The organism is Halomonas sp. EF61, assembly GCF_040147045.1.
Taxonomy (GTDB): domain Bacteria; phylum Pseudomonadota; class Gammaproteobacteria; order Pseudomonadales; family Halomonadaceae; genus Halomonas; species Halomonas litopenaei.
The window spans coordinates 283462-514147 of sequence record NZ_JAMSHM010000004.1; the positions used below are offsets into that span (position 1 = coordinate 283462).

Consider the following 230686-nt stretch of genomic DNA (forward strand, 5'->3'; position numbering starts at 1 on the left):
CTGGCGTAACCAAATGATTTAAAAGCAATTCTAACGGGTGTCCAAAATGTAACAAAAAGGTGATGAAAAGGTGATGCATTACCTTTTGGAAAGGTATTTTTCTTGTTTTCAAGAGCCTAAGAAAATCAGATGGTTAGTCGGGCGTTACCTTTTGCGACATTTTTACGGTTACAGAATTTATTAATAAAAACAAATGCATAAGGTCTGTTTTCTGGCCCTGTCACCGATGTTACCTTTCCCCCCCCCCACATTCTTAGTGAGCAGCAAAAGGAGGGGCCCTCGGCAACATGCTTGAAGAAACGTCGGCTACCGACCATTCAGGTGTGACTTCAACCACTGAATGACGTTTCGCTTCCCTTCTGGTGAGTACCTACTTAAGTGTGGTGTTCCAGCCACGTAAATATCACGGCCGTTGAGTTCGGTCGAGAACCCCTTTACTTTCCAATTTCCATGGCCTGAGCAGATAAGATCTTCTTTTCCATTGAGCAACTTTCGAAGATACCCGTATGACGACCTCTCGGAGTTACCAAATGCTAATATCAATCTAGGCTGGACCAACTCAATAATCGCTTCATGGACGGGCCAGCACTGTTTCGCTAAGGAGTAGTCAACTCCGCTTTCATCTCGACTCCTCACAAAAATCAAATTACTAGAACATACTTCTCGTGGTTCAAGGCCAAGCTCATTCAGCAAATAAACGATTCGCCTTTGCAAAGTGGCTTTGCCAGCCCCCCAAGAACCATTGCCATTTGACCAAGACTCGTCCAAATATGCATTTATCTCTGAGCTAAGAATTTCGTCAATACCTTCTTCGATCGATGGTCCGCCACTACCTCCAGGATTGAACCCCAGCAAGTAAACGTCTCCTTTTTTTAAGGTTTCGTGACTACTATACAAAATCCCACCAGACTCACTCATTAAATCACTCAGCGCATTCCGTGCGATCACGGGAATATCTTCCTTTCTCATACTACCTCCAGAGTCGTCTGCCCCAAGAAAATTCGCCACAGGAAAAGACAGCTTCCCCGACTAAAGGTGAGAGTGTCAAACCGCATGATTCCGCATGAAAACTAGCCTCTTTGTCAGCGCAATGGAGCCCAGAGCACAGGCGCCCTCGACGGGAGTGCAAGGGTGCGCAAAAATCGACAGGTTTAGCGCGCAGGCGGGGCGGGGTGTCGACGGCGCGCCGGGTGTCACTGCGCTCTTTCGACACACCGCAAGAGAGGCTTTCAGTGCCAAGACAGCACATAGGCTCATTGCCACACCAATGACTGGCTGATCTACTCACTTTGCATAAGACGAAAGGACAACATGGGTGAACAAGGAGAGAGATGATGTTTGGTCCAGGGGATGGAGTCATTCGTGTAGGGGATAGCTCATCACATGGCGGGACAGTCGTGACAGGGCAAGCAAACTACCTTGTTGATGGCATTCCTGTAGCAGTGGTAGGTGATATGGTTGCTTGCCCTCAAAAGGGACACGGGGTATGCCCCATCGTCGAGGGCCATCCCACATTCTCAGTCAATGGCAAAGCCGTTGCGTTTCATGGGTGCTCGACGGCTTGCGGGGCTACATTATTCTCATCAACAGCTCACTACCATGCTATTGGCTCTCCCGATGCTCCAGCCTATGCTGACACTCCTCTGTCGCATCAGTACCAGCAACGGGCATCTTCGACTGAGCTGGTTAGTGGATCCCCGAAGAGAGCAGCAGCAGACACCCCTCCTATCATCAATCTTGAATCCGATAGGTGGATTAGTATCATCCAGAATACTCCAGCTATCTTTGAGATATCCGACAATCCAAACGCCTCCAGCAATGAGCCATGGTACGAATTTGATAGGTTTGATGAGGTCGATGGGAATGAGCTAGCCTACGAAGCTGTTAGCCGAGAAGTTGGAGTGGAAGCACGGTTATTAAAAGCCATCGCTTACCTTGAAACCACCCATGGTTATTACGACAGAGTACACACAAAAAATAGAAGTTTTCGCCCAATGAACCTTAATTATGAATACTGGAAGCCACTTGCTGACGAGGTAGGATTTACAAGGGACGAAGTAGTAAATCAACCATATCCAAATATTTATGTAGCAGCAGTATTGTTAAAAAGAATACAAGAACGGATATCTTCACCAACTATCGAGAAAGTGGCGAGCATTTACAATGCTCTAGGCGCAGAGCATGTCAGCGACTACGGAAAGCGAACAAAATTAATTTATGATCGTCAACTTTGGATAAATAGAAAGTGAACAAGAGGCATCTCGGGCTTGTATATCTAACCGTATCGATCGCCATTTCTTTAGTGCTTTCTGCACTTATGGCATATGTCGCCCTTGATCACAACCCACAAGGAGAATTCTGTAGTTATCTATCCGGCACAACACAATGTGAGTATCAACTTGGAGCGATCGCCTCAGTGTTTTTCGGCTGGTTTTTCGTGACTTTTTTCGTACTATCACTCCCTGCGTTGGCTTTGCGTTTCCTGGTAGGCATGATTCGATGGTTTAAATCAATAACACGGCATTAGTGTCGACATGAACATATGTCTTTAGATATACCATTTCCTATAGGCGATAGGCTACCCCTATGTGGTAGCCTGCCAGCGTTATTTCACCTATTTACAATAACCAATTCTCCTCTCGGTCTGGTCGTCTCCCTCCCCACCGTGTACCGCAGCTGCGTCGTCTGTAGGTCGAGCCCCTGGAACACCTCGCGCATCTTGGGTACGTCGTTGACGCTGATGACGACCTGCCCTTTCGCTGTCGGGGCAAGCTCGTCCATGCGTTCATATTGCTCGACGCCGAAGCCGGTGCCCTACCCGACAATCTCCCAGTACGGTGGGTCGAGGTAGAACAGCGCTCAAGACGGTCGTAGTGGGCCAGGCACTTCGCTCAGTCCGGCTGCTCGACCACGATGCACGACAGGCAAAGGTGGGCCCTACGCAAGATCGCGACCGATGACCCATACTCCACACGATGAAAACGCACCCTTGGGGCTGGCACACCACGCGCTCTCTCCCGCCCGATCTCTTGATGCCGATGGCTGACCGAGATCCCCTGGCCCGCATCAAGAGGATACCGCTCGAAAGCGTCAAATCAGTCGAGCGCATCGATCTGACCTTCCCCTGACATATCGCCTGTGCCTTGCAGGAGACTATTGAGCCCCCTTATCGAAAGGCGCACAGTTGGATGTGCTCGACTCAATTCTCTTCGTTGGCATCAGCCACCGCACGTTCGATAAGTTCGGGAGCCACACCCCGAGCCTTCAACGCCTCCACCAAACGCCGCACACCATCATCGAGATAGCGAGCCTCATCGCGACGCAGTCCCTCGCTGACGTAGGCTTTCAGCAGCGTCTGGTAGCCTTGAAGCCCCTTCCGCGGCGCTATCGCCTTCAGTGACTCCACCACATCAACCGGCACCCGCAGCGTCACTGTCGTCGTGGGACGGTCCTTCGCCAATCGCCTTTTCAAGGTCTCATTGAGCATAAATCGCCTCCTCTCGCCTGGTGGCCCGTCGCGCCGAGGTAAGGCGCAATCCCTCGTCGGTACCACGATACTCGCGTCGCCGGAAGGCCAGCGCCAGCAGTCCTCCATCTGCAAAGTTTTCCTCGCTGCTCCAATTTGGCGGTAGAACGCAAGGCCAGGGGCAGACTGCGAAGCACCTCTGCTCCGACTCGTACCCGCCGCACAGTCACCACACCAACAATGAAAACGCCCCCTTGGGGCTGGTACACTACGCGCCCTCTCCTGCCCGACCTCTTGATGCCGATGACTGACCGAGATCCCCTGGCCCAGGCCCGCCGCTTTTCCGTGGCCCCCATGATGGACTGGACGACACGCGACTACCGCGTATTCGCGCGCACCCTGACGCGCCGGACGCTCTTGTACACCGAGATGGTGACCACTGGTGCGATCCTTCACGGGCGTCCGCGCGAGCGCTTCCTCGGCTACGACGAGGTGGAGCACCCGCTGGCGCTGCAGCTTGGTGGCAGCGATCCAGGAGAACTCGCCGAGTGCGCGGCGATCGCCGAGGAGTGGGGCTATGACGAGGTCAATCTCAACGTGGGTTGCCCCAGCGACAGGGTCCAGAACAACCTGATCGGGGCCTGCCTGATGGGTCATCCGGACAAGGTGGCACTGGCGGTGGCGACGATGCGCGAGGCGGTGTCGATTCCGGTGACAGTGAAGTGCCGTATCGGGATCGACGATCAGGACGAGGACGCCGATCTCGAGCGCTTTATCACCCAGGTAGCCGACGCCGGCTGCGAGGTGTTTATCGTGCACGCGCGCAAGGCCTGGCTGCAGGGGCTGTCCCCCAAGGAAAACCGCGACGTGCCGCCGCTGAATTATCCGCGGGTGCATCGCTTGAAGGCCAGTCGCCCCGACCTGCATATCGGCATCAACGGCGGCATCAAGAGCCTCGAGGAGTCCCAGACGCAGCTTAATCACGTCGACAGCGTGATGGTGGGTCGCGAGGCCTACCAGAATCCCTGGCTGCTGGCCCAGGTGGACCAGGCGATCTACGGCGAGCCGGGGCCTGCTGACAGTCGCCACGCCGCCGCCATGGCACTACGCCCTTACATCCAGCGCCGCCTGGAAGAAGGCGCCAAGCTCAACCATATCACCCGCCATCTTCTTGGCCTGTTCCAGGGCTGCCCCGGCGGGCGCCGCTTCCGTCGACATCTGTCGGAGAACGCTCATCGCGACGGCGCGGGCCTGGCGGTGTTCGACGATGCCCTGGGCCTGGTGCCGGAACCCGTCAGCGCCTGACAACGGCTGCACGACACTCCGCTGCGCGGGAAAAATTGCCCTGCAAAAAAGACAACGGCCGAGCGATCTGCTCGGCCGTTCTCTATTCCTTATTGGGTCCGGGGTTGGGGACTCGATCTTCATCAAGCCCTCCGGACATCTGTCTCGCTAGCCCTACCGCTACTGCTACCGCTACCTCTGCCGCCACCCCTATCGCCACCCTCATGTCTAAAGGTAAGCGAGTGCTCACCTGCATGTGCAACCTTGGCTCTTGGGTGAACCGCGTCACGCCTTGAGGCCTAGTAGAGTGAATCGGGCGGCGGCTCCAGGCTCGAATGGAAGGTCTCGATGGCGCTTTCGGCTTCTTCGATGGCGTCGAAGCGGGCGATATGGAACAACGCCTCGCCTTCGTTGGCCAGGGGCAGCCGGCTCATGCCGATGACGATGCCGTCGGCCATGGACAGGATCTCGCCTTCGGTCTCGCCGAAGGGATCGGCGACCTTGCCCAGCACCTGTCCCTTGGCGACCCGGGCACCCAGGCGCACCTTGGGCCTCAGGATGCCGTCGATGGGCGCACGCGCCCAGCTCGACCCATTGGCGACCTCTGCCGCCGGCGGCTTGCGCCGGCGTTGCTCGCCGGTGAGCATGTCGAGCCGGCGCATCACCCGCAGCACCCCTCGGACACCAGCGGTGATCGCCCACTCGTCGAAGCGCAGCGCCTCGCCGGCCTCGTAAGTGAGCACTGGCGTACCGCGCGTCTGGGCGTAGTGGCGAAGGCTGCCTTCGCGAAGCTCGGCGTTGAGAATCACCGGGGCGCCGAAGGCGTCGGCCATGCGCCGGGTCTCCTCGCCGGCGTCACCCAGCTGGGCGCGGATCTGCGGCAGGTTGGTGCGGTGGATGGCGCCGGTATGAAGGTCGATGATGTGGGTCGCGTGATCGACGATCTGCTCGCGAAACAGCGCCGCGATACGCCCCCCGAGCGAGCCCGATTCACTGCCGGGAAAGCAGCGATTGAGATCGCGCCGATCCGGCAGATAGCGAGAGTGCTGAACGAAGCCGAAGATATTGACGATCGGCACCGCGATCAGGGTGCCGCGCAGACGGTTGATCTGGCGCGAACGCAACAGACGCCTGACGATCTCGACGCCGTTTATCTCGTCGCCGTGGATGGCGCTGCACACCAGCAAGGTGGGGCCTGGCTGGCGTCCGTGAACGACCTCCACCGGGATATCCAGCGGTGCATGGGTGTAAAGTTTGGCCACCGGCACGTCGATCTGGGCACGCGTGCCCGGCTTGACGGTAATGCCGGCCAGTTCGAAGGGGGCTCTTGCCATGAAAGTTCCTTAGTCGCCATGCCGCGCCGTCGAAAACACGACAGCACCTGTCGTCCTTATACCTTTGTGACGTCGCCAAAACGAGTCCAATTTACCTCAGTGCGCGTATCGATGCCGCTGATCTCGCGGGGCCAGTCCGGTAGAATACGCGGACTGACCCACCGCCGGAGCGCCCCGCCCCCATGGCCCGCCGTACCAAGCAAGAAGCCGCCGCCACCCGAGCCGCATTGCTCGATGCCGCCGAGGAAGTGTTCCTCGAGCGCGGCGTCTCGCGCGCCTCGCTCGAGGTCATCTCGCGACGGGCCGGCGTTACCCGGGGCGCCCTTTACTGGCATTTTCGCAACAAAGGCGATCTGTTCAGGGCCATGCTGGAGCGTGTCCATCTGCCGTTCGAGGACCTGCTCAATGAGCTCGACGACTCCTCGGTCGATCACCACCCGCTGGAGGCCATTCGCTTGAGCTGTCATGCCGGGCTGCGCCAGGCCGATACTCCGCGCCACCGCCGGGTTCACGGTATCCTGCTGCACCACTGCGAGCGTACCGACGATTTCGACCCGCTGGAGGCCAAGGCCGAGATCGCCCGAGAAACCTGCCAGGCCTTGCTGCGCCAGTTCAAGCAGGCTGATCTCAAGCAGCAGCTACGCCCCGGGCTTAGCCCGGAGCGTGCCACCGACCTGTTTCACTATGCCCTGAGCGGGCTGTTCTGGGAGTGGCTGCGGGCACCCCAGGCCTTCACCCTCAGTGAACGAGGCCCTGCCCTGGTCGATGACCTGATCAGCCTGATCGGTCACGACTGACCCGTCGTCGCGAACCGCTACTCGATCGAGGCGAGAAGGGCTCGACACGCTTCAATGCTGATGGCCGTGGGAGTGACGATGGCCGTGGTAGTGGTGCCCGTGCGTCGGCGCTTCATGGGGTGGTACCGGCTCATGGCGCTCGATCAGCTTGAGCCTTACCAGCCGGGTACGCGCATCGAGAAACTCCTGCTCGGCCACCGAGCGGAAGCTGTCGTGCTCTTCCAGGTACTTGACCAGCACCCGTACTTCCCCTTCCCGCGGCATCGCCCCCGGCTTGCCCCTCAGGCAGATTTCCCGGGTTCCGTCCGAGCAGAGCACCGCACGGCAGCACCCCTGACCATCGATGAAGCCGACCACCTGGACACGCTCGCCCAGCAGGCAACGACGGTTGAACGAGGGCCGATCGCGATAGCGCTTCAACAGTACCCGACAGAAGCGGGATGCCAGCGGGGACGACAGCGCAAAGGCTCCCCACAGCACCACGATGCCCAGCGGCACGATCACGATCGCCAGATTGAACCACTGCAGTATCAGCAGTTCCGCCACCAGCGTGAAGACAGCAGCGAACAGGATCAGCGCGGTCAAGGCCACCGTCACCGGCACCCCGGCAAACCCCAGCGATACCATCGTGCTGGCCATATGATCGTCACGCAGGCTGTCACGTTCGAACAGTTGCAGCGGCACCAGCTTCAATGCCACCAGGACCCAGTAGAGCGCGACGAGTGGAAGCAGCACCGTGAACAGAATCAGCGGAAAGCTCAGGGCGATATCCCTGATCAGCGTTATGTCCATACCACCTCCCGTGGCGTTGCCACTTGCGAACTTGCTACCCGCAGCATAGCGCCATAGGCCACAAACCTCGACCCGTACATCCCAACTTTTCCTTTGGTGACAGCATGTTGCAACGCACAACATGCTGCACTGCACACCTCGCCCAGGTTCGCCACAAGCGTGTAATACGCAACAAGAAGCTCCCCTGCCACCAGCGACTCACCGCCTCTGCAGCATAAAAAAAAGCGCCACCTGGAAAGGCGGCGCTTTGACCTGCATCAACCATTCTACCGATGAGGGGCGGTCATGTTGACCCGCCCACTGGTTCAATGATCGGTGGCAGTGCCCTTGGCTTCTGAGGCGTTCTCGTCCTCATCGTCGTCGGAACCACGCTCTCCGAACAAGCGCAGGGAGAGCGACGCGATCATGGCGTAGAACGACGGCACGAAACAGCTACCCAGTATCGCCACCGAGGCCATGCCCATGGCCACCGTGGTACCGATGTGGTGACTGCTGGTGTCACTGGCGCCGGTGGCCATGGCCAGCGGCAGGGTGCCGAAGATGAATGCCATGGAGGTCATCACGATGGGCCGGAAACGCAGCTCCGCCGCGGTGATCGCCGCCTCGCGGATGCTCTTGCCCATCTCCTTGCGCTGGAGCTCGGCGAACTCGACGATCAGGATGGCGTTCTTGGCCGCCAGGCCAATGACCACCAATACCCCGATCTGGACATAGACGCTGGTATCCAGGCCACGCATGGCGATACCGGCGATGCCCCCGAGGAAGGCGAACGGCGTGGCGGTCAGTACCGCCAGCGGCAATGACCAGCTCTCGTACTGCGCCGCCAGGATCAGGAACACCATGACCATGCCGAAGATGATGGCGATGGTGCCGGCGTTACCCGCTTCGCTCTCCTGGTAGGCGGTGCCGGTCCAGCCCATGCCCCAGTCACTGCCCAAGGTCTCCTGGACGATACGCTCCATGGCCTGGAGCGCCTGGGTCGACGAGTAGCCTTCCGCCGGGCCACCCTGGAACTGGGCCGCCGAGTAGACACCGAAACGGGTGACTACCGCAGGTGCGGCCGTGCGTTCGAGGGTCACGAACTCGGACAAGGGGATGCGCTCACCGTTGCCGCCGCGCACATAGACATTGTTGATATCGTCTGGCGTGTCGCGGTACTCCGCCTCGTTCTGCAGGTACACCTGGAAGTTGCGGTTCTGGTAGCTGAAGAAGTTGACGAAGCCGTTGCCGAAGGTGTTCGACAGAGTGGCATTGAGGTCGGTCAGTGACACGCCATAACTCAGCGCCTTCTGCTGGTCGATCTCGGCGCGGAAGGACGGCACATTGACGCTGAAGGTCGAGAACACCTGGTTGAGCGCCGGATCCTGATTGGCCGCCTGCATCACCTTGAGCGAGGCCTGGTAGATCTCCTCGGGGGTGGCACCGGAGAACGACTGCAGGTAGCCGGTGAAGCCGCCGGTGGTGGACAGGCCAATGATCGGCGGCATGTTGAAGGCCATGACGTTGCCGCCGTCGACCTCGGCACCGATCTGGAAGATCCGGCCGATCAGGTCATCCACCGTGGTCTCGCGCTCGTCCCAGTTGTCCATGTTGATGAAGATGATGCCGCGCGCGGTGTTGACCGAGCTGGTCAGCATGTCGTAGCCGGCGATGGCCGAGGAATAGCGCACACCTGGCACTTCCTCGATGCGCTTGCTGACCTCGGCCATGTAGGCCTTGGTGCGGCTGAGCGATGCCGAGTCCGGCAGGCTGACGGCTGCCAGGGCGATGCCCTGGTCGGTTTCCGGCACCAGCGTCGAGGGCGTGTTCTCGTAGAGCCAGAAGGAACCGGCCCCGACCAGCCCCACCAGCAGCAGGGTCAGCACCCAGGCCTTGACCAGCGCCTTGACCGCCACCATGAACACCCTGGTGACGCCATCGAAGAAGCGGTCGAACAGGCGCAGCGGGGTGCGCACCGCCCGCATGAAGGAGGATTCCTTCTTGTGCAGGTCGTGCTTGATGAAGATCGCCGACAGCGCCGGGGTGAAGGTCAGCGCCATCAGCGCCGAGAACGCCACCGAGATGGCGATGGTCAGGGCGAACTGCTGATAGATCTGCCCGGTAAAGCCGCCGAGGAAGGCCACCGGTACGAACACCGCCGCCATGATCAGCGAGGTGGCGATAACCGGCCCACCGACCTCCTTCATGGCCTGGATGGTGGCCTGGCGAACCGTGATCTCCTCGTCTTCCGACAGCACCCTTTCGACGTTCTCCACCACCAGGATGGCGTCATCCACCACGATGCCGATGGACAGCACCAGAGCGAACAGCGTCAAAAGATTGATCGAGAAGCCGAACACGTAGAAGCCTGCGAAGGTGGCCAGTACCGATACCGGCACCACCGACATGGCGATCACGGTAAAGCGCCAGTTCTGCAGGAAGATGAACAGGATGACGCCGACGATCAGGAAGGCTTCGATAAAGGTGTGGAAGACGGTTTCCACCGAGGCGTCGATAAACAGGGTGGTGTCGTAGGGCACCACGTACTCGAGGCCCGGCGGGAAGCGCACCTCCAGCTCGTTCATCTTTTCCTTGACCATGTCTGCCGTCTGCAGGGCATTGGCGCCCGGCTGCTGCTGGATCATGATCGGCGTCATGATGGCGCCGTTGAGGCGTGCCTCGACGCCATAGAAGGAGGCGCCCAGCTCGATCCGTGCGACGTCATCCAGGCGCAGCGCGGAGCCGTCCTCGTTGGTGCGCAGCAGGATGTCGCGGAAGTCGTCGGCGCTGGACAGACGTCCGCCGGCGGTGATGGTGTAGGTGAAGGCTCGCGGGCTGTCGATCGGCGTGGACGCCAGGCTACCCGCCGGTACCTCGGTGTTCTGGGCACGAATCGCCGCCGCCACCTCGGTGGGGGTCAGGTCGTACTCGGCCAGCTTGTTGGGGTCCATCCAGATGCGCATGGCGAACTCGCCACCGCCCAGCACCTCGGCCTCACCGACGCCGGGAATCTGGCGCAGCTCGTCGAGAATGTTCAGGGTGGCGTAGTTCTGCATGTAGATGTTGTCGTAGTCGTCCTGGGGCGAGATCAACGACACCAGCATCAGGATCGAGCTGGAACGCAGCTCGACCTGGACGCCCTGCTCCTGCACCGCCTCGGGCAACTGGGACAGCGCGCCCTGGACCCGGTTGTTGACGTTGATGGTGTTGATATCACCGTCGGTCCCGATGTCGAAGGCCACGCTCAGGCTCATGGAGCCGTTGTCGGAGCTGGTCGAGTTCATGTAGAGCATGTTCTCGACGCCGTTGATCGCCTCCGCCAGCGGCGCGGCCACCGTCTGCGCCACGGTCTCGGCATCGGCCCCCGGGAAGGTGGCGCTGACCGACACCGTGGGCGGCACCACGCTGGGATACTGCTCGATCGGCAGTACCCGCATGCTCATCGCCCCGATGATGGTCAGGATGATCGCCAGGACCGAGGCGAAGATCGGCCGCTTGATGAAGAAGTTGGCGAAATTCATTCGTTACCCTCTCCTCGAGCCTCCTCGGCCTCCTGATCGCCCTGCGGCGCGTTCATCGGCGCCTGCTGGGCGGCCTGGGTGGCACTCGCGGCATCCTCGCCCTGACCACCGCTCTCGGCAGTGCCCTGCCCGCTCTGATCGGCCGCTGGCTCGCCCGGTGACGCCGCTTCGCCCTGCTCAGCTTGCTCGGGCGCGGCCTGGCCGGCGCCCTGCCCCTGTTGCTCGTACTGGGCTTCTTGCATCAGCGCCTCGGCGTCGCCGTCGAACGGCTGGGGATCGATCGGGGTACCCGGCTTCAGGCTGCCCGGATCACCGACCACCACACGCTCGCCGGGTTCGACGCCGTCGAGGATGATCTGCCAGGCGCCCGCCAGCTCACCGAGCTGCACCGGACGCGCCCTGGCGACGTTGTCTTCATCGAGCACGTAGACCTGCGGGCCCATCAAGCCCTGGGTCAAAGCCAGCTCCGGCACCGCCAGCACGCCGAAGCGAGCCAGCCCCTCGATCTTCACGCGCACGTACTGACCCGGCAGCACCGCGCCGTCCGGGTTGGCAAAGGTGGCCTCCGCCTGGACGGTGCTGGTCTCGGGATCGACACGGGAGCCAAGGAAGTCCAGGTGGCCACTGAGCACGGCAGGCTCATCCCCACGCGAAGAGAACGCTTCGAGCGAGGCGGCGATGTCCTCGATGCTCATGTCCTTCAACTGACGACGCAGCTCGAAGGCGTCGTTCTGAGGCATCTGGAAACGGACCTCCAGCGGGTCCAACGGAGTGATGGTGGCAAGTTCGGTATTGGGTGACACCAGGTTGCCGACATTGACCTCACTGAGACCGATCACGCCAGACACCGGCGCCGTGACCTCGGCGTAGTCCAGGTCGAGCTGGGCGCTCTTCAGCGCCGCCTCGGCCTGGGCCACGCTGGCCCGCGCGACGCGCGCGTCGGCCAGGGCCTGGTCGACCTGCTGACGGCTCACCGAGTTCTGAGCTGCCAGTTGCTGGAAACGATTGGCGTCACGCTCGGCCCGCGACAGCTCGGCCTGGGCGCTGGCCAGGTCGGCCTCGCGCTGGGCCACGGTGGCCTCGTACAGGTCCGGCTCGATGGTGTAGAGGCTTTCACCCTGCTCGACCTGATCGCCGGGTTCGAACTTGCGCTCCTCGAGCACACCGGTGACACGTGCGACCAGGGTGACTTCCTGCTCGCTCATCAGCTTGGAGGGGTAGGACTTGTCCAGTGGAATGTCCTGGTAGGCCAGCTCGGCCACCTCGATGGCCTTGGCGGGTGGCTGACCACCGGCCTGACCGGCGGACGGGTCTTCTTCCTGACCACAGCCGACCAGCAGCAATGCCGCCGCCAGTGCGGCCCAGAGGCGGCCGCGATAGATGGTGGTTTTCATCCCTTGATTCCTTCGGGGTAATTGGATCGTCAGATGCCGGGCGCTGACCGCCTCGAGGGAGGAAGCGGTCAGCCTGGACGCCTAGGCGTGCGTCAGCCGTCCTGACTCGGCGGTGCGCCGATATCGAGAACCGCGTCGTATTCGTCGGCCTCGCCCTGCTCCGGCAGGGTGAAGTTCACCTGCCCTTCCTCGACCAGGAAGGCGTTGAGCTCGGCGATATCCTGGGCGTCGAGCACCCCCGCCTGACGGTGCAGACTGAGCAGGTTGATCACGTAGTTGAAACGGGCATCGGCGTAGTCAGCGATGGCGTTGTACAGGTTCTGCTCGGCGTTGAGCACGTCGACGATGTTGCGGGTACCCACCTCGTAGCCCGCGCGGGTGGCATCCAGGGCACTCTGGTTGGAGACGATGGACTGCTTGCGCGCCGCCACCGTGGAGACGTCATTGCTGACCTGGGTGTACAGCGAGCGCACCTGCAGCACCGTCTCGCGGCGCTGGGACTCGAAGTCGTACTGGCTGGACTCCAGGTCGTAGGTGGTCTGGCGCACCGAGGCGCTGGTCCGACCGCCGGTGTAGAGCGGCATGCTCGCGCTCACGCCCACCTGGCTGTTGGAGTTGTAGTCCTCGAAGTTGTCACGCTCGTCGTCGCTGTAGGCGTAGTTGGCGAAGGCCTCCACCACCGGCAGATCGGCGGCCCTGGCCACATCGATCCGCTCACGCGCCACATCGACGCCAGCCTGCTGCGCCAGCAGTTCCGGATTGCGCTCGATGGCAAGCTCGATCCAGGCATCACGACTGGACGGCTCGGGCAGTGCGATGGGCAGGTCGTCCTGGAGCATCTCGATGCTGTCGTAGCGCTTGCCGGTCAAGCGCTCCAGCGCCTCGAAGGCCACCTGGAGGTCGCTCTCGGCGACGATCCTGTCGGCCCGTGACTGGTCGAAGGTCGCCCGCGCTTCCTCGACCTCGGTGATCGCGATCAGGCCGACGTCGAACTGTTCCTGGGCCTGCTCGAGCTGACGCCCGATGGCGCGCTCCTGGGCCCTGCGAGCTTCGAGGATCTCGTAGGCACGCAGAATATCGAAGTAGGCCGACGAGGTGTCGATCAACACCTGCTGTTCAGTGGCTGCCAGGGTGTAGGTCTGCTGCTCCAGCTGGGCCTCAGCCACGTTCACTTCGCGGCTGTTCAGGGCGTCGTAGAGCTTCTGGGTCGCCTGCAGGTTGAGACCGTAGCTGAGGTAGTCGTCATCGCTGCCGGTGCCGCTGAAGCCGGACTGCGACTGGGTCTCGAAGATATGGTTGTAGGCCGCCTCGCCGGAGGCGGTCACCTGAGGATTGAGATCCGCCTGTTCGACGTTGATGCCTTCTTCCGCACTACTGGTGGTGGACCGCTCGGAGGCCAACTCGGAGTTGTTGTCCAGCGCGTCGCGGGTAATGGTCAACAGATCGGCGGCCTGGACCTGGCCCATCATCAGGGCGGCGACAGCGGCACACAGAAGGCGGCGGCGAGAAGGAACCCGCGAGGTCAGAGTGACGGGGGCTGGTCGGGAAGGCGTCATTGATAGCATCCTCGGATCTGTTGCTCGGCGTTGTCCACAAGTCCCTTTGACCAGGCCACAGAGACATCACACCAGGGACGCCGCGCGACGCGAGTACGACCTCCCTGACACACTGTCCTTGCCATTTCCTGGGCGCCTCGACTTCCTGGAAAGCACCGGGTGGCGTTCGAATCTAGGGGTATTCGATATACATACATTGTCGCATGTTTGGCGTCGTATTCTACCGCCCTTCATGCAAGGATGGTGAAAAATTCGCAATTCCGCACTATATTGCTGGCTAAACCACAATGCTGCGCTGCAACATAGCCAAGATCGCCCTCCCCTGCAGGACCATCACCAGGAGCCACCATGGACACACTGAGACTGGTCACCTTCCGAGAGCTCGAGATCGCGGTACGCGTGTTTCATCCCGAGGCCCCCAGAACCGTCATCGCCTGGCACGGACTGGCACGCCACGGCGGTGACTTCACTGCCCTGGCCCGGGAACTTGGCCCCGAATGGCGAGTCCTGGCACCCGACACACCGGGGCGAGGGCTGTCGAGCTGGTCGCTGTATCCTGCCAATGACTACTTGTACTCCCATTACATGACAGTCGCGTTGGCCGTCATGGACCACTTCGAACTCGACCGGGCAGCCTGGGTGGGTACCTCCATGGGAGGGCTGCTCGGCATGTTGCTGGCCGCCGATCCATCCAGTGCAGGCCGCATCGAGCGACTGGTGCTCAACGATGTCGGTCCGGAACTGGTGCCACAAGGCCTGGCCGAACTGGCCACCTACTTCACCGTCCCCCACCGTTTTTCCCGCTTGAGCCAACTGGAGGCGGAGCTTCGCCGCCACTACGCCGGCTTCGGCATCGATGACGAGGACGCCTGGCGCCAGCTCACCCTGGAGAGCGCTCGCCGCCTGCCGGACGGTAGCTGGACCTACCACTACGACCCGCGCATCGGCGAGCAATTCGTCCACGACACGCCCAGGGACACCTGGGCCGACTGGAAGGCCATCCGCTGCCCCTTGATGGTCGTGCGTGGCGAGGACTCACCTTTGCTGTCCGAGGATATCGTCACCCGCATGGGCGAGGCCCAGCCACAGCTCGAGACGCTGGCGGTCCCGGGCTGCGGCCACGCCCCGATGCTCGATCGCCCGAGCCAGGTCGCGCCAATAAAGGCCTTTCTCGAGAAAAGCCTCGCCGAGCAGCCTCACGAGCCGTCCAGGGCGATCACGCGTCCCTGGTGGCGGCGCCTGCTGGGGCTCGGCGCCTCCTGAAGCCCGCTCTGTCTAGTCGTTGGAGTCCTGCTCCAGCCGCGTGATCGTTCGCAACACTGCCGCGTGATAGCCACGGCCGAACAGCAGCAGGTGATTGAGCAACGGATAGAGCTGGAAGGCGGCTTCGCGCCGGGGCCAGTCGGCGGGGGCGCGCTCCCGCCCCTGCGCCTGCCAGTAGGCCTCGAAAAATGCCTCACCCGGCGCGCCGAACAGCGTCAGCATGGCCAGATCCACCTCCGGGTAGTGGCGATAGACCGCCGGGTCGATCAATGCCGGGCCCCGCGAACTGTGGATGACGTTGCCGGACCACAGGTCCCCGTGCACCAGACTCGGCGCCTGGTCAGGCAGCCACGCCTCGAGCTGGTCGGCCACCTGCTTGAGGCGGGCAAGTTCGCTGCGCGACAGCAAGCCGCGGCCGTGGCAGGCCTCGCCCAGGGGCATCAATCGGCGCTCACGCTGGAAGGCGCGTCCGTCGTGAAGCGGCGCATTGGGCTGGGGCGTCGCCCCGCAGGCGTTGTCGTGCGCCCAGCCGTGGGCGGCCTCGCAAGGCGCGTGCAGCTCCGCCAGCCCTCGACCCAGCGCCGTCCAGTCGGCGGGCCCCGGCTCCAGTGCTTCCATCACCAGCCAGGAGCCGACCTGGCCCATCACTGCGGGTATCACCAGCGAGCTACCGGCATCGCCGAGTGCGGCAAGGCCCTCGGCCTCTCCTGCCAGGCGTTCAGGATCGTCGCGCTTGGCCACCACCGCGCCCTGCGCTGTCTCGATCCGCCACACCTCGGCCATATCACCGCCCGACAGGGCACGTGGCGGTGCCGTGGCGGCTAGCCCCAGCGTCTCGAGGGCGTCATTCAGTTTCATGCTGGCTCCTGCTGGCTGCTGGCAGATTCACCGGGCGCAGGTTGCGCGTCGCCACCCTCGGGTGGTACACCCGGCTCGACCATCCCCCAGCTTACGCAAGGAGACCCCATGTACAAGCTTGCCTTCTTCGTGCCCAGAGACGACGCCGAGGCGGTCAAGGAAGCCGTGTTTGCCACGGGTGCCGGACGCATCGGTGAGTACGAGGCCTGCTGCTTCCAGACCGCCGGTCAGGGCCAGTTTCGCCCGCTGGACGGCGCCGACCCGCACATCGGGCAGGTGGGTGAGCTTGAGCGGGTAGAGGAATACAAAGTGGAGCTGGTGTGCGAGGACGAGCTGATCGGCGCCGCCATCTCCGCGCTCAAGTTGGCCCACCCCTACGAGGAAGTGGCCTACGACGTCTGGCGGCTGGCAGATCTATAACGCGAACGAAAGCCGACGAGCCGCCGGTGGCCTTTCGAATCTGCGGCCGGCCACCGGGGGCAGTCCTGGCCCCGCCCCCCTGAAGCCTTGGACGTGTGGCGTCAGGCGCTGCCGAAGAAGCGCTTGCGCTGATCCGGTGTGATATCGCTGATGTGCAGCGGGAAGGTCGCGCTTGCGCGGTCCTCGAAGAAGTGACGCAGGGTACGCTCGATGGTGGGAAAGGCCAGTTCGTCCCAGGGCACCTCGTGCTCCTCGAACAGCGCGACCTCAAGACTCTCGGGACCGGCGGCGTAACCTCCATCGAGCTCGGCGAGAAAGATCATGAACACCTGATTGATATGGGGCAGGTCGATCATGGTGTAGAGCCCCGACAGCGCTACCTCGGCGCAGGCCTCCTCGCGGGTCTCGCGCCGTGCTGCGTCCGGGGTGGTCTCGCCGTTTTCCATGAATCCCGCCGGCAGCGTCCAATAGCCTTCACGCGGCGCGATGGCGCGACGACACAGCAGCACCCGTGACCCGCAAACCGGCAGCGTGCCGGCCACGATGCGCGGGTTCTGGTAGTGGATGGTGCCGCAGTCGTCACACAGGTAACGCGGACGGTCGTCCCCCTCGGGGATGACGAAACGGACGGTCTGCCCGCAATGGCTGCAAAAATTCATGGGCTGCAATCGTTCATGTCGCTCCCGGCTCGGGAATGGAGGACGGGCTTGACGCCACTGCACGGGGCTGGGTACAAGGAGTGAAACCCTGCGGATCCCCCATGTTAGAGAAACTTCGCAAACGCCTGCAAGCGCATTCCCCCCGCCGCCTGACGCTGAAGCTGCCCGAGGCGGCGGTACTCATTCCGTTGGTCGATCGGCCCGAGCCCGGCCTGCTGTTCACCCGCCGCGCAAGCCACCTGTCGACCCACAGCGGCCAGGTCGCCTTTCCGGGCGGCAAGCGGGAGGCTCATGACGCCGACCTGCTGGCCACCGCCCTGCGCGAGTCCGAAGAAGAGATAGGCCTGCCCCCCGGCCAGGTAGAGGTGCTCGGCCAGCTCTCTGATGTGCTGTCGCTGCATGGTCTCAAGGTCACCCCTTTCGTCGGACTGATTCCGCCCGATCTGCCGCTGGTCCCGGACCTGGGCGAGCTGGACGCGATCTTCGAGGTGCCGCTGTCGCACTTTATCGATGACCAGCGTACCCACACCGACGTGATCCCGGTGGACGGCAACGACATCTATGTACCGAGCTACCTGATCCCCGCCGATCAGGGCGACGACTACGTGATCTGGGGGCTGTCCGCCATGATGCTGGTGGAGCTGCTGGCCAAGGGATGCGACTTGGACATGAGCCTTTCTCGCCGCCCGGAGGGTAGACTACGCCATCTGCCTCCGAGAAGAGCGCCAAGATGACCAGGCACGGCCCCGCGATGACAAGACGAGCACCGATTTCATGAGCTACCCCGATCCCTGCCCCCTGCCGCCGCAACGGATGGAGGAGCTGGTGGACGCCCTGGTGGAACGCGGCTTCTATGTCGGTGAAGCGATGATCGACGCCGAGCTGTGCCAGGCGTTGCACGCCGAGGTCGAGGGCCGAGCGCACCAGCATGCCCTGGCCCGGGCCGGCATCGGCCGCGGATCCGACTTCGATACCCGCGAAGACATTCGTGGCGACGCCATCCACTGGCTCGATCGGGAAACCCTGGCCCAGCGCCGCTATCTCGACGCCATGGGCGAACTCCAGCAGAGACTCAACGAGAGCCTGTTTCTCGGCCTGTTCGAGTACGAGGCGCATCTGGCCCGCTATCCTGCCGGGGCCTTTTACCGTCGACATCTCGACAGTTTCCGAGGCCGCGCCAACCGCGTGGTCTCCACGGTAGGTTATCTCAATCCCGACTGGCCGGAAGATGGCGGTGGCGAGATGGTCATTTACGCTGAACAGGACCCGCAGAGGGAGCTCACCAGGGTCGCCCCCCGGGCCGGCACCCTGGTGTGCTTCCTGTCCGAGCAGGTGCCGCATGAAGTACTGCCGACCCGCCTGCCCCGCGCCAGCATCGCCGGCTGGTTCAGACGCAATGCCTCGCTGGGTGGCGTGGTAGACCCGGCTCGCTAGGGCCTGATGACCATGCGCCACGACAGCAACGACGCTAAAGACTCCAGCGCCGAACCGCGAACCGAAGAGGAACGCTTGCGCCAGCAGGTAGAGGCGCTCAGCGAACGGGTACAGCAGCTCGAACAGGAGAAGCGCCACTATCAGTGGCTGGCCGAGAGCACCACGGATCTGATCTCGCGCCACGACCACAACGGCGTCTTCCTCTACGCCTCCCAGGCCGCCAGGACCCTGCTGGGCTATGATCCTGACGACTTGATCGGTGTATCGGCCTACGACCTCTTCCACCCGGACGATCTGGCGGCGCTGCTGTCCAAGTCCCCTCGTATCTACTACCACGAGGGCTTCTACGAGCAGACCTACCGTTTTCGCACCCGCAGCGGCCACTACATCTGGTTCGAGACCACCAGCCGTACCCGTCGCGACCCCGCTACCGGCGCACTCACCGACGTGCTGTGCGTCTCCCGCGACGTCAGTCGGCGGGTCGAGTCCGAGGCACGCCGCGAGCGCCTGGCAAGGGTGGTGGAATCGACCACTGATTTTGTGCTGTTCTGCGACCAGGACGAACACGTGGTCTACTGCAATCAGGCCGCACGTAGCCTGTTCAGGCTCGACGAAGAAGGCGCAAGCACGACCATTGCCGAACTCTTGGTGCCAACGTCGGCACAAAGATGGCGTGAACAGGTGCTGCCTGCCGTCACCCTGGAGGGGCGCTGGAGTGGCGAGCTGGCCCTGGCGTCACCCTCAGGCGAGATCCCGGTACTCAGCGTGGTCCAGCTGCACCGTGAACAGGGAGGGCAGACGCGACTGTCGATCCTCAATCGAGATCTCAGTCTGCGCCTGGAGGCTGAGGCCCAGGCACGCCGCCATCAGGAGCAGATCACCCACGCCAATCGCCTGGCGAGCCTGGGTGAACTGGCCACCAATATCGCCCACGAATGCAATCAGCCGCTGGCGGCCATGGGCAACTACGCCAGCGGCGCGTTGATGCAGCTCGAGCGCGACCCCGACCAACCCGCCCACCAACTGGCGCTGCCCCTCAACCGCATCAACGATCAGATTCAGCGCCTATCCGAACGCTTCAAGCATATCCGTCGCTTCGTTCGCCGCGGCAGTCTTCACCTCGCGCCCCAGGATCTCGCCGAGATCATTGGCCAGGCCTGCGACCTGTGCGAGCCCCAGTGTCGGCACGAAGGCGTGCATCTGGCGTCACGCCTGGCCCCTGGCCTCGACCTCGTCATGGCCGACGCCATCGGCCTGGAACAGGTACTGGTCAACCTGATACGCAACGCTCTCGACGCCTGTCGTGACATCGCCACTCCGCCCCGGCCTCCGTGCATTCGCCTGGAAGCCTACCCTCTTGGCTCCCGTGAATGCTGCGTGGACATCGTCGACGACGGCCCCGGCGTGGCACCAGAGCAACGCCAGGGCCTGTTTACGCCCTTCGTCAGCGGCCGCAAGGACGGTCTCGGCATGGGGCTATCGATCAGCCTGTCGTTGATCGAGGCCATGGGCGGCAACCTGGTGCTGATCGATGACGGCGACCCACCGAGCGCAGACGCTCTTGCCCCCGGTACCGGTACGAGGCGGCCAGAAGATCCTGACGCGCCACAGGGTGCGCGCTTTCGCATTACCCTACCCTCCGCCTGAGGGCTCGCCCCGCTGATACCTCGGCGCGTCCCCTGACTTGAGACGCCAAGCGCCAGCCAGGCGGAGATCAGGCACCAGGCTCTGTATGAAAACCCGGTGACCAGGCATCGCCTGGCACGGTCCCCTTTGGCCGGGGGATCGGCTAGCATAGGGGCCTGCCCGCGAGACTCGCCCAACCAGCGAAGTGACCATCATGCCCGTCGACACTGCTGACCAGCCAACCATCGCCATCATCGACGACGACGATGACCTGCGCGAGTCGCTCGCCTGGCTATTGCAGTCGGTGGGACTTGGCAGTCAGGGCTACGCCAGCGGCGACGCCTTTCTCGCCTCGTCGCGGCACCATGAGGTGCTGCTGCTGGACGTGCGCATGCCCGGCCTCAGCGGTCTGCAGGTCCAGCAGCGGCTGGCCGAGCGAGACCGTTGTCCTCCCCTGATCATGATGACCGGCCACGGTGACGTGCCCATGGCAGTCGCCGCGTTGAAGGCGGGAGCCTTCGACTTCATCGAAAAGCCCTTCAATCAGCAGCAATTGATCGATGTCATCCAGCAGGCGCTGGCTCACCACCAGCACCGGCAGCGGGCCCAGGCCGATCTCGAAGAGCTGCGGCAGCGATATGAAGGGCTGAGGGCCAACGAACAGGCCATTCTGGTCGAGGTGGCCCGCGGGCTTACCAGTCGCGAGATCGCCGAGAAGCTGACGCTGAGCGCCAAGACCGTGGAGGTCTACCGTCAGCGCATCATGAAGACACTCGGCGCCGATAGCCTGGCGCATCTGGTCAGGCTGGCCGTGGCGCTGGGATTGGTGTCAGCACTGCCCGGGCAGGATAGCGACGTCAGCCGAGATGCCGGCGCGCCGTCATGAGTCTGGTGACAAGGGCAGATTGAGAGGCCACCAAGTGGCAGCCGGCTCAGTTCGACATGCAGCAGGAAGTGAAGCAAAGCGGTTCAGGCCGAACGCCGTAGCCAGTCATCCGGCCCCGCTAACCCCGGTCCCCTCAACCGTGCCAGACGACTGGACAGCGGCTCCAGCCCGAGCGCCTGACGACGCCGATCGACATCATCCGGCCGTTCGATGACGCTGGGCACGGGCCAGCCGTCGTCGCCGATCTCGAACTGGGTGCCATAGCGCTGGGGCCGACCGGTCAGGACCCTTATGCGATCTTCGAGAAAGGCCAGCTGCCACCCGGGCGCCTGGCCGGCGGCAACCGCCTGAATCAGTGCAGAACAGCAGCGTTGCATGAAATCCACGTCGAAAACCGCGTGCATCGCGATGTACCAGGCTGCTTCGCTGCCGTCTTCCCCGACGGTGTCCTTGCCCGGCCAGCCGTGACGATCGATGACCGCAGACAGACGCTCGGCGTTGGCCTGATGCAGCGCACGCACTCGTGGATGATAGTCGGCGGAGGGGATCTCCCCCGAGGCCGCGAGTTCATCCAGCAACGCTCTATCCTGCTCGGCCAGCGCCACCATCTGCTGGGCCAACATGGTATTCCTCGTGTTCATGCAACGCACCTCATTTGCAGGCCAGCTTGCCGACAACCTACAGCGTCCTAGGGTTACCCTTCGGCATCAATAGTCGATCCGCCGGGCGCTGCGTAGGAAAATGCCGACGCCAGAAGCATATTTCAGTGAAGAATCACGTATCTGGCTGTCCGTCATCGGACAACTTTGGTCCATGCTAGAGTCAAGCCAGGGCCACAGATATCCCTCCCCGGAGGCATCCTTCCCCAGGCAGGAGGCCGCCCGCGAATCATCTTTATGAGGAATGCTGAATGAATTCGACCGATCGTCAGCACCTGCGCCGCTGCGTTGACCTGGCCAGGGAGGCCCTCGAGGCTGGTGACGAGCCGTTCGGCTCGCTGCTGGTGGATCCGCAAGGGCAGGTTCGCTTCGAGGATCGCAACCGCGTCGCCGGCGGTGACGCGACCCGCCACCCCGAATTCGCCATCGCCCGCTGGGCGGCCGAGTACCTCCGTGTCGAAGAGCGAGCGCACTCGACCGTCTATACCTCCGGCGAACACTGCCCCATGTGCGCCGCGGCGCATGGCTGGGTCGGACTCGGACGCATCGTCTACGCCAGCTCCTCAGAACAGCTCGGCCGCTGGCTCGGCGAGTGGCAGGTGGCACCTGCCCCGATCGCCCCGCTGCCGATCCAGACCATCGTGCCGAGTGCCGAGGTGGAGGGGCCGGTTGAGGAGTTTGCCGACGAGATTCGCGAGCTGCACCGACGGCTCTACCGGAAGTGACGTCGGGATGGAGGACGGGAAGGGCGGGAAGGTCGTGAGGGCATCGAGAAGGCGGACAGCGGCGTCGAGTCGTTGGCCGGCGACGCCGGTGATCAACCGTCAGCTCAGGCTCTCGAGCACGTCACCCACACGCAGGATGGCCCCCACGCCCTGCTCGACGACGGCATTCTGGCCAAAGAAGGCGCCCTTCCAACCGGGCTGGGTATCCATTTCCACCAGGGTCTTCAACGGCTCCTTGGCCGAGGGCGCCGCACCGCTGCGCTGATCCAGGGTGATGATCTTGCAGCGCTTGCATGGCTTGCGCAGGCCGAGGCGATAGCCGGGCCCGGCCAACGAGGCCCAATCCCGTTCGGCGAAGGGATCACCACCCGACACCACCAGGTTGGGGCGGAAGCGCTCCATCGGCACCGGCGCCTCCCCCTTGGCTTCCAGCCGCTGGTTGAGCGCCGCCAGCGAGGCCTCGGAGGCGATCAGCAGGGGGTAGCCATCGGCAAAGGCGGTATGCACCACACCGCGCTCCGCCGGCGGCAGAAACTCGGTCTCTACCCAACGGCGCTGCTCGTGGGGCAGGCGCACCAGCCGCAACCGCCCCGCTTCGCGCTGGGGTTCTGGCAAGGACTTTGGCAAGGGCTTTGGCAAGGACTTTGCCAGCGCTTCTGCCAGCCAATTCGCCGCACCGTCGCCTTCGTCCAACGCCTGGCATTCGCTCTGCCAGACCCGCACCCGGCGCACCGCCGCCTTCGGCTCGTCCAATGATAGTACGAGCGGCGCCATCCTGTCGTGGACCAGGCGCAGCGTGTCGGACGACAGTTCGACACCGATGGTCGCCAGGGCGGGGATCTCACGCTGGGTGACGAAACGACCGTCGTCGTCGACCAGCATCCAGCGCCGATCGAAGGCGAGCCCGCGCTCGGTGAGTTCAGCCCGGGACAGCGCGATGCCGCGCAGCGACTTGACGGGGTAACAGGCGAGAGTGGAAAGCTTCATGGGCATCCTTGCCAGGGGGCATCGTCTCAAGTTGGTGGCACGGGCACTGCACGGAGCCAGTACCAGTGCTAATAACCAGTACCAGTATCAGCCTAGCGCCAGTTCGACGGCCCTGCGGGCGTGAATGGCCGTCGTATCATACAGCGGAATCTCGGTGTCGGCCTGAGCGACCAGCAAGGCGATCTCGGTGCAGCCCAGTATCACCGCTTCCGCACCACCGGCCTTGAGCTCTTCCATGATCGACAGCATCACCTGGCGTGACGCCTGCTCGATTTCACCATGGCAAAGTTCATCGTAGATGATCCGGTGAACCTGATCGCGCTGAGCCTTCTCGGGTACCTGTACCTCGATACCGTAGGCCTCGAGCCGGTCCTTGTAGAAGCCCTGCTCCATGGTAAAACAGGTGCCGAGCAGCCCCACCCGCTTGACCCCGTCGGCGATCAGGGCATCGGCGGTGGCGTCGGCAATGTGCAACAGAGGGATATCTACCGCCTTTTCGATGTCTCGGGCCACCTTGTGCATGGTATTGGTACACAGCACGATAAGGTCCGCGCCCGCCTCCTGAACGCGCCAGGCGGCGTCGGCGAGCAGCCCGGCGGCATCCTCCCAGCGGCCCTGATGCTGAAAGGCCTCGACCTCGGCGAAGTCCAGACTGATCAAGGCAATCTTGGCCGAATGATGTCCACCAAGTGCGCGGTTCACATCCCGATTGATGACCTGGTAGTAGCTCACCGTGGACTCCCAACTCATGCCGCCCAACAGCCCGATGGTCTTCATAGCGCCCTCCCGAGGACTTCCCTGGCCCAGTCAGTGTTGCGGTACCGTCTACTTCAGCATACAAGAGTCATCGGTGGCTCACAGCACCCTCACCCTCAACGGCTTTCCTGTTTCGCGCATCTCGCATACTCTTAGCGGGCTAGCAAAAGCGCTGCCACCACCTCCACCGTCCCACGACAAGGAATCTCGATGACGGCCTCAGACACCCTCAAGCTGGTCCTGCTGTCGAGCCTGTGGGGACTGTCCTTCATCTTCATGCGGGTGGCCTCGCCGGAGTTCGGCGCCGTCCCGGTGGTGATGATCCGCATGGGGGTCGGCGCCCTGCTGCTGCTGCCCCTGCTGGCCTCACTGCACTACCTGCGCCAGGTGCGCGACAATATCGGACGCCTGGCGCTGCTCGGCTTCATCAACCACGTGGTGCCGTTTTCGCTGCTGGCCCTGGCGACCACCCAGCTCGAGGCAGGCTTCACCTCGCTGATCAACGCCACCACTCCGATCTTCACCGCGCTTATCGGCGCCGCCTGGTTTGCCACACCGATTCGCCGGCGTCAGTACCTGGGCCTGGCGCTGGCCTTCGTTGGAGTCTATGTGCTGTCCGCCGATCGGCTGGACTTCCAGCTGGGCGGCGATGGCTGGTACATCCTGGCGATTCTCGGGGCCACCTTCTGCTATGGCATCGCCGGCAACTATTCGAAGACCCACCTCGGCCATCTGCCGGTACGCGTGCTGGCCGCCGGCAGCTGCTCGATGTCCGGGCTGATGCTGCTGGTGCCCGGTCTGCTGATGTGGCCGCAGCAAGCCGTCAGCATCGAGGCCTGGGGCAGCGCCCTGGCCATGGCGGTGCTGTCCACCACTGTCGCCTTTCTGCTGTTCTTCAGCCTGCTGGCCAGCGCCGGGGCTACCGCCGCCTCTACCGTGACCTTTCTGGTACCGGTCAGCGCCCTGCTGTGGGGCTATCTGCTGCTCGACGAGACCCTGGGACTGCGCACCCTGGTGGGCATGGCCATCACCCTGGCAGGCACCGCTGTGGCCACCGGCATGCTGTCGCCGGGCCGGGACAAGGCCACCCGACCATTGCCCCGCTAGGCGCCCCCAGAATCCTCGCGCCTGAACGACAAAGCGGCCATGGCATTCGCCATGGCCGCTTCAGTGCTAGGCGCTGTCCGAAAAGTCGACGAGCGAAGGTTAGACAAGGCAAAAATCGGTGAGAAAGCGCAGTTTACGGGGTGTAAATGAGCATTTTGATCCGATTTTTAACGCCGTATTACCGAGCGCAGGCACTTTTCAGACAAGCCCTAGCTGAAGGCTTGTGAAAGGGACTCAGAAGTTGGGCTTGCGCTTCTCGACGAAGGCGCTCATGCCTTCGCGCTGCTCGTCGGAGGCGAAGCACAGGGCAAACAGGCTGGTCTCCAGCGACAGGGCGCTGTCCAGATCCTGGTCCATGCCGTCGTGGATCACCTGCTTGGCACTGCGCACCGCGCCGGGGCCATTGCCGGACAACTGCTTGGTCAGGGTGGCGGCGTAGTCCTCGAGCTCGGCCTGGGACATCACCTGATTGACCAGGCCAATGCGCAGGGCCTCCTGGGCGTCGATCTTGCGACCGGTGGTGCAAAGGTCAAGCGCCATGGCCGGGCCGACCCTACGCGGCAGACGCTGGGAGCCACCGAAGCCGGGAATGACCCCAAGCAGTACCTCGGGCTGGCCAAACACCGCGTTGTCGCTGGCCACCGCCCAGTCACAGGCCAGCGCCAGCTCGCAGCCGCCGCCGAGGCAGAAGCCGTTGACCAGCGCCACCACCGGCACCGGCAGCGTCTCGAGGCGCTTGATGGTCTTCAGCGCCTGACCGGCGAAGTCGCGCGCCTCGAGCGGGTTCATCTCGCGCATCGCGGTGATGTCGGCACCGGCCACGAAGGACTTCTCACCGGCGCCGGTGATCAGCACCGCGCGCAAGCCCTCGCGACCTTCGAGCCGATCAAGGATCTCGGCCAGCGCCTCGATGACCTCGCGATTCAGGGCGTTCAACGCCTTGGGACGGTTGATGGTGAGGCGTACCACGCCATCGTTGTCGACCATCTCGACCAGTTGTTCGCTCACGAAATGCTCCTTGTCAGAGTTGTCAGTTGTCGGCGAGGCCCGCCTGGCGTCGGCGGAGCCTGGCGCGTTCGTCACCTTTGGCCCAACCCTAGCGAACGCTTGGTAGGCTCACAAGCCATCCTTTCGGCGCATGCCACCGCCTCAACCGCTGTAGTCGTGAAAGCCGCGGCCACTCTTGCGTCCCAGATAGCCGGCGTCGACCATCCGCTTGAGCAGCGGACAGGGCCGATACTTGGGATCGCCGAAGCCATCGGCCAGCACATTCATGATCGCCAGGCAGACGTCCAGGCCGATCAGGTCGGCCAGCGCCAGCGGGCCCATCGGGTGGGCGGCGCCAAGCTTCATGGCGGTGTCGATGTCTTCGGCGCTGGCCACCCCTTCCTGCACCAGGAAGGCCGCCTCGTTGATCATCGGCACCAGCAGGCGGTTGACCGCGAAGCCTGGGGCGTCGCCGATCGCCACGGCGGTCTTGCCCATGGACTCGGCCAGGGCTTCGACACGGGCCACGGTCGCGTCGCTGGTCTGCTCGGCGCGGATGACCTCGACCAGCTTGAGCACCGGCACCGGGTTGAAGAAGTGCATGCCGACGACTCGCTCTGGCCGCTGGCACACCGCCGCCAGACGGGTCAGCGACAGCGAGGAGGTGTTGGAGGCCAGCACCGCCTCGGGGTTGAGCTCATCGAGCTCCCGGAACAGGCGTTCCTTGAGCTCCGGCGCTTCCGGCGCCGCCTCGATGATCACCCCGCAGTCGGCCAGGGCCTGAAGCGAGTTGACCGTGGTCAGGCGCGCGCGGGCCTCGTCCCGCTGTTCGGCACTCAGCCGCTGCTTTTCCACCAGCCTGGCAAGGCCCTTGTCGATCGCCGCGCTGGCCCGCTCCAGGGCGGCCTCGGCAACATCATAAAGGCTCACCTCGAAGCCGCTTTGCACCAGCACCTGGGCGATGCCCTGCCCCATGGTTCCACCACCGACCACACCGATCCGCGTGTCGCTCACTTGCTTTCTCCCTTGATGGATATTTCCCTCGATCATGACACAACCACGCCGCCCCCGGTCACCCCGAAGGCGGCGTCTGATGATCTGCTCCCCGCCCTGTCTCGGGCGGGCTTACCCTGCCATCAGCGGATGGCAGGCGGCGATCAGCTCTCCTTGGCCTGCTGACGCAGCACGAACTTCTGAATCTTGCCGGTCGAGGTCTTCGGCAGTTCGGTGAAGACGACGCGCTTGGGCACCTTGAAGCGCGCAAGCTTGCCCCGACAGTGCTCGATGATGTCCTCTTCGGTCACCTCACCGCTGGTGGCCTTGAGCTTGACGAAGGCGCAGGGGCTTTCGCCCCACTTCTCGTCAGGCTGCGCCACCACCGCGGCCTCTTCCACCGCCGGGTGGGCGTAGAGCGCATCCTCGAGTTCGATGGTGGAGATGTTCTCGCCGCCGGAGATGATGATGTCCTTGGAGCGATCCTTGATCTCGATGTAGCCATCGGCGTGCCACACCGCCAGATCGCCGGTGTGGTACCAGCCACCATCCAGCGCTTCCCGGGTGGCGGCCTCGTTCTTCAGGTAGCCCTTCATCACATTGTTGCCACGCATCATGATCTCGCCGATGCTCTCGCCGTCCTTGGGCAATGGCTCCAGGGTCACCGGGTCGGCGACGCAAAGCGCCTCCAGCATGTGCCCACGCACGCCCTGACGGGCCTTGATGCGGGCACGCTCCTCCAGCGGCAGCTCGTCCCAGGCCTCGCGCCAGGCGCACACCGTCACCGGACCATAGACCTCGGTCAGACCATAGACGTGGGTCACATCGATACCGAGTGACTCCACCCCGGCGATCACCGCAGCAGGCGGCGCTGCTCCTGCGGTGGTGGCCTTGACCGGGTGGTCGATGGCGCGACGCTGGGACTCGTCCAGATTGACCAGTCCGTTGAGCACGATCGGCGCACCGCTGAAGTGGGTCACCTTCTCGTCGGCGATCAGTTCCATGATCTTCTTCGGGTCGACCTTGCGCAGGCAGACGTTGACCCCGGCGTTGGCGGCGATGGTCCAGGGGAAACACCAGCCGTTGCAGTGGAACATCGGCAGCGTCCACAGGTACACCGGGTGATGTGGCATCGCCCACTCGAGGATGTTGCTCACTGCGTTGAGGTAGGCGCCGCGATGGTGATAGACCACGCCCTTGGGCTTGCCGGTGGTACCGGAGGTGTAGTTCAGCGAGATGGCGTCCCACTCGTCTTCGGGCAGGCGGTAGGGGTAGTCGGCGTCACCTTCGGCCAGCAGGTCCTCGTACTCGATCTCGCCCAGGCGCTCGGCCTGGCCCTCGAACTCGGGATCCAGCACGTCGATGACCAGTGGCGGCCTATCGAGGCCCTTGATCGCCTCACGCACCACCTCGACAAACTCAGGGTCCACCAGGATCGCCCGGGTCTCGGCGTGTTCCAGCATGTAGGCAATCGCCGAGGCATCGAGACGGATATTCAGGGTGTTGAGCACGCAACCGGCCAGGGGCACGCCAAAGTGAGCCTCGAACATCGCCGGCACATTGGGCAGCATCACCGACACCGTATCCCCCTTGCCGAGCCCACGACGCTCCAGCGCCGAGGCCAGTCGCCGGCAGCGCTGCCAGGTGGTGGCCCAGTCGCGGCGCGTCTGGCCGTGGACCACCGCCGGCAGGTCCGGATAGACGCTGGCCGCGCGTTCGATGAAGGTCAACGGCGAGATCGCCACGTGGTTGGCCGCGTTGCGCGGCATGCCCTGGTCGTAGATGTTGTTCATTAGACACTCCTGATTGAAGGTCGCATGCGTAGCCACTGGCGGCCTTCGCCTCGCTACGAGGGAAATGACGATGGCCGATCCTGAACAGAAGATAGCCGTCGGTGGACACCGACGGCCAATCGGTTCAGCCAAGCGATACGGAAAGCAGTTCGTCGAAGCCAGCCTCGATGACGCGACGCTGGGCGCGCCCCTCGGGGAGCCACTGGCGCACGGCGAAGTCGGCACAGGCCAGCTTGCGCCGGTAGAAGTCCTCGTCGCTGCCGGCGTCCAGCGCAGCCCGGGCGATGATCGCCGCACGACCCATCTGCCAGGCGCACAGTACGTGGCCGGTCAGCGACAGAAGCGGCGTGGCGTAGGCCTGAATGGCGTCGGCGCCGCGTTCGGCGTCCGCCCCCGCCTCCAGCACCAGGGCCGCACAGGCACGCAGATCCTCGGCACCGGCGGCAAGCTCTGCCCCCAGCGGAGCTAGAGAAGAATGGGCTGACAGCGCTTCGGCGGTGGCCTGCACTTCGTCGATCAGCAGTGACAAGGCCGCGCCGCCATCGCGCTGGAGCTTGCGCCCCGCCAGATCGAGCGCCTGGATGCCGTTGGTGCCCTCGTAGATCGGTGCGATACGCACGTCCCGCAACAGTTGCGCGGCGCCGGTCTCCTCGATGAAGCCCATGCCGCCGTGGACCTGAACACCCAACGAGGCGATGTCCACCGCCTGGTCGGTCGAGAAGCCCTTGACCACCGGGATCAGCACCTCGGCCCGCGCCTGGGCCTCGCGACGGCGCGGCTCGTCCTCATGGTGACGAGCCACGTCGAGTTGCTGAGCGCACAGCAGCGCCAGCGCCCTCAGGGCGTCGGTGCGCGCCCGCATCGACAGCAGCATGCGGCGCACGTCCAGGTGCTCGACGATGGTGCAGGGCTCGCCTCCGCGGGACGCAGGTGTGCGTCCCTGGGAGCGATCGTTGGCGTAGGCCAGGGCGTGCTGGCAGGCACGCTCGGCGACACCGATACCCTGGATACCGACCTTGTGGCGAGCCTCGTTCATCATCGTGAACATGTGGTTGAGGCCGCGCCCGGCCTCCCCCACCAGATAGCCGACGGCGCCGTCCTTCTCGCCGAAGCTGAGGGTGCAGGTGGGACTGCCGTGGATGCCCATCTTGTGTTCGATGGAGGCACATACCACGTCGTTGCGCTCGCCAAGCGAGCCGTCCTCATTGACCAGGAACTTGGGCACCAGAAACAGCGAGATGCCCTTATTGCCCTCGGGGGCGTCGGGGGTGCGCGCCAGCACCAGGTGGATGATGTTCTCGGCGGCCTCGTGTTCGCCCCAGGTGATGAAGATCTTCTGGCCGAACAGCCGGTAGTGATCGCCTTCCGGCACCGCGCGGGTGCGCACGCGAGACAGGTCCGAGCCGGCCTGAGGCTCGGTCAGGTTCATGGTGCCGGTCCAGCTGCCTTCCACCAGACGCGCCAGGTAACGCTGCTGGAGTTCGTCGCTGCCATGGTGAGCCAGCGCCTCGATGGCACCCGCGGTCAGCATCGGACACAGGCCCAGCGCCATGTTGGCGCCGTGCAGCATCTCCTGCACGCTGCTGGCCACCACCTCGGGCAGCCCCTGACCGCCACGCTCCTCGGACACACCGATCCCGTTCCAGCCGCCCTCGGCGTAGGCCTGGTAGGCCTCGGCGAAGCCGTCGGGCAGTGTCACGCTGCCGTCTTCCAGCCGGCTGCAGCCCTGGCGATCACCGCTGGCATTGAGCGGCGCCCAGACATCAGAGGCGAGCTTGGCGGCCTCCTCGAGCACAGCGTCGACCAGCTCGGGGCCAACCTCGGCAAAGGGGGCCAGGTTCAAGGACTCGTGCTCGAGCATTTCCGACAGCACGAAGGACAGGTCTCGCAGGGGGGCGGCGTAGGGATACATGGGGCACCTCGTGAAAACGATACCCGGGATAGTAGTTTCCCTAGTCGGCTCACACTATTGGGCCAAGGTCGCAGTAGACTTCAGGGTTGATCGGGGACAAGCGGCGTGTTCGATAGTGCACGGCAAGGAGGGAACGGGCAGAAAATGGCAGGCCGTGGAAAGGTGCGGAAGGGAGGCCGCCGCCGAACGGGAACGGCGGCGGCCGGTGTGATCAGCGGGTCTGGCGGATCACGTCGGTACCCTCGGGCACCTCGAAGCGGTAGCGCTGGTCATCGATGTTGTCGTTCTGCTCGGCATTATCGAAGGCGATGGCGGTACGCTGACCGGTGCTGTCGGTCATCTCCAGCGCCGCCAGCTGCTCGCTGTAGAAGGTCAGGCGCAGGCTTTCGAACAGGGTGTCCGAGGCCTTGGGCTCCAGGGTGAAGGTCTCGGCGGTGCCTTGCTGCGAGCTCTTGACCTCGTAGCTGTCGGTGAGCTCGTTTGCGCTGCCGGACAGCAACAGAGCCGGGGTGTGGGTGATGCGCTCATCCAGCGGCTGGATGGTGGCCTGCTCGAGATCGGGGTCATAGAGGGTGACCTCATCGCCGTCCGACACCACGATCTGCTCGTAAGGTGCCTTGACCTCCCAGCGGAACTTGCCGGGGCGCGACAGCCACATGTGCCCTTCGGTCTGCTGCAGGCGCTGGCCACTGCCGTCGAGGATCTGCTGCTCGAAGTCGGCGGAATAGGTGTTCAACGGCTCCAGCATGCGGGTCAGGCGCTCAGCGCCGTCGGCCAGCGCGGTGGCGGGAATCGCCAGCGCCAGGGCCAGCGTGGCAAGACCGGAACTCAAGGTAAGGCGTGCGGGCATAGCGTCTCTCCGTCGAAATCGTCGAAATCCTTGTCGCGCCGGAGCGGCTCCGGCGCCGGGAGGATGTCCGTTTGAGTCCAGTATGCCTGGCAAGTTGCCGCTGAACCCGGTCGTGACACCCTCTTGCATGGTGATTACATCCTGACGCGACACCGTCCCCAAATGGAGACAGTGTCGCGCCGATCGGGTTAGCCTGCGGTGGGCGGCGGTGCCAGCACCTCTCGCCCGCCGTTGCTGCCCATGGACGATACCACCCCGGCCATCTCCATGGCCTCGACCAGGCGTGCGGCACGGTTGTAGCCGATCTTGAAGCGCCGCTGGACCGCCGAGATCGAGGCTCGGCGCGTCTCGGTGACGAAGGCCACGGCCTCGTCATAGAGGGCGTCCTGCTCGGCGTCGCTGTCGTCGCCGGAGCCTTCGGCCTCGAGCCCGGTCAGGGCATCGGCGGAGACACCACCGGAGAGGATCTCGTCGATGTACTCGGGCTCGCCGCGCCGCTTCCAGTCTTCCACCACCCGGTGCACCTCATCGTCATCGACGAAGGCGCCGTGCACGCGGGTCGGCTGACCGGAGCCCGCCGGCAGGTAGAGCATGTCACCATGGCCCAGCAGGTTCTCGGCGCCGCCCTGATCGAGGATGGTGCGGGAGTCGACCCGCGACGACACCTGGAAGGCCATGCGGGTGGGGATGTTGGCCTTGATCAGGCCGGTGACCACGTCCACCGAGGGACGCTGGGTCGCCAGCACCAGATGGATACCGGCGGCGCGGGCCTTCTGCGCCAGTCGGGCGATCAGCTCCTCGACCTTCTTGCCGACGATCATGAACATGTCGGCAAATTCGTCGATCACCACCACGATGTAGGGCAGCTTTTCCAGCACCGGCGGGGTCTGGTGCATCTCCCAGGGCTGGGGCTCCCATAACGGATCGGCAACCTGGGCACCGGCCCGCTCGGCCTCATCGAGCTTGCTGTTGAAGCCGGCGATGTTGCGCACTCCCATGGCGGCCATCAGCTTGTAGCGACGCTCCATTTCGGCCACGCACCAGCGCAGGGCGTTGGCGGCCTCCTTCATGTCGGTGACCACCGGCGCCAGCAGGTGCGGGATACCGTCATAGACCGACAGCTCCAGCATCTTGGGGTCGACCATGATCAGCCGAAGCTCGTCGGGGGTGGCCTTGAGCAGCATAGAGATCAGCATGGCGTTGACCCCGACCGACTTGCCCGAGCCGGTGGTACCGGCGACCAGCACGTGGGGCATCTTGCCCAGGTTGGCCACCACCGCGGCACCGCCGATGTCCTGACCCAGCGCCATGGTGAGACCAGAGGCCTCGTGCTGGTAGCGGTCCGAGTCGATCACCTCACGCAGGCGGATCATCGCGCGATTGGGGTTGGGGATCTCGATACCCACGGTGGGACGCCCGGGTATCACCTCCACCACGCGTACGCTCTTGACCATCAGCGAACGCGCCAGGTCCTTGGCCAGGTTGCTGATCTTGGAGACCTTCACCCCAGCCGCCGGCTTGATCTCGAAGCGGGTGATGACCGGGCCCGGCCAGGTATCGACAACCTCGGCCTTGACGCCGTATTCGCGCAGGCGCATCTCGAGCAACTCCGCCATGTCGGCCAGTTGCTGCTCGGTGTAGTTGGGCTGATGCGGCTCCGGCGGGGTCAATAGCCTGAGGCTTGGCAGCTCGCCGTCGGGTTCCGGCAGGTCGTCGAAACCGGGACGCTGGCTTTGCAGGTGCTCTACCGTCCACAGCGTCGGGCCGTCATTGTCGGCGGCCTCACGGGCTTGCTCGGCGGTAGCCACACGTCCTTCGCCCACGCTGTCGTGGCCTCCGGCAACATTCGCGCCCGCGGCGTCGTGACCTGGCTCAGCGCGGGGAGGCTCGGCCGACGTGCCGGCGTCGCTGCGCTCCGCTTCCTGCTGCACGCGCTGACCAGCGTCCTCAGCAGAAGACGGACGGGGAGAAGAACTGGAAGCCTGACTCGAGACACTACGCGGCGCCTCATGGGTGGCCGCCAACAGACCGGCACCCGCCCCTGCAGCGATGGCGCCGCCAGCCAGGGCACCACCATCATCAGGCAGCACCGGCTCGGGGATTTCCTCGGCACGACGCTCCTCTCGACGAGGCTGCGTCTGGTGGCTCGACGTCTCCTCCCCGTGAGCGGGCTCTTCCCGACGCGGCTCCTGTGGAGCGCCAGTCGCCGGCGCAGACGGCGCAGATTCGGGCGCCTGAGCAGAAGGCGCAGATTCGGGCGCCTGAGAAGAGCTAGGCGCGGCTGGCGCGGCCGCGGACGCAGTTTCGGGCGCCTGCGGAGAGCGCGCCTGAGCAGAAGGCGCGGCTGGCGCGGCCCCGGGCGCCTGTGGAGAGAGCTCCTGTGGATCGGCTGGCGCGGCGGGCGCGGTTTCGGGCGTCTGTTGAGAGCTAGGCGCGGCTTCGGGCGCCTGTGAAGAGCGAGTGCTCGGCTCGCTTGCACGTTCAGGCGAAGGCACCGGCGCATCCCTCTCAGCACGCAGCGACATCGGCTCTTCTGCCCTTGCCGCCGAAGGTGCATCTGCCGCAAAACTGCCGCCCAGAGTCGGCTCTCGCCGCTCTCTGGAAGCCGTGGGCTCCGGGGCCAGGGTAGGTTCTCGCCGCCCGTCCTCAAGTTCGGTGGGACGGGTGTCCCGCGGCGTTGTGGTGCCGTCCTGAACGCTACCTTCATGGCGACGGCGAGGCGCGGCCTCGGCAAAGCGTTCGGTATAGGCAGCGCCAGGCTGCTTGGCCGACGGCGTGGATTCCGCCACGTCCCAGGGAATATCGGTGTTGCCGTCGTCGCCCATGGACGACCCCGCGGCCTCATCCAGGTCGGTCGGTGTCCCCTTGCCGCGCAGGCGCTGCCACCAGGAGGGCCGGGGCGTCGTATCGCCTTCCTCGCCATCTTCGCTGTCGATCGGCGATGACGCCTTGGCCCTGGGCTCAGGTTCACTGTGCTGGTCGGCGCTCTGCCCTGCGTCGTCCTCGTCTTTAGACGACGCGAAGCGGGACTTGAGCCAGCGTCCCAGCAACAGACAACGGTGGCCCGCCTCGTCCATGACATTGAGCCAGGACAACCCGGTAAACAGCGGCATTCCGCCCAGGATAGCGACAACGGCGAGCAGACCTGTTCCGCCGACACCCACCAGTGGCCGCAGGGCGCCGACCAGCCCGACTCCGAGGATGCCACCGGTGGAGTATGGCAACACACTGTCGGGCTGATGGAAGTAGAGCGCCCCCAGAGTGGTGCAGCCCAGCAGCAGCAGAATCAGCCCGCCGCAGCGCACGGCCAGGGCGGTCGCATCCCACTCGAACTCCACTCGACGGGAACGGATCAGGTACCAGGCGGCAAACGCCAGCATGCCTGGCCACCACAGGGCGCTGATGCCAAACAACGAATACAGCACGTCGGCGAGCCAGGCACCGATGGGGCCCATCCAGTTGGCCACCGCGGTCTCGGGGCCACTGCTCGACCAGCCGGGGTCTGCCGGCTCGAAGCTGAACAGTGCCAGCAGCAGGAATACGCAGGCAGCCAGCAGTACGATGATCACACCTTCCCTGGCAGAGCCATGCAGACGCAACCCGACCTTGCGGGCGGTCTCCTTGGCGGCTGCCGCCGTCGCGCGCGACGACATGGACTTCTTGTTGGCACTCAAACGGCCTTCCCCTTGCGCCATAACGGCGTCTTCCATCCTTCTGACTGGAGGTCATGATACCGAGCCAGCCGGTGAGCGAATAGGCCCAGCATACCTTGAGCGAAGCGCGGGCTGGGGGCACACTGCCCCATCTTCCACCCGGTATTGCAAAGGGAGCCCCATGCTGCCCTGGCTCAACGAACATCCTGTGACCTTTCCTTCGGTCGATATTGCCCTCGACGACCCGGACGGCCTGCTGGCCGCTGGCGGCGGCCTATCTCCCGAATGGCTGATAGAGGCCTACCGCCGCGGAATCTTCCCCTGGTACAGCGACGACCAGCCGATTCTCTGGTGGAGCCCCGATCCGCGCATGGTGTTGCACCCCGAAGAGCTACGCGTGCGCCGAAGCCTCGCCAAGCGGCTACGCAACGGGGGCTTTCGCGCCACCGCCGACCAGGCGTTCGACGCCGTCATCGACGCTTGTGCTGCACCGCGCAACGATGGTCATGCGTCAGGCACCTGGATCACCGATGAAATGCGTGACGCCTACTGCGACCTGCACCGGGAGGGGGTCGCTCACTCGGTGGAAATCTGGCGTGACGACCGGCTGGTCGGCGGGCTCTATGGTGTCGCCCTGGGACCGGTGTTTTTCGGCGAATCGATGTTCAGCCGCGAGGCCGATGCCTCCAAGATCGCCCTGGTGCATCTGGCCCGCGCCATGGCGGCCGGCGGCGGGCGTCTGATCGACTGCCAGATGCACACGCCCCACCTGGCCAGCCTCGGCGCTCGAGGTATCGCTCGATCAGCCTTCATCGGCTATCTTGAGAGGTGGCTGGATGATCTGGACCGAGACAGCCTGACGACGCCGGCATGGTCATTCACCGGCATCGGTGAATGACCTGGTATCAGTAGGCCATGTATGACGACCACCATTGACACGACCCATACCAACGCCTGATCCATCACTCGATGCCATCCGACAGGGAGACGGCAGCCTTGAGCAGCAATACACCGCGTCAACCCGTACGCGACCTGCGGTTCTTTCTTACTGTGCCGCACGCCTGCAGCTATCTGCCGGGCAAGGAAGCGACCACCCTGTTCCTGGATCCCAAGGAATCCCCGGGACAGGGCGTATATGACGCGCTTACGCTACTTGGCTTCCGTCGCAGCGGTCTGCATCTTTACCGCCCTCACTGCGAAGGCTGCCACGCCTGCATCTCCGTGCGAATCCCGGTAGCGGACTTTAGCCCCAATCGCACCCAGCGACGCCTGATGCGGCGCAATGCTGACCTGACCATCGAGGTGGTGCCGGCGCAGTTCGACTCCCGCCACTACGACCTCTACGCCCGCTATATCTGCACGCGCCACCATGACGGCGACATGTTCCCACCGAGTCACGAGCAGTACCGTACCTTCCTGAGCCTCGATCAGCCCTACGCGAGACTGCTGGAGATGCGCCTGGACGGAAAGCTGGTAGCGGTATCGGCCTTCGACGAGCTGCGCCATGGCTTGTCCGCCATCTACACCTTCTTCGACCCGGACCACAGCCTCGAGCGCCGTTCTCTTGGCACCCAGGCTGTGCTGGCTCTGATCCAGATGGCATCCCTGAAGGGACTCCCCCACGTCTATCTGGGCTACTGGATCGAGGAGTGCCGCAAGATGAGCTACAAGAGCAGCTTCTCGCCCCTCGAGCGCCTGGATGGCCGGCTCTGGCGACGACTGGTACCGATCGACAGCGAGTAATCGCCCAACCTGATAGCTCAAGCACGTTCTCTGCTCCCTAGAGAGCGGCAGAAGATCGTGAACTTTGCTTATCCTTGAGAGCTAACCTGCCATCTGCCTTTGCCATCTGGCTCCGGGGATACTGGAAAGCGGCAGAATATCGCGCACCTTGAGGGGCTAACCTGCTCTCAATGGCCATCTGCTTTTGCCCTCTGACTCCGGGGATACTGGAAAGCAGCAGAATATCGCGCACTTTGAGAGGCTAGCCTGCTATCAATGGCCATCTGCCTTTGCCATCTGCCTCCGGGGATACTGGAAAGCGGCAGAATATCGTGAACTTTGCTTATCCTTGAGAGCTAACCTGCCATCTGCCTTTGCCATCTGACTCCGGGGATACTGGAAAGCGGCAGAATATCGTGAGCTTTGAGGGCCGATCAGCCATCTGCCTTTGCCATCTGCTTCTGCATCCGGCAGAATATCGCGCTATCCTGACCACAGTAACGGCAGTGACGCCTCAAGGTCAGGCATCTTTTCGATTTCACCAGCGAGGATTCGCCTATATGGCACGCGAAGACCATATCGAAATGGAAGGCGTGGTCGTCGACACCCTTCCCAACACCATGTTCCGGGTCGAACTGGAAAACGGCCACGTGGTGACCGCCCACATCTCGGGCAAGATGCGCAAGAACTACATCCGCATCCTGACCGGTGACAAGGTCAAGGTCGAGCTGACTCCCTACGACCTGTCCAAGGGTCGCATCGTCTACCGTTCCCGTTGAGAACGGCCGGCGTCAGCGCTTCAGCGCCGACGCTACTTGCCGGTAACGCGCCTTAGCGGCGCGCCCCACCCCACCGGCAAGCGCAGCCCCCTTTCGCAAGACAGCAAGACTCTGGTGCAGCACCAGCCCTGCTTTGCCTGACGCAGCAGGGCGGCACCGCCTCGTCCAAAAGCCGGGCAACGACCCGCTACCGGGGACTCGCACGGCTGTTGCCGTCCAGACCCTGCTGGATACAAACGACGACGCCCCGTCGTTGACGGGGCGTCGCGTAGTTTCACTTCCTGACCAGTCGAAGCAACCAACTTGCTGATAGTCTCAGCAGGCAGGCCCAACAGGCAGGCTTCAGGCTTGGCCACACCCCACAAAGCCTGCCTCGACGCTCAAGGCGCGTCGGCCATCTCCACGTCGGTGGACAGGTGAAGCTCTCCGTCCTCCAGACTGACGTGCACCAGACCACCGTGCTCGGCCAGATCGCCGAACAGGATCATCTCGGCCAGGGGCTTCTTCAGCTTTTCCTGGATCAGTCGAGCCATGGGGCGGGCGCCCATGTCCGGGTCGTAACCCATGGTCGCCAGCCAGTCGCGCGCCTCGTCGTCCACCTCGAGCTGCACCCGCTTCTCGTCGAGCTGGGCCTGCAGTTCCACCAGGAACTTGTCGACCACATTGCGTACGACAGGCTTGGCCAGTGACGCGAACTGGATGATGCCATCCAGACGGTTGCGGAACTCCGGCGTGAAGGTCTTGCGAATCGCCTCCATGGCATCGGTGGAGTGGTCCTGGGTCTGGAAACCGATCGAGCGACGCGTCGCGATCTCGACCCCGGCGTTGGAGGTCATGATCAGAATGACGTGACGGAAATCCGCCTCGCGCCCGTTGTTGTCGGTCAGACGACCGTGGTCCATGACCTGCAGCAGCAGGTTGAAGACCTCGGGGTGCGCCTTCTCGATCTCGTCGAGCAGCAGCACGCAGTGGGGCTGCTTGGTGACCGCCTCGGTCAGCAGACCACCCTGGTCATAGCCGACATAGCCAGGAGGTGCGCCGATCAGCCGCGATACCGTGTGCCGTTCCATGTACTCGGACATGTCGAAGCGCAGCAGTTCGACCCCCATGATATGGGCCAGCTGACGCGCCACCTCGGTCTTGCCGACGCCGGTGGGGCCGGCGAACAGGAAGCTGCCGACCGGCTTGTCCGGCGACTTGAGCCCGGCGCGGGACAGCTTGATCGCCGCCGCCAGGCTGTCGATGGCCTCATCCTGACCGAACACCAGCATCTTGAGATCGCGATCCAGGTTCTCGAGCAGCTTGCGATCGGAGCTGGACACGCTCTTCGGCGGAATCCGCGCGATGGAAGCGACCACCGCCTCGACCTGATCGACGTCGATGGTGTCCACGCGCATCTCAGGCGGCAGCAGGCGCTGGTGGGCACCGGCCTCATCGATGACATCGATGGCCTTGTCCGGCAGGAAGCGGTCGTTGATGTAGCGATCCGCCAGCCGCGCGGCGCTGTCCAGCGCGGCGTCGGTGTACTTGAGCTGGTGGTGCTCCTCGAAGCGTGAACGCAGCCCCTTGAGGATCTTGATGGAGTCCTCGACCGAGGGGGCCATCACATCGACCTTCTGGAAACGACGTGCCAGGGCACGATCCTTCTCGAAGATACCGCGGAATTCCTGGAAGGTGGTGGAGCCGATACAGCGCAGCTCGCCGGAGGACAGCAGCGGCTTGAGCAGGTTCGATGCGTCCATCACTCCACCGGACGCCGCACCGGCGCCGATCACCGTATGGATCTCATCGATGAACAGGATGGCGTTGGGCAGCTTGCGCAGTTCCGCCAGCAGGCTCTTCAAGCGCTTCTCGAAGTCACCACGATACTTGGTACCCGCCAGCAGCGCGCCCATGTCCAGCGAGTACACCACGGCGTCGCCGATCACATCGGGCACGTCTTCCTCGACGATGCGCTTGGCCAGGCCCTCGGCGATGGCGGTCTTGCCGACGCCGGCCTCACCGACCAGCAAGGGGTTGTTCTTGCGCCGCCGTGCCAGAATCTGCACCACCCGCTCGAGCTCATGATCACGCCCGATCAGGGGGTCGATCTTGCCCATGCGGGCCTGCTCGTTGAGGTTGGTGGCAAAACCGGTCAACGGATTGCCGCCGGCCTCGCTGCCGGCTTCCTCGGCGTCCTCGGCCTCGGGAGCCGCCGAAGACGGGCTCTGGCCGTGGCCGGTGACCTTGGAGATCCCGTGGGCGATGTAGTTGACCGCATCGACCCGTGCCACGTTCTGCTGCTTGAGGAAGTAGACCGCCTGGCTCTCCTGCTCGGAGAAGATCGCAACCAGTACGTTGGCACCGGTCACTTCGCTCTTGCCAGAAGACTGCACGTGGAACACGGCCCGCTGAAGCACTCGCTGGAAGCCCAGCGTCGGCTGGGTCTCGCGCTCGGTCTGGTCTTCCGGAATCAGCGGGGTGGTGGAATTGATGAAATCCTGCAGGTCGGACCGCAGCTTGTCGAGATTGGCCCCACAGGCACGCAGCACATCTGATGCTGAAGCATTATCCAGAAGCGCCAGCAACAAGTGCTCCACGGTCATGAACTCATGGCGCTTGGAACGCGCCACGGTGAAGGCCGTGTTCAGGGTCAGTTCAAGTTCTTTGCTCAGCATGGCAGTCCCCTTCTCGCCGCATAGGGCTTGCATCGGATCTTTTGTGGTCCGGCACCATCAACATCGGGTACAAATGGCGCCGTTGCAAGTTCTTCGTCAACGCAGCAGCCGTCTCTCGTTAACGCGGGGCCGGCTTGTGCGGATCTGTGACCACTCGTCGCCGCCAGCGGCAGCACTGTCAGGGCGATCCGATATCGACCCGTCTCAGTCCGCTGCCTCGATATCGCTCAACAGCGGATGCTGGCACTCTCTCGCATACTCGTTGACCTGATGGCTCTTGGTCTCGGCGATGTCATGGGTAAAGACACCGCAGGTTGCCTTTCCGTGGCTGTGGACCGTCAGCATGATCTGCACGGCGGTCTCGCTGTCCAGATGGAAGAAGGTCTGCAGCACCTCCACCACAAACTCCATGGGGGTGAAGTCGTCGTTATGCAAGACAACCTTATACATGGGTGGCCTGGCCACCTCGGGGTCAGCCTCCTGGGTCGCCAGATCACCGTCATCCTGCTCGCCCGGCTCACTGGGCGGACGGGTCATTCCGGCGAAGGGGGCGCGGATCCAGACAGGATCCTCCTCTCTTGCGTTGAACATAGGCCTCACACTGTCAATCGGGTGCCTGCGCCCACCCGCGTCGAGCATTGGACGTCGGCGGCGCGGCAGGGTTCCGTTCCGTCTCCCATTATCGGAAATCCGACGGACGCTTTCACGCAAAAAACGTACAAAGCAAAAAGCCCCCGCCCGAGCGGGCGAGGGCCTTTTCAGAGCGCCGCGATGAACAGCCGGTACGGGCGATAGCGATCACCGGCACCAGACGCTGTCATCGGACGATCGGTACGTCGCTTACATGTTGTCGGCGACGGCCTGACCGAACTCGGAGCACTTGAACAGCGTGGCGTTTTCCATCAGGCGATGGAAGTCGTAGGTGACCTCGCCCTTGCTGATGGCCTTCTCCACGCCCTTGAGCACCAGATCGGCGGCCTCGACCCAACCCATGTGGCGCAGCATCATCTCGGCGGAGAGGATCAGCGAGCCCGGGTTGACCTTGTCCTGGCCGGCGTACTTCGGCGCGGTGCCGTGGGTCGCCTCGAACATGGCGGTGGTGTCGGAGATGTTGGCGCCCGGCGCGATGCCGATGCCGCCCACTTCCGCCGCCAGGGCGTCGGACAGGTAGTCACCGTTCAGGTTCAGGGTGGCGATGACGTCGTATTCGGCCGGACGCAGCAGGATCTGCTGCAGCATGGCGTCGGCGATGACGTCCTTGACCACGATGTCCTTGCCGGTCTTCGGGTTCTTGAAGGTCATCCAGGGGCCGCCATCGAGGAGTTCGGCGCCGAACTCTTCCTTGGCCAGCTCGTAGCCCCAATCCTTGAAGGAGCCTTCGGTGAACTTCATGATGTTGCCCTTGTGCACCAGGGTCAGCGACTCGCGGTCGTTGTCGATGGTGTACTGCAGGGCCTGACGGACCAGACGCTTGGTGCCTTCGATGGAGACCGGCTTGACGCCGATGCCACAGTTCTCGGGGAAGCGGATGTTGGTGACACCCATCTCTTCACGCAGGAACTTGATGACCTTGTCGGCTTCCGCGGTACCGGCCTTCCATTCGATGCCGGCGTAGATATCTTCGGAGTTCTCGCGGAAGATGACCATGTCGACGTCGGCAGGCTTCTTGACCGGGCTCGGCACGCCTTCGAACCAGCGCACCGGGCGCTGACAGACGTACAGATCCAGCTTCTGGCGCAGCGCCACGTTCAGTGAACGGATGCCGCCACCGACCGGCGTGGTCAGCGGGCCCTTGATGGAAACGATGTAGTCCTTGACCGCTTCCAGGGTCTCTTCCGGCAGCCAGGTGTCCGCGTCATAGACGTGGGTGGCCTTCTCGCCGGCGTAGACTTCCATCCAGTGGATCTTGCGCTCGCCGTTGTAAGCCTTCTGCACAGCGGCGTCGATGGCGATCTTCATCGCCGGGGTCACGTCGACACCGATACCGTCACCCTCGATGAAGGGAATGATCGGATTATTCGGTACGTTCAGGCTGTTGTCGGCGTTGGCGGTGATCTTTTCGCCGCCCTCAGGGACGACAATTTTCTGGAAACCCATTGAGAACTCCCCTGTCAGGTCTATTCAGTGGAGCGCGGAGTATAGCATTACCCCCCGCGCCCGGAGTAGGCTTTGTCGACAATCTTTGGAAAAGGCCTAAACGGCCCGCCGCCACGCCTTCCGAGCCAGATCATCGAGCCCGCCCATGAGTCAACTTTATCTGCTGCACAAGCCCTATCGGGTGCTGTCCCAGTTCACCGATGACCAGGGACGCAATACCCTGGCCTCGCTGATCGACGTGCCGGACATCTATCCGGCCGGCCGCCTCGACTACGATTCCGAAGGCCTGTTGTTGCTCAGTGACGATGGCGAGTTGATTCATCGTATCAGCCACCCGCGCCACAAGCAGCCGAAGACGTATCGAGTGCTCGTCGAGGGACAGCCGGACGATCGGGCCTTGAAGGCGCTCGCCGAAGGGGTCACTCTCAACGATGGACCCACCCGGCCGGCCAAGGTCCGGCGATTGACGACCAGCGGGCTGCCCGAGCGCACGCCACCGCTGGACCCGAAGCGCCATCCCGTTACCTGCTGGCTGGAGCTGACCATCAGCGAGGGGCGCAATCGCCAGGTGCGCAGGATGACCGCCCATGTGGGCCACCCGACGCTGAGGCTGGTACGCGTCGCCATCGGCCCCTGGCGGCTCGACGGCCTGGCCCCGGGACAATGGCAGCGCCAGACGCTGCACGCGCCAAAGCGCCCCCGGGGCTCAGCCCCTACAACAAGGAGACGCCGATAATGCGCTGGACCCCCTACGTGACCGTGGCCACGGTGGTCGAACGAGCCGGTCGTTTCCTGCTGGTGGAAGAAGACCGTGGCGGCCCCCATACCCTGTTCAACCAGCCCGCTGGCCACCTGGAACCCGGTGAGCGCATCCGCGACGGCGCCCTGCGCGAGGTCGCCGAAGAGACCGCCTGGCGGGTCGGCATCACCGACTACCTGGGCATGTACGTGTACGAGGCCCCGGACGGCAAGACCTTCCACAGCCACGCCTTCTTTGGCATGGCGCTGGCCCACCTGGGCACCGAACTGGACCGGGATATCATGGCCATCCATTGGCTGACCCTGGAGGACGTCGAGGCGCTGGAGCGCGAGGGCCGCCTGCGCAGCCCACTGGTGATCAAGCGCATCCGCGACGCCCTGGCCGGCAAGACCTTCCCGATGGAGGTGCTGCACGAACGCTGAGGCTTCGGTTGACGGGTGCAATTCGTGTATAATCACCGCCCATTTGCCCCACCACTCCGAGAGTCGTTATGTCAGCGTCCACCGGCAAAGTCATCGTCGGCATGTCCGGCGGCGTCGATTCCTCCGTTTCCGCCCTCCGCCTGATCCAACAGGGCTATCAGGTGGAAGGGCTGTTCATGAAGAACTGGGATGAGGACGACGGCACCGAATACTGCACCGCCATGGAAGACCTGGCGGACGCCGAAGCGGTGTGCAAGAAGCTCGACATTCCCCTGCACACGGCCAACTTTGCCGCCGAGTACTGGGACAACGTGTTCGAGCACTTCCTCGCCGAGTACAAGGCCGGACGCACACCGAATCCCGATATCCTTTGCAACCGCGAAATCAAGTTCAAGGTGTTCCTCGACTACGCCGAGATGCTCGGCGCCGAGATGATCGCCACCGGTCACTATGTTCGCCGCGGCGAGCGCGACGGCCGCCCGCGACTGCTCAAGGGACTCGACGGCAACAAGGACCAGAGCTACTTCCTGCACGCCGTGCCGGAAGCCGCCATCGCGCGCACCCTGTTCCCGGTGGGCGAGATCGAAAAGCCCGAGGTTCGCGCCATCGCCGAACAGCACGATCTGGTTACCGCAAAGAAGAAGGACTCCACCGGTATCTGCTTCATCGGCGAGCGCCGCTTCAGCGACTTTCTCAAGCAGTACCTGCCGGCCCAGCCGGGGACCATCGAGACACCGGACGGCGACGTCATCGGCGATCACATGGGCCTGATGTACTACACCCTGGGCCAGCGCCAGGGCCTCGGCATCGGCGGTCTCGCCAACTATTCGGAAGACCCCTGGTACGTGGCCGACAAGGACCTCGAGCGCAACGTGCTGATCGCGGTTCAAGGCAAGCATCACCCTCTGTTGTACACCGACAGCCTGGCCACCGAGGCGATGGATTGGGTCGCCGGTGAGCCGCCTTGCGCCGAGGGGCGCTTCAGCGCCAAGACCCGCTATCGTCAGGACGACGTGCCATGCACGCTGACGACCCGGGCCGATGGCGGCGTCGCGGTACACTTCGACGACCCACAGCGAGCCGTGACACCGGGCCAATCGCTGGTCATCTACGACGGTGACGTCTGCCTCGGCGGCGGCGTCATCCGGTCCACCTGGAACGCCGAGGAGCGAGCGGCATGACCGATTCGGTACCTATCCACCGCGCCCCCGAGTCCCCGGCGGCTCGCCAGGCGATCGCCCTGGCCGGCGTATTTCAGGCCGCCCATCTGGTCGACGAGCTGGCGCGCACCGGCCAGGTCGACAGCCGCGCCTGGGACACCCAGATCACCGCCACCCTGGAAACCAACCCGCCAACCTTCGAATCCATCTATGGCGGGCATCCCAACAATCTGCGCCTGGGGCTCGAGACCCTGGAGGCAGTGCTCGGCCGACGCCAGGCCAACCCGGTGGTGATGCGCTACGGCTTCAGCCTGATGCTGCTGATGAACAAGCTGCGCACCCAGCCCGACATGATGGACGCGCTCGGCACCCACCTGACCCGTATCCAGGGCCAGGCCGAACACTTCGGTCCGACCCACGAGAACGTCGTGGCGAGCCTCGGCGAGGCCTACCAGCAGACGCTTTCCACCTTCAAGAACCGAATCGTGGTCCAGGGCGACCCTTCGCTGCTGCAAAGCCGGATGATGCCGGAGCGGGTCCGCGCCTGCCTGCTCTCCGGCATTCGCTTCGGCCTGCTGTGGCACCAGCAGGGCGGACGTCGCTGGAAGCTGATCTTCCAGCGGGGCAGCCTCAAGCGCGCCCTGGACACCCTCTGATCGCTCGATCTTCCTTTCCTACCCGTACCGGAAAACCGCCATGCAACTCTCCGCTCTCACCGCCCTCTCTCCCGTCGACGGTCGCTACGGCAGCAAGGCCGAATCACTGCGCGAACACTTCAGCGAATTTGGCCTGATCCGCGCCCGCGTCATCGTCGAGATCCGCTGGCTGGAGCGCCTGGCCGCGCACCCGCAGATCACCGAGGTGCCGGAGCTGTCGGCCACCGCCACAGCCTTCCTGGATGGCCTGGTCAAGAACTTCAGCGAAGCCGACGCGGCGCGCATCAAGGACATCGAGCGCACCACCAACCACGACGTCAAGGCGGTCGAGTACTGGATCAAGGAAGCCATTGCCGACAATGCAGAGCTGCATGCCGTCACCGAGTTCGTGCACTTCGCCTGCACCAGCGAGGACATCAACAACCTGTCCTACGGCGTGATGCTGCGCGATGGCCTCGACAGCCTGCTGCCGACCATGCGCCAGGTGGCCGACGAGATCGCCCGTCTGGCCGAAGAACACGCTGCCGTGCCAATGCTGTCGCGCACCCATGGTCAGACCGCCAGCCCCACCACCCTGGGCAAGGAAATGGCCAACGTGGCCTACCGTCTGCGCCGCCAGCTCAAGCAGATCGAAAGCGCCGAGGTGCTGGGCAAGATCAACGGCGCCGTGGGCAACTACAACGCCCACCTGGCCACCTACCCGGACATCGACTGGGAGGCCAACGCTCGCACCTTCGTCGAAGGCCTGGGCCTGACCTTCAACCCCTATACCACCCAGATCGAACCCCACGACTATATCGCCGAGCTGTTCGACGCTGTGTGTCGCTTCAACACCATCCTGATCGACTTCGATCGTGACGTCTGGGGCTACATCTCGCTGGGTTACTTCAAGCAGCGCACCGTGGCCGGCGAGATCGGCTCCTCGACCATGCCGCACAAGGTCAACCCGATCGACTTCGAGAACTCCGAGGGTAATCTGGGCCTGGCCAATGCCATCCTCGCCCACCTGGCCCAGAAGCTGCCGATCTCCCGCTGGCAGCGTGACCTGACCGACTCCACCGTGCTGCGCAACCTGGGCGTCGGTCTGGCCTACGGCCTGATCGCCTACCAGGCCTCGCTGAAAGGCATCGGCAAGCTCGAGGCCAACCCCCAGCGTCTGGCCGAGGACCTGGACACCAGCTGGGAAGTGCTGGCCGAGCCGATCCAGACGGTGATGCGTCGCTACGGCATCGAGAAGCCCTACGAAAAGTTGAAGGAGCTGACCCGCGGCAAACGCATCGACCAGGCCGGTTTTGCCGCCTTCATCGATGGTCTGGAACTGCCCGACGAGGTCAAGGCAGAGCTCAAGCAGCTGACCCCCGGCAACTACATCGGCAATGCCGTCGAGCAGGCTCGCGCCCTGCCGCAGCACTGAGCCGGAGCCGCTGACAGAACCCCGCTTCACCCCGCCAATCGGTGGGGTGAGGCGTTTCTGGAGCCCTCTCTTCGGGGCCGGGGCCGATACCTAGCCCGCTACTCCCAATCACCATCAGGATTCCTCATGTCAACTGATACCCCCCTCACCCTGCTGGGCGGCCTGACATCGGCAGAGTTCCTGCGCGATGTCTGGCAACAGCAACCGCTGCTGATCCGTGGCGCCTTCCCAGACTTCGACAACCCGCTGACGCCAGACGAACTGGCCGGGCTCGCCTGCGAGGACAATATCGAGGCACGCCTGGTCGAGGAACAGGGCCCCGACGGACCCTGGCAGGTCAGCCACGGCCCCTTCGACGAGGCCACCTTCGCCCGCCTGCCGGAGCGCGACTGGACCCTGCTGGTACAGGCGGTGGATCACTATGTGCCGGAGGTCGCCGCCCTGCTGGAGGACTTCACCTTCCTGCCGCGCTGGCGCCTGGATGACATCATGGTCAGCTACGCGCCTCCGGGGGGCAGTGTCGGCCCGCACCTGGACCAGTACGATGTCTTCCTGCTCCAGGGCAGCGGTCAGCGCCGCTGGCAGCTTGGCGGCAAGGTGGCCGATGACGCCCCGATCCTGCGCGGCATCGACCTGCGCATCCTCGAGACCTTCGAGGTCAACGCCGATCAGGACTGGGTGCTGGAGCCCGGCGACATGCTCTACCTGCCCCCCGGCTGGGCGCACCACGGGGTCAGTCAGAGCGATGACTGCATGACCTACTCGGTGGGCTTTCGCGCCCCCTCGGCGGACGAGGCGATCACCTCCTTCGCCGACTACCTGGGTGAGCAGCAACCCCCCTCTCGCCGCTACGGCGATGCCGGAATGACCCCGGCCGAGGACCCGGGCGAACTCGATCAGGCGGCTCTGTCACGCATGCGCCAGTTGATCCTCGAGACCCTGGACGATCCGGCCCAGATGGCCCAGTGGTTCGGCCGGGTGATGACCCAGCCCAAGTACGTGGACCAGCTCGAGCCCAGCGAGACACCGACGGCGCCAGACGAGCTTGTCGCTGCACTACAGGAAGGCGAAGTGCTGGTGGCCGCGCCAGGCTCTCGCTTCGCCTGGCACGCTCTGGCGGACGACCGGGCCACCCTGTTTGCCGACGGCGACGGCATCGACTGCGATCTGGCGCTGGCCCGCGAGATCGCCAACCGCGGCGAGTTCGACGCCTCGCTGCTCGACTACCCCGGCGCCGCCGAGGTGCTGACACGGCTGTTCGACTCCGGCAGCCTTGGCTGGCCGGTTGACGACATGGAGGACGACGATGCCTGAGGTGGTGATCGAACAGGGAAGCTGGGAACAACTGGGGGAAGCGGCCGGTGACATTCGCTATCGCGTCTTCGTCATCGAACAGCAGGTGCCGATCGAGGAAGAGTGGGACGGCCTCGACCCCGACTGCCTGCATTTCCTGGCGCGCCAGGACGAGCGTGTACTGGGTACGGCGAGACTGCTGCCCGATGGCCATATCGGTCGCGTGGCGGTGCTTGCCGAAGCCCGGGGACTCGGCGTCGGCGTGGCGCTGATGCGCGCCACCATCGAGGCTGCGCGACAGCGTGGTCACTCGAGCGTCGAGCTCGCCGCCCAGACCCATGCGCTCGGTTTCTACGAAGCCCTGGGCTTCCGCGCCGAGGGAGATATCTTCCTCGACGCCGGCATTCCGCATCGCAATATGACCCTCTCCCTGAACGACTGACCTCTCCGTCAACTCCTCCGTTCAGGAAACTCGACTACAGGAATGTGCCTCTACGGCGCTTTCCTGTAGTCGGACTACAACGCCTTGTCCCCCCAAGTACCAATGGCGAACCCCCGCCGCTGTGGGCCATAGTCACAACCATGGCGCAGCGGACAGACCTCGATGGCGAGTCAGATCGCTCACTTTGTAGTCGACCTCTACCGTTCCGCCAAGATTCGACCAAGGCCGTAAAGACTTCTCGGCCAAGGTGCAGGAACCTGACTACACTTCGCAGGTGCAGCATGGCATGGCGAGCAGTCGATCCTCTTGCAATGACGCCAACCGCAAGAGCCTGCAAGCCACTGGAGCCAAAGGCCGGTCGAAAGCGACCGCCCCGACACCGCCCCTCACCATGGATGCCAGGCAAGTCGTATCAGAACGTCGAACCAAACAGTCGATTCAACATCAGGACGGCCCGATCATGACCTTTCGTGAAGAACTGAAGACCCTGACCCAGCTTCGTGAAGCCCAGCGCGGCAAGTGGGACAACATCGATCCGGAAAGCGCCGCCCGCATGCGCGTGCAGAACCGTTTCCGCACTGGTCTCGACATCGCTCGCTACACCGCCGCCATCATGCGCGAGGACATGGCCGCCTACGACGCCGACACCGCCAACTACACCCAGTCACTGGGCTGCTGGCACGGCTTCATCGGTCAGCAGAAGCTGATTTCCATCAAGAAGCACTTTGGCAACACCAAGCGCCGCTACCTCTACCTGTCCGGCTGGATGGTCGCCGCCCTGCGCAGCGAGTTCGGTCCGCTGCCCGACCAGTCCATGCACGAGAAGACCAGCGTGGCATCGCTGATCGAAGAGCTCTACACCTTCCTGCGCCAGGCCGACACCTGGGAGCTCAACCACCTGTTCCGTGCCCGAGAAGAAGCCAAGGAAGCCGGTGACAGCGCCAAGGTCGACGATCTGACCAACCAGATCGACAACCACGAAACGCACATCGTGCCGATCATCGCCGACATCGACGCCGGTTTCGGCAACGCCGAGGCCACCTACCTGCTGGCCAAGAAGATGATCGAGGCCGGCGCCTGCTGTATCCAGCTCGAGAACCAGGTGTCCGACGAGAAGCAGTGCGGCCACCAGGACGGCAAGGTCACCGTGCCCCACGAGGACTTCATCGCCAAGATCAACGCCGTACGTTACGCCTTCCTTGAACTGGGCGTGGATGATGGGGTGATCGTGGCCCGTACCGACTCCCTGGGTGCCGGCCTGACCCAGAAGATCGCGGTTACCAACGAGCCAGGCGACCTGGGCGATCAGTACAACAGCTTCCTCGACGGTGAAGAGATTTCCTCGGCCTCCGATATCGACAACGGCGACGTGGTGATCAAGCAGAACGGCAAGCTGGTCAAGGTCAAGCGTCTCGCCTCCGGCCTCTATCAGTTCAAGCCTGGCACCGGCGAAGACCGTGTGGTGCTGGACTGCATCACTAGCCTGCAGAACGGTGCCGATCTTTTGTGGATCGAGACCGAAAAGCCCCACGTCGGCCAGATCGCCGGCATGGTCAACCGCATCCGCGAGGCGGTGCCCAGCGCCAAGCTGGTCTACAACAACTCGCCGTCGTTCAACTGGACGCTGAACTTCCGCCAGCAGGTGTTCGACGCCTGGGAAGCCGAAGGCAAGGACGTCTCCGCCTACGAGCGTGCCGACCTGATGAACGCACGCTACGACGACACTGAGCTTGGCCAACTGGCCGACGAGTGGACGCGCAACTTCCAGCGTGACGCCGCCCGCGAGGCAGGCATCTTCCACCACCTGATCACCCTGCCGACCTACCACACGGCCGCCCTGTCTACCGACAACCTGGCCAAGGGCTACTTCGGCGACGAGGGCATGCTGGCCTACGTGGCGGGTGTGCAGCGCCGCGAGATCCGCGAGGGTATCGCCACCGTTCGCCACCAGGACATGGCCGGCTCCAATATCGGTGACGACCACAAGGAGTTCTTCCACGGCGACGCGGCGCTCAAGGCCGGCGGCAAGGACAACACCATGAACCAGTTCGGCTGAGGATCGCGGGCCAGTGGCGCCCAGTCACTGAGCCCAGACGCTGAGCCCTGTGACAGACCCTGTGACAGACCCTGTGACTGAGCTCCGTCACTGTGAGAAAGGGAGGCCGTCGGCCTCCCTTTTTGCTGTCCGTGACCTTGCCCTGCCAAGCCAGCCTTTCCCTCTTCCCTGGCAAGGGCCTACTCTCGAACTAGGCGCTGTCCGAAAAGTCGACGAGCGAAGGTTAGACAAGGCAAAAATCGGTGAGAAAGCGCAGTTTACGGGGTGTAAATGAGCATTTTGACCGGGCTGGCGCACCAGCCGATTTTTAACGCCGTATTACCGAGCGCAGGCACTTTTCAGACAAGCCCTAACACGTCTGGCTCCAGCGAGTCCGACAACTGCAGCAATGCGACTCCCTCCGATGCCCATTGGCCTGGCAGGTCCGGTTCGGCATATGATGAATGTCAGGAAAGCGCTGTCGGCGCGACTCAGTGGCAGTCGCGGGGCGACAAGGGCGACAGGCGGCAGGCGGACGTCCAACATGGGACGGACGAGACCCGATCATCGTTGGATCCGGGGAACCATCGCCCTGTCAAAGCCTCCAAACAGGCGTTACACTATTTTCGAACAGCGTTTGCGAACTTTGGTGCGGTACCACTACAAGCGAATGTGACCCGAACCGATGCGTTCAGAATGCGGCGCAGAAGACATTCAAGGAGAATCGCCATGAAAACTTCCATCCTTCCTGTCCTGGCGCTGAGCGTCGTGGTGCTTGCCGGCTGCACCGCCACCAATCAGTACTCGGGCAACGTCTATTCCGGCAACCAGGCACAGACCGCCCAGAACGTGCAGTTCGGCACCATCACCGCCCTGCGTCGCGTCCAGATCCAGGGTGAAAGCTCCGCCGGCGGCATCCTCGGCACCGGTGGTGGCGCGGTAATCGGTGGCCTGCTCGGCAACCAGGTCGGCGGCGGTTCCGGTCGCACCATCGCCACCGCCGCAGGTGCCATCGGTGGCGCCGTAGCCGGCAACCAGATCGAGAAAGGCGTCAACCGCACCGACGCCTGGGAGATGGAGATTCGCAAGGACAGCGGCCAGACCGTGGTCGTCGTGCAGAAGGCAGACCAGGCCTTCCAGGTGGGCCAGCGTGTTCGCCTGATCGGCAGCGGTTCACGTCAGAGTGTTGCCCCCTACTGAGGGCTTGACGAAGGCGCTCGCGAAAGGGGCTTGTCCTTGTAAGCGACAACAGCACTTCGCTCCCCCGCAAACATCTCTGCGTTACATACTCTCTGCGTTATATACAAAGGGCCCTGAGGCGTATCCGCCTCAGGGCCCTTTCGGTGCTCACCAGGTGAACGCCAGGTGATTCACGTCACCACCGACTAGTGGACCTTGCCCATCACCCAGCAGCCCAGCTTGCAGCCCACCAGGGCGATGATGCCGATCACCAGCAGTGTCATCAGCATATCGATGGGGAAGACGATGAAGGTGGCCCCCAGCACGGCAAGGGCGGGGCACCAGATCCACTGGTCATCGTCACTGCGCAGTACCGCCGGCAGCAGGCTGCCCAGGGCACAGCTCAGGCCCTTGTCCCAGGCCTTGATCATCACCGCCAGCAGTACCGCAAAGGCCAGCACCCAGATCACAAATAGCGTCATGTTCAGCTCCGCAAGAAAAGCGTGAAAGGCAGAATCGAAAAATCTCACAAGAGGGTATCCCCACCACCGATACTGCGCAACAACCCGAAGGTGGCAGAGGGCGCGCGTGAATACCGTTCAGGATATGACCACACAAGGTGAAAAATGTCCCACGCCCCTGACAGCCCCAGCACCCACGCGTTACCATGCGTCCTCACACGCACTCACCAAAGGTTCATCAATGCAAATTGCGCAAAATTCCGTTGTCGCGTTCCACTACACCCTGACCAATGATGCAGGTGAAGTGCTGGACAGCTCGGAAGGCCGCGAGCCGCTGACCTACCTCCACGGCGCCGGCAACATCATTCCGGGTCTGGAAAAGGAACTCGAAGGCAAGGCCGCCGGCGACAAGGTCAACGCCAAGGTTGCCCCCGCCGAAGGTTACGGCGAAGTACAGGAGCAGCTGGTCCAGGAAGTGCCGCGTGACGCCTTCCAGGGTGTCGAGAGCATCGAGCCGGGCATGCAGTTCCAGGCGCAGACCCAGGGCGGTCCGCTGATGGTCACCGTGACCCAGGTCGAAGGCGACACCGTCACCGTCGACGGCAACCACCCGCTGGCCGGCCAGAACCTGAACTTCGACGTCGAGATCGCCGAAGTCCGTGAAGCCAGCCAGGAAGAAATCGAGCACGGCCACGTGCACGGCGAAGGCGGCCACGAGCACTGATCAGCGCTACGCTCGTTGGAAGCACCACGAGCATGCATGATCAAGTGCCGGCATGGTCAAAAGAAAGGGCAGCCCAGGCTGCCCTTTCGCGTGTCTGAGTATCACGTCTGATGAAAGACCCCTCGCCTCGCAAGCCACGACCGGGGATCAGCTTCTGCCCTCGACGCCAGCGCCTCGCTCGATTGCCCTGAGGGTATGATAGCCGCCCCATAGCCGAGTGGCGGTGGTCAGCAGACAGGCCGCGGCGAACAGCCCTGCCAGTACAGGAAAGTGCGCCGGCCACAGACAAAAGGCCACCAGCGCCAGCACGGTCTCGGTACCTTCGGTCAGGCCGTGCAGATAGTAGAAGGCCTTGCGCTGGAAGCGTGGGCGCTCGAGATCATGGCGCGCCGCCATGATGGCGAAGGCCAGAAAGGACGTCCCGGTGCCGATAAAGGCAAACAGCAGCAGTGCTGCCGGCAAGGCATTGCGCTCGCTGTCGGCCAGGGCAAAGCCGAGCACCACCGCGGCGTAGAAGACGAAGTCCAGCCCGATATCGAGAAATCCCCCGGCATCGCTGGGCGTACCCCGACGGCGCGCCAGCGCACCGTCCAGGCCATCGGCGAGTCGATTGAGGAGGATCGCCGCCAGCGCCCATCCATAGGCCTGAACGGCCAGCAGCGGCAGTGCCAGCAAGCCGATAAGAAAACCCACCAGAGTGACCTGATCAGGCGTTACCTTGCAGCGCTCCAGCATCTTGACCAGAGGCCCCAGGGGCGCCTGGGTTCTGGGCATGGTCCAGCGATCCAGCATAAAAGTCTCGTCAGCAGTAAAACGTCGATTCGGTAGAAGGAAAGCACAAGCGGCGGGCCAGGGCCCACCGCTTGTGTCTTCAGGTCCAGGCTACTGCCTGGGCGGTTCGCTCAGTCGTTGGACTGGGCAGAGGACAGCGACGATGCTTCGTGTCGCTCGGGGCTCGCACCGGCTCTGTCTCCCGTCACCGGCTGGCTTGAGGAATCGGCGTCGCCTCCCCCGCCTCGCCGCCAATTGAAGTAACGCTCCAGATACCCCAGGACCCGCTCGGGCTTGTTCGCGTTCTTCCACACCCCGGCGGCGGCCTTTACGGCTTCCGAATGGGTCGGGTACGGGTGGATGGTCCCCAACAGCTTGTTCAGTCCGATACCGCGGGTCATTGACAGGGTGAACTCCGCCAGCATCTCGCCAGCGCCAGCACCGACAATGGTGGCACCGAGAATGCGATCCTTGCCTGGTACGGTCAGCACCTTGACGAATCCGGTGGTATCGCCCTCGGCGATGGCCCGGTCGAGCTCGGACAAGGAATAGCGGGTGACCTCGAAGGGCACCTTTTGCTCCTTGGCTTCGCGCTCGTTGAGCCCCACGCGCGCCACCTCCGGGTCACAGAAGGTGACCGCCGGCAGCGCCCGATAGCTCACATTGAAGCGCTTGAACTCGCCAAACAAGGCATTGACGGTGGCGTGCCAGGCCTGGTGGGCGCTGGCATGGGTCAGCTGGAAGGGCCCGACCACATCGCCACAGGCCCAGACATTGGGCAGCACAGACTGCAGCCCGCCATCCACGTCCAGGGTGCCGTTGTCGCGAGTGCCCACGCCCAGTTCTTCAAGCCCGAGCCCCTCGACGTTGGCCTGTCGACCCACCGCCACCAGCAACTGATCGAACTCCAGTTGCTCGATACGTGTCTCGCCTGCCTCGTTGACCTCGATCTCGAGTCGATGGAGATCACCGTCACCGGCCACCACCTTGAGCGCCCGGGTCGACAGGCACAGCGTCACGCCGCTGGCCTCGAGCCCCTGAGCCGCCTCCCTGGCGACGTCCTCGTCTTCGCGTGGCAAGAGTTGCGGGCCCATCTCCACCAGGGTGACCTGGCTACCCAGCCGGGCGAAGCTCTGGCCCAGTTCACTGCCGATCGGACCACCACCAAGCACCACCAGGCGCTTCGGCAATGCCTTTAGCTCCCACAGGTTGTCGGAGGTCAGCACCTCGATATCCTCGATCCCCGGCAACGGCGGGACTCTGGGGCGGGCACCGCTGGCGATGATCACGTGACGGGTGGTCAGCACCTGTTCGCCAACCTGCACCCGCCAGGGATCGAGCAGCCTGGCATCTCCTTCGACCACATCGACGCCCAAGCCCCGATAACGTTCCGGACTATCATGGGGCTCGACCTCGGCGATGGCGCCATGGACGTGGCCCATCACAGCGGCGAAGTCGACGCTTGGCTCACCGGCGCTGACACCATAGGACGGCGCCCGACGAATGTCCTCGGCGGCGCGAGCGGCGCGAATCAATGCCTTGGACGGCACACAGCCGGTATTGAGGCAGTCGCCGCCCATGCGGTGGCGCTCCACCAGGGTTACCTTAGCCTTCACCGCCGCAGCAATATAGCTTGCCACCAGGCCCGCCGAGCCCGCACCGATCACGACGATATCCCGGTCAAAACGCGACGGGCGCTGGTATTCGGCGGCGAGCCGGCGACGCTTGAGCACCGCCACCACGGCCTTGGCGATCCAGGGAAACAAGCCGATCAACACAAAGGACAGGATCAGCCCTGGCGACAGGATGCCCGCCAGCGACTCGAGTTCACCCAGTTCCCGGCCAGCATTCACGAACACCATGGTACCCGGCAGCATGCCGAGCTGGCTGACCCAATAGAAGGTGGACAGACGCATGCGGGTCAGGCCGACCACCAGGTTGATCACGAAGAAGGGGAAGATCGGAATCAGCCGCAGCGTGAACAGGTAGAAGGCGCCTTCGCGCTCGATGCCGCCGTTGATTCGCGCCAGCTGGCGCGAAAAACGCGTCTCCAGCGTCTCACGCAGCAGGGTCCGGGCGATCACCGCGGCAAGGGTCGCGCCCAGCGAACTGGCAAAGGACACCAGCACCAGACCGATCCAGAAGCCGAACAAGGCCCCCGCCAGCAGCGTCAGCAACCCCGCCCCAGGCAGCGACAGCGCCGCCATCACGATATAGACCGCGAAGAAGCCACCGGCCACGGTCCAGGGGTCCTCGTGGAACCACTGTTGAAATTGCGCCTGCTGGGCCTTGATCGCGTCCAGCGTAAAGGCCTCGTTGGCGCCGGTGACAAAGAACGCCACCACTGCGACGGCAATCAGTGCCAGCAAGATCCATTTGTTACGGGTCACCCGCGTCTCCTTCTAGGTCAACTGGTGTCGATGATCGGGTCGATGATCGATAGGTAGCCGTGGCCAGCAGCAGCGGCACCCGTTGTCCTGCGCCCGTCCTGCGACGAGACGATGACGTTACCAGGAGCTGTGCGGCCGGCTATCGGGATGCAATCGAGATTAGCAGTCTGCCTGAGTCGCGCACAGGCGACCGAGCCTTACGACCGAAAATGCAAAAAATCATCCCCTTATCGACAGCGCATGTAAGGATGCGCCTGCCACAATGACTGAACCAACCGGGAACTGCCCTACTCGAACCTTACAATGACGCCATCCTGACGGAGCCTACGAATGCGATATCCCTTCAATCAGCGTACCTTCCTGCTGGCCGGCCTGCTGACTGGTGCCGTGCTTTCCACGACCCCCGCCCTCGCCGCCGAAGAGAAGGCCATCTTCGCTGGCGGCTGCTACTGGTGTGTCGAGGAAGCCTTCGACAAGATCGATGGTGTCGAGGCCACCATATCCGGCTTTGCAGCAGGTAACACGGAAAACCCGACCTATGAACAGGTGGGCGCCGGTGGAACCGGGCACGCCGAAGCCGTCGAGATTACCTACGACAGCGACAAAGTGAGCTACCAGGATCTGCTCTACGTCTTCTGGCGCAATATCGATCCCTTCGTCGCCAACCGCCAATTCTGCGATGTGGGAGATTCCTATCGCTCTGCCCTGCTGCCCTTGAACGACGAGCAGCGTGAACTGGCCGAGGCCAGCAAGGCGGACATCGCCGAGCGCTTCGACCAGCCGATCGAGACCACCATCGAAGATCCTGGCACCTTCTATGCCACCAAGGATGAACACCAGGACTACTACCAGAAGAACAAGGTGCGCTACACCTTCTACAAGAACTCCTGCGGCCGCCCTGACCGGCTAAAGGAAATCTGGGGAGACGAAGCCATGCCCCACGAGGCGCCAGAGCAGTCCGCAGCGTCCTAGGGCGCGGCGCTGACAGCAACGTCATGCCACACCGATCGACCCTGGTGCGAGCCAAGGTCGATCGGTCTCTGCAACGCATCTGCAACCTATCGGCAACCGCGTCGCAGTAGCGGACTCATACGTGTTCGAGTCGACGCTCGACGACGCACTGGTGTTGTGCACGCTGCAGCCGCTTTCCTAGCCGCCAGGACAGCCAGCCCGTGGTCGCCAGCACCAGCCAGCTGGCCGCCACCACCCCAGGCCAGCCCCGCCACAGCCAGAACGGCTCGAGCCACAGCGGCCCGAGACTCGCCCCCAGGTAGTAGAACACCAGATAGAGCGCCGATGCGCCGCCTCGTCCTTCGCGGGCCTGGCGACCGACCCAGCCCGAGGCGGTGGCGTGGCACAGAAAGAAGCCGAAGGCGCTGAGGGTCAAGGCGGCAATGATGACGGCGAGCATCGGTATCAGGGACAGACCCAGCGCCAGCATCATGATGACAACGCCCAACCCCATGGTGGCGGGCGCTCCCGCTCTGGCGACGACCCTGGCAGATAGCGTCGAGCCCAGAGTGCCGCCCAGGTAGGTCAGAAACAGCAGGCCCAGCCAGCGGGGCCCGAGAGCAAAGGGTGCCTCGGCCAGACGAAAGGTCATGTAGCTGTACTGGTTGATGAACACCAGGAAGTTGAGACCACCGATCAGATAGGCCGACAGCAGCCATGGGTTGGCCAGGTGGCCACGCATCTGGCGGCAGGCGTGCCCCACTCGAAAGGGTTGAGGCGCAAAGGCACGGGCCGCCGGCAGCAGCCACCAGAACACCGCCACGCCCACCAGGGTCAAACCGCCAATCGCCACGAAACTCGCCTGGACGCCATACCATTCACCGATGACGCCTCCCAGCACGCGACCACCGATACCGCCCAGGGTATTGGCCGCGATATAGAGCCCCACGGCTCGACTCATCGCCTCCGGCGAGAACTCGTCGCCCATCCAGGCGATCGCCACCGCCGGCAGCCCTCCCAGGGCGACCCCCTGCAGCACGCGAGCGACCAGCAGCCAGTCGAGCCCAGGCGCAAATGCCGCCAACAGTGTCGCGACAGCTGCCACCGACAGGCTCGCACGCATGATACCGCCCCGCCCGATGGCGTCGGACAAGGGCCCATAGACCAGCAACGAGAGCGCCAGGGTCAGGGTGGCAAGCGACATCACCAGGCCCACCTTCAGGGTCGAAGCCTCATGGGTATCGCGCAGCAGCGGCAGCAATGGCTGGGGGGCGTAGAGGTTGATGAATACCAGCATCGAGCCCAGACACAGAGCGAGGGTCGCCCTGCGCCAGGCAGGGGTATTGGCGTGAATCATGGCGGTCTCCGGTTGGCCTCGCCCATCTTCCATGCTTCACTACCATCACACCAACAGAAGAACATGATGCTATCCATCACATTCCCTTATGTCGCTACCCTTTGACCTGCGCTCGCTGTCGCTGTTTGTCGCGGTGGTGGACCACGGCGGCTTCAGCGCCGCCGCCCGCGCCCGTCACATCGCCCAGTCCGCCGTCAGCCAGACCATCGCAGGCCTGGAGCGACGCCTCGACACTCGTCTGTTCGAACGCCATGATCGGCGTGTTCGACTGACACCAGAAGGTGAGGTGCTACTGGAACATGCCCGACGGCTACTCGCCGACGCCAGTGCCACCGAACTGGCGCTGAAGGAACTCAACGGCCTGGTAAAGGGCGAAGTGCGCATCGGCATCCCCTCGATGCTGGGCTCCTACTATCTGCCGCCGCTGCTGATGGGCTTTGCCGCACGCCACCCTGGCATCCGCATGACGGTGATCGAGGCGGGCGCCCGCCGACTGCAGGCAATGATCAAGGCCCGCGAGCTGGACCTGGGAATCGTGGTCGAGGATGGCAGTACCTGCGAACTGGAAACCGAGGCCCTGCTACGTGCCGAGATGGTGGTCTGCACGCCCCGGGACCATCCCTTCACGGCACGCCACAGCGTGACTCCGGAAGCCTTTCTGAGCGAGCCGCTGGTGCTGTTTCAGGACGGCTATTTTCACCGCGAGTTTGTCGACGCCATGGCCCGACGGCTGGATATCCAGCCCCGCCTGACGTTCCAGTCGAATCTGATCCCGCTGACCAAGGCCATCGTCCGCCAGGGCTTTGGCATCACCACCTTTCTGCGCCGGGTGATCGAGGAAGATGACCTGTCGGCGGTGCCCTTTGACCCCGCCGCCTGGCTGACCCTGTCGCTGGCCTGGCAGCCCCAGGGCTACCTGTCACGCGCCGAGCGCGCCTTTATCGACTACGCCCTGTCGCAACGCGACTCGTTGTAGCCCTGGAGGCGCCGAAGGCTCGCCAAGGACTGGCCGAAGCCTCGCCAACCAAGCCCAAGGCTACCCAACGCAAACGGGGCGAGCCCAGTGAAAGGCTCGCCCCGTTGTGGTGGCGACGTCGATGGCGCCGAGGACGCTTCAGCCGCCCATGCCCGCCGGGCTGTAGGCGAACTGGCGCATGCTCAACCGGGTGGGTTCCAGCGGTCGACGCGCCTGCCAGTAGTAGCGGCGCCAGTAGCTGTTGTCCAGCTTGGAGATCATCACACCGCGCGACGATGAGGCGTGCAGAAAGCGACCCTGGCCGACGTAAATGCCGACGTGGCGGTTGCCCGGAGGACGAAAGAACACCAGGTCGCCGGGAGACAGCTGATCACGCGTGATCGGTTCGCCGGTATGCACCTGGCTGCCGGTGGTGCGCGGCAGCTGCACCTGGAAGGCATCGCTGAAGATGTTCTGCACCAGCGCCGAGCAGTCGATGCCGCTCATGCCGGTGCCGCCGAAACGATAGGGCGTACCCGCCCAGCGATCGTGCTCCGCCATCAGCGCCTCGCGGATGGCAGCGGCGGGATCTTCAAGGAAGCTTCCCCCTGCCGCTGGGTCCTCCAGCGGGGACATGCGCGAGGCGGCGCGTTCGGCCAGGCTCGGCATATCACGGGAAAAGTAGTCGTTATCGGCAGTATTCTGGTAGTTCGATGCCGCACAGCCTGACAGCAGGCCAAGCAACACCATCGCCGCTGTCACGCGGCTTGTCTGGGCGACGCTCATGCGACACACACCTCATTCCCTGAACCGGCTGGCTGACGGCCTGCCGGCGCCCAAGAGCCGCTGTGGAAGTGACGCACTCGTGTCACTACCATAACGCCCCTCAGCTGCAAGTTTGACAATTCGGCCTCCTTCTTGATGGGAGGCCTGACGAAAGATCAACACGATACTAGCCAAAATTATCCGATCTGACGATAGATCAGGACAATTTTTTGGCGTTTTTTTCTGCTGTTTCGCGACGATCAGTGCAGGGTTCGTCCATCTCCCGGCAAGGTATCGATGTGAAGCGGTGCCCAATGGCGGGGGCGCGCACCCGGGAAATCCAGGCTGGCCCAGGTGCCGGCGAGGGGCGGAGCGCCCGACAGCCAGGCCACCAGCGCCTGGCGGAAGCTGGCCAGAAACGCTTCGCGCTCAGGGGTTTCCCCCATGAAGAACGAAAATCCTGCATAGAGACCGCGGGCATACTCCTGCCAACCGGCGTAGTGCTCCGACGCCAACTGGTGCGCACGCTCGAGCAGTGCCAGGAAGTCCTGCTGAGCCAGCCAGCCCAGTTGGCGACCGGCGATCGCCAGGTCGACCGCCTGGGCCAGGTCCCAGGCGCACATGTCGACGTCATTGCACTGGTCGGCGTTGTCACGTACCCGCAGCAGGCGCTCCAGATGATTGCGCTCTTCCTCGTTGCACTCGCCGGACTCCAGGGTCGCAATCTCGGAATTCAGGCGCGCGCTGTTGAGGGTGTAGGGCGCGTAGTTGATCTGATATTCCTGGCGATCACCGGCGTCCAGCAGAAAGCGCACGAAATCGATCAGCTCGGTGGCGGAGTGCAGGCCGTAGTGTCCATCGATCCACTCCAGGATCGAAGCCCCTTCCCGGTCGCTTTCCGGCTGCGGCAGGCTCCAGGCGGCGGTGTTCAAGGGCCCCACCAGCGACAGCGCGGTAAAGTGCATCAGGCTCGGACGCTCGCCAGGCTCGCGCCAATCGCCGCTGCGCCACTCGAGCCAGTGGAACAGGCTACCCGGATCGTCCAGGTGCCAGCGAATCTCGTAGGTCAAGGAAGGCTGATCCGGTTCCGGCAACAGCGCATCCCAGGTCGCCCAGGCCTCGAGCAGGCGCTTGGGGGTGCTGTAGAACCGACACAGCACATCGCGCAGGGACGCCGCCATATCGGTCAGGCTGTCCTCGTCGAACTGCTCACTGTCCATGCTCATCAGCAAGTAGAAGGCATACTTCTCGGCCATATGGATGGTCGCCGAATGGCGGGTCGCCCTGGCCAGGCCATCACGACCTGCCAGATCCGCCTGGGGCGCATCACCAAAGGGGGTTCTGGCCGATGGCAGCGCTCGATGCGCCGCGTCAGCCGCCAGCTGATTGAGATGATGGGCCTGGGCCGGCAGCCAGTAGCGCACCAGTGAGCGGGCGCCCTCGTCGGGGTGCAGATCGAGGGTCTCCGCCAGGTACTTGCGCGCCTCGTCACGACGCGCCTGGGGCAGCGGCGGAGTCGGCCCCTGACGTGCCGCCAGCTCGGGTTCACGCACCGAGGCCAGCGCCAGCACCCAGTGGCGAGGCGAGGCGCGCCACTGCCTGGCCGCCTGGCGTGATGCCTCGACCTGCTCCTGGTCGAGCAACTCCTGCAACAAGCCATGCCAAGGGCTCACCGGCGATCCCATCAGCAACTGCCAGTCGGCTGCCAGGGTCGGCAGTCGGTCCTGACCTTCGAACAGACCACGGCCGCGCTGATAGGAGCGCGCCAGGGCGCTCCAGTCACTGTAGCGACGCTGGACCAGATCGCCTGCGTGATGCGCCAGCAGCGACGCTTCCTGGGGTGTCAGCCAGCCGATGCAGCTACCGGCCCAGGCCAGATCCACCGCCCTCAGCCAGTCCCAGGCGGCCCACTCCAGCGGCTCCCCCTGATCCACGTAGCGGCACAGCAGGCGGCCGTATGGGCGCTCCTGGGGCGCCAGCCCCTCACACCAGGCCTGGCGTTCGCCGGCACTGACCGCCATCAATCGCGCGGCGTCGATATCCCAGCCCTGGCGATCCCCCTGACTGGTCAGCCACAGCAAGGCGCGCTTGAGATCCTCGGCGCCGTGAATCTGCCAGACTTCCCCCAGCCAGGCCTCGACCCCGTCCCAGTCATCGATGCTGGCCGGCGTCATCAGTACCGGCGAGAAGGCCGCCCGCAATCGCCAGACGCGATCTTCCGGGCTGTCGGGCCAGAGGGCGGCGGCAGGCTCGCGACTCAGCGCAGTGCCGAGCAACGGCCAGGTGATGCCGGCACCCTCGCCTTCCAGCTTCGACAGTGCCCGGCAGGTATCGAGCAAGCCCTCATCGCCGCGAAGCCAGCCTTCGCCGCTGCGGGAGGCGCAGAGTGCCTCCAGCCATTCATCCAGGCTTGCGTGACGATGGTGGATGTCGCTGCACAGGCGTGCTGCCCAGCCACGACTCACCTCGGCCGACATCCATCCCGACGCCCCTGCCAGGGCCACCAGCTCAAGCGCTCCCAGCAGGTGGGAGGCAGGCACCATGTTCGACGCATTGAGCTCGAGCAGGCGCCACCCCAGTTCGCCCCGGTCGGGGATCTCGAGGGCGGCCAATCGCTCACGTGCCGCCTCTTCAGGCAGCATCAAGGGGTCAGGCATAAAGGCCCAGTCGCACAGCACCAGTTGCTGAGCCCACCAGGCATTGAGCGGATCAACCAAGTCTCACCTCGCAGAAACACGGAGTCAGGCCAGCCCGGTCCGGCCTGACACAAGGCGCCAAGGACCATCGCTTCGGGCAGCTAGAAGTCGGCGACACAGTGTACCGGAAACTGTTCGCCACGCCGATGGCGATTGTTGCCGATAGATCTTCCAGACCTGGGCCTCGAGGGCCCGGCAAGCCTCATCGATGCATTCTTCGAACGGGCGTAAAAAATTCCGATCACAGCCCTTGGCGAGATGTTTCAAATAATGCACACTCGTCAATCATGGCATAACACCCCTCTTCTCTGACCCTTTCCGGAGCTCCCGCATGTCCCACGTTCAGGACCTGATCATCGACAAGGCGTACATCGGCGGCCAGTGGCGTGACGCCGATCGCCACTTCAGCGTCACCAATCCCGCCACCGGCGAGACCCTGGCCGAGGTGCCGGACTTGAACGCCGAGGAAGTCCGCGAAGCCATCGGTGCCGCCGATGCGGCCTGGGCCGGCTGGAAGCGCAAGACCGCCAAGGAACGCTCGGCCCTGCTGCGCGCCTGGTTCAACAGCATCATGGACCACCAGGAAGCCCTGGCCGAACTGATGACCCGTGAACAGGGCAAGCCGCTGGCCGAGTCCCGTGGCGAGGTCGCCTACGGCGCTGCCTTCGTCGAGTTCTACGCCGAGGAAGCCAAGCGTGTGGCTGGCGAGACCCTGCCGGGCCACGGACCCGACAAGCGTATCCTGGTATTCCGCGAGCCGGTCGGTGTGGTCGCCGCCATCACCCCCTGGAACTTCCCGCTGGCGATGATCACCCGCAAGTGCGCTCCGGCCATGGCCGCCGGCTGCACCGTGGTGGTCAAACCGGCCGAGGCCACCCCGCTGACCGCCCTGGCACTGGCCAAGCTCGCTGAAGACGTGGGCATCCCCGCCGGCGTGCTCAACGTGGTGACCTCGAGCTCCCCGCGCGAAGTCGGCCCGGTACTGACCGGCGATGCCCGAGTGCGCAAGGTGTCCTTCACCGGCTCCACACCGGTGGGCAAGATCCTGCTGGCCCAGTGCGCCGACACCGTGAAGAAGGCCTCCATGGAGCTTGGCGGCAACGCGCCCTTTATCGTCTTCGATGACGCCGACCTGGACGCCGCCGTCGAGGGAGCCATCGCCTCCAAGTACCGCAACTCCGGCCAGACCTGCGTATGCACCAACCGCTTCCTGGTTCAGGACGGCGTCTACGATGCCTTTGTCGAGAAGCTGGCCAAGCGCGTGGGCGAGCTGAAGGTCGGCAACGGCCTCGAGGACGGTGTGGTTCAGGGTCCCCTGATCAACTCGGCAGCGGTGGACAAGGTGCAGTCGCATATCGCTGACGCACTCGACAACGGTGCCCGCCTGGTCGCCGGCGGTGAGGCCCTGGAGGGCACCTTCTTCCAGCCCACGGTGCTGGCCGACGTGACCACCGACATGCGTGTCGCCCGGGAAGAGACCTTCGGGCCGCTGGCCCCGGTGTTCCGCTTCTCCAGCGACGACGAAGCCATCGCCATGGCCAACGACACCGAATTCGGTCTGGCCGCCTACTTCTATGCCACCGACTATCGCCGTATCTGGCGCACCATGGAACAACTCGAGTACGGCATGGTCGCCATCAATGAGGGCATCCTCTCTACCGAGCTCGCCCCCTTCGGCGGCGTCAAGGAATCGGGTCTCGGTCGCGAAGGTTCACGCCATGGCCTCGATGAGTACACAGAGCTGAAGTACGCCTGTGTCGGCGGCCTCTAAGGGCCAGCCCTGTCTCCCCGGGGCACGCCCTGCGTGTCCCGGACCTAGCGTCTACCCTATACATTCAGTGCCCTCAAAGGAGTCACGACATGAATAACGCTCAGCTGAACGAACTCAAGGACAAGTACGTCGCCAAGGGCGCGGCCAGCCCCGCCACCGCCTTCGCCGACCGCGCCAAGAACGCCGAACTGTGGGATGCCGATGGCAACCGCTTCATCGACTTCGCCGGCGGTATCGGCGTGCTCAACATCGGTCACTGCCACCCCAAGGTGGTGCAGGCGGTCAAGGACCAGCTCGACAAGGTGATGCACACCTGCCAGACCGTGATGCCCTACGAGGGCTACGTGAAGGTCGCCGAAAAGCTCGCAGAGATCACCCCGGTGCGCGGTGAGGCCAAGGTGATGCTGGCCAACTCCGGCGCCGAGGCGCTGGAAAACGCGGTCAAGATCGCCCGCGCCGCCACCGGCCGCAACAACGTCATCTGCTTCGACGGCGGCTACCACGGCCGTACCTTCATGACCATGGCGATGAACGGCAAGGTTGCCCCCTACGCCAGCGACTTCGGCACCATGCCGGGCTGCGTGTTCCGCGCCGGCTACCCGGTGGCCGAACACGGCATCAGCGAGGAAGAGGCGGTGCGTCGCCTCAAGATGGTGCTGAAGACCGACGCCAACCCCAAGGACACCGCCGCCATCGTGCTCGAGCCGGTACTGGGTGAAGGCGGCTTCTACCCCGCTCCGCAGAGCTTCCTCGAGAAGATCCGCGAGATCTGTGACGAACACGGCATCCTGATGATCGTCGACGAGGTCCAGAGCGGCTTCGGTCGTACCGGCAAGATGTTCGCCATCGAGCACAGCGGCGTGAAGCCGGACCTGATGACCATGGCCAAGAGCATGGCCGCAGGCATGCCGATCTCCGCCGTGGTCGGCACCGCCGAGCACATGGACGCCTCTGGCGGCAACTCGCTGGGCGGCACCTACTCCGGCAGCCCGGTGTCCTGCGCCGCGACCCTGGCGGTGATGGAGGTGTTCGAGGAAGAGGACATCCTGGCCAAGAGCCAGGCGCTGGGCGACAAGCTGGCCAAGCGTTTTGCCCAGTGGGCGAGCGACTTCGACGCCGTGGTCCACCCGCGCAACCTGGGTTCCATGGCTGCCTTTGAACTCAACGGCAAGGACGGTCAGCCGGCTCCGGATCTCGCCGCAGCCCTGTGCAAGCGCGCCCGGGAGCAGGGCCTGATCCTGCTGTCCTGCGGCATGTTCGGCAACACCATCCGCTTCTTGATGCCGGTCACCATCGAGGACAAGGTACTCGAGGAAGGCCTGGACATCGTCGAGCAGAACCTCAAGGCCCTGGTCGGCAGCGAAGCCACCGCCACCGCCTGATCGTGAAGCCTTGACGGCCTGAGCCGTCAGCCGATGACGCCACCGGCCCCGCCGGTGGCGTCGTCGTTTGTGGGGGTTGGCAACACTATGCCGAATCAAGCTAGGGTAAGGGTCCATCCATGGACGCGAGGGACCCGACCATGCAAGAGGACGAACTGGGCATTCTGGGCGTTGCCGCGCTGACGGAGCACTATCGCAGTGGCGACGCCTCCCCCCTGGAAGCCACCCGGGCGGCGCTTGCGCGCATCGAGCGCTTCAACGAAGCCGTCAATGCCTACACCTACGTCGACGCCGAGGGTGCCGAAAAGGCGGCCAAGGCGTCGGCACGTCGCTGGGGCCAGGGCAAGCCGCTGAGTCCGATCGACGGTGTTCCGGTCTCGCTCAAGGATCTGACCAACGTGGCCGGCATGCCGACGTCCAACGGCTCGCTGCTGGGTTCAAGCGAGCCCTGCGATGCCGACGCGCCACCGGCGAAACGCCTGAGAGAGGCCGGCGCCATCCTGCTGGGCAAGACCAACACCCCGGAAGACGGCTGGAAGGCGGTCACCGACAATCGGGTGTTCGGCGCCACCTGCAACCCCTGGGATACCCGCCTGACCGCGGGAGGCTCGTCCGGCGGTGCTGCCGCCGCAGCGGCCCTCAACATGGGGGTGTTGCACCAGGGCGGCGACTCCGGCGGCTCGATCCGCATTCCTGCCGCCTTCTGCGGGGTGTTCGGCTTCAAGCCGACCTTCGGCTGGACGCCCCAGTGGCCGCCGGCGGAAGAACCGACGCTGTCCCATATCGGGCCCATCGCCCGCAGCGTCGACGACGCCGTGGCGATGCTCAATGTCATTGGCCGCTACGACTATGTCGATCCCTACGCCACCCGGGGCCAGCCGGAGGACTGGGGCCAGGATATCGGCAAGGGGCTCGAGGGACTGCGCATCGCCTTTTCCACCGATCTGGGCTTCGCCGAGGTGGACCCTCAGGTCGCCACACGGGTCAGAGAAGCGGCGGATCGCATGCGGGATCTGGGCGCGGAGATCTGCGAGGTGGATCCAGAGCTGCCCTCGCCGCTATGGATCTTTCAGCGGCTGTGGTTCACCGCCTCGCTGGAGATGGTCTCGCAGCTCAGCGACAGCGAACGCGCCAAGCTGGACCCCGGCCTCTACGAGAACGCCCTGCGTGCAGAAGAGTGGAAGGCCGTGGAGCTGTTTCGCGCCCAGGCGGCCCGAGCCGAGCTGACCATGCGTCTTGAGCAGTTCAACCAGGACTACCACCTGCTGATGACGCCCTCGGTGCCGATCAGCCCCTTCGAGATCAACCACCAGGTGCCGCCGGGTAGCCAGATGCGCGACTGGGAGGAGTGGGCGCCGTTCTCCTACCCCTTCAACCTGAGCCAGCAGCCGGCCGCCTCGGTACCCTGCGGTTTCACCGACCGTGGCCTGCCGGTGGGTTTCCAGCTGGCCGGCGGCAAGTTCGACGACGCCCGGGTACTGCGCGCCTGCCACGCCTTTCTCGAGGCGCATCCGCCGCGCTTCCCGACCCTGCCGGACCCGGCCCAGCGCGCCGGCTGAGCGGTGCATCAGGCCCCTGGCAGGGGCCAGCTACGACAAGGGCCCGGTGCAGTGCACCGGGCCCCTTGCGATGACGGCGAGTCGCCGCCATTCGGTCGCTGATCAGAGCGCGCTAACCTCGTAGCTTGCCCACACCCCACAGCAGCACCACGGCACCCACCACCGCTGTGACCAGTGAACCAATAAAGCCGCCGCTGGACAGCCCCACCAGGCTGAACAGCAGGCCGCCAATCAGGGCACCCACCACGCCGACGCCGATGTTGCCGAGCAGGCCGAAGCCGCCGCCACGCATGATGTTGCCCGCGATCCAGCCCGCCAGACCACCGATGATCAACCACGCGATAAAGCTCATTGCGTTCTCCTTTCGTCACTGAATGGAAACTTGCGAATCATTCACCCTCGCTCCTTCGACCAAATCCCTTGACCAGGGCGCGAGGTGCCGCGTCGATCGCCCGGGGACGATCTTCACCGTTCACAGCTATACCATTACATCAATGCATACGAAAGTAGGGATATGTCACGTAATGTGAGACGCGACAGCACGAATACCGTCCGGTGACGCTGGGTCAGCGCCGATGACAGGCCCTTCGTCGCGTCTAGAATCGGTTGCCGGGCTGGGCAAGAAAGGCCAGTTCCTCGGCGGTGGACGCTCGTCCCAGCGCCTCATTGCGCTGAGGATAGCGACCAAAACGCACCAGCACCTCGCGGTGGCGATGCTCGTGGTGCAGGTTGTGCTCGAGTCCCGGTTGGTCGAACAGGCGCAGCGCCTCGTCGTGCACACGCAACGACTCGCTGTGCATATAGGGCATGTACAGGAAGGCTCGCCAGGGAGGATCGAGCACCCGATCTGCGCGCTGGGACACCGCCTCCTGGGCCAGTACCAGGGCCTGACCGTCACAGGCGAAGGCTCGCGGCTCGCCGCGGTAGATGTTGCGAGAAAACTGATCGAGCACCAGGATTTCCGCCAGCCGCCCGCGGGCCGAGGTACGCCACTGCCAGGTCTCGCCGGCGGCCGCCGCCGCCAGGGTCGCACCGAAGTCATCGCGGATACGGCCATCCAGCGCATCATCCTTGGCAAACCACTGTTTTGGTGTCAGCGTCTGAAACCAGAACTCGATCACTTCGTCGGCTCGCACCACCCTGTCGGTCATGGCAGACTCCCCTTCGCTCGCTTGTGACCCAGGCGGCCGCGCCCTTTCGCTCGCGGATTCCGCCACGTCGCCCCTCTGCCACAGGATGCCCAGGGACAGCCCATGACCTCGTTTGAACTGCTTCGATCGCTCGCCGTGGTGTTTCATCTCACGGGCTTGCTGGTCTGCCTGCTCGGCCTTCACCTGGCACGCCACCCGCAGCGCCGATGGCCCGGTCGTGCACTGGCCCTGTGCGGCTTTATCATCGCGGCAACGCCGACACTGCTGCAACTGTTCGGCATCATCGAGCCTGTGCCGATTTCAGCAGCTCCACCAAACTGACCCGCTGCGACAAAAGACGTATGGCTCGCCACGGAGAGCCGATTAGACTTGCGATCACGTAGTTGGAATACGCAACCGTCGGTTAACTTAATCCTTTAAGTTCGACGTCTTTCTGGAAAAAGACGAAGACTTTCGGAATTTCCACCGACTTGACGTCAATGCGACACTGCGCGAACCCGCGCTGCTTCAGCGCCAAAAGATGCACTGCAGCGGGCAGGATGACGCAAGCGCTGCAAAGATACTTCCTGGGTGTCGGCGCCACTGGCCTGCCAGCTGGCGCTCGGCACGGACATCGACCCAAGTGCGGTAATCGCCATGCCCCCTTTGGGAGGTGGCTCACGACCACGCCGCACCGGACAACGACCGCAAGGATGACACCATGCCCCTACTCACCTTCGCGTCCTTCCTGTTCTTTACAGGACTGGTCGCCTTCATCACCTGGCGCATCACCCGCCGTGACGACCATTCAAGCACCAGCGGCTTCTTCCTGGCGGGCCGCAGCCTGACCTTCCCGCTGATCGCCGGCTCGCTGTTGATGACCAACCTGTCCACCGAGCAGATGGTCGGCCTCAACGGCTCCGCCTTCACCGATGGCCTCAGCGTGATGGCCTGGGAGGTGGTGGCGGTCATGGCGCTGGTGGCGCTGGCGCTGTTCTTCCTGCCGCGCTTTCTGAAAAGCGGCATCGCCACCCTGCCCCAGTTGCTCGAGATTCGCTTCGACAAGGGCACCCAGCTGATCACCAACGTGATCTTCCTGATCGCCTACGCGGTGGTACTGCTGCCGATCATCCTCTACTCCGGCGCCATCGGCCTGCAGGGCATGCTCGACCTGTCCGGGCTCACCGGCATCGAATCCAGCACCACCCTGCTGTGGCTGACGGTGTGGATCGTCGGCATCATCGGCTCCATCTATGCCCTGTTCGGGGGCCTGCGCACCGTTGCCGTGTCGGATACCCTCAATGGCGTCGGCCTGCTGATCGGTGGCTTTGTGATCGTCTACTTCGGCCTTCAGGCGGTCAGCGACAGCGGCGGTGTGCTCGCCGGCTGGGAGATCCTCAAGGAATCCAACCCCGACAAGATGAACTCCATCGGTGGCAGCGAGCAGAGCGTCCCCTTCTTCACCCTGTTCACCGGCGTCTTCCTGATCAACGTCTTCTACTGGACCACCAACCAGCAGATCATCCAGCGGACCTTCGCCGCCAAGAACCTGGCCGAGGGCCAGAAGGGCGTGCTGCTGACCGGCTTCTTCAAGCTGCTGGGGCCCCTGTACCTGGTCCTGCCGGGCATCATCGCCTACCACCTGTACGCCGATCAGGGCGTCAAGGCTGACGCGGCCTACGGCCACCTGGTGTTCAACGTGCTGCCGGCGCCGCTCACCGGCTTCTTCGCCGCGGTGATGGTCGGCGCCATCCTGTCTTCCTTCAACTCGGCGCTGAACTCCACCACCACCCTGTTCAGTCTGGGCCTCTACAAGGCGGTACTGAAGAAGGACGCCACCGAGGCCCAAGTGGTCAAGTCGAGCCAGGTGTTCGGCTGGATCATGGCCATCTCCGCGATGATCATCGCGCCGCTGCTGGCCGGTCAGGAAAGCCTGTTCGGCTACCTGCAGAAGATGAACGCCATCTACTTCATCCCCATCCTGGCGGTGGTGGTGGTCGGCCTGCTGACCCGTCGTGTGCCCCCCATGGCGGCCAAGATCGCCCTGGTGGGTGGCTGTCTGGCCATCTTCTGTGGCTACTTCATCCCGCCCTTCAACAAGCTGCCGGTGATCATGCACGAGTTCCACTTCGTCGCCCTGGTGTTCGTGCTGCTGGTGGCATTGATGCTGGTGATCGGCAAGCTGCGCCCGCGCGCCGAGGCCTGGAAGCAGGAGGACGTGGGCGCCGTCGACCTGACGCCCTGGAAGGGCGCCGTGCCGGCGGGCATCGTGCTGGTCATCCTGGTCATCGCCATCTACCTGGCCTTTGCCGGCTGATGCTCCCGATCTCCGACGGACCAGAACCTGACCGTCACCACGGTCTGCTCTGACCGCGACGCCCCGCCCTGTCAAGGCGGGGCGTCGTCGTTGTGGACACCGCATGTCCATATCGGTGGGGTAATGGTCCTTGCCGACATTCCTGACCTCCCCCAGACTCCAGAGATTCGCTGTCGCGCCGTTGTCAGGTGCGTCCCCCCTTCTCTGGAGCCCCCATCGTGACCACGACTCGAAACGTCGCCCTGCTGGCCTACCCCGACTGTCAGATGCTCGACGTCAGCGGCCCCTGGCAGGTCTTCGCCAGCGCCAACGACGTGCTGGGCAAGACTGCCTACCGGCTACGTCTGATCGGCCGAAGTGCGAGCGAACTGGTCACCAACGGCGGTCTGCGACTGCTGCCGGATCTTGACTGGGAAGGGTGGGAGAGCGAACTCGACGAGGCCCCCGATGCTGGCGGCAACGGCCGCGACCTGACCACCCTGCTCATCGCCGGGGGCCACGGCGTCTTCGTCCAGTGCCAGCAACAGCGCTGGCGCGAACGACTGACGCGGGTGGCGCCGCACCTCGGGCGCCTGGGCGCCGTCTGCACCGGCGCCTTCCTGCTTGCCGATGCGGGCCTGCTTAACGGACGCAGCGCCACCACCCACTGGCGCCACTGTCGACGGCTTGCCGACGACTTTCCGCAGGTAAGAGTCCAGGCCGATGCGCTCTACGTCCATGACGGCGGGCGCTACACCAGCGCCGGGGTCACCGCCGGCATCGACCTGGCGCTGTCGCTGGTCGAGAGTGATCTGGGCGCAGAAGCCGCCGCAGCGGTGGCCCGCGAACTGGTGATGTTCCTCCATCGCCCCGGCGGCCAGTCCCAGTTCAGCGAACTGCTGTCTCGCCAGCATCGTTGCGGCCCCCGTCTGCGCCCGTTGATCGATCGGCTGCACGCCGACCCCGGCGGCTCCTTCGATCTGGAGAACATGGCCGACAGCCTGAAGATCACCCCACGCCACCTGACCCGGCTGTTTCGCCACCACCTGGACACCAGTCCCGGCGAGTACCTCACCGGACTGCGCCTGGAGGCGGCTCGGCGCGAACTGGTGCGTGGCGAAACCTCGCTGGAACGCCTCGCTTCACGTTGGCACCTGGGCACCAGCGAACAACTGAGACGCCAGTTCCATCGCCACTATGGCGTTTCGCCATCGGTCTACCGTGCGCGCTTCGGCGCCGATTCAGCGAACCATCGCTGAGCTACCGCCTCAGTCTTTTTTATCCACGACCTTCATTACCGGAGACTCCGCCATGCCCCCTGTGACTTCATCCCGCCTCCCCGGCGGTGTGCTTCTGCTGTCGCTGTGTCAGGCGCTGCTGGTGAGCGGCAACATTCTGTTGATCGCCGTCTCACCGCTGATCGGCCAGAGCCTGGCGCCCTCGCCCTGGCTGTCCACCCTGCCGGTGGCGACTCAGTGGCTGGGGTTGATGCTCGCCACCCTGCCGGCCTCCTTGATCATGGGCCGATTGGGGCGCAAGCGAGGCTTCGTGATCGGCAACCTGATCGGCTTCGCCGGCACGGTAGCCGCCTACCTGGCGCTGCTGGCCAATCACTTCGCCGCCTTCGCCGTGGCGACCATGGCAATTGGCGTGGGCATCGGCTTCGGTCAGCTCTATCGCTTCGCGGCGATCGAGCTGGCCCCGAGCGGCGCCAGGGACAGGGCCATCGGTCTGGTCATGGGCGGTGGTGTGCTGGCCGCCTTCTTCGGCCCCTGGCTTGCGCGTATCAGTCAGGATGCTGTCACGACGCCCTTTCTCGGAAGCTTCATCGGCCTGGGAGCGCTCTACCTCATCGCCCTGGCCCTGTTGCTGGTGGTACCTTTGCCCCCGCTGGACCCGAGCACCCGTCATGGCAAGAGACGTCCGCTCGGGGAGCTGCTGGCACAGCCCAAGCTTTGGCTTGCGGTACTCGCCGCCATGATCGGCTACGGCGTGATGAACCTGGCCATGACGGCTACCCCCCTGGCCATGGCCTCCGATGGCCACGCCTTTCACCACGTCTCGATGACGATTCAGTGGCATGTGCTGGCGATGTTCGCGCCCTCGTTCTTCACCGGCCAACTGACCCAGCGGTTCGGCACGACACGCATGATCGCGCTGGGTTGTGTGCTGCTTTGCGCCAGTGCCCTCAGCGCCCTGGCACCCTCCAGCCTGGCGGGCTTCAATGTCACTTTGATCCTGCTGGGACTGGGCTGGAACTTTACCTTTCTGCCGGCCACTGGCCTTCTGACCGAGTGTCACCTGCCCGCAGAAAAGGCCCGTGTTCAGGCCGCCAACGAGTTCCTGGTGTTTTCTACTGCGGCGATCACCGCCCTGGCGGCCGGCCCGCTGATCCAGTGGCTGGGCTGGCAGACGCTCAATCTGTGGCTGTTGCCGATGGCTGCCCTGCCGCTGATACTGATCGCGGCGCAGCGTCTTGCCTTTGACGCCGGTCGCCCCCAGATTAAGGAATAACTTTCACCGACGGAGTGGCAATGCCAACGGACCTGACCCGTGATCTGATGGACCTGATCGAGCGCGGCCGAGACCGCCAGCTGCGTCTGGCGGTGACCGGGCTATCTCGGGCCGGCAAGACGGCATTCTTGACCTCCCTGGTGGACCAGTTGCGTCACGCCGGGCTCGAGGCGCGGCTCGACCTGCTCACGGCCAGCCGCGAGGGGCGCCTGCTGGGCGCCCAGCGCGTTTCCCAGCAGGATCTCGCGGTCCCCAGGTTTCCCTTCGACCGAGCCCGCGCCAGCCTCGAGAGCACGCCTCCCGAGTGGCCCCAGCCCACCCGTGGCATCAGCGAGTTGCGCCTGAAGATTCGCTATCGCCCTGGTCGCCAGCAGTGGTTGCGACCCGATACCGCCGAGTTGACCCTGGACCTGTTCGATTATCCTGGCGAGTGGCTGCTCGACCTGCCGCTGCTGGACCACGACTTCCTGAGCTGGAGCCTCGCCCAGTGGGACGCGGCGGGGCCAGCAAGGCGCGCCATGCTGGCCGACTGGGAAAGCGCGGTGCGTGAACTTCGGCTCGACGACGAGGCCGACGAGGCCCGCCTGGCGGAGATCAGCGAGCGCTACGCCGAAGGCCTGCGCGCCGCCAGGGAGGCCGGCTTCTCCGACCTTCAGCCCGGCCGTTTTCTGCTGCCGGGGGAGCTGTCCGGCGCCCCGGTGCTGCAGTTCTTCCCCCTGCCGGGGCTGGAGCAGGCATCGCCTGACGACCTCGAAAGGCTGCCCGAGACCAGCGTCTACCGTACCCTGGCCCGGCGTTTCAGCTACTACCAGCAACATATCGTCAAGCCGTTCTACCGCGAGCACTTCCGGCGCTTCGATCGCCAGATCGTGCTGGTGGACGTGCTGGGGGCACTGAACGCCGGGCCGGAACGCTTCGAGGATCTGTCCAAGGCGCTCCATCGTCTGATGCAGAGCTTCAACTACGGCCAGCGCAGCCTGTTCTCGCGGCTGTTCACGCCACGCATCGACCGCCTCGCCATCGCCGCCACCAAGGCCGACCACGTGACCCCGGAACAGCATGCCCGTCTGGTCGGGCTGCTCGAGGCGCTGCTGGCCGAACCGCTGAAGAACCTCAAGTACGCCAATATTCCGGTCAAGGCCATGTCGCTGGCGGCCATTCGCGCCACCGAGGCCCGCGAGGTCACCCACCAGGGCAGGAAATCCCCCGCGCTCAAGGGCGTCACCCTGGAAGGCGAGCCCTTGCTGGCCTTCCCCGGCGAGGTGCCCAGCCGCCTGCCTGACCCGGCCTTCTGGGATCGCCAGGGGTTCGATTTCACCGCCTTCCGCCCTCAGCCCTCGACCACCGGTGCGCTGCCCCATATTCGCATGGACCTGGCGCTGGACTGGCTGATTGGAGACAAGCTCGCATGACTCGAGATAGCCGTGACGACCCGCGCCCTGCGGTACGCTTTGCCGATGACGACGATGCGCCCTCCGCTGCCGGCGTCGACAACACCACCTTCAGTGACCCGCGTCCGGGCCTGCGCTTCGACGATCACCTGGACAGCCGAGCGCTGACCCCGGCCGAGGCGCCGGAAACCGATACCAAGGTAGATCTGGAGGGCTCTCTGGGACGCCCACGCAAGCGCCGCTGGGGCCTGATGGCAGTACTGGGAGCGGCGGTGGGACTAGGCGGCGCCGAACTGGTGACCGGGGTCCCCGCTACCCTGGCAGGCGGTGACCTGATCGCCACCGGCTGGCAACTGCTGGGACTTGCCACCATCGGCCTTGGCGGGCTCGCCCTGAGTCGGGAGCTGTTTCGCCTCAGGCGCCTCAAGCGCCACGACCAGTTGCGTGAATCCCTGGCCGAATTGCCGTCGCGCTCCCCCAGGGACGCACTGTCGATGGTCAGACGGCTCAAGCATCAGCTGGCCCTCGGCGACGACGATCCCCATTGGCTGGCCTTCGAGGCCGCCCGTGAAGACCACCATGACGGCCGTGACCTGCAGGCGCTGGTGGCCCACCATCTGCTCGCCCCCCGTGACCGAGAGGCGCGCCGGCTGATCTCGCGCATGAGCGGAGAGACCGCCGTGATGGTGGCGGTCAGCCCGCTGACCCTGGTCGACATGGCACTGGTGGCCTGGCGCCACCTGGCGATGATCGATCGCCTGTGCCGACTCTACGGATTGGAGCTGGGCTACGCCGCCCGGGTACGCCTGCTGCGCAGCGTGCTCTATCAGATGGCCTTCGCCGGCGCCACCGAGCTTGCCGCCGACGCCAGCATGCAGATGCTGTCGCTGGACCTGGCCGGGCGGCTGTCCACCCGCGCCGCCCAGGGCCTCGGCGTGGGGCTGCTGGGGGCACGTCTGGGGCTGCGCACCCAGCGTCTGGTGCGCCCGCTGGCCTTCGACCCTGACGAGCGCCCCCGAGTGGCTGACCTGCGCCGCGATCTGTGGCGCCAGCTCAGGCGCATGGAGGCACCGAAGAAGGACGCCTGACGGCCCAGGACGGTGTGGAGCGCCGGCAATGACATGGCATCGGCCGGCGCCGATGACAGATGCCTAGCGATCCAGCCGCTCGAGCACTTCCATGACTTCCTGACAGGCGCCCATGGTGTGGTAGTCGACCTTGCCGGCAGGGCTCTTCAGGTTGTCGTAACGACGATTGTCCGGCGTCAGGATACGCACCCAGGCGCCATGGTGGTGGTCGATCATGTGCTGCCAACTGTAGTCCCACAGCCGCTGGTACCAGCGTCGATAGCTGGCCTTGCCGGTGACCTCCCAGAGCACGGCGGCCGCGGCGAAGCTCTCCGCCTGGACCCAGAAGTACTTGTCGCCGTCACATACCTGCCCGTCGAGATCCAGGCCATAGACCAGGCCGCCATGGGTCCTGTCCCAGCCCGCTTCGCAGGCGCTCGAGAACAACCGCTCGGCGGTGGGGATCAACCAGGCATCATCGCGATAGCGTGCCAGCAGCACCAGCAGCTTGGCCCATTCGGTCTGGTGGCCCACCTGATAGCCCCAGGGACGGAACAGATGCTTGGGATCGTCGCGGTTGTAGTCGAAGTCGCGCTGCCACTGGCGGTTGTAGTGCTCCCAGATCCAGCCATGGGGATGGTCATCGCTGGCCTTGGTGATCGCGCGGGCGATGGCCATGGCCTGGTCCAGATAGGGGGTCTCGCCGGTGGCCTCGAAGGCGGCGATCAGCGCCTCACAACCATGCATGTTGGCGTTCTGGCCGCGATAGTCGCTGAGATTCCAGTGCTCATCTGCCTCATCGGCGAAGCGCTGCCACTGGGGTTCCCAGAAGCGCTTGTCGAGCATGGCGTGTACCCGACCGATACCCTCGTAGGCTTCATCGATGCCGGCGCGATAGGCCTCGGCGTAGGCCAGCAACACGAAGGCCAGGCCGTAACAGTGATGGGTGGGGTCTTCGACCTTTCCATCGCGCAGGGTCCAGGCGTAGCCCTGATGGCGCGTCTGGAAGTGGGCCTTTTCGAGATAGGCCAGACCATGGCGGGCCCAGTGCAGATACTCGGGATTGCCGGTCTGGCGAGCAAAGCGAGCATAGGTCACCACGAAACGCGTACTCGAGACCAGGTGCCGATGTCCGGCGTCGACGATGTGGCCATCGTCACGAAAATACTGGAAGAAACCGCCGTGCGGATCGATCGCCCGCGGATGATAGAACGCCATGGTGTCGCGCACATGGCGATCGAGAAACATCGGGTCAAATCCGTTCATCACTGCCTCCTGTTACGGGGGATGCAAGACCTCGGTATGACGGCGCTAGGCCGCCGCCCCACCACTGCCCCAAGTGTGGCCTCAGTGTAGCGCGCTGCCTTTGCCTCGGCCGCCCCGTCAGCCGTCCAGCCCGAACCGCTGCCGCAGGTGCTGGGCCACCGCTGCCTCGGCGTGGTGACCGATCACGCGGGCCTCGGGCAGATCCTCGGCCAGCCTGGGATGGGCGTTGGCCATCACCTGGGCCTCGCCGGCCAGCGCCAGCATCTCCAGATCATTGAGGTTGTCGCCGAAGGCCAGGCAACGGGTGGCGGGGATGCCGAGGTCGTCAAGCAGTGCCGAGACGGCGGTGCCCTTGTTGACCCCGGCGGCCATGATCTCCAGCGAATGACTCATCGAGTAGGTGATGTGAAGCGCCTCGCCTGCCGCCTCCCGGGCGCCGGCTTCGATGTCGGCGAGCAGACTGGGGTCACCGATGTAGAGCACCTTGCCGACCCCCTGGACGTCCATCTCTCCCGGTCCTTCCACCCGGTAGCCAAAGCCAGTGGCCTCGTGCAGCGACAGCAGGCCCGGGGCGTGATCATCGATCACCCAGGCCTCGTCGCGGTACATGTTGAGGCGTACGTCGGGATGACGCGGCAACTGGATCAGCGCCTCGACCAGCTCCGGGGCGAGGTGTGCCGACCGCACGCAGCGGTCGTTCGGGTCCAGTGTCCAGGCGCCGTTGCTGGAGATGATATGGGCGTCCACCCCCAGGCGATCGCGAAAGCCGATCATGTCGCGATGATGACGGCCCGAGGCCAGGGCGATGCTGTGGCCGTCGGTGGCCAGTCGACGCAGGGTCTCGACGGTCAGCTCGGCCAGGTCATGGTTGGCACCCAGCAGGGTACCGTCGAGGTCGGACACGATCAGGTGAGGCAGCATGGCGACTCCGGGTCTTCAGGGGGAACGGGGAAGTCTACACCAGATGGCCAGGCGTAGAACGCCAGCGGCGGCACACCCTGAAGTGTGCCGCCGCTAGCGGTAAGGCGAGATGACCGCAGGTGGCGGGCGCATCACACTCGCCACCAGCCACCCGCCACCCAGCGGGCTGCCACTCAGTGGGCTGCCACTCAGCGGGCTGCCAGCCCAGCCTGGTGCAGACCACCGGCCAGGGCCTCGGCGTCCTTGCCCACCACCAGGTGCCAGACGCCATCGGCTACTCGCATCACGCCGTGACAACCCAGCTGCGCCAGCGCCTGCTCGTCCAGCGCACCGTCGCTGCCGACCTCCAGGCGCAGACGGGTCGCCGCCCGGGCTTCCAGCGCGCGAACGTTGTCCGAGCCACCCAGCGCTCGGGTCCAGGCGTCTATCTGCTCGTCATTGAGACTCTTGGCGCTCACCACCTTGGGGACGCCGGTGGCGATAGGTGCGGGGTCGGCGCCCACCGGCGGGGTCTGGCCCTCGGCGGCCATGGCGGCGCGAATCTCATCGGACACGCTGTCGGCGATGGGTCCCAGGATGACCTGGATGCCACCTCCGCCGAGGCGCATGATGCCACGCGAGCCCAGCGCCTTGAGTGCCGGCTCGTCGATCTGCTCCGGCTCCTTGAGCACCAGCCGCAGGCGTGTGGTGCAGGCACCGACGGCCTCGAGGTTGGCGGCACCGCCGAGTGCCGTGACGAAGGCCGGCCCCCGCTCGCCCAGGTCCTCGGCCTGTACCTTGACGCCCTCGTCCATCGGCTCACGCCCTGGCGTCGGCAGATCGAAGCGCACGATCGCCCAACGGAACAGCACGTAGTAGACGCTACCGATAGCGAGCCCCACCGGCAGCATCAGCCAGCCGTTGGTGGACAGACCGTAGGACAGAGCGTAGTCGAAGGCGCCGGCCGAGAAGGTGAAGCCAAGCTTGACGTCGAGCCACTGCATGATCGCCATGCTCAGCCCGGTCATCAGCGCGTGGAAGGCGTACAACAGCGGCGCCAGGAACATGAAGGTGAACTCGATCGGTTCGGTCACCCCGGTCAGGAAGGCGGTCAGCGCCAGTGACATCAAGAGCCCGCCGACCTGGGCGCGACGGCCCTTGTCTGCGGTGTGGTACATGGCCAGTGCCGCCGCCGGCAGACCGAACATCATCACCGGGAAGAAGCCGGCCATGAAACCACCCGCCGCCGGGTCACCGGCGAAGAAGCGATTGAGGTCACCGGTGGCGTCACCGAAGCTGCCGAACACGAACCACACAAAGCTGTTGAGCACGTGGTGCAGGCCGGTGACGATCAGCAGTCGATTGAGCGCACCATAGACGAACTTGCCAAAGGCGCCGGCGTCGATCAGCCAGTGTCCCAGGGTGTCGATGGCGTGCTGGATCGGCGGCCAGCCCCAGCCGAAGGCGATCCCCAGCACCACCCCGGCAAGGCCGGTGGCGATGGGCACGAAGCGCCGTCCGCCGAAGAAGGCCAGATAGTCGGGCAGTTTTATCGCCTTGAAGCGGTTGTACAGAAGCCCGGCCACGGTACCCATGATGATGCCGGCCAGCACCCCCATGTCGATCTCGGGGTTGAGGCTTTGCAGCACCGCGTCCAGCACCAGATAGCCGATCACCCCGGCGAGCCCCGCCGCGCCGTTGCTGTCGTCGGCAAAGCCGACGGCGAGGCCGATGGCGAAGATCAACGCCAGGTTGGCGAAGATCGCCTGACCGGCGCTGGCGACGAAGGCGATGTCCAGCAGGTCCGGCTGGCCCAGGCGCAGCAGCAGGCCGGCCACCGGCAGCACCGCGATCGGCAGCATCAAGGAGCGCCCGAGCAGCTGAAGCGCCGCCATCAGGCGTGAACCAAAGGAGGTGGTCATGTCAGGATCCTCTCGGGTGTGGGTTCGACGTCGAGGGCGGCGTCCACCAGCGGTGCCAGAGCCTTGCGCACCGAGGCCGCATCGGGCATTGCCAGCAGGGTGTCGATTTCACGCGCGATCACGGCGGCATCAAGCCTGCGCAGGCGGGCCTTGACCGAAGCGATACGCGACGGCTCCACCGACAATTCCGACACGCCCATGGCCACCAGCAGCGGGCCGGCCAGGTCGTCACCCGCCGCGGCGCCACACACCCCCACCGGGCAGCGGTTGGCGGTGCCCGACAGGGTGGCCTGGATCAGCCGCAGCACTCCGGGATGCAGCACGTCGGCCTGGGCCGCCAGCTGAGGATCCTCGCGGTCCATGGCCAGGCCATACTGGGTCAGGTCATTGGTGCCGATCGACAGGAAGTCCGCGACCTTGGCCATGGCGGCGGAGCACAGCGCTGCGCTGGGCACCTCGATCATGGCGCCGAGCAGCGGCAGTTCGGTCAGCCGCATCTCGGCGGCCAGCGCCTCCATGCGTTCGCGCACCCACTCGAGTTCGCTGGCATCGCTGACCATCGGCACCATGATGCGCAGATGCCGCAAGGGCTTGACCCCGAGCAAGGCCCTCAACTGGGTGTCCAGCAGAGCCGGTTGGGTCTGCCACAGGCGCATGCCGCGCACGCCCAGCGCCGGATTGGGAACGGCGGGCAGGGTGAGATACGGCAACTGCTTGTCGGCGCCGATATCCAGGGTTCGGATGATCACCGGCCTGGAGCCCAGCGCATCGACGCTGGCCTGGTACTCCTGGCGCTGGTCGTCTTCTTCGGGCGCGGCGTCACGCCCCAGAAACAGAAATTCCGAGCGCATCAGGCCGACACCATCGGCGCCACAGTCGCTAGCCTCGCGGGCTTCTTCGGCGCTGCCGATATTGGCCGCCACCTCGATCATGCGGTTGTCCCGGGTGACCACCTCCAGGTGAGCCTCGGCACGTTCTTCCTCGGCACGCGCCTGGCGGGCGGCGATATCCGCCACCACCTGATCGCGACGCGCCTGATCGGGCTCGAGTTCCAGCCGGCCGTTGTCGGCATCCAGCACCACCGCCCGATCCAGACACGACTCGGTCGCTTCCATCAGGCCGCCGCCCATGGCGACCAGGCACGGTAATCCTCTGGCCCTGGCCATGATGGCCACGTGGGAGGTGGTGCCTCCGGCGGCCAGGCATATCCCTGCCGGCGCCAGGGCGCAGAGATCGACGAACGTGGATGGTGTCAGATCCTCTGCGACGACGATGGCGCCGGGGGTGATATCACCGAACCCGCTGCCCTCGCCTTCGCTGAATTCCAGCATCACCTGGCGTTGCAGATCACGCAGGTCGGCGATCCGCCCGATCAGGATGGGGTTACCAGTGGCCCGCAGCCGATCGGCCTCGGCGTCCAGCGCCTCGCGCCAGGCCTGGCCAGGGCTTAGCCCCTCTTCCAGGCGGCTGATCGACGAGGCCACCAGGTCAGGGTCTTCAAGCCACGCCTGGTGCGCCTCGAACACCTCCGCCTCGGCGGTCTGACCACTGCGTTCGGCGCGTTCTCGGGCGGCCTCCAGCTGGCACCCGACACGCTCGAGCGCCTCTTTCAGACGCGGACTTTCCAGCTTGCGCCCCAGCCCTTCCAGCGGTACCTCGGGTAACTTGACCGACAGTGTCGCCAGCGGACCGGTCGCGATCCCGGCGCTGGCCACAAGACCTGCGAGCAGCCCGGCGGGCAGATCGACGCTGGGCGCTGCCGATGAAGCGGCGGCCTCCGCCTGCCCTGGGCCATGCCCTTCCGGCGTGGTCAACAGCGCCATCGCTGCCGCCAGGGCCGCGTCGGCCTGACGCCCCTTGACTCTGATGACCACGTCGTCGCCGCACTCGAGCCCCAGGTTCATCAGGGCGCTGACACTATCCGAACTGGCCGTGCGAGCGTCGCGCAACAGGCTCAGGCTCACCTGGTGATCACGCGCGATGGCACGCAGGCGTGCCGCCGGCCGGGCGTGCAACCCTGACTCGATCGCCAGTACCAGAGAGCGCTCCAGCACCTGGCCATCGCCGCCTTCTTCATCGGTGACATCATCGGCAAGCCTTTCGGGGCCCAACACCACCAGCGGATCACCGCGCTGGACGATATCGCCGGCACGCAGGTCCAGCGACACCCACTCACGACCTCCGGCATCCAGTACCACCAGTGGTGTCACCAGCGATACCGCCTCGCGTACCAGTTGATCCACATCGAAGTAGCACAGCGGCTCACCCGCCTCGATGCGCTGGCCCAGGCTGACGCAGGGCTCGATGCCCTTGCCTTCGAGGGCGACGGTGTCGAGGCCAAGATGAACCAGTACCTCGACGCCCTCGTCGCTCTTGATGGTGAAGGCGTGATGGGTACGGGCACACTGAATCACCTCGCCGGCGCAGGGCGCGTGCAGGCAACCGCCCAGGGGATCCAGGGCGATGCCCTGGCCGAGGGTACCCTCGGCAAAGACCGGGTCCGGCACGTCGGCCAGGGGGACTACCACCCCCTTGACCGGCGCCACCAGAGTGACATTGCTGGAAGTCATGATCGGCTCCGTATGATTGTCGTAGTGATTAGAGCGTGCAGGTCACCTTGCGCAGGTGCCTCGGTTGATCCGGATCGATACCGCGAGCCTCGGCCAGGCGGGCCACCATCGGATAGAAACTCTGGATCACCGACACCGGTTCCAGCGCCTCGTGACCCGCCGAGGTCAATGTCAGATGGCGCTTGGCCACACGGTCGTCGGCGGCCAGCAGCACCTTGGCACCCACGCTCTCGAGCCACTCGGCCAGCTCCAGCAAGCCCTGCTGTTCGGCGCCGGGGGGGGCGAACACCAGTACCGGATAGCCTGGCTCGATCAGCGCCATGGGGCCGTGCTTGACCTCGGCGCCACTGAAGGGCTCTGCCTGAATGGCGCAGGTTTCCTTGAACTTGAGCGCCGCCTCCTGGGCGATGCCAAGCCCGGTACCCCGGCCGATGACCATCAACCGATCGGCGTCCTTGAGCGCTTCTACCGCCGGGCTCCAGTCCTGGGCGGCGGCGTCGGTGAGGCGGTCGGGCAGCTCATTGAGCGCCCCCAGCAGCATGGCGCTCTCGTTCCAGTGGGCCATCAGCTGGGCACCGGCGGACAGAGTCGCCAGGAAGCTCTTGGTGGCCGCCACACTCTTCTCTTCACCGGCAAACAACGGCACTTCCAGATCGCTCGCCCGGCCCAGTGGTGACTCCGGCGTATTGACCAGCGCGATGGTGGTGGCACCACCCTGCTTCAGCGCCTCCTGGCTCGCCACCAGGTCGGGACTCTGGCCCGACTGGGAGATGGCGATGGACAGCTGGCCGGCCAATCGCCAGGGCGTACGCGACAGGGTCGACAGTGACGGCGGCAGCGAGGCCACCGGAATGCCGCGAGTCTGCATGCACAGGTAGGCGAGATAGCTGGCGGCGTGGTCAGAGCTGCCCCTGGCCACGGTGACGGCGCCTGTCGGCGGCTCGGCACGCAGGCGATCACCCAGTTCCCGCAGCACTGTCTGGTTACGCGTCAACTGACCGCGCAGGCGTTCCGGCGCGTTCAGCGCCTCTTCAAGCATGAGTGACATGGGATTCTCCAGAGACAAGACGACCGTCCAGATGGACAGAGGTAAGGGTGAGTTCGGGGTCGAGGGTCACAATATCGGCGCGGGCCCCGGCCTCCAGGCGGCCGATGTCACGGCGCCCGAGGAAGTCCGCGGGAAAGCGCGACAGCCGATCCGAGGCCTCGGCCAGGCTGAGCCCGACACTGACGAAGTTGCGCAGCGCCTGGTCCATGGTCAGGGTGCTGCCGGCCAGGGTGCCGTCGGCCAGACGCACGCCGCCCAGGCACTTGGTCACCTTCTGCTCGCCCAGGCGGTAGTCGCCATCGGGCATGCCCGCCGCCGCGGTGGAATCGGTCACCGCATAGAGCCGCGGAATGCAGCGCAGCGCGGTGCGAATGGCGCCGGGATGTACATGCAGCAGATCGGGAATGATCTCGGCGTACTCGGCGTGGGCCAGCGCCGCCCCGACCATGCCCGGCTTGCGGTGGTGCAGCGCGGTCATGGCGTTGAACAGGTGGGTAAAGCCGCAGGCGCCGTGGGACAGCGCCTCGACACCTTCTTCGTAGCTGCCCAGGGTATGGCCCAGCTGGACGCGCACGCCCTTGTCGGTGAGGTGACGGATCACCTCGCCATGCCCGCTGATTTCCGGTGCCAGGGTGATCAGCAGGATGGGTGCCAACGCCATCAGTTCATCCATTTCAGCGACGCTGGCGACCTGGGCGTGGGCCGGCTGGGCGCCGAGCTTGCCAGGATTGATGAAGGGCCCTTCGAGGTGTACGCCGAGCACCCGGGAAGCCGCGGGGTCCGGGGCTTCCATATAGCCTGAGATCTCACCCAGCACCGCACGCACCTCTTCCGGGCGCGCGGTCATGGTGGTCGCCAGCAGGCTGGTGGTGCCAAACCGCAGGTGAGTGCGGGCGAGCGTCGAGACGGCCTCGCGCCCCTCCATGGCGTCGGCTCCGCCACCACCATGCACGTGCAGGTCGACGAAGCCGGGGATCAGCCGAGGGGCATCATTGGTAGAGGGGTCCACGGGGGAGCCCTCGATGGCGGCGATCCGGCCCTGTTCCAGCCGAATCTCACCCAGGCGCCAGCCCTCGGGGGTCAGCACGTTGCCGGCAAGGCGGGTGGGAGCGGTACTCATGGCGGTCTCCTAGCGGGCGAGTTCGACGGTGAAGTCGTAGTAGTCGGTACGGCAGTAGGTGATGGTCAGCTCCGCCGGAGTGTCGTCGGCCAGGTAGCCCAGCCGCGTCACCTTGAGCAGAGCCTGGCCTTCGGCCACCTGGGCAAGCCCGGCGAGTTCGGCGTCGGCATTGACCGCGGTGACCTGCTGACGGGCACGCACGATGGGGCGACCAGCCTGCTCGAGCCATTGATACAGCGAGACGTCGACCGCCATGGGGTCCGGCAGCACCGTGACCGGCAGGCAGCTCTCCTCCACCGCCATCACCACGTCATCGGCCAGACGCAGACGCTTGAGTCGCGACACCTGGGCATTGCTCGACAATCCCAGGCGTAGATTCTCCTCGGAGCTCGGCTGGCAGCGCTCGCGTCGCAGCCACTCGGAGCGCGGCGAGAACCCCCGCTGGATCAGCATGTCGCTGAAACTCGCCAGCCGGGTCAGCGGCTGATCCATGCTGGGGCGAATAAAGGTGCCGGAGCCGCGGTCGCGTCGGATCAGGCCGCTTTCCTCCAGCTGGTCGAGGGCCTTGCGCGCCGTGATGCGTGACACCGCCAACGCCTCGGCCAGGTTGCGTTCCGACGGCAGCGCCTCTCCGGCGCGCCAGCTGCCACTGCGGATGGCCGCCTCCAGGCCGTTGGCCAGCTGGCGGTACAGCGGCGTGGCAAGCGAGGCGTCGAGGTGCAGGTGCTCGAATCGTGAATCCATGGCGGCGTGGTCCCTGGGAGCTTGGTGATAACCACTATAGCTCCACATAGAGACCAATTGAATACCAATCTAATACCACATTGGTCGAACCCTGACTGTGCATTTCACGGCGACCCACACGCCCCCTCAACTCCTCTACCGAGGTATTCCCACGGGAGCGAAAGGAGGCGTAGCAAGGATGCCGCGCAGGAAGCGGTGAAATTTTGCCGGATACCGTTTCCAACCCCTTGATTTGTGGCCTCGGGCTCCACGGGGTTTGGCCGGGGCTGCAACAATCCGTATAGTGGCCCCCTTATTCCCGCCACTCGATCGTGACCATGCTGCAGAACAACGCCTTGCTGGCTCAGCTCAAGCAACAGATCCGCGATAACACCCCCCGCGTCACGGGTGTCATCAAAGCCACCGAAAAGGGCTTCGGCTTCCTCGAGTGCGAGGACGGTGCGTCCTATTTCGTGCCGCCCCCCGCCATGAAGAAGGTGCTGCACGGCGACCGCGTCGAGGCAGTGCTGCACGAGGAAGGCGAGCGCAAGTCGGTGGAACCCGACACCCTGATCGAGAGCAACATGCAGCGCTTCGTTGCCCGGGTGCAGAAGCGCGATGGACGCCTGGCGGTGGTGCCTGATCACCCATCGATCAAGACCGCCATGAAGGCACGCATCAAGCGCAGCCTCGAGGAAGACGCCATCGGTGACGGCGACTGGGTAGTGGCACGTCTGGTGCGCCACCCGCTCAAGCCCGACGATCGCGCCTTCTTTACCCAGATCGACGAGCTGGTGGCCAAGACCGATGATCCCGCAGTGCCCTGGCGCGTCACCCTGGCCCGCCACGCCCTCGAGCAGGAATGCCCCGACGCCGGCAACGACTGGCCGCTGCGCGACGAAGGCCTAGAGCGAGAGGACCTGACCGCCGAGCCCTTCTTCACCATCGATGGCGAGAAGACCCGGGACATGGACGACGCCTTGCGCGTCGAGGTCCGCGAGGACGGCGGCTGGCGCCTGTCGGTGGCCATCGCCGACCCCACCGCCTACGTCGAGGAAGGCCACGCCGCCGACCTCGAGGCCCGCACCCGCGCCTTCACCGTCTACCTGCCGGGCCAGAACGTCACCATGCTGCCCGAGCAGCTGGCCGACGATCTGTGCTCGCTGCACGAGGGCCAGGAGCGCCCGGTGCTGGCCTGTCGCCTGGACGTCAACGCCGATGGCAGCCTCGGTGACTATCAGTTCTTCGCGGCCACCGCGCGTTCACAGGCTCGCCTGGTCTACGACAACGTCTCTGACTGGCTCGAGGGCCAGGGCGATTGGGCACCCGACGACACCATCGGTGAACAGCTCAAGGCCCTCCGCGATCTGACCGAGGCACGCACCGCCTGGCGTCAGGAGCACGCCCTGGTGTTCAAGGACCGTCCCGACTATGTCTTCGACCTGGACGAGGCCGGCAACGTGCTGGCGATCCGCACCGAAGAGCGGCGCATCGCCAACCGCATGATCGAAGAGTCGATGATCGCCGCCAATGCCTGCTGTGCGGCGTTGCTGGCCGACAAGGTCGGTCACGGCATCTTCAACGTCCATCGTGCCTTCGAGGACGACAAGGCCGAGGCCGCCCAGAGCTTCCTGGCGACCCAGGACATCGCCGTCGAGCGTGAGGCGCTGACCGACCTGTCGCGCTACAAGGAGCTCAAGCGTGCGCTGGAAAGCCGCGACGATGCCTGGCTCGACGCCCGCCTGCGCAAGTTCCAGGGCTTTACCGCCATGTCCGCCCAGCCGGGCCCGCACTTTGGCCTGGGACTGGCCGCCTACGCCACCTGGACCTCGCCGATCCGCAAGTACGGCGACATGGTCAACCACCGCCTGATCAAGCGCGTGCTCAAGGGCGAGCAGGCGCCGAAGGAGGCCAGCGTCGAGCTGACCGAGCAGCTCACCGAGCGTCGTCGCCTCAACCGCCTGGCCGAGCGCGACGTCAAGGACTGGCTCTACGTGCGCTACCTGACTCCGGCGGCCAAGCAGCAGGACGTGTTCGATGCCGAGATCATCGCCATCAACCGCGGCGGCATGCGGGTACGCCTGACCGCCAACGGCGCCACCGCCTTCGTGCCGGCACCGCTGATGCACGCAGATCGCGACAAGGTGGTGGTCGACGACAAGGAAGGCCGCATCCAGATCGAGGGCGAGGAGCGCTTCAAGCTCGGCGACGCGGTACGCGTCGCCCTGACCGAAGCCAAGGAAGAGACCCGCTCACTGGTGGCCCAGCCCGCCGCCTGAGCGATCCTTCCTGCTCGGTCGCGGCGGTAACACCGCTATCGACCTGGAAGTACAGAAAACGGCGACCTTCGGGTCGCCGTTTTCTTAGATGGCTTCAATTGCTGCGGCCCAACGGCGGCAAGACCAGGCAAGACTGGCAAGGCTCCCGGTGTTTCACGCCATCATTCGCCTTTCCCGCAGGCCTCAAGGATCTCCTTCGACCAGACCACCTTGCGGCTGGTCAGCATAGAAACAAAGTGCCCCAACGAGAACAGCGCCAGCATCGGCGACATCAGCACCATGCGCCATTGGGAGTAACGAATATCATGGCCCCGGGCCTTGTCACGCGTCATCTCCCGCAGCGGGAACCAGCGCAGAAAGGACTCCTTCAGCGACAGCCGGTCGGTGTGGTACCAGCCGGGCTCCGGCACTTGGTCCGGCCCTTCTTCCATATAGCGGCGGATATACTCCCACCAGCCCAGGCACTCCTCATGCTTCACTAACTCCCCTCCCACAGGAAAGCTGTCGTAGTAGCGGGTTCCATCCGGCGTTGCCGCCATGATGTTCAGCACAAAGTAGCCGCCGTTGTCGAAGGGGGTGATGGTCGCCAGAATATCGTCCCAGTCATAGCTGCGTGGACCGCCCAGCTTGGGCGTATAGAACACATGCACCTGACGGGTTCGACGGTTAAAGCGAATCGCCGCATGGCGATAGGTAAAGCAGTCCCAGGCGGAGTGGGCGTTGCAGACTACGTAGGAAAGAAAAAAAATGAAAACAGAACAAAAAAATAGCGCCACACATCTCAGAACGCTTAGACCATCAGTATAAAAATCCCAGGCAACCTCAAGAAAAAACAATACAGCAAAGGGAATCAACCCACCAAAAAGAAAGCCAAACATTGCTGTGTACATGCCCCGCCGACAAAACTCATCGGCATTGACGGTTTCCAGAAAAACATCATTCTTTGTGTAGATAAACTCGGCGTCATAGGGCTCATCGGTTGCTCGAGTCTTTAGGTCAAAGGGGATATCGTCGTCCACAGGAATATCCAGCGGCTCGGCAAACCAGTCGAGCCCCCGGTCGCGATACAACAGCTGGGTAAAGTACTCGTTGATCATCGCGGCCATCCTCTAGCGCGTCATATCGTCCAGCGCATCGAGCGCCGCCTGAAGATCCCGGTAACGAACGTCAGCATCTCCATTGCCAAAGACGCAGCGGGTCAGCCAGGTCTCGAGCTGGTTCTTCTCCAACGCCACGATCAACAGCGCCACCGCCAGGCCAATCCAACCCAGCCTGGCAGCCACCAAGGCCCAGCCTGAGCGACTGATGATCAAGGAACCCATCGCCGCTTCCGTTGCCGATATCTTGCCTACCTGTTGAGCCACAGCAGCCAGCGCGGAGGCTCCAGAGCCCAAAAAGACAAGTGAGGAAGATGCGTACAACGCAAATAGAACCAAGTCCCCGCTTTGATATGCCTTGACTGCCTTTACTGCATGCCATACGCCAAAAATCCAGGCCCCCAAGCGCTGCGGAAATTCCTCCGCCCCAGGCCAGCCCTCTGTACAGACGGCTCTCCGGCGCCGCCACCGGGTGGATCATCTGATTGGCCACCCCGACCAGGCTGCTGGCCAGATACAGCAGCCCACCGCCAAACATCCAGTTTCGCTCCGCCTGACTCCTGGCGGAGTTCTCGTCAAACACGGCTTCGCCCAGATACACCGAATTGATCAGCTCCAGGCTGGCGGCGAAGACGCCCAACCAGGAGCCGGGCGTCATTGCCGATGCGACGGCTATTCGCCGCATCTCGATCGACTGGGCAAGTTCCGCCTGGATGATCGGGCGCTGCAGCGGGTCCACGGAGGTGGGAACAAAGGCCCACAGACGTATCGGCACATCAGGAGACCCTTCCGGCAAGGGTGGGAAGAAGTGGCGCAGGTCATGCCGGATATTGCGGAAGGCCAGTTCATCACGCCAGAGCACCTGGTCGTACATGGACAACAGCTGTCTGGGGGTGGCATCGAACACCATCAAGGACGTCTTGAACCCATAGCGTACCCAGCCAACCGCCTGCCACAGTCGTGCCAGCGAGTGGTTGGCGATATTGGTGTAGCTGACCAGCCCGAGCTTTTGCGCGATCTGACTGGCCATGGTGGCCAGCAGTTGCTCGGTCTGGGAGCGGTTGTCCATGTCAGCCCCCAGCACCCGCCTCAAGGGGCCCAGAATCTTGCTGCCCCAGAAGGCACTTTCGAAGACCAGATCCTTGACCATGTCGATGGCCGGGGCGTGATTGGCGAAGGTGGCACGCCACAGGTAGGAATCCACCTCGTCGATCGATCGTTCGATCAACTCGGCGACGGTTTCCTGCCCCGTCTCTGTCGTGGTCATGCCCACCGTCATGGCGGCCACTGCCACCTCATAGGCCGCCCCATTGTCCAGATCCTGGTCGTCGTAGCCGAGCATGGCGTCACGGACCAGATCGGACATCAACCAGTCACGGTGAATCTCGGCCAGCTTCACCACCGCCTGGCTGTCACGTTCAAGATGGGCGCTATAGCGCGACTCGAACTCCAGACGCCGATGCTCGTCGTAGCCGGCCTGATACTTTTCCCAGCTCTGCTCGATGGCACGACGCTGATAGGCTAGCGCGTTATCAGCCTGCTGAGCGCGCAGCAATTCGAGCTCGCGGCGACCCCGCTCGACTCTTCGCCTGTCGATATCGCCCATCAGCGCCCAGCGCCTTGCCTTTTCTGATGCGTCCGTCAGCGCATCGAACTCCTGGGCGAGCCTCTGGTCACCAAATACCTCGGCTCGACGTGCCCGTTCAATATGTTTCTCAGCCTGGTGCTCGGCCTTGCTTTTCACCGCTTCTCGTATGCCCTCGATCAATTCCGACGTCACCTTCTTTTCCACCACATCCTTGCGGCGGGCATAGCGATCGAGGCGAGCCTTGGCCTGGTTACGAAAATGATTGACGGAGATGCACATACCGAGAGGGTCAGCCACCGCCAGTATCGGGGTCCTGTCGATCCACTGAGGGGCGTCCTGGACCATCCAGTTCATCCGATCGCGAAGCTTACTCACCGTCGACGGCAATCGCTCGCAGACGCCAACAGGAGGAAAACCATCGTTTACCAGCAGTTCCTCGGGACAGGTGTCATTGAACTCCATGACATGCGTGCCGAGTTGCGTAGAGGGGATCACGCCAGCGGCCTCTCCCTTACCGAGCCAGGCAGCCACATCGAAAGGACCGAGCAGGCGATCACGCAGGCCGCTGTCGTTTCGCTCCAGCCGCCCCAGCATGGCCTGCGTGAAGGGATGGTCACTATAGCCAACGTGTACGATGCCTGCTTCCTGAGCCTTCGGTAGAGAAATCAGGCGCGCCGAGAGGTTATTCTCGGGAATATTGCAAGGCGCATCGATATGCGAGTCCCCGTAGGCCGTCTCTCTCGGCCCGCGTCCATAGGGGTCAAATTCTTCGAAACGGGAGTCGTGAGTGATGCGCCAGGCTTGCCAGCGCTGGCGCTTCTCGTCGAACAGGTAGAGATAGCCCTCGCGCATCAGGCGCAGGACATAGCGCGTCTCACGCGGGGCAGGAAAGTGGCGATTGGCGTGCACCGCCATCGACCTGGGAAGGTCTTGCGACCAGTCGCTGACGTGACGGTCCGATACCGCGTAGCGCACCGGCAGGATGGGTAGTCCCACCCTGTCGCAGCAAGGGCAGCCCTGCTGCTTCGTTCCTGGCAGCGGGCTGTTGTCGTCCAGTGCCTCGAGCCAGTCGGCAATCTCGCTAATCCTGACGTCCGCCATACTTCTCCCCCTTCCCTGAAGTCGCCTTCCCGCTCCATGTGCTGGGGGCGATGAAACGCGGCTTGGACCTTGCCGCCGCTGTTTCTCCCAGCATAAGGGGTCGCCACCTCCAACTTCTGTACGAGAACACCTAACCACTACTCCGGTTCGACAAGCGCGCTTCAGGAGCGTATCGAGATCAAGGCGCCAGCGACCGAAGGCACATCCGATACAGGTGCCAGCCCCGTACCTCGCCTGCTTCTTGACCGACTCATGGCGAGGTGCCGCCGTACTGACACAGCCTGTCGCTGAACTGACTTATTTCCCTCGTAGGCTCATGGCAATGACGCGCTCGCCATGGAGGCCCCTTTTGCATCTCGCCGACGTCACCATGTTTCACGCCCCCGCCAGCGGCGGCGTACGCACCTACCTTCAAGCCAAACACCGGGTGTTTTCGCGCTTCCCGCAGTTGCGCACCAGTCTGCTGGTGCCGGGGGCCGAGCGAGACAGCCTCGGCGACCATCACCAGTTGCCTGCACTGCGCATCCCGCTGGGCCAGAGCTACCGCTTTCCGCTGCGCCGCCGGCCCTGGCGCGACGCCCTGGTGGAGCTATCGCCGGATCTGATCGAAGCCGGCGACCCCTACGTCACCGCCTGGGCGGCACTGGACGCCGGACAGCGTCTCGGCGTGCCGGTGGTGGGCTTCTACCACTCGGACCTTCCTCGGTTGATGGGGGATCGCTTCGGGCCGATGGTGCAGCGACGGCTGGAGCGCTACGTGGTCGACCTTTACCGCCGCTTCGACAGCGTACTGGCGCCCTGCCAGGCGATGGCCGACCGTCTGACGTCCTGGGGCGTCAAACGGGTGCGGGTGCAGCCCCTTGGCGTCGATCTGGCGACCTTTCACCCGGACAGGCGCGATCCCGAGCTCAGGCGCAAGCTGGGCCTGGACAATGACAGCCGTCTATTGGTGTTCGTCGGGCGCTACTCACGAGAAAAGAACATCGAGGTGCTGCTGGACACCGCCAGGCGCCTTGGGCCTCCCTACCACCTGCTGTTGATGGGCCCCGGCATGCCCACCGAGGTGCCCGCCAACGTCAGCGTCATCAATCGCTGCGTCGGCGTTCACGAAGTCGCCCGTGCGCTCGCCTCCAGTGATGCCCTGCTGCACGCGGGCACCCGCGAGACCTTCGGGCTGATCGCCCAGGAAGCCATGGCCAGCGGCATCCCGGTGATCGGCGCCAGGGCCGGCGCACTGATCGAGAACGTGCCATTGGGCGGCGGCGTGCTATGTCAGCCACACTCGGCAGCCGCCATGGCCGAGGCTACCGAGGCGCTGTTCGCCAATGATCCACGCTCGGCCGGGCGCCACGCTCGGCGCTTCGTCGAGCGCCAGTTCGACTGGGACAAGGTGATGGTTTCGTTGCTCAACCACTACGAAGCCGTCATCGATCCGGTCTGCCCGCGCGATCGGCGCCATGGCTAGATTTGGGCCAACACCATCGCTGGACAGGCGCCTGCGTGCCCCTGCCGGGATACGATCGCGCCTGTGGTGGAAGGCCGCCCTGCTGATCCTGACCCTGGCCATCACCCTGCTGCTGCCGTGGTGGCTAGGGGGCGCCGGCACCTTCACTGCGGTCATCGCCTTCCCGCTGCCCCTGCTGGCGCTGATGGTAGCCCTGGCGGTGATCTGCTGGAACCTCAACGCGGCGCGCCTGCGCCTGATGCTCGACGGACGAGCCGGCCGCCTCGGTCAGGGCGGTGCCCTGGCGATCGAGATGTCGTCGAAGTTCGCGCTGTGTGCCACCCCCGCTGGAAGCGGAGGCGTCGCCACCCTGCTGTGGCTGCTGGCACGACGCGGCTATCCGCCGGCCCAGGCCTCGGCCATCTTTCTGGTCGATCAACTGGCCGACATGCTGTTCTTCAGCCTGATGCTGGGCGTACTGGTGTCGCTGTCGATGAGCGGACTGGCCAGCTGGCCTCACCAGGCCCTGGTCGAGGCCTCCCTGGCGGCGCTGCTGCTGGCGCTTGTGGTGTTTGCGGTGGTGATCGTGTGGCTACCCTGGCTGCTGCGCCATGTCCCTCCCCCTCCCTTTGTCGGCCCGGGGCCCAGGCGCTGGCTGGTCCGGCGCCTGCTGCGCTGTCGCCGAACCCTGGCGACCACGCTGGCGCTGCCCAAGGGAGTGCTGATGGCGATCTTCGCGCTTTGCTGCCTGCACTGGCTGGCGCGCTATAGCCTCCTGTACCTGGCGGTGGTGGGGGTCGGCGGCGGCGCCGACTGGGCCTGGACCTTTCTGGTGCAGATGCTGGCCATGGCCGCCAGCCAGTTGAGCGTACTGCCGGGCGGCGCCGGCGCCGCAGAGGTCAGCGTAGGCGCCCTGCTGCTGCCGCTGATGGCCCGAGAGCAGGCCGCGGCGGCGGTGATCGTCTGGCGCCTGGTCAGCTACCACCTCTATCTGGTGGCGGGCGCGCCGGTGTTCGTGGCACAGGTGGTCGGCTGGTGGCGCACGCGGGCCAGATCGTAGTCGCCCCGTCCTGATCCCTTTCCTAGTACTTCCCCCTTCGACCCGCCCCTTCGTCGCATCTGGTGGAGTTCCAGCCACAAAAAAGGCCACCCGGAGGTGGCCTTTATTCTGACGCTTATTCTGACGGTAGGACCGCTTACCAGCCGGTCGCTTCCTTCAGGGCGTCGCCGATCTCGGCCAGGGAGCGCACGGTCTTGACGCCCGCGGCTTCCAGGGCGGCGAACTTCTCGTCCGCGGTGCCCTTGCCACCGGCGATGATGGCGCCGGCGTGGCCCATGCGCTTGCCGGGAGGAGCGGTGACACCAGCGATGTAGGACACCACCGGCTTGGAGACGTGCTCCTTGATGTAGGCAGCAGCCTCTTCCTCGGCGGTACCGCCGATCTCACCGATCATGACGATGGCCTCGGTCGCCGGGTCCTTCTCGAACATCTCGAGGATGTCGATGAAGTTGGAGCCCGGGATCGGGTCACCGCCGATGCCCACACAGGTGGACTGGCCGAAGCCGTGGTCGGTGGTCTGCTTGACCGCTTCGTAGGTCAGGGTGCCGGAACGCGACACGATACCGACCTTGCCCGGCTTGTGGATGTGACCCGGCATGATGCCGATCTTGGTCTCGCCCGGGGTGATGACACCGGGGCAGTTCGGACCGATCAGACGCACGCCCAGCTCATCGCACTTGACCTTGACGTCCAGCATGTCGAGGGTCGGGATGCCTTCGGTGATGCACACGATCAGCTTGATGCCGGCGTTGGCGGCTTCCAGGATGGAATCCTTGCAGAACGGGGCTGGCACGTAGATCACGCTGGCCTCGGCGCCGGTCTGCTCGACGGCTTCCTTGACGGTGTTGAACACCGGCAGGCCCAGGTGCTCCTGGCCGCCCTTGCCCGGGGTCACGCCGCCGACCATCTGGGTGCCGTACTCGATGGCCTGTTCGGAGTGGAAGGTCCCCTGTCCGCCAGTGAAGCCCTGGCAGATGACCTTGGTGTTCTTGTCGATCAGGATGCTCATTACTTGCCCTCCGCTGCCTTGACGACCTGCTGAGCCGCATCGGTGAGGCTCTTGGCAGCGATGATGTTCAGACCGCTGGAGGCCAGTTTCTCGGCACCCAGCTCGGCGTTGTTACCTTCCAGACGCACCACGACCGGCACATTGACGCCGACCTGCTCGACGGCACCGATGATGCCTTCGGCGATCATGTCGCAACGCACGATGCCGCCGAAGATGTTGACCAGCACGGCCTGCACGCTGTCGTCGGACAGGATGATCTTGAACGCCTCAGCCACGCGCTCCTTGGTGGCGCCGCCGCCGACGTCAAGGAAGTTGGCCGGCTGGCCACCGTGGAGCTTGATGATGTCCATGGTGCCCATGGCCAGGCCTGCGCCGTTGACCATGCAGCCGATGTTGCCTTCCAGGGCGACGTAGTTCAGGTCCCACTGGGCAGCGTTGGCTTCACGCTCGTCTTCCTGGGACGGATCACGCATTTCCTGCAGGTCCGGGTGACGGTACAGGGCGTTGCCGTCCAGGTTGATCTTGGCGTCGAGGCAGTGGAGGTTGCCTTCGTCGGTGATCACCAGCGGATTGATCTCCAAAAGCGCCAGATCCTTGTCGTGGAACATCTTGGACAGACCCAGGAAGATCTTGGTGAACTGCTTCACCTGCGCGCCTTCCAGGCCGAGGGCGAAGGCCAGCTCACGCGCCTGGTAGGGCTGAGCGCCGACCAGCGGGTCGATCTCGGCCTTGAGGATCTTCTCGGGCGTCTCTTCGGCGACCTTCTCGATCTCGACACCACCTTCGGTGGAGGCCATGAAGACCACACGCTGGGTGCCACGGTCGACCACCGCGCCAAGGTACAGCTCATTGGCGATGTCGGTGCAGTTCTCGACCAGGATCTTGGCGACCGGCTGACCGTTCTCGTCGGTCTGGAAGGTCACCAGGTTCTTGCCCAGCCACTGCTCGGCGAAGGCCTTGGCTTCGTCCGGGCTCTTGATCAGCTTGACACCACCGGCCTTGCCGCGGCCACCGGCGTGGACCTGGGCCTTGACGACCCACATATCGCCGCCGATCTTCTTGCAAGCCTCATAGGCTTCTTCGGGGGTGTCGCAGGCGAAGCCCTTGGAAACGGGCAGACCATAGTCGGCAAACAGCTGCTTGCCTTGATACTCGTGAAGGTTCATCGATTCATGCCATTGGTTGCATGTGACTCGAACGGCGACCCACCCTGCCCCGAGGGACGAAAGTCATCGGGTCGCCACCGACCGCCACCGATACATGGTCGGCGGCGATGCGCTCGCGGAAAACACCGGCAAGCCTGCCAAAACTGCACAGGCTTGCCTAGGATTACCGGGCGCTTGTTGTCTTGCTAGCGCTTCTTGCGGTTGGCCACGTGGATGGCGTGACCTTCCACCGCCAGCGCCGCCTCGTGCACCGCCTCGGACAGGCTCGGGTGCGCGTAGCAGGTCAGCGCCAGATCTTCGGCGCTGGAGCCGAATTCCATGGCGATGACGCCCTGGGCGATCAGCTCACCGGCGTGCTGACCGACGATGTGCATCCCCAGGATGCGATCGGTCTCGGCGTCGGCGATGATCTTGGCCTGGCCTTCGGTGGCGTTGTTGGCCATGGCACGGCCACTGGCGGCGAACGGGAAGCTACCGGTCTTGACCTTGATACCGGCGGACTTGGCGTCCTGCTCGTTCATGCCGACCCAGGCCACCTCGGGGTGGGTGTAGATCACGCTGGGAATGGCGTCATAGTTCATCTGCGCCTTGTGGCCTGCGATGATGTCGGCCACCATCACGCCCTCTTCGGAGGCCTTGTGGGCCAGCATCGGGCCACGCACGCAGTCACCGATGGCGTAGACGCCCGGCACGCTGGTGCGGCACTGGTCATCGACGTGGATGAAGCCGCGCTGATCCAGCTCGACGCCCAGGCCGTCGGCTACCACGCCTTTGGTGTAGGGGCGACGGCCGACACAGACGATCAGCTTGTCGAAGGTCAGTTCCTTCTCGCCCTCGTTGTCCTCGTACTTGACGACGACTTCCTCACCCTTGACCTCGGAACCGGTCACGCGGGCGTTGAGCTTGATGTCCAGACCCTGCTTCTTGAGCAGCTTCTGGGTCTCCTTGGCGATGGCCGAGTCGACCATCGGCAGGAAGCTGTCCAGCGCCTCGAGCACGGTCACTTCGCTGCCCAGACGGCTCCACACGCTACCAAGCTCAAGGCCGATGACGCCGGCGCCGATGACGCCCAGACGCTTGGGCGTCTCCTGGAACTCGAGAGCGCCGGTGGAATCGACGATCAGACCCTCGGTCAGCGGGGTCGGCGGGATCTCCACCGGCACCGAGCCGGCGGCGATGACGATGTTGTCCGCCTCGACCGTGCTGGACTCGCCGTCCTTGTCGGTGACCTCGACCTTGTTCTTGGCCACGACCTTGCCGGTGCCTTCGATGGCGGTGACGCCATTGGCCTTGAACAGCCCGGAGATGCCGCCGGTCAGCTGCTTAACGATCTTGTCCTTGCGCGCCATCATCTTGGACACGTCCATGCTGACGTCGCCGGCCTGGATGCCCATGTCGTCGAAGTCGTGCTGGGCCTCGACGAACTTGTGGGAGGCCTCGAGCAGTGCCTTGGACGGGATACAGCCCACGTTCAGGCAGGTACCGCCGTGCACCACCTTGCCTTCCTTACCGATCCACTTCTCGACGCAGGCGGTCTTCAGACCCAGCTGAGCAGCACGGATGGCGGCCACGTAGCCACCCGGGCCCGCGCCAATGACGATCACATCATACTTGTCGGCCATGTTGGCTCCTGTTCGTTCTGTGTGCAGAGGCTCTGCAGTAAATCCCTGTCGCTGCCACGGTCAGGCTCAGATTTCCAGCAGCAGACGCGCCGGATCCTCGAGCAGCTCCTTGATGGTGACCAGGAACTGTACCGCATCCTTGCCATCGATCATGCGGTGGTCGTAGGACAGCGCCAGATACATCATCGGGCGAATCTCGACCTTGCCGTTGACCGCCATCGGACGCTCCTGGATCTTGTGCATGCCGAGGATCGCGGTCTGCGGCGGATTCAGGATCGGGGTCGACATCAGCGAGCCGAAGATGCCGCCGTTGGTGATGGTGAAGGTACCGCCCTGCATGTCCTCGATGCCCAGCTTGCCTTCGCGTCCGCGCTTGCCGAAGTCGACGATGCCCTTCTCGACGTCGGCGATCTTCATGCTGTCGGTATCGCGCAGCACCGGCACCACCAGGCCACGGTCGGTGGATACGGCCACGCCGATGTCCTGATAACCGTGGTAGACGATGTCGTCACCGTCGATGGAGGCGTTGACGTCAGGGAAGCGCTTGAGCGCCTCGGAAGCCGCCTTGACGAAGAAGCCCATGAAACCGAGCTTGACGTCGTGGGCCTTCAGGAAGGTGTCCTTGTACTGGGAGCGCAGCTCCATCACCGCACCCATGTCCACCTCATTGTAGGTGGTCAGCATGGCAGCGGTCTGCTGAGCCTGGACCAGACGCTTGGCGATGGTCTTGCGCAGACGGGTCATCGGCACGCGCTTCTCGGGACGCTCGCCTTCCACGGCCGGGGCTGCGGTGGCGCCGGAGCTGGCCTTCTTGGCCGGCGCGGACTTCTTGGCGCCGCCGTCCTTGACCGCCTTGAGCACGTCTTCCTTGAGCACGCGACCATCCTTGCCGGTGCCCTTGATGGCACTGACGTCGAGGTCGTGCTCGGCGATCAGCTTGCGCGCGGCAGGCGCCACGATCTTGTCACCGACCTGCTCGTCGCTGTCGCCATCGTCGGCGCTGGCCTTGGGCGCTTCCTGGTCGGCGGTATCGGCAGAGCCACCGCCTGCACCCACCTCGAACACCGCCAGCACGGCCTCTGACTCCACGGTGTCGCCTTCCTCGATCTTGATCTCGGCCAGGGCGCCATCTTCCGGTGCGACCACCTCGAGCACGACCTTGTCGGTCTCGATCTCGGCCAGCACTTCGTCACGCTTGACCGCTTCGCCGACCTTCTTGGTCCAGCTGGCGACGGTCCCTTCCTGCACCGACTCGGGGAAGCTCGGCGCCTTGACGTCGCGCTTCTCGCCGCCGCCCTTGGGCGCTTCGGCCAGCTTCTTCTCGGCCTTGTCGTCGGACGCTTCGGAAGCGTCTTCCTTGGCGTCGTCCTCGTCTTTCTCGGACGACTCCTCGGACGCCTCCTTGGACTCGCCGCCGCCTTCACCGATGCGGCCCAGGACCTGCTCGGACTCCACGGTGTCGCCTTCTTCCACCAGCACCTCTGACAGGGTGCCGGCTTCCACCGCCACCACCTCGAGCACGACCTTGTCGGTCTCGATCTCGACGATCAGTTCGTCACGCTCGACGCTGTCACCCGGCTTCTTGTGCCAGGTACCTACGGTGCCTTCGGCAACGGATTCCGGAAAGGATGGTGCCTTGATCTCGGTAGCCATGTCGTATCCTTAGTGTTCTCTCTCTTCCCGATGGTCGCCTTAGAGATTGAAGGCGTCTTCCACCAGTTGGCGCTGCTGTTCGGTGTGAACGGACATGTAGCCCGCCGCGGGAGCCGCCGATGCCGGACGTCCGGCAAACTTCAGCTGACCGCCCAGGCCGTCCTTGAGCGAATCGGCGACGATGCGCAGATTGTGCTGCATGGAATACCAGGCGCCCTGGTTCAGGGGCTCTTCCTGACACCAGACGATGTCGGTGACGCCGCTGTAGTCCTTGAGCGTCTCGATCAGCTCTTCCTTGGGGAACGGATAGAGCTGCTCGACGCGCACGATCGCTACATCGTCACGCAGGTTCTCCTCGCGCCAGTTGGCCAGATCGTAGTAGACCTTGCCCGAGCACATGATGATCCGCTCGACCTTGGACGCATCACGCTGCCCTTGGTCGGGCAGCACCATGTTGAAGCTGCCGTTGGCGAGGTCCTCGAGGCTCGAGGTGGCTTCCTTGTGGCGCAGCAGGCTCTTCGGCGACATCACCACCAGCGGCTTGCGCAGCGGGCGAATCACCTGACGGCGCAGCAGGTGATAGATCTGCGCCGGGGTGGTTGGCACGCACACCTGCATGTTGTGCTCGGCGCACAGCTGCAGGAAGCGCTCGAGGCGCGCCGAGGAGTGCTCGGGCCCCTGCCCTTCGAAACCGTGGGGGAGCAGCATGGTCAGGCCACACAGACGGCCCCACTTGGTCTCGCCGGAGGAGATGAACTGGTCCACCACCACCTGGGCGCCGTTGAAGAAGTCACCGAACTGCGCTTCCCAGATCACCAGCGCGTTGGGCATGGTGGTCGAGTAGCCGTACTCGAACGCCAGCACCGCCTCCTCGGAGAGGAAGGAGTCATGGATGGTGAAGCGCGGCTGACCGTCCGCCATGTGCTGAAGCGGCACGTAGGTGGAACCGTCGGCCTGATTGTGGATCACCGCATGGCGGTGCGAGAAGGTACCGCGTCCGACATCCTGACCGGTCAGGCGAATCGGGTGCCCCTGCTCGAGCAAGGTGGCGTAGGCCAGGGTTTCGGCGAAGCCCCAGTTCATGGCCAGCCCACCGCCCTGCATCTTGCGGCGATCATCGTAGATCTTGGCAACCTGACGCTGCACCTTCACCCCGTCAGGGATCTCGCACATCTTGGCGGCGAGCTGCTTGAGCCGCTTCATGTCGAAGGTGGTATCGGCGTGCCCGGTCCACTCGTGACCGAGGTACGGCTTCCAGTCGACGAACAGTGAGGTGTTGGGTTCCTGCACCAGGGCATTGGCCACGTGATTGCCGGCGACCAGATCATCGCGATACTTCTCGACCACCGCCTTGGCTTCGTCTTCGCTCAGCACGCCCTGCTTGACCAGGCGCTCGGCGTAGATCGCACGAGAGGACGGATGGTCCTTGATCTTGCGGTACATCATCGGCTGGGTGCCGGAGGGCTCGTCGGCCTCGTTGTGGCCGCGGCGGCGGTAGCACACCAGGTCGATGACCACGTCCTTCTTGAACTGCTGACGATAGTCCAGGGCCACCTGGGTCACGTGGAGCACCGCGTCGGGATCGTCACCGTTCACGTGTAGGATCGGCGCCTGCACCATCTTGGCGATGTCGGTGCAGTACTCGGTGGAACGCGCGTCCTCAGGATGCGAGGTGGTGAAGCCGACCTGGTTGTTGATGACGATGTGCACCGTGCCACCAGTCTTGTAGGCACGGGTCTGGGACATCTGGAACGTCTCCATGACCACGCCCTGACCAGCGAAGGCGGCATCGCCATGGACGTTGATCGGCAGCACCTTGCCGCCATCGACATCGTCGCGGCGATCTTGGCGTGCGCGTACCGAGCCTTCCACCACCGGCGCCACGATTTCGAGGTGCGAGGGGTTGAAGGACATCGCCAGGTGAACCTCACCGCCCGGCGTCATCACGTTGGAGCTGAAGCCCTGGTGATACTTGACGTCACCGGAACCGCGCTCGATCAGCTTCTTGCCGTCGAACTCGTCGATCAGCTCGCCGGGGTTCTTGCCGAGGATGTTGACCAGCACGTTGAGGCGACCGCGGTGGGCCATGCCGATGACCACTTCCTTGGTGCCGTAGCTGCCCGCGCGCTGGATCAGCTCGTCCATCATCGGAATGAAGGTCTCGCCACCCTCGAGGCCGAAGCGCTTGGTGCCCGGGTACTTGGAGGCCAGGTAGCTTTCGAGCCCTTCGGCAGCGGACAGCCGCTCGAACAGCTGCTTACGGCGATCTTCGCCATGGTCCGGAGCCGAGCGCACTGACTCGAAACGCTGCTGCAGCCAGCGCTTCTCTTCGGTATCGACGATATGCATGAACTCGCAGCCGATCGAACGGCAATAGGTGCGATCCAGCGCATCGACGATTTCCTTGAGCGGCGCCTGGTCCTTGCCCAGGAAGAAGGAACCGGTCTGGAACTCGGTATCGAGGTCGGCCTTGGACAGCTGGTGGAACGCCAGATCAAGATCAGGCACCGGCTTCGGATCACGCAGCCCCAGCGGGTCGATGTCGGCCTTCTGGTGGCCCCGGAAGCGATAGGCGTTGATCAGCTGCAGGACCTTGACCTGCTTGCGGCTCTCTTCGCTGTCGACAGGCGTGCTGCCGGCAACGGCGGTGCGACGTTCGCGGCCAAGCTGATAGAACTGATCACGGATCGGTGAGAGGGGGGTCTCGTCGGACGGGGCGCCTTCCTGGCGTGACAACTCGTCGAAGTAATCGCGCCATTCATCGGAGACGGCGCTAGGGTCGTCGAGGTACTGCTCATAGAGCGCTTCCACGTAGTGGACGTTGCTGCCCGTCACGTGAGAGGAGCGCCACATCAACTCCATTATGCCTTGTTGCATCTCTCGGTCACCCTGCACTGATGGGGTGGTAGTGGGCTCGATGCTCGTGATCTACCGCGGGCGTGGCGCAGGCCCCTCAGTGGAAGGCGTCCTGCCCATCGTCACCCTTGGCACTGACCATCATCGAGCGCCCTGGTGGTTCTGCCGCGGTCATCGGGGCCGCGGTCGATCTGCCTAGCGGTCTTGCATCATGCTCAAAAGCCGGTGCCCATGGCACCGGCTCCTGACGCTATCATCCGGGGGCGTGACAGGATGCCGCGCCCCGGACCGAGCCCATGATAACAAGCCCGGCGCCACGATTTAAGTGGCATTCGCCAGCAACATCTCACGGATCTTGCCGATCGCCCGAGTCGGGTTAAGCCCCTTGGGACAGACCGCCACGCAGTTCATGATGCCGCGGCAACGGAATACGGAGAACGGATCCTCCAGCTCCGACAGACGCTCCTGGGTCGCCGTATCGCGGGAATCCGCGAGGAAGCGATAGGACTGCAGCAGGCCGGCGGGACCGACGAACTTCTCCGGGTTCCACCAGAACGACGGGCACGAGGTCGAGCAGCAGGCGCACAGGATGCACTCGTACAGACCGTCGAGCTTGTCGCGCTCTTCCGGAGACTGCAGGCGCTCGATGGCCGGCGCCGGTGTGTCGTTCTGCAGGTATGGCTGGATCTTCTCGTACTGCTTGTAGAACAGTGCCATGTCGACCACCAGGTCACGAATGACCGGCAGACCGGGCAAGGGACGCAGCACCAGCTTGTTGTTCTTGACCACCTCGGACAGCGGGGTGATACAAGCCAGGCCGTTCTTGCCGTTCATGTTCATGCCGTCACTACCACAGACGCCTTCACGGCAGCTGCGACGGAAGGCCACGGAGCTGTCGTCCTCCTTGATCATCTCAAGCAGGTTCAGCACCATCAGGTCGCGACCCTGGGTGTCGACCTCGAACTCCTGCATATAAGGCGCGGAGTCGGTTTCCGGGTTGTAGCGGTACAGGGATACCTGAAGCTTGGACATGTTGACTCCCCCTTAATAGGTACGGATTTTCGGCTCGAACTTGTCGACGGTCTTCGGCGCGAAATTGACATCGCGCTGACCGACCCGCTTCTCGCCGGGGAAGAACATGGAGTGCTTCAGCCAGTTGGCGTCGTCACGATCCGGATAGTCGTAGCGGGAGTGCGCACCGCGACTCTCCTTGCGCTCCAGTGCAGCGATGGCGGTGGCCTCGGCCACTTCCATCAGGTTGTCGAGCTCGAGAGCCTCGACCCGGGCAGTGTTGAACGCATGGGACTTGTCGGCCAGATGAGCGTTGGCGATTCGTCCACGCAGTTCGGCCAGCTTCTCGACGCCCTCGACCATGTTCTTCTCTTCGCGGAACACGCCGAAGGAGTTCTGCATGATGCTCTGCAGCTCGCGCTTGAGCTCAGGCACGCTCTCGCCGCCTTCGGACTCGTTCCAGCGAGTGATGCGCTTCATCGCGGTCTCGATGTCGGACTCGCGGGCATCCAGGTACTCGATGCCTTCATTGAGCGCGCTCTCGATGTACATGCCGGCGGCACGCCCGAACACCACCAGATCCAGCAGCGAGTTGCCGCCCAGGCGGTTGGCACCGTGCACGGAGACACAAGCTGCCTCGCCACAGGCGTAGAGACCATTGATGATCTGGTCGTTGCCGTCGGCATCCTGGGCAATCGCCTGACCATGCACGTTGGTGGCAATACCACCCATCATGTAGTGGCAGGTCGGCACCACCGGGATCGGCTCCTTGGCCGGATCCACGTGGGCGAAGGTCTTGGCCAGCTCGACGATACCCGGCAGACGCTTGGACAGCACCTCTTCGCCCAGGTGATCGAGCTTGAGGAAGACGTGATCGCCGTCTTCGCCACAACCACGGCCTTCGAGGATTTCCATGACCATGGAACGCGCAACCACATCGCGGCCGGCCAGGTCCTTGGCGTTCGGCGCATAACGCTCCATGAAGCGCTCGCCGTCCTTGTTGACCAGATAGCCGCCTTCGCCGCGACAACCTTCTGTCACCAGCACACCGGCACCGTGGATACCGGTCGGGTGGAACTGCCACATTTCCATGTCCTGCATCGGCACACCGGCACGCAGCGCCATGCCGATACCGTCACCGGTGTTGATCAGGGCATTGGTGGTGGAGGCATAGATGCGACCGGAACCGCCGGTGGCCAGCACGGTAGCCTTGGACTTGACGTGCACCACTTCACCAGTCTCGATATCCATGGCGATACAGCCAACCACGTCACCGTTGGCGTTCTTCACCAGGTCAACGGCGTACCATTCATTGAGAAAGGTGGTGTTATTTTTCAGATTGTTCTGGTACAGCGTGTGCAGCAGAGCGTGTCCGGTACGGTCGGCCGCAGCGCAGGTACGGGCCGCCTGGCCGCCTTCGCCAAAGTTCTTGGACTGACCACCGAACGGGCGCTGATAGATCCGCCCATTGTCGAAACGGGAAAACGGCAGGCCCATGTGCTCGAGTTCGAACACCGCCTTCGGCCCCTCGGAACACATGTATTCCGCAGCGTCCTGGTCGGTGATGTAGTCACCGCCCTTGACGGTGTCGTACATGTGCCAGCGCCAGTCGTCGTTGGGGTCGGAGGAAGCGATGGCACAGGTAATGCCGCCCTGGGCGGACACGGTGTGCGAACGCGTCGGGAAGACCTTGGACAGCACCGCGGTCTTCTTGCCGGACTTGGCCAGCTCCAGCGCCGCACGAAGGCCGGCACCACCGCCACCGATGATGATGGCGTCAAAGGTCAAACTACGCATGGTTGACATGTATCAGGCTCCCCACAGCACTTGGATGCCCCAGACCAGGAACACGAAGATGGCAATGATGATGACGGACTGGGTGCCGACACGAATGGCGGTCGGCTTGATGTAGTCGGTGGTCACGGTCCACAGGCCCACCCAGGCATGGGCGGCCAGCGAGACGAAGGCCAGCAACGAGAAGATTCGCATCCAGGTCTGCTCGAACAGACCGCTCCAGGTGGCATAGTCGAGCTGCGGATGAGCCAGCAGATAGACCACCAGAAAGACCGTGTAGAGCGCCATGACAACCGCACTGGCGCGCTGGATGATCCAGTCGGACAGGCCGCTGCGGCTGAAGCTCGTGATGTTGGTTACCATACCCAGACTCCCGCCAGAATGATCAGGACAACGCTCGCCACGATGGTGATCTGCGCCTTTTTCACCGCACCTTCCAATGACACGCCGATGTTGGCGTCCATAATGAAGTGCTTGCAGCCGGCGACGAAGTGGAAGGCCAGAGCGGACAACAGTCCCCAGGCCACCAGCTTGGCGAAGAAGTTGTGCGCCAGCGCATCGCGTACGGCGTCGAAACCGGCCGGCGAGGACAACGAGGCGTCCAACGCCCAGAAGCCGAAGATCAGACCGACGAAGAGAATGACGCCAGTGACCCGGTGGGTAATCGACGTCAAGGCGGGAAGGGGGAAGTGGATCGTGGATAGATCCAGATTTACGGGTCGTTTGCTATTCACGGCTCTCTACACACTCTCTTGGCCCACTCTACGACATACGGGCCAGAGGCCCGAGCGGGCGGTGGTTTTGGGAAGGGCGCTGTCGTGACCCAACCTTCGACAAGTTGGACACGACCTCCTGTTCCTGCCAGTCGCGGCCTGAATTATAGGGACATGCCCCCACCATGACAAATGGCATGACCATGCAATTTGGCGAACGCTTCGTCGGAAAATGCGGCAAAGCTGCATAAAAATGCGACTTCGTCAAGTTGCTGCACCGCAAAAGGACAGCCTATGATGCAAAGCACCATAACCTGTACAACACCTATACTGCTAAATGAGCATAGTACAACAGCAAGCGTTCAATGGGAGAATTGACAATATCCTGAACGCTTCTATAGTGGGCGAACCTTTTTTGCCGGGCGACCCCCTATTCGTCGGCACGTTAGTGAGAAATGACAACGTATCGCTCCATATCGAACACGAAGGAGGCCTGACATGGCTGAGAGAAAAGCGACCCTGACGGTGGATGGTCTGGAGAAACCTGTCGAACTTCCCGTCCATTCAGGCACCCTCGGCCCCGACGTCGTTGACGTGCGCGGACTCGGAGCGGAAGGCCTCTTTACCTTCGACCCCGGCTTCCTGGCCACCTCTTCCTGCGAATCCGGCATCACCTACATCGATGGCGCCAACGGCGTGCTGCTGCATCGCGGCTACCCGATCGAGCAACTGGCCAAGCATTCCAACTTCGTTGAGCTCTGCTACACCCTGCTATTCGGTGAACTGCCGGACGAAGAGCAGTACAAGGACTTCGAGCACCGGGTGCGCAACCACACCATGGTCCACGAGCAGATCGCCAACTTCTTCAAGGGGTTCCGTCGCGACGCCCACCCCATGTCGATCATGTGCGGCGTGATCGGCGGCCTGGCGGCGTTCTATCATGACCACCTGGACATCACCCAGGCCAAGGACCGCGAGATCAGCGCCATTCGCCTGATCGCCAAGATGCCGACCATCGCGGCCATGTCCTACAAGTACAACATCGGCCAGCCTTTCAACTACCCGCGCAACGACCTGAACTATGCAGAGAACTTCCTCTACATGATGTTCAGCAACCCGTGCGAGCCCTACGAGATCAATCCGGTCTACGCCAAGGCCATGGACCGCATCTTCATGCTGCACGCGGACCACGAGCAGAACGCCTCCACCTCCACGGTGCGTCTGGCAGGCTCCACCGGCGCCAACCCGTTTGCCTGCATCAGCGCCGGCATCGCCGCTCTGTGGGGTCCAGCCCACGGTGGCGCCAACGAAGCAGTGCTCAACATGCTCGACGAGATCGGCGACGACTCCGAAGAGAACATCCAGCGCTTCATCGACAAGGCCAAGGACAAGGATGACCCGTTCAAGCTGATGGGCTTCGGTCACCGCGTCTATCGCAACTTCGACCCGCGCGCCAAGGTCATGAAAGAGACCTGCGACGAGGTCCTGGAAGAACTGGGCAAGGCCGACGATCCGCAACTCAAGATCGCCAAGCGCCTGGAGCAGATCGCCCTGGAAGACGAGTACTTCGTCGAGCGCAAGCTCTACCCGAACGTCGACTTCTATTCCGGCATCATCCTCAAGGCGATGGGCATCCCGACCAACATGTTCACGGTCATCTTCGCGGTATCCCGTACCATCGGCTGGATCTCGCACTGGAACGAGATGATCAGCGAAAGCTACAAGATCGGTCGTCCGCGCCAGCTCTACACCGGGCATCCCAAGCGCGACTACCCGTCCAAGTAATTCGCCGACCAGGTAATTCGCGTGGTGCCCGCTGCCCCATGCAAGGGAATCGCCGCCACGCCAGAAGACGCACCATCCCGCGTCGCATTACCATGAAAAGGGCCGCCCTCCGGGGCGGCCCTTTTTTTTGCTCAATGGATGAATCGGCACGCCAACCGGCGCTATGCTGACCCCCTCTAGCGAAACAACAAAGGAGCGCTTTCATGAGTCGAGACATCTCCACCGTCGCCTTTATCGGCCTTGGGGTCATGGGCTACCCCATGGCAGGCCATCTCGCCGAAGCCGGACTGACGGTACGGGTCTACAATCGCACCCAAAGCAAGGCCGAGCAGTGGTGCGAGCGCTTCGACGGCAGCCATCATGCGACACCCGCCGAGGCCGCCGGCGGCGCCGATCTGGTACTGGTGTGCGTGGGCAATGACGACGACGTTCGCGAGGTCACCACCGGGCCTGACGGGGTACTGTCGACGCTCTCCCAGGGCGCCATCCTGGTGGACCATACCACCGCCTCCTCGAGCCTCGCCCAGGAGCTCGACCAGGCCTGCCAGAAGCAGGATGTGGGCTTCATCGATGCGCCGGTCTCTGGCGGCCAGCAAGGAGCAGAGAACGGCGCCCTGACCATCATGTGCGGCGGCCAGGAGGAACACTTCTCCAGGGCAAGGCCGGTACTCGAGCACTATGGCAGAGCCGTGACCTTGATGGGCGGCGTCGGCGCCGGACAGCTGACCAAGATGGTCAACCAGATCTGCATCGCGGGCCTTGTCCAGGGCCTCGCTGAAGGCCTTCATTTCGCCGAGCAAGCGGGTCTCGACCAGGAGCGGGTGGTCGAGGTCATCAGCCAGGGAGCCGCCGGATCGTGGCAGATGGAGAACCGTCACGCGACCATGATCCGTGACGAATACGAGCATGGCTTCGCCGTCAACTGGATGCGCAAGGATCTGGATATCTGTCTGAACCAGGCGCGTCAGCTGGAGGCTCGCCTGCCGGTGACCGCCCTGGTGGACCAGTTCTACGCCGACGTGCAGGCAATGGGGGGTGGACGCTGGGACACGTCCTCACTGCTGCGACGCCTGCGCGAAAGGTCTGACCGCAAGGACTGACATTTTCCATACCTGCCGGGCCAGCGCCCTCCTGCTGGCCCGACCTTCCCGCGGCGCCGGCATGCGCTCATGGTCCAACATCCCCCTCTCTTCTCAAGCCCCTTACACCCCGCCCAGCGTTTTCCACACTTTCTGTGGATAACCCTGTTCACAACCTATCGAAACCGCCCTCGAATCGCCATGAACTGGGCATTGGACTTAGATTGGTTAATTTTTAACCTGTCGCAACACATTGATTTTGAAAGGAAAAAATATAAATCGCGTAACCACGGGCGTTATCCCCGTAGCAGAGGCTGACCGGGGGAAAAATGCGTCACTGGTGGACAAAAGGAAGGTTCTGTCAAGCCGTACAAGACAGTTTTTGCAAACCATCCACAAGCAAACTGAGGCTTCGTGCAAATCACGAAGAGCTCACAAAGCGAATGGTGATAACAAGAGGAGAGACCACGGAGTTCACAACGATTCATGCGAAAGCATGAATCCATGCGGAGCAGACGTCACGCACAGGAAGTGGCGTCCCATAGGGGGTTCGAACCCCTGTTCCCGCCGTGAAAGGGCGGTGTCCTGGACCACTAGACGAATGGGACGCAGCCTGAAACGAGATTGGTGGAGCCTAGCGGGATCGAACCGCTGACCTCGACACTGCCAGTGTCGCGCTCTCCCAGCTGAGCTAAGGCCCCATCTCGTGAAGACGAGACGTATCTTACGGATATCATAAGATTTGGTCAACCCCGGAAGCGCCAAAATTTTTCGGCGCCCCGGACATGGCGATGCCAAGGTGATGGGGTGCCAGCAGGCCTCCCCATCTTTTTCATCATGCCGCCGGCAGCTCGCGCTTTTTCTCAGGTCAGCTCGCGGCGCGCCTTCTCGAAGCGCTTGGCCTGCTTCCTGGAGACGCCACCCAGCACGCCGATGGCGTGACGCAGGCGGGCGCGGGTCATGTCGGAGCTGAACGTATCAAGCGCCATTGCGATGCCAAGGTGATGGGGTGCCAGCAGGCCTCCCCATCTTTTTCATCATGCCGCCGGCAGCTCGCGATATTCCTTCTCGAAGCGCTTGGCCTGCTTCTTGGAGACGCCACCCAGCACGCCGATGGCGTGACGCAGGCGGGCGCGGGTCATGTCGGAGCCAAGAATCGCCATGGCGTCCATCACCGAGGTGCTCGATGACGAGCCGGTGATGGCGATAAAGACCGGTGCCAGCAGTGCCTTCATCTTCAGATCGAAGTGGCTGCCCAACAGCTTGATCTCGGCCAGCAGCGCGTCCTTGTTCCAGCTGGACACACCTTCGAGCCGCCAGACCAGGAACTGGAGCAGCTTGACGAGATCTTCACGCTCCAGGTTGATCCCGTCGAAGCTTGCTTCCCTGATGGCGGGCAGCCCGGAGAAGAAGTGCCCCGCCAGAGGCGCCACGTCGGACAAGGTATCGACCCGGGTGCGTACCTGGGGCAGGATCTGCGCCACATAGTCTTCATTGAAGGCCCAGGTCATCAAGGCCTGGAGAAAGGCGCGGTCGTCCAGGTCCTCGCGCAGGTAGACACCGTTGAGCCAGGTCAGCTTCTCGAGATCGAACACCGGGCCACCCAGCGATACCCGCTGAATGTCGAAGTTTTCCATCATCTCGGCGAGGGAGAACTTCTCTCGTTCGTCCGGCATGGACCAGCCCATGCGTCCGAGATAGTTGGTTACCGCCTGGGGCAGGAATCCCATACGCCGATAATAGTTGATCGAGGTAGGGTTCTTGCGCTTGGACAGCTTGGACTTGTCGGGATTGCGCAGCAGCGGCATATGGCACAGCTCAGGCATGTCCCAGCCAAAGTACTCATACAGCAACTGGTGCTTGGGCGCCGAATTGATCCACTCCTCGCCACGCAGCACGTGGGTGATCCCCATCAGGTGATCATCCACCACATTGGCCAGGTGATAGGTCGGCATGCCGTCGGACTTGAGCAGGATCTGCGCATCCACCTGGGCCCAGTCCACCTCGATGGCGCCACGCAGCATGTCCTGAACGACGCAGGGGCCGCTTTCCGGCACCTGCATGCGCACCACATAGGGCATGCCCTCTTGCTCGCGACGGGCCTGTTCATCGGGATCAAGCGCCAGATCGGCCGGCTTCAGCGCCAGGTGCAGCCCCTGGGCCTTGCGCGCCTCACGCAGCTCGTCGAGCTCCTCGCTGGTGCGGTAACACTTGAAGGCATGGCCGGCATCGATCAATCGCTGGGCGTGCTCGGCATAGATGTCTCCTCGCTCGCTCTGACGATACGGACCATGCGGGCCGCCGACATCGGGTCCTTCGTCCCATTCGAGCCCCAACCAGCGCAACGAATCGAGGATCATCTGCTCCGACTCGGCGGTGGAACGAACACGATCGGTGTCCTCGATGCGAAGGATGAACTCTCCCCCATGCTGTCGAGCAAAGCACAGGTTGAACAAGGCAATGTAGGCGGTTCCTACGTGGGGGTCCCCGGTGGGCGACGGGGCGATACGCGTGCGAACAGTCATAACGTCCTGCATCCTGAAGTCGTTGAAGCCAAGCTGGCGGCGTGGGCGCATTATACGCACCGACGAAGCAATTGCGCAGGACCCGGCGGGATTCGCGAAACTCTGAAATCGTCACCCCGTGCGGGACTCGAACAGGTTGCCACCCCACCCAGGCCAGGAGAGCGACATGGACAGACTTCCCGACGGCTATCGCGCCCTCGTCATCGGCGGCAATGGAGGCATAGGTCGCGCCGTCGTCGATCGACTGCTCGCCGACCCACGGCTGGGGCAGGCGACCGTCGTCAGCCGAACCTCCTTTCAGGCCTCCTCTTCTCGCCTGGAAGCGATCGAAGGCGATGTCACCACTGCACAGGGCCGCGCTGACCTGGGTCGAGCCCTTCACGGCCCTGCTGGCCAAGCCGTTCCTCTTCACCTTGTGGTCAACGCCATTGGCCTGTTGCACGACGAAGCAAGCAACATTCAGCCCGAGAAACGCCTGGAGGACCTCGACGAAGCCGCCCTGACGACCCTTTTTCAGGTCAACGCCGCCACGCCGGCCTTGATGCTCCAGACGCTGCTTCCCCACCTCAAGGGCTCCCATCCCACCACCGTGGTCAGCCTGTCGGCACGGGTCGGCTCGATCGGCGATAACGGCCTGGGCGGCTGGTACGCCTACCGCGCCAGCAAGGCCGCCCACAACATGCTGATGAAAACCGCTGCCATCGAACTCAAGCGATTGAATCCCCAGTCCTGCGTGCTGAGCTTCCACCCAGGTACCACCGACAGCTTGCTGTCACGCCCCTTTCAGGCCCGAGTCCCTGAGCACAAGCTGTTCACCGCCGACTTTGTCGCCGACCGACTGCTGACCATGGTGCAGCAGCGTGGCCCCGACGACAGCGGCGGCTTCTTCGACTGGGCCAACGAGCCGATCACCTGGTAGTGCGGCATAGGAACCGTCGAATATCGTTGACGCCTGATATTGCACAAGAGGTGCTTATGAATGAGTATTCTAAATTCTCTTTATGTGTCGACAGGAAGGTTCCATGGACGCGCTGGGTCCGCGCATCAAATCTTTGAGGTTGGCAGCCGGCTTGAACAAGGCGGCGCTGGCTCGCCAGGTCGGGGTCTCTGACGTCACCATTTCCTACTGGGAGTCCGGCACCATCAAGCAGATCGGGCATGAACGCCTGGTGGCGCTGTCACAGGCCCTCAACTGCCCCCTGGCACACCTGCTGGAAGGAGAACCGAGCCGACCATCTCCCCTCTACCTGAGATCGACCCTGCCGCTGCCCTGGCAGGAAGTCGCCCACAAGGGGATCGATCTGCCACTGGAGCTGATCCCGGAGCAGCGTTGGGACGGTGACTGCCACCTGGTGACGCCAGCGCCGGATGAACACTTCGATTTTCTGGGACCGCTGGATCTGGCCGCCGTGGCTCCGACCGAGATATTCCGGCAGCCGGGACTCTATCTGGTGGCGGAGGAAGACACCCTGTACCTGCGCCGAGTCGCACAGGACAACAACGGGCAACTGACCTTTCAGCGCCAGGGCCAGACCACCACCATGCCTTACCACAGCGGCATGCGCCTCAAGGCCAAGGTGGTAGCGCTATGGCGTAGCGAGTCAGCGACCTGAGGTGAGACGAAAAGCAGAGATGAAACCATAAGCAGTCGGCCGGGCCTGACGTTTTATCTCTCGCCTACCCAGACCATCCAACCAGGCGCCCAAGCCCCGGGAGCGAGCCCGACGGGTCAGGGCGGTCACTCCGGCCTTATCGTCCCTTGCCGCCTCTGCCCTGCCCGGCTGTCTTGTCGCCACCGCTTTCAGTGCCTTGCGCTTCTTATCCCCTGCCCTTCTTATCACTTGCGCTTCTTATCCCTTGCGCCGTTTATCCCTATTACTTTTAAGCCGGCGATGGCGCCCAGGCGCGTTCGACGCATGACGTCTGCTTCTAGCCATCTTCCAGGACGCTTTTCTGGAACACTTCTCCAGAACTGTTCTCAGTCTTTTCCAAGAACTCTTCTCAAGAACGTTGCCCCGAGAACTCTTCCCAAGAACCTTTCTCAAGCATGTTTTCCGAGAACACTTCTCAAAGCCTTTTCAGATACATCTTCTCAAGAACTTTTCGCAAGAACTTTGCCAGGAACACTTCTCAAGAACACGTTACCGGAATGATTTCCAAAAACGATTTCCAAAAGCGACTTCCACGGGCGGTTTGTAACAACTTCCTGCTGCGTTCGCGCCTGAACGACACTTATCAAGGGCTGCTTTCAAGGGTTGATTCAGGGGCTCTGCTGCACTTCGACATCGTCCAGCGTTCGTCGCACTTCCTGCCCTACCAGAAACCGCTGGCTAGCCTTGATGATCTTGCCCAGTCCATGCTCCGACGTGGCAACCAGTGGCCCATCAAGGTGCTCGCCGCTCGGCCCGATCCGCGCCTTGACCTCGGCGGGCTGCACGTCAGCAGGCGCGGTGACCAGTTCAATACGATAGTAGCCATCGGGCAACCCGCTACCGGGACCGTAGGGCCCAGCTGCCACACTGCCCTCACGCACCTCGGTGCGTGACTGCCAACGCACATTGCTGGCCTCGCGCACCACCCGCAGCTGGACTCTGGTGCCTTCCGGCAAGTTGGTCGTGGCCGCCACATGCATTCGCCGATCCGACGCCAGCCGGATATCCAGCGATACCGTCACCGGCTCGTCCAGCGCCGCGACCGTCATCGGTTCAGGTTCAGGTTCATCAGCTCGGGACGTCACCCTTTCGACAGAACCGGACGCGATGTCTCGCTCACCGCTCGGCTCCGAAGGCTGACTCACTGTTGAATCTCCATCACAGGCCGCCAGCACCCCGGCAACCATGGCTCCTGCGACCAACATTACTACAAAACGCCAAGGGCTCATCATCACCTCTCCTTGCTGCTACCTGAGCCTAGCACGGTGCTAGTTCAGTGTACGCCCGAGCGCCCTGCCCTTTTCAAAACAATCTTCAGCACAATCACTTCATAACACTTTCTATTACTCATGGTAACACTTGGACACCAATTAAAACCCATAAAAAGCTAATAAAAAGGAATTATGCATAAAGATGCATCTACGCTAAATATTCAACTACAAGAGTTTTAGAAAGCCCATACAGGCTCTATTGCCTTTCCACCAAGATAACCATTACATCCGGACTAGGTGAGGTATAAACCGATGACTTTGCAACGAAAACTACTCGTTATTGCTCTCGCCAGCGCGATGGCGACCCTGACCGCCTGCTCTGGTGATTCCAGCAACTCTCGCACCCTGGCCAGCAACAGCCAGGACCCGATTACCAGCGGTGGCGACGATGGCTCCGGTGGTGATGGCTCCGGTGGTGATGGCTCCGGTGGCGATGGCGGCTCCGGTGGTGATGGCTCCGGTGGTGATGGCTCCGGTGGCGATGGCTCCGGTGGTGACGGCTCTGGCGGCGATGGAGGCGATGGTGATGGCTCCGGTGGTGACGGCGGCGATGGTGACGGCTCCGACGGCGATGGCGGCGATGGCGATGGTGATGGATCCGACGGTGGCGATGGCGGCGATGGCATTGCCCGCTCATCGCTGGAAGACGTCTTCCTGAAGACCGCCGATACCGGTGATGGAGTCGATACAACCCTGTCCGATATCGGTAACGGCATCTCCCAACAGAGTGTCGCCCCCCGCATGGCAAGCGTCACCGAGCCTGCAGGTACGATCGTCTCCGAAACGGGCGATGCGGTCGGCGACATCTCGAGCGGCGTACGCGATGGTGCCGGCAGCCTCAGCACCAATGACAACTATCTGGGCACCACCGCCGCTGGCGTGACCAACGGTGTCGGCGAGCTTGGACAGGCAGTTTCGGCGACAGGAGACACCGTTGCCGGCCTGGGCGAACTGCCCGTGGTGATGGAACTCGATGCCCGGACAGGCCTGGTGACCAAGCTCGGCACCACCGTCAATGGCCTTGGCGGCAAGGTGGAGCGCGTAGGCGATGCTCTCAGCGTCAATTTCGAGGATTCCAGCGAGGTGCTCGGGGCCACCACTACCAAGCTTGGTGTTGCCCTTCGTCCCGTGCTGCTGGGCACCGACGGCAAGGTCACGCGCGTCGGACAAGCGCTGGTATTGCCGGCCCAGGCTGGGAACCTGCTGCTACGCACCGGTGGCACCCTGGCCGACCTCGGTCAGCGTATCGGTGAACGCTACTCTCTGCTTGGCGGCGCCGGCGACAGCGTGACCGGTACCGGCAATATAGTCATCGCCACCGGCGAACTGCTCGGCGGAGGTGAAGGCGACAATGGCTCAGGCGGCGGCCTCGGCGGCCTGCTCGATGGCGATACCAGCGCGCCTGAAGACGGCCGCACCGACCTGGAACGCACCGTCGCCAGCGCGGGACAGACCGGCGCCGGTGCTGGAGACGCGGTCACCGCCCTGGGCGATGGCATTTCGCAGCAAAGTCTAGGAGGACGTGGAGAGTTCGTCACCGACGGACTGGGCAATGTCATCAGCAATGGCGGCCAAGCCGTATCCGGGCTCAGCAACGGACTCGACAATGGTCTCGGCAACTTCTCGAACAATCCCAACGCTGTGGGGACCACCTTGGCCGGCGGCGGTGTAGCGGTCTCCGAAACCGGTGAGGTGGTATCCAGCCTCGGCGCCACTGTCGGCAACCTGAACCAGCTCCCCCTGGTCATGCAGCTCGACAACCGCAGCGGCACCATCACCCAGCTCGGCAGCAGCGTCGCGGCCCTTGGTGGCGGCGTGACCCAGGCCGGCAACGTGCTGACACTGAACTTCAACGACGACGGCTCGCACCTTGGTGGCCTGACCCGCGAAGTGTCGGCGGTATTGCGCCCCGTTGTCATCCAGACAGATAGCGGTGTTACCCAGCTGAGCCAGGCCCTGGTGGTCGGCCCCGAGGTAGGCAGCGTGCTGATCCAGGCCGGTGTTGCGGTGGATGGTCTGGGTGGCCGCCTGGGCCAGGGCAATGACCTCGCCACTGGCCTGGGTGCGGCTGTCAGCGGTGTCGGAGGCATCGCCGCCAACACCGGCAGACTGCTGGGCGGTGATGAGGCTCGACTGCTTTCGCGTCTCGACGGCCAGGGACTCAGTCAGCTGGAATCGGCCGGGCTGCTGGGCGAAGGGGCCTTGCTTTCTGACCTCGGAGGAGGCCAGCAAGGTGGCCTCGAGGCGGGACTCGGAAGCCAGTTAGGTGGTGACAGCAACCTCATCGCCGGACTCAACGATACGCTGGGCGGCGACGGTGGTTTGACTGCCGGGCTTGGCAACTCGCTCGGTGGTGACAGTGGCGGCGGCCTGGTGTCCGGGGTCTCCGACAGCCTGACCAGCACCCTCGGCGGTAGCGAAAGCGGCGGCGGCCTGGTGTCCGGGGTCTCCGACAGCCTGACCAGCACCCTCGGCGGTGGCGACAGTGGCGGCGGCCTGGTGTCCGGGGTCTCCGACAGCCTGACCGGCAGCCTCGGCGGTAGCGAAAGCGGCGGCGGTCTGGTGTCCGGGGTCTCCGATAGCCTGACCAGCAGCCTCGGCGGTGACGATAGCAGCGGTGGCAATAGCGGCGGCCTGGTCGGCGGCACCCTGGACACCGTCGGTGGCGTGACCGACAAGCTCACCGGTGATCTGGGCGGCAACCAGGACAGCGGTGATGACGCCAGCAGCGACAAGGGCATCGTCGGTGGACTGGTAGGAGGCCTTCTGGGCAAGAACTAATCTTGCCCGCTCCAGCATGGTAAACGCAGGCCCGATACCCCCGCGGGTATCGGGCCTCTTCTTGGAATCATGCTCAACACCAATTCAGACGCTGCTCATAACAATATTCGAGGCTCCCTGACGGGCCTCGTCCAGGGATCCACAAGGAAGCCTATGCCAAGCACTACGCCGCATCCAAAGCCCCACACCAAGCCACCTTCCCCGCCACGTTCACGATACAGTCACCTTCCCCTGGTGATGGCCGCCGGCAGCCTGTTGGCCGTGTCCCCCCTCCAGGCCCAGCAGACGCTGGAGACCGTCGACGACATCATCGAGAATCGCCGGCTGGCGCCACAACAGCGCAGCGTAGAAACCGAGGTTGACCTGCCAAGCGACGCCAGCGCCGGCATCCCCGCCCACGTCACCGTGCGTCACGTTCGCTTCATCGGCGACAGCGTGCTGGATCTGGCCGAACTGAGTCAGGGACTTCAGGCCATGATCGGGCAGAGCGTGAGCCGAGAGGCCATCGAGGCCGAAGTCCAGACGATCACCGACGCCTACCAGGAAGGCGGCTATCCGCTGTCCTTCGCCTACCTGCCGACCAACAACTTTCGTGACGGCAACGTGCGCATCGTACTGGTGGAGGGGCATATCGCCCGTACCGAGATCGTGGTAGACGATGACCCCGTGGCGGGCCGGGTGGAGAAACTGGTCCAGCCATTGCTGGAAGAACGACCTCTGACGCGCAGCACCTTTGAGCGTGTCAGCGGGCTGATCGAGCGAATTCCCGGTGCCAGCCTGACCCTGAAGGCACCGGTGCCGCGCACCCCCAGCGGCGCCACCACACTGCGTGTCGAAGAGCGTCGCATCGATCATTTTGACTATTCGGGAAACCTCAGCGGTGGCGATGAACAAGACACCGTCTTCATCAATCGAGTCTCGACCCAGAGCCTGACCACCTGGGGCGACAGCCTGGGCTTCTCCTGGCTGTGGCCCGTCGACAACGACAACGAGCTCTACGCGCTGGACTATCGTACCGGTATCGGCAACGACGGCCTGACCCTGACCGCCTCCGCCGACAGCTATGACGGCGAGGACGAGGAAAATCTGATCTACCTGCTCGACGGACAGCGCTTCGATCTACGCCAGGATCAGGACACCGACCGACAACGCTATCGCCTGGGGCTGTCCTACCCCTTGCTGCTGTCACGCTCCTCGAGCCTGACCCTGGGCGGCGCCTTGCGTCATCACGACGAGACCAAGACCACATCACTCAGCTTCGAGGAACAGACCCTCAACCAACTGGTCGAGGAGTCCGAGTATTCGGCCGCCGATCTGGACCTGAACTATCGCACCCAGCGTGGACGGCAGTTCTGGCTGGCCTCGCTGGCCCTGCGCCAGGGCATGGATCTGGGGGCCAACGAGCAGCAGCGCCGGCTCAACGGTACACCGCTGGACGACAACGGAGATCTGCACTTCACCCGCTGGCAGCTGGACGCCCAGTACAGACGCCTGTATGGCGATCACTGGCGCCTTACCGCCAGCGCCAACGGTTTCTATTCCGACGATGCGCTGCCGGAACCCGAGCGCGGCAACTACGGTGGCCAACGCTTCGGGCGCGGCTATGACGCCGGCCAGGCGGAGGGCGACTACGGTTTCGCCGGGGCGCTGGAACTACGCTATCTGCAGCCTGTGAATAGCGCCTGGCTTTCCCGCGTCGAGCCCTACCTGGTGCTGGATGGCGCCCGCACCGAGTTTCAGGAGCGCGACGCGGATAGCCACCTGGCTTCGGCGGCGGCCGGCGTCAGCCTGGGCAAAGGACGTCTGTACGGCCTCACCCTGGAATACGCCGAGCCCATCGGCGATCGTGACCTCGAGACCGATAGCCGCGAGGGTCGCATCAACGCCCGCCTGACCTGGAACTTCGAAGGCTGATCTCTGGGCTATGGATGAACTCGCCAGGGGCCGCCACACCGGGCCCCTGGCCAGATCACTTGACCCTAGGCCCTCATTTGCGGCAGGGCCGGCCGCTCGCTCAGTCGGCCTCCCGGCCGCCCTTTCAGCCGCCCTGTCAGCCGACCCCAGCGCCACTTCCTATTGCCCTGCACACGACAACCCTGCGCGTGTCTCGTCGTGCAGCGAGACCGCGTGTGGTGAAACATTGGCGTCGCCTCATTTCTTGAGCCAGGCCAGCAAATTTACCTCTCATCTCGCCGCATCGTCGCCGTCCTTGCAGCGGATCAAGCATTGTGCCGACCCAAGTCCCGACAGACTGTCGAGGCCCGTAGACTCGAAGACAGGCGGTCACACAAGGGCCGTCTGTCCCTGATCACACCGACAACAAAAGAGCCTACACCATGACCTTCTGAAACGAGGAAACCGAGATGGAAACGCAAGTGACCTCCTCCAAACGGCGCTCCAGCCTGCGCATGCCCACGGTCTATACCCTGCTCTTTGTGATCACCGCGCTGGTGGCGGTGCTGACCTGGGTCATGCCCGCCGGCAAGTACGACTACCATGTGGAAGGCAGCGATCAGGTCATTGCTGCCAGCGACGTGCTCGACTATCAGGGTGACGGCCGCCTGTTGCCGATTCCCGGCACCTACCAGGTGCTGGAAAGCTCCCCCCAGGGGCCGCTGGATGTACTGGTGGCACCGATCCAGGGATTCCACAAGGCCGTGGACGTTGCCCTGTTCGTGCTGGTCATCGGCGGCTTTCTGGCGGTGACGATGCGCTCGGGCGCCCTGGATGCCGGGATCGGCGCGGTGGTCGAGCGCTTTGGCGGGCGCGAGCAGTACCTGATTCCCGTACTGATGGTGCTGTTTGCCCTCGGCGGGTCCACCTACGGCATGGCCGAGGAAACGGTCGCCTTCTGGGCCATCATCCTGCCGGTGATCACCGCCGCCGGCTACGACCGCATGGTGGCCGCAGGCATCATCCTGCTCGGCTCCGGCACCGGTGTGCTGGCCTCCACCGTCAACCCCTTCGCCACCGGCATCGCCTCGGGCTTCGCCGGCCTGCCGATCGGCGCCGGCATCACGCTCAGGCTGGTGCAGTTCGTGATCCTGGTGTCACTGGCTATCTGGTTCGTGATGCGCTACGCCGCGCAGATCAAGCGCGACCCGCAGCGCTCGGTGCTGGCGGACCTGCAGCTGGCGGCCGCCCCTCAGGCCAAGGATGCCGCCTCGACCCAGGCGTTTACCCTGCGCCACAAGCTGACCATGACGGTGTTTTTCATGACCTTCGGGATCATGGTCTACGGCGTCGTGCCCTGGGAAGACATGGGCATTACGGCTTTTCCGACCCTGTGGTGGTGGTTCGATGAACTCTCCACCCTGTTCCTGAGCGCTGCCATCCTGATCGCCCTGATCAATCGACAGTCCGAATCCGACTTCATCGAGACCTTCCTCGATGGTGCCAAGGACCTGATCGGCGTGGCCCTGGTGGTGGCCGTGGCACGCGGCATCTATGTGGTGATGGACAACGGCGTGATCATCGACACCATCCTCAATTGGGCCGAAGGCGCGGTAGCCGGCCTGTCCTCGGGACTGTTCGTGGTGGTGGCCTACGTGGTCCACATCGTGCTGAGCTTCTTCATCCCATCGACCTCGGGGCTGGCCACGGTGTCCATGCCGCTGATGGCGCCACTGGCCGACTTCTCGGGCGTAGATCGCGAACTGGTGGTCACCGCCTTCCAGTCCGCCAGCGGCTGGATCAACATGTTCGCCCCCACCGCCGCCCATCTGGTCGCCGGACTGGCGCTTGCCAAGATACCCTACGAGCGCTTCGTCAAGTGGGCGCTGCCTTATATCCTGATGACCCTGGGAGTCACCACCGTGACATTGTTCGTGGGCGCCAGCCTCACCTGAGCACAGATCGCGTCAGGGCAACCAACGCAAGTCGAGCATAAAAAAACGCCAGCGCTTTCCAAGCGCTGGCGTTTGCTTTTGCACGACGCCTCAAGGGCCGCATTCAGGCCTTCTTGACGTACATCGACTTGAGCTTCATGGCACCGATGCCATCGATCTTGCAGTCGATGTCGTGGTCACCATCGACCAGGCGGATGTTCTTCACCTTGGTGCCAACCTTGACCACCGAAGAAGACCCCTTGACCTTCAGATCCTTGATCACGGTGACGCTGTCGCCGTCGCTCAGCACATTGCCGTGGGCGTCCCGCACCTGGTCACCGCTCTCATCGGGCTCGGCGTTCAACGACCATTCGTGGCCGCACTCGGGACAGACCAGGGAATGGCCATCCTCGTAGCCGTACGGGGACTCACAGGCGGGACAGGGGGGCAGGTCGCTCATGACACTCTCGCAGGTGGGAGAAGCGAAGACGGTACTCCGCCCCCCGCTGGATTGCCAGTCGTCCAATGGAAGGAGAGCCTTGTCAGGCGCTGTCTTCCTATTCCTCCCTATTCCTCCTTATCTTCCTTTTCCGCCTTTTCGCCCTCGCCTTGGGCCTGGCGCTCATGGATACGCTTGATATCGGCCTTCAGGGCCCGCCGCTGGCGGCGAGTACTGAACTGCAGAGTATCCCAGGTCTCGGGCACCAGGGTGCAGGAATCCTCGCTCTGGTGAAACACGAAACGCCGCTCGGCACCGATCGGCAGGTTCTCCGAACAGTAGGTGCCGATCACCCGTACACAGACGGCCTTGAATACCAGCCCATCCCGCGACTCGTCGATGTCGGCGATGGTGGTAATACGTTCCTTCAAGGCATTGAACGAACCGATATGAACGAAGCCACCGCTGTCCAGCGGACCCTGGTGGGTACAATGACTGGCGTTGTGGCCAGCTTCCTGCTGGTCTTCATCATCAAGATCCGCCTCGTGGTCACTGACATCCAGCGTCCAGTCTCCTTCCGAGGTCTCCAGCGTCATCATGATATGTTGCAAGTAGATGGGCTCGGCGCTCATGTTGCTGATCACGCACAGCGCATCCAGATTCTTTCGCTTGCCGCGATTGATGATCAGCCGGGGGCGACGCTGGCGGCGAAAGCCAAAGTACAGAAGCTGCGCGTAGATCAGCCAGATCATGAAGGAGCCGACGCTGGCCAGCGTCTGCAATACGTCCTTGTGGGCAGAAATCCATTCGTACATGGGCGTCATCCTTGAACGAGAAGCCCGTTAAAAACGGGCTTCAGTACGTCATGTTCTGATGGTGGCCGAGGCGCATCAGGCGTCGCGCTGATAGCTCCCCACCAGCCGATTCATGCCGAGCAGGTGGGGCTCGACCTCGGATAGCAGTTCATTCATGCCGAGGCCCTCCGGCAGGTTCGTCTCGGTGTCCAGCGCCAGTACCCAGAAGTAGTAGCGGTGCACGCCATGCCCTTCCGGCGGCATCGGACCATTGAAACCGAGGTTGCCGGCGTCGTTGATTCCTCGGGTGCCTTCCTCGGTGGACTCCTCCAGCGACGAGAGAGACGCCGGCAGGTTGTAGAGCACCCAGTGAACAAAGCCGTAGCATCCCTTCTGGACCAGCGGCGCGTCGGGGTCGTGACAGATGACCGCCACCGACTTGGTACCCTCGGGCAGGCCGTCCCAGGCCAGCGCCGGAGACAGGTCTTCTGCCTCCTGGGAGTGCCGTGCGGGGATGGCGCCATCATTGTCGAAGGCGGTGCTGGTCACTCTTAGCGAAGAAAGCGCAAAGGGCATGGTGATATCCTCCCTGGATCGAAATGGTTCACAATCTGCAAAGGGCGTCTGCGTGATGTTCATGCCACCGCTAGGCGATATTTCACCGCGGCAGCCATGTCCAGCCTTGACGAGTCGCCCCGGGCTGTCAAACCCGCATGTCTTTGACATGATGCTGATCCCCCATGGCTTCAAGGGGGCAGCCGGAAGATCGACGCACTGAACCGTCGCTCGCCGCTCTAGCCACCATCCTCGCACCAGCCTTGCCGGAGCCCTGCATGAAACGTCTGCTGATCGTCGCCCATGCACCCTCGCCCAACACCCTGGCACTAAGGGAAGCGGCCGAGCGTGGCGCCCGCCATCCGGACATCGACAGCGTGGACGTTCAGGTACTGGCGCCGCTTGATGCGGGCCCCGAGGATGTCAGGAAAGCGGACGCCATCCTGCTTGGCACCACCGAGAACCTCGGCTACATGAGCGGTGCCCTCAAGGACTTCTTCGATCGTAGCTACTACCCCGTGCTGGAACACACCCAGGGGCTGCCCTGCGTGCTGTACATCCGCGCGGGTCACGACGGCACCGGCACGCAGCGGGCGGTGGAAGGCATCGTCACCGGTCTGCGCTGGAAATGGGTCCAGGCGCCACTGGTACTGCGGGGTGAATGGCAGGACGACTTCACCCACCAGGTAGAAGAACTCGCCATGACCCTGGCGGCGGGGCTTGATGCGGGGATCGTGTAAGGCGCAGGCAAGAACCACCCATCGCCGCAAGCGGCGCCGACAGAGGCACCGTCCAGCACCATCCAGAATCGAGAAGCCCCCGCTACCGAGCCGCCGTCTGGTCAGCGCCTTGGCGCTATGCTCTGCCGGAGGAGACGTCCCAATAGACCTGACGTCGCGATCGACTCGCCGTCCCCTTGCTTGCCGCGGCGAACGGAAATGTCGCCAAGACCTCACAACTATGCACCATCACATCGCCAATGGCGCATTAGCTGGGTCGCATAAAGCCTCGGCATTGCCAGGCCACGATCCCTGTGGAGACACTCTCACCAACGTACAGATGGGCCTTTGGCAAGATGCCTGATGTCGCCCGGACTGTGCGTCACTCACTCGATACTCGTCCGTTCAAGGGATGCCGTAAATCACGGCGAGGTCGGGGTCTACAGGGAAGTACAACGGCTCCGGCCAACGGAGCCACAGGAGATGCGCATGGATGCACAGCAGACGCTGGAGGACCTACCGATCGAATTCGAAGGTCCCTCCTACACCGGTGATACTGTCTTTGGCTATCTGGTCATTGCGGTGTCGCTGATTGTCTTGATCATCGCCGTTCTCATCATCATTTTCGGCCCCGAGTACGTCAGCGTATCGATCGCCCGCGGCCCCACCTTCACCCAGTTCTGGCAGCTCTACCCGGGCCCCATCGCTACCGTCGCGGGGATCGTGACGCAGCTTGGCTGGATGTTGGTCAAAAAGCAGGATGAGGTATTGTCAGAGGAGGTCTTGGATCGTGTACGCCGGCTCCTCCCGGCCTCCGCCGAGATGCCCGAGGGCCATCGGTTCGTGTTGACCCACCTCACCGGACATCGCTACAGGGTGGAACTCGAGGAAGTGGTCGAACCATCGGACCAGCAGAACCCGCCGGACAACGTCGGTCAGATCGTGCCACTGGGACGAGGAGGCGCCATGGTGCGCCTCTGCCACGATCAGATGATGGCCACGGCAGCATCCAGCGGTTGAATGACTTGCGCGTGTACACTGCACTCTCGCAACAACGCCGGCACTGTCAGACAGTGCCGGCGTTTTCCGCTCTGCTCCGCCCGAAGGCGGCAAGAGTTCAGTCGAGGCGTTCGAACACGGTCGCCACGCCCTGCCCCATGCCGATACACATGGTGGCGAGACCCAGGCGGGTGTCCTGGCGCCGCATCACGTTCAGCAGGCTGTTGCTGATACGGGTGCCGGAGCAGCCCAGCGGGTGACCCAGGGCGATGGCGCCGCCGTGCAGGTTGACCTTCTCGTCCATCACGTCGAGCAGCCCCAGGTCCTTGAGCACCGGCAGCGCCTGGGCGGCAAAGGCTTCGTTGAGCTCCACCGTGTCGATGTCATCGATGCTCAGTCCCGCCGCCTTGAGCGCCTTCTGGGACGCCGGTACCGGGCCATAGCCCATGATCGAGGCGTCGCAGCCGGACACTCCGGTGGACAGCACCCGGGCAATCGGCGAAAGACCAAGGGCCTGGGCGCGTTCGTAGCTCATCACCAGCATGCCACTGGCGCCCACCGACAGTGCCGAGGAGGTGCCGGCGGTAACGGTGCCGCCACGCGGATCGAACACCGGCTTGAGGCCCGCCATGCTGTCCAGGCTGGCCTCGGGACGAATCACCTCGTCACGCTTGACCAGAATCCGGCGACCGTCGGCGTCATGGCCTTCCACACCGATGATCTCGCGGTCAAAGGCGCCGCTCTGCTGGGCCTCGTAGGCACGCTGGTGGGAGCGTACGCCGAAGCTGTCCTGCTGCTCGCGGGAGATGCTGTGCAGCTTGCCCAGCAATTCGGCGGTCATGCCCATCATCATCGCCGCCTTGGCGGCGTGCTTGCTGGCGCTGGGGTTGACGTCGATGCCGTGGGTCAGCGGGATGTGCTCCATATGCTCGACGCCACCGACCAGATAGACGTCACCCATGCCGGCCTTGATGTTGGCGGTGGCGATGTGCAGTGCGCTCATCGACGAGCCGCACAGGCGGTTGACCGTCTGGGCCGGCACGCTGCGCGGCATGGCGGTCATGATCTGGGCGTTGCGTGCGACGTTGAAGCCCTGCTCCAGGGTCTGGTTGACGCAGCCCCAGATAACGTCATCCACCTCGCCGGGATCAACGGCGGCGTTGCGCTCGAGCAGCGCATTCATCACCGCCGCCGACAGGTTCTCGGCACGCACGTGGCGGAAGCCACCGTTCTTGGCCTTGGCCATGGCGGTACGGGCACCATCGACCACCACCACATCTCTCGGGTTCAAGCTCATCTGTCTTCTCCTGTCTGGTGGGGTCACTTGGCGTCGGCGTAGAAGGTCTTGCCACTGTTGGCCATCTCACGCAGGCCATCAGTGGGCGCATAAAGCGGCCCGAGCTCCTCGGCCAGGCTGTCGGCCAGGGCGACGAATTCGGCCACGCCCATGGCATCGATATAGCGCAGTGCACCACCTCGGAAGGGAGGGAAGCCGATGCCGTAGATCAGCGCCATGTCGGCCTCGGCCGGGGTGCCGACGATGCCATCTTCGAGACAGCGCACGGTCTCCATGCACAGCGGCACCATCATCCGCGCGATGATCTCCTCGTCGGAGAACTCGCGGTTCTCGCTGACCACCTGCTTGACCAGCTCGATGGCGGCCTCGTCGCTGACCTTTCTGGGCTTGCCCTTGCGATCCTCTTCGTAGGCGTAGAAGCCCTTGGCGTTCTTCTGCCCCAGGCGATCGTTGTCGAACATCACCTGAATGGCGGTCTTGGCGTCACGCGCCATGCGGTCGGGGAAGCCTTCGGCCATCACCTCGTTGGCGTGCACCGCGGTATCCATGCCGACCACGTCGAGCAGATAGGCCGGGCCCATTGGCCAGCCGAACTTCTCCATCACCTTGTCGACGCGCTGGTAGTCGGCACCCTTTTCGACCAGCAGGCTGAAACCACCGAAATAGGGGAACAGCACGCGATTGACCAGGAAGCCCGGGCAGTCGTTGACCACGATCGGCGTCTTGCCCATGGCCTTGGCGTAGGCCACGGTGGCGGCCACGGCTGCGTCGCTGGTCTTCTCGCCACGGATGACCTCGACCAGCGGCATGCGGTGCACCGGGTTGAAGAAGTGCATGCCGCAGAAGTTCTCGGGACGCTTCAGGTTCTCGGCCAGTCGGGTGATCGAGATGGTCGAGGTGTTGGACGCCAGGATGGTGTTGTCGCTCACCTGCTGCTCGACCTCGCTGAGCACCGCACCCTTGACCTTGGGGTTCTCGACCACCGCCTCGACCACCAGGTCGACATTGTCGAAATCACCGTAGGACAGCGTCGGACGAATGTTGGCGAGCTTCTCGGCCACGCCTTCGACGGACAGCTTGCCGCGGGAGGCCTGCTTGCCGAACAGCTTGCGCGCCTCCTTGAGGCCCAGCTCGATGGCGTCTTCCTTGATATCCTTCATCAGGATCGGGGTGCCCTTGGAGGCGCTCTGGTAGGCGATTCCGCCGCCCATGATGCCGGCACCGAGCACCGCCGCCTGGCGCACCGGCTGCGCCTTGCTGGCGTACTTGCCGCCCTTCTTCTTGACCACCTGGTCGTTGAGGAACAGCCCGACCAGGTTGTAGCAGACGTCGGTCTTGGCCATCTTGCAGAAGGCCTTGGCCTCGATCGCCTGTGCCCGCGCACGACCTTCACCGGCGCCCTTCTGGATCACCTTGATCGCTTCCACCGGCGCCGGATAGTGCGGCCCGGCCTTGCCGGCGACATATCCCTTGGAGGTCTCGAACACCATCATCTGCTCGACCGGATTGAGGTTCAGCGCGGTGTTCTTTTCCTCGCGCCGGGCCTTGAAGTCGAGTTCGCCGGCGTTGGCTCGCGCCAGCATGTCGAGCGCCGCTGCCTCGAGGTCATCGGCGGGCACCACCGCATCCACGGCGCCGACCTTGAGGCAGGCGTCGGCACGGTTCTCGGTGCCGCCGGCGATCCACTCGATGGCGTTGTCGGCGCCGATCACCCTGGGCAGACGCACGCAGCCGCCCCAGCCGGGGACAATACCGAGCTTGGTCTCGGGCAGGCCGATCTTGGCCTCAGGCGTCATCACGCGGAAGTCGGTGGACAGCACCACCTCACAGCCGCCACCGAGGGCCAGGCCGTTGATCGCGCTGACCGTCGGGAAGGGCAGGTCCTCGAGGCCATTGAAGATACCGTGGACCTGCTCGAGCATGCCCTGGATCTCCGCCTCGTCCTTGCCGAACATGGCGTGAAACTCGGTGATGTCGGCACCGACGATGAAGGCGTCCTTGGCGCTTTTCAGCATCAGGCCCTTGACGCCGCTCTCGCCGCGTACCGCGTCCAGCGCTTCGCCCAGCTCCTTGATCACCGCGCCAGAGAGCTTGTTGACCGATTCATCCTTCAAGTCGAAGGTCAGAGTGGCGATATCGTCGCCATTGCGAGCCACCGAAATGGCATTGCCTTGATAGATCATCCACGCATCTCCACTGAAGTCATGCCGTGTCATCCGGAAAGGGCCCGACAATCGATGGGCCAGGCGACATTCATACGCCCGTTTGATTTCGCCAGCTTGGTGCAAAGATTCACTTCCGTCAACCCCTACCAATACCTTAGAGGGCTTGCGAGGCGTTGAAGCATGCAGCGGCGCTTCACCAGCGTTTAAGCATACTGATAGCATGCCCCTCCCAGCCGCCGCGGACCACGCCATGCCCTCCTCGCCCCCTCAGCGCACCACCCTCAACGCGACGCAGCGATTCATCGAGACCTGGGTAGCGCGTCTGCGGCCCTGGCACTGGCTCTGGCCACCGCTGGCCTTCGCTGCCGGTGTCGCCAGCTTCTTTCTGGTCGAGCGCCAGCAGTGGCTCGGCGTGCTGCTGGCCGGGGGCATGTTGCTGGCCTGGACCCTGCTGCTGTCGGAGAGCCTGATCGGACGCCTGATGGTGCGCCGCGGCTATCCTGCCCTGCCCCGTGGCGTCACCACCTTCATCGCCCAGATGATCCACCAGGAGACGCTGTTCTTCGCCTTGCCCTTTCTGGTCGCCACCACGGTGTGGAGCAGTGGTCAGGCGCTGTTCACCCTGTTCATGCTTGGCATGGCGGTGCTGTCCATCGTTGATCCGCTCTACTACCGACTGGCCGAACGCAAGCGCTGGCTCTACTTCGTGTTCCACGCCCAGTGCGTGTTCCTGGTGGTGCTGGTGACCCTGCCGCTGGTACTGCACCTGAGTACCGGTCAGAGCATGCTGGCGGCCGCCGTGGCCATGGTGGTATTCAGCCTGCCGAGTCTGTTGCATCTGCTGCGCCCCATGAGTCCTGCCCGCTGGCTGGCGATGTTCGCGCTGCTGCCGCTATTGGCCGGGGTTGCCTGGCTGGGCCGGGTGTGGGTGCCGCCGGCGACCCTGTGGTTGTCCGGCAGCGCCCTGTCGCCGGCCTTCGACGAGGCCGCACGCACGCCGCAGGGCTCCATGGCGCTGACACCGGAGGCGCTGTCGTCCCGAGGGCTCTATGCCTACACCGCAATCCATGCGCCACGCGGCTTGAAGGAAGAGGTGGTACACGAGTGGCGCCACGAGGGAGAACTCGTCGACCGCATCGCGCTGAATATCTACGGCGGACGCGCCGAGGGCTATCGCGCCTGGACCCGCAAGCAGAACTTCCCCGAGGCCAGCAGCGGCAGCTGGCGCATCGATGTGATGACCGCCGGCGGCCAACGTATCGGCGTACTGCGCTTCGAGGTTGCCGAAGACCCTGGGGCGGCGACCACCGCCGACGCCAGCATCGATACCCAGGCGGGCATTCCCGGCCTCAGGCTACGCTGGTTGACCGCCCGCCCCGAGGGACAGCAGGAGACATCGGACATGGCATCCGACAAGGCACGCCAGCAAGAGCCGCCGAATCACGAGGAGCCAGCCCCTGCTGAAGAGGATGCGGAGGGTGAGCCGAAAGATGACACGGGACAAAGCGGCGAGACGAGGGAGAGCAATTCGGCAGGCGAGCAGCCGGCCGAACAGAAAGGTGATCGCGAGGGCAAGGAGGAGCAAGCGCCGCAAGCAGACGATGAAGGGGAACACGACAACGGTGAGACAGGGCGTGAGTCGTGAGTCGCGAACGAGCGACAGCCAGGGAGCGGCTGTACCCCCGAAGAGTGAAGAATAGGCGCAGTTTCGAAGCAAAGGAGGGAGTTGGCTTGCATTACCGCCGCTGCGTTCGGACAATCAAATCATTTGCAGCCTTGCGATCTTGATCACTATGAACGAGAACATCGGATTTCAACTGTCTCGGGCACCACGCATCTGGCGTGCGGTGCTCGATCAGCGCCTCGCACCGTTGGGACTGACCCAGACGCGGTGGGTGACGCTCTATCACCTGTGGCGCATGCCGGACGGGCAGCCCCAGTGCGACCTGGCGCGGGCCATCGGCGTCGAGGCGCCGTCGCTGGTCAGGACGCTGGATCAGCTTTGCGAGCAGGGCCTGGTCGAGCGCTGTCCCTGTGACCAGGATCGCCGCACCAAACGCGTGCACCTGACCAAGCAGGCGACGCCTCTGCTCGAGAAGATCGATGCCATCGTGCAACAGGCCAGGGAAGAGATGCTCAAGGGGCTGGACGAGCAGGAACAGGAAAGACTCAGCGACATGCTCAGCCGCATCGAGGCCAACGGTCAGGCCTTGCTGACGCCGGACGATTGCCAGCGCTGACACCTGAGCACGACGAGCCCAGCAAGAGCCTCGCCGAGATCGCCTTCAGGGCCCACCCTGACACCTGGGCCGGATACCCAGCCTGACGCAGCCCTGTTCGATCCTGGGTGGTCGATCGCCATCGTCCATTGTCGAGCCGCCAATATCAGGGCGGCGAGTTCGGCAAATTGGCGGCGGGACGATCCGGACGTCCCTGCAGGGCGTCGCGTAGCGCCGTCGCAGGCGCCGCCAGGCTGCCGAAGGCGTCGGCCTCCAGCGACTCTTCCCACCACAGCGTCAAGGCCTTGTCGCTGGATTCGACCACGCAGGCGTCCTCGGGCAACTGGGTCAGCAGACGCGACAGTCGCGCATTGATCACCGATGGCAACGGCTCCAGCGGCTGAATCCGCCAGCGCCAGCCATTGTCGTAGTCGAACGACTTGAGCGCCTCGCTGGCACGTTCTGTGCGTACCAGCACAAAACGTGGGCCAGGCCGCTGACTCGGATAGACCCAGCGATAGGCCGCCATCTTGTCGGTCTCGCCGTGCAGCGGTGGCGTCTCCAGCTTGACGCTGGCCCCCGCCTCGATCGCCACCTGGCGCAACGCCCCCTGACGACGCTCTCGGGCGGTGGGCCGCAGCCACATGGCCGGGGCAAAGACCATTCCCACCACCCCCAGGATCAGCAGCCACAACATACGGTTTCCTCAGAAAAATCGTTGATCATCAGCATTGTTTTGACGGGACTGGCGGCCTAGAGTGGAAGCACAGACCTTTTCTCAACCGACCGCCGCTGGAGGCGTAGTCCCGTGAGCAATGAATATCGTCATGTGCTGGTGGCCGTGGACCTCACCAAGGACTCCCACAAGATCCTCGAACGCGCCCTGCAGATCGCCGATCGCAACCACGCGAAGCTGTCGATCATGCATACGCTGGAGCCCCTCGGCTTTGCCTACGGGGGCGACATCCCCATGGACCTGACCAGCATCCAGGACCAGTTGGACGACCATGCCAAGCAGCGCCTGGCCGAGATCGCCGATGCCCACGTGGCGCGAGACGACCAGCACGTGGTCGTCGGCATGCCCGATACCGAGATCCATCGCTTCGCCGATGAACACGACGTCGACCTGATTGTGGTCGGCTCCCACGGCCGTCATGGCTTTGCGCTGCTGCTCGGCTCCACCTCCACCGGCGTGCTCCATGGTGCTCAGTGCGACGTACTGGCCGTGCGCGTCGGCAAGGAAAGCGAAGAGTAACCCCAGCGGTTGACCGGATCGCACCTCGCGGCAACCGGATCGCGCCCACTGCCCCGTTCATTCCCGGGAGCTTGCCCTCGCCCGTCCACCCAAGCGGTGGACGGGCGAGCTTTTTTCGCAAGACACCTTTCGCAAGGCGCCTATCGAGCGACTCCTCGGTACCACGCAAAGGGGCCAGAGCGCGTCCGGGTCTACTCGCCGGCGGCCATTGCCTCGAGTTCCATCCAGCGCTCCATGACCGCGTCGAGGCGTTCCTGAGTCTCCTGCAGCAACGCCAGCCGCTCGGTGACCACACCGGATGGCTGCTGGTAGAAGTCGGGCTTGCCCGCCTCCGCCTCGAGCTCGGCCACCTCAGACTCCAGCCGTTCGATCTCCGCCGGAAGGCCATCGAGCTCCCGCTGCAGCTTGTAGGATAGCTTGACCGGCTTGGCCTTGGCTGGCGCTGCGGCCGTGTCCGCCGTATCCGTCTTGCTGGATGTCGGCGCCGGTGCCGCGTCATCCGCTGTCGGCTCCACCCGCTGGCGCGCCGCACCCTCCCAGGGCGCCGGCGGCAACTTGCCGCCCTGGCGGACCCAGTCGCTGTAGCCACCGACGTACTCGCGTACCTGCCCCCTGCCTTCGAAGGCCAGCACGCTTGTCACCACGTTGTCCATGAAGGCGCGGTCGTGTGATACCAGCAACAGGGTGCCGTCGAAGTTGAGCAACAATTCCTCGAGCAGCTCCAGGGTCTCGACGTCCAGGTCATTGGTCGGCTCATCGAGCACCAGCACGTTGGCCGGCTGGGTGAACAGCTTGGCCAGCAGCAGGCGGTTGGACTCGCCCCCGGACAGTGCCTTGACCGGCTGACGCGCACGCTCCGGCGAGAACAGAAAGTCCTGCAGGTAGCTCATCACGTGGCGGTCCTTGCCACTCACCGTGACCCGATCACTGCCCTGGGCCACGTTGTCGTAGACGGTGCGCTCAGGCTCGAGCCCGGCCCGAAGCTGGTCGAAGTAGGCGACCTGTAGCTTGGTCCCCAGTCGCACCGTGCCTTCGCTCGGCTCGAGTTCGCCCAGCAGGATCTTCAACAGGGTGGTCTTGCCGGCGCCATTGCGCCCGATCAGACCGATACGATCCCCACGCTGAATCTCGATATTCAGGTCACGGATGACCGTCGCATCCTCGAAGTGCTGGGTGACGTGAGACAGCTCCACCACCCGCTTGCCGCTGCGTTCGCCGGTATCTACCGTCAGCGAAGCATTGCCCTGGCGCTCGCGCCGCTGGCTGCGTTCGCGGCGCAACTGCTGGAGCGCCCTCACCCGTCCTTCGTTGCGCGTACGTCGGGCCTTAATCCCCTGACGAATCCAGGCTTCTTCCTGGGCCAGTTTCTTGTCGAACTCGGCGTTCTCCCGGGCCTCGACCTCAAGCTCGTGCTGCTTCTGGGCCTGGTAGGTGGCGTAGTCACCGGGATAGCGCCCGAGCTTGCCACGATCCAGCTCGAGGATGCCGGTAGCCAGACGCGACAGAAAGGCGCGGTCGTGGGTGATGAACAGCACCGCTCCGGCAAAGGCGGCAAGCTGTTCCTCGAGCCAGGCGATGGTGTCCAGGTCCAGGTGGTTGGTCGGCTCATCGAGCAGCAGCAGATCAGGTTCGGCGACCAGCGCCCGAGCCAGCGCCACCCGCCGGCGCCAGCCGCCCGACAGCGAGGACATCTCGGCGTCTTCGGGCAGCCCCAGGCGGGTCAGCACCACATCGATCCGCTGGTGGAACGACCAGCCGTCGATGGCCTCCAGCCGCGTCTGCAGCGTGGCCATGCGGTTCATGTCCGGATCCTCGGACTGCACCAGATGGTGATACTCGGACAGCAGATCGCCGGCCTCGGGCAGGCCCTGGGCCACCACATCAAAGATGGTCTCGCCGCTGGCCTCCGGCAGGTCCTGCTCGAGCACCCCGATCTTGAGGCCTGGGGCGCGCCAGATGGTGCCGCTGTCGGCCTGATTCTCGCCCGCCACCAGTCTCAGCAGCGTGGACTTGCCGGTGCCATTGCGGCCCACCAGCGCCAGCCGCTCTCCCCGCTCGAGCACCAGGTCGGCACCGTCGAGCAATACATGGTGGCCATAGGCCAGTTGCAACTGCTCCAGTCGTAGCAGGGTCACGCTTCACCTCTTCGCTTGATCATCGCGACAGTGTACCTCATGCCCCCCTCATGCTGGCATGACCGATCCCACCTGAGAGTCAAAATCAGAGACCACGCGATCAGCGACATGGCCACCTCGAGCACCGCACCACGTGGTTGTGCCGCCGACACAAAGGTACAATGCGCCTCCATCGATATAGCCGCCCCAAGGAGACCGCGTTGTCCGTCCCAGACAAGCCTGCCCCAGACGAGACGCTGCCGAACCCGCTGCCGGAGCCGCTGCGCTTTCACTCGCCTGCCCCTCTGGTCGACATCGGCGCCAACCTGACCCACGAGAGCTTTACCCACGATATCGATGCCACCCTCGCCCGTGCCCGCGCGGCCGGCGTCGAGACGCTGATTCTCACCGGTACCGATCGTGAGCATGCCGAACAGGCGGTGGCCCTGTGCCAGGCCCACGAAGGCCTTTACGCCACCGCCGGCATTCACCCGCACCAGGCCAGCGAATGGGGTCCGGAGCTCGAAGCCGCCATGGCCGAGCTACACCAAAAGCCCCAAGTGGTCGCGGTGGGAGAATGTGGCCTCGACTTCAATCGCAACTTCTCGACCCCGGCCGAACAGGAACGCGCCTTCGAGGCGCAACTCGCCCTGGCTGCCGAGTCGGGGCTGCCATTGTTCCTGCACGAGCGCGACGCCGGTGCCCGAATGCGTGACATCCTCGGCGCCTGGCGAGATGATATTTCACGGGCGGTGATTCATTGCTTCACCGCGGATCGCGAGACGCTCCACGGCTACCGGGATCTTGACCTGCACATCGGCCTGACCGGCTGGATCTGCGACGAGCGCAGGGGCCATCATCTACGTGATCTGGTGGGCGATATCGCCGCCAATCGACTGATGGTGGAGACCGACTGTCCCTACCTGTTGCCGCGTAATCTGCCGGCCAAGCTCAAGGGGCGCCGCCACGAGCCGGCGCTGCTGCCCTGGATCGTGCGAGAGATCGCCCACTGGCGCGGCGAAAGCGAAGCTGAGCTTGCCGCCAGCAGCACCGCGACGGCCCGCGCCTTCTTCGATATCAAGGAGTCCTGACATGGGCGACATGCCTGCCTTTATCGCCGTGGAGACCGGCGGCGACGGCGATCTGCCCCTGGCCATCGCCTGGAGCCTCGACGATGGCCGCATCAAGCACACCCTGATCCAGCCCGACGAGGACTGGCTCGATGCCGAGACGGTGTCCCTCGGCGACTACAGCCGCGAGGAGCTGGCCAGCATCGGCGTGAGTCCGCTGGACGTGATCCGTGAACTGGAAACCGATCACTTCAATGCCACCCTGCTGACCGCCGGCGTATTCGACGACGAGGCGGCCATCTCACGGCTGTTCGACACCTACGGTCTCGACCCCTTCGTCGAGCTGGCCCCGGCAGAATCCCTCTATCCCGACCTGGATCCTGGCGAGTGGGCGCGCGCCCGCAACGAGCTGTTTGCCGAACTGGGCCTCGAGCCCATGCGTCCGGAGCAGGAGGTAGAGGTAATGTTGCATCTGCACAAGCGACTCAGCGACAGCGATTGAGTCCGCAAACGAAATGCGACCGCTGACGGTGCGACTGGACCGTCAGCCCTCCCGCCAGTCCTCCCGCCAGCCCTACCAGCAGCCCTCCCACCAGCCCACTCATAGCTCCATACCCTGTTGCCAGGGCTTCAGGCGTTCGCGCGAACTATCGCTTGGTCACGAAGCAGTACCGCCCCTCCGGGCGCGAAGCAAAGCAGCGGCTGGCGTCACCCCCGCGTGGTGGTCGCGGTATACCTTGGTCGACTGGTCTCCTCCCTCCTCTCGGGCCAGGCTTGTTCTTCCCAAAAAATCGAACTTAAGTGCGCCATACGAACAACAAGCTTCGAGAGAGTGAGCCCATGCCCATTGCCACGAACATTGCCACGACCATTACGACGACCATTGCCACGTCTTGTGCCCAGCCCCGGCGTCTTGCCGGCCCCCGACCTGCCCCCCGCGCCATCGCCACCTTCCTGGCGCTGGCCAGCGCAGCCCTTTTCAGCGCAACCCTGTCCACCTCCGCCCAGGCCGACACCAGTATCGTGATGCTGGGCACCGGCACCCCGGTACCCGACGGGGAGCGGGCCGGTTCGGGGGTCGCGGTCATCCATGATGGCGAGGCCTATCTCTTCGATGTTGGCCCCGGCGTCGTCGAGCGCGCCAGCCAGGCCCAGGAGCGAATGGGCATCGAAGCGCTCGCCCCGGTGAACATCGAGCGGCTGTTTCTGACCCACCTCCACAGCGACCATGTACTGGATTACCCGGAACTGCTCGGCACCTACTGGTGGCGCCGCGAACAGCCCATCTCGGTGGTCGGCCCGGTGGGTACCGAGGCCATGAGCCAAGGGGTCTACACCATGCTGGCCGAGGACACCAATACGCGCCTGGCCGACAAGAGTCCTGTCACCAATCCAGCGGCGGCCAGGGCCCTGGTGACCGAAATCGAGAAGGAGGGGCTGGTCCACGAGTCACCCGGCATCAGCATCCACGCCTTCGGGGTAACTCATGGAGACTGGGAGCAGGCCTACGGCTACAAGGTCGTCACCGATGACCTGACCCTGGTGATCTCGGGTGACACGTCGCTTTCCGAGGAAGTGCGTCGCCAGGCAAGCGGCGCAGACGTACTGATCCACGAGGTGATCAGCCGTCAGGGGTGGGAACAACTGTCACCGCAGTGGCAGGCCTACCATCAATACGCCCACACGCTGAGCGATGAACTGGCAGAGTTGGCCCGGGAAGCGCGTCCCGGCACCCTGGTGCTGACCCATGTTCTGCACTACTCGGCCCCGCGGGAGAGCGTGCTTGACGAGGTTCGAGCCGACTATGATGGCAGGGTGCTGCTACCCGATGATCTTGACGTCATCGAGTGACCGACGCCATCAGGCGATGGCAGGCTCGAGCTGCTCTCGTCCAAGCTCGATCGCCTCGCTCAACGCCAGCCCTTGCCGATAGAAGCCGCGCAGCGCCGCTTCGAAGGCTGCCGCACGGCGCGGCAGTCCTTCGTCACGGTAACGGCGGGCACGCTCGGCCACCCGTCGGGCGAAGCCTTCGCGATCGACCTCCACCTCGCCGAGGTTGTCGACGCTGACGTGAAAGGTCAGCCCGGCCGCCTCGCTGAAGATGCGCTCCAGCGCCTGGGGCGCCACCTCGACCTTCTCGAAGGCCTGCTGCTGCATCTCGCTGCGACCGTCAGGCTCGTACCAGTAGCCGTAGTCTTCCAGCAGTCGCCGACGCGGCCCGGCGATACACCAGTGACTGACCTCGTGCAGAACGCTGGCAAAAAAGCCCCGTGCGAAGATCACCCGATGCCAGGGCACCTGATCGTCGGCGGGCAGATACAATGGCTCATCACCGCCACGCACCAGACGGGTATTGCAGGGGCCCAGAAACAGCCCATCGAACAGTTCGATCACGTCTTCCAGGCGGTGCTCCACGAGGGCTCCTTCACGTCGGGCGTTTGACTAAAGCGGCGGCGGGTTGTTGACCAACGCCACTACCGAGCGATGTTGGCGAGGGCGCTTGCCAAGGGCGCCTGCCGACAACGATTGCCGAACCCGCCTGGCGAGAACAGTGGCCGATGCCGATTGGCGCGAGCCGGCAAGGATACCAAGGCTTGGCGCACAGCCAAACTCTCGAAGCGTTCGATTCTGGCGACATCGGTGGTTTGATTGACCAGACACCGATGACAGCGCTCGGCCTTGGCGCACTGGCAACTGGCCGCGCGGCGCCAAGATGGTGCATCGCTGGTACACTCTCACGGTACCCCGTGTCCCGAGTCGGCGCCTGCCCGGCGATCACCTCTTGGCCGTCTGTCCCGACAGCGGCCCGCTGACTCAAGGCACCAGGGCAAGAAGCCCGTATTCTCTGCATGGAGCCCACCAACGTGCGTCCTTTCCCCACCGGCCTCGGCGCCACCAGCCGCCGCGAGAGCTGGCCCTTGATCCGTCTGGCATTGCCCATCTGTGGCGCCCAATTGGCCCAGGCCGGCATGAGCGTCGTCGATATCATGATGACTGGCCGCCAGAGCGCCACCGACCTCGCCGCGGTCTCCGTCGGTGCAAGTCTGTGGATGCCCTTGATGCTGTTCATGACCGGTACCCTGATGGGGCTGACGCCGATCGTCGCCCAGCTGCTGGGGGGCGGGCGCCAGGCGGGCATTCGCCCCAACGTGCACCAGGCGCTGTGGGTGGGCCTGGTACTGGGGCTGGTCTCGGCGCTGCTGCTGCGCCTTGCGGTGGCGCCGGTATTCGCCTGGATGGAGGTCCCCCCCGAGGTAGCCGAACGCGCTCGTGACTATGTTGGCGCAGTGGCTTTCGGAATGCCCGGCGTCGCCATCTTTCTGGCGCTGCGAGCGTTCTCCGACGGGGTCAATCATACCCGACCGGCGCTGTGGATCAGCCTGATCGGGCTTGCCGTGAATATTCCCAGCAACTATGTGCTGATCTACGGTGGCGACGGTTTTACTCGCCTGCTGGGCGACGCCACCCCCGGCTGGTTGGCCGACCTGCCGGCACTGGGCGCCTATGGCTGCGGCATCGCCACCGCCATCGCCATGTGGGTGATGACCCTGGCGATGGTCCGTTACACCCAGAAGAGCCGCGCCTATGGCAGTATCGAGCTGTGGCACTCGCCCACCCGTCCGAACCCGCGGATGATCGCCGAACTGCTCTACGTAGGCGTTCCCATCGGTGTGGCGATCTTTGTCGAGGTCACCCTGTTCACCCTGATCGCGCTGTTTATCGCAAGCCTCGGCGAGATCGTGGTGGCCGCTCACCAGGTGGCGCTCAACTACACCTCGGTACTGTTCATGCTGCCGCTGTCACTGGGTATGGCCTTGACGGTGCGGGTCGGCAACACCCTCGGCGGTGGTGACCCTCGGCTGGCGCGACTGGTAGCCTGGAACGGCATCCTGATCGCGCTACTGGTGGCGCTGTTCAACAGCCTGCTGCTGTGGCTGACGGCGGAGACCATCGTCGGACTCTACACCCATAACGTCGAGGTCCAGGCACTGACCCTGTCGCTGGTGGGGCTGGCGATGCTCTATCAGGTATCGGATTCCCTGCAGGTGGCCCTCGCCGGCGCCCTGCGCGGCTACAAGGATACCCGGGTGATCATGTTCATCACCCTGCTGGCGTACTGGCTGGTCGGCCTCGGCGGCGGCCACCTGCTGGGACGCTACGGGGTTGGCGACTGGATCGAGCCGATGGGGGTACACGGCTACTGGATCGGGCTGATCGCGGGGCTGACCGTCGCCGCGCTGCTGCTCGGTGAGCGCTTCCGGCGCAAGGCCCGAAGCGTTGCCAGGCGTGCGGAGGACGGCTGAGCATGAACGGCTTTCGTCCTGGCCGGTGGCGACCGCTGCTGCTCGCCTCCTGCCTGTCGCTGCTGGTGGGCTGTGGCGACTCGGCGCTGGAACGTGATCTGCTGGCCTATCAACAGCGGCTAGCCGAGGCACTCGACCAGCCACCACCGGAGCCCGCGCCGGTGGCCAACATCGGCGACTTCCCCGAACGCCGTCAGTTGACGCTCGAGATCCCGCCGATCAGGGAAGGCATGCTCGACGTCTTTGCCCTGCGCGGCTGCCATATCGCCAACCTGGTCGCCGAGCGCAACAACCAGCTTGGCAAGACCGCCGCCCCCAGCCAGCGCTGGCTCTACGAGCTGCGTCTGTGGCGCCGCCTCAGCGCCTGCTGGAACGCCGAGGCCGCCGACGCCCTGGCCGAGGGTGACCGCCAGCGTCTGGCTCGCCTGACCGACATCAAGACACGCCAGCTGCCGCTGGCCAGCTACAACGCCCTGGTCTCCTCCGAGGAGTGGACCGGCAGCTTCTCGCGGGCAAGCTCCCCCCTGCCTCTCGACGAACTCTCGGCGGTCGACGAGCAGCTTGCGGCGCTTGGCTATCTGAACGAAGCGGTCATCCACCAGTTCGACCGCCAGTGGACGCCAGAGTCCGGGCCACTGGAACAGGCGCTTGCCACCCTGCGGGATCGTCCACTGAGTGCCGAGCTGATGCGCGCCCTGATGCTGGCAAGCCAACGCCTCGAGGAAGCCAGTCGACTGCTTGAGAGCGCCCTCGCCTCCCGCCATGGCTCAGACGACGACCGGACCGGCGCTGATGCGGCATGTTCACAGACGACGACGCTGCCCGAGGAAGGCGACACCCTAGCGTCACTTGAGCGCCTCGAGACGCAGGCGCTACGCTGGTTCGCTGGCATGGACCGACTGCTGGACGCCCATGTGGCGGGCAGCCAGGCCTTTCAGGACTACCGCCGGCAATGGCTCGACCTGGACAGCGAAACCACGCCACTGGCAAGTTTCGTGCGCGTACGAGACGATCACCTGTGGTTGCGTCAGCAATGGCGTCAACGCTGTGATACCCACGAGGACTTACGCTAGTTGATGAGTCTGTGCTATTGATGAGAACAGGGACGTAGAGCGCAGCGTCCGGCCCCGGGCCGAGATGCGATGCCGTAAGCAAGCAGCCGCTGGAGGGAGATCATGGGCATTCCACTGTCACCCCGCCCCGCTCGGGTCATCGACCTGGAGAGCATGCGCCAACGCCAACTGGCCCGCAGACGCCTGGTTCGCCTGGCCCCGGAGCTCGATGGACTAGAGATGGTGTACCGACTCGACGCGCACCCGGATACCCTGTACGGCATGCCGATACTGGCCTGGGGGATGCGTGAGAACGGCGATATTGTCGGGCTGGTCCCGTGGATGGAGTCGCTGACGCCATGCGAGCAGCTCGACGATCCGGACCACGGTCACTTCGTCGGCTACCGTGATCCGGAAACCGAGGAGCTGTTCGACCAGCCCCCGGAACACAAGGAAATGGAACTGGCCCACGCGGCGGCCTACTTCGAATACGAGGATACCCGCGAAACCACCCTGATCCAGAGCCTGCCGGATCATCAGGGTACCCACGCCCTGTGCATGGACGAGGAAGGCGCGCCCTGGCAGCTCAAGCAGGTCTTCGGCTGGCGCCTGTACAGCGACGGCACCATCGAGTCCCTGCTGGCCGACGAGAACCTGATCGAAACCGTCCCGGTACTGCCCGGCGACGCCTGTCTCTACCCGGGCCACAGCCGACACCGGGTGGTGTACTTCTTCCAGCGCCAGATCGCCAACCGTATTCGCCAGGAAGACCCGGCGACACTGGAAGCTCTGGCCATGATGGTCATGCCTGACGACGATGAGGAAGCCGCGCCATAACGTCAGAAAGAGCGTCACCACCAGGGAGGGGGCTCAAGCGTTGAGTCCCCTCCCTCGGCAATATCATCCCAGCCGGATAAAGTAGAAGTGCGAGCCATCTTCAAGACTGCGATGCTCCACCAGCTCGTGCCCGAGAAACTGGCAGAACTTGGGCACATCTCGGGTGGTCGCCGGATCTGTCGCCGTGACCTTGAGCACCTGGCCAGGACTCATGTCCCGCACCGCGTTGTGCATCATCATGATCGGTTCAGGGCAGAACAGACCGCTGGTATCCAGTTCCTTGTCGCTTGCGGGCAGCGCATCGGAAGAATCCACCATCAATACCTCGGAGTTGGAGTGAAAGCATGATCAAGATCATCATCGAGCGCCGCATCATGCCGGGCCTGGAAGAAGAATACGAGCAGGCCGCACGAGAGGCCATGCGCCAGTCGCTGGGCGCCGATGGCTTCTTCGGCGGCGAGAGCCTGGTCGAACAAGGACGCTCCGACCGCCGTCTGATGATCACCAAGTGGCGCGATCTGCGCGCCTGGAAGGCATGGTACAACAGCGAGGCCCGAGAAAGAGTGATGCAGCACGTCCAGCCGTTGCTGACCGAGGCCGAAAACGTCCGGATCTTCGAACCGGCCTACTGACCCACGCCGATCTGCTGCCCGTGTCGCCGCCTCAATCGAGGCGAACGTGCACGGTGACCTCTTCTCTGTCGTGATAGAGGTGACGACAGCGTATCTCAGCCCGAACCCCGGCCTCCTGCAAGCGTGACGCGAGGCCGGAAAGACACAGCGATACCTCCTCCCAGCGCTTCTTCATCGGCAGCTTCAGGTTGAACACCGCCTCGCGACACCAGCGCTGCAACAGCCAACGCTCCATCATGGTGATGACGCGCGAGGGCTTGTCGACGATGTCGCAGACCAGCCAGTCCAGGCGCATCGGCGGCTCCCACACGAAGCCATCCTCACGCAGGTGCTCGACCATGCCGCTGGCCATCAGGGCCTTGTCCATGGGGCCATTGTCGATGGCGTAGACCTGCATCCCCCGCTGCACCAGCTGCCAGGTCCAGCCCCCCGGAGCCGCGCCAAGATCCGCGGCCTGCATGCCCTCCCCGAGCCGCTCGTCCCACTCGTCACGTGGCACGAATTCATGCCAGGCCTCCTCGAGCTTCAAGGTCGAGCGGCTTGGCGCGGCGTGGGGGAAGCGCAGACGTCGAATGCCGCCGGGGAATTCACTGCGATTGCCGGGAAAGCTCATCGCCAGCTGGACCCGGTCACCGTCACGCCAGACCAGGTGCAGCCGTCGTCCTCCCGCCTTGCGGCGCAAGGCACCACGCTTCTTGAGCTGGGAATTGAGCGGGCGTTCCAACGCCTTCAACAGGCTACTCAGCGCCTTGGCCTCGTTGGTATCCGGGGTCTCCTGCCAGATCGACTCGAAGCTCCAGCCACAGGCCTTGAGCTGCTCGAAGATGGGCGAGAGTCGATCGTCCCGGGACAGCGAGAGCTCCGGCAGGGCCAGCAACGACTGGCGGGCAAATACCAGCTCGTCGAGACGCAGGCGACGATGCAAGTCATTGGCCGGGTGCTCGCAGTCCATGCTGACCCTGACCAGCCCCTCCTCCATCAGGGGCTCGACGCTGGCGCCCTCGCCTTCGGCCAGGAACTCAGCGTGCAGGCGGTCGGTCAGCTCGGCGGCCAGGTCCGGCTCGAACCCCGGGCGACAGAACAGAAGGATTTGATCAGGCGTCATGGGTAAAGGTTCTCTTTCTCCAGTCGAGTCCGGCGCGTCCCTCGGCGGTCAGTTCGATATCCTTCAACTGAACATTCAGGGCGTTGGTGGAGATCACCACCTCCCACAGCGAAAACACCAGAGATATCGACAGCGATGCCAGGCTGATGCCGAACAGCAGCATACCCAGCGGCGTCCATGACAGGAACAGCGCAAACATCGACAGGGTGCACAGTAGAAAAGCGAAAACCCCGGCGATCTGCATCCGCTTGGTCAGCGAGATGCGCCGGCGCAGTAGTCGGATCTGGGTGACGTGATCTTCTTCCCCCTCCTTTACCTGCTCCGCCAGCTTGCGGATCAGTCCGGCCAGGGTCAGGAAGCGATTGGTATAGGCCAGCAACAGCAATGAAATGGCGGGAAACAGCAGGGCCGGCGTGGTCAAGTTCACGGGGGCACTCCAGAGGATCGACGAAAGTCGGTCATGGTAGCAGTCACGGCGCCTGGCGACGAGTCGCGCGGTCCTTCCCCGGCCTTGGAGGTCAGCTTGACGCACCGGGAGCGACACACCCGGTACGCTGAGCCAAGCTCGCGCAGGAAGACGCACAACTTGCCGATCCGGTAGCGACTGCCGGACCGCTGTGCCATATACGAAACTGCCCCCGACGCAAGCGTCGGGGGCAGACAATGGAGCGGAGGCCGCAATCAGGACTCAACCTGCAGAGCCATCAGGCCGCGGCCAACAGAGGCGATGTCCCGATTACAGGATGCCCTGCTCCTTGGCCATCTGACGAGCCGCCCGAGGGGCCGTCCACAATGTCGGCAGCAGCACCAGCGACACCGGGATGGCGGTGATCACGATAAACTGCTGCAGGGCACTGATCTGGCCTGCGCCCATTCTCAGCAGAATGGCAGCCATCAGCGCCATGGCGATGCCCCAGAAGGCACGAACCAGTGCGTTGGGCTCGTCGTGACCGGCACCGACCACGGAAATGGCGTAGCTCATGGAGTCACCCGTCGTCGCCACGAAGATGGTGGTCAACAGCAGGATGGCCATGGCCATCAGGCTTCCGCCGGGCAGCGCCTGGGCCACGGTCAGGGTCGCGACATCAAACTGGAAGTTGTTCAGCGCCTCGGTCAGATCGATGGCACCGCTCAGTTGATAGTAGATGCCGGAACCGCCCAGCAGGGTGAACCAAATCATGGTAGCCACAGGCGCCATCACCGCCACCGCCAGAATCATCTGCCGGATGGAGCGTCCACGAGAAATCCGAGCGACGAAGATCGCCATCAGCGGGCCGTAACCGATAAACCAGGCAAAGAAGAACACTGTCCACCACTGCATCCACCAGTCCGGTGCGGTCTGGGTGGTCATGGTCGCCATCTCGAAGAACGAGCTCAGATAGGCGCCCGCCCCCTGGGTAAAGGCATCGGTCAGAAACAGCGTCGGTCCCAGGATAAAGATCGTGGCAGCGATCGCCAGAGCCAGAAACACGTTGAAGCGGCTGAGGATCTGGATCCCCTTGTGGATCCCGGTGACCGCCGAGGTCACGTACACCACCCCCAGAGCAGCAAGCACCATCAATTGGGTGCTGTAGCCTTCACTGACACCGAACAACTCATGAAAACCGAAGCTGACCTGAGTCGCCAGGAAACCGATGGGGCCGACGGTACCCGCCACCACGGCGATTACGCACAGAGCGTCGACCAGGCCACCGAAGGGCCCCTTCATGACCTTTTCGCCCAGCACCGGATACAGCAGGGTCCGCGGCTGCAGCGGCTGTCCCTTGACGTAGTGGGCATGAGCCAGCACCACCGACGCCAGCGTACCCAGCACGGCCCAGGCCAGCAGCCCCCAGTGCATGAACGACTGGGCCAGAGCCCCTGAAATGGCCTCGGCCGTCCCGGCTTCGCTGTCAAAGGCCGGCGGCGTCACCACGAAGTGATAGACCGGCTCACCGGCGGCGAAGAACACACCGCCTCCCGCGAGCAGCGTGCACATGATCATCGACAGCCACTTGAAGGTACTGATCTCTGGCGTCTCGAGATTGCCGATACGCGCCTTGGCGCTGGGAGACACGGCGATGCCCATGGCGATGAAGAAGGTCGCCAGCAACAACAGCTGGAAATAGCTGCCCAGGGTCTTGGCGGTCCAGGCAAAGCCTGCCGAGATGCCGTTGGCAACCATCTCGATGTCGTACACAGACAGGGCGACGAAGCCCATGATGAAGCCGATGCTCAAGATGAGCACGATGGGATCACCCAGTCGAGAACCGGCCGAAGAAGCCCGCGAGTCGGAGGAAGCGGTGGTATGACTCATGTGGTGGGTAGCGACAGCAGACTAGGGTCAGGCTGTCGGACTCTCCTTTTGGGAAAGATGAATGGCGCCCTGATGGGCATGAAGGAAGCACGGAGGATTCCGCGATTTCATGACAGCTCTGTGGCTGAAGGGAAAGGATTCACCGCGCCTCATGCGCGAATCGAACCCGGCGACTCGCCTGGAACCCGTTCCAGGCGTATCGTAAAAAAAGCATGACAATGTCGACGCCGCATGACCACCCCCTGAACAGCGCGATGGTTCAACGCTTGAGTCTTTTTCCGGTCATGCCAACATGCCACTGGAGGGGTATACGACCTCCGGGCGTCACACAAACACTAGCGCCCTCGCATGGGGGTGAGTCACCCCGAAGCTCTTCACAAGGCCTGCGGCAACGCCGCATGGCCTCGCTCCCAATGGGCTTCCTGCAAACGACCTCAGGGCGTCACACAAACAACAGCGCCCTCGCATGGGGGTGAGTCACCCCGAAGCTCTTCACAAGGACTGCGGCAACGCCGCCTGGCCTCGCTCCCAATGGGCTTCCTGCAAACGACCTGAGGGCGTCACACAAACAACAGCGCCCTCGCATGGGGGTGAGTCACCCCGAGCTTTTGCAGCGAAGCTGCAAGGGGGGACGAACGACGCGAGCCTGCGAGCGGCCGGACCGCGCCGAGGGGGTTATCGGCGCGGCCCCACATATAAAGAGGGGGGTCTTCCCATGCATATGAAAAAGCCCGATTATCTCTCGATAACCGGGCTTCTTCTGAATAAATGCCTGACGATGACCTACTCTCGCATGGGGAGACCCCACACTACCATCGGCGCTGAGCGGTTTCACTTCTGAGTTCGGCAAGGGATCAGGTGGTTCCCACTCGCTATGGTCGTCAGGCGGAAAAAGGCAATGTACATCAATACTGACAAAGTCCTGCTCGATACGTCCCACGTATCCGTCAATTGATTCGAGACATCATCGACCAAAACCCTTTGGGTGTTATATGGTCAAGCCTCACGGACCATTAGTACCGGTTAGCTCAACGCCTTGCAGCGCTTCCACACCCGGCCTATCAACCAGCTGGTCTTGCTGGGTCCTTTAGGAGGCTCAAGGCCTCAGGGAGATCTCATCTTGAAGGGGGCTTCCCGCTTAGATGCTTTCAGCGGTTATCCCGTCCGTACATAGCTACCCGGCAATGCCACTGGCGTGACAACCGGAACACCAGAGGTACGTCCACTCCGGTCCTCTCGTACTAGGAGCAGCGCTTCTCAAATCTCCAACGCCCACGGCAGATAGGGACCGAACTGTCTCACGACGTTCTAAACCCAGCTCGCGTACCACTTTAAATGGCGAACAGCCATACCCTTGGGACCGACTTCAGCCCCAGGATGTGATGAGCCGACATCGAGGTGCCAAACACCGCCGTCGATGTGAACTCTTGGGCGGTATCAGCCTGTTATCCCCGGAGTACCTTTTATCCGTTGAGCGATGGCCCTTCCATACAGAACCACCGGATCACTAGAACCTACTTTCGTATCTGCTCGACGTGTCTGTCTCGCAGTTAAGCACCCTTATGCTCTTGCACTCACTGCACGATTTCCAACCGTGCTGAGGGTACCTTCGTGCTCCTCCGTTACTCTTTGGGAGGAGACCGCCCCAGTCAAACTACCCACCACACACGGTCCTCGAACCGGATTACGGTCCTGAGTTAGAACGCCAATGATGCCAGGCTGGTATTTCAAGGTTGGCTCCACCCCATCTGGCGACAGGGTTTCAAAGCCTCCCAGCTATCCTACACAAGCAACATCAGCGTCCAGTGTGAAGCTGTAGTAAAGGTTCACGGGGTCTTTCCGTCTAGCCGCGGGTACACAGCATCTTCACTGCGATTTCAATTTCACTGAGTCTCGGGTGGAGACAGCGTGGCCATCATTACGCCATTCGTGCAGGTCGGAACTTACCCGACAAGGAATTTCGCTACCTTAGGACCGTTATAGTTACGGCCGCCGTTTACCGGGGCTTCGATCAGGAGCTTCGCGTGAGCTAACACCATCACTTAACCTTCCGGCACCGGGCAGGCGTCACACCCTATACGTCCGCTTGCGCGTTTGCAGAGTGCTGTGTTTTTAATAAACAGTTGCAGCCACCTGGTATCTTCGACCGCGTCAGGCTCCGGTCGCGAGGACCTTCACCCTAATGCGGCGTGCCTTCTCCCGAAGTTACGGCACCATTTTGCCTAGTTCCTTCACCCGAGTTCTCTCAAGCGCCTTGGTATTCTCTACCTGACCACCTGTGTCGGTTTGGGGTACGGTCTCACAGTATCTGAAGCTTAGAGGCTTTTCCTGGAAGCGTGGCATCGATGACTTCCTGACCGTAGTCAGTTCGTCTCGCCTCTCGGCCTTGAGGATCCGGATTTACCTGAATCCTCAGCCTACCGGCTTTCACCAGGACAACCAACGCCTGGCTCACCTAGCCTTCTTCGTCCCCCCATCGCAATACTGTGAGGTACGGGAATATTGACCCGTTTCCCATCGACTACGCCTTTCGGCCTCGCCTTAGGGGCCGACTCACTCTGCTCCGATTAGCGTCGAACAGAAACCCTTGGTCTTCCGGCGGGGGAGTTTTTCACTCCCCTTGTCGTTACTCATGTCAGCATTCGCACTCGTGATACCTCCAGCATGCTTCTCAACACACCTTCATCGGCTTACACGACGCTCCTCTACCGCGTGTTCGCATCCTTAAAATGACTCAGGCCGTTCACCTTGCCCTGCCCGACTCAACGTTCGGGAAGCGCTTTGCCATCGCTTCGCGATGGCAGCGAACTGACACTATCGAATCACCTTAAGTGATGCGAACACACCCGTAGCTTCGGTACCTGGTTTGAGCCCCGTTACATCTTCCGCGCAGGCCGACTCGACTAGTGAGCTATTACGCTTTCTTTAAAGGATGGCTGCTTCTAAGCCAACCTCCTAGCTGTCTAAGCCTTCCCACATCGTTTCCCACTTAACCAGGATTTCGGGACCTTAGCTGACGGTCTGGGTTGTTTCCCTTTTCACAACGGACGTTAGCACCCGCTGTGTGTCTCCCACGCTTGCACTCACCGGTATTCGGAGTTTGCCTCGGGTTGGTAAGTCGGGATGACCCCCTAGCCGAAACAGTGCTCTACCCCCGGCGGTGATACGTGAGGCGCTACCTAAATAGCTTTCGAGGAGAACCAGCTATCTCCGGGCTTGATTAGCCTTTCACTCCGATCCACAAGTCATCCAAATCTTTTTCAACAGATCCTGGTTCGGTCCTCCAGTTGATGTTACTCAACCTTCAACCTGCTCATGGATAGATCGCCCGGTTTCGGGTCTATTTCCAGCGACTGGTCGCCCAGTTAAGACTCGATTTCTCTACGCCTCCCCTATACGGTTAAGCTCGCCACTGAAAATAAGTCGCTGACCCATTATACAAAAGGTACGCGGTCACCAAACAAGTTGGCTCCCACTGCTTGTACGCATACGGTTTCAGGATCTATTTCACTCCCCTCTCCGGGGTTCTTTTCGCCTTTCCCTCACGGTACTGGTTCACTATCGGTCAGTCAGGAGTATTTAGCCTTGGAGGATGGTCCCCCCGTCTTCAGTCAAGGTTTCACGTGCCTCGACCTACTCGATTTCACAACACTCAGGTTTCGGTTACGGGGCTATCACCCACTATGGCCAGACTTCCCAGTCTGTTCACCTACCAGTTGTGTTGCTTAAGGGCTGGTCCCCGTTCGCTCGCCGCTACTAGGGGAATCTCGGTTGATTTCTTTTCCTCGGGGTACTTAGATGTTTCAGTTCCCCCGGTTCGCCTCTCATGTCTATATATTCAACATGAGATACCCAAGTTACCTTGGGTGGGTTTCCCCATTCAGAGATGTCCGGGTCGCAGGTCGTTTGCCACCTCGCCGAACCTTATCGCAGGCTTCCACGTCTTTCATCGCCTCTGACTGCCTAGGCATCCACCGTATGCGCTTCATCGCTTGACCATATAACCCCAAAGGGTCTGTCAATCGATGATGTCACGACAATTGCCGGATACGCTTGAAACGCATCTTACTTTGTCAGCATGATATACATTGTTAAAGAGCATTAGAGCACAAAACTCTAAGCTGGCGGCTTGTGGCTTGCTAATGAAGCACAAACGTCCAACTTAAAGTTCCGTTAACCGCTCTATCGATCAGGTAATTCATTGTGAGCACTTACCGACAGTCAGATGACGTGTCGTTTAAGGAGGTGATCCAGCCGCAGGTTCCCCTACGGCTACCTTGTTACGACTTCACCCCAGTCATGAACCACACCGTGGTGATCGCCCTCCGAAGTTAGGCTAACCACTTCTGGTGCAGTCCACTCCCATGGTGTGACGGGCGGTGTGTACAAGGCCCGGGAACGTATTCACCGTGACATTCTGATTCACGATTACTAGCGATTCCGACTTCACGGAGTCGAGTTGCAGACTCCGATCCGGACTGAGACCGGCTTTATGGGATTAGCTCCACCTCGCGGATTCGCAACCCATTGTACCGGCCATTGTAGCACGTGTGTAGCCCTACCCGTAAGGGCCATGATGACTTGACGTCGTCCCCACCTTCCTCCGGTTTGTCACCGGCAGTCTCCCTAGAGTTCCCGACCGAATCGCTGGCAAATAGGGACAAGGGTTGCGCTCGTTACGGGACTTAACCCAACATTTCACAACACGAGCTGACGACAGCCATGCAGCACCTGTCTGAGAGTTCCCGAAGGCACCAATCCATCTCTGGAAAGTTCTCTCGATGTCAAGGGTAGGTAAGGTTCTTCGCGTTGCATCGAATTAAACCACATGCTCCACCGCTTGTGCGGGCCCCCGTCAATTCATTTGAGTTTTAACCTTGCGGCCGTACTCCCCAGGCGGTCGACTTATCGCGTTAACTGCGCCACAAAGCTCTCAAGGAGCCCAACGGCTAGTCGACATCGTTTACGGCGTGGACTACCAGGGTATCTAATCCTGTTTGCTACCCACGCTTTCGCACCTCAGCGTCAGTGTCAGTCCAGAAGGCCGCCTTCGCCACTGGTATTCCTCCCGATCTCTACGCATTTCACCGCTACACCGGGAATTCTACCTTCCTCTCCTGCACTCTAGCCTGACAGTTCCGGATGCCGTTCCCAGGTTGAGCCCGGGGCTTTCACAACCGGCTTATCAAGCCGCCTACGCGCGCTTTACGCCCAGTAATTCCGATTAACGCTCGCACCCTCCGTATTACCGCGGCTGCTGGCACGGAGTTAGCCGGTGCTTCTTCTGTGAGTGATGTCCTCCCTCGAGGGTATTAACCTCAAGGCTTTCTTCCTCACTGAAAGTGCTTTACAACCCGAAGGCCTTCTTCACACACGCGGCATGGCTGGATCAGGCTTTCGCCCATTGTCCAATATTCCCCACTGCTGCCTCCCGTAGGAGTTCGGGCCGTGTCTCAGTCCCGATGTGGCTGATCATCCTCTCAGACCAGCTACGGATCGCAGCCTTGGTGAGCCGTTACCTCACCAACTAGCTAATCCGACATAGGCTCATCCGATAGCGCAAGGTCCGAAGATCCCCTGCTTTCCCCCGTAGGGCGTATGCGGTATTAGCCTGGGTTTCCCCAGGTTATCCCCCACTACCGGGCAGATTCCTATGCATTACTCACCCGTCCGCCGCTCGACGCCTCCTAGCAAGCTAGGATCGTTTCCGCTCGACTTGCATGTGTTAGGCCTGCCGCCAGCGTTCAATCTGAGCCATGATCAAACTCTTCAGTTTAAAGTCTGATAGTCCGTTAAGCGGACCAAACTTGGCTCAAGGTTCAAACGTCTCGTTTGACGAGTCGCTTGCCTTGATATTTCAGTGACAGTGTCACTGACTCATCGGCAAGCGCCCACATGAATTACCTGATCAAATTATTAAAGAGCGTGCTCTGGGCTCTATAGAGAGCTTAAAGAGCTGCTCTTGCGACACCTGGCCGGAAGAGCGTCTCGCTTTGCTGCGCCGCAGCCCGAATCTTTAACCCGAGCGCTTGTCACAGCGCCCTGCGAGGAAGGCGTATTCTACAGAATCGAAGCGTTTCGTCAAGGCTTTCTTTTTTCGCCGTGCAAGCGATGCCTGCAGGACCCAAGAGAAAGCGAAGCGAGCCTGACGCACATCCTGCGATGCCGTCCCGGCGACTCCGATCGAGTGGCGAACATTCTACCGATTTCTCGCTGCCCGTCAAGTGGAGAATTTCTCGAAGACTTGAAAAAGCCTTTTCAAAACAATCACTTTTACCACCCTTCACCGCCTGTGACGTTTGCTCGTCGCCGGCAGCGGATGCGTACTTTACGGATCGGGGCCGGCCTTGGCAAGCACTTCGTGTAAAAAAATTTCGACCAAAGGCTAAGCCTGCCCGGCGACGGATTTTGCAGGCCCATGGGTACGCCCGGGGACAGCGCTGCCCAAGCCGCCCTCCCCTCGTTGGTCTCTACAGCACCAGCAGATCGACAAAGCGATGGACCGGCGTCGCCGCCAGGCGCTCGGCGTCCTGATACAGCGCCATGATCTCGTCGCAACGTCCGGGGGCGAATCGGGTGGCCAGGTGGCGTCGACACTTGGCCTCGAGCACCGCCATGCCCTCTTCGCGACGACGGCGATGACCAATGGGATAGGCCACCTCCACCTTGTCGGTCGCACTACCATCGGTGAACACCACCCTGACCGCGTTGGCGATCGATCGCTTGTCCGGGTCCAGATAGTCCCGTGTATAGCCCTCGTCCTCGACGACCACCATCCTTTCCCGCAGCTCATCAATCTCCGGATGAGCCTGATGAAAGTCATCCTCGTAGTGCTCGGCCTGAAGCTCACCCAGCATCAGCGGTACCGCCACCATGTACTGCAGGCAGTGGTCTCGATCTGCCGGGTTGGCCAGCGCCCCTTCCTTGGAGATGATGCGTATTGCCGACTCATGGGTAGTCAGCTCGATGCGCTCGATCTCATCCAGCCGCCCCTTGACCTCGGGGTGCAGGGTGACCGCCGCCTCGCAGGCCGTCTGGGCATGAAACTCTGCGGGGAAGGAAAGCTTGAACAGGATGTTCTCCATCACGTAGCTGCCAAACGACTGAGGCAGACGTAGACGCCGGGTGTCCTCGGGCTTCAGCGAGAGATCACGATTGGAGTGACTGAAGGAGACATCACAGAAGCCCCACTGGGGAGCGCTCAGGACGCCGGGTATGCCCATTTCCCCGCGCATCGCGATGTCCACCAGACGCGCCGCCCGCGAGGTGGCGTCACCGGCGGCCCAGCTCTTGCGCGAACCGGCATTGGGAGCATGGCGGTAGGTGCGCAGGCTCTGACCGTCGACGAAGGCATGGGATAGCGCCGACAGCGTCTGCTCACGACTGGCGCCGCGCAGCCTGGCGATAGCGGCAGTGGACGCCACCTTGACCAGTAACACGTGGTCCAGTCCGACACGATTGAACGAGTTCTCCAGTGCCAGCACGCCCTGTATCTCGTGTGCCCGTATCATCGCATCGAGCACCTCGTGCATGACCAACGGGGCTTCGCCTCTGGCCACGCGGCACTGTGAGAGATGGTCGGCCACCGCCAGGATACCGCCCAGATTGTCCGACGGGTGCCCCCACTCCGCCGCGAGCCAGGTATCGTTGTAGTCCAGCCAGCGCACCATGGCTCCGATATCGAAGGCCGCCTTGATCGGGTCCAGTCGATAGGACGTGCCAGGCACCCGCGAGCCACATGGCACCTGGGTGCCTTCCACCAGCGGCCCCAGATGCTTGGTGCATTCTGGGAAGCGCAATGCCAGCAGGCCACAGCCCAAGGTATCCATCAGGCAGTGGCGTGCGGTATCGAAGGCCTCGTCACTATCGATGACGGCGTCCAGCGCATAGTCGGCGATGGCCTTGAGTTCGTCGTCGTAGTCGGGACGAACATTGGATTCGACGGTGCTCATGTCTGCCTCCTTCCAGTGAGCGCTATCGCCCGCTGCCGGCGTGCCTGAACCTGAGCCAGGGCCTGAGCCTGAGCCTGTATCAGGGCAGGGACAGGGGCCGGGAGTCCGAGGACCAGCGTGGGCGGATGGCGAGAGGTTCGAGAATGGGGGGAGAACGACAGCGCCGCCTGGCGGCGGCGCTAATGCAAAAGGTCCGTTGTCAGTATCGTCGTGGTGCGCCACTGGCGCCAGTATCGACACAGGCGGGCTTCATCGGTCGAGAGCATTATGAATCGAGGACGTCCGCCGGCACCCTGATCTTGCCCTCCATCAGAATGCGGGCACTGCGGCTCATGGTCGCCTCCGTGGCGGTCCATTCCCCGTCCAGCTGTTCAGCTCGCGCCCCGACCCGCAGGGTACCGGAGGGATGACCGAAGACCACCGAACTGCGCCCCTCGTCGCCGCCGGCGGCCTGGCTGACCAGGGTCCCCGGCACCGCGGCAGCCACTCCGATGGCCACGGCCGCGGTGCCCATCATGGCGTGATGCAGCTTGCCCATGGACATGGCCCGCACCAGCAGATCGATATCGCCTTCGTCGATCTGCTTGCCGCTGGAGGCCCGGTAGCCACGAGGCGAGGCGACGAAGGCCAGCTTAGGCGTGTGCTGACGGTTCGCGGCCTCCTCGAGTCTCGAGATCAGGCCCATCTTCAGCGCGCCGTGGGCCCTTAACGTCTCGAGCCGATCGAGGGTGGCGGGGTCTGAATTGATATCGTCCTGAAGCTCGGTGCCGTCATAGCCAAGGTCGGCCGCGCTGACGAAGATGGTCGGAATACCGGCATTGATCAGGGTTGCCTGGATGCGACCTCCGGCCACCACCTCCTCGGGAACCTCGAGTTCGTCCACCACCTGGCCTGTCGGGAACATCCGCCCTTCGCCGTCGGCGGGATCCTTGAAGGCCAGGCCGATCTCGGCGGCGGGGAAGGCCACGCCGTCGAGCTCGAAGTCACCGCTTTCCTGCACCTGACCGTCCTGTATCGGCACTCGGGCGACGATGGTCTTTTCAATGTTGGCCTGCCAGATGCGTACCTCCACCTCGCCGTCGGCAGGAATTCGCTCAGGCGGGATCAGTCCGCTCTCGATGGCGAAGGGACCGACCGCCGAGGACAGGTTGCCGCAGTTACCGCTCCAGTCGACAAAGGCCTTGTCGATGGCCACCTGGCCGAACAGATAGTCGACATCGTGATCCGGCGACTCGCTGGCGCTGACGATGACCACCTTACTGGTGCTGGAGGTGGCGCCACCCATGCCGTCGGTGTGCTTGGCGTAGGGATCGGGGCTACCGACCAGACGCATCAGCAGGGCGTCGCGCACGGGGCCGGGCTCACGCGCGGCCTCGGGCAGGTCGTCCTTGCGCAGGAAGGTGCCCTTGCTGGTGCCGCCACGCATGTAGATGGCGGGAATGCGGAGCTGCGGAGCAAAAGCGGCCATCACGCCACCTCCGATTCGAGGAAGTCCTGGGCGAAACGCTGCAGCACGCCACCGGCTTCGTAGATCGACAGCTCCTCGAAGGTGTCGAGACGACAGGTCACCGGCACCTCGACGCTTTCTCCGTCACGCCGCTTGATCACCAGGGTCAGGCTGGCCCCCGGCTGGATGTCGCCGCGGACATCGAAGGTCTCGCTGCCGTCGATGCCGAGGGTCTTGCGTGTGGTCCCCTCCTCGAACTGCAGCGGCAGTACCCCCATGCCGATCAGGTTGGTGCGGTGGATGCGCTCGAAGCCCTCGGCCACGATGACCTCGACACCGGCCAGACGCACCCCCTTGGCGGCCCAGTCACGGGAGGAACCCTGACCATAGTCGGCCCCGGCGATCACGATCAGCGGCTGCTTGCGCGCCATGTAGGTCTCGATGGCCTCCCACATGCGCATGACCTCGCCCTCGGGCTCGAGGCGAGCCAGTGAGCCCTGCTTGACCTCACCGTCGACCACCGCCATTTCGTTGATCAGCTTGGGGTTGGCGAAGGTCGCCCGCTGGGCGGTCAGGTGATCACCTCGATGGGTGGCGTAGGAATTGAAGTCCTCCTCCGGCAGGCCCATCTTGGCCAGGTACTCCCCCGCCGCGCTGGTCGGCAGGATGGCATTGGACGGCGACAGGTGGTCGGTGGTGATGTTGTCCCCCAGCACCGCCAGGGCGCGCAGCCCGGTCAGCGAGCGCTCGGCGGCCAGCGCACCCTCCCAGTACGGCGGACGCCGGATATAGGTGCTCATCTCGCGCCAGTCGTACAGCGGGCTGATGTCCTTCGACCTGTCGAAGGTGGTGTCGAACATCGGGATGTAGACGTCGCGGAAGTGCTCCGGCTTGACGCTCTCGGCGATGATCGCATCGATCTCGTCATCCGCCGGCCACAGATCCTTCAGGGTGATCGGGTTGCCCTCGGCGTCTTCGCCCAGGGCGTCCTTCTCGATATCGAAGCGCACGCTGCCGGCGATGGCGTAGGCCACCACCAGCGGCGGAGAGGCCAGAAACGCCTGCTTGGCGTAGGGGTGGATACGCCCATCGAAGTTGCGGTTACCCGACAGCACGGCGGTGGCGTAGAGATCACGCTCGACCACCTCCTTCTGGATCACCGGATCGAGCGCACCACTCATGCCGTTGCAGGTGGTGCAGGCAAAGCCAACAATGCCGAAGCCTAGCTGCTCGAGCTCACCGAGCAGGTTCGACTCCTCCAGATACAGCTGCACCGCCTTGGACCCCGGCGCCAGCGAGGTCTTGACCCAGGGCTTGCGGGTCAGGCCCAGCTCGTTGGCGCGCTTGGCCAGAAGCCCCGCGGCGATGACGTTGCGCGGATTGGAGGTATTGGTACAGCTGGTGATGGCGGCGATGATCACCGCGCCATCGGGCATCTCGCCGTCCTTCTGCTCGTAAGGAGCGGCGATACCGCGACTGGCAAGCTCCCGCGTAGAGACCCGGTTGTGCGGACTCGAAGGCCCCGCCAGGGTGCGCTCCACCTTGGACAGGTCGAAGTGCAACACCCTTTCGTAGTCGGCGTTGACGAGGCTGTCGGCCCACAGGCCGGCGGCCTTGGCGTAGGTCTCCACCAGTTCGATCTGCTCCGGCTCGCGCCCGGTCAGCTTGAGGTAGTCGAGGGTCTGATCGTCGATGTAGAACATCGCGGCGGTGGCGCCATACTCCGGCGTCATGTTGGAGATGGTGGCACGATCACCCAGTGTCAGGTGCCCCGCGCCTTCACCGAAGAACTCGAGATAGCTCGACACCACCCGTTCGCTGCGCAGGTATTCGGTCAGCGCCAGCACGATATCGGTGGCGGTGATGCCAGGCTGGGGCTTGCCGCTGAGCTCCACCCCGACGATGTCAGGCAGTCGCATGTAGGAGGCACGCCCCAGCATCACGCTTTCGGCCTCGAGCCCGCCCACCCCGACGGCGATCACGCCGAGGGCGTCCACGTGGGGCGTGTGGCTGTCGGTGCCCACCAGGGTGTCGGGGAAGGCCACGCCGTCACGGGCCTGGATCACCGGCGACATCTTCTCCAGGTTGATCTGGTGCATGATGCCGTTGCCGGGGGGGATCACGTCGACGTTCTCGAAGGCTTCGCGGGTCCAGTTGATGAAGTGGAAGCGGTCCTCGTTGCGCCGATCCTCGATGGCGCGGTTCTTGTCAAAGGCGCCCTCCTCGAATCCCGGGTGCTCCACCGCCAGCGAATGGTCGACAATCAGCTGGGTCGGCACCACCGGATTGACCTTGGCCGGATCCCCCCCCTTCTCGGCGATGGCGTCACGCAGGCCGGCCAGGTCGACCAGCGCCGTCTGCCCGAGGATGTCGTGGCACACCACCCGCGCAGGGAACCAGGGAAAGTCGAGTTCGCGCTTGCGCTCGATGATCTGGGACAGCGCCGCCGTGAGATCCTCCGGCGGACAGCGGCGCACCAGGTTCTCGGCCAGCACCCGGGAGGTGTAGGGCAGTCGGTCGTAGGCGCCGGGAGAGATGGCGTCCACCGCCTCCCGGGTATCGAAGTAGTCAAGGTCGGTCCCCGGCAGGGGCTTGCGATAGTCGGTGTTCATGGGCGTCACGGTCTCGGGCGCCCGAGGGCACGGCCCTCGCGGCGCGAATATGGTAGGAAGGCGGCGGAGCCACTTGTGCCTGCGCATGACCATGACCATGCGCGCGCCCCGCCGCTCGAGCCTCGGGATATCTTCAAGATACGTTCAGGAGAGCCCCGGACTCAGTCACGCTCTTCGATGGGTACCCATTCGCTGTGGGCCGGGCCGGTGTAGTCGGCGCTGGGGCGGATGATGCGGTTGTTCTCGCGCTGCTCGAACACGTGGGCGCACCAGCCAGTCACCCGAGAACACACGAAGATCGGGGTGAACAGCTTGGTCGGGATATCCATGAAGTGATAGGCGCTGGCGTGGAAGAAGTCGGCGTTGCAGAACAGCTTCTTCTCGCGCCACATCACCGCTTCGACCCGCTCGGACACCGGGTACAGGCGGGTGTCGCCCACGTCGTCGGCGAGCTTCTTCGACCAGTGCTTGATGATGGCGTTGCGCGGGTCGGACTCGCGATAGATGGCGTGTCCGAAGCCCATGATCTTTTCCTTGCGCTCGAGCTTGCCGAGGATTTCGCGCTCGGCTTCTTCGGCGCTCTGCCAGTTCTCGATCATCGCCATCGCCGCCTCGTTGGCGCCGCCATGCAGCGGGCCACGCAGGGAACCGATGGCCCCGGTGACGCAGGAATGCATGTCGGACAGGGTCGATGCACAGACACGAGCGGTAAAGGTCGAGGCGTTGAACTCGTGCTCGGCGTAGAGGATCAGCGAGACGTTCATCACCCTGGCATGCAGCTCGGAGGCCGGCTCGTCACGCAGCAGGTGCAGGAAGTGCCCGCCCACCGACTCGTCGTCGGTCTCGGTGTCGATGCGCACGCCATCATGGCTGAAGCGGTACCAGTAGCAGATGATCGAGGGCAGCGCCGCCAACAGGCGATCGGAGACGTCCTGCTGCTGGCTGAAGTCGGCCTCGGTTTCCAGGTTGCCGAGCATCGAAGCACCGGTACGCATCACGTCCATCGGGTGGGCGTCCGCCGGGATCTGCTCGAGTACCGTCTTGAGCGCCTCGGGCAGACCGCGCAGGCCCTTCAACTTGGTGATGTAGGCATCCAGCTCGCTCTGGTTGGGCAACTTGCCCTTGAGCAGCAGGTAGGCCACCTCCTCGAAGCGGGCCTTGTCCGCCAGTTCCTTGATGTCGTAGCCGCGATAGGTCAGGCCCGAGCCACTCTGGCCCACGGTGCACAGTGCGGTCGCACCGGCGCTCTGTCCCCGCAGACCGGCTCCTCCAATCGGTTTATCAGCCATGGCGTATCTCCATTTTCGTCATTGGTCGTTGTTATAAAAAAGGCATGAAAGGCGTGCTGGACGCCCGAGGGTCTCTCAGTCCTTGCCCTCGTCGAACAGCGCGTCGAGCTTGCGCTCGAAGTCGTGGTAGCCCAGCACGTCGTAGAGTTCGTCGCGGGTCTGCATGGTGTCGACCACGTCGCGCTGGTGTCCGTTGTCGTGAATGCTCTGGTAGACCTTGAGCGCGGCAGCGTTCATGGCGCGGAACGCCGACAGCGGGTAGAGCACCATGCTGCACCCCACCTCGGCCAGTTCCTGCTGACTGAACAGCGGGGTGGCGCCGAATTCGGTGATGTTGGCCAGAATCGGGGCATCCACCCGCTCGCAGAAGGCGCGATAGTCGTCGAGGGTGTGCACCGCCTCGGCGAAGATCGCATCGGCACCGGCCTCGATGCAGGCGTTGGCACGGTCGATGGCCGCGTCGAGTCCTTCCTTCTGGAAGGCATCGGTACGGGCGATCAGGTAGAACTCCGGATCGATGCGCGCGTCGGCAGCCGCCTTGACCCGATCCACCATCTCCTGCTGGGACACGATGGCCTTGTTCGGGCGATGGCCACAGCGCTTCTGCGCCACCTGGTCTTCCAGGTGCACGGCAGCGACCCCGGCCCGCTGCATCTCCTTGACCGTACGCCCGATATTGAAGGCGCCCCCCCAGCCGGTATCGATGTCCACCAACAGCGGAAGGTCACTGGCCCCGCAGATGCGATGGGCGTCTTCCACCACATCGTTCATGGTGGTCATGCCCAGGTCCGGCAACCCGAAGGAAGCATTGGCAACGCCACCGCCGGACAGATAGATCGCCTGATGCCCGACCCGCTCGGCCAGCATCGCGGTGTAGGCGTTGATGGTGCCGACGATGGGCAGCGGGCTATTGGCGTTGAGCGCCGCACGAAAGCGGGCACCAGGGGTCGAAGTGGACGAGGATGTCATGGGGGGCTCCAGTCAGGGGAAAGTAAGATCAGGTCACCAGGCCGTTGCCGGCGACCACCTGGGGTTCGTCGCGCCCCTCCAGCGAGGCGGCGTAGCGCGCCATCACGTTCTCGCGGGAAGCGCTGACGTGGCGACGCATCAGCAGCTCCGCCAGCTCGGCGTCACCCGCCTCGATGGCGTCGACGATACGGTGGTGCTCGACGAAGGCCTTCTGCGGACGTGCACCGCTGGCGCTGAACTGGGTGCGGTACATCCGGACCAGGTAATAGAGGTCGTCGCACAAGAGGGCCATCAGCATGCGATTGTGGCTGCCCACCACGATACGATAGTGGAAGTCCAGATCGCCCTCGCGCTGATAGTAGGCCTCACCGCTGGCCAGATCAGCCTGCTTCTCGTGCACTGCCAGCACTTCTCGGAGGCCGGCGATCTCGCTGGCGGTCATATGCTCGGCGGCGATCCTGGCGGCCATGCTTTCCAGCGCCTCGCGCACGTCGAACAGCTCCATCAGCTCCTTCATCGACAGCTTGACCACCCTGGCACCCACATGAGGTACCCGTTCGATCAGCCGGTGAGCCTCGAGTCGTCGCATGGCCTCGCGCAGCGGCCCACGAGAAATACCGTAGGCCTTGGACAGTCCCGGCTCGGTGATCTTGCTGCCCGGCGCCAGTTCTCCCCGGACGATGGCGTCCTGCAATTGATGAAAGACCCGCTCGGCGAGGGTTCTGACTTCGGGGGTGGCGGGGGTCTCGTATTCGGCGCTGGTCATGGGATCATTGTCGACAATGTTGGGATAACGGAAATGTAAGATACGCCAAGGCGCGGGTCAATGGCCTGATCAGGCTCATAACCTTAACCATTGGTTGTAGACAATGCCATCCATCTTCCTTGTCCTGTCGACAATGCAGCGTTGACTCGCGCCATCCTTCCACAACGACAAGCCCTGTCGTTGCCCGTAGAATATGCCGCCTGCAACGCCCGAGGCCCCGAATGAACGCCGAGCTCCAGACCACCTCCCTGCCCTACCACGCGACCCCCCTGCGCTATTTCGAGGCTCTGCGCTCGAGGCCCGGGGCGGTGCTGTTGGACAGCGGCCGGCCCCAGGCCCCCGGCGGACGATTCGATATCCTCTCGAGCGACCCCATCGAATGGCTGGAAGTCGATCAGCATGGTCTGCCCAGAGACTCGAGCGGCAGGGCCCTCGAGGGTTCCGCCTTCGACGCCCAGCAGCGCCTGCTCGAACGCCTGCCCCGTCCACGCCAGGAGCTTGATCTTCCCTTCGTCGGCGGGCTGATCGGCTACTGGAGCTACGACCTGGGCCGGCAACTGGCGGGAATCGAAGGGCCTTCACAGACCGCCACCGCACTGCCTCAGGCCCGGCTTGGCCTGTATGACTGGGCGCTGATCCAGGACCACCAGGAGCGCCGCTGCCTTCTCGTCGCCTCCCCCGAACGGCGCCAGCAGGTACAGACCTGGCTGGCGACAGCGACACCTGCCGGCGACTTTTCGCTGAACTCCGCCTTCACCTCCAACCTGAGCGAAGCGGGCTACCGCGATCGCTTTGCCAGGGTGCAGGACTATATCCGTGCCGGAGACTGCTACCAGATCAATCTGGCTCAACGGTATTCGGCGGATTACCGAGGAGACCTGTGGCAGGCCTATCTCCGCCTGCGTGACGCGACGCCGACCCCCTTCGCCGGCTTCATGGCCTGGCAGTGCGCAGGGCGCGAACAGGCGCTGCTGTCGCTGTCGCCCGAACGCTTCGTCGAAAGCCGCCAGGGCGAGGTGGAGACGCGTCCGATCAAGGGAACACGGCCACGGGGAGCCAATGAGCAGGAGGATGCAGCCCTGGCACAGGAGCTGTCCTCAAGCATCAAGGATCGCGCCGAGAACGTGATGATCGTGGACCTTCTGCGCAATGATCTGGGTCGCGTGTGTCAGCCCGGCACGGTGAAGGTCCCCCAACTGTGCGGACTGGAAAGCTACGCCAATGTTCACCATCTGGTGAGCGTGGTGAAGGGACGCCTACCCGACGAGACGCCACCGCTCAAGCTGCTGGAAGCGGCCTTCCCCGGTGGCTCGATCACCGGCGCCCCCAAGATTCGCGCCATGCAGATCATCGACGAACTGGAGCCGGATCGACGCAGCGCCTACTGCGGTAGCCTCGGCTACGTCGATGTGCGTGGCCATATGGATACGTCCATCGCCATCCGTACCCTGGTCGCCGATGCCGGCCGACTGCACATCTGGGGCGGTGGTGGCCTGGTGGCGGATTCTCGGGAACAGGCCGAGTACACAGAAACCCAGGACAAGATTCGCCATCTGATGGCTGCCCTGGGCACTGCGACTGACTCGCGCTAGACAGGAACAGGCCGACCTACCATAAAGAGACCCAGGACAAGATTCGCCATCTGATGGCCGCCCTGGGCACTGCGACTGACTCGCGCTAGACAGGAACAGGCCGACCTACCATAAAGAGACCCAGGACAAGATTCGCCATCTGATGGCCGCCCTGGGCACTGCGACTGACTCGCGCTAGACAGGAACAGGCCGACCTACCATAAAGAAACCCAGGACAAGATTCGCCATCTGATGGCCGCCCTGGGCACACCTGCCAAATAGTAATAAGAAACCTTACCGCTAATCGATAAACGCTATATAAGAACCGAACCAATCGATATTGGGGCGATGGCGGCGGGTTTTGGTAGGGTATCGGCAAAACCCCCAGTGGAGGTCGCCGTGACGTCCTTTGACCCCAATGCGTTCGTCCTGGCCAATGACCAGGCGACACCCAAGAATATCCTGAAAGCCGCCTACGAGGCCTTCGGCGAACTGACCGTGTCATTCTCCGGCGCCGAGGACGTGGTGCTCGTCGACCTGGCGCTCAAGGTCGCGCCCAAGGACAAGGTCAAGGTGTTCAGCCTGGACACCGGGCGTCTGCACGCCGAGACCTACGAGTTCTTCGAACGAGTCCGCAATCACTATGATATCGAGCTCGATATTCGCTTCCCCGATCAGCAGGCAGTGCAGGCGCTGACCAGCGAGAAGGGATTGTTCAGCTTCTATCAGGATGGTCACCACGAGTGCTGCGGCATTCGCAAGGTAGCGCCGCTGCGCCAGCGCCTGGCAGGCCTGCCGGTGTGGGTCACCGGCCAGCGTCGGGACCAGAGCCCGGGCACCCGTTCGAAGCTGCAGATCGCCGAGCGCGACACCGCCTTCGGCAGTGACGATCAACCGCTCTACAAGATCAACCCGCTGACCCACTGGACCAGCGAGGACGTGTGGAACTACATTCGCTCCTTCGATGTGCCCTACAACGCCCTGCACGAAAAGGGCTACGTCAGTATCGGCTGCGCGCCCTGCACCCGGCCCATTCTGCCTGGCCAGCACGAGCGCGAGGGTCGCTGGTGGTGGGAAGACCAGGGTGGCAAGGAATGCGGGCTACATGCCCTCAACCTGCCCCAGGCGGCCACCAGCTGACGTTCTGAGGTACCTGGCTGCACAGCCTCACAAGATCGCAAAGGCCCCGGACTCGCTTGAGTCCGGGGCCTTTCGGTTCATGACGACGTCAGTGAAGCTCGCCTGGCGCCACCTCGCCGCGGTCAGCGCACCGGCAGGCTGATCTTCTCGAACAGCGCGTGTTCATGGCGCGGTCCCGCTGCCAGGGCAGCGTCGACCAGATCACGGTCCAGATGGTCGGCAAACTGCTGCAGGAAGTCATACATGTAGCCGCGCATGAAGGTGCCGCGGCGGATACCGATCTTGGTCGTGGAGCTCTCGAACAGATGGCTGGCGTCCAGCGCTACCAGATCCTCATCGAGCACTTCGTCCACCGCCATGTGCGCCACGATGCCGACCCCCAGCCCCAGACGCACGTAGGTCTTGATCACATCGGCGTCGGCGGCGGTCAACACCACATTGGGAGAGAGTCCACGGGCACGGAAGGCGTCGTCGAGCTGCGAGCGTCCGGTGAAACCGAACACGTAGGTCACCAGCGGGTGCTTGGCCAGTTCGTCGAGTCCCAGACGCTCGACCTCGGCCAGGGGGTGATCCCGCGGCACCAGGATGCAGCGGTTCCAGCGATAACACGGCAGCAACACCAGGTCGTTGAACAGTTCCAGCGACTCGGTGGCGATGGCGAAGTCGGCCTGTCCCTCGCTGACCATCTGAGCGATCTGCTTGGGCGTCCCCTGCTGCATATGCAGAGCGACATCCGGGTAGCGCTGGGTAAAGTTCTGGATCACCGGCGGCAGGCAGTAGCGCGCCTGGGTATGGGTGGTGGCGATGGACAGGCTGCCCCGCCGCTCGTCGCTGTGTTCCTGGGCCACATCCTTGATGTTGGCAGTCAGCCTGAGCACCTGGCCTGCCAGCTCGATGATCGCCTCCCCTGCGGGTGTCACGCGAGTCAGGTGCTTGCCGCTGCGCGCGAAGATCTCCACGCCAAGCTCGTCTTCCAGCAGACGAATCTGCTTGGATATGCCTGGCTGAGAGGTAAAAAGACTCTGAGCGGTAGCCGACACATTCAGGTTGTGGCGGGAAACCTCCCAGATATAGCGCAGCTGCTGTAATTTCATGGCCGGGGCTTACCTCGTCCGAAGTCGACGGATTGGCACGGTGGTCGCGGAAGCGGACTAGACTGGAGCCATCGCGTTGGCGGCGTGACAGCGTCCTTGCCCGGGTTCAAGCACTGGACCTCGGGCATGACAACATGCCAAAGCGCCATAAAAAACCACCTTTGTGATTACTTTATAGCATAATGAGATGAGATGCAGCGATTCGTAAGCTGACTAAGAAACTATCGACCCAATATTTGCCAGCGTATGGGCCGACCGCTACCATCGTCCCACCGGACATGGCAGACATGTCCCACATTCCGCTCGATGAAGCGCAACGTAGATGGAGAAACACATGGCTAACAATGTCGATGTCACCAATGCCAACTTCGAGCAGGAAGTTCTGCAGGCCGACTCCCCGGTGTTGCTGAAGTTCTGGGCTCCCTGGTGTGGCCCCTGCAAGGTCATGGCACCGGTGGTCGATGAAGTCGCCGAGGAGCGTGACGGCGCCCTCAAGGTCGTCAGCATCAACGTCGATGATGCCCCGGAAATCGCCGCCGAGCAGGGCGTACGTGGCGTCCCCACCGTGATGCTGTTCAAGTCAGGTGCCAAGGTGGCATCCCTGGTAGGTGCCCAGTCGAAGTCCCAGCTGACCCAGTTCATCGACCAGAACGCCTGATACAGCGCTGTCGACCGCTGCCGTCACCAGACGGGACGTCCAGCCAGGGGCCAAGGCCCCTGAAACATGGCCCGGGATCCTCCTTCAGGTTCCCGGGCCATGTCGTTATTGCCCCGAGCGTTATCGCTGAAGCCACGGGCTTGGGCAATGGCAGTGCCCACCCTCGCCAGTGGATGCCATCGTGCGAGGCTCGAGGCAGCGCCGTCATCAGTCCCGCAGCACGTAGCGCAGGATCTCTACCACCTGGTCGGTGGTCGTGGCCCAGGCCTGGGCGTCCGCATCGACCTCCTTGAGCGGATGTACGATGTCCTCGCCGTGCAGCGTCACATAGGGCTTGCCGAGAGCCGAGCAGTAGCCGGCGTCGAAGGCCGCGTTCCACTGCTTGTACTTGTCACCGAAGCGCACCACCACCAGATCGCTCTGCTCGATCAGTGTCCGGGTCCGGATGGCGTTGACCCTGGAAGACTGGTGATCCCGCCAGAAGCCACTTTCCGGCACGCCCAGCATGTCTCCGGCGGCGTCGCTGGCATCATGGTCGGTCACCGCCTGGGTGAACACCACGTCGAGCCCGGCGTCTCTGGCTCCCTGCTTGATCTCTTCACGCCAGTCGGTGTGGATCTCACCGGACAGATAGACGGTAAAACTCATGGCCTCATTTCCTTTTTCTCGGTCTTGCATGAATCATTGTCGGAGTGCCAGGACGCCGCCACCGGCCGTTACCCGAAAGAGGGACCAGGACATTCGGGCTTCATCCTGGCCTTCGGAGCTGATAATTTGCCTATTGGCGGTCCAAGGAACCTGGCCCTCGTGGCTTCTTGCGTGGCGCTCACCATCATACCCGCGCCCCCTGTGCTGACAACCGGTTGCCCGGCGCAGTGACGGCGTGGCGGTATCGACTCGAGCACCACCAGTCCGTCTGACTTCATTCGACAAGGATCTTCGATGCACCCGCAGGACTCCCCTTCCAACCGGCCAACGCCTGTCAGCGCGGACACCCGGGAAGCCAATCAACGCCAGGACCATTTCGGCTCTCGCGAGGCGATCTGGCTGTTCGGCTACGGCTCGCTGATCTGGAAGGCGGACTTCGCCTATCGCGCACGTCGTCCAGCGCTGATCGAAGGCTACGCCCGCCGGTTCTGGCAGGGCTCCCACGATCATCGCGGCACTCCTGAGGCTCCTGGTCGCGTCGCGACGCTGATCCACCAGCCGGGCTCGCGATGTCTGGGCATGGCCTACCTGATCGGGCCGGAGGTGTTGGCCCCCCTGGACCTGCGTGAAAAGAACGGCTATCTGCGTGAGCGTGTCACGCTGCATTTTCTGGACAACGATCTCGCCGACAATGATCAGCCTGATGTCGATGACCCACTCGACGATGACGGCCTGACCACCGCCAGGACCGCCGAGGGGCTGGTCTACATCGCCGGTGATGCCAACCCGGCCTATCTCGGTGATGCCTCCGATGACAGCATCGCTGAGCAGATCGCCCACGCCCATGGCCCCAGCGGCCCCAACAGCGACTACCTGCTGCACCTGGCAGACGCCCTGCACGCCATGGGAGGCGAAGACGACCACGTCTTCGGCCTGGCGACCGCCCTGCGCCGTCGAATGCGCCAGGCGGCGACTCACCCGGCTACCACCGACTGAGCGCCGCCCTTCCCCTCGGCAATGCCGGCCACGCCTGGCTCTCGGATCGAGCCGGCGACCCCGCCGGCGACACCTTGTGCCGGACGACCTCCGGCCATCTGTCTGTTACCCGCTGGAGATCCCGGATGAGTGTGACCCTTGAAGACATTCGACGTGCCGCCGATGCGACCGTCGGCCATATCGCCCGTACTCCCTTTCTGCATTCCGCCACGCTGTCGCGGCTGGCCGGCTGCGAGTTGTACATCAAGTTCGAGAACCACCAGTTCACCGCCGCCTTCAAGGAACGCGGCGCCCTCAACCACCTGCTGTCCCTGTCCGAAGACGAGCGCCAGCGGGGGGTCATCGCCATGTCGGCCGGCAACCACGCTCAGGCGGTGGCCTACCACGCCTCAAGGCTCGGCATCCGGGCGGTCATCGTGATGCCGCGCCACACTCCCAATCTCAAGGTCAGCAATACCCGGGCCCTTGGCGCCGAAGTGCACCTGGTCGGTGATGGGGTGGACGAGGCCGGAGACTACGCGGCTCGCCTGGCCGAGGAGCACGGCTATGTGTTCGTCCACCCCTACGACGACGAGCGCGTGATTGCCGGCCAGGGCACCATCGCGCTGGAGATGCTCGAAGACGTGGCGGATCTGGATGCGCTGGTCATCCCCATCGGCGGCGGCGGCCTGATCGGCGGCAACGCCGTGGCCGCCAAGGGACTCAATCCCGACATCGAGATCATCGGGGTGCAGACCGCCCGCTTTCCCGCCATGCAGCAGGCGCTGGCGGGTGAAAAGATCCACTACAGCCTCGCTACCATTGCCGAGGGGATCGCGGTCAAGCAGCCCGGCAAGATCACGCGAGAACTGGTGCGCGAGCACGTCAGTGACATCCTGCTGGTCGACGAGGCCACCATCGAGCGGGCGATCCTGATGTTCCTGGAGATCGAGAAGACGGTCGCGGAAGGCGCCGGTGCGGCGGGACTCGCTGCCGTATTGAGCCAGCCGGAGCGCTTCCGCGGTCGCAAGGTGGGGCTGGTCCTGTGCGGCGGCAATATCGACATGCAGGCGTTGTCGTCGGTGATCCAGCGCGGCCTGGTGCGCTCTGGTCGCATCGTGCGCGTTCGCGTGGGCATCTCCGACGTACCCGGCTCGCTGTCAGAGTTGACCCAACTGCTCGCCGAGCAGCGCGCCAACGTCATCAGCATCACCCACCAGCGTACCTTCACCGACCTGTCGCTGCGCGCCACCGAGGTCGAAGCCACCCTGGAGACGCTGGGCAGCGAACATACCCGAGAGGTCATCGAGGCCCTGCGCCATGAGGGCTACGATCCGGTGATGCCGGCCAATGAGGTGCATCCGGACGAACGTTGGGCCAGCGGCGTGGCTCCCGGCGACGTCTAGGCCCCGCCAGCGGCGGGACGTCACCTCATCGAAGGGTCCCGCCCAGGGCCGCTTTCAGGTCTGCAACAGCCCCGCCGATCGCAGAGCCTGGCCGGTCGCCGGGCCCAGCCGGGCGAGTATCTCGAGCTGTGTCTCGAGTTCCGCCTGCTGGCCGTCGTTTGCCATGCGCTCCACTCGGGCGGCCTGCGCCTCCAGGGCCTGGCAGCCCAGCGAAGCAGAGACGCCCTTGACGTCATGAGCAATCTGACCGAGTGCCTGGTGGTCGCCGACCGACAGCGCCTCTCGCATCTGCTCGAGCCGCTCCGGGAAACGCTGCAGATAGTTGGCCACCATGCGACTCAGGCCCTGGGGCGACATCACCTGACGCAGCTCCTCTACCGTGTCTCCGGCGAGCAGCGTCTCGTCGATCCGGGGCCGATCCTCGAGCATCGGGGCAACGACGGCGGGTGCCGCTTCGACAGTGCCGCCTAAGGTCTCGCTATCCAGGCCGCGGTCCGGACCACTCGCCCTGCCATCGCAACCCCTGCCATCGCCCCCCCTGCCGGCATTGTCGCCGCCTGATGGACTCGCGTCAGCGGAGCTCGGTGCCGCGTACACCCGGCTGTAACGGCGCAGCGCAGCAGACAGCTCCTTGCGCGAGAACGGCTTGCCGATGACGTCGTCCATTCCCGCATCGAGACAGGCGCGATGATGCTCGGGCATGACGTTGGCGGTCACCGCGATGACCGGCAAACGCTGGACCCGCTGGCCCTGTTCGCGCAGAGCCTCTTCGTGCTGGCGCCAGCGACGCGTGGTCTCTAGCCCGTCCATTACCGGCATCTGCATGTCCATCAAGACCAGATCAAAACGTCGTTGGCCCAGGGCCTCCAGCGCCTGCTCGCCATTGCCCACCAGTTCGCAGGTCTGTCCCAGTCTGGTCAGCATGGCGGCCACCAGCTCACGATTGAGGGCATTGTCCTCGACCACCAGCACGTGCTGGCTTTCCAGCGGCTCCTGCTGCCCGGTGCTGGCAGCACCCTCTTCCACCCCCGCCACCACCGGCAAGGGAAGATCGAACCAGAATCGGCTGCCGGACTCCGGCTGGCTTTCCACCTTGAGCTCTCCGCCCATGGCCGCGACCAACTGAGAGCAGATCGCCAACCCCAGGCCGGCACCCTCATGACGGCGTGACAGGGCGGTATCGGTCTGGGCAAAGGGCTCGAAGATGCGCTGCTGGTCCTGCTGGGCGATACCGCAGCCGGTATCATAGACCATGAAGGTCAGCCGGCCGTCCCCATTGTCGGAGACCCTGAGCATCACAAAGCCACTTTCGGTGAACTTGAAGGCGTTGTTGAGCAGATTCATCAGCACCTGGCGCAGCCGATGCACGTCGCCATCGACCCAGGTGGGCAAGGCGGGAGCGGCACGCATCAGGAACTGCACCCCGCTGCGGCTCTGGGTCTGATAACCGGTCGCGAGTTGCTCCAGCATTCTCGACAGGTGGAAGGGTTGACGTTCGACCGCCAGGTGCCCTGCCTCGATACGGGTGTAGTCGAGCACGTCATTGATCACCGAACGCAGCCCAGCGGCGCTGTCACGCAGCCCTTCTATCTGACGGCGCCCCTGATCACTCAAGGGTTCGTCGTGCAGCAGCTCGGCCATGCCCAGCACGCCGTTGAGTGGCGTACGGATTTCATGGCTCATGATGGCCATGAAGTCGGACTTCGCGCGATTGGCCACTTCCATGCGCTGATAGGCCTCGCGCAGGGTTTCGGACTGGGATTCGAGCAAATGGGTCTTGTGACGATGCTGACGCGCCTCCTTCACCAGCGCACGAATCAGCACGCCACCGGCGATCAGCGACAGCAGGATCGAGATCAGCACCGCGATGTACAATCGCCCGAGCACGCCCATGTCCGCGCTGCGCTCTTCCGCGGCGATTCGACCATGATGCAGCATCAATTGCCGACTCAGTTCCTGCGCTTCGCCGAGACGCTCTATCAGTTCGCGTCGCAGTGCAGCGTCATAGGCAACGTCTCCATCGGCCACCGCAATGAAGCGTCGATCCAGCCGTTGCATGCCACGATCCAGCTCGTCGATCAGCTCACGACCGGTCGCGTAGCGATCCAGGAAGTTGCTCGTCTGGCCCTCCAGCAGCACCATGAAGCGCCCGTACAGCAGTTCGAAATCCAAAAGGGTCTCGTCCAGCCGGCTATCGCCGCGCTCCCAGATGGCCAGCCGCAGATCGCGCAGCGAGCGATCGTACTGATACAGGGTCCAGGTGACGGTGTCGACGTCTCGGTGGTAGATCGCCTTGTTGCGGTCATAGATCAGCCCTCCTGTCACCATCACGGCGACAATGAAGACGACGGCGGCGATCGCAGGAATCCTGATGCGCAGACGATGGGCCATGAGAACTCAGTTGACGTCGATGCGGGCGACCTGCCAGACAGATCGACTGAAGTAGATATTGGTCTTGAGTTCCGGCTGGTCGTCGAAAGGGTAGACCACGAACAAGGGGCCCTTGTCGCGGATTCTCATGCGCTCTCCATCGCGGCGCATGGCGAGGATCACGCCATGTTCGTGGGCGTCGCTCACCGGCATCAGCGTCTCGTAGTCCTTGATGGCGGCCACCCTGAGTTCGTCGCCCTCGGCCTCCACCGCCGCCAGTACATCGCTGAGCAGCGGCCCCTCAAAGCGAGACTGACCATCGATCCAGGGATTGCCGGTCACCACGACATGCTGGGGCAGCGCCTCGAGCATGGCGCGGTCGAAGTGGGCTTCATCACTCACATTGGTCACGGAGATGCGCCCACCCACCTCGAGGATCACCCTGCCACCGGGGGCGTCCAGCGCAAGAGCCTGTCCGACCATTCCCCATAGCATCACCAACGCGATGGTTCGCCATCCCATGACGCCTCTCCCATTGAAAATCGGCATTCTCGACGAATTTTTGCCGTACCAGCGACATGCTACTGCCAGTTCAACGGCCAGGGAAGGCATTCACGCTCAGGATTCAGCGAAAGCTGTCGAGCACTCCGGTGGTTCGCCAGGCAAGACCGGTGCGGGTGCCGATGTCCTCCAGTTCCTTGATCAGAGGCACCAGCGGCTCGTGACGGCCCATCTCACCGTGCTCGATGATTGCCTCCACCACCGCGACCACTGCCGTGCACCCCAGGGTGGTTGACGCATGATGAAGCTCCCTGGCCTCACCGACCAGCATGTCGAAGTCCCTTTCTTCGTGGGCCGTGTAGAGCCTCGCGATGCGAGCAGGAAAGCGGGCCAGGTAGCCGCGTACCATGCGCTCCAGAGCATCCGCCGAGACCATCGAGCGCAACTCTTGAAGCGTCGTTCGTGACAGCAGGTCAGCACTGGCGACTCTTTCTTCCGTCGCCGTCTGGCTGGGCGCGGAGGCCCCTTCGTGGGCGGATGTACTCGGAGGCGTCCAGAAGTTTTCGTCGGGGTCGAGGGAGGGATAGACCCGAGAGGGAAAGCGACCAAGCACCTGGCCTAGATCCTGACGCGTGAAAGGCTTGCCGATCAGGTCATCCATCCCCGCCTCGCGGCTGGCCCGGCGATGTTCCGGCAGAACGTTGGCCGTCACCGCGATAATCGGCAGCCGAGCGTCGTCGTCGCCATCACCACGGTGGATCGCCGCTTCCCGCTCGCGCCAGCGCCGGGTCGTCTCCAGACCATCCATGACCGGCATCTGCAGATCCATCAGCACCAGATCGAAGTCACGCTGTGACAGCGCCTGCAGCGCTTGCTCGCCGTTGGACACGACTTCGCAGGACTGGCCCAGGCGGGCCAGCATACTGGCCACCAGCTCCCTGTTGAGAAGGTTGTCGTCCACCACCAGCACATGGTGCGGCGCCAGCGGCGCCGGAGCAAACGCCACCTCGACCTTCTCCTCTTTCTGATCGCTGGCCGGCAAGGGAAGTTCGAACCAGAATCTGGAACCGCTGCCCAACTGGCTGTCCACCTTGAGGTCGCCTCCCATGGCGCGCACCAGGCTACGTGCGATGGGCAGGCCAAGCCCGGCACCGTCATGACGCCTGGCCATCACCGGATCGGATTGTTCGAAGGGCTCAAAGATGCGCTCGACATCCTGCTGAGATATCCCGCACCCGGTGTCGTAGACGACGAAGGCAATGCGCTGATCCTGGGCACAGGAAACCCTCAACATCACGAACCCCTGGCGGGTGAACTTGAAGGCGTTGTTCAACAGGTTCTGCAGTACCTGGCGCAGTCGATGCTGATCTCCTTCCACGCAAGCGGGCAGGTCCGGGGCCAGGCGCATCAGAAACTGCACATCGCCCAGGCGTTGCGAACGATAGCCCAGGGTGGTCTGGTCGAGCATATGGCGCAGCGCAAACAGTTCGCGCTCGACCTCGATCCGGCCGGTCTCCAGCCGCGTATAGTCGAGCACATCGTTGATCACCGAGCGCAGTCCCGTCGCGCTGGCCTCCAGGCCTTCGATATGACGCTTGCCCTGATCGCTCAGGGATTCGTCGCGCAGCAGATCGGTCATGCCCATGACGCCACTGAGCGGAGTGCGCATCTCGTGACTCATGATCGCCATGAAATCGGACTTGGCGCGACTGGCGTTCTCGGCACGCTCCACCGCTTCCTTCAGTGCTCGCGACTGGGCCTGCAGCAACTCCGCCTTGAGGGTGTGGGCACGCCCCTCACGCATCAGCGCCAGCACCAGCACGGTACCGGTCACCATGATCAGCACGATGCAGGCCAGCACGACACCATACAGACGCAGCATCGACTGGGTATCTCGGGTGCGCAACTCGGCCACACTGGCCTTGTGTTGCAACAGCATGTCGCGACTGACGTTCTGCAACTGCCCCAGGGTCTGCTTGAGTGCATCCCTGTCGTCGTCGAGCAGGCGTCCCCCCTGCTCCAGAGGCTCGACTCGCTCCCCCAGATCGTCGATCAATTGCTCCGCGCGCCGATACAGTTCCTGAGAGGCACTGGTCTGACGCAGAAAGTCCCGAGTCTGCCCCTGACGCAACAAGTCGCTTCGTCCGTGCAGAATCTCGTAGTCGAGGACCAGGCTATCGATATCATCCGCGCTGACCTCGGCGGCCTGAATGCGCATTTCGCGCACCATGCGATCGAACTGGTAGAGGTTCCAGGTGACGGTATCGAGGATGCGATGCTGCAATTCCTGCTGCCGATCGAAGGTAAGGCCTCCCGCCACCAGTGCCGCCACAAAAAACAGCACCGTTGCGGTGGCCGCCACCCTCGAGCGATACGGCAGTTTCAGCATAATCTGACCTCGGCCACCGGCGGCTCAGTGGACATCGATGGACTCCACCTGCCAGACGGACCGCGTCAGGTAGACAGCGTTGTAGATTTCAGGGTGCTGATCAAAGGGATAAATCACAAACAGGGGCCCTTGATTGCGCACTTCCAGGCGCTCGCCATCGCGCCACATCGCCAGCACAAGGTTGAAGGTCGAGGCATCCTGCACCGGAACCGACGCCACAAAATCGTTCAATGCGGAAACACGCAGCTCGGTACCGCGCGCCTGGACCGCATCGAGTAGCCCCTCGAGCAGAGGCCCCTGATAGACAGAGGCACCGTCAAACCAGGGGAGATGGGTCGTGATCGTGCCCTGGGGTAGCGCCTCGAGCATGTCGCGGTCGAACCAGGCCTGATCACCGACATTGGTGACCCCGATGTCACCGGACACCTTCAACAAAGGCGTGCCCGAGGGCGGTTCGAGCGCCATCGACAGGGGCGATGCCAGTGTCAGCCCCAGGACCATGAGTCGCCAGCAATATCTCACATCTCCCCCTATGGCCTCCTGCTTGGGCGTGGAAGCAATCTTCGCTTATATGCTGAATCAGCTACCGATGATGTGAAAAGAGTAAAGCAAAAGACACAAACCGTCACGTTTAGAAACCTGAAGCGCATCTCTACAATCCTTCCATGGTGAAAGACGGCCCTCGGGAGACACCAGTCGACACGGGCGCGTCTACCCACCAGGCAACAATGGCGTGCTGTTATCGCAACGCCATGGATGTTTCATGGCCTTGTCATGACCACGCCCTGAACGGTGTGTTCCATCCTATAAAACCACGTCTCAAACCCCTGTTTCGACCTGCCCCCCCACCAAGTGGTCTCCTACGCGTGCCGAAGCACATATCCTTGCTGGCTTGCCAGCCGGCCATACAAGGATAAGGCCGCTTCGGACCCTTGCGCACGCTACCAGATCACAGCACGCATCCTCGCTAGCCTGCCGGCCGGCACTACAAGGACAAATGCGCTTCAGGTACTTGCCCACGCTACCAGATCACAGCACGCATCCTCGCTAGCCTGCCGGCCGGCCATACAAGGGCAAGGCCGCTTCAGGTACTTGCCCACGCTACCAGCGCCAACTGCTGCGGGCCACGGCGTCGTGGGCGTGCAGGCTCTCGGCATGGATCACCTTCTGTTCGAAGCCATCGATCCCCGGGATGGTCATCAGGCAACCATGCACACGACGTGCGGCGTCCTCGCAGAACATCAGGTTCTGCCCGTTGGCCAATGCAAAGGCCTGTTCGTCGGGACGCTTGACCGCGGTCTGCAGCGCCGTGCCCAGGCTCTGCTCCACCCTGTCGATGACTTCGACCATGGGGACGTCCTCGACCTCGAGGCCCAGCCTGAGCGCCACGATCACCTGGCTGCGCTGGCTGTGAGGCGTCGCCACGATCCCCGACTCTTGCCCCAGCCAGCGGTGCACCTCATCACGGGCCGGATGAGGCTCTGCGGCAAAGTCTCCGTTGAACTGTTGCTGGATCAATTGACGCGCCAGCGCCGCGGAACAGGGGCAAGTGGAGGAATAGCCCACCTCCAGACGCAGGATTACCGACCGCTGGCCACCTCGTTGCTCGACTTCAAGGTGAAAGGGATAAGCCTTCCAGCCAGCCAGGTCACTGACCAACGCCGGACGCTTCAACAGCAAACGTCCTTCGAGAGACAGACTGGCAGACCGGGAGAGACCCTCGTGACTGTCGAGAAAGCGCGCCAGGCAGGCGTCCAGTCGAGGCAACGTCAGCGCTTCTTCGGTCAGGTCGTCAAGCGCCAGGTACAACCTCGACATATGAATCCCGCGGGCCTCCGGGGCGTCAAGACTGACCCCTGCGTTCACCCTGGCTTCGATCCGCTGTCCCGCCAGTTCGACGGGCAGCGCGATGCCCTCCATGCCGACCCAGTCCAGGGCGACGCCCTGGCTCACCTGCTGCACGGCCACATCCGACAGCCTTTGTGGATCGTCGATGGGCTCTCTCCCCCGGGCGTCTGTGTCGACCGTGTCGTTGACCGTATCGCTGACTGTGTCGTTGACGGCCTGGTTGGCCTCGATCTGTGCGTAATTCATCCTTTCACCGCCGGTTCAGCCTGATAAAAAAATACGTTATAACATAACATTAACAAAGACTGCATTCAGACCTCCTGCCCTACCACCAGCACGCAGCAGCGCGACCAAGCACCCGTTCACAGCGCGGCAAGCCACATCATTGCCGGCTCGCACCTCGTATCAGCCCAGCACCTCGTATCAGCCCAGCACCTCGTATCAGCCCAGCACCTCGTATCAGCCCAGCACCGGCGCTTCGGCCAGCTCTGCCGCCAACCAGTCGGCCAGATCATTTGCCAGCGGATGGCGCGCCCCCCTAGGCCCGGCTGCCAGTTCCAGCACCAGGCAGGCGTCGGTGGCGACAAAGCCCCAAGGCGCCACCAGGCGCCCTGCGTGCACGTCCTCTTCCACCAGGTAGTCCGGCGCAATGCCGACCCCAAGCCCCACCAGGGTCGCCTCCAGCAGGTAGTTGAGGTGCTCGAAGCCCTGGCCCATCGTCAGCCGCTCCGGCGCGATCCCCTGGCGGCGACTCCAGTCGCCCCAGGCGGAGGGACGTGAACGGGTATGCAACAGCGCTTGGCCGAGCAGTACCCGCGGGTCGGGCGGGCTTGCTGTAGCCCCGCCGGACCGATGCAGCTCAAGCTCACGACTGAGCACGGGACCGATGCGTTCCTGCCCGAGGATACGGGTGACCTCGCCCGGCGGCTCCCCTTCCGGCAAGCGCTGAAAGCGCAGCACACCATCGACCCCGGATAGCGTCGCGACACCTTCCTCACCGGCGGTCAGATGCAACTCCAACTGCGGCAGAGCCTGCTTCAAGCGGGCCAGTCGAGGAATGAACCAGCGCGCCAGGAAGGAGCCTGGGCAGCTCAGCACGAAGGGCGACTGGACGCTGGTGCGAGCGACCTCGGCGCAGACCCGTGCCAGGGCGCCAAGATGGAAGCCGGCGGCGTCGGCCAGCTCACGGCCGGCATCGGTCAGTCTCAACCCCCGCCCTTCCTTCTCGACCAGGGCAACCCCCAACTGGTCCTCGAGCAGCTTGATCTGACGACTGACCGCACCATGGGTCAGGTGCAGCGAGGCCGCCGCCCGCGACACGCTACCGTGGCGCCCCAGCGCCTCGAAGGCCCTGAGCGCCCTGAGCGAGGGCAACGGGACGTCCTGGTTGTGCGATGTCATGGCGAACGTCTCTCCCGGCTTGGCATGGGGTGTCTTGTATTGTCTGGGCTGGGCTTGTCTGGGCTGGGCCTGGTGTGCCCCGGCGCCCAGAGGTCAGCTGATGGTGCCACCGCGTGCCGTGCGTGCGGACTTCCGGGGCACGGCTCACGGCCTAGTTCGGGACCACAGTGAAGGGCCGAGTGGTCTTGCTGCCCCTCAACTAGTGAGATTTTCTCACACATCCTGGCCGTTATTTCGATTTTTTCCGGCCTCATGCAGCGCTACGCTGCTGTCCATGCCATTCGGGGCGCAGATCGCGCCTGGTCAGCCTTGGAGCCCGTCATGAACCAGCAACGCCCAACTCCCAGCCTCCGTCACGGACCCGACCCTCGTGGTTTCTTCGGTGACTTCGGCGGTCGTTTCGTGGCCGAGACCCTGATGCCGCTGATTCTGGATCTCGAGCAGGAATACGACGCCGCACGCCAGGACCCGACCTTCGCTGACGAGCTGGCCTCGCTGTCGGCCGACTACGTCGGTCGCCAGAGCCCGCTGTACTTCGCCGAGCGCCTGACCGAGCATCTGGGAGGCGCGCGCATCTATCTCAAGCGCGAAGACCTGATGCACACCGGCGCCCACAAGATCAACAACGCCCTCGGCCAGATCCTGCTCGCTCGTCGCATGGGCAAGCGTCGCATCATCGCCGAGACCGGCGCGGGCATGCACGGTGTGGCCACCGCCACCGTCGCCGCACGCTTCGGCATGGACTGCGTCATCTACATGGGCAGCACCGATATCCATCGCCAGCAGCCCAACGTACAGCGCATGCAACTGCTGGGCGCCAAGGTGATTCCGGTCACCGCCGGCGACGGTACTCTGAAGGACGCCATGAACGAGGCGCTGAGAGACTGGGTCACCAACGTCGACTCCACCTTCTATATCATCGGCACCGTGGCCGGCCCCCACCCCTACCCAGCGCTGGTGCGCGACTTCCAGTCGGTGATCGGGCGAGAGGTGCGCGACCAGATCACCGCCAAGGAAGGACGCCTGCCGGATTCGCTGGTCGCCTGTATCGGCGGCGGCTCCAACGCCATGGGCCTGTTTCACCCCTTCCTCGACGACCCTGAAGTGGCGCTGGTCGGCGTCGAGGCGGCCGGCGAAGGCCTCGACACCCCACGCCATGCGGCCAGCCTCAAGGGTGGGCGGTCCGGCGTGCTGCACGGCAACCGTACCTTTCTGCTGCAGGACGACGAGGGCCAGATCAGCGACGCCCACTCCATTTCGGCCGGCCTCGACTACCCCGGCATCGGACCCGAACACGCCTGGCTGCATGCCATCGAGCGCGCCGAGTACGTGGCGGCCACCGATCGTGAGGCGCTGGACGCCTTCACCCTGCTGTGTCGCAAGGAAGGCATCATCCCGGCGCTGGAGTCTTCCCACGCCCTGGCCGAGGTGATCAAGCGCGCCCCGCGACTGCCGGCGGATCATCTGATGGTGGTCAACCTGAGCGGCCGCGGCGACAAGGACATGGCCACCGCCACCGAATGTCTTGCCGATGAACTGGGCCTGGGAAAGCCCGACCAGCAGGACTGACACCCCGGATTCCAGGAGAGAGACCATGACCACGACCACTACCGCCGAGGGGCGCCTCGCACGTCGCTTCGCCGAGACTCGCCAGCAGGGACGCGCCGCCCTGGTGACCTACATCGCCGCCGGTGATCCCGACTACGACACCAGCCTCGCGACTCTCAAGGGCCTGGGCGAGGCCGGCGCCGATGTGATCGAACTCGGCATGCCGTTCACCGACCCCATGGCCGACGGCACCGCCATCCAGCATGCGACCCGCCGGGCGCTGGATGCCGGCCAGACCATGGACAAGACCCTCGAGATGGTCCGCCAACTGCGTCGGACCGATCAACAGACACCGGTCGTGCTGATGGGCTACTACAACCCCATCTACGCCCGTGGCGTGACACGCTTTCTCGATCAGGCCAAGGCTGCCGGCGTCGACGGTCTCATCGTGGTCGACCTGCCGCCGGAACACGACGACGAGCTGTGCCAGCCTGCCAATCAAGCCGGGCTCAACTTCATTCGTCTGGCGACCCCCACCACCGATGCCCGCCGTCTGCCGGGGGTGCTCACCAATACCTCGGGCTTTCTCTACTACGTCTCGAGCAACGGGGTCACCGGCGGTGCTGCGCCAAGCGCCGAACGCGTGCAACAGGAGGTAGCCCGCATCCGCGAGCACAGCGATATTCCCATCGCCGTGGGCTTCGGTATTCGCACCGCCGCCCAGGCCAGAGAGATCGGCGCCTTCGCCGACGGCGTGGTGGTAGGCTCGGCGCTGATCGATGCCCAGGCCAGCGGCGACACTCCCGCCGAAGGTACCCAGGCCGTGCTCGCATTGACTCGCGAGCTGGCCCAGGCGCTGACCGGCGCCCGCTAAGCCCTGACAAAGAACCCCGGTCAGGAACTCCGGTAAAGAACGCCGGGACAGAACCCCGGGAAAGAACCCCTTATCGCGTAATCCCGGTGCAGAGGCCCTGCCCGCGTCTGCTCGACATAAAGACGCCTCGAGGAGACTCACGCCAGGCCTTGCGCCAAGCCACCCCCGGGAAGCGTCTCTTCCCCATGCAAGCCCCGCCGATCAGGCGGGGCTTGCTGCCATCCGGCCGAACATTTTCCCGACCCAGTCAATATTTTCAGCGGACACCAGCAATGCAGCCACACCATCTATGCAACTGCTGATCCATGCCAGATTCTTACTGCTGATATCATGCTTAAGTCGAACCGTTGGGTGTGGCCGACGGTGATAGAATCGCCCTCCTTCCGGCCACAAGCCGACGCCCATCCGTCCTGTCGCGACGGTCGATGCACACTCCACGCTTCGAGACCAGAACCATGTCCACCTCCTTGAGCGCTCCCTTCAAGGCGCTGAATCGTCTGGGGCTGATCCCTCAGATCGTGCTCGGTATCCTCTGCGGTATCGCCGTCGCCACCCTGTCCCCCGAGCTCGCCACCTCGGTATCGCTGCTCGGCCAGGTGTTCATTTCGGCCTTGAAGGCGGTCGCCCCGGTGCTGGTCTTCGTGCTGGTGATGGCCGCCATCGCCGGCCATCAGCGCGGCCAGCCGACCCAGATCCACAGCGTACTGGTGCTGTATCTGATCGGCACCCTGGTGGCGGCGCTGGTGGCGGTGGTGGCCAGCTTCGCCCTTCCCACCGAACTGACCCTGAACACCGCTCAGGCCAGCGGCAATCCGCCAGGCGGCGTAATAGAGATCCTGCGCAACCTGCTGTTGAGCGCCGTGGCCAACCCGGTCAGCGCATTGATGGACGCCAACTTCATTGCCATTCTGGTGTGGGCCGTCAGCCTCGGCCTGGTGCTGCGCAGCGCCAGTGCCGCTACCAAGGGCATGATCGAGGACCTGTCCCAGGCGGTATCGACCCTGGTGCGCTGGGTCATTCGTCTGGCACCGCTGGGTATCTTCGGACTGGTCGCCGGCACCCTGGCCGAAGCCGGAATCGGTGCGCTGCTGGAGTATGCCCAACTGCTGTCGGTGATCGTCGGCTGCATGCTGTTCGTCGCCCTGGTGACCAATCCGCTGATCGTCTTCCTGGCCACTCGCCAAAACCCTTATCCGCTGGTCTTCAGCTGTCTGCGCGGCAGCGCCATCACCGCCTTCTTCACCCGCTCAAGCGCAGCCAACATCCCGGTCAACCTGGAGCTGTGCAAGCGTCTGAAGCTGGATGAGGACACCTACTCCATCTCGATTCCGCTCGGCGCCACCATCAACATGTCCGGTGCCGCCATCACCATCAGCGTGATGACCCTTGCCACCGCCCATACCCTGGGCATCAGCGTGGACTTCATCACCGCCCTGCTGCTGTGCGTGGTCTCCGCCCTGGCCGCCTGCGGCGTCTCCGGCGTGGCCGGTGGCTCGCTGCTGCTGATTCCCATGGCCGCCAGCCTGTTCGGCATTTCCGCCGACGTGGCGATGCAGGTGGTCGCCATCGGCTTCGTCATCAGCGTGGTCCAGGACTCCACCGAGACCGCCCTCAACTCTTCCACCGATGTGCTGTTCACCGCCGCCGCCAGCCGCAGGGGCGAACTGAGCGACTGACGCCCAGAGGCGCTGCCGGCCCTGCTCATCTCCTGAAACAACAGCTCTTCTGAAACGACAGCGAGCCCCTCTCACCAAAGGGTGAGAGGGGCTCGCTGTGTTGTTCGAGCGGGCGACATCGCCACGTCAGCCAGCGATGACCTCCGGATGATACCGCGAGGCGATCGTCACCAGACGCTGCATGGTCTCGCCACTCGGTGGCGCCACCCCTGCCAGCGGATAGTGCTCTCCCAGCTCCTGCCACTTGTACTCGCCAAGTGCGTGATAGGGCAGCAGCTCGATACGCTCGACGTTGTCCATCGTCTCGACGAACTCCCCCAGCAGGTGCATGGATGCCTCGCTGTCGGTAAAGCCAGGCACGATCACCTGACGAATCCAGGTGGGCTTGCCGATCGCCGCCAGATGACGGGCAAAGGCCAGGGGACGGCGTCGGGGGATACCGGTGAGCTCGCGGTGCACGCCCTCGTCGAGATGCTTGAGATCCAGCAGCACCAGGTCGGTGGCGGCAAGCAACTCGTCGAGGACCTCATCGTAGTGGCAGACGTAGCCATTGGTGTCGAGGCAGGTGTGCATGCCCTCGGCCTTGGCCGCCTGAAACAGGTCGCGCACAAACGCCGGTTGCAGCAGCGCCTCGCCGCCGGTGCAGGTGATGCCGCCCCCTGACGCCCGCATGAACGGCAGATAGGTTCTGGCTTCGGTGAGTATCTCGTCCACCGTCACCTCACGTCCGCCCTGGCGATCCCAGCTGTCGCGGTTGTGGCAGTACTGACAGCGCATCACGCAGCCCTGTAGAAACACCAGAAAGCGAATGCCTGGGCCATCCACGGCACCACAGCTCTCCAGGTGATGGAGACGGCCAGTGATCATCATCGGGACTCCTCACGAAAAGGGGCTCCGGGAGAGACCCGGAGCCCGGAAAGGGACCGCTGTCGCGGCCCCGGGCGAGACGACTGTCGGCTCAGAGCGTTTCGGTGAAGGTCCGGGAGATCACGTCGCGCTGCTGTTCCGCGGTCAAGGAGTTGAAGCGCACCGCGTAGCCGGACACGCGGATGGTCAGCTGAGGATACTTGTCCGGATTGACCACGGCGTCCTCGAGCATCTCGCGGTTGAGCACGTTGACGTTCAAGTGCTGGCCGCCTTCCTGACGCTCGCTGTGGTGGAAGTAACCGTCGAGCAGGCCGGACAGGTTGCTGCGCTGGGCGCCCTCGTCCTTGCCCAGCGCCCTCGGCACGATGGAGAAGGTATACGAGATCCCGTCCTTGGCGTGGGCATAGGGCAGCTTGCCCACCGACGTCAACGAGGCCACAGCGCCCTTGGTGTCACGCCCGTGCATGGGGTTGGCACCCGGTGCGAAGGGCTCGCCGGCGCGACGACCGTCCGGCGTGGTGCCGGTCTTCTTGCCGTAGACCACGTTGGAGGTGATGGTCAGCACCGACTGGGTCGGCTCGGCGCCACGGTAGGTATTGAGCTTGCGGATCTTGTTCATGAAGGTCTCGACCAGCTCGCAGGCGATATCGTCGACGCGCGGATCATTGTTGCCGAAGCAGGGGTAGTCACCCTCTATCTCGAAGTCCACCGCCACGCCATCAGGATCACGCACCGGGCGCACCTTGGCGTACTTGATCGCCGACAGCGAGTCCGCCGCCACCGACAGCCCGGCGATGCCGCAGGCCATGGTGCGCTTGACGTCGAGGTCGTGCAGCGCCATCAGCGCCGCCTCGTAGCTGTACTTGTCGTGCATGTAGTGGATGGCATTGAGGGCGGTCACGTACTGGCGGGCCAGCCAGTCCATCAGGCCATCCATGCGCGCCCACACCTCGTCGAAGTCGAGCACCTCGGAGGCGATCGGCTCACTCCTGGGGCCGACCTGGATCTTCAGCTTCTCGTCGACGCCGCCGTTGATCGTGTAAAGCAGCGTCTTGGCCAGGTTGGCCCGTGCACCGAAGAACTGCATCTGCTTGCCGATCACCATGGGAGACACGCAGCAGGCGATGGCGTAGTCGTCGGAGGCGAAGTCCACGCGCATCAGATCGTCGTTCTCGTACTGGATCGATGAGGTGTCGATGGACACCTTGGCGCAGTAGCGCTTGAAGCCGTCGGGCAGCTGTTCGGACCACAGCACCGTGAGATTCGGCTCCGGGCTCGGGCCCATGGTGTAGAGGCTGTTGAGGAAACGGAAGCTGGTACGGGTGACCAGGGTGCGTCCGTCCAGTGCCATCCCGCCCAGGCATTCGGTGGCCCAGATCGGGTCGCCGGAGAACAGCTCGTCATACTCAGGGGTGCGCAGGAAGCGCACCATGCGAAGCTTCATGATGAAGTGATCGACCAGCTCCTGGGCGCGGGCTTCGTCGATCACGCCTTGGCGCAGGTCACGCTCCAGGTAGATATCGAGGAAGCTGGAAGTACGTCCCAGTGACATGGCGGCGCCGTTTTGCGACTTCACTGCCGCCAGGTAGCCAAAGTAGGTCCACTGGATGGCCTCCTGGGCGGTGGCAGCCGGGACCGAGACGTCGAAGCCGTACTTGGCGGCCATTTCCTTGAGCTGGCCGAGTGCACGATGCTGCTCGGCGACTTCCTCGCGCAGCTGGATCACCGCCTCCAGGTCCTCGCCCTGTTCGAAGCGCTGCTGCAGCGAGGCAAACTGCGCCTGCTTGTCACGCATCAGGAAGTCGACGCCGTAAAGGGCGACCCGGCGGTAATCACCGATGATGCGTCCACGACCGTAGGCGTCCGGCAGTCCGGTCAGCACCCCTGACTTGCGACACTTGAGGATGTCCGGGGTGTAGACATCGAACACCCCCTGATTGTGGGTCTTGCGAAATTCGGTGAAGACCTTCTTGACCTGAGGATCGAGTTCACGACCGTAGGCCTGGCATGAGCCCTCCACCATCTTGATGCCGCCGTTGGGCATGATCGCCCGCTTCAGCGGCGCGTCGGTCTGCAGTCCAACGATGGTCTCGAGACGCTGATCGATATAGCCGGCGTCATGAGCGGTGATGGTCGAGACCAGCGAGGTGTCGAAGTCCAGCGGTGCATGGGTGGCGTTTTCTTGCTTGACGCCTTCCATCACAGTGTCCCATAGCTCGCGAGTGCTGGCCGCCGGCTCGCTGACCAGGAAACGCTCGTCACCCTCGTAGGGGGTCACGTTGGCCAGCAAAAAGTCTCGTACGTCGACGCCCTTCTTCCACTCGCCCCCGGCAAACCCTTCCCACGCTTGCGCGAATTGCTCTTTCATCGACTTGCACCTCAACAGAGTAAATGACAACGCTAGTCCTGCATGCTGAGCGACGGCCATCCCTCGAAGATGGCAGCCGACCCGCCTGTTCGGTGGCAGCAGCGGTCGCCGCATCGGAGGCGGCGGGGGTGCTGCACGCTTCTCGATCGGCGAAAAAACACCTGCCTTCGAGAGCACAATTCGACCTTAGCAGTAGTCCCGTCGCCCCTACTTGACCCGCATCATGGCGCCACGGGACAGCGATACAGCGCGAGCGAAGCAGCCCAGAAACCTGTACCAGGCCAATTTCGCGCAGCGAGGACGGCCGCCTGCGCTATGCTGACAAGGGCATACGTAGGCCTGAGCCCTGTCCCACCGCCGGGTGCCCGTGATGAACAGCTTTCCCACGCTTCTGGAGTACGGTCTGCCAGGCTTCGCCGTGGTGCTGCTGATCCTCGGCTACCACCTGCTCAACAAGACCCACACCCTGTTGCTCAATGAGCGCTCTGGCGAGACCCGAGAGGGCACCGAGTTGCGCATTCGCTATCTGCAGGAGGTCTCCAAGAACGCCAGGCTGTTCATGGCGCTGAGTCTGCTGTTCTTCGTCGGTGGGCTGGCCATGGCAATGATGAAACCCTCGAGCCAGGTCAATCTTTCCATCGCCCCGCCCGAAGGCGTGCTGCCGGTCATCCGTCTGCAGGAGCGGGACATGCCGCTGGATGGCCGGGGCACGGTCGTGCTGAAGGTCCAGGACGACAATGTGCTGCGCATCTTGAACAACGATCTGCACGGCCGGCTGATCGCCATCGAGCAGGAGCGCGACGCCCTGAAGAGCCAACTGGCCGACGTCATCGCTGCAGCGGAGCGAGATTCTCCGCAGGTAGGCTTCTAATGAAGAACAGGCAGGGCGCCTTGGCGTCGCGCGCGATGGCGACAGCCCTGGCCGGGCCAGCGAAGGGAAAACGACGGCGCCACCCCACGTCTACGATAAACGCCCTGCTGATCGTGCTGCTGAGCGTCGGGGTGGCGTGGCCGGTGGTTGCCCAGCAGGCCCCCCTGTCCAGGGCCAAGGCGCTGTTGCAGCAGGGTGACAACCAGGCCGCCCTGCGCGAACTACGTCCTCTGCTCGAAAGTCCTGATCCGCTGGCCCGGATGGAAGGCTTGAACGCCCAGGGCTGGATTCTCTATCGGGAAGGCCGCCACGCCGACGCCTCAGCGCTGTTCGAGCAGGCGCTCAGGGCGAGTCAAGGTCATGGCGGCTTGCGTGAGGTGCGCCTGAAGACCCTCAACAACGCTGGCATCAACGCCTTTTCCGCCGGTGAGCTCGACAAGGCTCGAAGCTACTTCGAGGCCGCACTGGCCATCGGCAGCGACGTGGCCCCGCGCTACCTGACCATCATCACCCGCCAGGCCCCCATGCAGTCGGCCCAGCAGCAGGTCAGCGCGGGACGTGAAAAGCGCATCGAGCGCGACTTCGAGGGGGCGGTGGCCGACTACACCCGGGCGCTTGCGATCGACCCGAACAACAACGACGCTCTCTCCTATCGTGGCTACGCCTACTACCGATTGGGCCAGTACGACAATGCCCGAGCCGATATCGAGGCGGCCCTGGCGAGTTCTCCCCAGCGGCTGGACGCACTGATCAACCTGCTCAAGGTGAGCTGCGCCAGCGGCGATGACCTCGATGCGGTGCTCAAGCGCCGGGGGCACGCCATCCAGCGACAGCGCGAGGCCATGCTCGACGACAGGGAGCTGCAGCGCCAGTGCCCAGACCTCTTCGCCAGTCTGAAACGCTGAACGATCTGTGGTGCGCCGAAGACGAGCCGCCTTCCCCACAACGCAACGACGCCACCCGAAGGTGGCGTCGTGGTTGGGGCGCTTGAGCTCTTGAGTTAGGCAGCCAGCTTGTCAGGCACTCAGCAGGGCGTTGAGACGCTTGACGTAGGCGGCCGGATCGTCGAGATGACCACCCTCGGCGATGATCGCCTGATCGAGCAGGATCCGCGCCAGATCACCGAAGCCGTCACCGTCGGCCCCTTCCAGGCGAGCAACCAGGGCGTGGTCCGGGTTGAGCTCGAGGATCGGCTTGACCTCGGGCAGGCTCTGGCCCGCAGCCTCCATGATACGGCGCATCTGGAAGCCCATCTCGTGCTCGGGCAGCACCACACAGGCCGGTGAATCGGTCAGGCGGTGGGTGATCTTGACCTCCTGAACCTCCTCGCCGAGCGCTTCCTTGACCCGCTTGACCAGATCCTCCTTGGACTTGGCGGTCTCCTCCTGGGCCTTCTTCTCGTCTTCGTCCTCGACGTCCCCCAGGTCCAGATCGCCCTTGGCAACATCGGCAAACTTCTTGCCATCGAACTCGGTGAGATGGCTCATCAGCCACTCATCGATGCGATCGTGGAGCAGCAGCACCTCGATGCCCTTCTTGCGGAAGATTTCCAGGTGGGGGCTGTTCTTGGTGGCGTTGAAGCCATCGGCGACGATGTAGTAGATCTTGTCCTGACCTTCCTTCATCCGCTCCACGTAGTCGGCCAGGGACTGATCCTGGGTGGCGCTGTCGGTGTGGGTGGAAGAGAAACGCAGCAGGCCGCTGATCTTGTCGCGGTTGGCGTAGTCCTCCGCCGGGCCTTCCTTCAGCACCGAACCGAAGGTGTTCCAGAACGTCTGGTAGGCTTCCTTGTCCTTGGCCAGCTTCTTGAGCATGTCCAGGGCACGCTTGGTCAGCGCGGACTTGATCTTCTCTACCTTCGGGTCCTGTTGCAGCAGCTCACGGGACACGTTCAGCGACAGATCGCGGGTGTCCAGCACCCCCTTGATGAAGCGCAGGTACAGCGGCAGGAACTGCTCGGCGTCGTCCATGATGAACACGCGCTGGACGTACAGCTTGACCCCACGGGCGCCGTCACGCTCGTACAGGTCGAAGGGTGCGCGGCCAGGCACGTACAGCAGGCTGGTGTACTCCAGGTTGCCCTCGACCTTGTTGTGGCTCCAGGTCAGGGGGTCGGAGAAGTCGTGGGCCACGTGCTTGTAGAAGGCCTTGTACTCGTCCTCGGAGACCTCGCTCTTGGGCCGCACCCACAGCGCGGTCGCCTCGTTGACGGTCTCCCAGGTGGTGACCTCGCTACCGTCGACCTCGTTGCCATCGTCGTCGGTGGCCTTTTCGGTACGCGGCATCTTCACCGGTACTTCGATATGGTCAGAGTACTTGCGCACCAGGCTCTGCAGGCGATAGTCGTCGGCGAACTCCCTGGCGTCCTCCTTGAGGTGGAGGATGATCTCGGTGCCGTGCTTCTCGCGCTCGATCTCGGCGACCACGAACTCGCCCTCGCCTTTCGAGCGCCACTCGACGCCGGCATCGGCGGCGTCACCGGCCTTGCGGGTACGCACGGTAATCTCGTCGGCGACAATAAAGCCAGAATAGAAGCCGACCCCGAACTGGCCGATCAGCCGGGCGTCCTTCTGCTGTTCGCCGGAAAGCTGCTTGAGAAACTCGGCGGTACCACTCTTGGCGATGGTGCCCAGGTTGGCGATCACGTCCTCGCGGTTCATGCCGATACCGTTGTCACGAAGGGTGACGGTGCCGGCCTCGCTGTCGTGCTCGATCTCGACGCGCAGCTCGCTGTCGCCCTCGTAGAGCGCATCATTGTCCAGCGCCTGATAACGCAGCTTGTCGCAGGCGTCGGCGGCGTTGGAGATCAGCTCCCGAAGAAAGATCTCGCGGTTGGAGTACAGCGAGTGGATCATCAGGTTGAGAAGCTGCTTGACCTCGGTCTGAAAGCCCAGGGTTTCTTCGTGGGTAGCGGTGGTCATGGTAGATCGAACCCCTTTCGACATGGCGATTTCCGGGCCAGCGATGGCTCGCTGGCGGTCCAGAGTGCACGGCTCGCGCCGCACGTCATTCAAGATGACAATCGATATGGGGTCCGCGCTGCGCTTTTCAAGGCTGGCGCCAGCAGGTCGACCTTCCCGGACCTGGGCTGACGTCCCTGGCCGTGGTCACCTGGCTAACCGCTGCCCGGGCCGGCACTCACCTACGCCGGCGCCCCCAGCACGTAGGTCAAGCGAGCCCGGGCAACCGGCGCGTCTTCGTCGTCCTGCCACGCCCATGCCTCGACATTGGCCATGCGCCGCCCTTCGCGCACCAGACGACAACGCGCGAAGGTTGGCTTCACCCCGGCCGAACTGAGGTAGTCCACGGTGACGTTGACCAGCCTCGGCAGGCGCGGCTCACGGGTCTGCGCCAGGGTATCCAGCGCTGCAGCAGTCTCCAGAAAGGCCGACACCACACCACCGTGCAGCGCCGGCAGCATCGGATTGCCAACGTTGTGGGGACGCGTCTCCAGTACAAAGCGCCTGCCGTGCTCATCGCGGTCCTCCCTCACCCCGATGAAGTCGGCGTAGGGCACCTCGCCAAGCCAGGCGTTGATCTCACCGCTGGCACGCCCACGTTCCAGCAAGCCGCTGACACTCTCGTGTGGAGCCGCCGCTATCGCACCACTGTCGGCATCGCCAACTGGGGCCTTCTCTTCGATAAGGGGATCGCCCTCGTCTTCCACAAGACCGGCGAACATGGCCTCGGCAAAACCTGCTGGCGTGTTGCGCGGCCCCAGCCGGGCAAAGTGCCCGCGGGCGCAGGCCACCACCTGTCCTTCGTGCTGCCAGGCCCGGGCCTCGGTGAACACCACCGAGTCGGTGATGGCCTCCACTTCGGCACGTACCCACAATGACGCCCCCTGACAGGCAGGGCGACGATGACTGATATGCAGATCCAGGGTGGGACAGACCTCAGGACTTGGCAGTGCCGGCAGGACCGAGGCACCGCAGGCGGTGTCCAGCAGTACGCTGAGCACCCCGCTGTGCACCAGGCTTCTCGAGCGATCACCGCACAACTCGGCTCCCCCGGGCAGATATAGGGTGACGCCGCTGGCATCCACCGCAACGACGCGCATGCCGAGCGCCTGGGTATGTGGAATGACATCGACAAAGCGCTGAAGCGCCTGCCGCCAGAGCGACACGGAGGGTGGCTGCAGGGTGCGGTGCGAGGAGGACATGAGCGGGCTCGAATTCAAACGTTTGACTGACAATCTAGACCCAGCCCGCCGACGCCACAATAGGTCCTTGGTCCGCATTTTTACCTTTTACCCGCCAAATGCTCGCCAAGCGTCAGAAACAGACGACGTACCCTGAAGCAAACGCAAAAAGCTCGAATCCGCACACTTCGAGCCAGAAAATCAAGAACAAGGCACCTTAGATGTCGTGGATATCCCGCTCCTCCCGCGGAGCATCGTCCTCGCCAATACCACGCCAGGCGCGATAGTCGGCCAGACTATTGTCCACCTTGGTCAGCAACCAGCCGACGATGACCACATCATCGAGAAGACCGAACAGCAGCAGCACATCGGGAATCAGGTCCAGCGGTGACACCAGATAGGCAAAGGCCACCGCCATCCAGCCGAAAGCCGCCCAGGGCACCGGGCGGTAGCGACCGCTGAGCACGTCCTGCAGCATCGGGATAAACAGCTTGAGCGCCCGCATTATATGCTTGAACGCTCGGGTGCGTTGGGTAAAGCGACCAATAACGGGGATTCGATCAAACAGGGCCATGGATAGTCTCCTCGACTCAATTCAGCACCAACGATTGCCGATGGTATTTATCGGGTGTCAACGGCTATCTTCATGGCGTCGACGTCGTCTTATCGCAACATGGGGGCGAAGCTGACCGGGGTCAAGTCTCGTAACCTGGCCGGGCAACTGTTCAAGGCCCGCCGGTTCGGTCACCATGTGGCTTCGATCCGACATCGATTCGCCGTCTACGGCACAAAAAGGCAGCAATGTCTTCTTCTTCACAGACCAGGAGGGTCTCCATGCCATTCGCCTTGTTTCGTCGCCTCGTGCCGCTGGTGGCAGCCACGGCACTGTGCATGCCATTGACGGCTACCGCCCAGGGCAGTGACGGCGCCATGCGCAGCGCCCTGGAAGCCGCCCGTAGCGGCAACTTCCACAACATCAACGACGCCGCCATTCGCGGCCACGAACTGGCCGGCTATGTGGCGTACTATCGTCTGCGCGATCGCCTGCCCAACGCCAGCCCTCAGGAAGTTCTCAGCTACATCTCGGCCAATGCCGATGCACCGCTGGGTGACTGGATGCGTGAGCAGGCCATCCTGCGCTACGGCAAGGCCGGGCGCTACGGCGATCTGCTGGCCGTCGCCGGCGGCGTTCCCGAGACCACCGCCGAGCAGTGCTACTACTACACCGCGCAACTGGGTCAGAGCCCCGCCGTCGCCGCTCAGGGCGGCCGCGAACTATGGCTGGTGGGTCGCTCCCAGCCGGATGCCTGCGACTCGCTATTCTCCACCCTGCGCGCCCGCGGCGAGATCGGTGGCACGGAAATCTTCGAGCGCATGATGCTGGCCTGGGAAAACGGCGAAGACGGACTGGTCAGCTATCTTGGCCGTCAATTGGGACCCGCCTGGAGCTCCGCTGCAGCAGCGCAGCAAAGCGTGGCCGCCAACCCGTCGCGACTGGCAAGCGTAGCGCGCTGCGTCGGCCCCGACTGCGCCGGCACCGCCTCCTTTGTGCGGGCCGCCATCATCGCCACTGCAGAGTCATCCCCGGCGGCGGCTCTGTCCGCCTGGCAGCAGGTCTCCGGCAGTGTGAGCCTGCCGGCCCAGTCTCGCCAGGCGCTGGAGCGCGAGATCATCTATTACGCCCTGCGCCGCGACCAGCGCAGCCTGCTCGGCTGGATCGACGGCGCCCTGGCCGGCCAGCAGGATCCGGAGGTGTTCGAACTGCGTGCACGCCTGGCCATCCGCGATCGCGACTGGGCCGCCGTCGAGCGGACCGTTGGCATCATGCCCGCCGAGACCCAGGCCAAGGCGCGCTGGCAATACTGGCTGGGCCGCGCGCTGGCCCTGCGCGGGCAGCAGGCGGAGGCGCAGGCCGCCTACGCCCGGGCAGCGGGTCAACGCGACTTCTTCGGCTTCGTCGCCGCCGACCGCCTCGGCCAGCCCTACGATCTCAACATGGAAGACACGCGTTTCAGCGAGGCCGAGCGCGCCCAGGTCGCCGGCTGGCCGACGGTGCGTCGCACCGAGGCGCTGCTGCGCGTCGGACAGGAAGGGCTTGCCAACCTCGAGTGGAATCATGCGGTAAGCAGCGCAGGCCCCACCGACGCCCGGCGCCTGGCGGACTACGCCGCAGGACGCGGTTGGCACGTACGCCTGGTGCAGACGACCATCGTCGGCAAGATGCTCGACGCCCTGCCCTGGCGCTTTCCTGAAGCCTACCGGGAGGACTTCCGCCGCTGGGGCCAGGCCAACAACGTCGACCCCTACCTGCTGATGGGGATCGCCCGTCGCGAGAGCGCCTACAACCCCGAGGCGCTATCACCCGCCGGGGCCAGGGGCCTGATGCAGTTGATGCCGGGTACCGCCGCCCTGGTGGGACGCCAGGTGGGCATCGGTGATCCTGGACCCTACGGCGTGCTCGACCCGGCCACCAACATTCGTCTGGGCAGCACCTATATCCGTGACATGATCGCGCGCTACGGCGGCAACCGTATCGCCGCGGCGGCGGCCTACAACGCCGGCCCCCACCGGGTCGACACCTGGCTTGCCCGCGCGCCGGGCGAATTCGACCTGTTCATCGAGGAGATCCCCTTCAAGGAAACCCGCCGCTACGTGCGCGCGGTGCTCGAGTACCGGGTAGTGTTCGAGAGCCTGGCCCAGGGCTCGACCCAGGGCGTGCAGGTGCTGACAGCGGCCGAGAAGAGCTCGCGCTACGACGGTGCCATGGTACGTCGATGATGTGGCGGAGCCCCGGCACGTCGATGAGGTGAGATCGCCTCGCAAAGCAAGAACCCCCGGCCTGTGGTCGGGGGTTCTTGCTGTCGAGGTCCGGTTTTTGCGGTAGCTTCGCTGGCCTGTGTCTCGGGCTATTGGCCTACGCGCCGGTCGCGTCGGCTCAGGACGGCGCCCGCGTCAACGCCAGCTTGACCCCGAACGCCACCAGCACACCGCCGGTCAAGCCGTTGAGCACGCGCGAGAACGCCGGCCGAGCGAGCCAGTGGCTGGCGCTGCCCACCAATACCGCGACCAGGATCTGCCACAGGTTGGCAATCACGAAGTGGATACCGGCGAGCCACAGGGACTTCAGCAAGGCCGGATCCGTGGGGGCGATGAACTGGGGCAGAAAGGCCATGTAGAACACCACCGTCTTGGGATTGAGCACGTTGGACAGCAACCCCTCGCGCAGCGGCCGCCACGGCGACACGCGCTGGCGGCGGGCGCCACTCGCCGCCGACACCGCGAGCCCCTTGCCGGCCCAGGCCTGACGCAGGCTGGCGAGTCCCAGCCAGGCCAGGTAGCCGGCCCCGATCATCTTCAGCGCCGAAAACGCCCAGGCCGACTGCAGCAGGATCAGCGATACCCCCAGGGCGGAGATGGTGGCGTGGACAAACAGCCCCGAACAGATCGCCAGGCTGGTCAGCACACCGTCGCGCAGACCGCCCCGAGCGGTGTTGCGAATCACCAGCAAGGTGTCGACCCCGGGAGTGACGCTCAACAGCGTGATCGCCACCACGAAGCCCAGCAGCTGGGCATCGATCCAGCCTTCCATCAGCGCACGGACTCGAGGCTATCGGAGTGTTTCAGCGAAATCTGGTCGTTGAGCGTCCAGAAGTCGTACAGGATGCCGATCAAGAACAGACCACCGGTGAGCAGATAGATGATACCGGTCACCCATTTGCCCATGTAGAAACGGTGCAGGCCGAATACCCCGAGGAAGGTCAGCAGCACCCAGGCCAGGGTGTAGTTGGTGGGACCACCGCGGAACCGCAGGTCGGCCTCGCGATCCATGCTCGGGATCAAGAACAGGTCGATGATCCAGCCGATGAAGAACAGTCCGAGGGTCAGAAACCAGATGGTGCCGGTCACCGGCTTGCCGTAATAGAACCGGTGGGCGCCGAGGAAACCGAACAGCCACAACAGGTAGCCCACCACCTTGGAGTGGGTATCGTCGCTATGGATCACGGGGGCAGTCATGTGAATTCCTTGTGTCATCTTTTCCGTTAAGAGGCAGCAACGGGCGTCCGGCTGGACGCTGCTGGCCTTTCGATCTACAGTAACTTGGCGAGTCGAGGTAAGCCATTCTCGCCTGCCAGGGGTGGTCGACACCAGAGGTGTCGTTTCCCGGGTAATCGGAATCGCGAACTCGACCGCAGCGTAGGACAGCAAGTAGAAACGTCAGCAGTGGTAGTTCGATCGCTCTATTGTCGAAACACGCAATGCGCCCTTCTTTCTTGTCATGCCCACGCAACAGGGTTCAGACCACACGACGGGAGAAAAGCTCCCCGGGTGGTTGAGCCTGCACCATCATTTAGCGAGTTAAGGAAATCGACAATGGCAACTGGCACTGTCAAGTGGTTCAACGATACCAAGGGCTACGGCTTCATCTCTCCGGACGACGGCGGAGACGACCTGTTCGCCCACTTCTCCGAGATTCAGGCTGAAGGCTTCAAGTCCCTGCAGGACGGCCAGAAGGTCTCCTTCGAGGTGACTCAGGGCAAGAAAGGCCTTCAGGCCTCCAACATCAAGGTCGCCGACTGAGCCTAGTGCCTGTCTGACCTTGTCACGGGGAGATCGCATTCTGCGTGATCTAGCCACCCCGTGAAGCAACAGCGCTTGAGCAGGATTGCCGCAAGTTGTGACGATCCTCGATCATGCGACAAGAAGGCCCACCATGTGGTGGGCCTTTCTTGTTGGTCGGCAGAGCCTGCCGGGGGGCCGATCAGGTGCCGTAAGAGCTTGCCTGCAAGCCTTGGGCCCATGACCAAGCCATGACCAAGCCATGATTAAGCCACCCGGACCTGATGCCCTGCCAATACCAGCTCAGGGCGAGTTGTCGGTACGGGTCTCGACGTCGCCTTCGGCGTTGACGTCGGCATCGAAGGACGCCTCCGCGTCGGCGGGCACCTCCTCGGGGACCTGGCGCTCGGCCTGCTCGAAGGTCTCGTCGATCTTGCGCTTGGCTTCCTCGAACCGGCGTTCGGTTTCCTGAAGGATGGCGTCGACCTCCTCGCTCGATCCCTCGAGTTGCACCGGTTCCTCGACAGGGTCAGGCACCGAGGGCGCCGAGGCTTCTTCTCCGCCTGTGTCGCTCTGCTGCCCTTCACTGTCCGGTGTGACTTGGCTAGCGTTCGTTGCCTCGGCCTGCTTATAGGTCTCGTCGATCTTGCGTTGCGCTTCCTCGAAGCGACGCTCGGTCTCCTCCAGGATGGCATCGACATCTGACTCGGTGCTTTCCCCCGGCAGCGCCTGGCCCTGCTCCAGGGTGTCGGTGGCACTGCTGCCGAGGTCTACATCGGCCCCATCGGCGTCACTGTTGGTCTCCGCCCCGTCGGCCCCGGTCGACGCCGCTTCACTCGATGACTCGGACTGGGCTGCGGACATCCCGCTCTCGGAAGCGGATGGCTGTTGTTGAGTAGCTGACGGCTCTCGTTGAGTCGCTGAAGGCTCTTGTTGAGTCGCTGAAGGCTCTTCCTCAGTAGCTGAGGGCTCTTCCTCAGTAGCGGACGGCTCCTCGTCAGTTGCTGACGGCTCTTCCTGAGCAGCTGAAGGCTCTTCCTGAGCTGCGGAAGGCTCACTCTGAGACGCCGGGGGCTCCTCTCCATCACACCCAACCAGCCAAAGCGGTACGCTCAGTGCCACCAGGGCCGCCGCCATTCGAGGGGTCATTGCCATCGTCTTCTCTCCATAAAGCCTTTGTCCATGCGCCCAATCTCCATGATTGATCGCGCGCTATTGCACCAAAGCCACCCCGGCCACGCAACTTGCGTCGGCGCTTCAGCACGCCGCAATCTCGCCTATCGGGCGACGTCAATGGCGGGTCCCGCCCTGATCATTCTCCCCGGGGTGAGGCCATTCGACAGCTGTCGGGCATGGTCAGACGCAGCGCCAACGGCATGACCCGGGCCTCGAACGCGCGCTGATAGCAGGCTTCGCCGTCCAGCGTCAGCGGCAGGCGCGCCTCGCCATCTGCTTCAAAGCGCAACCAGGCGCTGCGAAAGGCGTCGACGTACTGCCCATGGTAGGGCCTGGCGCGCAGTTCCTGCATCATCGCCCGAAGCTGGCGCAGCGAGCGGAAGTCACGCACCAGCAGCACGTCGAACAGGCCGTCGTCCAGTCGCGCCGCCGGCGTCAACTGTTGACCGCCACCGGCCTGGATGCCATTGCCGATACCCAGCAGGAAAATGCCCGCTCGACTCTCCCCGCCATCCCAGGCCAGGTGGCCCTGGTAGAGCTGGTAACGCCAGGCCTTGAAGGCACCGAACACCGAGTAGGCTCCCCCGCCCATCAAGCGCTTGAGCGGCTTCGGCGTCGATGTGGTGATCTCGGCACCGAAACCTCCGGTGGCCATGTTGATGAAATAGCGATCGTTCATCCTTGGAACATCCACCCAGCGGCTGGGCAGACGACAGGCGGCGTCCAGCGACGCTGCCTGGCCGAGCGGCAGGCCCAGGGACTTGGCCAGGTCATTGGCGCTGCCCAATGGCATGATGGCAAGCTCCGGACGCTCTTCGCGCGGCAACTGCATCAGCCCGTTGACCACCTCATGCACGGTACCGTCACCACCGCCGGCGATGACCCGCTTGACCCGATCGCGTCCAGCCTGGGTGGCCTGGCGTTCGCCGTCGCCCTTTTCCCAGGTGACACGCACGTCCACATCGAGGCCGCCTCGCCGACAGGCGAAGACAGCGCTTCGCACTTCCGGCAATTGCGCCGATTGTCCGTTGAGGATCAGCCGATTGGTGCCCGGCGGCTGGGTCATCCTGACGCTTCCTTTTTCACATGAGGTTCATGAAAGTCGCACATCCTCCCTGTGCGGCGCCTATTTCATCACATCCTTCCCCCGGCATGGAGGCCCGCAGCGGCGATCCGACACCTGCCGGCCTCCAGCCACATCCTGCTGCCGACGCCGCACCTATGCTGTTGCGGGACGGGCACAATCGCAGCCATAGCGCTGACTTGACCCGTATTTCCCTTACAATTGATCAAGACACGCCCCCCTTTGCGACCGAGTTCCTGCATGATTGAACCAATTTTTGTGCTGACCGCCTTTGTTTCAGGCCTGGCCGCCATGGCCCTCAGACTACCACCCTTGGTGGGTTTTCTCGCCGGTGGCTTCATCCTCAATGCGCTCGGCTACGACGAAACGCCGGTCCTGACGCTGATCGCCCACCTTGGCGTCACCCTGATGCTGTTTACCATCGGTCTCAAGCTCAACGTCAAGACCCTGCTGCGCCCGGACGTCTGGGGAGGCGCCAGCCTGCATATGCTGGCAAGCGTCGTGCTGTTCGTAGGTATTCTGGCTGTCCTGAAGGCGATCGTCACCCTCGGCTGGCTGACGTCACCCAACGGTCTACTCGCTGGACTCGACCTGACGACGCTGCTGGTGCTGGCGTTCGCCCTGTCCTTCTCCAGTACCGTCTTCGTGGTCAAGGTCCTCGAAAAGCGAAGCGAGACCCATGCGGCCTACGGACGCCTGGCCATCGGTATCCTGATCATGCAGGACCTGTTTGCGGTGATCTTTCTCACCGCCTCCACCGGCAAGCTGCCGAGCCCCTGGGCCCTGGGACTGTTCGCGCTGCTGCCGCTGGCGCCGCTGCTGCGACGGCTGCTCGACCGCATGGGCCACGGCGAGATGCAGATGCTGTGTGGCGTGGTGATGGCCCTGGTGCTGGGCTACGGCCTGTTCGAGGCGGTCGGCGTCAAGGGGGATCTCGGTGCGCTGATCATCGGCATGCTGCTGGCGCCCCACCCCGCCGCCCAGACGCTGTCGCGCTCGATGTTCAATATCAAGGAACTGCTGCTGGTCGGCTTCTTTCTGAGCATCGGCCTTACCGCCCTGCCCAGCTGGTCGCTGTTCGGCATCGCCCTGCTGCTGGTGGCGCTGTTGCCGCTGAAGAGCCTGCTCTACCAGTTTATTCTGATGCGTTTCGGCATGCGCCACCGCACCTCGGTGCTGGCCACCCTCAGCCTGAGCAACTATTCCGAGTTCGGTCTGATCGTCGGCGCCATCGCGGTATCCAGCGGTTGGCTGGCGCCGCAGTGGCTGGTGGTGGTGTCGCTCGCGGTCGCGCTGAGCTTCGTGGTATCGGCGATCCTCAATGGCGTCAGCGAGCAGTTCTACCGCTGGCTGGAGCCACGCCTGCCACCGGTCGACGAGGCGTCGCTGTCCCCCAGCGACCGCCCCATCGAGGTCGGCGACGCCGAAGCGGTGGTGCTGGGCATGGGCCGTATCGGTCGCAGCGTCTACCGTCGCCTGACCAAGGAGTATGGACTCAAGGTGCTGGGGGTCGACTCCAATCCCAAGAGCGTGAAGATGCTGGCCGACAAGGGCTTCAATATCGTCGAGGGCGACGCCGTTGACTCGGACTTCTGGGACAAGATGCTGATGTCCTCTCAGGTCGAACTGGTGGTGCTGGCGATGCCCCACCATGCCGGTAACCTGTTCGCCCTGAAGCAGCTGCGAAGCCGCCACTTCCCGGGCAAGATCACCGCCGTGGTCGAGTACCTGGAGGAGATCGACACCATCCGCGAACTGGGCGCCCACGCGGTCTATCACGTCTACGACGAGGCCGGCCGCGCCCTGGCCGACAGCGCGGCGGAGGAAGCGGGAATCATCTCGCGTACCGAACAACTCGGCTAGGCGCTGTCCGAAAAGTCGACGAGCGAAGGTTAGACAAGGCAAAAATCGGTGAGAAAGCGCAGTTTACGGGGTGTAAATGAGCATTTTGACCGGGCTGGCGCACCAGCCGATTTTTAACGCCGTATTACCGAGCGCAGGCACTTTTCAGACAAGCCCTAGCAAGTGGCGCGCGCAGACCTGTGCAACACCCAGACGCGCTCGGCCACGGGGCTTGCCGTGGACAGGTCGGATGCGGATACTCGGGGCTCCCATGGCCAAGGCTCGTGCTCAAGGCGCGCGCCGAGGCCCTTTGCAAGCTCCACGACAAGGATGCATGGCGGTGGAAGACGTCTTTACCTGGCTGGGCGAGGCCCTTGGCACCCTGATTCGCTTTGTGGTCGATACCCTGGGCACCTTCTTCAACAGCATCGATGACGCCGCCGCCGGCTTTATCGACGGCCTGTCTCGCTCGCTGGGCATCGCACCGACCTTCTTCACCCTGGCGCTGCTGGTGCTGGGCCTTTTCTTCCTTTGGCGGGGGCTGCGCGCGATCCTCACAGGCTCCCCCATCGCCGCCCTGCTCTGGGCTCTGCTGGGCCTCTTGACCCTGGGCATGCTGCTGCCCTGACGCGGGACTGTCTCCAAGGCCAGCCGAGCCGGTAGCACACAGCACAACGCCGCCCCGAGGGGCGGCGTTGGCATTTGTGACGGTGGCTCCAGCAGCGATCGTCGTCGCTACATCAGGCCAGCGCCTTTTCCACGATCTCATAGACGTTGGGCGAGAGTTCCTCGCCACGGATGCGCTCCAGCTCGGCGCGCATCAGCGCCTGGCGAGCCTCGTCGAAGCGCTGCCAGCGGGTCAGCGGCGTGATGATGCGTGCGGCGATCTCGGGGTTCAGCCGGTTCAACTCGATCACCACGTCGGCCAGCAGGCGATAGCCTTCGCCATCCAGGCGGTGGAAGTTGACCCGGTTCTGCCCGGCAAAGGCACCGATCAACGCGCGCACCTTGTTGGGGTTCTTCAGCGAGAAGGCCGGGTGCTCCATCAGATAGCGGACCCGGTCCAGGGCGTCCGCCTGGGGACGGGTCACCTGCAGGCTGAACCACTGGTCCATCACCAGCGGATCGTGGGACCACTTGCGCCCGAAGGCCTTGAGTGCCGGATCGGCGATATCCGAGCGGCTACTGTGGACCAGCAGGGTCAACGCCTGGCGCACGTCGGTCATGTTGTGGTCGGCCTCGAACTGGGCCTGGGCCAGCTCGATCGCCACCTCGTCCTCGATGCTCATCAGGTAGGACAGCGCGACATTCTTCAGGGCGCGCTGGCCGATCTGCTCGGGCGTGGGCGCGTAGGCGGCGTCGCTCTGGTTGTCGCGATACAGTGCCAGCAGTTCGTCACGCAGCTCTTGCGCCAGCGACTGCTGGATGAAGGTGCGCGCGGCGTGGATGGCGTCCACGTCGACCAGCGGCTGCTGTTCGGCGATGTAGGCCTCGCTCGGCAGTTGCAGCATCTCGGCCAGCACCGCCTTGTCGTCATTGCCTTCCTCGATCAGTGCGCGGAAGGCCTCGACCAGGCGCGTATCCATGACCTTCTCGACGCCATTGCGGTGAGCCGCGATAAGATCATCGAGTGCCAGCAGGGTCAGCCGCTGGCCGGCGTCCCAGCGGTTGAAGCCATCGCTGTCGTGGGCCATCAGGAAGGCCAGATCCTCCCGCGAATAGGGGAAGGACAGCTTGACCGGCGCCGAGAACTCGCGCAGCAGCGAGGGCACCGGAGCCTCTTCGATATCGGTGAAGATGAACTCCTGCTCGTCTTCACGCAGATGAATCACGGCGTCTCTACCCAGGCTCTCGCCGTCCAGGGTCATCGACAGGTCGCGGCCGCTCTTGGTGCCGACCAGGCCCAGGCGAATGGGGATATGCAGCGCCTGTTTCTCCGGCTGGCCGGGGGTGGCCGGCGTGCGCTGACGCAGGATCAGGCGGTAGCGGGAGTTGGCGTAGTCGTACTCCCCGAAGGCGTCGATCTCCGGCGTACCCGCCTGGGAGTACCAGCGCATGAACTGCTCGAGATCCTGCCCGGACACCTCGGCCATGCAGTCGACGAAGTCCTCGATGGTGACCGCCTGCCCGTCGAAGCGCGAGAAGTACAGATCCGAGCCCTTGCGGAAGGTCTCCGGCCCCACCAGGTTGGACAGCATCCGCACCACCTCGGCACCCTTCTCGTAGATGGTCAGGGTGTAGAAGTTGCCGATCTCGATGTAGGAGTCGGGGCGAATCGGGTGCGCTGTGGGGCCTGCGTCCTCGGCGAACTGGGCGGTGCGGAAGAACGACACTTCCTCGATGCGCTTGACCGGCGCGGAATTGACCTCGGCCGAGAAGCTCTGATCGCGAAAGACGGTGAAGCCTTCCTTCAACGACAGTTGGAACCAGTCACGGCAGGTAACGCGGTTGCCCGACCAGTTATGGAAGTACTCGTGGGCGACGATTCCCTCGACCCGCTGGAAGGCAGCGTCGGTGGCGGTGTTGGGGTGGGTCAGCACCGCCGCCGAGTTGAAGATGTTGAGCCCCTTGTTCTCCATGGCGCCCATGTTGAAATCATTGACCGCCACGATCATGAACAGGTCCAGGTCGTACTCGCGACCGTAGGCCTCTTCATCCCAGCGCATGGCACGCTTGAGTGAGCCCATGGCGTGGTCGGTCTTGTCGAGGTTTTCTTCCTCGACCCAGATCTGCAGGGTGACGTCGCGGCCGCTCATGGTGGTAAAGCGGTCCTCGACCTTCTTCAGGTCACCGGCCACCAGCGCAAACAGGTAGGCGGGCTTGGGATGAGGATCGTCCCAGGTCACGAAGTGGCGGCCATCCGGCAGCTCTCCCCGCTCCACCGGATTGCCGTTGGACAGCAACACCGGCTCACGGGTCAGGTCGCCGATCACGGTGGTCGAGAAGGTCGCCATCACGTCCGGGCGGTCCGGGTAGAAGGTGATGCGGCGGAACCCTTCGGCTTCGCACTGGGTGCAGAACATGCCACCGGAACGGTAGAGGCCGGATAGCGCGGTATTGTCCTCGGGCGAGATCTCGACCTCGGTGTCCAGAACAAACGCCTCCGGCGCACCGGTAATCGACAGTCCCTTGCGGGTCAGTTCGTACTCGCCTTCCTCCAGCGGCTGGCCATCGATGGCGATGGCCTTGAGCGAAAGCTGCTCGCCATCCAGCCAAAGCGGTGCACCAGCCTCGCGCTCGGGATGACGCTCCAGATGCAGTCGTGCCTTGACGCGGGTGGCGCCAGGCGCCAGGTCGAAGGTCAACTCGGTGCGTGAGACAAGGTAGGCCGGCGGACGATAGTCGCTCAGATGGATCGGCTGGGGGTCGGACATCGGGGATGCTCCAATCAGAAAAGTCGTCGATATTGTACGGGTACGGACGTGCCGGGCTCAAAGAACCGGCGCGACCCGGAGCACGTCGGAACCATCAGGCGAAACGGATCAAGGCGGAAGACGTCAGGACGAGGAGGCGGGCTCGGGCCGGGTCACGATCCAGATGGCGATCCCTATCAGCATGACGGTCAACCCAAGCTTCAACCACCACAGTGACACCGTGATCAACAGCACCACCACCGACAGTGACAGCATCGCCAGCGCCATCCACTTGGCATGACGGGGAATCGCACCGGATTCTTCCCAGGCCACCACCGCAGGGCCGAACCGAGGATGACTGCGAATCCAGCGAGCGAACCGCGGCGACCCCTTCGACGCCGCCCACACCGCCACCAGCAGAAAGCAGGTGCTGGGCAGCAGCGGCACGAAGGCCCCGATGACACCGAGGGCAAAGCTGGTCCAGGCCAGCAACTGCCAGGCCAGGCGACGGGTGGTGGAAATCAAGGGCGAACTCCGGCGGCGCACTCGCCACGCCAATTGGTCAAGAATTCACTTATTGAAACGCAGCAAGTGCGACGAGGCCAATCGGACGCCGCTATCAGGCCAGTAGCCTGCCGAATCCGCAGGGCCACTCGCCTCACGATGCCGGCAACAGAGACATGTCAGCCGCTGATCCGTCAGTCGCGGAAGTTGTCGAACTGCAGCGCCAGATCAGGGCCCTCATCACCGCGCAGCAGTGCCATCACACTTTGCAGGTCATCGCGCTTCTTGCCGGTCACGCGTACCTTGTCGCCCTGGATCTGGGCCTGGACCTTGAGCTTCGAGTCCTTGATGCGCTTGACGATGTCCTTGGCTTCCTTCTGCTCCAGCCCCTGCTTGAGGGCGACCGTCTGACGCGCCTTGACGCCGGACAGCTCGGCGTCCTGAACGTCCATGATGCGTGGATCGATGCTTCTGGCGATCAGCTTGTTGCGCAGGATGTCGAGCATCTGCTTGAGCTGGAAGTCGACCTCGGCGTGCAACGCCACGGATTCATCGGACAGCTCGAAACCGGCGTCGACACCGCGAAAGTCAAAGCGCCCCTGAACCTCACGGTTAGCCTGGTCCACGGCGTTCTGGGCTTCGTGGCGATCGAATTCGGACACAATATCGAAAGAGGGCATGCTCGCTCTGCTCCGCTGACAAAAACGCTAGTCTACCATCGACGGCGACCCGCAGGGTGTCACTACCGCGTCCTCCCGAGATGTCACGGAGGACGGCTCGGAAGGTGGTGTAGAAGACGGAGCAGAAGATGTCGCTGGAGCTGCCACGGACGGTGGACCCTGAGGCACGACGGCAGGCTGCTCTCGAGACAGGCCCAGCGCCTTGACCATGCGCCAGGCGGCACAGCCATCCTCGTAGTAGTCGTCGAGCCAGCAAGCCAGGCGAAAGCCCGCCCGTCGATAGAGGCCGAGAGCAACACGATTGTCGGCCCGCACCTCCAGCGTCATGCGCTCACAGCCACGCTTGCGTCCATCACGCTCGAGCGCCTCGAGCAAGGCCTTGCCCACTCCTTGCCCACGCGCCTCGGGGGCCACACACAGCGAATAGAGGCGCGCTGCGCGGCTGTTGCGACGAAACAGCAAGGTACCGTAGCCGAGCGGCACAACGGAGCCGGTGGCGTCCTCGGCGATCAGGGTCAGCCCATGGGCGCGCTGGAGCAGGTGGCGCAATTGGCGACGAGTGAAGCGGTCCCCCGAAAAACCGCGACTCTCCAGTCCCTCCAGGGCATCGAGATCGCTTGGGGTGGCCGAACGCAAGGCAAGTGGCATAGTGAGAGGTCCCGTCTCGGCAGCCCGACGCCCGACTCGGGCGACGTGTGTTATCTGTTGATTCTGTCTGGCCCACACGCCGCTGTCAGCCGCCGACAGAATGAATATTTTTCACTTTCTTGCCGTATTGCTTTGCCGCCAACCCAAGCGCATCCTGCCACCGTCGGCCCTGACCTCTCCCCGACTCGTGCGGTGTCCCCCGGCTTCGGGCTATCACCTTGTTTCGGCCTTGCTTCACCCTTGCTCCGCCATTGTCTCGTCCCAGTTTCGCCCCTTGTGTCGCCCCTATCTCGCCCCTTGCCGAGGAATTCTTGCGATGTGCGCCCTGCGTATCGTTGTCGACCGCCAGCGCGACTGGCAGCCCTACCACCCCAGTGACGATGTGATCGACGCCGACCACTATGTCGACGCCGCGGACATCGCCGATGCCAAGGCCACCTCGGGCGCCACCAGCGCACAGGTCATCAACCTGTGTTCCGACCTCGGCTACCTGGGCCGAGGCTACTATGTCTCGCTGCTCGCCCAGGCGCGAGGTGCCAGAGTGATCCCCAGTGTCGATACCCTCAACTCCCTGCGCCGCAAGTCGACCACCGACATGCAGCTCGAGGGCCTTACCGGACTGCTCGATGAGCTGAGCCGGCCCGCTGCGGTCGAGCGACTCGGCGATGACGTCCATTTCAGGGTGCTGTTCGGCGAATGCGTCGAGCCCCTGCTGGCACGCGTCGCCCGCCGCCTGTTCGAGCGCCTGCCCTGTCCGCTGATGGAGGCGCGCCTGAATCGCACCGCCCAGGGCTATCGACTGGTGCGGCTGCGTCCGCTTGCGCTTGGGCGGCTTCATGAAGACGAGCAGGACGCCTTCGCTCGCGCCCTCAATCGCCATTCGCTGAAGATCTGGCGTACCCCCAGGGCGCGGAGGCGCTATCGCTTCGACCTGGCCATGTTGATCGACCCTGAAGAACACCTGCCGCCCAGCAACAAGGGCGCGCTCAAGCAATTTATCCGCGCCGGTCGGCGCCAGGGCATCAATGTCTCGCTGATCACCCATCGTGACAGCGCCCGGCTGGCCGAGTTCGACGCTCTGTTTCTGCGCCAGACCACCGCCCTCGACCACCCCACCTGGCGCATGGCCCGACGTGCCGAACACGAAGGCCTGGTGGTCATCGACGCGCCCCAGGACATTCTGCGCTGCACCAACAAGGTCTATCTGCATGAACTGCTTCGCACCCGGGGGGTCGCCGCTCCCGAGGGACTGTTGCTCAAGCGTTCGGATCGAGCACGTCTCCTCGAGCAGACGCAGGGTCTCAGCTACCCGAGGGTGCTGAAGGTCCCCGATGGCGCCTTCTCCCGTGGCATCGTCAAGGTAACGTCCAGCGAATCGCTGGCGCGGGAAGCCGATACCCTGTTCAAGAGCTCGGACCTGCTGTTGCTGCAGGAATGGCTGCCTACCGAATACGACTGGCGCATCGGCGTGCTCGACGGTGCTCCACTGTTCGCCAGCCGCTACTACATGGCCCGTGGCCATTGGCAGATCTACGATCATTCCGGTGCTCGCACCCGCAGCGGCGGCTTCAGCAGCCACCCCATCGACGAGGTGCCGGCCGCCGTGCTGCGTGCGGCGCTCAAGGCCACCCGGCTGATCGGCAATGGCCTCTACGGTGTCGACCTCAAGCAGGTCGGCGACCGTGTGCTGGTGATCGAGGTCAACGACAATCCCAACATCGATGCGGGCATCGAGGACAGCGTGCTGGGTGCGGCGCTCTACGATCGCCTGATGGAGGTCTTCGCCAGGCGCATGGAGGCGCGCCGACAGGCACGCTCGGCCAACACGGCGTCGCCCCAGGCGGGACGCCAGAGCCTTCCAGCCAATGATCCCGGCTGAGGCGGAAAGGCGTATCCGGTCTGATGGGCAGAAGCGTATCCAGGCGGATGAGCAGAAACGTACCCAGCCTGAGGCGGGAAGGTATATCCGGGCTGACGCCGGCGTCCGCCTCGGCTACCCTGCGCTTTTCACCACACAGCGGGAGCCGGCATGAGCGAGCAGGACAGAAACACCCGACACAAGAAGGCCATGGAGAAGCTCAAGTCCCACGTCGACGCCAAGGTCGCCGCCGCCGACGAGGAGCGCGGGCTGATGCTGGTGTTTACCGGCAACGGCAAGGGCAAGACCACCGCCGCCTGGGGCACCGTTACCCGCGCCCTGGGCTACGGTTACCGGGTGGGCGTGGTGCAGTTCATCAAGGGACTGTGGGAGTGCGGAGAACGCGACCGACTCGAGGCCGACGACAACCTCGAGGTGGCGATCATGGCCACCGGTTTCACCTGGGATACCCAGAATCGCGAATCGGACACCCAGGCCTGCCGCGAGGTCTGGCAGGAGGCCAGCCGCATGCTGGCCGATCCTGAGGTCTATCTGGTGGTGCTCGACGAGATCACCTACATGCTCAAGTTCGGCTACCTGGACATCGACACCGTGCGCACAGCCATCGTCAACCGGCCTGCCGAGCAGACGGTTATCATCACCGGGCGCAACGCCCATCGCGAACTGGTTGCCATGGCCGACACCGTGACCGAGATGCAGGAGGTCAAGCACGGCTTCACCAATGGCCTCAAGGCCCGCCGCGGCATCGACTTCTGACCACATCCAACTCCGGCACGCGTCCCGTGCGACGATAGGCGCCTCGCGCCGCGTGCCACAAGAGCCGCTCGTCTCGACGACACAGAGCCCGACGATAGCCGGGCTCTGTTCCTTTTCACTCGCCGAGACCGGACAGCCCTGTCCGGCGTTGGCCTCCCCCGGGTGCGCCGAGAGAGACCACGGCCCTGCAACTCAACCTGCTACTCCACCTGCAACTGGCCGTCATCGATCATCTGCTGCAGGAAGGACGCCGAGTCCTGTCCCCCCATGTCGACGCCATTGAGGGTAATGACCTGATCGGCATCGCCTCCTGTATTGCCGATGCCACCGTCGCTCTTCACGTACAGCACGGTATTGCCGCTACCGTCCTCCTCGGCGTAGAGGTAGTCATTGACGCTTGCCGCGGTCGCTCCATCGAGTAGATCCGACATCTCCAGGCGATCGGCCTCGGCGTCACTGCCGACGTCTCCCAGGGTAAAGTCATTGATCTCATCACTGGCAGGCGCAGCACTGGTCCCAGCGTCGCCATCATTCCAGGCGACCACATCGGCACCGGTGCCCAGATCGATGATATCGTTGCCCGCGCCGCCATCGAGCGTATCGTTACCCGCTCCGCCGATCAGGGTATCGTCGCCCGCACCGCCGAGCAGGTTATCCGCTCCCGCACCGCCGATCAGCAGATCATCGCCCTCGCCACCGTCCAGGGTATTGGCGGAGCCGTCTGCGCGGTCGTCGGTGAGGTTATCGATCTCGGCGCGGATGTACTCACGGACTTCTTCATCGGTGGGTGCAGTGCCGGCCGGATCATCGATCCTGTCGGCGACGCCGCTGCCATTCGGGTCCACCTTGGTCCAGGTCAGGTAGGCATAAAGCCCTCCGTAACCCAGGCCGTCGTGCTCGCCGGCGTTGAAGTCCTCGCCACTATCGGCATTGGTCCAGGCCAGGTTATCGCTGTTCAGGGTGTCGGCAACCAGAATATCGTCGCCCCCACCGCCGCTCAGGCTATCGGCACCGGTCGGAATCAGACTGGCCGCTGCTTCCTGCAACGCAGCATTCAGATCGCCGCCGCTATTGACGATCTGGGGCTGGCCCACCGCCGCGTCGATGGCGTCATTGGCATTACCGCTCAAATTGGTGGACGCCGTGCCAACTGTATTGGTGTTGTCGAAGAACCTGAGCACATTGGTGTTGATGCCATTGCCCATGCCGATCGCGGCCACCTGGGCGATGGAAGCCAGTTCTCCAAAGGCATTCACCGACTGGTTCATCACCGGCTGGGTAAAGTTACTGCCGTTTCCGCCGAGACTACCGTTGTCGTTCCTGTAGTAGGTCGGTACCCCATCGGTCAGGAAGAAGCCAATATTTGCAAAGCTATTGGTCTGGGATTCGAACCACTCCCGAGCGGTGTCGAAGCCATCCTCGTAGTTGGTCCCGCCCCCGGCGATCATGGCCTCGATAAAGGCGATAGCCGCCGTCAGATTGGCCGCACTGAAGTCATTGAAGACAATGCTCTCACCCGCCGTCACCTCTTTATCGAAGTCGATGATCTGCAGGTTAATGGTGCCTTCATGCTCACTCAATTGCTCGACCAGCTGATCCAGGGCCTGCTTGGCCAGTTCCAGCCGCGATAGGCCTCCGTTGCCGGAGGAAGTGCCCATGCTGCCCGAGCTGTCGATGATCAAGGAGACGTTGTAGTTGCCGGCGGGCTCGTTGAGGACACCTCCGGCGTCACCGATGATGACGTCGTCACCACCGCCGCCCGCGAGCGACTGCTCACCATTGCCACCCACCAGCAATTGATCCGGCGCATCCCCCTTGAGCGTCAGGGTGCTGGCCAGCTCGTCGCCATCACCGTCCCGCCCGAGCAGGCCCAGTTCCAGCTCGAAGTCTTCCTTCGGCCCGCCGAATCGATACTCCATGTCGTCCAGCAGCAGGTTGTCGTTCACGCTGGTCGCACTGTCCGCCGCCTCGATCTCCACCGCCTCGAACGGGCGGGTATCACCGGTCTCGAGCTTGACCTGCCAGCCGTCCTTCAGTCCCTCGACGCGAACACCATCGCCGTCCAGCGTGAGCGTGACCTGGCTGGTGACATCGACCCCGATGGCATTGAACACCGTGATGTCGTCAGTGGTCAGCGTCAGATAGTCCGATGATCCTGCGGCGGGATCACCGCTACCCGCAGCGCCGTCGGCCGCGTACATCAAGGCAGCGATCACCAGCGCCGTGGTGGCACCCTCCGACCCTGAGACCTGGACCCGCTGGGTAAAGCTCGCCAGTCCCTGGTGATCGGACCAGGTGGCACCTGTGGCGCCAGTGCTCAGGTCCTTCAGCGCATCGATTCGGATGCTGGTTCCGGTCGCCACGGCGATCTGACCGCCAGAGACCACCACTGGCCCGCTGTCGGATGACACCAGCAGGTCGTTGTCGGTCGCTCCATCGGTATGATTGAGCGCCAGATAGCCGCCAGTCACCAGCTCGCCGTCGGCAAGCTCGGCGCTGGCATCGACACCGTTGGTCACCTCGCCGATCACCTCGACGCTGTAGCCGTCACCTGCTGCGTTGAGGGTGACGCTGAAGCCGTCCTCGGCACCGTCGGCACTCTCGGCGTACAGCGTTGTTCCGTCAGCGCTCAGACGGTAGTTCAGCGGCGCGCCGTCCACCCGCAGCGCGTTGCCCTGGCTATCGGTCGCCGGCTGACCGTCGAGGGCGGCAGCAAAGACTACCTCCCCGACCCCATCGGCTCCGACGTTGGGCCCGAAGTCCAGGCTGCCGCTGCCACTCTCCAGGGCGTGTTCGGCCTCGGAGAACACCTGGGGCACGTCGTCCTTGATGTCGATGGTCAGCGTGGCGCTGTTGTTGACGTCGCCGTCGCTGTCCTCGATCACCAGCGCGAAGTCGTCCTTCACATCATCGGTGGCGGTGCCCTGGTTGGTGTGGTCCAACGTGTTGTCCGCCAGGGTGTAGCTGTAGCTGTAGTCGCCGTTCGACTCGGTCACCGTCAGGGTGCCGTAGACGCCTTGCACGGTACCGCCATTGGTCACGTCGACCTGGGTGCCATCCTTGTCCACGATCTTCAGCGAGGCCAGGGTGTCACTGCCGGTGTCGATGGTGATCGCACCGCTGGTGGTCTCCAGATCGGTGGCCGCCTGGCTGCCGCCGTCATCGAGACCGGCCTCGTCCACCTCGTTGTTGCCCGAGGCATTGGGCGACTCGGGATTGACCTCGACCTCGGGTGTGGCGTCCACGGTGATGGTCAAACTCGCGCTGCTGGTGTCACCGTCGGCGTCGCGGATGGTGTAGTTGATCACCGCGTCACCCTCGAAGCCGTCGGCCGGCGTGAAGGTGATATTGCCGTTGGCGTCGACGCTGGTGATGGTGCCGCTGCCGCTCGCCAGGCTCACGCTGTCGGTGACGAAGGTGTAGGGACCGTCGGCTCCGGCCACGTCGAGCCCACCGGCCGTACCGTCGAGCACATTGACGGTGATCGCCTCGTTCTCGTCGGTCTCGGCGGCGTCATCCTTGGCCTCGGGCACGTCGTCCTTGATGTCGATGGTCAGCGTGGCGCTGCTGTTGACGTCGCCGTCGCTGTCCTCGATCACCAGCGCGAAGTCGTCCTTGATTCCGTCGGTAGCGGTGCCCTGAGTCGTGTGGTCTTCGGTGTTGTCCGCCAGGGTGTAGCTGTAGCTGTAGTCGCCGTTCGACTCGGTCACCGTCAGGGTGCCGTAGACGCCTTGCACGGTACCGCCATTGGTCACGTCGACCTGGGTGCCATCCTTGTCCACGATCTTCAGCGAGGCCAGGGTGTCACTGCCGGTGTCGATGGTGATCGCACCGCTGGTGGTCTCCAGATCGGTGGCCGCCTGGCTGCCGCCGTCGTCGAGACCGGCCTCGTCCACCTCGCTGTTGCCCGAAGCATTGGGCGACTCGGGATTGATCTCGATCTCGGGTGTGGCGTCCACGGTGATCGTCAGGGTCGCGCTGCTGGTGTCACCGTCGGCGTCGCGGATGGTGTAGTTGATCACCGCGTCACCCTCGAAGCCGTCGGCCGGCGTGAAGGTGATATCGCCGTTGGCGTCGACATTGGTGATGGTGCCGCTGCCGCTCGCCAGGCTCACGCTGTCGGTGACGAAGGTGTAGGGACCGTCGGCTCCGGCCACGTCGAGCCCACCGGCCGTACCGTCGAGCACATTGACGGTGATCGCCTCGTTCTCGTCGGTCTCGGCGGCGTCATCCTTGGCCTCGGGCACGTCGTCCTTGATGTCGATGGTCAGCGTGGCGCTGTTGTTGACGTCGCCGTCGCTGTCCTCGATCACCAGCGCGAAGTCGTCCTTGATTCCGTCGGTAGCGGTGCCCTGAGTCGTGTGGTCTTCGGTGTTGTCCGCCAGGGTGTAGCTGTAGCTGTAGTCGCCGTTCGACTCGGTCACCGTCAGGGTGCCGTAGACGCCTTGCACGGTACCGCCATTGGTCACGTCGACCTGGGTGCCATCCTTGTCCACGATCTTCAGCGAGGCCAGGGTGTCACTGCCGGTGTCGATGGTGATCGCACCGCTGGTGGTCTCCAGATCGGTGGCCGCCTGGCTGCCGCCGTCGTCGAGACCGGCCTCGTCCACCTCGCTGTTGCCCGAAGCATTGGGCGACTCGGGATTGATCTCGATCTCGGGTGTGGCGTCCACGGTGATCGTCAGGGTCGCGCTGCTGGTGTCACCGTCGGCGTCGCGGATGGTGTAGTTGATCACCGCGTCACCCTCGAAGCCGTCGGCCGGCGTGAAGGTGATATCGCCGTTGGCGTCGACATTGGTGATGGTGCCGCTGCCGCTCGCCAGGCTCACGCTGTCGGTGACGAAGGTGTAGGGACCGTCGGCTCCGGCCACGTCGAGCCCACCGGCCGTACCGTCGAGCACATTGACGGTGATCGCCTCGTTCTCGTCGGTCTCGGCGGCGTCATCCTTGGCCTCGGGCACGTCGTCCTTGATGTCGATGGTCAGCGTGGCGCTGTTGTTGACGTCGCCGTCGCTGTCCTCGATCACCAGCGCGAAGTCGTCCTTGATTCCGTCGGTAGCGGTGCCCTGAGTCGTGTGGTCTTCGGTGTTGTCCGCCAGGGTGTAGCTGTAGCTGTAGTCGCCGTTCGACTCGGTCACCGTCAGGGTGCCGTAGACGCCTTGCACGGTACCGCCATTGGTCACGTCGACCTGGGTGCCATCCTTGTCCACGATCTTCAGCGAGGCCAGGGTGTCACTGCCGGTGTCGATGGTGATCGCACCGCTGGTGGTCTCCAGATCGGTGGCCGCCTGGCTGCCGCCGTCGTCGAGACCGGCCTCGTCCACCTCGCTGTTGCCTGAGGCATTGGGCGACTCGGGATTGACCTCGACCTCGGGTGTGGCGTCCACGGTGATGGTCAAACTCGCGCTGCTGGTGTCACCGTCGGCGTCGCGGATGGTGTAGTTGATCACCGCGTCACCCTCGAAGCCGTCGGCCGGCGTGAAGGTGATATTGCCGTTGGCGTCGACGTTGGTGATGGTGCCGCTGCCACTCGCCAGGCTCACGCTGTCGGTGACGAAGGTGTAGGGACCGTCGGCTCCGGCCACGTCGAGCCCGCCCGCCGTACCGTCGAGCACATTGACGGTGATCGCCTCGTTCTCGTTGGTCTCGGCGGCGTCATCCTTGGCCTCGGGCACGTCGTCCTTGATGTCGATGGTCAGCGTGGCGCTGTTGTTGACGTCGCCGTCGCTGTCCTCGATCACCAGCGCGAAGTCGTCCTTGATTCCGTCGGTAGCGGTGCCCTGAGTCGTGTGGTCTTCGGTGTTGTCCGCCAGGGTGTAGCTGTAGCTGTAGTCGCCGTTCGACTCGGTCACCGTCAGGGTGCCGTAGACGCCTTGCACGGTACCGCCATTGGTCACGTCGACCTGGGTGCCATCCTTGTCCACGATCTTCAGCGAGGCCAGGGTGTCACTGCCGGTGTCGATGGTGATCGCACCGCTGGTGGTCTCCAGGTCGGTGGCCGCCTGGCTGCCGCCGTCGTCGAGACCGGCCTCGTCCACCTCGTTGTTGCCCGAGGCATTGGGCGACTCGGGATTGACCTCGACCTCGGGTGTGGCGTCCACCGTGATGGTCAAACTCGCGCTGCTGGTGTCACCGTCGGCGTCGCGGATGGTGTAGTTGATCACCGCGTCACCCTCGAAGCCGTCGGCCGGCGTGAAGGTGATATTGCCGTTGGCGTCGACGCTGGTGATGGTGCCGCTGCCGCTCGCCAGACTCACGCTGTCGGTGACGAAGGTGTAGGGACCGTCGGCTCCGGCCACGTCGAGCCCACCGGCCGTACCGTCGAGCACATTGACGGTGATCGCCTCGTTCTCGTCGGTCTCGGCGGCGTCATCCTTGGCCTCGGGCACGTCGTCCTTGATGTCGATGGTCAGCGTGGCGCTGTTGTTGACGTCGCCGTCGCTGTCCTCGATCACCAGCGCGAAGTCGTCCTTGATTCCGTCGGTAGCGGTGCCCTGAGTCGTGTGGTCTTCGGTGTTGTCCGCCAGGGTGTAGCTGTAGCTGTAGTCGCCGTTCGACTCGGTCACCGTCAGGGTGCCGTAGACGCCTTGCACGGTACCGCCATTGGTCACGTCGACCTGGGTGCCATCCTTGTCCACGATCTTCAGCGAGGCCAGGGTGTCACTGCCGGTGTCGATGGTGATCGCACCGCTGGTGGTCTCCAGATCGGTGGCCGCCTGGCTGCCGCCGTCGTCGAGACCGGCCTCGTCCACCTCGCTGTTGCCCGAAGCATTGGGCGACTCGGGATTGACCTCGACCTCGGGTGTGGCGTCCACCGTGATGGTCAAACTCGCGCTGCTGGTGTCACCGTCGGCGTCGCGGATGGTGTAGTTGATCACCGCGTCACCCTCGAAGCCGTCGGCCGGCGTGAAGGTGATATTGCCGTTGGCGTCGACGCTGGTGATGGTGCCGCTGCCGCTCGCCAGACTCACGCTGTCGGTGACGAAGGTGTAGGGACCGTCGGCTCCGGCCACGTCGAGCCCACCGGCCGTACCGTCGAGCACATTGACGGTGATCGCCTCGTTCTCGTCGGTCTCGGCGGCGTCATCCTTGGCCTCGGGCACGTCGTCCTTGATATCGATGGTCAGCGTGGCGCTGTTGTTGACGTCGCCGTCGCTGTCCTCGATCACCAGCGCGAAGTCGTCCTTGATTCCGTCGGTAGCGGTGCCCTGGGTCGTGTGGTCTTCGGTGTTGTCCGCCAGGGTGTAGCTGTAGCTGTAGTCGCCATTCGACTCGGTCACCGTCAAGGTGCCGTAGACGCCTTGCACAGTACCGCCATTGGTCACGTCGACCTGGGTGCCATCCTTGTCCACGATCTTCAGCGAGGCCAGGGTGTCACTGCCGGTGTCGATGGTGATCGCACCGCTGGTGGTCTCCAGGTCGGTGGCCGCCTGGCTGCCGCCGTCGTCGAGACCGGCCTCGTCCACCTCGTTGTTGCCCGAGGCATTGGGCGACTCGGGATTGACCTCGACCTCGGGTGTGGCGTCCACCGTGATGGTCAAACTCGCGCTGCTGGTGTCACCGTCGGCGTCGCGGATGGTGTAGTTGATCACCGCGTCACCCTCGAAGCCGTCGGCCGGCGTGAAGGTGATATTGCCGTTGGCGTCGACGCTGGTGATGGTGCCGCTGCCGCTCGCCAGACTCACGCTGTCGGTGACGAAGGTGTAGGGACCGTCGGCTCCGGCCACGTCGAGCCCACCGGCCGTACCGTCGAGCACATTGACGGTGATCGCCTCGTTCTCGTCGGTCTCGGCGGCGTCATCCTTGGCCTCGGGCACGTCGTCCTTGATATCGATGGTCAGCGTGGCGCTGTTGTTGACGTCGCCGTCGCTGTCCTCGATCACCAGCGCGAAGTCGTCCTTGATTCCGTCGGTAGCGGTACCCTGAGTCGTGTGGTCTTCGGTGTTGTCCGCCAGGGTGTAGCTGTAGCTGTAGTCGCCGTTCGACTCGGTCACCGTCAGGGTGCCGTAGACGCCCTCGACGGTACCGCCATTGGTCACGTCGACCTGGGTGCCATCCTTGTCCACGATCTTCAGCGAGGCCAGGGTGTCACTGCCGGTGTCGATGTTGATCGCACCGCTGGTGGTCTCCAGATCGGTGGCCGCCTGGCTGCCGCCGTCGTCGAGGCCGGCCTCGTCCACCTCGCTGTTGCCCGAGGCATTGGGCGACTCGGGATTGACCTCGACCTCGGGCTCGTCGTCTTCCACCTCCACCCGCCAGGTCGCCTGGCTGGTGTCACCGTCGTTGTCGGTCAGGGTATAGCGGATCTCGGCGGTCCCCTCGAAACCCGCCGCCGGGGTAAAGGTGATGGTACCGTCGGCGTCGAAGTCCAGGCTGCCGGCGGTGCTGTCCACCAGTTCTGCAGCGGTCAACTCGGCGCCATCGGCACCGAGCGTATCGGCGCCTGATGCGTTGGTGATGACATTGATACTCACCGCCGCATCGTCAGTGGTCTCGACGGTAGGATCGTCCTCGGCGCGGGGCGCGTCATCCACGATCAAAATGTCGAGCGAGCCGCTGGCGCTACTGCCGTCCACGTCCACCGCCTGGACATTCAGACTCTCGAGATAGCCGCCATCGGTGGCGCCGCCAACGCTGTCATTGTCGACGTTGTCGGTCAGTTCATAGGTGTAGCTGACGGTGCCCCCTGCGGCCGAACCGGTGAAGCCGGTCAGCGTCACCACACCATGATCGGTGACGATGGTGACCGGCGAGGTCCCCAGCGCCTCAAGCTGGGCAAGCGTCAGGGAAACCGGCCCCACCGTCAGGGTGGCCAGGCCGTCAGGTGAATCAAACCCAAAGGAGCCGGTGCGAACCAGCTGGGTGGCGTCGCCACGGCTACCGCCGGCCAGGTCCGCTTCGAACAGCACCTGCTCGGCACCGGCGGCGCCAATCGGCAGCTCTCCAGGGCCGTCAGGACCACCAGGGCCGTCAGGACCACCAGGGCCGTCAGGACCACCGGGGCCGTCAGGACCACCGGGGCCGTCAGGACCGCCGGGGCCCGATGGATCGGGGCCGTCGAGACCGGTCAGGGTGACACCTTCGTCGTCATCGCCGGGATCCACCGCGTCGACACCGGTGAAATCGCGCTCGATGGGACCATCGCGCCCCTCAAGGCCAAACTGGAAGGCCAGCGGATCCACCGTCTCCACGATGCGCAGCAGACGGACAAAACCACTGCCCTCGTCGTCCCCTCCCCCGCCGGTGCCGCCGGCCGCCGGATCCTCAAGATCATCGAACAGGTCGCCTTCGCCGGAGTCGATGGCGGCCAACAGCTCGTTGAGTTCTTCGTCACCGAGCACGTTGTCGGCCTGCTCGGCGATCTGGGCGAGAGCCGCAAGCTCATCGTCCGTGGAGCCGGACGCCTGGGTGCCCTCGGGAACCGGTGCGTCAATGCCGACAGCCGCGCCAGCCGTCACCGGGCTGCCCAAAGGGGTCGCGGGTGCGACGATGGGCGCCGAGTCGTCGGAAATCTCCACAATCCCCTGATCGACTAGCGAAGGGCCGGCCGGCTCGGTGGTGGAAGGCAACAGGCGCACCTGTCCGCTACCGGAAAGTGTCACGGGGTCGCCGACGCCACCGGGCGAAATCGAGATTTCGCCACCCTGTGACGTCACCAGGCGCTCCCCATCGCTGATCACGTCTCCCGGCCTGAGTTCGCGAAGGCTACCATCGGTGCCCTGAACAAAAGCCTGCCCCTGTACCATCACCACCGTCGCCGTGCTCATGTCGCTTCCCCTGACGCTCATTGTCATTTGCCGAGTTCGCCTGAGGACATTCCAATCCCCGATAGCGCACTTTATCGGCATAAAGTAGAAGCAGTATTAGCGAAGCTTTTTTATGACTAGCATTGGACTGAGGTACAGTATTTTGATGAACACTGCTTTTAAGTGCAGATTAGTGCAAAACCTTAAATATTTCTCCTACACCTTTAACACTAATAACTTCATTCTATTAATACTTAACTAACACCAATGATGGCGATAAACCTCATACTCTCCAGTGGACGCATGTGAGCTTCGGTACCTCCCGGTAACCCAGCCCGCCTCTTGCTCAAAACATAAGCCACTGTTCAACAAAGCATTCCTCCCCTCATCCGCTGATGGCGCTGTTTCACTGCCGGGTCATCCAGCTCGACGTTCGCCGCGGCTCGACGCCTGGCAGCGCTGCCGCTACTCGGCGTCGACAACGTCAGCATGGCGATCGTCATGCCGCAAAAACCGTCTCAAGCATGATGCTCTGATCGGGTGCTGATCGTCGAAACGTAAAAAAACAGTGTTTTCATTTTATTTTCAACAGCTTATCACACAAAAAATCATTGGCGTATCCATAGAGCAACATATAACTAGCTGATTTTAAATGATTTATACGAACGTCGCACACCATTGTCTCTTAATGGCGACATTCCGCCCGACCATCGGCCATCCCGGAGAACGCTCACCAGAGCACACAATCCAATAACCTATTGTTTTTACGAGATAAAAAAATAACTGGATCGATCCTTGCCCTCATTGCGGTCAGAACAAGGCTTTCCCGGCGTCCCTTCGACGCCCGAGGCAAGGCCGCCAATATCACAAGCGACGGCAAGGAGTGAGTTCATGAAAATCACGATTCACGGCTCGGGTTACGTAGGACTGGTCACCGGCGCCTGCCTGGCCGATGTGGGACACGACGTGATGTGTGTGGACGTCGATCAGGTCAAGGTCGCCCGCCTCAAGCGCGGTGAGGTACCGATCTACGAACCAGGCCTCGAGGACCTGATCCGCCACAATATGGAAGACGAGCGCCTGACCTTCTCCGATAGCCCGGAGGAAGGGGTGGCCCATGGCTTGTTGCAGTTCATCGCGGTGGGAACGCCCCCTGACGAGGACGGCAGCGCCGACCTGACCCACGTGCTTGGGGTGGCCCATACCATCGGCCAGCACATGGACGGATATCGCGTCATCATCAACAAGTCCACCGTCCCGGTGGGGACCGCCGACAAGGTTCATCAGGCGGTGGCCGATACCCTGGAGGGACGCCAGGCCGAGGTCGACTTCGACGTCTGCTCCAACCCGGAATTCCTCAAGGAAGGCGCGGCAATCGAGGACTTCTCGCGGGGGGCGCGGATCGTCATCGGTACCGACAGCGACAAGGTCCGCAAGCTGATGCGCGAGTGCTATGCCCCCTACAGCCGCCAGCGCGACAAGCTGATGTTCATGGACGTGCGCAGCGCCGAACTGACCAAGTACGCCGCCAACGCCATGCTCGCCACCAAGATCAGCTTCATCAACGAAATCGCCAACCTGGCCGAGCACCTGGGTGCGGACGTCGAGCAGGTCCGCCACGGTATCGGCAGCGACCCGCGTATCGGCTACCACTTCATCTATCCCGGCTGTGGCTACGGCGGCTCCTGCTTCCCCAAGGACGTCAAGGCACTGGCTCGCACCGCCAGCGAGGTCGGCGCCCCCGCCCGCATGCTGCAGGCGGTGGAAACGGTCAACGACGCCCAGAAGACGCGGCTGTTCGACAAGCTGGAACTGGCGCTCCACGGCAACCTCAAGGGCCGCACCATCGCCCTGTGGGGACTCGCCTTCAAGCCCAACACCGACGACATGCGCGAGGCGCCGAGCCGGGTACTGATGGAACAGCTGTGGCAAGCCGGCGCCCGGATCCAGGCCTACGACCCCGAGGCCTCCGCCGAGTGTCACCGCATCTACGGCGAGCGCTCGGACCTGTGTCTCTCCAAGCAGCGTGACGCTGCCCTGGAAGGCGCCGACGCCCTGGTCATCTGCACCGAGTGGAAGGCCTTCCGCACCGTCGACTTCGACAAGATCGCGCGCACCCTCAATCACCCGCTGGTGATCGATGGACGCAACCTCTTCTCACCCGAGGACGTCGAAGCGGCGGGTCTCGAATACTACGCCATGGGTCGCGGCGCCTCCCTGCAACACCCCCGGGTGTAAGGACGCCACCATGTCATCGCTACCCAAGCACACCTCCGTGGCCAGCAAGGCCACGGAGCTGACCACCCTGGCGCTGCTGCTGTCGCTGCTGATCGTGCTGGTCAGCGAGTTGCCCTCCGAGGTGTTCTCGCCGGCGTCGAAGAGCTTCTTCTTCGCCATTGGCGCGGTCGGTGCGTGGCGCTATTCATGGTGGTTCGTCCAGGCGCTGCGATCGGTGTGGTACAACCGCCGCGTCTTTCCACAGATGCGGGCCGAGGCCGACGCCCTGGGAGAGTCCGGCAAGCCGTCAGAGCTCTACGTGCTGTGCACCTCCTTTCGCATCGACCCCGACGTCTGCTTTCGGGTCTACGACGCACTGATCGAGGAGACCCGGCACTATGGCGTGCCGACCACCATCTTTGCCTCGGTCTCGGACCAGACCGACGTGGACATCATCTCCCACGTGCTGCAGGAACACCGCTGGCCGTCGCATATCGAGGTCCGCTACATGTTCCAGAAGGGCGACGGCAAGCGTTCGGCCATGGCCGAGGTGCTGCGTGCGATCTCGCGCCGGGCCCCGGCCCCCGACGCCGTGCTGGTATCCATGGACGGGGATATCCTGCTCGAGCCCGGAACCCTGGAGCGCTCGCTGTCGTTCTTCGCCCTGCGCGATGATCTCGGCGCCCTGACCACCAACAACAGCGCCATCGTCACCGGCAACGATGCCACCAAGGAGTGGTACGACCTGCGTTACGCCCAGCGTCATCTGGTGATGAGCTCGATGTCGGTGTCCGAGCGGCTGCTGGTCCTGACCGGTCGCTACAGCGCCTTCCGCGCCGACCTGGCGACCCACCCGGACTTTATCGACATGGTCGAGAACGACCACGTCGAGCATTGGCGCTTCGGCAACTTCAAGTTCCTGTCCGGGGACGACAAGTCGACCTGGTACTGGTTGCTCAAGAACGGCTGGAAGATGCTCTACCTGCCGGACGTCTACGTCTCGGGATTCGAGGAGCTGCCGGACCGCAAGCGCTTCTTTGCCTCGACCACCGACCTGATGCGTCGCTGGTACGGCAACATGCTGCGCACCAGCGGTCGCGCCATTGCCCTGGGGCCGAGGCCGATGGGGCTATTCACCTGGTGGAGCCTGATCGACCAGCGGCTGTCCATGTGGACGACCCTGATCGGCCCCATCGTGGCGATCCTGGTGACGCTGTTCGTGCGGCCGTCGTTCATCTTCGCCTATGCCCTGTGGATCCTGTTCACCCGCGGGATCTCCACCTCGATCCTGGCCTGGCAGCGTGGTCGCTTCAGCCTTCTTTGGATCCCGCTGATCTACTACAACCAGGTCTACGGCGCCCTGCTCAAGACCTACGTGAGCTTTCGCTTCAACCGTCAGAAGTGGTCACGCCAGGGCATTTCTGCCGGTGAGCCTGGTGACGAAAAGGCGGTACGCCGCCAGCGTCGCATGGGTCACCTGCTGCATGGCTTTCATGTCTGCCTGATGTTGTTCGTGCTGACCCTGGCCACCGGCGTACTGAAGGTACCTGACGCTACTTCGCTGAAGATCCTCGAGCGTGCAGGCCCGGTGCCCAGCGACAGTGCCGCGCTGCCTGACGCCAGTCGCTGGCTGGCCAGCCGCATCGAGGACGGCTCGGGCGAGCTACGCCTGCCCGCCGGTGAGCTGCGGATCAGCGATCGGCTGATCGAACGCCTGGGCGCAAGCAGCATCGGCGAGGCCACCAATCTCAGCGGCAGCCCCCAGGGCACCACGCTAGAGGTTCCGCCGACCTTGATCGATCGCCTCAAGGACGCCCAGGGCACCACTCCAGCCCCCGGCGATCTGTTGAGCTGCACCGACCAGCAGCGCTGCTCGCTCGATCTTCACGACACCAGGCTGTCGCTGAGTGACCTGCGCATCCAGGTGCAGCCACGCCACGGCTGACAACGACGACACGGCCACATTTTGTCGCTGAGCCGCATATACGGCCAGACACCGCCACGGCTCAGCGAATACTGACTTCAGGACACCGATATGAGCGATTACTTCGACGACAAGGACACCTCAACACCCCGCCACGAGCCTGCTCGTCAGCCGGACCCCGCGCCGCGCGCCGAACCCCATCTGGGCGATACGCGCTCTCAACCGCGCCAAGAAGAGGCACCGGCAGGCTCGGGACTGGCCCATGAGCGCCGCGATGAACGCCGCTACATCCGCGTTTCGCCGACCTTCGAGGTGCGCTTCGATGACGGCAACCGCTTCCGCGGGCTGGACCTGTCCCAGGGCGGCTTCGCCATCGAGAGCCCGCGCCCGATGCGCCAGGACGCCAGGGTGCGCGGCAGCATCGCCATCACCACCGCCAGCGGCGAGCTGCTGGTGCCCGTGAGCGCCCAGTGCCGCCATAGCCTGGCACTGGAAGGTCGCGGTGGTGCACACCACGCCGGCTTCGAGATCACCGACATCTCCCCCTCCCACCTTGAGCTGCTGCGCCGCGTGGTCCGCGCCCATCTGGCCGGCCGGCCGCTGGACGTCGAGCAGATGGTCCAGGGCGAGGATGCCCAGACCCCACGCAAGCGTCGCGGCACCGGCAGCACGCCCCAGGCGGCGGCTCGTCCGCCCAGACCCATGGGCCGCTACGTGGCGCTGTTCATCGGCTTCGCGGTGCTCGCGGTGGTGGCCGCGGCCACCGCCTATCGCAACTTCATGCTGATCGAGCCCAACTTCGCCGCTGTCACCGCGCCACGCATCGACATTCGTGCACCGAGCCCCGGCATCCTGATGGCGCACGAGCTCAAGGCAGGTGACCGTGTCACACGGGACGAGCGGCTCACCCGGGTCAAGGACGTCGATCTGGAGTCCGACCTGATCCTGGCCGAGGCCGCCCAGCGCTATAACAGCCAACTGATCGAGAACCTTCAGGAAAACCTCGACGGCGCCAATGGCGGACAGGTCAGCCTGGCCAACTCCGCCGAGCCCGGCAACGGTGACGCCGTGAGCTTCGAGACGGTGTCCCCGGACATCGCTCGTGCACGTATCGATCAGTTCGAGACCGCCCGAGACTTCCAGGCGTCCAGGGTCACCGCGCTGCAGGCTCGCCAGTCCCAGAACGAGATCTACAGCCCCTGCGACTGCCTGGTGGCGTGGGCGCTGTCGAGCTCCGACGGCACCTATATCAACGAAAGCGAAAAGATCATGACGCTGATGCGTACCGGCGACGACGAGGTCATGGTCGAGGCGCTGGTGCATATGGACGACATCGATCGCATCGAGCCCGATCAACTCGCCTATCTGTCGCTGCCCAACGCCTCCGGCCCGATCAGCGCTCGGGTGCGCAGCGTGGCGCTGGACATCGAGCGCCAGCCGCGCGCCGGCTTCCCGAGCTGGGTACGCCAACAGCAGAACGTCGCCAGCGTGCTGCTGGTACCGGAAAAGCCGCTGCCGGTGGAAAGCGTCGGTACTCCGGTGGACGTGCGCTTTACCGAACAGGCCCTGCTGGGCGCCACCGCCGAGTGGATCTGGCAGAGCGGCCGCCGGGTGGTCCAGCAGGCCAGCCAGCTGTTCTCGGGCATTGGTGACAACGACGCCGCCGACACCGCCGGCTGAGCCACGCTCTTTCTTTACACGTATCCGTCCCACTTGCCACGACCACCGCGGTGGTCGTGAGCCAACAGGAGATCGAACGCCATGTCGACACTGACGACGCGCCTGTCCGCCACCCTGCTGGCCATCTGCGCTACCCAACCCGCCCTGGCGGACAACGGCGCCAATGACAGCGACGCCGATCAGCAGAGCCCCGGCGTCCCCCAGGTCGCCGCCTGCTCGGCGCGCCATCCGCTGGTCGCCTCACCCGCCCCTGCGCTGGGTGAGAAAAGCGCCCACGACGCCATTCGCGAAGGCTTCGACACCACCCGTACCTGGGGCACCGAGGAGAACGTCGAGCTGTTGTCGGGTCATTCGGCGACACCGGCGCTCAGGGTCCTCTATCCCGAGGACACCTCCTCGCCTGGCGACACCGACACCGGAGGCGCCGGCTTCTACACCGAGCCTTCCGCGCTCGAAGGGCGCGATCACGCCTGCCTGAGCTACCGGGTTCGCTTCGAGAGCGGGTTCAACTTCGTCAAGGGCGGCAAGCTGCCGGGGCTCTACGGCGGCGAAGCGCCCAGCGGCGGTGACGATGTCACCGGCGAGAATGGCTTCTCCATGCGCTACATGTGGCGCGAAGACGGCCAGGGTGAACTTTACGAATACGTGGTCGGCGGCGAGGGCGACTACGGCGACTCGGTGGCCCGAGGCCGCTTCACCTTTCCCACCGGTCAGTGGGTCACCCTGGAGCAGGAGATCATCCTCAACGACCCTGGCAAGGCCAACGGCATTGCCAGGGTGTGGGTCGATGGTCGGCCGGTGCTCGAGCAGACCAATCTCACCTACCGTACCGACGACGACGTGCACATCGATGGCCTGATGTTCTCGACCTTCTTCGGTGGCCACGGTGAGGACTGGCGCACCCCCAGTGACCAGCACGCCGACTTTGCCGACTTCCGTTTCTACGCCCCCCGTTCATGATCGCGGCGCCCCCAGGGGCGCCGCCAAGGAGACGCTTGATGCACCCATCCCATGGCTCATCCCCCGGTCCCCTCCCCACCCGAGGCCTGGGCCCATCGATGCCGGCATTCGAATCCGGCCGGTGCCATCACTTCGACCAACGCTCGGCAAATCCGCTCAAGCGTCTGGCACACAGAGTGATGGGATGGCCGACGGCCAGGTTGTCGGGAAAGCTGGCAACGGGCCTGACGCTCGGCCTGACGATGGGTGCCGCCCTGGTATCGTCCGCGCACGCCATGACCCTGGAAGAACGGACCGAGCTGGACCTCAGCGACTACCGAGTGACCAGACCTGACGCCTCCTACTTCGATGTAGAGGCCCGCATGGAAACACTGGCCGACACCGACAACTCGATCCTGTTGCAGGAGCTCGATCAACTGACCAACGGGCCCAGCTGCCAGCAACTGCTGGCCCAGGAGCCGATCACCACGCGCCTGCGGATCCCCGGCTATTATCCCAGCCCCAAGGAGTGGGAACTGGCATCCGAACCCCTGTTCGACTTCGAGGACAGTGTGTCGATGCTCGCCGGCTCCTTCGTGGCCACCGGCGACACCTACTACGCCGACTGCCTGGTGACCTTTCTCGATCAATGGGCCCAGCACGATGCCCTGACCGACTTCCACTACGATCCCAAGGAGCCTCAGGCCTGGTTCGCCACCGAATCGATGATCTTCGCCGCGGGCATGGCCTACTCGGTGGTGCGTCCCCGCGTCGAGGGCAGCGACCAGGCCAAGCAACGTGTCGAGCAGTGGCTCAACCGGCTCGCCCACAAGCACGCCGCCATTCAGGGGCAGCCCGGCAACAGCTGCTGCAACAACCACTTCTACCGCCGCGCCCTCTACGCCAGCATGATCGGCGTGATTACCGAGGACGATGAGCTGTTTCGCTTCGGCGTCAGCGCCATCCATTCGGCGCTCTCCGACATGACCGAGCGCGGCGCCTTTCCGCTGGAGATCGAGCGTGGTCGTCGCGCCACCCACTACCAGAACTATGCGCTGCTCTACCTGATCACCAACATGCAGGTCATCGCACGCCAGGGCTATGACATCTTCGAACTCGAGATCAACGGCCATGACATCCACGACGCCGTGGACTTCGCCATGACCATCTTCAACGATCCCGAGGCGCTTGGAGACCTGGCGCCCCACGAGCAGTACACCGGCTTTCTCAAGGACAACCAGTACTTCGCCTGGATGGAGATCTATCAGAGCCGCTTCGATGACCCGCGCATCGAACGGTTCCTGGCCCAGGTGCGTCCGGTCTACAACCGCAGCGCCGGCGGTTACCAGACGTTGTACTTCATGTCACCCGAGGCGCAGCAGCACCTCGTCGTCGATGAACAGGAGCGCGAGACCACCGCCTTCGAGGGTCTCGACGACGACAGCGCGTCTCAGTGACAGCACACGATCAACCAGGAGGCCTGCTTATGATGCTCCCCCGTTTTCGCCCCCACACCGCCCAGGGCCAACGCTGGTCCCGGGCCTTTCCGCTCACCGCCTCGGTCGCCGTGGCGCTGTGGCTCGGCGGCTGCGCCGCCCCCGGTACCGAGTTCCAGAGTACCGGCGTCGACCCGCTGCCTGCCGAGTATCAGGACTTCTTCGACAAGGAGCAGCCACGCAACCCCGAATGGATGCATGACAACACCCTGGAAGAGGCGCAGCAGCTCGTCGCTGCCGGCCAGACCCGAGAGGCGATCCTCAAGCTCAAGGGGCTGGCCGCCCAGGACATCCCCAAGGCCTACTACGAACTCGGCAAGATCTGGGATCAGGGCAAGGGCATCCAGGCGGACCCCGCCAAGGCCGCTGCCTACTACGAGGACGCCGTGCGCACGCCGTCCTATATCCTTGGCCACGCATCGCTCAACCTGGCCAAGCTGAGCCTGGAACAGCAGGGTGCGCCCTATCGTCCGGTACTGGCCTACTATCTGCTCGAGCAGGCCATGGAAGAAGAAATCGGCCGTGACGAAGGCGTGGTGATGGCCTCATTGCTGGCCCGCGGCGCCGACGGCGTCGCGGCGGACCCCCAGCGCGCCCTGGCGCTGTATCGTCAGGCGGCGAACAACGGTAACCCGGATGCCATCCTGGCACTGGCCAACGCCTACGCCGAGGGCGGTTGGCTCGACACCGACAAGGCACGCTCGCGCGAGTACGCCGAGCGTTACGCCGAAGGCCTGCGCGAGCGCGCCGGCGGCGGCGATATCAAGGCGATGACCGAACTGGCTGAGCTGTACTCGGCCGACGGCCTGCTGGCCGGCAACGACGATCGCCGCCTGCACTGGCTGACCCAGGCCGCCCAGGCCGGTGACCCCGACGCGGTGGCCAAGGCGGGCCGCGAGATGCTCGACAGCGGCCGCGCCGAACAGGGCGTGACCCTGCTGACCCAGGCGGCCGAGAACGGTGACGTCGACGCCATGGAGCGCCTGGGCCGGATTCTGCTGGAGGGCGACGGCCTCAGGGCACGGCCAATCGAGGCACGCAATTGGCTCGAAAAGGCCATCGACGAGGACTCGGTCGACGCCCGCGTGACCCTGGGTCGCGCCTTGCTGGAAGGCGACGCCCTGCCGGCGGAACCCCAGCGCGGCATCCGCCTGCTCGAGCAGGCCGCCCGACACGACGACCCGCTGGCACTGGCGATGCTCGGCCAGGCCTACCTGGCCGATGAGGTGGTGCCGACCCAGCCGGTGATCGCCGCCCGCTATCTCGAGCGCGGACATGAGCTGGGCCATCCGTTTGCCACCGAACAGCTGGGCGCGCTCTACCTCAGCGGCCGTGGCGTGGCCACCGATCCGGCCCGGGGCGAACGGCTGTTGCGCCAGGCCATCGACCAGGGGCAGAGCGGCGCCCTGCGCACCCTCGGCGAAGCCTATCTGGCCGAGGACGGTCCCCTGCCCTATCAGCCCCGTGAGGCGGAGCGCCTGCTGACCCAGGCGGTGGAAGCCGGCGATACCAGCGCCGCCACCCGCCTGGGCGAGGCCTATCTGACTGGCGAGCTGAGCGGCGAGCTGAGCCCCGAGACGACAGGCCCGAACCCCACCCAGGAACCGGGCGGCGACGCCATGGCCGTGGCCGATGGTGCTTCGACCCAGCGAGGAAATTCTCGGGTGGATCACGGACGGCGCCTTCTGGAGAACGCCGCCGAGCAGGGCGACGCCTACGCCATGGTCGTCCTCGGCCGCGCTTACCGCGACGGTACCGGGGTGAGCCGTGACCTTGCCCAGGCCACCGAGTGGCTCGAACGGGCCGAGGCCGCCGGCCACCCCTCCGCCGCCGAGGCGCTGATGCGCACCCAGCGCGATCGCGGCCAGGCCGGTGACATCCAGGCGCTGATCGCCTCTGCCCGTCAGGGCAACGTCAACTCCATGGCGGACCTCGGCCGCGCCTATCGCGACGGCCAGGGCGTCGGGCGCAACCTGTCCGAGGCCAGCCGCTGGCTCGAGCGTGCCGCCCGCCAGGGTCATCCAGGCGCCGCCGCCGCGCTTGGCCGCATGTACCTCGACGGTGAAGGCGTCGCCCGCGACCCGGCCAAGGGCGCCGAACTGCTCCAGGTGGCGGTGGCCGGTGGCCACGCCGGCGCGCGTGCTGACCTGGGCGGCATGCTGCTGACCGGAAACGGCGTGGAAGCCGACCCCGAGCGGGGTCGTCGCCTGCTGAGCGAAGCCGCCGAGGCCGGCAACGAGTATGCCGCCCAGACCCTTGGCGAGGCCTACCTCGAAGGCAATGGCGTCAGCGCCGACCCGGCCGAGGCCGAGCGCTGGCTGACCCGGGCCAGCGACGCCGGCAGCCTGTCGGCACGCGCCCTGCTTGGCACCGCCCTGGTGCGAGGCGACCAGAGCCTGGCTCAGGACCCGAGCCGGGGCGAACAGCTGCTGACCAGCGCCGCCGACCAGGGACACGCCGGCGCCCAGGCCAGCCTCGGCCGCGAGTACCTGCGTGGCGAAAACCTCGAGCGGAACACCCGCCAGGGCGCCGACTACCTGCTCAAGGCCGCGCGTCAGGGCCACGAGACCGCGCGGCTGGCGCTGGCCAAGGCCTACCTGGCCGCCAATGGCCTGGAGAACGCCAACCGTGAGCAGGCGCTGGTATGGCTCGACGGGGTCATGGACGGCAACTCCCAGATGGCGTCCCAGACCCTGCACGACCTGCTCTCCGACGAGGCTACCCTGGCCGCCATGCCGGAGACCATGAACGCCGGCGGCTGACCCCTGCCCCCTGACGTCATGCCCCTGGCGTCACGCCCCAGGCGCCATGTGCCCACTAACTGGCACATGGCGCCCTGGGTTACCTCACGGCTTCTCATGCCCGCAGCTTCACCGTCGCCTGAGTCCCCCTGAGTCTTCTCCCGCTCGCCTTTCCAGGCGCTCACCATCTTGCCCGCACTGCGCCCTTGCCTGCGTGCTGCCCGCCTTCACCTGGCTTTTTCGGGGCGGCCCTTTTGGATACCTCGACAAACACAGCTAAAGTGCTGAGACGACAGCCTCGGCGCCCGTGCGCCCTGACAGGAGACCACCATGAGCTATCGTCCCGCCGAAGACCGTTACGAACGCATGCGCTATCACCGCTGCGGTCGCAGTGGCCTCAAGCTGCCCGCCCTGTCCCTCGGGCTGTGGCACAACTTCGGCCACAACGCCCATGAAGACAACGCTCGCGAGATCTGCCGTACCGCCTTCGATCACGGCATTACCCACTTCGACCTGGCCAATAACTATGGCCCGCCGCCTGGCAGCGCCGAGTCCATGTTCGGGCGCATCCTCAAGACCGACTTCGCCGGCCACCGCGATGAACTGATCATCTCCACCAAGGCGGGCTATAACATGTGGCCTGGCCCCTACGGCGAGTGGGGCAGCCGCAAGTATCTGCTGTCGAGCCTCGACCAGAGTCTCAAGCGCCTGGATCTGGACTACGTCGACATCTTCTACTCTCACCGCTTCGATCCCGAGACACCGCTGGAAGAAACCATGGGCGCGCTGGACCAGGCGGTACGCTCGGGCAAGGCGCTCTACGCCGGTATCTCGTCGTACAGCCCTGAGCGCACCCGCGAGGCCGCTCGCCTGCTGCGCGAACTGGGGACCCCCTGCCTGATCCACCAGCCCAGCTACTCGATGATCAACCGCTGGATCGAGGACGACGGGCTGCTCGATGTGCTGGACGATGAAGGCATCGGCTCGATCGTCTTCTCGCCACTGGCCCAGGGCCTTTTGACCGCCAAGTACCTGGGTGGGGTGCCTGACGACAGCCGTCTTGCTCGCGGTGGTGCGATCCGCGAACAGCACCTGTCCGACGACAACCTCGAGCGTGTCAGGGCGCTCAACGCCATCGCCGAGCGGCGTGGCCAGAGTCTGGCGCAGATGGCGATTGCCTGGGTGCTGCGCGGCGGCCGCGTGACCAGCGCCCTGATCGGCGCCAGCCGCCCCGATCAGGTCAGCGACTGCGTCGAGGCCCTGGACAACCTCGACTTCAGCGACGAGGAGCTGGCCGACATCGACCGCTACGCGGTGGATGGTGGGGTCAATTTATGGGCCCAGTCCTCCAAGGCCTAGGGCTTGTCTGAAAAGTGCCTGCGCTCGTCGACTTTTCGGACAGTGCCTCGGCAAGCCAGCTCGGCAAGCCAGAAAGCATCAAGCCTGCCGCGCACACCGAAACTGCGCCTGCGCTCGATCACAAGGTGACCAGTTGCACCCCGCTGCAACACACCAGTGACTTGTCGCCACGATCGGGCCAGGCCTCGCGCGTATAGGCGTAGATCTGGATGTCCAGGGTGCTCTTGCCAGCGTGCAGATGGCGCTTCAGGGCCTGGGTCACCGGTACCCGCTTGAACGCCGGTGTCATCGGATGGGAAGGCCGGGTATCGAAACGTCTGAGACCATCCGGGCCATGGCAGTGTCCTGGCGAACCCCAGCATTCGGCGTGACCGAACAGCGCAAAGGTGCCGGCATAGCCCCGGCTTTGCGGGGTCACCCTGGCCGGCAGGCGCGCGCTGAAGAAGAGCCAGGCGGTGTAGCTGGGGCGCAGGTGGTGGATGCCATAAAGCTCGACGAAGGCTTCCTCGAACTCATCGGCGCGAAGCGCGCCCAGGTCGAGCCGCGGCAGGCGATAGCGTTGCTCGATCATCAGGCCTCCTCCAGACCGCTGCCGGCCAGGGTCAGGTCCGCCACCGAACGGGCATACTCGTAGCCCAGCGACTGGACATTGAGCACTTCACCGACGGTCAGGCCGAAGGGTTCCAGCACGATATCCTCGAGCCCCGGGGGAAAGTTGGTGATGCCGTGGCGCTTCTGCCACAGCGACCAGAGCCGGTCGATCATGCAGTGGTGAGAATAAAAGATCGGATCATAGGCGGCGTAGGTGGTGCTGGCCATGGTCGCACCGACATAGACGTGGAGCTGATCATGCACCGTCTCGATCAGGTCGTTAAACTGCTCGAAGGTGTCTACCCGCTCCACCAGGAAGGCCGCGATCTCGCCCAGCGTCGCCCGGCCATCGCCGTTCACGTCGGCCACCGGAAAGGAAAACACCGGCAACAGGCCGTCGGGATCACGCTCGGTGACCAGGTCCACCGGTTCGGGCACCTGGGGGGAATAAAGCTGGATGCGCGAGGAGTGGAGCGGATTCTCCTCGCCATCGATCAGCGCAACATCGAAGGCCTCGGGAATGCCCTCGCCTTCGGTCCAGTCCCACCAGGGGATCGAGACCTCTTCATCGATATCCTGCAGCGACTGCTCCAGACGATGGAGGTAGGCCCGGTGCCAGGGCAGAAACAGCCTGGCGCTCAGGCTGGTGCGAGGCGAGAACTGATGATGCCAGCACCAGCGCCCCGGGGCGCCATGGATGCCGGCGTAGTGGTAGAAGCCTCGATTATCCTGTCGAGCCTTGGACGCGCCCAGTGCAGCGATGTAGCGGCGCATGTGCACACGCTCGGCAGCTTCCACCGGCAAGCGATACATCATCTGACCCGACATGCTTCCCCCTTGCCATCCCGGTCGACGGCAGTCTCGGGCGCCGAGGAACCATTGCCTCCGGCTCGTTTCAGCCTAGTTCAGTCCACAAGGCTCGACCACGCCGCCGTTCGCCCTCATTACCGGCCAGCCAGCCGGCTCGGCTCGCCCCCGAGACATCGTCCTGATGGTCCCAGCCTGCACGGAGCGACCGCCCGTTATTGAGCAATTGCTCAAAATGCGTTTGAATGGTGGCCTCCCACGACATCACCGAGTCGTCCCGCGCCCCTCCAAGGAGTCCCCATGGCAAGCGTCACCAATCGAACCCTGCTGGATCTGGGGCGGCTGACCGCCAACCTGGTCACCTACCCCGAAGGCCACAGCGTCTATCGCCACAATGACCCCATGGGTGGCGGCCGCTACTACAAGCTGAACCTGATCCTGAAGGCCCCTCAGGCTGGCGGGGTGTTCGAGACCGAAAAGGTGATCTTCAACCTGTTCGACCGGGTGATCCTGTTTCGTCCCGACCTCTACCAGCACAGCGTCTCGAAAATCGAAAAGGGCAAGCGGGTACTGTTGAGTATTGCCCTGCACACGCCCTGAGCCTATGGCTTTGCATGAAAAGTGCCTTCGCTCGGTAATACGGCGTTAAAAATCACACCAACATGCTCATTTACAACTCGTAAACTGCGCTGTCTCACCGATTTTTGCCTTGTCTGACCATCGCTCGCCGACTTTTCGCCATCCACCTTGCGCCGTCGCCGAAGACTCTGACCTGAGACGTTGGCGTGGGCGTTGGCGTTGGCGCGACACGCCTATCGAAAATGCACGAAAGGTGCGCCTCAGGCCGGTGCAAACGTAGCCCTGGCCTCGGACCTGGGCCTGCTCGATCATCCCCCCCCGCTCGGCTGAACGCCCCCGCCACCTACCGGCCAAACTGTTGGCGATCCCCGGCGCCTCACCCCAGGGCCGGCCCCCGGCATCCTGCCCCAGGCTTCGTCAGCCATGCCAACAGGAGGCGTCAGCTGTGACAACCACCCTCGTTCAGGCGGAAATCGCCGCCAATCGCTTTGGCCTCGGCGCGGGGCCAGGTGAGCTTGCCGAGATCGCCAAGGACCCCCAGGGCTGGGTGCTGGCGCAGATCGACGAGGCCGAACGAGCGCCACTGATCGATCCTCTCGCCGCGTTGCCATCCACCATCACCTACCTGGAGCGCTTTGATCGCTTCCGCCGAGACCACGCGGCCGCCCGTCGACGCATGAGCGAGGCCCCCGCCAATGACAAGTCCACACAGAGCCTGCCGACCCTGCTCGAGCGTTTTGGCGCGATGAAACAGGCCGAGATCCAGGCCAGGGGGTGCCAGCAGTGTCTGAGTCCGTTTCCGGTACTCGAGCGCTGGGTGATGTTCTGGAGCAACCACTTCACCGTGTCCGCCGACCGCGGCGGCGTACAGTTGCTGCCCGGGGCCTTCGAGCGCGAGGCCATCCGGCCCTATGTGTCGGGTAGCTTTTCGGCCATGTTGCTGGGCGTCGAGCAGCATCCGGCCATGCTGCTCTATCTCGACAATGCAGCGTCGGTGGGCCCCGATTCGCCGCTGGCCAGAAGTGCCAGAGCCTCTGCGGGGCGGCTCGGGCTCAACGAGAACCTGGCGCGGGAAATCCTGGAGCTGCATACCCTCGGCGTCGACGGCCCCTATCAACAGCAGGACGTGATCGAACTGGCCAGGGCCATCACCGGATGGCGGACACGGCTAGAAATGCCGCCATCGACCGAGGCGCCGGCCCTCGGACCCTACGGTAGCCTGTTTCATGGCGCGGCCCATCAAGGCGGCGAGCGAGAACTGCTGGGGCGGCGCTTCGCTGCAGGCGGGGCCAGGCAGGGGCGTGACATGCTGCGCTTTGTGGCCGGCCAGGAGGCCACCGCAACCTTTGTCGCCACCAAGCTTGCCCGTCACTTTGTCGCCGACGACCCACCCGGTGAGCTGGTATCGGCCTTGGCCTCCACCTTCCAGCGCGAGAACGGTCGCCTGTCGACGCTGTTTCGCACCCTGTTCAGCCACCCCCAGGCGTGGCAGCCGCAAGCGCTCAAGTTTCGCCGTCCGCAGGAATATCTCGTCGCGCTCTATCGC

At 63.8% G+C, this 230686-nt stretch carries 174 protein-coding genes, 2 tRNA genes, 3 rRNA genes and 1 pseudogene (1 of these 180 cut by a window edge); 83 read left to right on the plus strand and 97 right to left on the minus strand.

What is annotated here, in order from left to right:
• Positions 1-306 precede the first annotated feature (306 nt).
• The gene (locus NFI08_RS20895) at positions 307-969 is read right to left on the minus strand and encodes a uracil-DNA glycosylase family protein (protein WP_349591403.1); all 663 of its coding nucleotides are present in this window, start codon (positions 967-969) and stop codon (positions 307-309) included.
• Between the two features lie 362 nt (positions 970-1331).
• On the opposite strand from NFI08_RS20895, the gene NFI08_RS20900 reads away from it, so the two are divergent.
• Positions 1332-2249 (plus strand): PAAR domain-containing protein, encoded by a 918-nt coding sequence (locus NFI08_RS20900; RefSeq protein WP_349591404.1) that lies wholly within the window; start codon positions 1332-1334, stop codon positions 2247-2249.
• A 950-nt stretch (positions 2250-3199) separates the two neighbouring features.
• Here the strand turns inward: NFI08_RS20900 and NFI08_RS20905 are convergent.
• A complete protein-coding gene (locus NFI08_RS20905; protein WP_349591405.1) occupies positions 3200-3487 on the minus strand; it encodes a hypothetical protein in 288 nt (95 codons plus the stop codon).
• Between the two features lie 276 nt (positions 3488-3763).
• Between NFI08_RS20905 and dusA the strand changes: the two genes are divergently transcribed.
• Positions 3764-4771 (plus strand): tRNA dihydrouridine(20/20a) synthase DusA, encoded by a 1008-nt coding sequence (dusA, locus tag NFI08_RS20910; protein WP_502881145.1) that lies wholly within the window; start codon positions 3764-3766, stop codon positions 4769-4771.
• A gap of 278 nt (positions 4772-5049) precedes the next feature.
• Here the strand turns inward: dusA and NFI08_RS20915 are convergent, their stop codons facing one another.
• Entirely contained in the window at positions 5050-6084 is a 1035-nt protein-coding gene (locus tag NFI08_RS20915; protein ID WP_045992886.1) for a succinylglutamate desuccinylase/aspartoacylase family protein, read from the minus strand.
• A gap of 182 nt (positions 6085-6266) precedes the next feature.
• On the opposite strand from NFI08_RS20915, the gene NFI08_RS20920 reads away from it, so the two are divergent.
• Positions 6267-6881, plus strand: a complete 615-nt coding sequence (locus tag NFI08_RS20920) for a TetR family transcriptional regulator (protein ID WP_349591406.1) — start codon at positions 6267-6269, stop codon at positions 6879-6881.
• 51 nt (positions 6882-6932) lie between these two features.
• On the opposite strand, the gene NFI08_RS20925 is transcribed toward NFI08_RS20920, so the two are convergent.
• The 4 genes from NFI08_RS20925 to NFI08_RS20940 all read right to left on the minus strand — a co-directional run bounded on the left by NFI08_RS20925 (position 6933) and on the right by NFI08_RS20940 (position 14123).
• Positions 6933-7673, minus strand: coding sequence for a hypothetical protein (locus tag NFI08_RS20925; protein WP_349591407.1), 741 nt, complete (start codon positions 7671-7673; stop codon positions 6933-6935).
• Positions 7674-7978: 305 nt separating this feature from the next.
• Positions 7979-11173, minus strand: coding sequence for an efflux RND transporter permease subunit (locus NFI08_RS20930; RefSeq protein ID WP_349591408.1), 3195 nt, complete (start codon positions 11171-11173; stop codon positions 7979-7981).
• Positions 11170-12567, minus strand: coding sequence for an efflux RND transporter periplasmic adaptor subunit (locus NFI08_RS20935; RefSeq protein ID WP_349591409.1), 1398 nt, complete (start codon positions 12565-12567; stop codon positions 11170-11172). Before NFI08_RS20935 ends, NFI08_RS20930 begins: the two co-directional genes overlap by 4 nt.
• 92 nt (positions 12568-12659) lie before the next feature.
• Complete coding sequence (locus tag NFI08_RS20940) at positions 12660-14123, minus strand: TolC family outer membrane protein (protein ID WP_349591410.1); 1464 nt, start codon at positions 14121-14123, stop codon at positions 12660-12662.
• A gap of 348 nt (positions 14124-14471) precedes the next feature.
• Between NFI08_RS20940 and NFI08_RS20945 the strand changes: the two genes are divergently transcribed.
• Complete coding sequence (locus NFI08_RS20945; protein WP_349591411.1) at positions 14472-15386, plus strand: alpha/beta fold hydrolase; 915 nt, start codon at positions 14472-14474, stop codon at positions 15384-15386.
• A 12-nt stretch (positions 15387-15398) separates the two neighbouring features.
• Here NFI08_RS20945 and NFI08_RS20950 read toward each other — a convergent pair whose 3' ends face one another.
• Complete coding sequence (locus NFI08_RS20950; RefSeq protein WP_349591412.1) at positions 15399-16244, minus strand: fructosamine kinase family protein; 846 nt, start codon at positions 16242-16244, stop codon at positions 15399-15401.
• Positions 16245-16352: 108 nt separating this feature from the next.
• Between NFI08_RS20950 and NFI08_RS20955 the strand changes: the two genes are divergently transcribed.
• Complete coding sequence (locus NFI08_RS20955) at positions 16353-16664, plus strand: YqfO family protein (RefSeq protein ID WP_286985616.1); 312 nt, start codon at positions 16353-16355, stop codon at positions 16662-16664.
• Positions 16665-16765: 101 nt separating this feature from the next.
• Here NFI08_RS20955 and NFI08_RS20960 read toward each other — a convergent pair whose 3' ends face one another.
• Positions 16766-17323, minus strand: coding sequence for an NUDIX hydrolase (locus NFI08_RS20960; RefSeq protein ID WP_108133274.1), 558 nt, complete (start codon positions 17321-17323; stop codon positions 16766-16768).
• Between the two features lie 101 nt (positions 17324-17424).
• Between NFI08_RS20960 and NFI08_RS20965 the strand changes: the two genes are divergently transcribed.
• From NFI08_RS20965 to NFI08_RS20980, 4 genes are all read left to right on the plus strand, one after another.
• Complete coding sequence (locus tag NFI08_RS20965) at positions 17425-18057, plus strand: CoA pyrophosphatase (protein ID WP_108449078.1); 633 nt, start codon at positions 17425-17427, stop codon at positions 18055-18057.
• 40 nt (positions 18058-18097) lie between these two features.
• Entirely contained in the window at positions 18098-18757 is a 660-nt protein-coding gene (locus NFI08_RS20970) for a 2OG-Fe(II) oxygenase (RefSeq protein WP_286985619.1), read from the plus strand.
• Between the two features lie 12 nt (positions 18758-18769).
• Entirely contained in the window at positions 18770-20404 is a 1635-nt protein-coding gene (locus NFI08_RS20975; protein WP_289105272.1) for a PAS domain-containing sensor histidine kinase, read from the plus strand.
• A 193-nt stretch (positions 20405-20597) separates the two neighbouring features.
• Complete coding sequence (locus NFI08_RS20980) at positions 20598-21269, plus strand: response regulator transcription factor (RefSeq protein ID WP_108133271.1); 672 nt, start codon at positions 20598-20600, stop codon at positions 21267-21269.
• An 83-nt stretch (positions 21270-21352) separates the two neighbouring features.
• Here NFI08_RS20980 and NFI08_RS20985 read toward each other — a convergent pair whose 3' ends face one another.
• Positions 21353-21910 (minus strand): DUF6624 domain-containing protein, encoded by a 558-nt coding sequence (locus tag NFI08_RS20985; protein ID WP_124804119.1) that lies wholly within the window; start codon positions 21908-21910, stop codon positions 21353-21355.
• 269 nt (positions 21911-22179) lie between these two features.
• On the opposite strand from NFI08_RS20985, the gene NFI08_RS20990 reads away from it, so the two are divergent.
• Complete coding sequence (locus NFI08_RS20990) at positions 22180-22653, plus strand: nucleoside deaminase (protein WP_349591413.1); 474 nt, start codon at positions 22180-22182, stop codon at positions 22651-22653.
• A gap of 99 nt (positions 22654-22752) precedes the next feature.
• Here NFI08_RS20990 and NFI08_RS20995 read toward each other — a convergent pair whose 3' ends face one another.
• Together NFI08_RS20995 and NFI08_RS21000 are read right to left on the minus strand one after the other, a co-directional pair.
• Positions 22753-23640 (minus strand): MOSC domain-containing protein, encoded by an 888-nt coding sequence (locus NFI08_RS20995; protein ID WP_286985622.1) that lies wholly within the window; start codon positions 23638-23640, stop codon positions 22753-22755.
• Between the two features lie 87 nt (positions 23641-23727).
• Positions 23728-24417: an aspartate/glutamate racemase family protein gene (locus NFI08_RS21000; RefSeq protein ID WP_222568545.1), complete on the minus strand. Its 690-nt coding sequence runs from the start codon at positions 24415-24417 to the stop codon at positions 23728-23730.
• A 189-nt stretch (positions 24418-24606) separates the two neighbouring features.
• Between NFI08_RS21000 and NFI08_RS21005 the strand changes: the two genes are divergently transcribed.
• A complete protein-coding gene (locus NFI08_RS21005) occupies positions 24607-25503 on the plus strand; it encodes a DMT family transporter (RefSeq protein ID WP_108133266.1) in 897 nt (298 codons plus the stop codon).
• Between the two features lie 234 nt (positions 25504-25737).
• On the opposite strand, the gene NFI08_RS21010 is transcribed toward NFI08_RS21005, so the two are convergent.
• From NFI08_RS21010 to NFI08_RS21035, 6 genes are all read right to left on the minus strand, one after another.
• Complete coding sequence (locus NFI08_RS21010) at positions 25738-26511, minus strand: enoyl-CoA hydratase-related protein (RefSeq protein WP_286985774.1); 774 nt, start codon at positions 26509-26511, stop codon at positions 25738-25740.
• Between the two features lie 141 nt (positions 26512-26652).
• Positions 26653-27504 (minus strand): 3-hydroxybutyryl-CoA dehydrogenase, encoded by an 852-nt coding sequence (locus NFI08_RS21015; RefSeq protein WP_286985775.1) that lies wholly within the window; start codon positions 27502-27504, stop codon positions 26653-26655.
• 143 nt (positions 27505-27647) lie between these two features.
• Positions 27648-29276, minus strand: coding sequence for an acyl-CoA synthetase (locus NFI08_RS21020; RefSeq protein WP_349591414.1), 1629 nt, complete (start codon positions 29274-29276; stop codon positions 27648-27650).
• Positions 29277-29400: 124 nt separating this feature from the next.
• Positions 29401-31188, minus strand: a complete 1788-nt coding sequence (locus tag NFI08_RS21025) for an acyl-CoA dehydrogenase (RefSeq protein ID WP_349591415.1) — start codon at positions 31186-31188, stop codon at positions 29401-29403.
• 211 nt (positions 31189-31399) lie between these two features.
• Positions 31400-32038 (minus strand): outer membrane lipoprotein periplasmic chaperone LolA, encoded by a 639-nt coding sequence (lolA, locus tag NFI08_RS21030; RefSeq protein WP_349591416.1) that lies wholly within the window; start codon positions 32036-32038, stop codon positions 31400-31402.
• Positions 32039-32226: 188 nt separating this feature from the next.
• Positions 32227-35691 (minus strand): DNA translocase FtsK, encoded by a 3465-nt coding sequence (locus tag NFI08_RS21035; RefSeq protein WP_349591650.1) that lies wholly within the window; start codon positions 35689-35691, stop codon positions 32227-32229.
• A 181-nt stretch (positions 35692-35872) separates the two neighbouring features.
• Between NFI08_RS21035 and aat the strand changes: the two genes are divergently transcribed.
• From aat to infA, 3 genes are all read left to right on the plus strand, one after another.
• On the plus strand, positions 35873-36589 hold the full coding sequence (gene aat, locus NFI08_RS21040) for a leucyl/phenylalanyl-tRNA--protein transferase (RefSeq protein ID WP_045992907.1): 717 nt from the start codon (positions 35873-35875) through the stop codon (positions 36587-36589).
• A gap of 98 nt (positions 36590-36687) precedes the next feature.
• Complete coding sequence (locus NFI08_RS21045) at positions 36688-37434, plus strand: arginyltransferase (protein ID WP_045992908.1); 747 nt, start codon at positions 36688-36690, stop codon at positions 37432-37434.
• A gap of 539 nt (positions 37435-37973) precedes the next feature.
• Positions 37974-38192, plus strand: a complete 219-nt coding sequence (gene infA / locus NFI08_RS21050; protein ID WP_013332816.1) for a translation initiation factor IF-1 — start codon at positions 37974-37976, stop codon at positions 38190-38192.
• 380 nt (positions 38193-38572) lie between these two features.
• On the opposite strand, the gene clpA is transcribed toward infA, so the two are convergent.
• The 3 genes from clpA to icd all read right to left on the minus strand — a co-directional run bounded on the left by clpA (position 38573) and on the right by icd (position 42946).
• Complete coding sequence (gene clpA, locus NFI08_RS21055) at positions 38573-40849, minus strand: ATP-dependent Clp protease ATP-binding subunit ClpA (protein WP_045992909.1); 2277 nt, start codon at positions 40847-40849, stop codon at positions 38573-38575.
• Positions 40850-41053: 204 nt separating this feature from the next.
• Positions 41054-41440 (minus strand): ATP-dependent Clp protease adapter ClpS, encoded by a 387-nt coding sequence (clpS, locus tag NFI08_RS21060; protein ID WP_083970414.1) that lies wholly within the window; start codon positions 41438-41440, stop codon positions 41054-41056.
• A 249-nt stretch (positions 41441-41689) separates the two neighbouring features.
• Positions 41690-42946 (minus strand): NADP-dependent isocitrate dehydrogenase, encoded by a 1257-nt coding sequence (gene icd / locus NFI08_RS21065; protein WP_045992911.1) that lies wholly within the window; start codon positions 42944-42946, stop codon positions 41690-41692.
• A gap of 145 nt (positions 42947-43091) precedes the next feature.
• On the opposite strand from icd, the gene NFI08_RS21070 reads away from it, so the two are divergent.
• From NFI08_RS21070 to NFI08_RS21110, 9 genes are all read left to right on the plus strand, one after another.
• On the plus strand, positions 43092-43682 hold the full coding sequence (locus NFI08_RS21070; RefSeq protein ID WP_045992912.1) for a pseudouridine synthase: 591 nt from the start codon (positions 43092-43094) through the stop codon (positions 43680-43682).
• Positions 43679-44128 carry an NUDIX domain-containing protein gene (locus NFI08_RS21075; protein WP_045992993.1) on the plus strand — a complete coding sequence of 150 codons (450 nt, stop codon included), beginning with the start codon at positions 43679-43681 and terminating at the stop codon, positions 44126-44128. The genes NFI08_RS21070 and NFI08_RS21075 overlap by 4 nt, the downstream gene beginning before the upstream one ends.
• A gap of 68 nt (positions 44129-44196) precedes the next feature.
• Positions 44197-45309, plus strand: a complete 1113-nt coding sequence (mnmA, locus tag NFI08_RS21080) for a tRNA 2-thiouridine(34) synthase MnmA (protein WP_349591417.1) — start codon at positions 44197-44199, stop codon at positions 45307-45309.
• On the plus strand, positions 45306-45944 hold the full coding sequence (gene hflD / locus NFI08_RS21085) for a high frequency lysogenization protein HflD (protein ID WP_045992914.1): 639 nt from the start codon (positions 45306-45308) through the stop codon (positions 45942-45944). The genes mnmA and hflD overlap by 4 nt, the downstream gene beginning before the upstream one ends.
• A 40-nt stretch (positions 45945-45984) precedes the next feature.
• Positions 45985-47358, plus strand: a complete 1374-nt coding sequence (gene purB, locus NFI08_RS21090) for an adenylosuccinate lyase (RefSeq protein ID WP_045992915.1) — start codon at positions 45985-45987, stop codon at positions 47356-47358.
• 126 nt (positions 47359-47484) lie between these two features.
• Positions 47485-48672 (plus strand): JmjC domain-containing protein, encoded by a 1188-nt coding sequence (locus NFI08_RS21095; protein WP_349591418.1) that lies wholly within the window; start codon positions 47485-47487, stop codon positions 48670-48672.
• Complete coding sequence (locus NFI08_RS21100) at positions 48665-49093, plus strand: GNAT family N-acetyltransferase (protein ID WP_124804137.1); 429 nt, start codon at positions 48665-48667, stop codon at positions 49091-49093. The genes NFI08_RS21095 and NFI08_RS21100 overlap by 8 nt, the downstream gene beginning before the upstream one ends.
• A gap of 460 nt (positions 49094-49553) precedes the next feature.
• Positions 49554-51149 (plus strand): isocitrate lyase, encoded by a 1596-nt coding sequence (locus tag NFI08_RS21105; RefSeq protein ID WP_108133257.1) that lies wholly within the window; start codon positions 49554-49556, stop codon positions 51147-51149.
• 708 nt (positions 51150-51857) lie between these two features.
• Complete coding sequence (locus tag NFI08_RS21110; protein WP_108449068.1) at positions 51858-52328, plus strand: outer membrane lipoprotein; 471 nt, start codon at positions 51858-51860, stop codon at positions 52326-52328.
• A gap of 185 nt (positions 52329-52513) precedes the next feature.
• Here NFI08_RS21110 and NFI08_RS21115 read toward each other — a convergent pair whose 3' ends face one another.
• Entirely contained in the window at positions 52514-52789 is a 276-nt protein-coding gene (locus tag NFI08_RS21115; protein WP_045992920.1) for a hypothetical protein, read from the minus strand.
• Between the two features lie 220 nt (positions 52790-53009).
• On the opposite strand from NFI08_RS21115, the gene NFI08_RS21120 reads away from it, so the two are divergent.
• Positions 53010-53492 (plus strand): FKBP-type peptidyl-prolyl cis-trans isomerase, encoded by a 483-nt coding sequence (locus tag NFI08_RS21120; protein WP_045992921.1) that lies wholly within the window; start codon positions 53010-53012, stop codon positions 53490-53492.
• Positions 53493-53639: 147 nt separating this feature from the next.
• On the opposite strand, the gene NFI08_RS21125 is transcribed toward NFI08_RS21120, so the two are convergent.
• Both NFI08_RS21125 and NFI08_RS21130 read right to left on the minus strand, forming a co-directional pair.
• Positions 53640-54284, minus strand: coding sequence for a CDP-alcohol phosphatidyltransferase family protein (locus NFI08_RS21125; RefSeq protein WP_349591419.1), 645 nt, complete (start codon positions 54282-54284; stop codon positions 53640-53642).
• A gap of 110 nt (positions 54285-54394) precedes the next feature.
• A complete protein-coding gene (locus NFI08_RS21130) occupies positions 54395-56653 on the minus strand; it encodes a dihydrolipoyl dehydrogenase family protein (protein ID WP_349591420.1) in 2259 nt (752 codons plus the stop codon).
• A gap of 330 nt (positions 56654-56983) precedes the next feature.
• On the opposite strand from NFI08_RS21130, the gene msrA reads away from it, so the two are divergent.
• Entirely contained in the window at positions 56984-57625 is a 642-nt protein-coding gene (gene msrA, locus NFI08_RS21135) for a peptide-methionine (S)-S-oxide reductase MsrA (protein ID WP_045992924.1), read from the plus strand.
• Positions 57626-57740: 115 nt separating this feature from the next.
• On the opposite strand, the gene NFI08_RS21140 is transcribed toward msrA, so the two are convergent.
• Positions 57741-58961, minus strand: a complete 1221-nt coding sequence (locus NFI08_RS21140; protein WP_045992994.1) for an MFS transporter — start codon at positions 58959-58961, stop codon at positions 57741-57743.
• A gap of 88 nt (positions 58962-59049) precedes the next feature.
• On the opposite strand from NFI08_RS21140, the gene NFI08_RS21145 reads away from it, so the two are divergent.
• Entirely contained in the window at positions 59050-59937 is an 888-nt protein-coding gene (locus tag NFI08_RS21145; protein ID WP_045992925.1) for a LysR family transcriptional regulator, read from the plus strand.
• Positions 59938-60075: 138 nt separating this feature from the next.
• Here NFI08_RS21145 and NFI08_RS21150 read toward each other — a convergent pair whose 3' ends face one another.
• A complete protein-coding gene (locus NFI08_RS21150; protein WP_231498679.1) occupies positions 60076-60702 on the minus strand; it encodes a C40 family peptidase in 627 nt (208 codons plus the stop codon).
• Between the two features lie 239 nt (positions 60703-60941).
• Positions 60942-63398, minus strand: coding sequence for a DUF1266 domain-containing protein (locus NFI08_RS21155; RefSeq protein ID WP_349591421.1), 2457 nt, complete (start codon positions 63396-63398; stop codon positions 60942-60944).
• A 310-nt stretch (positions 63399-63708) separates the two neighbouring features.
• On the opposite strand from NFI08_RS21155, the gene NFI08_RS21160 reads away from it, so the two are divergent.
• The 3 genes from NFI08_RS21160 (at position 63709) to NFI08_RS21170 (ending at position 68089) form a co-directional block, all read left to right on the plus strand.
• Positions 63709-65148, plus strand: coding sequence for an NAD-dependent succinate-semialdehyde dehydrogenase (locus tag NFI08_RS21160; RefSeq protein ID WP_045992927.1), 1440 nt, complete (start codon positions 63709-63711; stop codon positions 65146-65148).
• An 89-nt stretch (positions 65149-65237) separates the two neighbouring features.
• A complete protein-coding gene (gene gabT, locus NFI08_RS21165) occupies positions 65238-66530 on the plus strand; it encodes a 4-aminobutyrate--2-oxoglutarate transaminase (RefSeq protein WP_108449064.1) in 1293 nt (430 codons plus the stop codon).
• A 140-nt stretch (positions 66531-66670) separates the two neighbouring features.
• Positions 66671-68089, plus strand: a complete 1419-nt coding sequence (locus tag NFI08_RS21170) for an amidase (protein WP_108449063.1) — start codon at positions 66671-66673, stop codon at positions 68087-68089.
• Positions 68090-68201: 112 nt separating this feature from the next.
• Here the strand turns inward: NFI08_RS21170 and NFI08_RS21175 are convergent, their stop codons facing one another.
• Both NFI08_RS21175 and NFI08_RS21180 read right to left on the minus strand, forming a co-directional pair.
• Positions 68202-68441, minus strand: coding sequence for a GlsB/YeaQ/YmgE family stress response membrane protein (locus tag NFI08_RS21175; RefSeq protein WP_045992930.1), 240 nt, complete (start codon positions 68439-68441; stop codon positions 68202-68204).
• A 244-nt stretch (positions 68442-68685) separates the two neighbouring features.
• A complete protein-coding gene (locus tag NFI08_RS21180; protein ID WP_108449062.1) occupies positions 68686-69240 on the minus strand; it encodes a DUF924 family protein in 555 nt (184 codons plus the stop codon).
• 102 nt (positions 69241-69342) lie between these two features.
• Between NFI08_RS21180 and NFI08_RS21185 the strand changes: the two genes are divergently transcribed.
• The 6 genes from NFI08_RS21185 (at position 69343) to NFI08_RS21210 (ending at position 76508) form a co-directional block, all read left to right on the plus strand.
• Positions 69343-69561 carry a hypothetical protein gene (locus NFI08_RS21185; RefSeq protein WP_045992932.1) on the plus strand — a complete coding sequence of 73 codons (219 nt, stop codon included), beginning with the start codon at positions 69343-69345 and terminating at the stop codon, positions 69559-69561.
• A gap of 379 nt (positions 69562-69940) precedes the next feature.
• Positions 69941-71536 (plus strand): solute:sodium symporter family transporter, encoded by a 1596-nt coding sequence (locus NFI08_RS21190; RefSeq protein WP_045992933.1) that lies wholly within the window; start codon positions 69941-69943, stop codon positions 71534-71536.
• 218 nt (positions 71537-71754) lie between these two features.
• Entirely contained in the window at positions 71755-72774 is a 1020-nt protein-coding gene (locus NFI08_RS21195; protein ID WP_240184245.1) for a GlxA family transcriptional regulator, read from the plus strand.
• Between the two features lie 52 nt (positions 72775-72826).
• Entirely contained in the window at positions 72827-74029 is a 1203-nt protein-coding gene (locus tag NFI08_RS21200) for an MFS transporter (RefSeq protein ID WP_108449061.1), read from the plus strand.
• Positions 74030-74049: 20 nt separating this feature from the next.
• Entirely contained in the window at positions 74050-75441 is a 1392-nt protein-coding gene (locus tag NFI08_RS21205; RefSeq protein ID WP_349591422.1) for a YcjX family GTP-binding protein, read from the plus strand.
• Positions 75438-76508: a YcjF family protein gene (locus tag NFI08_RS21210; RefSeq protein ID WP_222517170.1), complete on the plus strand. Its 1071-nt coding sequence runs from the start codon at positions 75438-75440 to the stop codon at positions 76506-76508. The genes NFI08_RS21205 and NFI08_RS21210 overlap by 4 nt, the downstream gene beginning before the upstream one ends.
• A 63-nt stretch (positions 76509-76571) precedes the next feature.
• Here NFI08_RS21210 and NFI08_RS21215 read toward each other — a convergent pair whose 3' ends face one another.
• The 7 genes from NFI08_RS21215 to NFI08_RS21245 form a co-directional block, all read right to left on the minus strand.
• A complete protein-coding gene (locus tag NFI08_RS21215; protein WP_108449058.1) occupies positions 76572-77753 on the minus strand; it encodes an AGE family epimerase/isomerase in 1182 nt (393 codons plus the stop codon).
• A 117-nt stretch (positions 77754-77870) separates the two neighbouring features.
• On the minus strand, positions 77871-78674 hold the full coding sequence (locus NFI08_RS21220) for a Cof-type HAD-IIB family hydrolase (protein ID WP_287165297.1): 804 nt from the start codon (positions 78672-78674) through the stop codon (positions 77871-77873).
• Between the two features lie 188 nt (positions 78675-78862).
• Positions 78863-80575 (minus strand): N-acetylglucosamine-specific PTS transporter subunit IIBC, encoded by a 1713-nt coding sequence (nagE, locus tag NFI08_RS21225; protein ID WP_287165299.1) that lies wholly within the window; start codon positions 80573-80575, stop codon positions 78863-78865.
• Positions 80572-83145: a phosphoenolpyruvate--protein phosphotransferase gene (gene ptsP, locus NFI08_RS21230; RefSeq protein ID WP_349591423.1), complete on the minus strand. Its 2574-nt coding sequence runs from the start codon at positions 83143-83145 to the stop codon at positions 80572-80574. The genes nagE and ptsP overlap by 4 nt, the downstream gene beginning before the upstream one ends.
• A 28-nt stretch (positions 83146-83173) precedes the next feature.
• On the minus strand, positions 83174-84193 hold the full coding sequence (locus NFI08_RS21235; RefSeq protein WP_349591424.1) for an SIS domain-containing protein: 1020 nt from the start codon (positions 84191-84193) through the stop codon (positions 83174-83176).
• On the minus strand, positions 84177-85313 hold the full coding sequence (gene nagA, locus NFI08_RS21240; RefSeq protein WP_108449053.1) for an N-acetylglucosamine-6-phosphate deacetylase: 1137 nt from the start codon (positions 85311-85313) through the stop codon (positions 84177-84179). The genes NFI08_RS21235 and nagA overlap by 17 nt, the downstream gene beginning before the upstream one ends.
• 9 nt (positions 85314-85322) lie before the next feature.
• The gene (locus NFI08_RS21245) at positions 85323-86057 is read right to left on the minus strand and encodes a GntR family transcriptional regulator (RefSeq protein ID WP_108133240.1); all 735 of its coding nucleotides are present in this window, start codon (positions 86055-86057) and stop codon (positions 85323-85325) included.
• 317 nt (positions 86058-86374) lie between these two features.
• Here NFI08_RS21245 and NFI08_RS21250 point away from each other — a divergent pair, with 317 nt between their 5' ends.
• On the plus strand, positions 86375-88315 hold the full coding sequence (locus tag NFI08_RS21250) for an exoribonuclease II (RefSeq protein WP_108449052.1): 1941 nt from the start codon (positions 86375-86377) through the stop codon (positions 88313-88315).
• 161 nt (positions 88316-88476) lie between these two features.
• On the opposite strand, the gene NFI08_RS21255 is transcribed toward NFI08_RS21250, so the two are convergent.
• Together NFI08_RS21255 and NFI08_RS21260 are read right to left on the minus strand one after the other, a co-directional pair.
• A complete protein-coding gene (locus NFI08_RS21255; protein WP_349591425.1) occupies positions 88477-89412 on the minus strand; it encodes a DUF6708 domain-containing protein in 936 nt (311 codons plus the stop codon).
• A 70-nt stretch (positions 89413-89482) separates the two neighbouring features.
• Positions 89483-92101: a T6SS effector BTH_I2691 family protein gene (locus NFI08_RS21260; protein WP_349591652.1), complete on the minus strand. Its 2619-nt coding sequence runs from the start codon at positions 92099-92101 to the stop codon at positions 89483-89485.
• A 349-nt stretch (positions 92102-92450) separates the two neighbouring features.
• Between NFI08_RS21260 and gpgS the strand changes: the two genes are divergently transcribed.
• Both gpgS and gpgF read left to right on the plus strand, forming a co-directional pair.
• On the plus strand, positions 92451-93566 hold the full coding sequence (gene gpgS, locus NFI08_RS21265) for an N-acetylglucosaminyl phosphatidylglycerol synthase (protein ID WP_213228883.1): 1116 nt from the start codon (positions 92451-92453) through the stop codon (positions 93564-93566).
• Positions 93559-94605, plus strand: coding sequence for a glucosaminyl phosphatidylglycerol flippase (gpgF, locus tag NFI08_RS21270; protein WP_108449048.1), 1047 nt, complete (start codon positions 93559-93561; stop codon positions 94603-94605). The genes gpgS and gpgF overlap by 8 nt, the downstream gene beginning before the upstream one ends.
• Positions 94606-94741: 136 nt before the next feature.
• On the opposite strand, the gene sucD is transcribed toward gpgF, so the two are convergent.
• The 9 genes from sucD to sdhC form a co-directional block, all read right to left on the minus strand.
• Positions 94742-95614, minus strand: coding sequence for a succinate--CoA ligase subunit alpha (gene sucD, locus NFI08_RS21275; protein WP_045992944.1), 873 nt, complete (start codon positions 95612-95614; stop codon positions 94742-94744).
• On the minus strand, positions 95614-96780 hold the full coding sequence (gene sucC, locus NFI08_RS21280) for an ADP-forming succinate--CoA ligase subunit beta (RefSeq protein ID WP_045992945.1): 1167 nt from the start codon (positions 96778-96780) through the stop codon (positions 95614-95616). The genes sucD and sucC overlap by 1 nt, the downstream gene beginning before the upstream one ends.
• A 185-nt stretch (positions 96781-96965) precedes the next feature.
• On the minus strand, positions 96966-98402 hold the full coding sequence (lpdA, locus tag NFI08_RS21285; RefSeq protein WP_213228887.1) for a dihydrolipoyl dehydrogenase: 1437 nt from the start codon (positions 98400-98402) through the stop codon (positions 96966-96968).
• A gap of 66 nt (positions 98403-98468) precedes the next feature.
• Positions 98469-100055, minus strand: coding sequence for a 2-oxoglutarate dehydrogenase complex dihydrolipoyllysine-residue succinyltransferase (gene odhB / locus NFI08_RS21290; protein ID WP_349591426.1), 1587 nt, complete (start codon positions 100053-100055; stop codon positions 98469-98471).
• A 39-nt stretch (positions 100056-100094) separates the two neighbouring features.
• The gene (locus NFI08_RS21295) at positions 100095-102932 is read right to left on the minus strand and encodes a 2-oxoglutarate dehydrogenase E1 component (RefSeq protein WP_349591427.1); all 2838 of its coding nucleotides are present in this window, start codon (positions 102930-102932) and stop codon (positions 100095-100097) included.
• Between the two features lie 300 nt (positions 102933-103232).
• Positions 103233-103943, minus strand: coding sequence for a succinate dehydrogenase iron-sulfur subunit (locus tag NFI08_RS21300; RefSeq protein WP_045992949.1), 711 nt, complete (start codon positions 103941-103943; stop codon positions 103233-103235).
• Between the two features lie 12 nt (positions 103944-103955).
• Positions 103956-105728: a succinate dehydrogenase flavoprotein subunit gene (sdhA, locus tag NFI08_RS21305; protein WP_045992950.1), complete on the minus strand. Its 1773-nt coding sequence runs from the start codon at positions 105726-105728 to the stop codon at positions 103956-103958.
• A 3-nt stretch (positions 105729-105731) separates the two neighbouring features.
• A complete protein-coding gene (gene sdhD / locus NFI08_RS21310; RefSeq protein ID WP_045992951.1) occupies positions 105732-106079 on the minus strand; it encodes a succinate dehydrogenase, hydrophobic membrane anchor protein in 348 nt (115 codons plus the stop codon).
• Positions 106073-106450: a succinate dehydrogenase, cytochrome b556 subunit gene (gene sdhC, locus NFI08_RS21315; RefSeq protein WP_045992952.1), complete on the minus strand. Its 378-nt coding sequence runs from the start codon at positions 106448-106450 to the stop codon at positions 106073-106075. The genes sdhD and sdhC overlap by 7 nt, the downstream gene beginning before the upstream one ends.
• A gap of 477 nt (positions 106451-106927) precedes the next feature.
• On the opposite strand from sdhC, the gene gltA reads away from it, so the two are divergent.
• Positions 106928-108214 carry a citrate synthase gene (gene gltA, locus NFI08_RS21320; protein ID WP_045992953.1) on the plus strand — a complete coding sequence of 429 codons (1287 nt, stop codon included), beginning with the start codon at positions 106928-106930 and terminating at the stop codon, positions 108212-108214.
• Positions 108215-108417: 203 nt separating this feature from the next.
• Complete coding sequence (locus NFI08_RS21325; protein ID WP_349591428.1) at positions 108418-109314, plus strand: NAD(P)-dependent oxidoreductase; 897 nt, start codon at positions 108418-108420, stop codon at positions 109312-109314.
• A gap of 511 nt (positions 109315-109825) precedes the next feature.
• On the opposite strand, the gene NFI08_RS21330 is transcribed toward NFI08_RS21325, so the two are convergent.
• The 4 genes from NFI08_RS21330 to gltX form a co-directional block, all read right to left on the minus strand.
• Positions 109826-109901 (minus strand) — tRNA-Glu (locus NFI08_RS21330).
• A 17-nt stretch (positions 109902-109918) separates the two neighbouring features.
• Positions 109919-109994, minus strand: a tRNA-Ala gene (locus NFI08_RS21335).
• Between the two features lie 162 nt (positions 109995-110156).
• On the minus strand, positions 110157-110282 hold the full coding sequence (locus tag NFI08_RS21340) for a hypothetical protein (RefSeq protein ID WP_349591429.1): 126 nt from the start codon (positions 110280-110282) through the stop codon (positions 110157-110159).
• Positions 110283-110330: 48 nt separating this feature from the next.
• Positions 110331-111818 carry a glutamate--tRNA ligase gene (gltX, locus tag NFI08_RS21345; RefSeq protein WP_349591430.1) on the minus strand — a complete coding sequence of 496 codons (1488 nt, stop codon included), beginning with the start codon at positions 111816-111818 and terminating at the stop codon, positions 110331-110333.
• A gap of 166 nt (positions 111819-111984) precedes the next feature.
• On the opposite strand from gltX, the gene NFI08_RS21350 reads away from it, so the two are divergent.
• Together NFI08_RS21350 and NFI08_RS21355 are read left to right on the plus strand one after the other, a co-directional pair.
• Positions 111985-112737 carry an SDR family NAD(P)-dependent oxidoreductase gene (locus NFI08_RS21350; protein ID WP_349591431.1) on the plus strand — a complete coding sequence of 251 codons (753 nt, stop codon included), beginning with the start codon at positions 111985-111987 and terminating at the stop codon, positions 112735-112737.
• 103 nt (positions 112738-112840) lie between these two features.
• Entirely contained in the window at positions 112841-113431 is a 591-nt protein-coding gene (locus NFI08_RS21355) for a helix-turn-helix domain-containing protein (RefSeq protein ID WP_162816469.1), read from the plus strand.
• A gap of 647 nt (positions 113432-114078) precedes the next feature.
• Here NFI08_RS21355 and NFI08_RS21360 read toward each other — a convergent pair.
• Complete coding sequence (locus NFI08_RS21360) at positions 114079-114615, minus strand: hypothetical protein (RefSeq protein ID WP_349591432.1); 537 nt, start codon at positions 114613-114615, stop codon at positions 114079-114081.
• Between the two features lie 378 nt (positions 114616-114993).
• Here NFI08_RS21360 and NFI08_RS21365 point away from each other — a divergent pair, with 378 nt between their 5' ends.
• The 3 genes from NFI08_RS21365 (at position 114994) to NFI08_RS21375 (ending at position 121370) form a co-directional block, all read left to right on the plus strand.
• Positions 114994-117522, plus strand: a complete 2529-nt coding sequence (locus NFI08_RS21365; RefSeq protein WP_349591433.1) for a collagen-like triple helix repeat-containing protein — start codon at positions 114994-114996, stop codon at positions 117520-117522.
• A gap of 153 nt (positions 117523-117675) precedes the next feature.
• The gene (locus NFI08_RS21370; protein ID WP_349591434.1) at positions 117676-119436 is read left to right on the plus strand and encodes a ShlB/FhaC/HecB family hemolysin secretion/activation protein; all 1761 of its coding nucleotides are present in this window, start codon (positions 117676-117678) and stop codon (positions 119434-119436) included.
• Between the two features lie 449 nt (positions 119437-119885).
• Positions 119886-121370 (plus strand): YfcC family protein, encoded by a 1485-nt coding sequence (locus NFI08_RS21375; protein ID WP_286984860.1) that lies wholly within the window; start codon positions 119886-119888, stop codon positions 121368-121370.
• 103 nt (positions 121371-121473) lie between these two features.
• On the opposite strand, the gene NFI08_RS21380 is transcribed toward NFI08_RS21375, so the two are convergent.
• The 3 genes from NFI08_RS21380 to NFI08_RS21390 all read right to left on the minus strand — a co-directional run bounded on the left by NFI08_RS21380 (position 121474) and on the right by NFI08_RS21390 (position 123158).
• Positions 121474-121809 carry a zinc ribbon domain-containing protein YjdM gene (locus NFI08_RS21380; protein ID WP_108133227.1) on the minus strand — a complete coding sequence of 112 codons (336 nt, stop codon included), beginning with the start codon at positions 121807-121809 and terminating at the stop codon, positions 121474-121476.
• 107 nt (positions 121810-121916) lie between these two features.
• Entirely contained in the window at positions 121917-122603 is a 687-nt protein-coding gene (locus tag NFI08_RS21385; RefSeq protein ID WP_286984861.1) for a hypothetical protein, read from the minus strand.
• A gap of 75 nt (positions 122604-122678) precedes the next feature.
• Complete coding sequence (locus NFI08_RS21390; RefSeq protein WP_286984862.1) at positions 122679-123158, minus strand: YbhB/YbcL family Raf kinase inhibitor-like protein; 480 nt, start codon at positions 123156-123158, stop codon at positions 122679-122681.
• A 257-nt stretch (positions 123159-123415) separates the two neighbouring features.
• Here NFI08_RS21390 and NFI08_RS21395 point away from each other — a divergent pair, with 257 nt between their 5' ends.
• Together NFI08_RS21395 and NFI08_RS21400 are read left to right on the plus strand one after the other, a co-directional pair.
• A complete protein-coding gene (locus tag NFI08_RS21395; RefSeq protein ID WP_349591435.1) occupies positions 123416-123877 on the plus strand; it encodes a flavodoxin family protein in 462 nt (153 codons plus the stop codon).
• A 468-nt stretch (positions 123878-124345) separates the two neighbouring features.
• Positions 124346-124876, plus strand: coding sequence for a hypothetical protein (locus NFI08_RS21400; RefSeq protein ID WP_108449036.1), 531 nt, complete (start codon positions 124346-124348; stop codon positions 124874-124876).
• Positions 124877-124973: 97 nt separating this feature from the next.
• Here the strand turns inward: NFI08_RS21400 and fadA are convergent, their stop codons facing one another.
• Entirely contained in the window at positions 124974-126152 is a 1179-nt protein-coding gene (fadA, locus tag NFI08_RS21405; RefSeq protein WP_045992964.1) for an acetyl-CoA C-acyltransferase FadA, read from the minus strand.
• Between the two features lie 23 nt (positions 126153-126175).
• Positions 126176-128335 carry a fatty acid oxidation complex subunit alpha FadB gene (gene fadB / locus NFI08_RS21410; protein ID WP_349591436.1) on the minus strand — a complete coding sequence of 720 codons (2160 nt, stop codon included), beginning with the start codon at positions 128333-128335 and terminating at the stop codon, positions 126176-126178.
• A gap of 232 nt (positions 128336-128567) precedes the next feature.
• On the opposite strand from fadB, the gene NFI08_RS21415 reads away from it, so the two are divergent.
• Together NFI08_RS21415 and slyA are read left to right on the plus strand one after the other, a co-directional pair.
• Entirely contained in the window at positions 128568-129962 is a 1395-nt protein-coding gene (locus NFI08_RS21415) for a DUF5924 family protein (RefSeq protein ID WP_349591437.1), read from the plus strand.
• Between the two features lie 148 nt (positions 129963-130110).
• On the plus strand, positions 130111-130557 hold the full coding sequence (gene slyA / locus NFI08_RS21420) for a transcriptional regulator SlyA (RefSeq protein ID WP_045992966.1): 447 nt from the start codon (positions 130111-130113) through the stop codon (positions 130555-130557).
• Between the two features lie 145 nt (positions 130558-130702).
• On the opposite strand, the gene NFI08_RS21425 is transcribed toward slyA, so the two are convergent.
• Positions 130703-131233 (minus strand): preprotein translocase subunit YajC, encoded by a 531-nt coding sequence (locus NFI08_RS21425; RefSeq protein ID WP_349591438.1) that lies wholly within the window; start codon positions 131231-131233, stop codon positions 130703-130705.
• A gap of 111 nt (positions 131234-131344) precedes the next feature.
• On the opposite strand from NFI08_RS21425, the gene NFI08_RS21430 reads away from it, so the two are divergent.
• Complete coding sequence (locus NFI08_RS21430; protein WP_045992968.1) at positions 131345-131791, plus strand: universal stress protein; 447 nt, start codon at positions 131345-131347, stop codon at positions 131789-131791.
• A 191-nt stretch (positions 131792-131982) separates the two neighbouring features.
• On the opposite strand, the gene NFI08_RS21435 is transcribed toward NFI08_RS21430, so the two are convergent.
• Positions 131983-133926, minus strand: coding sequence for an ATP-binding cassette domain-containing protein (locus NFI08_RS21435; RefSeq protein WP_349591439.1), 1944 nt, complete (start codon positions 133924-133926; stop codon positions 131983-131985).
• Between the two features lie 200 nt (positions 133927-134126).
• On the opposite strand from NFI08_RS21435, the gene NFI08_RS21440 reads away from it, so the two are divergent.
• The 3 genes from NFI08_RS21440 to NFI08_RS21450 all read left to right on the plus strand — a co-directional run bounded on the left by NFI08_RS21440 (position 134127) and on the right by NFI08_RS21450 (position 136826).
• On the plus strand, positions 134127-134996 hold the full coding sequence (locus NFI08_RS21440; RefSeq protein ID WP_349591440.1) for a TatD family hydrolase: 870 nt from the start codon (positions 134127-134129) through the stop codon (positions 134994-134996).
• Position 134997: 1 nt separating this feature from the next.
• Positions 134998-135477, plus strand: a complete 480-nt coding sequence (locus tag NFI08_RS21445; protein WP_108133207.1) for a hypothetical protein — start codon at positions 134998-135000, stop codon at positions 135475-135477.
• A gap of 338 nt (positions 135478-135815) precedes the next feature.
• Entirely contained in the window at positions 135816-136826 is a 1011-nt protein-coding gene (locus NFI08_RS21450; RefSeq protein WP_349591441.1) for an MBL fold metallo-hydrolase, read from the plus strand.
• Between the two features lie 9 nt (positions 136827-136835).
• Here NFI08_RS21450 and NFI08_RS21455 read toward each other — a convergent pair whose 3' ends face one another.
• Complete coding sequence (locus tag NFI08_RS21455) at positions 136836-137390, minus strand: elongation factor P hydroxylase (RefSeq protein ID WP_108133205.1); 555 nt, start codon at positions 137388-137390, stop codon at positions 136836-136838.
• Between the two features lie 449 nt (positions 137391-137839).
• On the opposite strand from NFI08_RS21455, the gene NFI08_RS21460 reads away from it, so the two are divergent.
• The 4 genes and pseudogenes from NFI08_RS21460 to NFI08_RS21470 all read left to right on the plus strand — a co-directional run bounded on the left by NFI08_RS21460 (position 137840) and on the right by NFI08_RS21470 (position 141168).
• A complete protein-coding gene (locus NFI08_RS21460) occupies positions 137840-139279 on the plus strand; it encodes an MATE family efflux transporter (RefSeq protein ID WP_231498674.1) in 1440 nt (479 codons plus the stop codon).
• A gap of 2 nt (positions 139280-139281) precedes the next feature.
• Positions 139282-140031 (plus strand): annotated as a pseudogene (locus NFI08_RS21465) (DUF3080 family protein); the annotation flags it as partial.
• Positions 140032-140128: 97 nt separating this feature from the next.
• A complete protein-coding gene (locus NFI08_RS22925; RefSeq protein WP_375038301.1) occupies positions 140129-140356 on the plus strand; it encodes a hypothetical protein in 228 nt (75 codons plus the stop codon).
• Positions 140357-140454: 98 nt separating this feature from the next.
• Positions 140455-141168, plus strand: coding sequence for a hypothetical protein (locus tag NFI08_RS21470; protein ID WP_045992975.1), 714 nt, complete (start codon positions 140455-140457; stop codon positions 141166-141168).
• 63 nt (positions 141169-141231) lie between these two features.
• Here NFI08_RS21470 and tusA read toward each other — a convergent pair whose 3' ends face one another.
• Positions 141232-141486: a sulfurtransferase TusA gene (gene tusA, locus NFI08_RS21475; protein WP_045992976.1), complete on the minus strand. Its 255-nt coding sequence runs from the start codon at positions 141484-141486 to the stop codon at positions 141232-141234.
• A 26-nt stretch (positions 141487-141512) separates the two neighbouring features.
• On the opposite strand from tusA, the gene NFI08_RS21480 reads away from it, so the two are divergent.
• Positions 141513-141800 (plus strand): antibiotic biosynthesis monooxygenase family protein, encoded by a 288-nt coding sequence (locus NFI08_RS21480; RefSeq protein ID WP_045992977.1) that lies wholly within the window; start codon positions 141513-141515, stop codon positions 141798-141800.
• A gap of 31 nt (positions 141801-141831) precedes the next feature.
• On the opposite strand, the gene rlmM is transcribed toward NFI08_RS21480, so the two are convergent.
• The 12 genes from rlmM to NFI08_RS21540 all read right to left on the minus strand — a co-directional run bounded on the left by rlmM (position 141832) and on the right by NFI08_RS21540 (position 160236).
• Positions 141832-142905 carry a 23S rRNA (cytidine(2498)-2'-O)-methyltransferase RlmM gene (gene rlmM, locus NFI08_RS21485; protein ID WP_108449028.1) on the minus strand — a complete coding sequence of 358 codons (1074 nt, stop codon included), beginning with the start codon at positions 142903-142905 and terminating at the stop codon, positions 141832-141834.
• The gene (locus tag NFI08_RS21490) at positions 142895-143332 is read right to left on the minus strand and encodes a DUF2721 domain-containing protein (protein WP_108449027.1); all 438 of its coding nucleotides are present in this window, start codon (positions 143330-143332) and stop codon (positions 142895-142897) included. The genes rlmM and NFI08_RS21490 overlap by 11 nt, the downstream gene beginning before the upstream one ends.
• 309 nt (positions 143333-143641) lie before the next feature.
• Positions 143642-145201, minus strand: a complete 1560-nt coding sequence (locus tag NFI08_RS21495; RefSeq protein ID WP_045992980.1) for a BCCT family transporter — start codon at positions 145199-145201, stop codon at positions 143642-143644.
• Between the two features lie 770 nt (positions 145202-145971).
• Positions 145972-146087: ribosomal RNA gene (gene rrf / locus NFI08_RS21500) — 5S ribosomal RNA — on the minus strand.
• Between the two features lie 106 nt (positions 146088-146193).
• A 23S ribosomal RNA gene (locus tag NFI08_RS21505) occupies positions 146194-149199 on the minus strand.
• Positions 149200-149439: 240 nt separating this feature from the next.
• A 16S ribosomal RNA gene (locus tag NFI08_RS21510) occupies positions 149440-150977 on the minus strand.
• The 16S, 23S and 5S rRNA genes sit together here, the layout of an rRNA operon.
• 694 nt (positions 150978-151671) lie before the next feature.
• A complete protein-coding gene (locus NFI08_RS21515; protein WP_108450038.1) occupies positions 151672-153153 on the minus strand; it encodes a bifunctional 2-methylcitrate dehydratase/aconitate hydratase in 1482 nt (493 codons plus the stop codon).
• Positions 153154-153418: 265 nt separating this feature from the next.
• Complete coding sequence (prpF, locus tag NFI08_RS21520; protein WP_108450039.1) at positions 153419-154621, minus strand: 2-methylaconitate cis-trans isomerase PrpF; 1203 nt, start codon at positions 154619-154621, stop codon at positions 153419-153421.
• Entirely contained in the window at positions 154621-157212 is a 2592-nt protein-coding gene (gene acnD, locus NFI08_RS21525) for a Fe/S-dependent 2-methylisocitrate dehydratase AcnD (RefSeq protein ID WP_045993769.1), read from the minus strand. Before acnD ends, prpF begins: the two co-directional genes overlap by 1 nt.
• Positions 157213-157373: 161 nt before the next feature.
• Positions 157374-158501, minus strand: coding sequence for a bifunctional 2-methylcitrate synthase/citrate synthase (gene prpC / locus NFI08_RS21530; protein WP_108450040.1), 1128 nt, complete (start codon positions 158499-158501; stop codon positions 157374-157376).
• Positions 158502-158576: 75 nt separating this feature from the next.
• The gene (gene prpB / locus NFI08_RS21535; protein ID WP_045993771.1) at positions 158577-159470 is read right to left on the minus strand and encodes a methylisocitrate lyase; all 894 of its coding nucleotides are present in this window, start codon (positions 159468-159470) and stop codon (positions 158577-158579) included.
• A gap of 28 nt (positions 159471-159498) precedes the next feature.
• Positions 159499-160236 (minus strand): GntR family transcriptional regulator, encoded by a 738-nt coding sequence (locus NFI08_RS21540; RefSeq protein WP_045993772.1) that lies wholly within the window; start codon positions 160234-160236, stop codon positions 159499-159501.
• Positions 160237-160457: 221 nt separating this feature from the next.
• Here NFI08_RS21540 and pabB point away from each other — a divergent pair, with 221 nt between their 5' ends.
• Positions 160458-161828 carry an aminodeoxychorismate synthase component I gene (gene pabB / locus NFI08_RS21545; RefSeq protein WP_108450041.1) on the plus strand — a complete coding sequence of 457 codons (1371 nt, stop codon included), beginning with the start codon at positions 160458-160460 and terminating at the stop codon, positions 161826-161828.
• Between the two features lie 378 nt (positions 161829-162206).
• Positions 162207-162947, plus strand: coding sequence for a phosphoadenylyl-sulfate reductase (locus NFI08_RS21550; RefSeq protein WP_231498732.1), 741 nt, complete (start codon positions 162207-162209; stop codon positions 162945-162947).
• Between the two features lie 122 nt (positions 162948-163069).
• Here the strand turns inward: NFI08_RS21550 and cysB are convergent, their stop codons facing one another.
• Complete coding sequence (gene cysB / locus NFI08_RS21555; protein ID WP_045993775.1) at positions 163070-164041, minus strand: HTH-type transcriptional regulator CysB; 972 nt, start codon at positions 164039-164041, stop codon at positions 163070-163072.
• A 334-nt stretch (positions 164042-164375) separates the two neighbouring features.
• Between cysB and trxA the strand changes: the two genes are divergently transcribed.
• Entirely contained in the window at positions 164376-164699 is a 324-nt protein-coding gene (gene trxA / locus NFI08_RS21560; protein ID WP_045993776.1) for a thioredoxin, read from the plus strand.
• Positions 164700-164906: 207 nt separating this feature from the next.
• Here trxA and NFI08_RS21565 read toward each other — a convergent pair whose 3' ends face one another.
• Positions 164907-165347 carry a YtoQ family protein gene (locus NFI08_RS21565; protein WP_045993777.1) on the minus strand — a complete coding sequence of 147 codons (441 nt, stop codon included), beginning with the start codon at positions 165345-165347 and terminating at the stop codon, positions 164907-164909.
• Between the two features lie 294 nt (positions 165348-165641).
• On the opposite strand from NFI08_RS21565, the gene NFI08_RS21570 reads away from it, so the two are divergent.
• A complete protein-coding gene (locus NFI08_RS21570) occupies positions 165642-166343 on the plus strand; it encodes a gamma-glutamylcyclotransferase (protein WP_349591442.1) in 702 nt (233 codons plus the stop codon).
• A gap of 125 nt (positions 166344-166468) precedes the next feature.
• Complete coding sequence (locus tag NFI08_RS21575) at positions 166469-167728, plus strand: threonine ammonia-lyase (protein ID WP_349591443.1); 1260 nt, start codon at positions 166469-166471, stop codon at positions 167726-167728.
• A 54-nt stretch (positions 167729-167782) separates the two neighbouring features.
• Here the strand turns inward: NFI08_RS21575 and NFI08_RS21580 are convergent, their stop codons facing one another.
• The 6 genes from NFI08_RS21580 to NFI08_RS21605 all read right to left on the minus strand — a co-directional run bounded on the left by NFI08_RS21580 (position 167783) and on the right by NFI08_RS21605 (position 176237).
• The gene (locus NFI08_RS21580) at positions 167783-170119 is read right to left on the minus strand and encodes an ATP-binding protein (protein WP_349591444.1); all 2337 of its coding nucleotides are present in this window, start codon (positions 170117-170119) and stop codon (positions 167783-167785) included.
• Between the two features lie 6 nt (positions 170120-170125).
• Positions 170126-170620 (minus strand): putative pterin-binding protein, encoded by a 495-nt coding sequence (locus tag NFI08_RS21585; RefSeq protein ID WP_108133826.1) that lies wholly within the window; start codon positions 170618-170620, stop codon positions 170126-170128.
• 103 nt (positions 170621-170723) lie between these two features.
• A complete protein-coding gene (locus NFI08_RS21590; protein WP_349591445.1) occupies positions 170724-172988 on the minus strand; it encodes an ATP-binding protein in 2265 nt (754 codons plus the stop codon).
• A 24-nt stretch (positions 172989-173012) separates the two neighbouring features.
• Complete coding sequence (locus NFI08_RS21595; RefSeq protein ID WP_108133828.1) at positions 173013-173489, minus strand: putative pterin-binding protein; 477 nt, start codon at positions 173487-173489, stop codon at positions 173013-173015.
• A 600-nt stretch (positions 173490-174089) separates the two neighbouring features.
• On the minus strand, positions 174090-175082 hold the full coding sequence (gene folE2, locus NFI08_RS21600) for a GTP cyclohydrolase FolE2 (RefSeq protein WP_108450042.1): 993 nt from the start codon (positions 175080-175082) through the stop codon (positions 174090-174092).
• 213 nt (positions 175083-175295) lie between these two features.
• On the minus strand, positions 175296-176237 hold the full coding sequence (locus NFI08_RS21605; protein WP_349591446.1) for a LysR family transcriptional regulator: 942 nt from the start codon (positions 176235-176237) through the stop codon (positions 175296-175298).
• Between the two features lie 321 nt (positions 176238-176558).
• On the opposite strand from NFI08_RS21605, the gene trpB reads away from it, so the two are divergent.
• The 3 genes from trpB (at position 176559) to sstT (ending at position 180335) form a co-directional block, all read left to right on the plus strand.
• Positions 176559-177806, plus strand: coding sequence for a tryptophan synthase subunit beta (gene trpB, locus NFI08_RS21610; RefSeq protein ID WP_108133831.1), 1248 nt, complete (start codon positions 176559-176561; stop codon positions 177804-177806).
• A gap of 25 nt (positions 177807-177831) precedes the next feature.
• On the plus strand, positions 177832-178659 hold the full coding sequence (gene trpA / locus NFI08_RS21615; RefSeq protein WP_349591447.1) for a tryptophan synthase subunit alpha: 828 nt from the start codon (positions 177832-177834) through the stop codon (positions 178657-178659).
• 455 nt (positions 178660-179114) lie between these two features.
• Complete coding sequence (gene sstT / locus NFI08_RS21620) at positions 179115-180335, plus strand: serine/threonine transporter SstT (protein WP_349591448.1); 1221 nt, start codon at positions 179115-179117, stop codon at positions 180333-180335.
• Positions 180336-180461: 126 nt separating this feature from the next.
• On the opposite strand, the gene pflA is transcribed toward sstT, so the two are convergent.
• Together pflA and pflB are read right to left on the minus strand one after the other, a co-directional pair.
• A complete protein-coding gene (gene pflA, locus NFI08_RS21625; protein WP_045993787.1) occupies positions 180462-181205 on the minus strand; it encodes a pyruvate formate lyase 1-activating protein in 744 nt (247 codons plus the stop codon).
• Positions 181206-181293: 88 nt separating this feature from the next.
• Entirely contained in the window at positions 181294-183570 is a 2277-nt protein-coding gene (gene pflB, locus NFI08_RS21630) for a formate C-acetyltransferase (protein WP_349591449.1), read from the minus strand.
• A gap of 370 nt (positions 183571-183940) precedes the next feature.
• On the opposite strand from pflB, the gene NFI08_RS21635 reads away from it, so the two are divergent.
• Together NFI08_RS21635 and NFI08_RS21640 are read left to right on the plus strand one after the other, a co-directional pair.
• Positions 183941-184441 (plus strand): hypothetical protein, encoded by a 501-nt coding sequence (locus NFI08_RS21635; RefSeq protein ID WP_286984811.1) that lies wholly within the window; start codon positions 183941-183943, stop codon positions 184439-184441.
• Positions 184441-185346 (plus strand): tetratricopeptide repeat protein, encoded by a 906-nt coding sequence (locus NFI08_RS21640; protein ID WP_349591450.1) that lies wholly within the window; start codon positions 184441-184443, stop codon positions 185344-185346. Before NFI08_RS21635 ends, NFI08_RS21640 begins: the two co-directional genes overlap by 1 nt.
• Positions 185347-185457: 111 nt before the next feature.
• Here the strand turns inward: NFI08_RS21640 and htpG are convergent, their stop codons facing one another.
• The 3 genes from htpG to NFI08_RS21655 all read right to left on the minus strand — a co-directional run bounded on the left by htpG (position 185458) and on the right by NFI08_RS21655 (position 189156).
• On the minus strand, positions 185458-187362 hold the full coding sequence (gene htpG / locus NFI08_RS21645) for a molecular chaperone HtpG (protein ID WP_045993791.1): 1905 nt from the start codon (positions 187360-187362) through the stop codon (positions 185458-185460).
• A gap of 221 nt (positions 187363-187583) precedes the next feature.
• Positions 187584-188603 (minus strand): PaaI family thioesterase, encoded by a 1020-nt coding sequence (locus tag NFI08_RS21650; protein ID WP_240184312.1) that lies wholly within the window; start codon positions 188601-188603, stop codon positions 187584-187586.
• A gap of 196 nt (positions 188604-188799) precedes the next feature.
• The gene (locus NFI08_RS21655) at positions 188800-189156 is read right to left on the minus strand and encodes a YkvA family protein (RefSeq protein ID WP_045993792.1); all 357 of its coding nucleotides are present in this window, start codon (positions 189154-189156) and stop codon (positions 188800-188802) included.
• A gap of 260 nt (positions 189157-189416) precedes the next feature.
• On the opposite strand from NFI08_RS21655, the gene NFI08_RS21660 reads away from it, so the two are divergent.
• Entirely contained in the window at positions 189417-191360 is a 1944-nt protein-coding gene (locus tag NFI08_RS21660) for a transglycosylase SLT domain-containing protein (protein ID WP_349591451.1), read from the plus strand.
• Between the two features lie 157 nt (positions 191361-191517).
• On the opposite strand, the gene NFI08_RS21665 is transcribed toward NFI08_RS21660, so the two are convergent.
• Together NFI08_RS21665 and NFI08_RS21670 are read right to left on the minus strand one after the other, a co-directional pair.
• Positions 191518-192171, minus strand: coding sequence for a LysE family translocator (locus NFI08_RS21665; protein ID WP_108450050.1), 654 nt, complete (start codon positions 192169-192171; stop codon positions 191518-191520).
• A complete protein-coding gene (locus NFI08_RS21670; protein ID WP_045993795.1) occupies positions 192171-192596 on the minus strand; it encodes an NINE protein in 426 nt (141 codons plus the stop codon). Before NFI08_RS21670 ends, NFI08_RS21665 begins: the two co-directional genes overlap by 1 nt.
• 357 nt (positions 192597-192953) lie before the next feature.
• Here NFI08_RS21670 and NFI08_RS21675 point away from each other — a divergent pair, with 357 nt between their 5' ends.
• Positions 192954-193160, plus strand: coding sequence for a cold-shock protein (locus tag NFI08_RS21675; RefSeq protein ID WP_045993796.1), 207 nt, complete (start codon positions 192954-192956; stop codon positions 193158-193160).
• 282 nt (positions 193161-193442) lie between these two features.
• Here NFI08_RS21675 and NFI08_RS21680 read toward each other — a convergent pair whose 3' ends face one another.
• Together NFI08_RS21680 and yegS are read right to left on the minus strand one after the other, a co-directional pair.
• Positions 193443-194003 carry a hypothetical protein gene (locus tag NFI08_RS21680; protein ID WP_108450051.1) on the minus strand — a complete coding sequence of 187 codons (561 nt, stop codon included), beginning with the start codon at positions 194001-194003 and terminating at the stop codon, positions 193443-193445.
• Between the two features lie 448 nt (positions 194004-194451).
• Positions 194452-195381: a lipid kinase YegS gene (yegS, locus tag NFI08_RS21685; protein ID WP_045993797.1), complete on the minus strand. Its 930-nt coding sequence runs from the start codon at positions 195379-195381 to the stop codon at positions 194452-194454.
• A gap of 258 nt (positions 195382-195639) precedes the next feature.
• On the opposite strand from yegS, the gene NFI08_RS21690 reads away from it, so the two are divergent.
• Both NFI08_RS21690 and NFI08_RS21695 read left to right on the plus strand, forming a co-directional pair.
• Positions 195640-197262, plus strand: coding sequence for a cation:proton antiporter domain-containing protein (locus NFI08_RS21690; RefSeq protein WP_205254743.1), 1623 nt, complete (start codon positions 195640-195642; stop codon positions 197260-197262).
• 313 nt (positions 197263-197575) lie between these two features.
• Positions 197576-197869: a hypothetical protein gene (locus tag NFI08_RS21695; protein ID WP_045992573.1), complete on the plus strand. Its 294-nt coding sequence runs from the start codon at positions 197576-197578 to the stop codon at positions 197867-197869.
• A 112-nt stretch (positions 197870-197981) separates the two neighbouring features.
• On the opposite strand, the gene pepN is transcribed toward NFI08_RS21695, so the two are convergent.
• The 4 genes from pepN to NFI08_RS21715 all read right to left on the minus strand — a co-directional run bounded on the left by pepN (position 197982) and on the right by NFI08_RS21715 (position 202426).
• The gene (gene pepN / locus NFI08_RS21700; protein WP_349591452.1) at positions 197982-200615 is read right to left on the minus strand and encodes an aminopeptidase N; all 2634 of its coding nucleotides are present in this window, start codon (positions 200613-200615) and stop codon (positions 197982-197984) included.
• Positions 200616-200738: 123 nt separating this feature from the next.
• Positions 200739-201119: a YbaN family protein gene (locus NFI08_RS21705; RefSeq protein WP_231498735.1), complete on the minus strand. Its 381-nt coding sequence runs from the start codon at positions 201117-201119 to the stop codon at positions 200739-200741.
• Between the two features lie 173 nt (positions 201120-201292).
• Positions 201293-201778 (minus strand): YajQ family cyclic di-GMP-binding protein, encoded by a 486-nt coding sequence (locus tag NFI08_RS21710; protein WP_045992571.1) that lies wholly within the window; start codon positions 201776-201778, stop codon positions 201293-201295.
• Between the two features lie 27 nt (positions 201779-201805).
• Positions 201806-202426 (minus strand): GNAT family N-acetyltransferase, encoded by a 621-nt coding sequence (locus tag NFI08_RS21715; protein ID WP_349591453.1) that lies wholly within the window; start codon positions 202424-202426, stop codon positions 201806-201808.
• A gap of 316 nt (positions 202427-202742) precedes the next feature.
• Here NFI08_RS21715 and NFI08_RS21720 point away from each other — a divergent pair, with 316 nt between their 5' ends.
• Both NFI08_RS21720 and cobO read left to right on the plus strand, forming a co-directional pair.
• Positions 202743-204305, plus strand: coding sequence for a RimK family ATP-grasp domain-containing protein (locus NFI08_RS21720; protein WP_045992570.1), 1563 nt, complete (start codon positions 202743-202745; stop codon positions 204303-204305).
• Positions 204306-204455: 150 nt separating this feature from the next.
• Positions 204456-205061, plus strand: coding sequence for a cob(I)yrinic acid a,c-diamide adenosyltransferase (cobO, locus tag NFI08_RS21725; protein ID WP_349591454.1), 606 nt, complete (start codon positions 204456-204458; stop codon positions 205059-205061).
• A gap of 200 nt (positions 205062-205261) precedes the next feature.
• On the opposite strand, the gene NFI08_RS21730 is transcribed toward cobO, so the two are convergent.
• A complete protein-coding gene (locus NFI08_RS21730; RefSeq protein WP_349591455.1) occupies positions 205262-214828 on the minus strand; it encodes a retention module-containing protein in 9567 nt (3188 codons plus the stop codon).
• Positions 214829-215698: 870 nt separating this feature from the next.
• Between NFI08_RS21730 and NFI08_RS21735 the strand changes: the two genes are divergently transcribed.
• From NFI08_RS21735 to mgrA, 7 genes are all read left to right on the plus strand, one after another.
• The gene (locus NFI08_RS21735; protein WP_349591456.1) at positions 215699-217045 is read left to right on the plus strand and encodes a UDP-glucose dehydrogenase family protein; all 1347 of its coding nucleotides are present in this window, start codon (positions 215699-215701) and stop codon (positions 217043-217045) included.
• Between the two features lie 10 nt (positions 217046-217055).
• Positions 217056-218969 (plus strand): glycosyltransferase, encoded by a 1914-nt coding sequence (locus NFI08_RS21740; RefSeq protein WP_349591457.1) that lies wholly within the window; start codon positions 217056-217058, stop codon positions 218967-218969.
• 90 nt (positions 218970-219059) lie between these two features.
• The gene (locus NFI08_RS21745; RefSeq protein WP_349591458.1) at positions 219060-220628 is read left to right on the plus strand and encodes a PilZ domain-containing protein; all 1569 of its coding nucleotides are present in this window, start codon (positions 219060-219062) and stop codon (positions 220626-220628) included.
• A gap of 81 nt (positions 220629-220709) precedes the next feature.
• Entirely contained in the window at positions 220710-221588 is an 879-nt protein-coding gene (locus tag NFI08_RS21750) for a polysaccharide lyase (RefSeq protein WP_205254744.1), read from the plus strand.
• A 179-nt stretch (positions 221589-221767) separates the two neighbouring features.
• Complete coding sequence (locus tag NFI08_RS21755) at positions 221768-223024, plus strand: alginate lyase family protein (protein ID WP_349591459.1); 1257 nt, start codon at positions 221768-221770, stop codon at positions 223022-223024.
• 29 nt (positions 223025-223053) lie between these two features.
• Positions 223054-225825 (plus strand): SEL1-like repeat protein, encoded by a 2772-nt coding sequence (locus NFI08_RS21760; RefSeq protein ID WP_349591460.1) that lies wholly within the window; start codon positions 223054-223056, stop codon positions 225823-225825.
• 309 nt (positions 225826-226134) lie between these two features.
• Complete coding sequence (gene mgrA / locus NFI08_RS21765; RefSeq protein WP_124803047.1) at positions 226135-227163, plus strand: L-glyceraldehyde 3-phosphate reductase; 1029 nt, start codon at positions 226135-226137, stop codon at positions 227161-227163.
• Between the two features lie 118 nt (positions 227164-227281).
• Here the strand turns inward: mgrA and NFI08_RS21770 are convergent, their stop codons facing one another.
• Both NFI08_RS21770 and NFI08_RS21775 read right to left on the minus strand, forming a co-directional pair.
• Positions 227282-227734, minus strand: a complete 453-nt coding sequence (locus NFI08_RS21770; RefSeq protein ID WP_045992561.1) for a hypothetical protein — start codon at positions 227732-227734, stop codon at positions 227282-227284.
• A complete protein-coding gene (locus NFI08_RS21775) occupies positions 227734-228582 on the minus strand; it encodes a tyrosinase family protein (RefSeq protein ID WP_349591461.1) in 849 nt (282 codons plus the stop codon). Before NFI08_RS21775 ends, NFI08_RS21770 begins: the two co-directional genes overlap by 1 nt.
• Positions 228583-228861: 279 nt before the next feature.
• Between NFI08_RS21775 and NFI08_RS21780 the strand changes: the two genes are divergently transcribed.
• Both NFI08_RS21780 and NFI08_RS21785 read left to right on the plus strand, forming a co-directional pair.
• A complete protein-coding gene (locus tag NFI08_RS21780) occupies positions 228862-229161 on the plus strand; it encodes a hypothetical protein (RefSeq protein ID WP_045992559.1) in 300 nt (99 codons plus the stop codon).
• A gap of 424 nt (positions 229162-229585) precedes the next feature.
• Positions 229586-230686, plus strand: the 5' portion of a protein-coding gene (locus NFI08_RS21785) for a DUF1800 domain-containing protein (protein WP_348826869.1). 318 nt of this gene lie beyond the right edge of the window; the window shows 1101 of its 1419 coding nt (coding positions 1-1101); the start codon lies at positions 229586-229588; the stop codon falls past the right edge of the window.

Excerpts from the sequence above, each read along its gene's own strand:
- NFI08_RS20895 (WP_349591403.1), bottom strand. The coding sequence starts at position 969 with ATGAGAAAGGAAGATATTCCCGTGATCGCACGGAATGCGCTGAGTGAT.
- NFI08_RS20900 (WP_349591404.1), top strand. The coding sequence starts at position 1,332 with ATGATGTTTGGTCCAGGGGATGGAGTCATTCGTGTAGGGGATAGCTCA.
- NFI08_RS20905 (WP_349591405.1), bottom strand. The coding sequence starts at position 3,487 with ATGCTCAATGAGACCTTGAAAAGGCGATTGGCGAAGGACCGTCCCACG.
- dusA (WP_502881145.1), top strand. The coding sequence starts at position 3,764 with ATGCCGATGACTGACCGAGATCCCCTGGCCCAGGCCCGCCGCTTTTCC.
- NFI08_RS20915 (WP_045992886.1), bottom strand. The coding sequence starts at position 6,084 with ATGGCAAGAGCCCCCTTCGAACTGGCCGGCATTACCGTCAAGCCGGGC.
- NFI08_RS20920 (WP_349591406.1), top strand. The coding sequence starts at position 6,267 with ATGGCCCGCCGTACCAAGCAAGAAGCCGCCGCCACCCGAGCCGCATTG.
- NFI08_RS20925 (WP_349591407.1), bottom strand. The coding sequence starts at position 7,673 with ATGGACATAACGCTGATCAGGGATATCGCCCTGAGCTTTCCGCTGATT.
- NFI08_RS20930 (WP_349591408.1), bottom strand. The coding sequence starts at position 11,173 with ATGAATTTCGCCAACTTCTTCATCAAGCGGCCGATCTTCGCCTCGGTC.
- NFI08_RS20935 (WP_349591409.1), bottom strand. The coding sequence starts at position 12,567 with ATGAAAACCACCATCTATCGCGGCCGCCTCTGGGCCGCACTGGCGGCG.
- NFI08_RS20940 (WP_349591410.1), bottom strand. The coding sequence starts at position 14,123 with ATGACGCCTTCCCGACCAGCCCCCGTCACTCTGACCTCGCGGGTTCCT.
- NFI08_RS20945 (WP_349591411.1), top strand. The coding sequence starts at position 14,472 with ATGGACACACTGAGACTGGTCACCTTCCGAGAGCTCGAGATCGCGGTA.
- NFI08_RS20950 (WP_349591412.1), bottom strand. The coding sequence starts at position 16,244 with ATGAAACTGAATGACGCCCTCGAGACGCTGGGGCTAGCCGCCACGGCA.
- NFI08_RS20955 (WP_286985616.1), top strand. The coding sequence starts at position 16,353 with ATGTACAAGCTTGCCTTCTTCGTGCCCAGAGACGACGCCGAGGCGGTC.
- NFI08_RS20960 (WP_108133274.1), bottom strand. The coding sequence starts at position 17,323 with ATGAATTTTTGCAGCCATTGCGGGCAGACCGTCCGTTTCGTCATCCCC.
- NFI08_RS20965 (WP_108449078.1), top strand. The coding sequence starts at position 17,425 with ATGTTAGAGAAACTTCGCAAACGCCTGCAAGCGCATTCCCCCCGCCGC.
- NFI08_RS20970 (WP_286985619.1), top strand. The coding sequence starts at position 18,098 with ATGAGCTACCCCGATCCCTGCCCCCTGCCGCCGCAACGGATGGAGGAG.
- NFI08_RS20975 (WP_289105272.1), top strand. The coding sequence starts at position 18,770 with ATGCGCCACGACAGCAACGACGCTAAAGACTCCAGCGCCGAACCGCGA.
- NFI08_RS20980 (WP_108133271.1), top strand. The coding sequence starts at position 20,598 with ATGCCCGTCGACACTGCTGACCAGCCAACCATCGCCATCATCGACGAC.
- NFI08_RS20985 (WP_124804119.1), bottom strand. The coding sequence starts at position 21,910 with ATGAACACGAGGAATACCATGTTGGCCCAGCAGATGGTGGCGCTGGCC.
- NFI08_RS20990 (WP_349591413.1), top strand. The coding sequence starts at position 22,180 with ATGAATTCGACCGATCGTCAGCACCTGCGCCGCTGCGTTGACCTGGCC.
- NFI08_RS20995 (WP_286985622.1), bottom strand. The coding sequence starts at position 23,640 with ATGAAGCTTTCCACTCTCGCCTGTTACCCCGTCAAGTCGCTGCGCGGC.
- NFI08_RS21000 (WP_222568545.1), bottom strand. The coding sequence starts at position 24,417 with ATGAAGACCATCGGGCTGTTGGGCGGCATGAGTTGGGAGTCCACGGTG.
- NFI08_RS21005 (WP_108133266.1), top strand. The coding sequence starts at position 24,607 with ATGACGGCCTCAGACACCCTCAAGCTGGTCCTGCTGTCGAGCCTGTGG.
- NFI08_RS21020 (WP_349591414.1), bottom strand. The coding sequence starts at position 29,276 with ATGAACAACATCTACGACCAGGGCATGCCGCGCAACGCGGCCAACCAC.
- NFI08_RS21025 (WP_349591415.1), bottom strand. The coding sequence starts at position 31,188 with ATGTATCCCTACGCCGCCCCCCTGCGAGACCTGTCCTTCGTGCTGTCG.
- lolA (WP_349591416.1), bottom strand. The coding sequence starts at position 32,038 with ATGCCCGCACGCCTTACCTTGAGTTCCGGTCTTGCCACGCTGGCCCTG.
- NFI08_RS21035 (WP_349591650.1), bottom strand. The coding sequence starts at position 35,691 with ATGTCGTCGCGCGCGACGGCGGCAGCCGCCAAGGAGACCGCCCGCAAG.
- aat (WP_045992907.1), top strand. The coding sequence starts at position 35,873 with ATGCTGCCCTGGCTCAACGAACATCCTGTGACCTTTCCTTCGGTCGAT.
- infA (WP_013332816.1), top strand. The coding sequence starts at position 37,974 with ATGGCACGCGAAGACCATATCGAAATGGAAGGCGTGGTCGTCGACACC.
- clpA (WP_045992909.1), bottom strand. The coding sequence starts at position 40,849 with ATGCTGAGCAAAGAACTTGAACTGACCCTGAACACGGCCTTCACCGTG.
- clpS (WP_083970414.1), bottom strand. The coding sequence starts at position 41,440 with ATGTTCAACGCAAGAGAGGAGGATCCTGTCTGGATCCGCGCCCCCTTC.
- icd (WP_045992911.1), bottom strand. The coding sequence starts at position 42,946 with ATGGGTTTCCAGAAAATTGTCGTCCCTGAGGGCGGCGAAAAGATCACC.
- NFI08_RS21070 (WP_045992912.1), top strand. The coding sequence starts at position 43,092 with ATGAGTCAACTTTATCTGCTGCACAAGCCCTATCGGGTGCTGTCCCAG.
- mnmA (WP_349591417.1), top strand. The coding sequence starts at position 44,197 with ATGTCAGCGTCCACCGGCAAAGTCATCGTCGGCATGTCCGGCGGCGTC.
- hflD (WP_045992914.1), top strand. The coding sequence starts at position 45,306 with ATGACCGATTCGGTACCTATCCACCGCGCCCCCGAGTCCCCGGCGGCT.
- purB (WP_045992915.1), top strand. The coding sequence starts at position 45,985 with ATGCAACTCTCCGCTCTCACCGCCCTCTCTCCCGTCGACGGTCGCTAC.
- NFI08_RS21095 (WP_349591418.1), top strand. The coding sequence starts at position 47,485 with ATGTCAACTGATACCCCCCTCACCCTGCTGGGCGGCCTGACATCGGCA.
- NFI08_RS21100 (WP_124804137.1), top strand. The coding sequence starts at position 48,665 with ATGCCTGAGGTGGTGATCGAACAGGGAAGCTGGGAACAACTGGGGGAA.
- NFI08_RS21105 (WP_108133257.1), top strand. The coding sequence starts at position 49,554 with ATGACCTTTCGTGAAGAACTGAAGACCCTGACCCAGCTTCGTGAAGCC.
- NFI08_RS21110 (WP_108449068.1), top strand. The coding sequence starts at position 51,858 with ATGAAAACTTCCATCCTTCCTGTCCTGGCGCTGAGCGTCGTGGTGCTT.
- NFI08_RS21115 (WP_045992920.1), bottom strand. The coding sequence starts at position 52,789 with ATGACGCTATTTGTGATCTGGGTGCTGGCCTTTGCGGTACTGCTGGCG.
- NFI08_RS21120 (WP_045992921.1), top strand. The coding sequence starts at position 53,010 with ATGCAAATTGCGCAAAATTCCGTTGTCGCGTTCCACTACACCCTGACC.
- NFI08_RS21125 (WP_349591419.1), bottom strand. The coding sequence starts at position 54,284 with ATGCTGGATCGCTGGACCATGCCCAGAACCCAGGCGCCCCTGGGGCCT.
- msrA (WP_045992924.1), top strand. The coding sequence starts at position 56,984 with ATGCGATATCCCTTCAATCAGCGTACCTTCCTGCTGGCCGGCCTGCTG.
- NFI08_RS21140 (WP_045992994.1), bottom strand. The coding sequence starts at position 58,961 with ATGATTCACGCCAATACCCCTGCCTGGCGCAGGGCGACCCTCGCTCTG.
- NFI08_RS21145 (WP_045992925.1), top strand. The coding sequence starts at position 59,050 with ATGTCGCTACCCTTTGACCTGCGCTCGCTGTCGCTGTTTGTCGCGGTG.
- NFI08_RS21150 (WP_231498679.1), bottom strand. The coding sequence starts at position 60,702 with ATGAGCGTCGCCCAGACAAGCCGCGTGACAGCGGCGATGGTGTTGCTT.
- NFI08_RS21160 (WP_045992927.1), top strand. The coding sequence starts at position 63,709 with ATGTCCCACGTTCAGGACCTGATCATCGACAAGGCGTACATCGGCGGC.
- gabT (WP_108449064.1), top strand. The coding sequence starts at position 65,238 with ATGAATAACGCTCAGCTGAACGAACTCAAGGACAAGTACGTCGCCAAG.
- NFI08_RS21170 (WP_108449063.1), top strand. The coding sequence starts at position 66,671 with ATGCAAGAGGACGAACTGGGCATTCTGGGCGTTGCCGCGCTGACGGAG.
- NFI08_RS21175 (WP_045992930.1), bottom strand. The coding sequence starts at position 68,441 with ATGAGCTTTATCGCGTGGTTGATCATCGGTGGTCTGGCGGGCTGGATC.
- NFI08_RS21180 (WP_108449062.1), bottom strand. The coding sequence starts at position 69,240 with ATGACCGACAGGGTGGTGCGAGCCGACGAAGTGATCGAGTTCTGGTTT.
- NFI08_RS21185 (WP_045992932.1), top strand. The coding sequence starts at position 69,343 with ATGACCTCGTTTGAACTGCTTCGATCGCTCGCCGTGGTGTTTCATCTC.
- NFI08_RS21190 (WP_045992933.1), top strand. The coding sequence starts at position 69,941 with ATGCCCCTACTCACCTTCGCGTCCTTCCTGTTCTTTACAGGACTGGTC.
- NFI08_RS21200 (WP_108449061.1), top strand. The coding sequence starts at position 72,827 with ATGCCCCCTGTGACTTCATCCCGCCTCCCCGGCGGTGTGCTTCTGCTG.
- NFI08_RS21205 (WP_349591422.1), top strand. The coding sequence starts at position 74,050 with ATGCCAACGGACCTGACCCGTGATCTGATGGACCTGATCGAGCGCGGC.
- NFI08_RS21210 (WP_222517170.1), top strand. The coding sequence starts at position 75,438 with ATGACTCGAGATAGCCGTGACGACCCGCGCCCTGCGGTACGCTTTGCC.
- NFI08_RS21215 (WP_108449058.1), bottom strand. The coding sequence starts at position 77,753 with ATGAACGGATTTGACCCGATGTTTCTCGATCGCCATGTGCGCGACACC.
- NFI08_RS21220 (WP_287165297.1), bottom strand. The coding sequence starts at position 78,674 with ATGCTGCCTCACCTGATCGTGTCCGACCTCGACGGTACCCTGCTGGGT.
- nagE (WP_287165299.1), bottom strand. The coding sequence starts at position 80,575 with ATGACCACCTCCTTTGGTTCACGCCTGATGGCGGCGCTTCAGCTGCTC.
- ptsP (WP_349591423.1), bottom strand. The coding sequence starts at position 83,145 with ATGACTTCCAGCAATGTCACTCTGGTGGCGCCGGTCAAGGGGGTGGTA.
- NFI08_RS21235 (WP_349591424.1), bottom strand. The coding sequence starts at position 84,193 with ATGTCACTCATGCTTGAAGAGGCGCTGAACGCGCCGGAACGCCTGCGC.
- nagA (WP_108449053.1), bottom strand. The coding sequence starts at position 85,313 with ATGAGTACCGCTCCCACCCGCCTTGCCGGCAACGTGCTGACCCCCGAG.
- NFI08_RS21245 (WP_108133240.1), bottom strand. The coding sequence starts at position 86,057 with ATGGATTCACGATTCGAGCACCTGCACCTCGACGCCTCGCTTGCCACG.
- NFI08_RS21250 (WP_108449052.1), top strand. The coding sequence starts at position 86,375 with ATGCTGCAGAACAACGCCTTGCTGGCTCAGCTCAAGCAACAGATCCGC.
- NFI08_RS21255 (WP_349591425.1), bottom strand. The coding sequence starts at position 89,412 with ATGATCAACGAGTACTTTACCCAGCTGTTGTATCGCGACCGGGGGCTC.
- NFI08_RS21260 (WP_349591652.1), bottom strand. The coding sequence starts at position 92,101 with ATGGCGGACGTCAGGATTAGCGAGATTGCCGACTGGCTCGAGGCACTG.
- gpgF (WP_108449048.1), top strand. The coding sequence starts at position 93,559 with ATGGCTAGATTTGGGCCAACACCATCGCTGGACAGGCGCCTGCGTGCC.
- sucD (WP_045992944.1), bottom strand. The coding sequence starts at position 95,614 with ATGAGCATCCTGATCGACAAGAACACCAAGGTCATCTGCCAGGGCTTC.
- sucC (WP_045992945.1), bottom strand. The coding sequence starts at position 96,780 with ATGAACCTTCACGAGTATCAAGGCAAGCAGCTGTTTGCCGACTATGGT.
- lpdA (WP_213228887.1), bottom strand. The coding sequence starts at position 98,402 with ATGGCCGACAAGTATGATGTGATCGTCATTGGCGCGGGCCCGGGTGGC.
- odhB (WP_349591426.1), bottom strand. The coding sequence starts at position 100,055 with ATGGCTACCGAGATCAAGGCACCATCCTTTCCGGAATCCGTTGCCGAA.
- NFI08_RS21295 (WP_349591427.1), bottom strand. The coding sequence starts at position 102,932 with ATGCAACAAGGCATAATGGAGTTGATGTGGCGCTCCTCTCACGTGACG.
- NFI08_RS21300 (WP_045992949.1), bottom strand. The coding sequence starts at position 103,943 with ATGTCCAAGCTTCAGGTATCCCTGTACCGCTACAACCCGGAAACCGAC.
- sdhA (WP_045992950.1), bottom strand. The coding sequence starts at position 105,728 with ATGTCAACCATGCGTAGTTTGACCTTTGACGCCATCATCATCGGTGGC.
- sdhD (WP_045992951.1), bottom strand. The coding sequence starts at position 106,079 with ATGGTAACCAACATCACGAGCTTCAGCCGCAGCGGCCTGTCCGACTGG.
- gltA (WP_045992953.1), top strand. The coding sequence starts at position 106,928 with ATGGCTGAGAGAAAAGCGACCCTGACGGTGGATGGTCTGGAGAAACCT.
- NFI08_RS21325 (WP_349591428.1), top strand. The coding sequence starts at position 108,418 with ATGAGTCGAGACATCTCCACCGTCGCCTTTATCGGCCTTGGGGTCATG.
- NFI08_RS21340 (WP_349591429.1), bottom strand. The coding sequence starts at position 110,282 with ATGGCGCTTGATACGTTCAGCTCCGACATGACCCGCGCCCGCCTGCGT.
- gltX (WP_349591430.1), bottom strand. The coding sequence starts at position 111,818 with ATGACTGTTCGCACGCGTATCGCCCCGTCGCCCACCGGGGACCCCCAC.
- NFI08_RS21350 (WP_349591431.1), top strand. The coding sequence starts at position 111,985 with ATGGACAGACTTCCCGACGGCTATCGCGCCCTCGTCATCGGCGGCAAT.
- NFI08_RS21355 (WP_162816469.1), top strand. The coding sequence starts at position 112,841 with ATGGACGCGCTGGGTCCGCGCATCAAATCTTTGAGGTTGGCAGCCGGC.
- NFI08_RS21365 (WP_349591433.1), top strand. The coding sequence starts at position 114,994 with ATGACTTTGCAACGAAAACTACTCGTTATTGCTCTCGCCAGCGCGATG.
- NFI08_RS21370 (WP_349591434.1), top strand. The coding sequence starts at position 117,676 with ATGCCAAGCACTACGCCGCATCCAAAGCCCCACACCAAGCCACCTTCC.
- NFI08_RS21375 (WP_286984860.1), top strand. The coding sequence starts at position 119,886 with ATGGAAACGCAAGTGACCTCCTCCAAACGGCGCTCCAGCCTGCGCATG.
- NFI08_RS21380 (WP_108133227.1), bottom strand. The coding sequence starts at position 121,809 with ATGAGCGACCTGCCCCCCTGTCCCGCCTGTGAGTCCCCGTACGGCTAC.
- NFI08_RS21385 (WP_286984861.1), bottom strand. The coding sequence starts at position 122,603 with ATGTACGAATGGATTTCTGCCCACAAGGACGTATTGCAGACGCTGGCC.
- NFI08_RS21390 (WP_286984862.1), bottom strand. The coding sequence starts at position 123,158 with ATGCCCTTTGCGCTTTCTTCGCTAAGAGTGACCAGCACCGCCTTCGAC.
- NFI08_RS21395 (WP_349591435.1), top strand. The coding sequence starts at position 123,416 with ATGAAACGTCTGCTGATCGTCGCCCATGCACCCTCGCCCAACACCCTG.
- NFI08_RS21400 (WP_108449036.1), top strand. The coding sequence starts at position 124,346 with ATGGATGCACAGCAGACGCTGGAGGACCTACCGATCGAATTCGAAGGT.
- fadA (WP_045992964.1), bottom strand. The coding sequence starts at position 126,152 with ATGAGCTTGAACCCGAGAGATGTGGTGGTGGTCGATGGTGCCCGTACC.
- fadB (WP_349591436.1), bottom strand. The coding sequence starts at position 128,335 with ATGATCTATCAAGGCAATGCCATTTCGGTGGCTCGCAATGGCGACGAT.
- NFI08_RS21415 (WP_349591437.1), top strand. The coding sequence starts at position 128,568 with ATGCCCTCCTCGCCCCCTCAGCGCACCACCCTCAACGCGACGCAGCGA.
- slyA (WP_045992966.1), top strand. The coding sequence starts at position 130,111 with ATGAACGAGAACATCGGATTTCAACTGTCTCGGGCACCACGCATCTGG.
- NFI08_RS21425 (WP_349591438.1), bottom strand. The coding sequence starts at position 131,233 with ATGTTGTGGCTGCTGATCCTGGGGGTGGTGGGAATGGTCTTTGCCCCG.
- NFI08_RS21445 (WP_108133207.1), top strand. The coding sequence starts at position 134,998 with ATGGGCGACATGCCTGCCTTTATCGCCGTGGAGACCGGCGGCGACGGC.
- NFI08_RS21450 (WP_349591441.1), top strand. The coding sequence starts at position 135,816 with ATGCCCATTGCCACGAACATTGCCACGACCATTACGACGACCATTGCC.
- NFI08_RS21470 (WP_045992975.1), top strand. The coding sequence starts at position 140,455 with ATGGGCATTCCACTGTCACCCCGCCCCGCTCGGGTCATCGACCTGGAG.
- tusA (WP_045992976.1), bottom strand. The coding sequence starts at position 141,486 with ATGGTGGATTCTTCCGATGCGCTGCCCGCAAGCGACAAGGAACTGGAT.
- NFI08_RS21480 (WP_045992977.1), top strand. The coding sequence starts at position 141,513 with ATGATCAAGATCATCATCGAGCGCCGCATCATGCCGGGCCTGGAAGAA.
- rlmM (WP_108449028.1), bottom strand. The coding sequence starts at position 142,905 with ATGACGCCTGATCAAATCCTTCTGTTCTGTCGCCCGGGGTTCGAGCCG.
- NFI08_RS21495 (WP_045992980.1), bottom strand. The coding sequence starts at position 145,201 with ATGAGTCATACCACCGCTTCCTCCGACTCGCGGGCTTCTTCGGCCGGT.
- NFI08_RS21515 (WP_108450038.1), bottom strand. The coding sequence starts at position 153,153 with ATGAGCACCGTCGAATCCAATGTTCGTCCCGACTACGACGACGAACTC.
- prpF (WP_108450039.1), bottom strand. The coding sequence starts at position 154,621 with ATGGCCGCTTTTGCTCCGCAGCTCCGCATTCCCGCCATCTACATGCGT.
- acnD (WP_045993769.1), bottom strand. The coding sequence starts at position 157,212 with ATGAACACCGACTATCGCAAGCCCCTGCCGGGGACCGACCTTGACTAC.
- prpC (WP_108450040.1), bottom strand. The coding sequence starts at position 158,501 with ATGGCTGATAAACCGATTGGAGGAGCCGGTCTGCGGGGACAGAGCGCC.
- prpB (WP_045993771.1), bottom strand. The coding sequence starts at position 159,470 with ATGACATCCTCGTCCACTTCGACCCCTGGTGCCCGCTTTCGTGCGGCG.
- NFI08_RS21540 (WP_045993772.1), bottom strand. The coding sequence starts at position 160,236 with ATGACCAGCGCCGAATACGAGACCCCCGCCACCCCCGAAGTCAGAACC.
- pabB (WP_108450041.1), top strand. The coding sequence starts at position 160,458 with ATGAACGCCGAGCTCCAGACCACCTCCCTGCCCTACCACGCGACCCCC.
- cysB (WP_045993775.1), bottom strand. The coding sequence starts at position 164,041 with ATGAAATTACAGCAGCTGCGCTATATCTGGGAGGTTTCCCGCCACAAC.
- trxA (WP_045993776.1), top strand. The coding sequence starts at position 164,376 with ATGGCTAACAATGTCGATGTCACCAATGCCAACTTCGAGCAGGAAGTT.
- NFI08_RS21565 (WP_045993777.1), bottom strand. The coding sequence starts at position 165,347 with ATGAGTTTTACCGTCTATCTGTCCGGTGAGATCCACACCGACTGGCGT.
- NFI08_RS21570 (WP_349591442.1), top strand. The coding sequence starts at position 165,642 with ATGCACCCGCAGGACTCCCCTTCCAACCGGCCAACGCCTGTCAGCGCG.
- NFI08_RS21575 (WP_349591443.1), top strand. The coding sequence starts at position 166,469 with ATGAGTGTGACCCTTGAAGACATTCGACGTGCCGCCGATGCGACCGTC.
- NFI08_RS21580 (WP_349591444.1), bottom strand. The coding sequence starts at position 170,119 with ATGGCCCATCGTCTGCGCATCAGGATTCCTGCGATCGCCGCCGTCGTC.
- NFI08_RS21585 (WP_108133826.1), bottom strand. The coding sequence starts at position 170,620 with ATGGGATGGCGAACCATCGCGTTGGTGATGCTATGGGGAATGGTCGGA.
- NFI08_RS21590 (WP_349591445.1), bottom strand. The coding sequence starts at position 172,988 with ATGCTGAAACTGCCGTATCGCTCGAGGGTGGCGGCCACCGCAACGGTG.
- NFI08_RS21595 (WP_108133828.1), bottom strand. The coding sequence starts at position 173,489 with ATGGTCCTGGGGCTGACACTGGCATCGCCCCTGTCGATGGCGCTCGAA.
- folE2 (WP_108450042.1), bottom strand. The coding sequence starts at position 175,082 with ATGAATTACGCACAGATCGAGGCCAACCAGGCCGTCAACGACACAGTC.
- NFI08_RS21605 (WP_349591446.1), bottom strand. The coding sequence starts at position 176,237 with ATGACATCGCACAACCAGGACGTCCCGTTGCCCTCGCTCAGGGCGCTC.
- trpB (WP_108133831.1), top strand. The coding sequence starts at position 176,559 with ATGAACCAGCAACGCCCAACTCCCAGCCTCCGTCACGGACCCGACCCT.
- trpA (WP_349591447.1), top strand. The coding sequence starts at position 177,832 with ATGACCACGACCACTACCGCCGAGGGGCGCCTCGCACGTCGCTTCGCC.
- sstT (WP_349591448.1), top strand. The coding sequence starts at position 179,115 with ATGTCCACCTCCTTGAGCGCTCCCTTCAAGGCGCTGAATCGTCTGGGG.
- pflA (WP_045993787.1), bottom strand. The coding sequence starts at position 181,205 with ATGATGATCACTGGCCGTCTCCATCACCTGGAGAGCTGTGGTGCCGTG.
- pflB (WP_349591449.1), bottom strand. The coding sequence starts at position 183,570 with ATGAAAGAGCAATTCGCGCAAGCGTGGGAAGGGTTTGCCGGGGGCGAG.
- NFI08_RS21635 (WP_286984811.1), top strand. The coding sequence starts at position 183,941 with ATGAACAGCTTTCCCACGCTTCTGGAGTACGGTCTGCCAGGCTTCGCC.
- NFI08_RS21640 (WP_349591450.1), top strand. The coding sequence starts at position 184,441 with ATGAAGAACAGGCAGGGCGCCTTGGCGTCGCGCGCGATGGCGACAGCC.
- htpG (WP_045993791.1), bottom strand. The coding sequence starts at position 187,362 with ATGACCACCGCTACCCACGAAGAAACCCTGGGCTTTCAGACCGAGGTC.
- NFI08_RS21650 (WP_240184312.1), bottom strand. The coding sequence starts at position 188,603 with ATGTCCTCCTCGCACCGCACCCTGCAGCCACCCTCCGTGTCGCTCTGG.
- NFI08_RS21655 (WP_045993792.1), bottom strand. The coding sequence starts at position 189,156 with ATGGCCCTGTTTGATCGAATCCCCGTTATTGGTCGCTTTACCCAACGC.
- NFI08_RS21660 (WP_349591451.1), top strand. The coding sequence starts at position 189,417 with ATGCCATTCGCCTTGTTTCGTCGCCTCGTGCCGCTGGTGGCAGCCACG.
- NFI08_RS21665 (WP_108450050.1), bottom strand. The coding sequence starts at position 192,171 with ATGGAAGGCTGGATCGATGCCCAGCTGCTGGGCTTCGTGGTGGCGATC.
- NFI08_RS21670 (WP_045993795.1), bottom strand. The coding sequence starts at position 192,596 with ATGACTGCCCCCGTGATCCATAGCGACGATACCCACTCCAAGGTGGTG.
- NFI08_RS21675 (WP_045993796.1), top strand. The coding sequence starts at position 192,954 with ATGGCAACTGGCACTGTCAAGTGGTTCAACGATACCAAGGGCTACGGC.
- NFI08_RS21680 (WP_108450051.1), bottom strand. The coding sequence starts at position 194,003 with ATGTCCGCAGCCCAGTCCGAGTCATCGAGTGAAGCGGCGTCGACCGGG.
- yegS (WP_045993797.1), bottom strand. The coding sequence starts at position 195,381 with ATGACCCAGCCGCCGGGCACCAATCGGCTGATCCTCAACGGACAATCG.
- NFI08_RS21690 (WP_205254743.1), top strand. The coding sequence starts at position 195,640 with ATGATTGAACCAATTTTTGTGCTGACCGCCTTTGTTTCAGGCCTGGCC.
- NFI08_RS21695 (WP_045992573.1), top strand. The coding sequence starts at position 197,576 with ATGGCGGTGGAAGACGTCTTTACCTGGCTGGGCGAGGCCCTTGGCACC.
- pepN (WP_349591452.1), bottom strand. The coding sequence starts at position 200,615 with ATGTCCGACCCCCAGCCGATCCATCTGAGCGACTATCGTCCGCCGGCC.
- NFI08_RS21710 (WP_045992571.1), bottom strand. The coding sequence starts at position 201,778 with ATGCCCTCTTTCGATATTGTGTCCGAATTCGATCGCCACGAAGCCCAG.
- NFI08_RS21715 (WP_349591453.1), bottom strand. The coding sequence starts at position 202,426 with ATGCCACTTGCCTTGCGTTCGGCCACCCCAAGCGATCTCGATGCCCTG.
- NFI08_RS21720 (WP_045992570.1), top strand. The coding sequence starts at position 202,743 with ATGTGCGCCCTGCGTATCGTTGTCGACCGCCAGCGCGACTGGCAGCCC.
- cobO (WP_349591454.1), top strand. The coding sequence starts at position 204,456 with ATGAGCGAGCAGGACAGAAACACCCGACACAAGAAGGCCATGGAGAAG.
- NFI08_RS21730 (WP_349591455.1), bottom strand. The coding sequence starts at position 214,828 with ATGAGCACGGCGACGGTGGTGATGGTACAGGGGCAGGCTTTTGTTCAG.
- NFI08_RS21735 (WP_349591456.1), top strand. The coding sequence starts at position 215,699 with ATGAAAATCACGATTCACGGCTCGGGTTACGTAGGACTGGTCACCGGC.
- NFI08_RS21740 (WP_349591457.1), top strand. The coding sequence starts at position 217,056 with ATGTCATCGCTACCCAAGCACACCTCCGTGGCCAGCAAGGCCACGGAG.
- NFI08_RS21745 (WP_349591458.1), top strand. The coding sequence starts at position 219,060 with ATGAGCGATTACTTCGACGACAAGGACACCTCAACACCCCGCCACGAG.
- NFI08_RS21750 (WP_205254744.1), top strand. The coding sequence starts at position 220,710 with ATGTCGACACTGACGACGCGCCTGTCCGCCACCCTGCTGGCCATCTGC.
- NFI08_RS21755 (WP_349591459.1), top strand. The coding sequence starts at position 221,768 with ATGGGATGGCCGACGGCCAGGTTGTCGGGAAAGCTGGCAACGGGCCTG.
- NFI08_RS21760 (WP_349591460.1), top strand. The coding sequence starts at position 223,054 with ATGATGCTCCCCCGTTTTCGCCCCCACACCGCCCAGGGCCAACGCTGG.
- mgrA (WP_124803047.1), top strand. The coding sequence starts at position 226,135 with ATGAGCTATCGTCCCGCCGAAGACCGTTACGAACGCATGCGCTATCAC.
- NFI08_RS21770 (WP_045992561.1), bottom strand. The coding sequence starts at position 227,734 with ATGATCGAGCAACGCTATCGCCTGCCGCGGCTCGACCTGGGCGCGCTT.
- NFI08_RS21775 (WP_349591461.1), bottom strand. The coding sequence starts at position 228,582 with ATGTCGGGTCAGATGATGTATCGCTTGCCGGTGGAAGCTGCCGAGCGT.
- NFI08_RS21780 (WP_045992559.1), top strand. The coding sequence starts at position 228,862 with ATGGCAAGCGTCACCAATCGAACCCTGCTGGATCTGGGGCGGCTGACC.